The sequence below is a fragment of the Anoxybacillus sp. FSL W8-0104 genome (assembly GCF_038004465.1).
Taxonomy (GTDB): domain Bacteria; phylum Bacillota; class Bacilli; order Bacillales; family Anoxybacillaceae; genus Anoxybacillus; species Anoxybacillus flavithermus_G.
This window is the reverse complement of the sequence record NZ_JBBOQU010000001.1, coordinates 941,132-1,171,817: the sequence shown is the minus strand read 5'-3', so window position 1 is coordinate 1,171,817 and position 230,686 is coordinate 941,132. Positions and strand designations below refer to the sequence as shown.

At 41.6% G+C, this 230,686-nt stretch carries 224 protein-coding genes, 13 pseudogenes, 1 CRISPR repeat array and 1 riboswitch (1 of these 239 only partly in view); of the genes and pseudogenes, 42 read left to right on the top strand and 195 right to left on the bottom strand.

The window, feature by feature from the left end; genetic code table 11:
* The first annotated feature begins 113 nt into the window (after window positions 1–113).
* The 7 genes and pseudogenes from NST18_RS06270 to NST18_RS06240 form a co-directional block, all read left to right on the top strand.
* Window positions 114–473: a DUF2294 domain-containing protein gene (locus NST18_RS06270; RefSeq protein ID WP_004890707.1), complete on the top strand. Its 360-nt coding sequence runs from the start codon at window positions 114–116 to the stop codon at window positions 471–473.
* Window positions 474–593: 120 nt separating this feature from the next.
* Entirely contained in the window at window positions 594–1,583 is a 990-nt protein-coding gene (locus NST18_RS06265; protein ID WP_004890710.1) for a sodium-dependent bicarbonate transport family permease, read from the top strand.
* Between the two features lie 138 nt (window positions 1,584–1,721).
* Window positions 1,722–2,840, top strand: a complete 1,119-nt coding sequence (locus NST18_RS06260; protein ID WP_064220628.1) for an RNA-guided endonuclease InsQ/TnpB family protein — start codon at window positions 1,722–1,724, stop codon at window positions 2,838–2,840.
* A gap of 173 nt (window positions 2,841–3,013) precedes the next feature.
* Complete coding sequence (locus NST18_RS06255) at window positions 3,014–4,132, top strand: NAD(P)/FAD-dependent oxidoreductase (RefSeq protein WP_004890711.1); 1,119 nt, start codon at window positions 3,014–3,016, stop codon at window positions 4,130–4,132.
* 173 nt (window positions 4,133–4,305) lie between these two features.
* A protein-coding gene (locus tag NST18_RS06250; protein WP_269767873.1) for an IS630-like element ISBs2 family transposase occupies window positions 4,306–5,348 on the top strand; the annotation gives its coding sequence in 2 pieces (ribosomal slippage) (window positions 4,306–4,806 and window positions 4,809–5,348; 1,041 coding nt in all).
* Window positions 5,349–5,442: 94 nt separating this feature from the next.
* Window positions 5,443–5,685, top strand: a pseudogene (locus NST18_RS06245) (iron-containing alcohol dehydrogenase); the annotation flags it as partial.
* 389 nt (window positions 5,686–6,074) lie between these two features.
* A pseudogene (locus tag NST18_RS06240) lies at window positions 6,075–6,564 on the top strand (IS66 family transposase); the annotation flags it as partial.
* Window positions 6,565–6,577: 13 nt separating this feature from the next.
* On the opposite strand, the gene NST18_RS06235 reads toward NST18_RS06240, so the two are convergent.
* The 5 genes from NST18_RS06235 to NST18_RS06215 form a co-directional block, all read right to left on the bottom strand.
* Window positions 6,578–7,813 (bottom strand): M16 family metallopeptidase, encoded by a 1,236-nt coding sequence (locus tag NST18_RS06235; RefSeq protein WP_192951568.1) that lies wholly within the window; start codon window positions 7,811–7,813, stop codon window positions 6,578–6,580.
* Between the two features lies 1 nt (window position 7,814).
* Complete coding sequence (locus tag NST18_RS06230; protein WP_155116425.1) at window positions 7,815–8,525, bottom strand: AAA family ATPase; 711 nt, start codon at window positions 8,523–8,525, stop codon at window positions 7,815–7,817.
* A gap of 65 nt (window positions 8,526–8,590) precedes the next feature.
* Complete coding sequence (locus NST18_RS06225; protein ID WP_004890727.1) at window positions 8,591–9,346, bottom strand: hypothetical protein; 756 nt, start codon at window positions 9,344–9,346, stop codon at window positions 8,591–8,593.
* Window positions 9,347–9,376: 30 nt separating this feature from the next.
* Entirely contained in the window at window positions 9,377–10,525 is a 1,149-nt protein-coding gene (locus NST18_RS06220) for a YcaO-like family protein (RefSeq protein WP_064220516.1), read from the bottom strand.
* 14 nt (window positions 10,526–10,539) lie between these two features.
* Complete coding sequence (locus tag NST18_RS06215) at window positions 10,540–10,917, bottom strand: hypothetical protein (RefSeq protein WP_340721294.1); 378 nt, start codon at window positions 10,915–10,917, stop codon at window positions 10,540–10,542.
* A gap of 85 nt (window positions 10,918–11,002) precedes the next feature.
* Between NST18_RS06215 and NST18_RS06210 the strand changes: the two genes are divergently transcribed.
* The gene (locus NST18_RS06210; RefSeq protein WP_088223289.1) at window positions 11,003–12,136 is read left to right on the top strand and encodes an IS4 family transposase; all 1,134 of its coding nucleotides are present in this window, start codon (window positions 11,003–11,005) and stop codon (window positions 12,134–12,136) included.
* Window positions 12,137–12,192: 56 nt separating this feature from the next.
* Here the strand turns inward: NST18_RS06210 and NST18_RS15165 are convergent.
* The 4 genes and pseudogenes from NST18_RS15165 to NST18_RS06195 form a co-directional block, all read right to left on the bottom strand.
* A pseudogene (locus NST18_RS15165) lies at window positions 12,193–12,651 on the bottom strand (YcaO-like family protein); the annotation flags it as partial.
* 184 nt (window positions 12,652–12,835) lie between these two features.
* Window positions 12,836–13,660 (bottom strand): SagB/ThcOx family dehydrogenase, encoded by an 825-nt coding sequence (locus tag NST18_RS06205; RefSeq protein ID WP_051035080.1) that lies wholly within the window; start codon window positions 13,658–13,660, stop codon window positions 12,836–12,838.
* 194 nt (window positions 13,661–13,854) lie between these two features.
* Window positions 13,855–15,036, bottom strand: a complete 1,182-nt coding sequence (locus NST18_RS06200; protein ID WP_088223322.1) for an IS701-like element ISBsm1 family transposase — start codon at window positions 15,034–15,036, stop codon at window positions 13,855–13,857.
* Between the two features lie 109 nt (window positions 15,037–15,145).
* The gene (locus tag NST18_RS06195; RefSeq protein WP_340721293.1) at window positions 15,146–15,919 is read right to left on the bottom strand and encodes an McbB family protein; all 774 of its coding nucleotides are present in this window, start codon (window positions 15,917–15,919) and stop codon (window positions 15,146–15,148) included.
* Between the two features lie 135 nt (window positions 15,920–16,054).
* Between NST18_RS06195 and NST18_RS06190 the strand changes: the two are divergent.
* Window positions 16,055–16,554, top strand: a pseudogene (locus NST18_RS06190) (IS66 family transposase zinc-finger binding domain-containing protein); the annotation flags it as partial.
* A gap of 759 nt (window positions 16,555–17,313) precedes the next feature.
* Here the strand turns inward: NST18_RS06190 and NST18_RS06185 are convergent.
* A complete protein-coding gene (locus NST18_RS06185) occupies window positions 17,314–17,664 on the bottom strand; it encodes a UPF0236 family transposase-like protein (RefSeq protein ID WP_276319113.1) in 351 nt (116 codons plus the stop codon).
* 59 nt (window positions 17,665–17,723) lie between these two features.
* A complete protein-coding gene (locus tag NST18_RS06180) occupies window positions 17,724–17,834 on the bottom strand; it encodes a UPF0236 family transposase-like protein (protein WP_268915729.1) in 111 nt (36 codons plus the stop codon).
* Window positions 17,835–17,932: 98 nt separating this feature from the next.
* On the opposite strand from NST18_RS06180, the pseudogene NST18_RS06175 reads away from it, so the two are divergent.
* Window positions 17,933–18,661 (top strand): annotated as a pseudogene (locus tag NST18_RS06175) (iron-containing alcohol dehydrogenase family protein); the annotation flags it as partial.
* Between the two features lie 54 nt (window positions 18,662–18,715).
* Window positions 18,716–18,969: pseudogene (locus NST18_RS06170) on the top strand (sigma-G-dependent sporulation-specific acid-soluble spore protein CsgA).
* Here NST18_RS06170 and NST18_RS06165 read toward each other — a convergent pair.
* Entirely contained in the window at window positions 18,966–19,169 is a 204-nt protein-coding gene (locus NST18_RS06165) for a hypothetical protein (protein ID WP_004890748.1), read from the bottom strand. The pseudogene NST18_RS06170 and the gene NST18_RS06165 sit on opposite strands and share 4 nt — an antisense overlap.
* A complete protein-coding gene (locus tag NST18_RS06160) occupies window positions 19,124–19,369 on the bottom strand; it encodes a YkgJ family cysteine cluster protein (protein ID WP_230456195.1) in 246 nt (81 codons plus the stop codon). The genes NST18_RS06165 and NST18_RS06160 overlap by 46 nt, the downstream gene beginning before the upstream one ends.
* A 352-nt stretch (window positions 19,370–19,721) precedes the next feature.
* On the opposite strand from NST18_RS06160, the gene NST18_RS06155 reads away from it, so the two are divergent.
* The 5 genes from NST18_RS06155 (at window position 19,722) to NST18_RS06135 (ending at window position 24,197) form a co-directional block, all read left to right on the top strand.
* The gene (locus NST18_RS06155; RefSeq protein ID WP_340721292.1) at window positions 19,722–20,450 is read left to right on the top strand and encodes an amino acid ABC transporter ATP-binding protein; all 729 of its coding nucleotides are present in this window, start codon (window positions 19,722–19,724) and stop codon (window positions 20,448–20,450) included.
* Between the two features lie 21 nt (window positions 20,451–20,471).
* Window positions 20,472–21,323, top strand: a complete 852-nt coding sequence (locus NST18_RS06150; RefSeq protein ID WP_004890754.1) for a glutamate ABC transporter substrate-binding protein — start codon at window positions 20,472–20,474, stop codon at window positions 21,321–21,323.
* Between the two features lie 62 nt (window positions 21,324–21,385).
* Window positions 21,386–22,039: an amino acid ABC transporter permease gene (locus tag NST18_RS06145; protein ID WP_004890757.1), complete on the top strand. Its 654-nt coding sequence runs from the start codon at window positions 21,386–21,388 to the stop codon at window positions 22,037–22,039.
* A 19-nt stretch (window positions 22,040–22,058) separates the two neighbouring features.
* Window positions 22,059–22,709, top strand: coding sequence for an amino acid ABC transporter permease (locus tag NST18_RS06140; RefSeq protein WP_004890759.1), 651 nt, complete (start codon window positions 22,059–22,061; stop codon window positions 22,707–22,709).
* 306 nt (window positions 22,710–23,015) lie between these two features.
* A complete protein-coding gene (locus NST18_RS06135) occupies window positions 23,016–24,197 on the top strand; it encodes an IS701 family transposase (protein WP_088223189.1) in 1,182 nt (393 codons plus the stop codon).
* Between the two features lie 741 nt (window positions 24,198–24,938).
* Here the strand turns inward: NST18_RS06135 and NST18_RS06130 are convergent.
* Together NST18_RS06130 and NST18_RS06125 are read right to left on the bottom strand one after the other, a co-directional pair.
* Complete coding sequence (locus tag NST18_RS06130; protein ID WP_004890763.1) at window positions 24,939–25,748, bottom strand: hypothetical protein; 810 nt, start codon at window positions 25,746–25,748, stop codon at window positions 24,939–24,941.
* An 8-nt stretch (window positions 25,749–25,756) separates the two neighbouring features.
* Complete coding sequence (locus NST18_RS06125) at window positions 25,757–26,347, bottom strand: hypothetical protein (RefSeq protein ID WP_035018682.1); 591 nt, start codon at window positions 26,345–26,347, stop codon at window positions 25,757–25,759.
* 116 nt (window positions 26,348–26,463) lie between these two features.
* Here NST18_RS06125 and NST18_RS06120 point away from each other — a divergent pair, with 116 nt between their 5' ends.
* Complete coding sequence (locus NST18_RS06120; RefSeq protein ID WP_004890768.1) at window positions 26,464–27,714, top strand: sensor histidine kinase; 1,251 nt, start codon at window positions 26,464–26,466, stop codon at window positions 27,712–27,714.
* A gap of 15 nt (window positions 27,715–27,729) precedes the next feature.
* Window positions 27,730–28,620 (top strand): response regulator, encoded by an 891-nt coding sequence (locus NST18_RS06115; RefSeq protein WP_004890771.1) that lies wholly within the window; start codon window positions 27,730–27,732, stop codon window positions 28,618–28,620.
* 29 nt (window positions 28,621–28,649) lie between these two features.
* Here the strand turns inward: NST18_RS06115 and NST18_RS06110 are convergent, their stop codons facing one another.
* Together NST18_RS06110 and NST18_RS06105 are read right to left on the bottom strand one after the other, a co-directional pair.
* Window positions 28,650–29,039 carry an ATP-binding protein gene (locus NST18_RS06110; RefSeq protein ID WP_035018683.1) on the bottom strand — a complete coding sequence of 130 codons (390 nt, stop codon included), beginning with the start codon at window positions 29,037–29,039 and terminating at the stop codon, window positions 28,650–28,652.
* Window positions 29,040–29,283: 244 nt separating this feature from the next.
* Window positions 29,284–29,724 (bottom strand): annotated as a pseudogene (locus NST18_RS06105) (PTS transporter subunit EIIC); the annotation flags it as partial.
* 227 nt (window positions 29,725–29,951) lie between these two features.
* Between NST18_RS06105 and NST18_RS06100 the strand changes: the two are divergent.
* Window positions 29,952–30,716 (top strand): CAP domain-containing protein, encoded by a 765-nt coding sequence (locus NST18_RS06100; RefSeq protein ID WP_035018685.1) that lies wholly within the window; start codon window positions 29,952–29,954, stop codon window positions 30,714–30,716.
* A gap of 36 nt (window positions 30,717–30,752) precedes the next feature.
* Here NST18_RS06100 and NST18_RS06095 read toward each other — a convergent pair whose 3' ends face one another.
* From NST18_RS06095 to NST18_RS06030, 14 genes are all read right to left on the bottom strand, one after another.
* Window positions 30,753–32,819, bottom strand: a complete 2,067-nt coding sequence (locus NST18_RS06095) for a GDYXXLXY domain-containing protein (protein ID WP_004890780.1) — start codon at window positions 32,817–32,819, stop codon at window positions 30,753–30,755.
* Between the two features lie 207 nt (window positions 32,820–33,026).
* Window positions 33,027–34,376, bottom strand: a complete 1,350-nt coding sequence (locus NST18_RS06090) for an ISLre2 family transposase (protein ID WP_064214294.1) — start codon at window positions 34,374–34,376, stop codon at window positions 33,027–33,029.
* Window positions 34,377–34,526: 150 nt separating this feature from the next.
* Window positions 34,527–35,300 (bottom strand): IclR family transcriptional regulator, encoded by a 774-nt coding sequence (locus tag NST18_RS06085; protein ID WP_004890783.1) that lies wholly within the window; start codon window positions 35,298–35,300, stop codon window positions 34,527–34,529.
* 59 nt (window positions 35,301–35,359) lie between these two features.
* Window positions 35,360–37,543, bottom strand: a complete 2,184-nt coding sequence (locus NST18_RS06080) for a malate synthase G (protein WP_004890787.1) — start codon at window positions 37,541–37,543, stop codon at window positions 35,360–35,362.
* Between the two features lie 132 nt (window positions 37,544–37,675).
* On the bottom strand, window positions 37,676–37,858 hold the full coding sequence (locus NST18_RS06075; RefSeq protein ID WP_155116428.1) for a hypothetical protein: 183 nt from the start codon (window positions 37,856–37,858) through the stop codon (window positions 37,676–37,678).
* 14 nt (window positions 37,859–37,872) lie between these two features.
* Window positions 37,873–39,782: a CRISPR direct-repeat array (repeat unit 37 nt; unit sequence GTTTCAATCCTCACCCAGCTTTTATGCTGGGTGCAAC).
* Window positions 39,783–40,004: 222 nt separating this feature from the next.
* Window positions 40,005–40,295, bottom strand: coding sequence for a CRISPR-associated endonuclease Cas2 (gene cas2, locus NST18_RS06070; protein ID WP_004890789.1), 291 nt, complete (start codon window positions 40,293–40,295; stop codon window positions 40,005–40,007).
* 6 nt (window positions 40,296–40,301) lie between these two features.
* A complete protein-coding gene (gene cas1c / locus NST18_RS06065) occupies window positions 40,302–41,333 on the bottom strand; it encodes a type I-C CRISPR-associated endonuclease Cas1c (protein WP_192949376.1) in 1,032 nt (343 codons plus the stop codon).
* Window positions 41,330–41,941 carry a CRISPR-associated protein Cas4 gene (gene cas4, locus NST18_RS06060; RefSeq protein WP_004890794.1) on the bottom strand — a complete coding sequence of 204 codons (612 nt, stop codon included), beginning with the start codon at window positions 41,939–41,941 and terminating at the stop codon, window positions 41,330–41,332. Before cas4 ends, cas1c begins: the two co-directional genes overlap by 4 nt.
* Before the next feature lie 22 nt (window positions 41,942–41,963).
* A complete protein-coding gene (gene cas7c / locus NST18_RS06055) occupies window positions 41,964–43,079 on the bottom strand; it encodes a type I-C CRISPR-associated protein Cas7/Csd2 (RefSeq protein WP_004890797.1) in 1,116 nt (371 codons plus the stop codon).
* On the bottom strand, window positions 43,076–44,851 hold the full coding sequence (cas8c, locus tag NST18_RS06050) for a type I-C CRISPR-associated protein Cas8c/Csd1 (RefSeq protein ID WP_155116429.1): 1,776 nt from the start codon (window positions 44,849–44,851) through the stop codon (window positions 43,076–43,078). Before cas8c ends, cas7c begins: the two co-directional genes overlap by 4 nt.
* Window positions 44,832–45,542: a type I-C CRISPR-associated protein Cas5c gene (gene cas5c / locus NST18_RS06045; RefSeq protein WP_035018693.1), complete on the bottom strand. Its 711-nt coding sequence runs from the start codon at window positions 45,540–45,542 to the stop codon at window positions 44,832–44,834. The genes cas8c and cas5c overlap by 20 nt, the downstream gene beginning before the upstream one ends.
* Window positions 45,543–45,561: 19 nt before the next feature.
* Window positions 45,562–47,754: a CRISPR-associated helicase Cas3' gene (cas3, locus tag NST18_RS06040; RefSeq protein ID WP_192949375.1), complete on the bottom strand. Its 2,193-nt coding sequence runs from the start codon at window positions 47,752–47,754 to the stop codon at window positions 45,562–45,564.
* A 283-nt stretch (window positions 47,755–48,037) separates the two neighbouring features.
* Window positions 48,038–49,204 (bottom strand): IS256 family transposase, encoded by a 1,167-nt coding sequence (locus tag NST18_RS06035; RefSeq protein WP_192949426.1) that lies wholly within the window; start codon window positions 49,202–49,204, stop codon window positions 48,038–48,040.
* 580 nt (window positions 49,205–49,784) lie between these two features.
* Window positions 49,785–50,372: a cell wall hydrolase gene (locus NST18_RS06030; protein WP_004890814.1), complete on the bottom strand. Its 588-nt coding sequence runs from the start codon at window positions 50,370–50,372 to the stop codon at window positions 49,785–49,787.
* Between the two features lie 278 nt (window positions 50,373–50,650).
* Here NST18_RS06030 and ric point away from each other — a divergent pair, with 278 nt between their 5' ends.
* Window positions 50,651–51,355, top strand: coding sequence for an iron-sulfur cluster repair di-iron protein (gene ric / locus NST18_RS06025; RefSeq protein WP_004890817.1), 705 nt, complete (start codon window positions 50,651–50,653; stop codon window positions 51,353–51,355).
* A gap of 40 nt (window positions 51,356–51,395) precedes the next feature.
* On the opposite strand, the pseudogene NST18_RS06020 reads toward ric, so the two are convergent.
* Window positions 51,396–51,662, bottom strand: a pseudogene (locus NST18_RS06020) (GTP 3',8-cyclase MoaA); the annotation flags it as partial.
* Between the two features lie 423 nt (window positions 51,663–52,085).
* Between NST18_RS06020 and NST18_RS06015 the strand changes: the two are divergent.
* The 5 genes from NST18_RS06015 (at window position 52,086) to NST18_RS05995 (ending at window position 54,872) form a co-directional block, all read left to right on the top strand.
* The gene (locus NST18_RS06015; protein WP_004890822.1) at window positions 52,086–52,778 is read left to right on the top strand and encodes a Crp/Fnr family transcriptional regulator; all 693 of its coding nucleotides are present in this window, start codon (window positions 52,086–52,088) and stop codon (window positions 52,776–52,778) included.
* A 78-nt stretch (window positions 52,779–52,856) separates the two neighbouring features.
* Window positions 52,857–53,087 (top strand): DUF2249 domain-containing protein, encoded by a 231-nt coding sequence (locus NST18_RS06010; protein WP_064213991.1) that lies wholly within the window; start codon window positions 52,857–52,859, stop codon window positions 53,085–53,087.
* Between the two features lie 5 nt (window positions 53,088–53,092).
* On the top strand, window positions 53,093–53,302 hold the full coding sequence (locus NST18_RS06005) for a DUF2249 domain-containing protein (protein ID WP_035019230.1): 210 nt from the start codon (window positions 53,093–53,095) through the stop codon (window positions 53,300–53,302).
* On the top strand, window positions 53,299–54,552 hold the full coding sequence (locus NST18_RS06000; protein ID WP_004890830.1) for a hypothetical protein: 1,254 nt from the start codon (window positions 53,299–53,301) through the stop codon (window positions 54,550–54,552). The genes NST18_RS06005 and NST18_RS06000 overlap by 4 nt, the downstream gene beginning before the upstream one ends.
* A gap of 14 nt (window positions 54,553–54,566) precedes the next feature.
* Window positions 54,567–54,872, top strand: a complete 306-nt coding sequence (locus tag NST18_RS05995) for a metal-sulfur cluster assembly factor (protein WP_004890833.1) — start codon at window positions 54,567–54,569, stop codon at window positions 54,870–54,872.
* Here NST18_RS05995 and NST18_RS05990 read toward each other — a convergent pair.
* Genes NST18_RS05990 through NST18_RS05975 form a run of 4 tightly spaced genes read right to left on the bottom strand, consistent with a single transcriptional unit; the run spans window position 54,869 to window position 57,607 of the window.
* On the bottom strand, window positions 54,869–55,798 hold the full coding sequence (locus NST18_RS05990) for a FixH family protein (protein WP_004890835.1): 930 nt from the start codon (window positions 55,796–55,798) through the stop codon (window positions 54,869–54,871). The two genes, NST18_RS05995 and NST18_RS05990, sit on opposite strands and share 4 nt — an antisense overlap.
* On the bottom strand, window positions 55,795–56,466 hold the full coding sequence (locus tag NST18_RS05985; RefSeq protein ID WP_004890837.1) for an ABC transporter ATP-binding protein: 672 nt from the start codon (window positions 56,464–56,466) through the stop codon (window positions 55,795–55,797). The genes NST18_RS05990 and NST18_RS05985 overlap by 4 nt, the downstream gene beginning before the upstream one ends.
* The gene (locus NST18_RS05980) at window positions 56,463–57,260 is read right to left on the bottom strand and encodes an ABC transporter permease subunit (RefSeq protein WP_064213992.1); all 798 of its coding nucleotides are present in this window, start codon (window positions 57,258–57,260) and stop codon (window positions 56,463–56,465) included. The genes NST18_RS05985 and NST18_RS05980 overlap by 4 nt, the downstream gene beginning before the upstream one ends.
* Window positions 57,257–57,607 (bottom strand): hypothetical protein, encoded by a 351-nt coding sequence (locus NST18_RS05975; protein WP_340721290.1) that lies wholly within the window; start codon window positions 57,605–57,607, stop codon window positions 57,257–57,259. The genes NST18_RS05980 and NST18_RS05975 overlap by 4 nt, the downstream gene beginning before the upstream one ends.
* A gap of 85 nt (window positions 57,608–57,692) precedes the next feature.
* Between NST18_RS05975 and NST18_RS05970 the strand changes: the two genes are divergently transcribed.
* A complete protein-coding gene (locus tag NST18_RS05970; RefSeq protein ID WP_088223289.1) occupies window positions 57,693–58,826 on the top strand; it encodes an IS4 family transposase in 1,134 nt (377 codons plus the stop codon).
* A 23-nt stretch (window positions 58,827–58,849) separates the two neighbouring features.
* Here the strand turns inward: NST18_RS05970 and nosD are convergent.
* From nosD to NST18_RS05950, 4 genes and pseudogenes are all read right to left on the bottom strand, one after another.
* Window positions 58,850–59,815 (bottom strand): annotated as a pseudogene (nosD, locus tag NST18_RS05965) (nitrous oxide reductase family maturation protein NosD); the annotation flags it as partial.
* Window positions 59,812–60,378 (bottom strand): hypothetical protein, encoded by a 567-nt coding sequence (locus tag NST18_RS05960; protein ID WP_339170195.1) that lies wholly within the window; start codon window positions 60,376–60,378, stop codon window positions 59,812–59,814. The pseudogene nosD and the gene NST18_RS05960, both read right to left, overlap by 4 nt.
* Window positions 60,379–60,427: 49 nt before the next feature.
* Entirely contained in the window at window positions 60,428–62,293 is a 1,866-nt protein-coding gene (gene nosZ, locus NST18_RS05955; protein ID WP_004890845.1) for a Sec-dependent nitrous-oxide reductase, read from the bottom strand.
* A gap of 18 nt (window positions 62,294–62,311) precedes the next feature.
* Window positions 62,312–62,734: a c-type cytochrome gene (locus tag NST18_RS05950; protein ID WP_035018702.1), complete on the bottom strand. Its 423-nt coding sequence runs from the start codon at window positions 62,732–62,734 to the stop codon at window positions 62,312–62,314.
* A 180-nt stretch (window positions 62,735–62,914) separates the two neighbouring features.
* Between NST18_RS05950 and NST18_RS05945 the strand changes: the two genes are divergently transcribed.
* Entirely contained in the window at window positions 62,915–63,355 is a 441-nt protein-coding gene (locus NST18_RS05945) for a MarR family winged helix-turn-helix transcriptional regulator (protein WP_004890850.1), read from the top strand.
* A gap of 191 nt (window positions 63,356–63,546) precedes the next feature.
* Here NST18_RS05945 and NST18_RS05940 read toward each other — a convergent pair whose 3' ends face one another.
* Window positions 63,547–64,776, bottom strand: coding sequence for an IS110 family transposase (locus NST18_RS05940; protein WP_064214420.1), 1,230 nt, complete (start codon window positions 64,774–64,776; stop codon window positions 63,547–63,549).
* Window positions 64,777–65,208: 432 nt separating this feature from the next.
* Here NST18_RS05940 and NST18_RS05935 point away from each other — a divergent pair, with 432 nt between their 5' ends.
* Both NST18_RS05935 and NST18_RS05930 read left to right on the top strand, forming a co-directional pair.
* Window positions 65,209–65,607 carry a DoxX family protein gene (locus NST18_RS05935; protein ID WP_035018704.1) on the top strand — a complete coding sequence of 133 codons (399 nt, stop codon included), beginning with the start codon at window positions 65,209–65,211 and terminating at the stop codon, window positions 65,605–65,607.
* Between the two features lie 11 nt (window positions 65,608–65,618).
* A complete protein-coding gene (locus NST18_RS05930) occupies window positions 65,619–66,323 on the top strand; it encodes a pirin family protein (protein WP_004890853.1) in 705 nt (234 codons plus the stop codon).
* Window positions 66,324–66,480: 157 nt separating this feature from the next.
* On the opposite strand, the gene NST18_RS05925 is transcribed toward NST18_RS05930, so the two are convergent.
* The 17 genes from NST18_RS05925 to NST18_RS05845 all read right to left on the bottom strand — a co-directional run bounded on the left by NST18_RS05925 (window position 66,481) and on the right by NST18_RS05845 (window position 89,656).
* Window positions 66,481–67,671, bottom strand: a complete 1,191-nt coding sequence (locus NST18_RS05925) for an MFS transporter (protein ID WP_004890855.1) — start codon at window positions 67,669–67,671, stop codon at window positions 66,481–66,483.
* 125 nt (window positions 67,672–67,796) lie between these two features.
* Window positions 67,797–69,485: a formate--tetrahydrofolate ligase gene (locus NST18_RS05920; protein ID WP_064213994.1), complete on the bottom strand. Its 1,689-nt coding sequence runs from the start codon at window positions 69,483–69,485 to the stop codon at window positions 67,797–67,799.
* A 123-nt stretch (window positions 69,486–69,608) separates the two neighbouring features.
* The gene (locus tag NST18_RS05915) at window positions 69,609–70,526 is read right to left on the bottom strand and encodes an aldo/keto reductase (protein WP_004890860.1); all 918 of its coding nucleotides are present in this window, start codon (window positions 70,524–70,526) and stop codon (window positions 69,609–69,611) included.
* Window positions 70,527–70,698: 172 nt separating this feature from the next.
* On the bottom strand, window positions 70,699–71,466 hold the full coding sequence (locus NST18_RS05910) for a YhfC family intramembrane metalloprotease (protein WP_004890864.1): 768 nt from the start codon (window positions 71,464–71,466) through the stop codon (window positions 70,699–70,701).
* A complete protein-coding gene (locus NST18_RS05905) occupies window positions 71,463–72,089 on the bottom strand; it encodes an SdpI family protein (RefSeq protein WP_064213995.1) in 627 nt (208 codons plus the stop codon). The genes NST18_RS05910 and NST18_RS05905 overlap by 4 nt, the downstream gene beginning before the upstream one ends.
* Window positions 72,086–72,364, bottom strand: a complete 279-nt coding sequence (locus tag NST18_RS05900; RefSeq protein WP_003397448.1) for an autorepressor SdpR family transcription factor — start codon at window positions 72,362–72,364, stop codon at window positions 72,086–72,088. Before NST18_RS05900 ends, NST18_RS05905 begins: the two co-directional genes overlap by 4 nt.
* Window positions 72,365–72,600: 236 nt before the next feature.
* Window positions 72,601–73,923, bottom strand: coding sequence for a radical SAM/SPASM domain-containing protein (locus tag NST18_RS05895; protein WP_003397449.1), 1,323 nt, complete (start codon window positions 73,921–73,923; stop codon window positions 72,601–72,603).
* Between the two features lie 204 nt (window positions 73,924–74,127).
* Window positions 74,128–74,445, bottom strand: a complete 318-nt coding sequence (locus NST18_RS05890; RefSeq protein ID WP_004890869.1) for a YbjQ family protein — start codon at window positions 74,443–74,445, stop codon at window positions 74,128–74,130.
* Between the two features lie 163 nt (window positions 74,446–74,608).
* Complete coding sequence (locus tag NST18_RS05885) at window positions 74,609–76,513, bottom strand: ATP-binding protein (protein WP_064213978.1); 1,905 nt, start codon at window positions 76,511–76,513, stop codon at window positions 74,609–74,611.
* 149 nt (window positions 76,514–76,662) lie between these two features.
* Window positions 76,663–79,332: a DEAD/DEAH box helicase gene (locus NST18_RS05880; RefSeq protein ID WP_340721287.1), complete on the bottom strand. Its 2,670-nt coding sequence runs from the start codon at window positions 79,330–79,332 to the stop codon at window positions 76,663–76,665.
* Window positions 79,333–79,344: 12 nt separating this feature from the next.
* Window positions 79,345–81,111 (bottom strand): site-specific DNA-methyltransferase, encoded by a 1,767-nt coding sequence (locus tag NST18_RS05875; RefSeq protein WP_445290562.1) that lies wholly within the window; start codon window positions 81,109–81,111, stop codon window positions 79,345–79,347.
* Entirely contained in the window at window positions 81,096–83,966 is a 2,871-nt protein-coding gene (locus tag NST18_RS05870; RefSeq protein ID WP_340721285.1) for an SNF2-related protein, read from the bottom strand. Before NST18_RS05870 ends, NST18_RS05875 begins: the two co-directional genes overlap by 16 nt.
* A gap of 279 nt (window positions 83,967–84,245) precedes the next feature.
* Complete coding sequence (locus NST18_RS05865; RefSeq protein ID WP_004890881.1) at window positions 84,246–84,530, bottom strand: type II toxin-antitoxin system HicB family antitoxin; 285 nt, start codon at window positions 84,528–84,530, stop codon at window positions 84,246–84,248.
* A gap of 60 nt (window positions 84,531–84,590) precedes the next feature.
* Window positions 84,591–85,163 (bottom strand): NYN domain-containing protein, encoded by a 573-nt coding sequence (locus NST18_RS05860; RefSeq protein WP_035019232.1) that lies wholly within the window; start codon window positions 85,161–85,163, stop codon window positions 84,591–84,593.
* A gap of 555 nt (window positions 85,164–85,718) precedes the next feature.
* The gene (locus NST18_RS05855) at window positions 85,719–86,036 is read right to left on the bottom strand and encodes a YbjQ family protein (protein ID WP_004890888.1); all 318 of its coding nucleotides are present in this window, start codon (window positions 86,034–86,036) and stop codon (window positions 85,719–85,721) included.
* A gap of 111 nt (window positions 86,037–86,147) precedes the next feature.
* The gene (cysI, locus tag NST18_RS05850; protein WP_340721284.1) at window positions 86,148–87,863 is read right to left on the bottom strand and encodes an assimilatory sulfite reductase (NADPH) hemoprotein subunit; all 1,716 of its coding nucleotides are present in this window, start codon (window positions 87,861–87,863) and stop codon (window positions 86,148–86,150) included.
* 11 nt (window positions 87,864–87,874) lie between these two features.
* On the bottom strand, window positions 87,875–89,656 hold the full coding sequence (locus tag NST18_RS05845) for an assimilatory sulfite reductase (NADPH) flavoprotein subunit (protein ID WP_128356777.1): 1,782 nt from the start codon (window positions 89,654–89,656) through the stop codon (window positions 87,875–87,877).
* A 136-nt stretch (window positions 89,657–89,792) separates the two neighbouring features.
* Here NST18_RS05845 and NST18_RS05840 point away from each other — a divergent pair, with 136 nt between their 5' ends.
* On the top strand, window positions 89,793–90,674 hold the full coding sequence (locus NST18_RS05840) for a LysR family transcriptional regulator (protein WP_003397454.1): 882 nt from the start codon (window positions 89,793–89,795) through the stop codon (window positions 90,672–90,674).
* A gap of 38 nt (window positions 90,675–90,712) precedes the next feature.
* On the opposite strand, the gene NST18_RS05835 is transcribed toward NST18_RS05840, so the two are convergent.
* Window positions 90,713–90,886 carry an H-type small acid-soluble spore protein gene (locus NST18_RS05835; RefSeq protein ID WP_004890899.1) on the bottom strand — a complete coding sequence of 58 codons (174 nt, stop codon included), beginning with the start codon at window positions 90,884–90,886 and terminating at the stop codon, window positions 90,713–90,715.
* Window positions 90,887–91,092: 206 nt separating this feature from the next.
* On the opposite strand from NST18_RS05835, the pseudogene NST18_RS05830 reads away from it, so the two are divergent.
* The 3 genes and pseudogenes from NST18_RS05830 to NST18_RS05820 form a co-directional block, all read left to right on the top strand.
* Window positions 91,093–91,347, top strand: a pseudogene (locus NST18_RS05830) (Sir2 family NAD-dependent protein deacetylase); the annotation flags it as partial.
* Window positions 91,348–91,436: 89 nt separating this feature from the next.
* Window positions 91,437–91,551: riboswitch (TPP riboswitch) on the top strand.
* A 107-nt stretch (window positions 91,552–91,658) separates the two neighbouring features.
* Window positions 91,659–93,347 (top strand): phosphomethylpyrimidine synthase ThiC, encoded by a 1,689-nt coding sequence (gene thiC, locus NST18_RS05825; RefSeq protein ID WP_004890904.1) that lies wholly within the window; start codon window positions 91,659–91,661, stop codon window positions 93,345–93,347.
* A gap of 112 nt (window positions 93,348–93,459) precedes the next feature.
* Complete coding sequence (locus tag NST18_RS05820; RefSeq protein ID WP_128356775.1) at window positions 93,460–94,932, top strand: potassium/proton antiporter; 1,473 nt, start codon at window positions 93,460–93,462, stop codon at window positions 94,930–94,932.
* A 65-nt stretch (window positions 94,933–94,997) separates the two neighbouring features.
* On the opposite strand, the gene NST18_RS05815 is transcribed toward NST18_RS05820, so the two are convergent.
* From NST18_RS05815 to NST18_RS05805, 3 genes are all read right to left on the bottom strand, one after another.
* Window positions 94,998–95,333, bottom strand: coding sequence for a hypothetical protein (locus NST18_RS05815; RefSeq protein ID WP_004890909.1), 336 nt, complete (start codon window positions 95,331–95,333; stop codon window positions 94,998–95,000).
* Window positions 95,334–95,360: 27 nt separating this feature from the next.
* Entirely contained in the window at window positions 95,361–95,789 is a 429-nt protein-coding gene (locus tag NST18_RS05810; RefSeq protein WP_004890914.1) for a thiol-disulfide oxidoreductase DCC family protein, read from the bottom strand.
* A gap of 73 nt (window positions 95,790–95,862) precedes the next feature.
* The gene (locus NST18_RS05805; RefSeq protein WP_004890916.1) at window positions 95,863–96,642 is read right to left on the bottom strand and encodes a GNAT family N-acetyltransferase; all 780 of its coding nucleotides are present in this window, start codon (window positions 96,640–96,642) and stop codon (window positions 95,863–95,865) included.
* A 161-nt stretch (window positions 96,643–96,803) separates the two neighbouring features.
* Between NST18_RS05805 and NST18_RS05800 the strand changes: the two genes are divergently transcribed.
* A complete protein-coding gene (locus NST18_RS05800; RefSeq protein ID WP_004890919.1) occupies window positions 96,804–97,373 on the top strand; it encodes a Uma2 family endonuclease in 570 nt (189 codons plus the stop codon).
* A gap of 50 nt (window positions 97,374–97,423) precedes the next feature.
* On the opposite strand, the gene NST18_RS05795 is transcribed toward NST18_RS05800, so the two are convergent.
* From NST18_RS05795 to NST18_RS05760, 8 genes and pseudogenes are all read right to left on the bottom strand, one after another.
* Entirely contained in the window at window positions 97,424–98,131 is a 708-nt protein-coding gene (locus NST18_RS05795) for a DsbA family oxidoreductase (protein ID WP_064214015.1), read from the bottom strand.
* 127 nt (window positions 98,132–98,258) lie between these two features.
* A complete protein-coding gene (locus tag NST18_RS05790) occupies window positions 98,259–98,684 on the bottom strand; it encodes an NUDIX domain-containing protein (protein WP_004890925.1) in 426 nt (141 codons plus the stop codon).
* 38 nt (window positions 98,685–98,722) lie between these two features.
* Entirely contained in the window at window positions 98,723–98,986 is a 264-nt protein-coding gene (locus tag NST18_RS05785; RefSeq protein ID WP_004890928.1) for a hypothetical protein, read from the bottom strand.
* A gap of 142 nt (window positions 98,987–99,128) precedes the next feature.
* Complete coding sequence (locus tag NST18_RS05780; protein ID WP_004890930.1) at window positions 99,129–99,488, bottom strand: VOC family protein; 360 nt, start codon at window positions 99,486–99,488, stop codon at window positions 99,129–99,131.
* A gap of 7 nt (window positions 99,489–99,495) precedes the next feature.
* Window positions 99,496–99,663, bottom strand: a pseudogene (locus tag NST18_RS05775) (virulence factor); the annotation flags it as partial.
* Complete coding sequence (locus NST18_RS05770; RefSeq protein WP_035019235.1) at window positions 99,630–99,884, bottom strand: NUDIX hydrolase; 255 nt, start codon at window positions 99,882–99,884, stop codon at window positions 99,630–99,632. The gene NST18_RS05770 and the pseudogene NST18_RS05775, both read right to left, overlap by 34 nt.
* A gap of 51 nt (window positions 99,885–99,935) precedes the next feature.
* Window positions 99,936–101,216, bottom strand: coding sequence for an RNA-guided endonuclease IscB (gene iscB / locus NST18_RS05765; protein WP_340721622.1), 1,281 nt, complete (start codon window positions 101,214–101,216; stop codon window positions 99,936–99,938).
* Window positions 101,217–101,441: 225 nt separating this feature from the next.
* Window positions 101,442–101,834, bottom strand: a complete 393-nt coding sequence (locus tag NST18_RS05760) for a hypothetical protein (RefSeq protein ID WP_340721283.1) — start codon at window positions 101,832–101,834, stop codon at window positions 101,442–101,444.
* Between the two features lie 12 nt (window positions 101,835–101,846).
* On the opposite strand from NST18_RS05760, the gene NST18_RS05755 reads away from it, so the two are divergent.
* Both NST18_RS05755 and NST18_RS05750 read left to right on the top strand, forming a co-directional pair.
* Window positions 101,847–102,143, top strand: coding sequence for a hypothetical protein (locus NST18_RS05755; RefSeq protein WP_128356953.1), 297 nt, complete (start codon window positions 101,847–101,849; stop codon window positions 102,141–102,143).
* Window positions 102,144–102,146: 3 nt separating this feature from the next.
* Window positions 102,147–102,644, top strand: a complete 498-nt coding sequence (locus tag NST18_RS05750; RefSeq protein WP_004890937.1) for a PIN domain-containing protein — start codon at window positions 102,147–102,149, stop codon at window positions 102,642–102,644.
* Window positions 102,645–103,069: 425 nt separating this feature from the next.
* On the opposite strand, the gene NST18_RS05745 is transcribed toward NST18_RS05750, so the two are convergent.
* The 6 genes from NST18_RS05745 to NST18_RS05720 form a co-directional block, all read right to left on the bottom strand.
* Complete coding sequence (locus NST18_RS05745; RefSeq protein WP_064214602.1) at window positions 103,070–104,479, bottom strand: restriction endonuclease subunit S; 1,410 nt, start codon at window positions 104,477–104,479, stop codon at window positions 103,070–103,072.
* Window positions 104,476–105,954, bottom strand: a complete 1,479-nt coding sequence (locus NST18_RS05740; RefSeq protein ID WP_064214601.1) for a class I SAM-dependent DNA methyltransferase — start codon at window positions 105,952–105,954, stop codon at window positions 104,476–104,478. The genes NST18_RS05745 and NST18_RS05740 overlap by 4 nt, the downstream gene beginning before the upstream one ends.
* Complete coding sequence (gene hsdR / locus NST18_RS05735; protein WP_064214600.1) at window positions 105,955–109,200, bottom strand: type I restriction-modification system endonuclease; 3,246 nt, start codon at window positions 109,198–109,200, stop codon at window positions 105,955–105,957.
* Window positions 109,201–109,496: 296 nt separating this feature from the next.
* Entirely contained in the window at window positions 109,497–110,252 is a 756-nt protein-coding gene (locus tag NST18_RS05730) for an HIRAN domain-containing protein (RefSeq protein ID WP_340720791.1), read from the bottom strand.
* Window positions 110,253–110,370: 118 nt separating this feature from the next.
* Window positions 110,371–110,550 carry a hypothetical protein gene (locus NST18_RS05725; RefSeq protein WP_043966531.1) on the bottom strand — a complete coding sequence of 60 codons (180 nt, stop codon included), beginning with the start codon at window positions 110,548–110,550 and terminating at the stop codon, window positions 110,371–110,373.
* Window positions 110,551–110,639: 89 nt separating this feature from the next.
* Entirely contained in the window at window positions 110,640–112,130 is a 1,491-nt protein-coding gene (locus NST18_RS05720) for a malate:quinone oxidoreductase (RefSeq protein ID WP_340721281.1), read from the bottom strand.
* A 239-nt stretch (window positions 112,131–112,369) separates the two neighbouring features.
* Between NST18_RS05720 and tnpC (NST18_RS05715) the strand changes: the two genes are divergently transcribed.
* The 4 genes from tnpC (NST18_RS05715) (at window position 112,370) to tnpC (NST18_RS05700) (ending at window position 116,322) form a co-directional block, all read left to right on the top strand.
* Entirely contained in the window at window positions 112,370–113,818 is a 1,449-nt protein-coding gene (gene tnpC, locus NST18_RS05715) for an IS66 family transposase (RefSeq protein ID WP_088223283.1), read from the top strand.
* 119 nt (window positions 113,819–113,937) lie between these two features.
* Entirely contained in the window at window positions 113,938–114,267 is a 330-nt protein-coding gene (locus NST18_RS05710) for a hypothetical protein (RefSeq protein WP_035018890.1), read from the top strand.
* Between the two features lie 19 nt (window positions 114,268–114,286).
* On the top strand, window positions 114,287–114,772 hold the full coding sequence (locus NST18_RS05705; RefSeq protein WP_035018887.1) for a hypothetical protein: 486 nt from the start codon (window positions 114,287–114,289) through the stop codon (window positions 114,770–114,772).
* A gap of 101 nt (window positions 114,773–114,873) precedes the next feature.
* On the top strand, window positions 114,874–116,322 hold the full coding sequence (gene tnpC, locus NST18_RS05700) for an IS66 family transposase (protein WP_340720647.1): 1,449 nt from the start codon (window positions 114,874–114,876) through the stop codon (window positions 116,320–116,322).
* 185 nt (window positions 116,323–116,507) lie between these two features.
* On the opposite strand, the gene NST18_RS05695 is transcribed toward tnpC (NST18_RS05700), so the two are convergent.
* Window positions 116,508–117,170 carry a DUF975 family protein gene (locus NST18_RS05695; RefSeq protein ID WP_004890969.1) on the bottom strand — a complete coding sequence of 221 codons (663 nt, stop codon included), beginning with the start codon at window positions 117,168–117,170 and terminating at the stop codon, window positions 116,508–116,510.
* Window positions 117,171–117,339: 169 nt separating this feature from the next.
* Here NST18_RS05695 and NST18_RS05690 point away from each other — a divergent pair, with 169 nt between their 5' ends.
* Entirely contained in the window at window positions 117,340–117,714 is a 375-nt protein-coding gene (locus tag NST18_RS05690) for a zinc ribbon domain-containing protein (protein ID WP_004890970.1), read from the top strand.
* A gap of 148 nt (window positions 117,715–117,862) precedes the next feature.
* Here the strand turns inward: NST18_RS05690 and NST18_RS05685 are convergent, their stop codons facing one another.
* The 110 genes and pseudogenes from NST18_RS05685 to NST18_RS05140 form a co-directional block, all read right to left on the bottom strand.
* On the bottom strand, window positions 117,863–119,095 hold the full coding sequence (locus tag NST18_RS05685; protein WP_192950945.1) for a GntP family permease: 1,233 nt from the start codon (window positions 119,093–119,095) through the stop codon (window positions 117,863–117,865).
* 241 nt (window positions 119,096–119,336) lie between these two features.
* Window positions 119,337–120,794: a sodium/proline symporter PutP gene (gene putP, locus NST18_RS05680; RefSeq protein ID WP_064220584.1), complete on the bottom strand. Its 1,458-nt coding sequence runs from the start codon at window positions 120,792–120,794 to the stop codon at window positions 119,337–119,339.
* A gap of 131 nt (window positions 120,795–120,925) precedes the next feature.
* Window positions 120,926–121,585 (bottom strand): annotated as a pseudogene (locus tag NST18_RS05675) (proline dehydrogenase family protein).
* A gap of 107 nt (window positions 121,586–121,692) precedes the next feature.
* Window positions 121,693–122,646, bottom strand: a complete 954-nt coding sequence (locus NST18_RS05670) for an ABC transporter permease (RefSeq protein ID WP_340721280.1) — start codon at window positions 122,644–122,646, stop codon at window positions 121,693–121,695.
* Window positions 122,647–123,693: an ABC transporter permease gene (locus NST18_RS05665; protein WP_004890980.1), complete on the bottom strand. Its 1,047-nt coding sequence runs from the start codon at window positions 123,691–123,693 to the stop codon at window positions 122,647–122,649. It abuts the gene before it with no gap.
* Window positions 123,690–125,219 (bottom strand): ABC transporter ATP-binding protein, encoded by a 1,530-nt coding sequence (locus NST18_RS05660; protein ID WP_004890981.1) that lies wholly within the window; start codon window positions 125,217–125,219, stop codon window positions 123,690–123,692. Before NST18_RS05660 ends, NST18_RS05665 begins: the two co-directional genes overlap by 4 nt.
* A 122-nt stretch (window positions 125,220–125,341) precedes the next feature.
* Window positions 125,342–126,415: a BMP family lipoprotein gene (locus tag NST18_RS05655; protein WP_004890982.1), complete on the bottom strand. Its 1,074-nt coding sequence runs from the start codon at window positions 126,413–126,415 to the stop codon at window positions 125,342–125,344.
* Window positions 126,416–126,527: 112 nt separating this feature from the next.
* The gene (locus NST18_RS05650) at window positions 126,528–127,253 is read right to left on the bottom strand and encodes a GntR family transcriptional regulator (RefSeq protein WP_004890985.1); all 726 of its coding nucleotides are present in this window, start codon (window positions 127,251–127,253) and stop codon (window positions 126,528–126,530) included.
* Between the two features lie 201 nt (window positions 127,254–127,454).
* Window positions 127,455–129,689 (bottom strand): DNA translocase FtsK, encoded by a 2,235-nt coding sequence (locus NST18_RS05645; RefSeq protein ID WP_004890986.1) that lies wholly within the window; start codon window positions 129,687–129,689, stop codon window positions 127,455–127,457.
* A 64-nt stretch (window positions 129,690–129,753) separates the two neighbouring features.
* The gene (locus NST18_RS05640) at window positions 129,754–129,978 is read right to left on the bottom strand and encodes a YlzJ-like family protein (protein WP_004890988.1); all 225 of its coding nucleotides are present in this window, start codon (window positions 129,976–129,978) and stop codon (window positions 129,754–129,756) included.
* Window positions 129,975–130,688: a ClpP family protease gene (locus tag NST18_RS05635; RefSeq protein WP_004890990.1), complete on the bottom strand. Its 714-nt coding sequence runs from the start codon at window positions 130,686–130,688 to the stop codon at window positions 129,975–129,977. The genes NST18_RS05640 and NST18_RS05635 overlap by 4 nt, the downstream gene beginning before the upstream one ends.
* A gap of 112 nt (window positions 130,689–130,800) precedes the next feature.
* The gene (locus NST18_RS05630) at window positions 130,801–132,462 is read right to left on the bottom strand and encodes a ribonuclease J (RefSeq protein WP_004890992.1); all 1,662 of its coding nucleotides are present in this window, start codon (window positions 132,460–132,462) and stop codon (window positions 130,801–130,803) included.
* 102 nt (window positions 132,463–132,564) lie between these two features.
* Window positions 132,565–133,434 (bottom strand): 4-hydroxy-tetrahydrodipicolinate synthase, encoded by an 870-nt coding sequence (gene dapA, locus NST18_RS05625; protein WP_004890993.1) that lies wholly within the window; start codon window positions 133,432–133,434, stop codon window positions 132,565–132,567.
* A gap of 12 nt (window positions 133,435–133,446) precedes the next feature.
* Window positions 133,447–134,676 (bottom strand): aspartate kinase, encoded by a 1,230-nt coding sequence (dapG, locus tag NST18_RS05620; RefSeq protein WP_192948331.1) that lies wholly within the window; start codon window positions 134,674–134,676, stop codon window positions 133,447–133,449.
* A 22-nt stretch (window positions 134,677–134,698) separates the two neighbouring features.
* Entirely contained in the window at window positions 134,699–135,748 is a 1,050-nt protein-coding gene (gene asd / locus NST18_RS05615; RefSeq protein WP_004890995.1) for an aspartate-semialdehyde dehydrogenase, read from the bottom strand.
* 105 nt (window positions 135,749–135,853) lie between these two features.
* Window positions 135,854–136,447 (bottom strand): dipicolinate synthase subunit B, encoded by a 594-nt coding sequence (gene dpaB, locus NST18_RS05610; protein WP_004890997.1) that lies wholly within the window; start codon window positions 136,445–136,447, stop codon window positions 135,854–135,856.
* Window positions 136,444–137,346 (bottom strand): dipicolinic acid synthetase subunit A, encoded by a 903-nt coding sequence (gene dpaA, locus NST18_RS05605; protein WP_004890998.1) that lies wholly within the window; start codon window positions 137,344–137,346, stop codon window positions 136,444–136,446. The genes dpaB and dpaA overlap by 4 nt, the downstream gene beginning before the upstream one ends.
* 114 nt (window positions 137,347–137,460) lie before the next feature.
* Entirely contained in the window at window positions 137,461–137,697 is a 237-nt protein-coding gene (locus NST18_RS05600) for a YlmC/YmxH family sporulation protein (protein ID WP_004891000.1), read from the bottom strand.
* A 58-nt stretch (window positions 137,698–137,755) separates the two neighbouring features.
* Complete coding sequence (locus NST18_RS05595; RefSeq protein WP_004891001.1) at window positions 137,756–138,997, bottom strand: M16 family metallopeptidase; 1,242 nt, start codon at window positions 138,995–138,997, stop codon at window positions 137,756–137,758.
* Window positions 138,990–139,952 carry a polysaccharide deacetylase family protein gene (locus NST18_RS05590; protein ID WP_004891002.1) on the bottom strand — a complete coding sequence of 321 codons (963 nt, stop codon included), beginning with the start codon at window positions 139,950–139,952 and terminating at the stop codon, window positions 138,990–138,992. Before NST18_RS05590 ends, NST18_RS05595 begins: the two co-directional genes overlap by 8 nt.
* Before the next feature lie 120 nt (window positions 139,953–140,072).
* Window positions 140,073–142,181: a polyribonucleotide nucleotidyltransferase gene (gene pnp / locus NST18_RS05585; RefSeq protein ID WP_004891003.1), complete on the bottom strand. Its 2,109-nt coding sequence runs from the start codon at window positions 142,179–142,181 to the stop codon at window positions 140,073–140,075.
* Between the two features lie 109 nt (window positions 142,182–142,290).
* Window positions 142,291–142,560, bottom strand: coding sequence for a 30S ribosomal protein S15 (rpsO, locus tag NST18_RS05580; protein WP_004891005.1), 270 nt, complete (start codon window positions 142,558–142,560; stop codon window positions 142,291–142,293).
* Between the two features lie 82 nt (window positions 142,561–142,642).
* Complete coding sequence (gene ribF, locus NST18_RS05575) at window positions 142,643–143,614, bottom strand: bifunctional riboflavin kinase/FAD synthetase (protein WP_004891006.1); 972 nt, start codon at window positions 143,612–143,614, stop codon at window positions 142,643–142,645.
* Window positions 143,615–143,623: 9 nt separating this feature from the next.
* The gene (gene truB / locus NST18_RS05570) at window positions 143,624–144,520 is read right to left on the bottom strand and encodes a tRNA pseudouridine(55) synthase TruB (protein ID WP_004891007.1); all 897 of its coding nucleotides are present in this window, start codon (window positions 144,518–144,520) and stop codon (window positions 143,624–143,626) included.
* Between the two features lie 47 nt (window positions 144,521–144,567).
* Window positions 144,568–144,927: a 30S ribosome-binding factor RbfA gene (gene rbfA, locus NST18_RS05565; protein ID WP_003394813.1), complete on the bottom strand. Its 360-nt coding sequence runs from the start codon at window positions 144,925–144,927 to the stop codon at window positions 144,568–144,570.
* Between the two features lie 14 nt (window positions 144,928–144,941).
* Complete coding sequence (locus tag NST18_RS05560; protein WP_004891008.1) at window positions 144,942–145,220, bottom strand: DUF503 domain-containing protein; 279 nt, start codon at window positions 145,218–145,220, stop codon at window positions 144,942–144,944.
* Window positions 145,217–147,400, bottom strand: a complete 2,184-nt coding sequence (infB, locus tag NST18_RS05555) for a translation initiation factor IF-2 (protein WP_004891009.1) — start codon at window positions 147,398–147,400, stop codon at window positions 145,217–145,219. The genes NST18_RS05560 and infB overlap by 4 nt, the downstream gene beginning before the upstream one ends.
* Window positions 147,401–147,418: 18 nt before the next feature.
* Window positions 147,419–147,718 carry a YlxQ family RNA-binding protein gene (locus NST18_RS05550; RefSeq protein ID WP_004891011.1) on the bottom strand — a complete coding sequence of 100 codons (300 nt, stop codon included), beginning with the start codon at window positions 147,716–147,718 and terminating at the stop codon, window positions 147,419–147,421.
* On the bottom strand, window positions 147,708–147,992 hold the full coding sequence (gene rnpM, locus NST18_RS05545) for an RNase P modulator RnpM (protein ID WP_004891012.1): 285 nt from the start codon (window positions 147,990–147,992) through the stop codon (window positions 147,708–147,710). The genes NST18_RS05550 and rnpM overlap by 11 nt, the downstream gene beginning before the upstream one ends.
* Before the next feature lies 1 nt (window position 147,993).
* On the bottom strand, window positions 147,994–149,097 hold the full coding sequence (gene nusA / locus NST18_RS05540; RefSeq protein WP_004891014.1) for a transcription termination factor NusA: 1,104 nt from the start codon (window positions 149,095–149,097) through the stop codon (window positions 147,994–147,996).
* A gap of 27 nt (window positions 149,098–149,124) precedes the next feature.
* Window positions 149,125–149,595 (bottom strand): ribosome maturation factor RimP, encoded by a 471-nt coding sequence (gene rimP, locus NST18_RS05535; protein ID WP_004891016.1) that lies wholly within the window; start codon window positions 149,593–149,595, stop codon window positions 149,125–149,127.
* Between the two features lie 148 nt (window positions 149,596–149,743).
* Entirely contained in the window at window positions 149,744–154,036 is a 4,293-nt protein-coding gene (locus NST18_RS05530; protein ID WP_004891017.1) for a PolC-type DNA polymerase III, read from the bottom strand.
* A gap of 83 nt (window positions 154,037–154,119) precedes the next feature.
* Window positions 154,120–155,814, bottom strand: a complete 1,695-nt coding sequence (locus NST18_RS05525) for a proline--tRNA ligase (RefSeq protein WP_004891018.1) — start codon at window positions 155,812–155,814, stop codon at window positions 154,120–154,122.
* Window positions 155,815–155,839: 25 nt separating this feature from the next.
* Window positions 155,840–157,096, bottom strand: a complete 1,257-nt coding sequence (gene rseP, locus NST18_RS05520) for an RIP metalloprotease RseP (RefSeq protein WP_004891020.1) — start codon at window positions 157,094–157,096, stop codon at window positions 155,840–155,842.
* A gap of 15 nt (window positions 157,097–157,111) precedes the next feature.
* On the bottom strand, window positions 157,112–158,266 hold the full coding sequence (gene dxr / locus NST18_RS05515; protein WP_080601152.1) for a 1-deoxy-D-xylulose-5-phosphate reductoisomerase: 1,155 nt from the start codon (window positions 158,264–158,266) through the stop codon (window positions 157,112–157,114).
* 6 nt (window positions 158,267–158,272) lie between these two features.
* Window positions 158,273–159,040 (bottom strand): phosphatidate cytidylyltransferase, encoded by a 768-nt coding sequence (locus NST18_RS05510; protein WP_004891023.1) that lies wholly within the window; start codon window positions 159,038–159,040, stop codon window positions 158,273–158,275.
* Between the two features lie 6 nt (window positions 159,041–159,046).
* On the bottom strand, window positions 159,047–159,811 hold the full coding sequence (locus tag NST18_RS05505; RefSeq protein ID WP_004891024.1) for an isoprenyl transferase: 765 nt from the start codon (window positions 159,809–159,811) through the stop codon (window positions 159,047–159,049).
* A gap of 93 nt (window positions 159,812–159,904) precedes the next feature.
* A complete protein-coding gene (gene frr / locus NST18_RS05500; protein WP_340721279.1) occupies window positions 159,905–160,456 on the bottom strand; it encodes a ribosome recycling factor in 552 nt (183 codons plus the stop codon).
* 1 nt (window position 160,457) lies between these two features.
* Window positions 160,458–161,180, bottom strand: a complete 723-nt coding sequence (gene pyrH, locus NST18_RS05495) for a UMP kinase (RefSeq protein WP_088223349.1) — start codon at window positions 161,178–161,180, stop codon at window positions 160,458–160,460.
* 62 nt (window positions 161,181–161,242) lie between these two features.
* On the bottom strand, window positions 161,243–162,124 hold the full coding sequence (gene tsf, locus NST18_RS05490) for a translation elongation factor Ts (RefSeq protein ID WP_088223350.1): 882 nt from the start codon (window positions 162,122–162,124) through the stop codon (window positions 161,243–161,245).
* Window positions 162,125–162,249: 125 nt separating this feature from the next.
* Entirely contained in the window at window positions 162,250–162,957 is a 708-nt protein-coding gene (gene rpsB / locus NST18_RS05485) for a 30S ribosomal protein S2 (protein WP_004891029.1), read from the bottom strand.
* A 139-nt stretch (window positions 162,958–163,096) separates the two neighbouring features.
* On the bottom strand, window positions 163,097–163,552 hold the full coding sequence (locus NST18_RS05480) for a hypothetical protein (protein WP_004891030.1): 456 nt from the start codon (window positions 163,550–163,552) through the stop codon (window positions 163,097–163,099).
* A gap of 10 nt (window positions 163,553–163,562) precedes the next feature.
* Window positions 163,563–163,820, bottom strand: a complete 258-nt coding sequence (locus NST18_RS05475; RefSeq protein WP_004891032.1) for a hypothetical protein — start codon at window positions 163,818–163,820, stop codon at window positions 163,563–163,565.
* Window positions 163,821–163,857: 37 nt separating this feature from the next.
* Window positions 163,858–164,586 carry a FliA/WhiG family RNA polymerase sigma factor gene (locus tag NST18_RS05470; RefSeq protein ID WP_004891033.1) on the bottom strand — a complete coding sequence of 243 codons (729 nt, stop codon included), beginning with the start codon at window positions 164,584–164,586 and terminating at the stop codon, window positions 163,858–163,860.
* A 37-nt stretch (window positions 164,587–164,623) separates the two neighbouring features.
* Window positions 164,624–164,938 (bottom strand): hypothetical protein, encoded by a 315-nt coding sequence (locus NST18_RS05465; RefSeq protein WP_004891034.1) that lies wholly within the window; start codon window positions 164,936–164,938, stop codon window positions 164,624–164,626.
* Window positions 164,938–165,438, bottom strand: coding sequence for a chemotaxis protein CheD (locus NST18_RS05460; RefSeq protein WP_004891035.1), 501 nt, complete (start codon window positions 165,436–165,438; stop codon window positions 164,938–164,940). Before NST18_RS05460 ends, NST18_RS05465 begins: the two co-directional genes overlap by 1 nt.
* A complete protein-coding gene (locus NST18_RS05455) occupies window positions 165,431–166,066 on the bottom strand; it encodes a chemotaxis protein CheC (protein ID WP_340721277.1) in 636 nt (211 codons plus the stop codon). Before NST18_RS05455 ends, NST18_RS05460 begins: the two co-directional genes overlap by 8 nt.
* A gap of 7 nt (window positions 166,067–166,073) precedes the next feature.
* A complete protein-coding gene (locus tag NST18_RS05450; protein WP_094241167.1) occupies window positions 166,074–166,505 on the bottom strand; it encodes a chemotaxis protein CheW in 432 nt (143 codons plus the stop codon).
* Between the two features lie 25 nt (window positions 166,506–166,530).
* A complete protein-coding gene (locus NST18_RS05445) occupies window positions 166,531–168,540 on the bottom strand; it encodes a chemotaxis protein CheA (RefSeq protein WP_340721275.1) in 2,010 nt (669 codons plus the stop codon).
* A gap of 14 nt (window positions 168,541–168,554) precedes the next feature.
* The gene (locus tag NST18_RS05440; RefSeq protein WP_004891039.1) at window positions 168,555–169,625 is read right to left on the bottom strand and encodes a protein-glutamate methylesterase/protein-glutamine glutaminase; all 1,071 of its coding nucleotides are present in this window, start codon (window positions 169,623–169,625) and stop codon (window positions 168,555–168,557) included.
* A 12-nt stretch (window positions 169,626–169,637) separates the two neighbouring features.
* Window positions 169,638–170,508 (bottom strand): annotated as a pseudogene (locus NST18_RS05435) (MinD/ParA family protein).
* Entirely contained in the window at window positions 170,505–171,611 is a 1,107-nt protein-coding gene (flhF, locus tag NST18_RS05430) for a flagellar biosynthesis protein FlhF (RefSeq protein ID WP_064214587.1), read from the bottom strand. The pseudogene NST18_RS05435 and the gene flhF overlap by 4 nt, the downstream one beginning before the upstream one ends.
* A complete protein-coding gene (gene flhA, locus NST18_RS05425) occupies window positions 171,608–173,644 on the bottom strand; it encodes a flagellar biosynthesis protein FlhA (protein ID WP_064214586.1) in 2,037 nt (678 codons plus the stop codon). The genes flhF and flhA overlap by 4 nt, the downstream gene beginning before the upstream one ends.
* A 30-nt stretch (window positions 173,645–173,674) precedes the next feature.
* The gene (flhB, locus tag NST18_RS05420; protein ID WP_064214585.1) at window positions 173,675–174,757 is read right to left on the bottom strand and encodes a flagellar biosynthesis protein FlhB; all 1,083 of its coding nucleotides are present in this window, start codon (window positions 174,755–174,757) and stop codon (window positions 173,675–173,677) included.
* A 1-nt stretch (window position 174,758) separates the two neighbouring features.
* Complete coding sequence (fliR, locus tag NST18_RS05415) at window positions 174,759–175,538, bottom strand: flagellar biosynthetic protein FliR (protein ID WP_004891044.1); 780 nt, start codon at window positions 175,536–175,538, stop codon at window positions 174,759–174,761.
* Entirely contained in the window at window positions 175,535–175,804 is a 270-nt protein-coding gene (fliQ, locus tag NST18_RS05410) for a flagellar biosynthesis protein FliQ (RefSeq protein ID WP_035018732.1), read from the bottom strand. Before fliQ ends, fliR begins: the two co-directional genes overlap by 4 nt.
* Window positions 175,805–175,818: 14 nt before the next feature.
* Entirely contained in the window at window positions 175,819–176,484 is a 666-nt protein-coding gene (gene fliP, locus NST18_RS05405; RefSeq protein ID WP_004891046.1) for a flagellar type III secretion system pore protein FliP, read from the bottom strand.
* Window positions 176,477–177,103, bottom strand: a complete 627-nt coding sequence (fliZ, locus tag NST18_RS05400) for a flagella biosynthesis regulatory protein FliZ (RefSeq protein WP_064214584.1) — start codon at window positions 177,101–177,103, stop codon at window positions 176,477–176,479. The genes fliP and fliZ overlap by 8 nt, the downstream gene beginning before the upstream one ends.
* Before the next feature lie 12 nt (window positions 177,104–177,115).
* Window positions 177,116–177,475 (bottom strand): response regulator, encoded by a 360-nt coding sequence (locus NST18_RS05395; RefSeq protein ID WP_003394872.1) that lies wholly within the window; start codon window positions 177,473–177,475, stop codon window positions 177,116–177,118.
* A gap of 19 nt (window positions 177,476–177,494) precedes the next feature.
* Complete coding sequence (gene fliY / locus NST18_RS05390) at window positions 177,495–178,646, bottom strand: flagellar motor switch phosphatase FliY (protein WP_064214583.1); 1,152 nt, start codon at window positions 178,644–178,646, stop codon at window positions 177,495–177,497.
* Window positions 178,636–179,634 carry a flagellar motor switch protein FliM gene (fliM, locus tag NST18_RS05385; RefSeq protein ID WP_340721274.1) on the bottom strand — a complete coding sequence of 333 codons (999 nt, stop codon included), beginning with the start codon at window positions 179,632–179,634 and terminating at the stop codon, window positions 178,636–178,638. Before fliM ends, fliY begins: the two co-directional genes overlap by 11 nt.
* Window positions 179,635–179,665: 31 nt before the next feature.
* Window positions 179,666–180,079: a flagellar basal body-associated protein FliL gene (gene fliL, locus NST18_RS05380; RefSeq protein ID WP_004891056.1), complete on the bottom strand. Its 414-nt coding sequence runs from the start codon at window positions 180,077–180,079 to the stop codon at window positions 179,666–179,668.
* Window position 180,080: 1 nt separating this feature from the next.
* Window positions 180,081–180,308 carry a flagellar FlbD family protein gene (locus NST18_RS05375; protein ID WP_004891058.1) on the bottom strand — a complete coding sequence of 76 codons (228 nt, stop codon included), beginning with the start codon at window positions 180,306–180,308 and terminating at the stop codon, window positions 180,081–180,083.
* A 45-nt stretch (window positions 180,309–180,353) separates the two neighbouring features.
* Window positions 180,354–181,673: a flagellar hook-basal body complex protein gene (locus NST18_RS05370; protein WP_004891059.1), complete on the bottom strand. Its 1,320-nt coding sequence runs from the start codon at window positions 181,671–181,673 to the stop codon at window positions 180,354–180,356.
* Between the two features lie 76 nt (window positions 181,674–181,749).
* Window positions 181,750–182,112: a TIGR02530 family flagellar biosynthesis protein gene (locus NST18_RS05365; RefSeq protein ID WP_004891061.1), complete on the bottom strand. Its 363-nt coding sequence runs from the start codon at window positions 182,110–182,112 to the stop codon at window positions 181,750–181,752.
* A gap of 13 nt (window positions 182,113–182,125) precedes the next feature.
* On the bottom strand, window positions 182,126–182,593 hold the full coding sequence (locus tag NST18_RS05360; RefSeq protein WP_004891062.1) for a FlgD family protein: 468 nt from the start codon (window positions 182,591–182,593) through the stop codon (window positions 182,126–182,128).
* An 11-nt stretch (window positions 182,594–182,604) separates the two neighbouring features.
* The gene (locus NST18_RS05355; protein WP_340721273.1) at window positions 182,605–184,044 is read right to left on the bottom strand and encodes a flagellar hook-length control protein FliK; all 1,440 of its coding nucleotides are present in this window, start codon (window positions 184,042–184,044) and stop codon (window positions 182,605–182,607) included.
* 14 nt (window positions 184,045–184,058) lie between these two features.
* Window positions 184,059–184,667: a MotE family protein gene (locus tag NST18_RS05350; RefSeq protein WP_088223356.1), complete on the bottom strand. Its 609-nt coding sequence runs from the start codon at window positions 184,665–184,667 to the stop codon at window positions 184,059–184,061.
* 6 nt (window positions 184,668–184,673) lie between these two features.
* Window positions 184,674–185,117: a flagellar export protein FliJ gene (fliJ, locus tag NST18_RS05345; RefSeq protein WP_064214148.1), complete on the bottom strand. Its 444-nt coding sequence runs from the start codon at window positions 185,115–185,117 to the stop codon at window positions 184,674–184,676.
* Window positions 185,118–185,124: 7 nt separating this feature from the next.
* Window positions 185,125–186,438 (bottom strand): flagellar protein export ATPase FliI, encoded by a 1,314-nt coding sequence (gene fliI / locus NST18_RS05340; protein ID WP_004891067.1) that lies wholly within the window; start codon window positions 186,436–186,438, stop codon window positions 185,125–185,127.
* Complete coding sequence (fliH, locus tag NST18_RS05335) at window positions 186,435–187,214, bottom strand: flagellar assembly protein FliH (protein ID WP_064214147.1); 780 nt, start codon at window positions 187,212–187,214, stop codon at window positions 186,435–186,437. Before fliH ends, fliI begins: the two co-directional genes overlap by 4 nt.
* On the bottom strand, window positions 187,198–188,208 hold the full coding sequence (fliG, locus tag NST18_RS05330; RefSeq protein WP_064214146.1) for a flagellar motor switch protein FliG: 1,011 nt from the start codon (window positions 188,206–188,208) through the stop codon (window positions 187,198–187,200). Before fliG ends, fliH begins: the two co-directional genes overlap by 17 nt.
* Before the next feature lie 13 nt (window positions 188,209–188,221).
* Window positions 188,222–189,808 carry a flagellar basal-body MS-ring/collar protein FliF gene (gene fliF / locus NST18_RS05325; RefSeq protein WP_004891071.1) on the bottom strand — a complete coding sequence of 529 codons (1,587 nt, stop codon included), beginning with the start codon at window positions 189,806–189,808 and terminating at the stop codon, window positions 188,222–188,224.
* Window positions 189,809–189,834: 26 nt separating this feature from the next.
* Window positions 189,835–190,128: a flagellar hook-basal body complex protein FliE gene (gene fliE, locus NST18_RS05320; protein WP_004891073.1), complete on the bottom strand. Its 294-nt coding sequence runs from the start codon at window positions 190,126–190,128 to the stop codon at window positions 189,835–189,837.
* Between the two features lie 12 nt (window positions 190,129–190,140).
* A complete protein-coding gene (flgC, locus tag NST18_RS05315; RefSeq protein WP_004891074.1) occupies window positions 190,141–190,578 on the bottom strand; it encodes a flagellar basal body rod protein FlgC in 438 nt (145 codons plus the stop codon).
* A gap of 3 nt (window positions 190,579–190,581) precedes the next feature.
* Window positions 190,582–190,962: a flagellar basal body rod protein FlgB gene (gene flgB / locus NST18_RS05310; protein WP_004891075.1), complete on the bottom strand. Its 381-nt coding sequence runs from the start codon at window positions 190,960–190,962 to the stop codon at window positions 190,582–190,584.
* Window positions 190,963–191,103: 141 nt separating this feature from the next.
* Window positions 191,104–191,883 carry a GTP-sensing pleiotropic transcriptional regulator CodY gene (codY, locus tag NST18_RS05305; protein ID WP_004891076.1) on the bottom strand — a complete coding sequence of 260 codons (780 nt, stop codon included), beginning with the start codon at window positions 191,881–191,883 and terminating at the stop codon, window positions 191,104–191,106.
* Window positions 191,884–191,895: 12 nt separating this feature from the next.
* Window positions 191,896–193,275 carry an HslU--HslV peptidase ATPase subunit gene (gene hslU, locus NST18_RS05300; RefSeq protein WP_004891077.1) on the bottom strand — a complete coding sequence of 460 codons (1,380 nt, stop codon included), beginning with the start codon at window positions 193,273–193,275 and terminating at the stop codon, window positions 191,896–191,898.
* 12 nt (window positions 193,276–193,287) lie between these two features.
* Complete coding sequence (gene hslV / locus NST18_RS05295) at window positions 193,288–193,836, bottom strand: ATP-dependent protease subunit HslV (protein WP_269767874.1); 549 nt, start codon at window positions 193,834–193,836, stop codon at window positions 193,288–193,290.
* An 8-nt stretch (window positions 193,837–193,844) separates the two neighbouring features.
* On the bottom strand, window positions 193,845–194,747 hold the full coding sequence (xerC, locus tag NST18_RS05290) for a tyrosine recombinase XerC (protein ID WP_004891079.1): 903 nt from the start codon (window positions 194,745–194,747) through the stop codon (window positions 193,845–193,847).
* Window positions 194,748–194,807: 60 nt separating this feature from the next.
* Window positions 194,808–196,106 carry an FADH(2)-oxidizing methylenetetrahydrofolate--tRNA-(uracil(54)-C(5))-methyltransferase TrmFO gene (trmFO, locus tag NST18_RS05285; protein ID WP_064214144.1) on the bottom strand — a complete coding sequence of 433 codons (1,299 nt, stop codon included), beginning with the start codon at window positions 196,104–196,106 and terminating at the stop codon, window positions 194,808–194,810.
* Window positions 196,107–196,151: 45 nt separating this feature from the next.
* Entirely contained in the window at window positions 196,152–198,221 is a 2,070-nt protein-coding gene (gene topA / locus NST18_RS05280; protein ID WP_064214143.1) for a type I DNA topoisomerase, read from the bottom strand.
* 104 nt (window positions 198,222–198,325) lie between these two features.
* On the bottom strand, window positions 198,326–199,213 hold the full coding sequence (gene dprA, locus NST18_RS05275; RefSeq protein ID WP_004891083.1) for a DNA-processing protein DprA: 888 nt from the start codon (window positions 199,211–199,213) through the stop codon (window positions 198,326–198,328).
* Between the two features lie 61 nt (window positions 199,214–199,274).
* Complete coding sequence (gene sucD / locus NST18_RS05270; RefSeq protein ID WP_012575319.1) at window positions 199,275–200,177, bottom strand: succinate--CoA ligase subunit alpha; 903 nt, start codon at window positions 200,175–200,177, stop codon at window positions 199,275–199,277.
* Between the two features lie 19 nt (window positions 200,178–200,196).
* Window positions 200,197–201,357, bottom strand: coding sequence for an ADP-forming succinate--CoA ligase subunit beta (sucC, locus tag NST18_RS05265; RefSeq protein WP_004891085.1), 1,161 nt, complete (start codon window positions 201,355–201,357; stop codon window positions 200,197–200,199).
* A gap of 121 nt (window positions 201,358–201,478) precedes the next feature.
* Window positions 201,479–201,742, bottom strand: coding sequence for an EscU/YscU/HrcU family type III secretion system export apparatus switch protein (locus tag NST18_RS05260; RefSeq protein ID WP_004891086.1), 264 nt, complete (start codon window positions 201,740–201,742; stop codon window positions 201,479–201,481).
* Between the two features lies 1 nt (window position 201,743).
* The gene (locus NST18_RS05255) at window positions 201,744–202,523 is read right to left on the bottom strand and encodes a ribonuclease HII (RefSeq protein ID WP_004891089.1); all 780 of its coding nucleotides are present in this window, start codon (window positions 202,521–202,523) and stop codon (window positions 201,744–201,746) included.
* A gap of 57 nt (window positions 202,524–202,580) precedes the next feature.
* On the bottom strand, window positions 202,581–203,435 hold the full coding sequence (gene ylqF / locus NST18_RS05250) for a ribosome biogenesis GTPase YlqF (RefSeq protein ID WP_192948324.1): 855 nt from the start codon (window positions 203,433–203,435) through the stop codon (window positions 202,581–202,583).
* A 14-nt stretch (window positions 203,436–203,449) separates the two neighbouring features.
* The gene (gene lepB / locus NST18_RS05245) at window positions 203,450–204,001 is read right to left on the bottom strand and encodes a signal peptidase I (RefSeq protein ID WP_004891091.1); all 552 of its coding nucleotides are present in this window, start codon (window positions 203,999–204,001) and stop codon (window positions 203,450–203,452) included.
* 72 nt (window positions 204,002–204,073) lie between these two features.
* Window positions 204,074–204,418: a 50S ribosomal protein L19 gene (gene rplS / locus NST18_RS05240; protein ID WP_003394943.1), complete on the bottom strand. Its 345-nt coding sequence runs from the start codon at window positions 204,416–204,418 to the stop codon at window positions 204,074–204,076.
* Window positions 204,419–204,543: 125 nt separating this feature from the next.
* Window positions 204,544–205,281, bottom strand: a complete 738-nt coding sequence (trmD, locus tag NST18_RS05235) for a tRNA (guanosine(37)-N1)-methyltransferase TrmD (protein ID WP_004891093.1) — start codon at window positions 205,279–205,281, stop codon at window positions 204,544–204,546.
* Complete coding sequence (gene rimM / locus NST18_RS05230; protein ID WP_329403935.1) at window positions 205,278–205,799, bottom strand: ribosome maturation factor RimM; 522 nt, start codon at window positions 205,797–205,799, stop codon at window positions 205,278–205,280. The genes trmD and rimM overlap by 4 nt, the downstream gene beginning before the upstream one ends.
* Complete coding sequence (locus NST18_RS05225; RefSeq protein ID WP_004891096.1) at window positions 205,799–206,182, bottom strand: YlqD family protein; 384 nt, start codon at window positions 206,180–206,182, stop codon at window positions 205,799–205,801. The genes rimM and NST18_RS05225 overlap by 1 nt, the downstream gene beginning before the upstream one ends.
* A gap of 49 nt (window positions 206,183–206,231) precedes the next feature.
* A complete protein-coding gene (locus NST18_RS05220) occupies window positions 206,232–206,459 on the bottom strand; it encodes a KH domain-containing protein (RefSeq protein WP_004891098.1) in 228 nt (75 codons plus the stop codon).
* A 3-nt stretch (window positions 206,460–206,462) separates the two neighbouring features.
* On the bottom strand, window positions 206,463–206,735 hold the full coding sequence (rpsP, locus tag NST18_RS05215; protein ID WP_004891099.1) for a 30S ribosomal protein S16: 273 nt from the start codon (window positions 206,733–206,735) through the stop codon (window positions 206,463–206,465).
* Window positions 206,736–206,830: 95 nt separating this feature from the next.
* On the bottom strand, window positions 206,831–208,171 hold the full coding sequence (gene ffh, locus NST18_RS05210) for a signal recognition particle protein (protein ID WP_004891100.1): 1,341 nt from the start codon (window positions 208,169–208,171) through the stop codon (window positions 206,831–206,833).
* Between the two features lie 12 nt (window positions 208,172–208,183).
* A complete protein-coding gene (locus NST18_RS05205; protein ID WP_004891101.1) occupies window positions 208,184–208,516 on the bottom strand; it encodes a putative DNA-binding protein in 333 nt (110 codons plus the stop codon).
* 71 nt (window positions 208,517–208,587) lie between these two features.
* Window positions 208,588–209,586: a signal recognition particle-docking protein FtsY gene (gene ftsY, locus NST18_RS05200; protein ID WP_004891102.1), complete on the bottom strand. Its 999-nt coding sequence runs from the start codon at window positions 209,584–209,586 to the stop codon at window positions 208,588–208,590.
* 6 nt (window positions 209,587–209,592) lie between these two features.
* Complete coding sequence (smc, locus tag NST18_RS05195) at window positions 209,593–213,153, bottom strand: chromosome segregation protein SMC (protein WP_340721271.1); 3,561 nt, start codon at window positions 213,151–213,153, stop codon at window positions 209,593–209,595.
* A 59-nt stretch (window positions 213,154–213,212) separates the two neighbouring features.
* Window positions 213,213–213,929, bottom strand: coding sequence for a ribonuclease III (gene rnc / locus NST18_RS05190; RefSeq protein ID WP_035018739.1), 717 nt, complete (start codon window positions 213,927–213,929; stop codon window positions 213,213–213,215).
* Window positions 213,930–213,999: 70 nt separating this feature from the next.
* The gene (gene acpP / locus NST18_RS05185) at window positions 214,000–214,236 is read right to left on the bottom strand and encodes an acyl carrier protein (RefSeq protein WP_004891105.1); all 237 of its coding nucleotides are present in this window, start codon (window positions 214,234–214,236) and stop codon (window positions 214,000–214,002) included.
* Between the two features lie 59 nt (window positions 214,237–214,295).
* Window positions 214,296–215,033 carry a 3-oxoacyl-[acyl-carrier-protein] reductase gene (gene fabG / locus NST18_RS05180; protein WP_004891107.1) on the bottom strand — a complete coding sequence of 246 codons (738 nt, stop codon included), beginning with the start codon at window positions 215,031–215,033 and terminating at the stop codon, window positions 214,296–214,298.
* Window positions 215,034–215,036: 3 nt separating this feature from the next.
* Window positions 215,037–215,978 carry an ACP S-malonyltransferase gene (gene fabD / locus NST18_RS05175; protein ID WP_004891108.1) on the bottom strand — a complete coding sequence of 314 codons (942 nt, stop codon included), beginning with the start codon at window positions 215,976–215,978 and terminating at the stop codon, window positions 215,037–215,039.
* A gap of 14 nt (window positions 215,979–215,992) precedes the next feature.
* A complete protein-coding gene (plsX, locus tag NST18_RS05170; RefSeq protein ID WP_004891110.1) occupies window positions 215,993–216,979 on the bottom strand; it encodes a phosphate acyltransferase PlsX in 987 nt (328 codons plus the stop codon).
* Window positions 216,963–217,559 (bottom strand): transcription factor FapR, encoded by a 597-nt coding sequence (gene fapR / locus NST18_RS05165; RefSeq protein ID WP_035018741.1) that lies wholly within the window; start codon window positions 217,557–217,559, stop codon window positions 216,963–216,965. The genes plsX and fapR overlap by 17 nt, the downstream gene beginning before the upstream one ends.
* A gap of 75 nt (window positions 217,560–217,634) precedes the next feature.
* The gene (gene recG, locus NST18_RS05160; protein WP_004891115.1) at window positions 217,635–219,683 is read right to left on the bottom strand and encodes an ATP-dependent DNA helicase RecG; all 2,049 of its coding nucleotides are present in this window, start codon (window positions 219,681–219,683) and stop codon (window positions 217,635–217,637) included.
* Window positions 219,676–220,563 (bottom strand): L-serine ammonia-lyase, iron-sulfur-dependent, subunit alpha, encoded by an 888-nt coding sequence (sdaAA, locus tag NST18_RS05155; protein ID WP_004891117.1) that lies wholly within the window; start codon window positions 220,561–220,563, stop codon window positions 219,676–219,678. Before sdaAA ends, recG begins: the two co-directional genes overlap by 8 nt.
* A 23-nt stretch (window positions 220,564–220,586) precedes the next feature.
* Window positions 220,587–221,249: an L-serine ammonia-lyase, iron-sulfur-dependent subunit beta gene (sdaAB, locus tag NST18_RS05150; RefSeq protein WP_004891119.1), complete on the bottom strand. Its 663-nt coding sequence runs from the start codon at window positions 221,247–221,249 to the stop codon at window positions 220,587–220,589.
* Window positions 221,250–221,332: 83 nt separating this feature from the next.
* Window positions 221,333–222,991 (bottom strand): DAK2 domain-containing protein, encoded by a 1,659-nt coding sequence (locus NST18_RS05145; RefSeq protein WP_004891121.1) that lies wholly within the window; start codon window positions 222,989–222,991, stop codon window positions 221,333–221,335.
* A 17-nt stretch (window positions 222,992–223,008) separates the two neighbouring features.
* Complete coding sequence (locus NST18_RS05140) at window positions 223,009–223,371, bottom strand: Asp23/Gls24 family envelope stress response protein (RefSeq protein WP_004891123.1); 363 nt, start codon at window positions 223,369–223,371, stop codon at window positions 223,009–223,011.
* 220 nt (window positions 223,372–223,591) lie between these two features.
* Between NST18_RS05140 and rpmB the strand changes: the two genes are divergently transcribed.
* Complete coding sequence (gene rpmB, locus NST18_RS05135; protein ID WP_003394988.1) at window positions 223,592–223,777, top strand: 50S ribosomal protein L28; 186 nt, start codon at window positions 223,592–223,594, stop codon at window positions 223,775–223,777.
* A 57-nt stretch (window positions 223,778–223,834) separates the two neighbouring features.
* Here rpmB and spoVM read toward each other — a convergent pair whose 3' ends face one another.
* From spoVM to rsmB, 8 genes are all read right to left on the bottom strand, one after another.
* Window positions 223,835–223,915 carry a stage V sporulation protein SpoVM gene (gene spoVM, locus NST18_RS05130; RefSeq protein ID WP_003394991.1) on the bottom strand — a complete coding sequence of 27 codons (81 nt, stop codon included), beginning with the start codon at window positions 223,913–223,915 and terminating at the stop codon, window positions 223,835–223,837.
* 74 nt (window positions 223,916–223,989) lie between these two features.
* Complete coding sequence (locus NST18_RS05125) at window positions 223,990–224,628, bottom strand: thiamine diphosphokinase (RefSeq protein WP_004891126.1); 639 nt, start codon at window positions 224,626–224,628, stop codon at window positions 223,990–223,992.
* A 31-nt stretch (window positions 224,629–224,659) separates the two neighbouring features.
* Complete coding sequence (rpe, locus tag NST18_RS05120; protein ID WP_088223361.1) at window positions 224,660–225,316, bottom strand: ribulose-phosphate 3-epimerase; 657 nt, start codon at window positions 225,314–225,316, stop codon at window positions 224,660–224,662.
* Between the two features lie 2 nt (window positions 225,317–225,318).
* Window positions 225,319–226,200 carry a ribosome small subunit-dependent GTPase A gene (rsgA, locus tag NST18_RS05115; protein WP_004891130.1) on the bottom strand — a complete coding sequence of 294 codons (882 nt, stop codon included), beginning with the start codon at window positions 226,198–226,200 and terminating at the stop codon, window positions 225,319–225,321.
* A gap of 12 nt (window positions 226,201–226,212) precedes the next feature.
* A complete protein-coding gene (pknB, locus tag NST18_RS05110; protein ID WP_340721270.1) occupies window positions 226,213–228,141 on the bottom strand; it encodes a Stk1 family PASTA domain-containing Ser/Thr kinase in 1,929 nt (642 codons plus the stop codon).
* 6 nt (window positions 228,142–228,147) lie between these two features.
* The gene (locus NST18_RS05105; RefSeq protein ID WP_004891132.1) at window positions 228,148–228,897 is read right to left on the bottom strand and encodes a Stp1/IreP family PP2C-type Ser/Thr phosphatase; all 750 of its coding nucleotides are present in this window, start codon (window positions 228,895–228,897) and stop codon (window positions 228,148–228,150) included.
* Between the two features lie 58 nt (window positions 228,898–228,955).
* On the bottom strand, window positions 228,956–230,005 hold the full coding sequence (gene rlmN / locus NST18_RS05100; RefSeq protein ID WP_004891133.1) for a 23S rRNA (adenine(2503)-C(2))-methyltransferase RlmN: 1,050 nt from the start codon (window positions 230,003–230,005) through the stop codon (window positions 228,956–228,958).
* Window positions 230,002–230,686, bottom strand: partial view of a 16S rRNA (cytosine(967)-C(5))-methyltransferase RsmB gene (gene rsmB, locus NST18_RS05095; RefSeq protein ID WP_004891135.1) — the 3' portion only. Its footprint extends 656 nt past the window's final position; 685 of the gene's 1,341 nt are visible here — the last part of the coding sequence; the start codon falls outside the window, past its right edge; the stop codon is at window positions 230,002–230,004. The genes rlmN and rsmB overlap by 4 nt, the downstream gene beginning before the upstream one ends.

Here is a 230,686-nt window from a genome sequence, read left to right as displayed (position 1 = left end):
TGGCGAAAGCGAAAAGGCAAACGTTGAAACTGTTTAGGCTAAAGATGCATCGGTATGTTTCACATGGTGTATACGTGAAGCATGCCGATTTTCGTTTCTAAAGGGGGATTCTTATGAGAACAAAAGGAGAACTAGAAGATCAAATTAGTCGCGCCCTTACTCAATGGGAGAAGGAATATTTAGGCCGCGGTCCTCTCTCCGTCAAAACGGATATTTTACGAAATATGGTCATCGTACAGTTGCGCGGTATTTTAACTCCTGCCGAAAAAGCATTGTGTGAAACAAAAGAAGGAATGTTGTCTATTAAACGCATTCGTGCCGATTTAATTGAATCAGGTAGCGAGCAGTTGAAAGAGCTTATTTATAGGCTAACAAATAAACAAGTCGCAAGTATGCATACCGATATTAGTACGAAAACAGGGGAACGAATCCTCGTGTTTCTATTACAGGAACCAGTCGATACACAAGGTTGATCTTCTAAGGGCCTTTTACGGTCAGTAAAAGATAAGCCGGAAATATTTTTCGATCCGATCGAAAAATGTTTCCGGCTTTTCTGTTGAATATAGAAAAGAACACAAAAGGAGAGGAACGTTATGCAAGAAATGATTATCAACAATTTAACGTCACCAGCCATCTTATTTTTTCTTCTTGGCATTATTGCTGCTCTCGTCAAATCGGATTTAAAATTACCAACAGGATTAAATGAATCGTTAAGCATTTATTTATTAATCGCCATCGGTATGAAAGGTGGCATTGAACTTGCGGAACATTCTTTTAGTGAGCTTATTCGTCCACTAGTTGGAACATTATTACTTGGTATCATCATCCCAATTATTACGTTTGCTGTTTGTCGTCGTCTTGGCATTGATCGGAATAATGCTACCGGTATTGCAGCGACGTACGGATCGGTTAGTATCGTTACATTTGGTGCTGCACTTGCTTTTGTCGAACAAGCAAACATCCCTTACGAAAGCTATATGAACGCATTTGTCGTCTTATTAGAAAGTCCTGCGATTATTGTATCGCTTGTCATATTGAAATTGTTAGAAAGTCGTTCACATAAACAAGAAATGGTATATCGCTTCTCTGCTACATCTGTGTATGGACCAATCATTAAAGAAGGGTTATTTGGAAAAAGCGTCTTTTTAATGGTCGGCAGCCTTCTCGTCGGGCTCATTGGTGGAGATCGAGCTCTTACCATTGTAAAACCTTTATTTATTGATTTATATCCGAGCATTCTTGTTCTCTTTTTACTCGGAATGGGGTTAACAGCCGGAAATCAACTTGCGGCCGTGCGCAAATACGGGCTCAAATTGCTTGCCTTAGGCATTCTTCTCCCCCCTGTATATGGCTTTTTAGGCGTTGTGATCGGCTATTATTCTGGTCTATCTTTTGGAGGAACGATTTTACTTAGCGTACTTGCCGCTAGCGCCTCATACATTGCAGCTCCAGCTGCGATGCGTGCATCCGTTCCAGAAGCAAACCCTGCTATTTATCTCGGCATGGCGCTCGGGCTCACCTTCCCATTTAACTTAACAATCGGCATGCCATTATATTATGAAATGGCAAAATGGTTTTATTAAAAGGCAAGGGAAGACCCTTGCTTTTTTCATGATTAATCACGCAGGAAACCCCTGCTTTCAAGCATGGGGAGGAATGCGTTTTTTATTTATTTTTCGCTAAAAAAATATAAAATAAAATTAGTGAAAGGTGGTGAGGACATGAAATTGACTTTAACAGCAAAAATTAAAATTTTACCGACATCTGAACAAGAACAACTTCTTCAAAAAACGATGCAAGCATATCGTGATGCGTGCAATGCGGTGTCGGAAGTGATATACAAAGAAAACACCCTTGTGCAAGCCAAACTTCACAAGATGACGTACCGCAAACTTCGCTCTACATTTGGCTTAAAATCTCAAATGGCACAGTCTGTGTTAAAAACGGTGATTGCAAAATATAAAACCAACCAAACCAATGAACATAAGCGTTGTCAGATTGCGTTTAAAAAACCGCAAATAGACCTCGTTTTTAATCGAGATTACAGCCTAACCAAAGGGTTGTTTTCCATCAATACGTTAGAAGGACGAATCAAAGTTCCTTTTCAAACGAAAGAACTTGAAACGTATTTCGACGGAACATGGACGTTTGGAACAGCAAAGTTAGTGAATAAACATCAAAAGTGGTTTCTCCATATCCCTGTATCCAAAGAAATGGAAGAAGCAAACCTTCACCACATTTGCCAAGTGGTTGGCGTAGATATGGGTGTAAATTTTCTTGCGACTGTTTATGATTCAAACGGACAGACGTTATTTTTCAAAGGTAGACACATCAAACACAAACGAGCAAAGTATAAACAACTCCGCAGACAACTACAAAAAAAGCAAACTCCGTCTGCTCGTAGAAGATTAAAGAAAATCGGTCAACGAGAAAACCGTTGGATGCAAGATGTCAACCATTGCATCAGTAAGGCACTCGTTGAGCGTTATGGTAAGAACACGCTGTTTGTGTTAGAGGATTTAACAGGTGTTCGCCAAAGAACAGAAAAAGTGTCCGTTAACCATCGGTATGAAATGGTATCTTGGGCGTTTTATGATTTAAGACAAAAAATCGAGTACAAAGCACACAAACACCGAGCCAAAGTGATTGTGGTAGACCCAACATACACATCCCAAACATGTCCAAAATGCGGACATACAGAGAAAGCAAACCGAAATAAGAAAACGCACACGTTTTGTTGTCGAACATGCGGATATACCTCAAACGATGACCGAGTTGGTGCGATGAACCTTCAACGAAAAGGAATCGAGTACATCGTTGAAGGAACGACACAGGCATGACCTGCGTCGTTGGGTAGTTGTCAACCTGCCCTGATGCAACCCCAAGTGAAGGAAGGAGGATAACATCCGCTTGCACTTCTGGGGAGTTGCAAGCCCACGGCTTTAGTCGTTGGGTAGTTGACGTCCTATGTTATCGTAATGATACAGTATCACGAAAAGGAAAGGTGTAAACGATGAATCGTTATATCGTCATTGGCGGTGGAATTGTTGGCTCCTCTGTTGCTTTTCACTTAGCAAAAGAAAAAGCAAACGTCATTTTAATCGACCGTGAAGATCAAGGGCGAGCAACTGATGCTGCGGCGGGAATAATTTGTCCATGGACATCGCAACGCAGAAACAAAAAATGGTATGCCCTTGCAAAAGGAGGAGCAGCATTTTACCCTTATCTCATTGAACAATTGCAAGCGTACGGTCATCAAACAGGATACAAACGTGTCGGGGTCATTTGTTTACATTATGATTCCGACAAGTTGCAAAGTATGGAAGAACGCGTGTACAAACGACGTGAAGAGGCCCCTGAAATCGGAGAGGTTACGCGTTTGTCTTCGGAGGAAGTCATAACGCGCTTTCCCGTATTAAGCGATGGGTACGAGGCGATATATGTAAGCGGTGCTGCCCGAGTGGATGGGCGTGCATTAAGACGTGCTCTTATTCATGCTGCCATTCAACTAGGAACAACATATGTAAAAGGAAGCGCGACCCTTTTGCATAAAAATGGACGGGTCATTGGCGCAACAGTTGGGAATGAACGTTTTGAAGCAGATGCGGTCGTTGTCACAGCAGGTGTTTGGGCGAAATCATTGCTTTTGCCGCTCGGCATTCATTTTCTCATCACACCGCAGCGAGCACAAATTGTCCATCTACAACATCCCGAACAACATACCGATCATTGGCCTGTCGTCATGCCACCAAACAATCAATATTTACTCGCCTTTCCAAAAGGAAAAATGGTTGTTGGAGCTACACATGAAGACGGTGTCGATATCGACTGTCGTGTGACTGCTGGTGGATTATACGAAGTGTTACATAAAGCATTAACTATTGCCCCTCACTTAGCGGATTGGACCCATGTGGAAACACGTGTTGGCTTCCGTCCCCATGCACCGAACTTTTTACCTATATTTGGTTCAGTACCACAAATCGAAGGCCTTTACGTGGCGAATGGGCTTGGCGCATCCGGCTTGACTGCAGGACCGTATGTTGGAGCAGAGCTTGCGAAAATGATTCTTGGGCAATCTACCACATTACAACAAAGCGACTACGATGTTGCCCAAGCGATTCAATTTCTTTGATGAATGCATATACAAAAAACGGAGGTTATCTCATGAACAAATGGGCGTTTGTTTCTGATTTTGACGGGACGATTTCGCATAAAGACTTTTACTGTATAAATTGAAATAAAGGTTTTCTCCCGTTCCACGGTGAATAATAAAAAAAGAAAATAGGGGGACGGAAAGAAGATACGATGCCGAATCACAAAGACGAGATCGAAAAGTTGTCCACTGCCATGAAAGAAGCAAAAAGTAAACGAGCATATGAACGCTACCAAGCGATTTATCTTCATTTGCAGGGGTACGCAAAAGAAGAAATCGCAACGATTATTGGTCGATCCAAGAAAACTATTTATAACTATATTCATGCCTACGCTCAGCGCGGTCTTGATGGACTGGAGATGAAATACTCACCTGGCGCCCCACGTCGATTGACCCCTGAGCAGGAAAAAGAGCTGGCTTTGATCATTGAACATCAGCTCCCCGTAGATGTGGGATTCGAAGCAAAATATAATTGGACGCTTGCGATAATCGCTGAACTCATTCAACAAAAGTGGGGGCCAACATACACGCTTCGCGGAACAAGTGACATTCTGCATCGGTTAGGGCTAAGCTATACGAAACCGACCTATACACTAGCCAATGCCGATGAAGAGAAACAAAAAGAATTCGTCGAAATCACCTTCCCTGAAGTAAAAAAAAACTGGTAGATGGGAACATCGCCCATGTCCTCTTTCAAGATGAGTCGATGATTCGTGATTACCAAGCGATTCAAAAAACATGGTTTGTCAAAGGAAAACAACGAATCATTCCGACGTTTGGAAAACATCAAGGGCTGAAGCTGATTGGCACGTTGAACTACGAAACAGGGGAAGTGTTTTGCATCGAAGAAGAACGCTATGACGCGGAAACATTTCTTCGATTTCTTCAACTTGTGTTAGAACGCTATCCCACAGGCAAAATAGTGATGATTTTAGATAACGCTCGAATTCACCATGCCAAACTCATTCAGCCATTTTTAAAAGAACACGAAGATCGGTTAGAGCTCGTCTTTTTGCCACCATACAGTCCGCAATTGAACTTGATTGAAGGGCTATGGAAATGGCTGAAATCAGACGTGATTTACAACGTGTTCTATTCGGGTGTGCAAGAAATTAGCAAGAATGTCCAAGCCTTTATTCAGCGAATCAACCAGAAACCAGAACAAACGATCGATCGTTTGTGTGTTCAGTTGTAAATCTTTAATTCAACTTATATGGATTGTTATTGAAAAATATTTTCCTGAAGGGAAACGATTATTCGAACAATGGCGTGCTGGAAAAATAAAAGATATCGACTGCGGCAAGTATATGGCGTTTTTACGACAAGTGCCGTTTCTTAGCATACCAACATCTGCGTCAAATGACGGTTTTGCAAGCACAAACTGCTCGTTACTTGTTCATGGTAGAAAAACAACCGTTCCCGCCAAAGTACCGTTCGGCATTTTAGCTGATTTACATATCATTCAGCAAGCTCCTGAACGATTTATTTTGGCAGGCATCGGTGATTTAATGTCGAATATTACGGCGTTCTTCATAATAAGGCTAGATATCATTGAATGAGTTTGCTAAACAAAAGCTTTTCTGCTAAAGGTGATACAGAGGGAATGAAGCAGATAGATGGAAGGGAAGATGGCACGCTTACTCGGGGAGGTCTGATGGATACGCGAAGTACGCTTCATAACCTAAAGTAGCTGAACATCAGAAGTCAGCAGAGGTCGTCGTACGAATCGGTCTAGAACGATTCAATCAAGAGAAAATAACCCTTGTCATTCAATCTGGTGATTACAGAAAATGCAGTACCTCCCAAGAGAAAGGAAACGATGAATGCCGTGGGATGGAATCTCTAATGTTATTTTAGATTATACACAACGAATAGATAAATAATCAGCCACATTATAGAGTAAGTTGAAATATTTTCCGGTGAACAAGAGCATACACAGGCGAAACATGTACCTGCGTTTCTATTAGACGCTAAACAAGTGGTCGAATAATATGGTGGCTTTCTGCTTGGAAAAGAAACAAAACGTTGGAATCGCATGTATGATCGCATACTCGCGAAAGCCAAACATCAGTTGGAAGGGATGACGCCGTTGTCGAAAAAAGTGCTCTCATTGATTCAGAGACTTCAAAATCGAAAGGAAAAAGCGTTGCGCTTTTTTGAGTGAAACCCACGTTCCCTTTGACAACAACCAAGACGAACGAGATCTTTGTATGTTCAAAGTTAAATAGAACATCTCAGGAATGTTCGTTCGCCCAGTTGTTTTGTATCGCAAAAAGCATCATTTCTACACTCAACAAGCACGGAAAAACGGGTAGAACTGGCTCCTTCTATTGTCGGATAAAACAATAGATCGTGTTCTTTCCACACTACGTAGGGCATTTTCTATGACAGAATCATCCTATATGTGCTAGGCTACTTTACACACTAGCACTGGGGGGGAATAGTTACAGTTAAAGAGTAAATATCGTCAAATATACCCTTTAATGTATTTTCTACTTCCCATACATCAATAGCATCAATAGTTTCCAAAATTTTATCAACATCAGAAGATTTATGTATACCTAAAAGCTCCTCCTGGCCAAAGAAAAACATCCTTTGTATCGTATTCTCAGTTAAGAATATTATTTCGCTCTTAAGAACTCTTTTAGAACGATTAAATTCATCTAGTGTAATCCCTACTTCTTTGACACTTTCAATAACTTCCATAATTGCACTATGCACATCCCACAAATTTTCTTTGCCCGTTGAAGCTAAGATTCGAAACAATCCTACCTCTTCAAACACTATTGGATGAGACTGGATATTATAGACTAGCCCTCTTTCTTCACGTAACACCTTGTTTAATCGAGAATTTCTTCCTACTCCAAAAAGATGGCTCATGATATAATAAGTATAATACTCACGCATAGGAACATCAGATGAAATAGCAGGAAACAATATACACATGTGAGACTGGTATTCTTGACTGTGGATAGGAATGTAATTAATACCTCCATTAAACATTATAGGTTGTGTTTTCTTGTCTACTGTCTTTCCGAAACCGATATTTTCTAATATTTTCACTATATCATGTAACATGTCCTCTTTTACATCTCCTGAAATCGAAACAACAGTATTATTTGATAAATAAAATTTCCGATAAAACTCATACACTTCAGTTAACGTAAACGACTCTATATTAGATACTGTGCCTAAAATATCAAATGCATAAGAACTTTCACCTAAAGCATGCGCTAGAGATGCTATCTTGACTTTTTCTAATGTATTATCTTGATACTGATATATCTCCTGGATCACTACTCTTTTTTCATTTTCAAAATCAAAATTAGAAATCGAAAAAGAAAAAACCATATCTCTTAATATGCATAAAGCTTCGTTTAGATATTCATTTAAAATATGCATGTAAAAACATGTAAACTCTTTCCCCGTAAATGCATTAATTTTCCCCCCTAACTCCTCAATATAGATATTTCCGTACAAATTATCAGAACCGATGCGATTTTTAAATAAAAGATGTTCAATAAAATGTGCTATTCCATTTGTTTTCTTTGTTTCATGTTTTGTGCCTACGCGAATCATAACACCTATAGAAATCGATCGGCTATTTGGAACTTGATCAATAATTAAACGTAGACCGTTAGACAAGCATAACTTTTTCATATTATGCATCTCCATCCCCATTCAGAAATAATTGGAAGGCGACATCAGGATTTTGGGTATTATATTTATTTAAAAACGATATATAGTCTCCTGCATATAAAATATTCCCTCTATGCAAAAAATATAATTTACAATCTATATATTCCAATTCATATAAAATATGAGTTGTCATCACTACTAATTTCCCTTTTTTAACCAAATTGTCGATACTCTCAAGAATAAAAAGTCTTGCGTCTGGATCAATTCCGGACGTTGGTTCATCGAAAATATACAATTCCCGTTCAAGTTGACATATAGAACGAATAAGTAGCCATCTTCTCTCACCAACAGACATATGTCCAATTTTTCGATCCCATAATTTATTGAACAATTCTCTTTCTCTCGAATTCAAAGATTGTTCAAATAATTTTATTCTTTCTATAAAAGGAAATTCACTATCACAGTTAAAGATTACGCGAATAACGTCTTTTCCCTTCATTGCTGCGGGAAGAGGAATCCCCTGTAATTGGTATACTATATCTTTTTCAGAAAAAGGGCTTTTAAACTGATTTGTAGATATAACCCCAGATATAATATCCAATAATGTAGTTTTACCCGCACCATTTGGCCCAATAATAACGTTTAATTTTCCAGTTTCAAACTCTATACATAATTTATCTAATACTGGTTTCACCTGATCTTTATAATAATATGTCAAAGAGTTTACTTTCACAGTTTCTCCTCCCTCAAAAATCATTTTTTATTACCTTTTTTCGGAATAGAGCATTTAAAATAGAATTATTCTCTCTCATTTATTCCTATTTTTGGAATAACATTAATTCTGCGATAGGATATGACTCCTATAAAAACATAAACTAAAATCGTTAGTAGTAATTGATAAATTAATTCTCCATTCCAATTGTGTTCAAAAGTCCAAACTAGTTTAGACAAATACAAAATAAACACTGCTGGATTAAGCCATTCTAATACAAACATATTACCTTCCTTTAAAGAAAATTTCGTCAAATATATAAGTATAAACACTAAAATTGTAAATATAGGAGAAACTGATTCCTGACGATATGGCAGAGAACCGATCCATAAAAAAGAAAGAAAAACAGGTAATAGCGCTATGAAAGCAATAACCATGATAGCACTTAATAATGGGAAAATCGGTTGGCGGAATAGCAGTGAGCTCACAACAGTAAAAATGACAATATTAACAACTGTGAAAAGCCACTGTGAACAAATTCTTCCCACAATGATAGGAGTTTTGGTTCGCGCAATAAACTTAAACATCTTTAAAAACCCATTATCCCGAAGAATTAAAATACTTACTCCGACTCCATTTATGGCAGTAATCAAAATCATGTAGCACCAATAAAAGGATATATTATGTCGAAAAGTACTATAATCTGGGTATTTTAAGAACCAATCAAGATTATTAAAAACAATAAAAATGATTGGAATAATAAGTGTCCAAAAAAACGCAATCTTATTATAAAAAACCTCTTTATTGAACAAAACGAAAAATTCCCATGTTCTTCTTAACATACAATCGTCTCTTCCCTCTCTTATCAGTTATCATGGAAACGGAATGGGCTTGCCTTCGTTTGGAAACTCCTTTTGGTTAAATACCCTACTAAACACGTAATCCCGTGGGTTAAGCCACTGCGTTAGCATATGAGGATAACCATTCTCAGAAAGAACCTTAACTATTTTTGCTGGAACATTCTCTAAAACGCAAGGAATAAATACACATAAAATATCTAATTGTAAATCCTCTGAAATCTCTTTTATACAGTTTGTAAAAGAAACACTTCGATGGTTACTTTGCTCTCTATAATCAATAGATATGGAACGTTCAAATAAGTAACCAAAGCTCTCCTTTAACTTACTAGGTGTGAAAGTGCTAAAAAAGTAGTTAGAATAGTAACAAGGATCATAATGAACATAGTTAGAATTGCTCTTGTATTCTCTATGTGCCATTTTGTAATCTATATTATTTTTTTCGTAAAGATAGTATTTACTCACCTTACCACCAAAAAACTGAAACCATTCTTCTAATGATTTACACATAGCTTCTTCCAAATTCCAATGGCTACTTAATCCTATTGCCATATACTGTTTACCAAAGCCTAATGTGAGAATAACATACAAGTTGTTATGTAAAGAAATGTCAAAAAAGAAAACATCGTCTACAAACTGCTTTGCCTTATATATTAATTCCTTTAGCAATTCACTAGTTATTGTTTCTTGCCTAATTTCTCTACCTGAAGACTGTGTAAGCCAGTTATGTACAAAGCACTGTCTTTCAAAAAACTCTAAAAATGCATTATTTACTGCGCGAAAAGAACTAACATGTGATGCAACACCACATGAATCGTTATAATCGATTCCTTCCTCTAGATCTCCATCAAAAACTTTAGCATTATAACAAAGCAAAACTCTTTTTAATGGGATTTCGATTGTTTTTAATGTTACTAAGTTTAAAGCGTGTACAGTTTTTTGTTTAAAATTCCCTAAATTCAAATATAAAGAAGTACGCTCAATATGTTCACCTAAGGCAGCTTTGATTACTCGAGAAATTTCAAAATGAGTCGCTCCCCCATGAGCCCCTTCTAAAAGAGAGGGACGGATAAATACTTTTTTGGGTGCATTTTGAAACAATGAACGATATACACCGGCTTCCTTCAATATAAAAGGTGAACCTTTTTGATTAAATATATACATTTACATAAATCACCTCACACAAAAATGCAATCAGGAATTTTACACAAGACATCTTTCGATATCTTAACAGTTTCCACATTAATTTTTTGATTCACTTTTAAATATTGTTTAATAGGGACATGATTATATAGATCTAATGAAAAAACCTTTACGCACTTTAATAATGGATAAAGCTCATTTTGTAGCATAATAATATGTAGATTGGTTAACCATTTTGGAAAACAATCTCTAATATCCCCATCTGAATATGTTCTGTCTGAAGAAATATAATAAGGTAAGGCATCCATTTCTAAAAGATATTCCAACTGAATATCACTCTTTACTTGTGCAGAACTATCTTTTCCTAAATAATTTGTATTTAATATATAATTACAGGCGTGTTGATTAACCAATAATATCCATAAAAAACATAGAAAAAAGAGCACCTTTCCTGTAGAATGTAAGTAACAACACAAACAAACCTAGGAGGTGCTCTCTATGCACAAGCATACCACACTCCCAAATTTGATGCAAAAAATTGTTTCTGATGAAGATCTCCAGTCGATTACCGAAGCCGTTGGCTACCATGACACTTCGCGGACGTTTACGGTGCGCACGTTGGTTGATTTTTTTCTGCTGGCGGCACTTCACGAATGGAAAAGTTTCCGTCATGGTGCCGATGTGGCGAAAATGTACGGATTGCCGACGTTTCATTACTCGACGGTTTCTAAGAAAGCGAAAGAAGTTCCGTACGAGGTGATGAAGCGCTTATTTGCTTTGGTTGTTTCTAAGTGCAATCGCCAAACCCGCCGTTCGCTTCGCTTTCCAAAAGCATTGCGTATAGTAGACTCCACGACCGTCACCGTGGGGAAAAACCGCCTGACATGGGCACCCTATCATGGGGAACGATCCGGAGTGAAAATGCACGTCGCGTATTCCCCTGAGCAACAAATGCCGAGCGACATCGTAGAAACCGTAGGGTTGCGCCACGATGGACCGGTGGGAGAGCGGCTCACAGACGTACAAACGGTTCTTGTCGAAGATCGAGCGTACTTTAAAATTGAACGCCTCGATCGGTTTGTCGAACAGAAGCAACCGTTTGTGATTCGGATGAAAGACAATGTCGAGATCCATCAAAAAAAGAGCCTAAAGCGCCTTTCTTCCTCCTCTTCTTCTATTGTGGCGGATTTTACTTGCCAGTTAGGAACGAAACAATGTCGTTCCAAAAAGCGCCATCGCGTCGTGATCTTTCAGGATGCGAACGGGCATGAAATCCGTGTGGTCACGAACGTCTTAGAGGCATCGGCGGAAAAGATTGCCGAGATGTATCAAGAACGTTGGACAGTGGAAGTGTTTTTCCGATGGATCAAGCAATATCTAAACGTTCCGACCTTATTTGGCACCAACGAGCATGCGGTATACAACCAACTTTTTGCGGCATTTATCGCTTATGTGTTACTGAGATGGCTATATCATCGAACGGAAAAACGGACAACCTCGTCCCTTACCTTTCTTTCGTTTGTCCGTCGTTTTTTCTCTGGGCAACTTCCTCTCGAATGGAAATCCGAGATGGCAGCTGTCTTATTTGAGTATGCCCGAATATATGGGAGGAGTATGCCTAATTTTGGATAATCAACAGCCGTGATATAATTAAATTCTTTTTGCCACTTTAAAACATATGCCTCCTCAATAGCCTTCTGAATTGCACATGTTAATAGAAACGAGGACCCTATTCCAGTATAAATATCTTTCTGATGTGTGCATAATGCTACGAATACCACAAATAGCGGATAAAATGTATCGTTCACGAATAACTTAACAAATTCCATAGATCTCAGAAGATTGAAGTATAATGAGGGTATGTCATTCTTATAATTTTTTAGTTTTAATTTGTATCCTTTCTTCCCATACCAAAAAAGATATAAAGCATTTTTCTCAAGCAACTCCTGTATGGCAGTTTGTATCGCTTTCCGACTATCAGTATGAGTAGCTGTTCCTGTTGTATCAGATATATATAATCCTTCAGTTTGGTAAATGGTGTACCTATGTGGTAGGAATGACGGTATATTCCTTACCATATCCCAAGTAGGAACTTGATCTTTATAATTTGTCTTTCCTCCCAGTAGTAAACTCCTTCTTTCAATCATTTCAGAAAAAGATTTCCTTATAGATAATTGTCTAGAAATAGAGAGTGCGTTTGCACCATTTGGGCTCACATCTTCTCCTTTAACAAGCGTCCCTACTTTTGTAAAAGATTTATATACAGAATTGTGTATAAATAAAGAATCAGGCACATTAAAATGATTGTTTTCAATATTTTGAAACAACAACTTAATCCCCCCTCTCACCGAACCATTGTAATAATACAACAGGAGCTAATCGCACATTGAGTCCTACTAAATAAGTAAGTGCATTATCATTAAACCCTGACCAACACAGATCCCCTAGATTCTCTTTCACTTCTCTTAAGCTTTCACGAAATCCTTGAGCCATTAATCCCACTTCTATTAGCGCATGCCTATAACCCCTTTTTCCATATTTTGTTACAGCTCTTCTTATATCGATTGCGTATGCCATGACCAGAGATGAAACAAACTCCTCTCCATCAATAAATATGCATTCTTTAAGTTTCTCTAAGTCTTTTTCAGTCCATTTTCTAATTCTGTAAATTGAATTAGAAAGTGGATTAAACATATAAACCCCTGGCATTGGTAAAGATGAAATTACGTTAGGCTTTAGTACCAACAATAGTGGCATTACAGGGTATAAAGCTCCAGCAGATCCATACCTTTTTGATAAAGTTTCGTTGTCACGCCCAAATGCTTTATACATTATTGCACCTAGTGTTTTTTCATCCATCCGATAAGACAAATTATAACTTCGGTTACTACCATTTATACGTACCTTTTCAATTGATAGTGGTATTTCTTCTTCAAAAATATCTGGTAACACATCTGTACACTCTACATTTTCTAACCAAACTCTTACATCTGGACTTATAAAACTACTCCTCATATTTTTGACCCGAAAAAAGACAGATGATTGGTGAAACTTTATAACATCTGTAATTATCCTTTGTGATAACGCACGTTCTTGAAATATATCCCAAATAATACTTTTCATTGTGTCATGATACTCATTTTCTTTTTTACTCATAACAGTCACACAGCTCCCAATGAATTGGATTGTCTACATAAAGTTTTCTGGTTGCTAAGTCAAACATATAACTTTCCAAAAAAGCATGAGATTGGATAAAAGAACCCTCATCCAACAAAATTAGCTTACTTACTGTAGATGAGCAATTTTCATAACAATAATTACCATGTAAAAAGAAACAAACAGGGTAACCCTTATGCCACATGGAGCTGTTTTTTCACGGTATCAATGGGAATATTTTGTTTCGCTGCACAGTAAATGAACTCCACGAGGCTATGTCCTTTTCTCTTGCGCAAGAGATCGAGCCCATCAGAAAAATCGCTGTTCGACTCGAATAGGCTGTACACGTAAGCAAGCTGCACCAAGATCCAGTAGCGTTTCACCGCTCGAACCTGACGAACACGGTACCCATCGAGCTTCAGCTGGTCTTTCGCTTGTCGAAAAAAGCATTCGATCGACCAGCGTTGGGCATAGTGGCGCAAGATGTCTTCATCGCTTAGCTCCCGGTCGGTGCTCAAGACGCAGTGAAGATGTTCCGATGTCATCGGCTGATTGGCTTTCCAAGCGAGCAGCACCACCGCATGGTCGAGACCGTTGAGCGCTCCTTCGTAACGATAGACGCGATAATGCTCTTCTCCCACCGTGACGAGGTGAGTGTCATTCGGTTCGATGGAGCGGGCCAACTGCTTCGCTTGGACGGCAACGCCGTTCGGATAGAGAATCCGGTTCGTCTTGAGCATCGCGATGACGTGGAATCCTTTTTTCAGACAAGCTTCCACGAGCGCTTTCGATGGATACCACGAATCCATCAGCACATAAACGGGACGGCGTACATCCAACGAAGAAAGCATCTCGATTGCGAGTTCCCCTTTGCTTTTTCCCGCCGTCTTGTCGTAGAGGCGGAAGGCAAAGGGAAACGCCTGGGTTGCAGTATGAACCATGAACCAAACAAGAGAATGGCCCCAAATCGATTTTTTCTCTGAGTGAGAGTAGTGCCAATCACATCCCTGAATCGCGTGTGTTGCCCGTGACGAAGGCTTGGTTTTTTGGCAAATCGTATCATCGATCGAAACAAACAAGGGTTGATTCTCCTGTTTGGCGATGCGTTCGACACGACGAAGGATCCACTGCTGGAGTTTATGAAGCAGCGCCTCTTCCTCCCATGGGCTTTTCGTGAAAAAATGGCTGAGTGTCGTGCGGTGGTTCGGATGAAAGCTCCCATGATGAAGATCGGTCAATGTTCCCGAAAATCCCTTCGTGATCATCGCATCCACGATATGAACGAGATGCTTCATAACGGGTTTTGAAAAATAAAGGGCCAACCCCAACATCGTGAAAAACTTGTGAATTCCTTGATGATGTGCTAATCTATTCATGAGACATGAACCTCCTTGTGAATGGTTTGGTAGCACATCTATTCTAATCAAGGAATCGGGTTCATGTCTCCTTTTTTGTTTCGATGTAAATTTATGTTAGTGATTTTGCTCATCTACAGTTACTTATTCGATTGGTTATCTGGGTTACAATATTAAAGATGTTACTTTGAGTGAGCGGAACCTCTATCGAAAAAAAAGAGCGATCGGAGTACAAGCTGTCAATGATATGTTGGTAAGTTATACCATTATAATCAGTTGTTCTAATACTTGATTCAATATAAGATATATGGCAAAGATGGCAAGGAGGCTTTAAAAAGCCGTTATATAAGGAATCCATATAAAAACAATTTCCATACACATATGTAAACAACAAAAAAGCTTTCTCAACACTTTTTACTTTATCTCGAATTCCCTTGGCTACCCTCCTGTTATATGGATTAAGAAACACTAAAATTAAATCTCCTTCCTGTATCTCCAGTTGCTTCGGACTTAATTCCCTATTGTAAAACATAGACACATCAATGTCTTGTTTATAATCTATTCTTAGTATCTTTTCTATATATCCCCCTACTTCAACATTATTGGTATATACACTAATCCTCTTTATATTTAAATTAGGTTCAATTTTATCTTCTATGATGTGATATTCCTTTAAAAACTCTAATGCTTCTTTTGTATCTTTTCCAAAGAATTTCTCGAAATCACTATAAGACAATAGCGCTGTTCCGAATTCATCCCATTCCTTAAAGAAGTCCTTCAAACGAGAATCATAAGCTCGCACAATTCCCTTTGCGTTCTGTACTATTACTTCATCTGAATCTAATTCATGTAAAATATATTGATTTAATCTGTAACTTTTCAGACATGAAACTGATGCATTCATAGTCTTTCTCCTTCTAAAAAATTTATGTTGTAGAATCGGATTTTCAGCACGCAACTATATCATCCGCCTCATAAAGTGAGCCGAATATTCTTTCCTTGTCTATGATGTGAATACAGATAGACAAGTGTGAATTGCATGGTGACGGTACGACAAGCTGTATTTACGGTTGAAAGCTTAATCCACAAAGTCCAACAACAAAAACAGCTCATTCATCAACTCATTCAAGAAAATGAACATTTGCGTTAAGAATAGTCATATTCCAATATCCTCTTGGCTTTATGAAAAATATTTCCTATTGCGAACCGTCTGACAAAAAGTCTGGTGGACAGGAGAGACATGAAGGGACGACACTCCGGCAAGTAGAACAGCCACTCCATCGTGTCGTCCATCGCGTCCATACGTGTCAAAGATGTGGGGCTTCTTTGCGTGACGTAAAACCGTTCAAAATCGATGACTGTAAAGTATTGGATCTGTCTCCCGTGACGATGGAAGTCACACAACATGAACGCGAAGTGAAATCATGTCCGCACTATCGGTGCGTGCAACAAGCCGAGTTCCCATCACATGTCACAAATCATGTACAATATGGTCCGTGGCTCACTGCGCTTGTCGTGTATTTGTGCAACATACAAATTAATGATCAAAATAATATCGCCAGTTATTACCTAGTTTGAACAACGCGTCTTACAGCATCCAGATGAGATATTGCATCGCACCGAGTATGCTGGATTAAAATATCCATTTGGATATATAAGTTGGATATATAAGGTTTATCTACATTTTATTCGTCTTATTCACTGCACCCCCACAATTATAAACGCAACAACAACAATAATTATCCCCATGTCGAACTGTATCCATAACATAGCTTGAAGATAGAGCTCCCACTCCAAACATATTTGTTTGCTTCTGTGAATACTCATACTTCGTGTTAACTTTCTGATGTCTCACTTCTTGTAAAGATTCCTCACTATACATACATTTCACCTCCTCTCTTTTACTTTTAAAATTATCAAAAAATTAAAACTATTACATGCACAATTATAACAAAAAAAAAAAAAAAGAAAACAATACTTTTAATGAAAATTTATAGATTTTTAACCAAAAAAGGTAAGCATTTAGCCGCATCGTCCATATCATAAGAGGAATATTTTTTCTTCTCTTATCTATGATGTGTTTGAGTCAAGACTTTGTGGGAGATTTTTTTCTCGACCGACTTTTTGCTTATATATGGTTTTATGAACTTGTTTCATGTGAGTGCTTTTACTTACTCTCATCCTGTAGGTATGTGCGTTTTCTCTCGTTTTAAAAACCTTTTAGTGCTTGCAGGGCCTCGTAAATCGGCGTTCCTGAAGACTGACGGAAATACGGAATATTGTCTCGAATCACTTCCTTCATTCGAGATGAAACGCTTTCACGCTCGCTTCGCGTTTCGTTTCTTCTCGTTCTTCCACGCAACATACCACTCCATGGCGTGTCCGAATAAGTAACGTATCTTTTATCGCGACGATCGCTCGTAACATCGCTTCAATCCCTGCGTCCTTCCAACTTCGACCGTTTTTGCTTCGTTTCGCAAACATATGCATCGTCCCCCCTGCACTGCCCATCGCTCCCATATTCGTTGCATCGATCCCTTTTTCCTGCAGCCATATGCGATAGTCACGCAAACACCCTGGCATCTCCTCGATTCGACGAACAAGCGCCTCGAGTTGCTTTTCCTTCCCCTCATGTTCTAGCGTACCGATGGCACTTGCGAGTTCTCACAACACCCCCTCTTCATCCCATGATGCGAATTTTTTTCGAATCACCGATATCTCGCATGACCTCGGAACAATTGCCGAATCTCTCTCGCCACATGGAACCGATCGAGCTGAAAGTACCCCCTATCCCCGAAATATTCTCGACACGCTGTGATCCATGGGACACCATATCCATTGATGACGACCCGATCTTCTAGTTCGATCTCTTTTAATTCATCTATTTTGCTTACGTATGTGACAGGTTCATGATTTAGTGCCGTTTCTTAGCATACCAACATCTGCGTCAAATGACGGTTTTGCAAGCACAAACTGCTCGTTACTTGTCAATGGTAAAAAAACAACCGTTCCTTCCAAAGTACCATTTGGCATTTTAGCTGACTTAAATATCATTCAGCAAGCTCCTGAACGATTTATTTTAGCGGGCATCGGTGATTTAATGTCGAATATTACGGCGTTATATGACTGGGAATTTGAACAAAATCACGGCGTCAGTCGGGTAAACGCTTTTGCTGCGATGATTAGCAAAAAAGCAGTCAACAGCTTTATCCGTACACCAATGCAAAATATTAAACATCCTATTTTTCTAAAAGAATTAATTAGTTCGTTAACAATGGGCGGCATTTCTACTGTGATTAGCGGAAATAGTGCACCGATTAGCGGATCTGAACACCTAATCTCCCATGCACTTGACAAAATCAGCCCGTCGCCACACATGCATGGCATTCAAGTAGGAATCGCCACATATATCATGGCACATATTCAACAACATCGGGCTGAACGCATCACAAAAGTGTTTACACGTACTGGATTTTTCGATTACGTCAAAACATTACAATTAAATAAGGAAGAGTATCGCCAAGCCATCAACATTGCACCAACGATCAAGCCAAATCGTTATACGTACATTCACGATGAACAATATCGAAAACGGGCCATTCGGCTCCTTGATGAAGACCCTATTTTACAAGAGATTTTTACATAGCACACATATTTCATTGCGAAACCGCCTACCCTACTGTTTAAGGAGGTGGTGCGGTTGAATCAAACGTTAGCGTATTTACGCGAAATATTAGCAAACTATGCTGACCGTCATCACGCGGTAGCCATTCATTTATACAAAAAATTAATAAGTAAACCGTACAAAAATGAAGAACAATTCGTCCGTGATTTATCACAAAAGAAGCAGCATTTTTAGATCGCATGTTGCTCCAAGAAATGAAATATGCAAAAGAAGAACAAGACGATGTTCGCGTCCATCATTTAAATGAAATATACGAGCAACTCATTTAAATAAAAAAACGAAACAAATAGTCCATGGCAAACAAATCGTCTGGATAGTCGATGCCAACATCTTCTCCTTCATAAACGAGCGCTTGAATAAAATCATGAAGCGCTTCTATATAGGTTGTAATAAAGAATTTCCGATCTCCATGTCCCGTCTTTATCACCTGACAAGCTGGCACGGTGACAAGAAGAGCGAACAATGCCATGTAAAACAAAATTGCAACTTATATATATAAAACTCATATAAAAATTCATAACTAAACGGTTCATCAGGCATATAAGATTCGGCGCATACGTTTGGGGAACAGTAGTTTAAATACGTACGACATGGCATTGGTCTTACTTCATAAACAAAACATGTATTTGTTTCACGATTTAAAAATATACATGGCAATTGTTCTTTCATGTATATTTCTTTAAAACGCTGATCTTTATATTTCTTTAAAACGCTGATCTTCTGTAAAATCTAACATGTTCACTCGCTTTATTTTATCAGCATAATGTTTACCATACCATTGTATATGTTTATCAATCTTTTAATTGCAGATAGTTGAATTTTATAACGATTTAACAAACATCACAAATGTTTTCAAATTAAACGTCCGAATATTTTGTTTTCAAAATAAATACAGAAAAATAAAAATTTTTTAAATGTTTCTGTTAGTTTCTGTCGTTTTTCGTAGTTTGATTTTACACTTAATCATAGTTTAACTTCACATTCAATTCAAAATTTTTCAAAAAAGAAAGGAGGGAACATGTTGATTTACTTCCATCAAGTGAACAAGCATTATGGGGACTTTCACGTCTTAAAAGATATTAATCTTACTATCAAAAAAGGCGAAGTTATCGTCATTATTGGCCCGTCTGGTTCTGGAAAAAGTACGTTAGTCCGTTGTATTAATCGCCTTGAAACGATCACAAGCGGTGAACTCATCGTTGATGGCGTGAAAGTGAACGATAAAAACACCGATATTAATAAACTGCGCCGCAACATCGGTATGGTTTTTCAACATTTTAATTTATATCCGCACAAAACTGTCTTACAAAACATTACGCTTGCACCGATGAAAGTGCTCGGTGTGCCTGAAAAAGAAGCAAAAGAAACTGCGATGTACTATTTAGAAAAAGTCGGCATTCCTGATAAGGCGAACGCCTATCCGACAGCATTGTCTGGTGGTCAACAACAGCGCGTCGCCATCGCTAGAGGACTAGCGATGAAGCCGAAAATTATGCTATTTGACGAACCGACTTCTGCGCTTGACCCTGAGACAATTGGTGAAGCGCTCGATGTCATGAAAACACTTGCAAAAGAAGGAATGACGATGGTCGTCGTCACGCACGAGATGGGGTTTGCGCGGGAAGTCGCTGACCGCATCGTCTTTATGGACCAAGGGAGAATTTTAGAAGAAGCACCGCCGGAACAGTTTTTTGCTAATCCGCGCGAAGAACGGGCGCGCCTGTTTCTCAGCCGGATTTTGAATCATTAATGAATAAGGGGGAAATTTTTCATGTTCAAAACTGTTTGGAAAAAAATGATTGGGTTTGGGCTTGTCGCTATGCTTAGCGCTACTGCGTTAGTCGGCTGCAATAGTGAAACAACGACAGAAAACAAAACCGATAACAAAAAAGAACAAGCAGCAGAAACGACGTTAGACAAAATTAAAGAACGCGGCAAATTAGTCGTCGGCGTTAAATACGACCTCAACCTTTTCGGGTTGAAAAACCCGGAAACTGGTGAAGTAGAAGGATTTGATATCGACATCGCGAAAGGATTAGCGAAAAAAATTCTTGGCGATGAAAACAAAATTGAGCTAAAAGAAGTCACGTCAAAAACGCGTATTCCAATGTTAAACAACGGTGAAATCGATGCGATTATCGCAACAATGACAATTACAGAAGAACGAAAAAAAGAAGTTGATTTCTCAGACGTCTACTTCATGGCTGGCCAATCGCTACTCGTCAAAAAAGATAGCAACATTAACGGAATTGCTGATGTGAATAAAGAAGGCGTGACAGTATTAACGGCAAAAGGCTCGACTTCCGCACAAAACATTCGAGCAAAAGCACCAAAAGCAACGGTGTTAGAGTTTGAAAACTACGCGGAAGCATTTACCGCATTGAAAGCTGGACAAGGCGATGCACTCACGACAGACAATGCGTTATTGTTCGGAATGGCAAAACAAGATCCAAACTTCCGCGTCGTTGATGAAACGTTCTCTGAAGAACCATATGGAATTGCGGTTCGCAAAGGCGATAAAGAATTACTAGAAGTGATTAACGAATATTTAAAAGAAATTAAGGCAAACGGCGAATACGATAAAATTTACGAAAAATGGATTGGCGAAAAGCCAAAACAATAATGACATGACGATGAGCGGAAACTATCCGCTCATCTCTTGTTAATTGGAAAGGAGGCAACAAGATGCTCGACTATTCGATTCTTATAGAACATTTCGATATGTATATGCAAGGATTTGCCAACACGTTAAAAGCTAGTGTACTTGCATTAATCGGCAGTTTGGTCATTGGGACAATCATGGCAATCTTTCGTATCGCTCCCATTCGCCCATTAAACTGGATTGGGGCTGCTTATGTTGAATTTATTCGCAACATCCCGCTCATTTTAATTGTCTTTGTCTTTTTTGTCGGTTTGCCTGCCATCGGCATTCGCTTTGATTCATTCACCGCAGGTACGTTAGGACTAACCGTTTATACGGCTGCATTTATTGCTGAAGTCATTCGCGCTGGCATTCTTTCCGTTCCGAAAGGGCAAATGGAAGCAGCTAGATCATCGGGTCTGACGTATGTACAGGCGATGTGGTATATCATTTTGCCACAAGCTGTAAAAATTGTCATACCACCAATGGGCAACCAGTTTATTAACCTTGTGAAAAACTCATCGGTTCTCGGAGTCATCGCTGGACTTGATTTAATGTATTTCGGCGACTTAATTTCTTCCGAAACGTTTGTCACGTTCGATGTATATATTTTCGTTGCGTTGTTTTATTTACTTTTAACGATCCCATTAAGCTTAGGGGTCGGTGCGTTAGAACGCCGCCTAGCAAAAAGTCGATAAAGTCGAGGTGAAGTGAGAGATGGATTTTGTTGGTGCATATTCTCCTGCACATTTGAAATTTTTATTAGAGGGATTTGTTGTTACACTAGAAGTTGCCTTTCTCTCGATTTTCTTTAGTTTTTTAATCGGCATCGTCATCGGTGTGTTGCGCTACAGCCGCATTCCTTTCATCTCTCCCCTGCTTGCTGTCGGGGTGGAAACGATTCGGAACTTACCGCTTTTATTAATTATTTTCTTTACGTATTTTGCCCTTCCGGAAGTCGGATTCAAACTGGATAAGTTTTATGCAGCTATTTTAGCGCTTGTCATTTTTGAATCGGCGATGCTGTCGGAAATTGTCCGCAGCGGACTCAATTCAATTGAAAAAGGACAAATCGAAGCGGCACGTTCATCAGGGCTCACTTACACGCAAACGTTGTGGCATATCATTTTGCCGCAGGCGTTACGCCGCATGGTTCCACCAATTGTCGGGCAGTTTATTTCGCTTTTGAAAGATACATCGCTTGCTGTCGTCATTGCTCTTCCGGAATTAATGAATCATGCACAAATTATTAACGGGCAAAACGTCAATTACGTCATTCCGATTTTCTTATTAGTTGCCGTCATGTATTTTGTCGTCAACTACTCCCTTTCGCTCGTTTCGCGAAGACTGGAACATAAGCATATATAAAAACATAAAAAGTCTCATCACTTCCTTAAATATACAAAAAATTTTGGAAGCGATGAGACTTGTATTTTTTCAGACAAATAACATGTCAAAAAACAATATACAGGTATATAACAAACAAAAAGTACAGAGTAGTGAGAATAGTAAACATCCAAATTACTACTCGAAAAATTCGTAATTGTTTTCCTAACTGTAGATGAGCAAATTTACTAACATAAATTTACAACCAAACAAAAAAGAAGACATGAACCCGATTCCTTGGTTAGAATAGATGTGCCAACAAACCATTCACAAGGAGGTTCATGTCTCATGAATAGATTAGCACATCACCAAGGAATCCACAAGTTTTTGACGATGTTGGGGTTGGCCCTTTATTTCTCGAAACCTGTCATGAAGCATCTCGTTCATATCGTGGATGCGATGATTACAAAGGGCTTTTCGGGAACGCTGACCGATCTACATCATGGGAGTTTTCATCCGAACCATCGCACGACACTGAGCCATTTTTTCACGAAAAGCCCATGGGAGGAAGAGACGCTGCTTCGCAAACTCCAACAGTGGGTGCTTCATCGTGTCGAACGCAGCTCGAAACGAGAGAATCAACCCATTTTTGTTTCGATCGATGATACGATTTGCCAAAAAACGAAGCCCTCGTCACGGGCAACACACGCCATTCAAGGGTGTGATTGGCACTATTCTCACGCAGAGAAAAAGTCGATCTGGGGACATTCTCTCGTTTGGCTCATGGTTCATACGATGACCCAAGCGTTTCCTTTTGCCTTTCGCCTCTACGACAAGACGGTGGGGAAAAGCAAAGGGGAACTCGCGATCGAGATGCTTTCTTCGTTGGATGTGAGTCGACCCGTTTATGTGCTCATGGACTCTTGGTATCCATCGAAAACCCTCGTGGGAGCCTGCTTAAAAAAAGGGTTCCACGTCATCGCGATGCTGAAGACGAATCGGATTCTCTATCCAAAAGGGACGGCCATTCAAGCAAAAGAATTTGCCAAATCTATGGAGCCACGGGATACCCGCCTCGTCACGGTGGGAAAAGAGCGTTATCGGGTGTATCGCTACGAAGGCGCTCTGAACGGTCTCAAGGATGCCGTGGTGCTGCTCGCATGGAAAGCCGATCAGCCGATGACGCCGAAACATCTTCATTGCGTCTTGAGCACCGATCGCGAGCTAAGCGATGAAGAGATCTTGCGCTACTATGCTGCACGTTGGTCGATCGAATGTTTTTTCCGTCAAGCGAAAGACCAGCTGAAACTCGATGGATACCGCGTTCGCGGGCGTCGGGCGGTGAAACGGTATTGGATCTTGGTGCAACTTGCGTATGTGTACAGCATGTTCGAGTCTAACAGTGATTTTTCGGATGGGCTCGATCTCCTGCGCAAGAGAAAAGGACATAGCCTCGTGGAGTTCATTTATCGTGCAGCAAAACAAAATATTCCCATTGATACCGTGAAAAAACAGCTCCACGTGGCATAAGGGGTACCCTGTTTGTCTCTTTTTAAATGGTAATTATTGTAACGAAAATTGCTCAACTACAGTTCCTAATTTATTTTTTGTTATCCTCAGAAAGAAATAACCAAAAAAAGCGCCTATGCCTCCTTTGAATATCGCAAGTAACATTGTTCGTTCAGAATAATTATTGACGATAAAGGTGACTATGGCATAGCTAAAAAAATTAAGGACAAAGCCAAAGTAACATATATCATAGCTTTATTTAAACCCTCATCCGTTCCTAATCTCCACATGATCTCACCTTTTCAGTTCCAAAAATTCATTTTTTCTCTTTTTTAGAAGTTCCTCAATGTAATTAATGAAAGCTTCGCGAATGGCATTTGCCTAATTATCACTAGGTATTCCGTTTAATACCGACGAAACGTTAAAAAACTAAATACAGGAATACGACAAATAAGATGCATAAAATGATGAAAGAAGTGCATGTCCAAATAAACACTCTAAAAAAACGAATTTTTTTATCCATTTCCCCTTTTGTTTTCTTAAGAAAAACTGCTCCAAACATAATTGCAACCAAACCTCTAGATATAGTAGCAAACCAAGTATTCATTATATTTGGCCCAATAATTAACGTGCTGATCGCATAAATGAACAAGATGACAGATACACATAGAGAACTATAAATAATCGTCTTGCTTCCTGTTTGTTTCAAAGGATTCATAAAGACATTCCTCTTCCTTTAGATTTAAATAATGAAAAAGTACCCTATTTCTGTTCTTTTGATGCTTGATTTAGCACATGATTAATGAAAGCTTCACGAATGGCTTTCACTTGGTTATCTGTCGGAATTCCATACTTCTCAAACTTGCCACTATCCATTACAATAGGTCCGGTTTTTAAATTAACACTATTGACAGCTTCTTTGAACTCTTTTTTGCCTCCAAACGATTCAATAAATTCACTAAACCGTCTATTCACTTCCCCAGATTTTGAATAATATTTTTCAATGGCGTCGGACAAATGTAGTTTAGAATTTTCTCTTATCATATTTGCAATATTCACAGCGTCTATATCTGCCAGCAAATCGGAGGTAGAAAACGAACTATTCCCACCTATAATCTTTTTAGCTTCTTTCTGAAGAATCTTCAAATCGTTCGAATCGTTTGTATTCCGCTGAAGGTCTATGACTGCAGTTTGTAAATCCCCAGCCCATCCAGATAAGTCATCAGGAATCGGAGACACTGATAATATTCCATCTAATGTTGCAGCCATATGCAAGAAATCGATTTTGTTCCCAGTCACAGGATCTTTTAAAAATGCCCCTTCACCATTCGGTTCAAAGAATTTACTTAAGCTTTTGCTTTTGGATTCAACGTACTGAACATGCCTTTCATCTATTGTCCCAGCGGTGATAGCCCATTTAAATCCAGCATACACTTTAGAGTTATATCTTATAAATTCTAGGTTGTAATCATTTATTTCAACTGGCTTGCGTGAAACGTTCGTTCTTGGATTCTTTTGTAGCTCCCTCAAGTACGAATCCGTGAGTTTTTCTAAATACTCTAATCGCTTCACTAATGTTTTTACATCTGTAGCATCTGATTTTTATTGGCTATGGCTTGAACTGTAACTGTTTGCACATGATGTGTTGTCTTTGTTGAGGTACCAGCTGCTACTTTTATTTCAAAATTTCCTGAATCTTTATTCCCTACTCCTTGAATAACAGCAGAAGGCGTTTTATTCGCCATTATATTTTTTGAAGCGTGAGAAGCATTGTCGGAAACTGCACTTTGATATACTTTTTTAGTACCGTACACAATATCTTTCTGTTGATTAAAGTTAGTAGACACGCTAACTGAAGAAGGTATCGAAGGGGGAATTGGTTGAACAACTTGATTGGTTAGCGTGTTAGAAACTTGATTTTTAGAAACCATCTGTTCATAAGCTCTCTTAGCAGCCTCGCTAATCGATACAACATCTTTAGAAATCGTTGCTTTTGCTGGTGTATATGACACTGATGCTGTTACAGAGCCAGAAGGTTTTGTAGTTACAATCGTGGGAACATAAGAATTTGGTTTCTGTTGAAAATACTGCTTAACAGAAACGGTAGGCATCGTCATCCCTCCAAGATCATAATCCTTAGGATAATAATAATCCAAAATTGTTTTTTTCAATATGCTCTTTTGATTTTTTAGTATTTTTGTTTAAAAAACTCCAATAAAAACAATCTTTACAAGAACATCCAACGGCTGATACGATAAAAATAAATGAAAAACATGGGAGATCACCTATGCGCGAACGAATGCTACCAATCTTCCTTCTTATCATCGCTACCGCTTTCTTCGGAGAAATGAAAGTAAATCCGTTTGGGAGTTCGTTTCGCTTTTCACTTGGAAGCGCCGTTTTCTTTTTCGGGCTTATTTGGTTTCGAACGGTGCCGGTTATATGGACGGGTGTGTTGACAGGGCTTTTTATTTCCTTGTTTCGTACAAGCATTGACCTACTAATGAAAGACGTCTCTTGGAGCGACAGCCTGCTTTCTCATCTGCCGGCTGCGTGCTATTATGTCGCTTTTTCCCTATTTGTTCATGTGCTTCGTCTCCGTAATTATATGGAGCTTCCCATTTATGTGGCGTTGCTTGGCGCAAGCATTGATTTCGCTTCAAATATCGTTGAGCTGTTTGTTCGCCATCTAACAGGCGAAACGATCGCCATGACGCATGAAACGTTTTTTATGCTTATTTTATTCGGAATTTTACGAAGTTTTTGTGTTGTCGGACTATATAACATATTAATGATTCAGCAAATGCAAACGTTAGGAGAAGCGCGGCGACAAGAGATTGAACGGCTTGTCATGATGAACGCCAGCCTCTATGAAGAAGTATTTTATTTACGTAAATCAATGACCCATATGGAAGACATTACACGCAAAAGCTATGAGCTATATGCAAGGTTAATAGACGATCAAACGATTGAGCCAAGTATGGCGCTCTATATCGCCGAACATGTCCACGAAGTAAAAAAAGATTCGCAGCGCATTTTAGCTGGTCTATCAGAATTAATTAACCAAGAACGGCGAGATTTATACTTATCAATCTCTGAACTTTGCGGCATGGTCGTTCGTGCGAATGAAAAATACGCGGAATTGTTGAAAAAAGAAATTATTTTTCAATGGACGTGCGATCTCGACTTATCGACGCGGCACGTTTACGCTCTTCTTTCCGTCTTAAATAATTTAGTTGCCAATGCGGTAGAAGCGATTCCGTCATCAGGATGGATTGATCTTCGCGCTGAACTTGATGGCGAGGATATCGTCTTTATTGTTACTGATTCCGGTCTCGGAATCCCAGAAGACGAACGGGATTGGGTGTTTCAGCTCGGCTTTACGACAAAATACGATGAACACGGCAACCCGTCCACTGGCATTGGGCTGACGCACGCAAAAGAAATTGTTCATAGTTTCAACGGAAAAATCACATTAACAACCGATGAGAACGGTCGGACACAGTTTCAAGTCAACATTCCTAGCAAACAACTATGATAAGGGGAGGATGCCATGCGCTTTTTTCTCATTGAAGATGACGCAGTTGTAAGAAAAATGTTAGAAAAAATCATTCATGAAAGCGGGCTTGGGGAAGTCGTTGGACAAGCCGAAGACGGGCTGCACGTATCGATCGATCAGCTATATGGTGTTGACGTTGTGCTGATCGATTTGCTTATGCCAGGGCTTGACGGCATTCAAACGATCAAAAAGTTGCGTGCTCAAGGGTTTACCGGTCCATTTGTTATGATTTCTCAAGTAGAAAATAAAGAAATGATTGGCCAAGCGTATCTTCACGGCATCGATACATACATTCATAAACCGATTAATCGTTACGAAGTCGTCTCCGTTTTAAAACGGGTCGCCGATTACCTTTCTGTTGCTTCATCGCTTGACTCGATTCGTCGTCTCGTGCAAACGTTAGAAAATACAAAGCAACCAACAGCCACCAATCATGAACCAACGCTCGAACAAAAAGCCCGACAGCTTCTTCTCGTTTTAGGCATCGCTGGCGAAGCAGGAACAGCCGACTTATTAGCTATTATACGTTGGCTTTTTGAGCAAGAACAGCAAGGGAGATCCATTCATGACTTGCCACCATTAAAAGAGCTATATGCCCAAACATTGCAGCGGGTATATAAAGAGGAACCATTAGTTCAAAAAGAAATACGTGCCATGGAACAACGCATTCGCCGCATGGTGTTACAAGCGTTTACACATTTATCATCGCTCGGATTAGCTGACTACACAAACCCGACATTTGAACATTTCGCTCCACGCTTGTTTGACTTTGAAGAAATTCGCCTGCGCATGCAAGAGTTAGAAGCTGGGGAAAAAGCAACAAAATGTCGCATTAACGTAAAAAAATTTTTAACCGCTTTTTATATGGAGATAAAAAATGGATAGAAAAAGGTGCCCGTAACGGACACCTTTTTCTATTCTTCTTTTCGCCCAATCGGCAAGCTGATGACAAACGTCGTTCCTTTCTCCAAACTGTCATGAAGCGCAATCGTTCCGCCATGGTTTTCAATAATTCGTTTGACAATCGTTAACCCTAAGCCTGTCCCTAACGGTTTCGTTGTCATAAAATGCAAACTATAAATAAAAAGTAGAGACAGGTAAACGGAAGACTCTAAAGTGAAAGCATTCCCATTAGGTGGTAAATATATCACATACCTACTTAACAAAACTGCCGAGCTAGCAAACAACAATAACAACAACCACTGCTCTTTCACATGCACACTAGAAAATGGCCATACGTATAGAAATAATGCACACCCAAACAAAGAAATGAGCGTCACATATAGTGCAAATAATCGTTTCATGAAATGTATTCACCTATCTGTAATAGTTTGACTCTATCATTCTATGGAAAACAACGACAATAAGCAACAAGGGTTTTTTATGATCGTTTATCCCTAAAAAGCCATTGATGAGATATAATAAAAAAAAGATAAAGGAGTGAAGAAGATGTTCATGCTTCCTAAAAATCGATCAAAGCACTAGTATGTCTTTTTCTTTGTACACTAGCCGGTTCTCGTTTGTTACTTGACATCTCCATGTATTTTAAACAAATGTGAGCAATCCGCCAATAATACCTGCTGAAAAGTTGTTCACTAACATTTCAAAACCTTGTTTGGCTTTTCCGTGGAATAGCTTGTCAAACTGTTTGATTGCATATCCGCCAAGCGGACCCATAATCATTGCCCCTAAAAACATCGGAATGTCTGAACCGACAATAACCCCCATCGTTGCGGTTGCACCGACAACACCACCGCGAACGTCATAAATCATTTTTCCGCCTGTATAACCGATTAATAATGGCAATAAATACGTAATCATCGGTCCAACTAATTTAGCGAATGTTTCATTTGGCAACCAACCTGTTGGGATAAATAATGCAGTAATAATTCCCCACGCAATAAATGCCCCAATGTTTGGCATAATTATTCCGCTTAAATAACTGCCAAAACGTTGCACATTTACACGAAAACCTGTTTGATTTTCCATGTTTTCTCCTCCTCTTTTTTATTTGGTCTTGCTATAGCTTAATATTAAAGCGCTTACATGTCACGTTCAATGTAAAGTAAATATCATTTTGTCTGTCACAATCTTGTCATTTTTAAAAAACAAAAAGAGGAAAAAACATTTCTCAACCATTTCCATCTTTAGTTTGCCTCATCATTGTAAAAACTAACGGTGCATGACGGTGAAATATGCCAAGGAGGGATGAGCAAATGATAGCAAAGTTGACAAAATCTATTGCCGCCTTAAGTTTACTTGCCATTGTTGGCTGTAACAACGCAATGGATATGAACAATCGTTCAAACATTTCTGCTTTGCATACAACGCTATCGAGCGATCAATATCCTCATACAAAAGCGATATTGATTCAAGAAGCTCGTTATAAATTTGTTCCAATCGATCCGAAAGACGCAGCCAATCTGCACACACAAATTGAACGATCGTTGATGGAACAGCAAAGAATGTATATGCAACCAAGACCTTATACACAAGCACCAAATGTGTATCAACGTCCAAATCAAGTGAAACCGACACAGCCAAACAGACAAACACAACAACCGACGCAGCAACAAACAAGACGAACGACACCAACAACTGGAATTAGTCAATATGCCCAACGAGTTATTGATTTAACAAATAGAGAACGAGCGCGCGCAGGACTGCCAGCATTACGTGCTGATGCGCAGCTTAGTTTTGTTGCACAAAAAAAATCGGAAGATATGCGTAAAAACAATTATTTCTCACATACGAGCCCAACGTACGGCTCTCCTTTCGATATGATGCGCGATTTTGGCGTTTCTTATCGCACGGCGGGAGAAAATATCGCCAAAGGGCAACGGACCCCAGAGGAGGTTGTCCATGCGTGGATGAATAGCGCAGGACACCGAGCGAACATTTTAAATCGTAACTTTACGCATATCGGTGTCGGATTCGATGGAAACGGAAATTATTGGACACAAATGTTTGTTGGGAAATAAGAAACTCGCCGTCTCGGTGTGAGGCGGCGGGTCTTCTCACTGCTCAACAATTTTCTCTAACAACGCATCGCCTGATTGACTGACGCGTACATACGCAAAGCGAGCACGTTGCTGTATATCTAATCCTGTCTTCTCCGGAACGAAGTACGTTTCAATTCCGTAAATGATCGTGTTTCCATATATATTCCCATTCACTAACACATCGCTCTCGCGGTACAAATGCGGATTGCGCTTCTTTCCATTAACCGAATAAATACCGACAAATCGATGAACCCCCGTATCATCTTTTCGTAAAATGACTTGAACCTTGCCCCATTCATCAATCCTTTCAATCGTTGAAATATCGTATTGAAGACGAACATAATCTCCTTGAATAAGTGAACGTGGATCGATGGGCTCAAGCTGCAGTTTGATTTGCTCACCATGCCGAATATGTCGTTCCTTATCAAATGTCACATACGCGATAAATACAACTTGTAAGGTGATGACGACCAAAAGGAGTAACCATTTTTGTTCACGGACGGAAAACGAAATCGCTTTTCTTTTTTGTACGATCGAAGCAACGATCAATAAACATACCCCAACAATCGCTAACGCCATAGATTTATGCAATAAACTCCAAACCCACTCATAATACTTTAGAATCAAAAACAAAAAAGTATACAACCAAGCAATCGATTGTTCCTTTTCATTTGTACGGAAGAAGAGAACAAAGGCAACAAAGCAAAGAAACAGTACGTTCCATACAACATACATCCAATCCATCTCAACTGAATCAGCACTCGTCAATAACAGAAACGAAGTGAATGAAAAAATGAGGAACACGAGTCGCTCATACGTATGTTTTGTAACCCAATAAATAATGCCGTAAAAAACAAATACAGCAAATAACATGAAACGAATGTCGCTCCATTCATCAAGCATCATCATAGCAGCATAAAGCGAAACAGCGATATTCGTCATCGTTCGCACACCTGCTGGCATACGCCATGAAACAATAAATAATCCAGCGATATATACACTAATTACGATAAAGGAAATCTCTGTTACGCTAACGCTAAACGCACCGAGCATATATCCAATCGCAAGCAACGTGTAACGAACAACATCGTTCCATCTTTTCCATAACAGCCCAGGAACAACAAATAAAAAAACAGATATACTAAACAACCAATAGGGAGAAAACACATCAAACCAAAACGATAATAACTGCATAATACTTCCAATCACAATGACTGAAGCAACCCCTGTGACAATGATTTGAAAAGCGACAAGGGAAACTTTTTCTACTTTTCCGTTGCTTCGCCTTTTCATCCAGCGAAGTACATAAATGCCTATATAAACGATGATAGCAGCTAATACAAACCCAAATATATACCAATTACCCCCAAAATGTCGCTCAACAAAGCGAGAATATTGCACGATCCAAAACATACCTGTGAACAACACAGTACATATAAAATACGGTTGTTTTTTTACATACATTAAAAACAACACAAGAATAACAGCATATGCGTATGACCAAAAATGAAACTGATCAGTGGAAATCCCTTCAAAAAATACGACAAATAACCAACTATGCATCGCGAAATACGATAGAACAGACAAGATGGATGAGCGCCCAAGAAGTGCAATCATTCCATTTATTACAGCAAAAAGCAATAAAATAAAAAACGACTGCCATTCTCCACGTTCAATTTGATACGAAGACGGAAAATAGTAAAACCAAAATGTAAGCTGCAGCAACCCAAAACTGAATATAGAGAGAAATCGATCGCGAGTAAGCCATGCCAAAATAGCAGTAGGAATAAACCAAATAAAAAACAACAAAAAGCTATCAGCGTGTGAATTATACACTTGCCCAATTAATGCAACACAAATCCCGAACGTAATCGCTCCAAAAATAAGCAACCATTTACTAAAAAAATGATGGCGAAAAACTGTGGCGCTCAGGCCATAAAACAAAATCATAAACCCAGCACCAATCCCGACTTTCGTCAACCGTCCAAGCTCCGGCCAATTCGAAGCAAAAAAATAAACAAGTGCTGAAACGAGAAACAAAAGCCCAAGCAAGTAGGTTGTTTTCACAACACGTTGTGCCATAAAGCGTCCTCCTTAAACATCCTTTTTAACATTATACTATGACTAGAAGCCAAACGTATACATTATTCATCGATACGTTTGAGTCAAGACTTTGTGGGAGATTTTTTTCTCGACCGATTTTTTTGGTTATATATGGTTTTATAAAATCGTTATATGTAAGCGCTTTTACTTACTCTCATCCTGTAGGTATGTGCGTTTTCTCTCGTTTTAAAAACCTTTCAATGCTTGCAATGCCTCGTAAATCGGTGTCCCTGAAGATTGGCGAAGGTATGGGATGTTATCTCGTACCACTTCTGTCATTTGCGTTTGCACGCGCTTCAGTGCCTTTTTCACGATCGTTTCTCGTTTCGTTTCTTCTCGTTCTTCCGCGCCATACATCACTCCATCGCGTGTCCGAATGAGTAACGTATCTTTTATCGCGACGATCGCTCGCAACATCGCTTCAATCCCTGCATCCCTCCAACTTCGACCGTTTTTACTTCGTTTCGCAAACACATGCATCGTTCCTTCCGCACTCCCCATCGCCCTCATGTTTGTCGTGTCAATCCCTTTTTCCTTCAACCATACGCGATAGTCACGCAAACATCCTGGCATCTCCTCGATTCGACGAACAAGCGCCTCGAGTTGCTTTTCCTTCTCCTCATGTTCTAACGTACCGATGGCACTTGTGAGTTCTCGTAACACACCTTCTTCATCCCATGATGCTAACTTCTTTCGAATCACCCGATATCTCGCATGACCTCGGAACAATTGACGAATCTCTCTTGCCACATGGAACCGATCAAGCTGAAAGTACCCCCTGTCCCCGAAATATTCTCGACACGCTGTAATCCATGGGGCTCCATCTCCATTGATGACCACCCAATCCTCAAACGGATCATAGCTGTATTCCTTCATCAGAAAATTCTCTACAGCTTCCCAAATCGGTTCATTCGTTTGATGAACCATATACCGTCGATTCACTAAGGATACGCGTTTCCCGTTTTTCTCCCATCCTTGGTGAATCGTGATGATCTTTTCTTCTTTTCCTTTGATGCGGCTTCGTTGACGTTTCACGTACAACCCGTCTGCTTCGATAAAAAACACGCGCCCTTTTTTCTCCATCGCACGGTGCCCTTCCACCTCTGCCTCGATGATGGACTGGCGAATCGTTTCGTGACTCATACATGCATACCCCACCAGCTTTTCAAGCGACTGCGCAGCCTGTCGATACGAAGAACCCGTCACGGCGAGATGAATCGCTGTCTCCTCTAATAGCGGACTCACTCCATGCGCCCCATCGAACTGGAGAAAGACATCGAGTAAAGACGTATACACCTTTTTTTCACGGTCAAAGTAGTAGTTTCGCTTCACTTCCACCTCTCCAAATAGCGTTTGGAGTCGGATCGTCCGCTTATCTTTGAGCGCATATCGTTTCTTGTCCCGCTGTTCTGCCAATGTGCGGTCGATCTCCTCCAACACCTGTTGAAGGAGATGACCATATTGTTTTTGCATATGTCTAAATAAAGACTGTTCGATCTCTTTTAATGTCAAGCCGTTTGTGATATAATCCTGCATGGGCTCCACTCCTTTCTTTGGTTGTATTTTTTTTCGCACTTACTACCTTACCAGGAGGAGAGCCCGTTTTTCATCTATTTTGCTTACATATCTGACAGGTTCCTTATTATACCAAATCAGGAACCTGTCTTTTTTTCTCCCACAAACATTTTACTCATACCATCGATACCCGAGCCGCTCGGAAATTTGCTTACCTATCTTTTTCATTTGTACGTAGAGCTGTTCGAGGCGCTCATCAGTCATTCGAATCGTCGGTCCAGAAACGCTGACTGCTGCAACAACTTGCTTTGTGTGATCAAAAATGGGCACCGCTATGCAACGGATGCCGTACTCGTTTTCCTCTAAATCGAGCGCATAACCGCGTTTTCGAACACATTCAAGTTCATGAAACAACACCTCTCGCTCTGTAATCGTATAATCTGTATGTGGCGGTAATCCTTTTCTTTCTAAAACGTCCATGACAACGTGCTTTGGTAAGTGCGCTAAAATCGCTTTCCCGACAGCCGTACAATGCATCGGTGCTCGCTTTCCGACTTTCGAATGCATGCGCAATGTTTCGTTCCCATCCAATTTTTCAATATAAATGACTTCCCCTTGATCGTACACGACAAGATGCACCACTTCATTCGTCATTTGTTCTAACTCACGTAAATACGGCTTTGCTTCTTTACGCAAATCAATCGATTCCAACAACTTCGAGCTCATTTCTAAAAATTTATAGCCAAGTTTATAACGCTCTGTTTCTTCATCTTGTTCGATATACCCATGCTCAACAAGCGTTGATAATAACCGATACACCGAGCTTTTATGAATGCCAATTTGCTTAGCAATTTCGGTTACCCCTACGCCATGACGATAGTTGCTTACCATATCGACAATTTGCAATGCTCGGCTGACTGATTTCACAAACGAATCTTCCCTCATTACATTTCCCACCTTTAACATAATAACGAGGGCACTCGTATAGAATGCCCTCCATCTTACTATTGTTTTACATGTGCATATTTTGCTTTTGCTTCTAAACGACGACGATGTAAAATCGGCTCCGTATAGCCATTTGGCTGCTCATAGCCTTTAAAAACAAGATCGCATGCTGCTTGGAAAGCAACTGAGTTATCATAATCAGTCGACATTGGTCGATATGCTGGGTCGTCTGCATTTTGTTCATCAACAACTTTCGCCATTCGCTTTAGCGTTTCAAGTACTTGTTCTTTCGTACAAATGCCATGGTGCAACCAGTTGGCAATATGTTGACTTGAAATACGCAACGTTGCACGATCTTCCATGAGACCGATGTTATGAATATCCGGTACCTTAGAACATCCAACCCCTTGATCAATCCAACGAACGACATAACCAAGAATACCTTGTGCATTATTATCTAACTCTTGTTGAATCTCTTCTGGCGTCCATTGCGGATTGATAGCGACAGGAATTTGTAAAATATCATCACGATAGTTCTTTACATCCTTTTTCAATTCGTCTTGTACCGCGAATACATCTACTTGATGGTAATGAAGCGCATGTAACGTCGCTGCTGTTGGGGACGGCACCCACGCTGTATTTGCTCCCGCTTGAAGATGGGCGATTTTTTGCTTCACCATCTCTGCCATCATATCTGGCATTGCCCACATTCCTTTACCAATTTGAGCACGTCCTTGAAAGCCTGTCGCCAATCCCACACTAACGTTTGATTTTTCATAGCCTTGCAGCCATGTTGATGATTTCATTTCGTTTTTCCGAATCATCGGACCCGCTTCCATAGACGTATGAATTTCATCTCCTGTGCGATCTAAAAAGCCTGTATTAATAAAAACAATTCTATCTCTTACTTGATAAATACAATTTTTTAAATTCAACGTTGTCCGTCGTTCTTCATCCATTACACCAATTTTAATCGTGTTGCGTTCAAGACCGAGCATATCTTCCACACGATCAAATAATTCGTTCGCAAATGCTACTTCTTCTGAACCGTGCATTTTTGGCTTTACAATATAAATCGAACCTTTTCTTGAATTGACGTATTTTCCATTACCAAGAAGCGAATGTTTCATAATTAACGTCGTCACAACCGCATCTAAAATACCTTCATACACTTCTTCTCCGTTTTCAAGCAAAATTGTATTGTTTGTCATTAAATGTCCGACGTTGCGTACAAACATAAGTGAGCGTCCTGGCAATGTGAACGTTTCTCCACTTGGCGTTGTATATACACGATCTGGATTTAGCTCGCGTGTAACCGTTTTGCTTCCTTTCGCGAAGCTCGCCGTTAAATCACCTCGAACTAAACCGAGCAAATTGCGATATACAAGTACTTTATCTTCCGCGTCTACTGCGGCAACGGAATCTTCACAATCCATAATTGTTGTTAAAGCTGCTTCTACATAAACGTCCTTTATCCCTGCTAGATCAGTCTGCCCGATCGGATGGTTACGATCCACTTGTATTTCAATATGTAGACCATTATTTTTTAACAAAATGGCAGACGGTTGCTCAGGCGAACCTTGGTACCCGACAAATTTCTCCTCATCTCGTAACGTTGTCGCTTGCCCATCTTTTACCGTTACGGTTAACACGCCGTTTACGACAGCATATTGAACGGCATCTTTATGCGAATATCCGCGAAGTGGTACCGTTTCATCTAAAAAAGTGCGAACGTAAGCGATGACTTTTTCACCGCGCACCGGATTATATCCTTTCCCGCGTTCCGCACCATTTTCTTCACTAATGACATCTGTTCCATACAACGCATCGTACAAACTTCCCCAACGAGCGTTAGCTGCGTTCAGTGCATAGCGCGCATTTGTAATCGGAACAACTAATTGCGGTCCTGCCTGTTTAGCAATTTCATCATCGACATTTTCTGTCGTAATTTCAAAGTCCTCGACTTCCGGCTCTAAATAGCCGATTTCCTGTAAAAACGATTTATATTGTTCAAAATTGAACTGCGAACGATGTTGTTTATGCCATTCATGAATTTTTTCTTGCAGCTCATCGCGTTTGGCAAGCAACGCTTTATTTTTTGGTGTTAACTCATTAATGAGTTGCTCAAAGTTTTTCCAAAATTTATCTTTATCTACTTGGCTATTTGGCAATACTTCTTCAACGATAAATTCATAAAACAACTTAGCGACTTGCAAACGTCCAACTTGTACATATTCCCCCATCATTATTCCCCTTTCTTTTTTGTTGCGTATTACGAAACATAGTTTCAAATTCCTTGAGAATATCATATCATATAAAAACAGAAAATTTCAATAATTTTCTTACAAATAAATGAGGCGGGAAAAGCCCCGCCTTTACTTGTAAATTCCATATTTTATAATATTCACATATTCCTCTAACTCCCGTACAAGCAAATCCCCTTGCCGAATGGGATCATATTGTTTATGTTTATACAGTTGCATGTACTTATTTGATAATTGTTCCACGATCAACATCGTCATGCGCACGACAGTTTCAGCACATACGTTATTACGCAATACTTCCTTCTGCAGTTTCAATCCTCACCCAGCTTTTATGCTGGGTGCAACTAATGCAACAATTCCTAGTAACACCCATGTAGCTGGTGTTTCAATCCTCACCCAGCTTTTATGCTGGGTGCAACTTGAAAGAATACGGTTATGTTGTTCGGCGGAAAGTGTTTCAATCCTCACCCAGCTTTTATGCTGGGTGCAACATGTTTGCGTCGATTGTTGGGTAAGCGGTGAAGCTGTTTCAATCCTCACCCAGCTTTTATGCTGGGTGCAACCATGATAGTGGATTAGCGAAATGGAGGTTTTTTTATGTTTCAATCCTCACCCAGCTTTTATGCTGGGTGCAACCAAAAGAATGGATAAAGCAGCAAAAGAAAATACAAGTTTCAATCCTCACCCAGCTTTTATGCTGGGTGCAACAATGAATTAACGATAATCCTTAATGAAAGTGTGAGTTTCAATCCTCACCCAGCTTTTATGCTGGGTGCAACCTTTATTTACGCCGAATACTGTAGTTTTTGTAGGTGTTTCAATCCTCACCCAGCTTTTATGCTGGGTGCAACGCAACGTCAACCCTTGTAAAAGCATACTTACCAGTTTCAATCCTCACCCAGCTTTTATGCTGGGTGCAACTATATCCACACCCTTTATCCTCTTTTCATAGTTTGTTTCAATCCTCACCCAGCTTTTATGCTGGGTGCAACTGCTTTTTAAACCAGTTATAGCTGCGCTCAACAGTTTCAATCCTCACCCAGCTTTTATGCTGGGTGCAACGTGGGGGGGTATATCATGATCCAGCTGGAAAATGAGTTTCAATCCTCACCCAGCTTTTATGCTGGGTGCAACCAGATGTGACATTGACGCTTGCTGGCGGAACAACAGGTTTCAATCCTCACCCAGCTTTTATGCTGGGTGCAACAGATGTTGTTGAGGAAGCGATTCGTCTTCTACATGCGGTTTCAATCCTCACCCAGCTTTTATGCTGGGTGCAACCAAGGCAAATAAAATGTTTTGGGTTTGTTTAAAGAGTTTCAATCCTCACCCAGCTTTTATGCTGGGTGCAACGAGGCAAAGAAGAAAGGAAAAGACTATTTTCTTGTTTCAATCCTCACCCAGCTTTTATGCTGGGTGCAACAATAAAAAAAAATAAAATGGACGCCCAAGAGTTGTTTCAATCCTCACCCAGCTTTTATGCTGGGTGCAACTATGAGGTGATTTTATGACCGATATGACTGATTTTGTTTCAATCCTCACCCAGCTTTTATGCTGGGTGCAACTCGAGCCGTCTTGTTTTCTGAACGCGGTATACATTATGTTTCAATCCTCACCCAGCTTTTATGCTGGGTGCAACAGGGTTCATGAGATTTAAAACCTTTCAACTTTCTGTTTCAATCCTCACCCAGCTTTTATGCTGGGTGCAACCCAGGGCGCGTTCCAGCAACAAAGGAAAGATGGGTTTCAATCCTCACCCAGCTTTTATGCTGGGTGCAACTGCGTCCGTGCGCTTCTTTTTGTTTTCTAACATTGTTTCAATCCTCACCCAGCTTTTATGCTGGGTGCAACACTGATTGGCGCGATTTTTTCGAGATTCGTAATGGTGTTTCAATCCTCACCCAGCTTTTATGCTGGGTGCAACTTTGCCGCGCGTGACGCACCTTGAGCGGCTTTGTCGCGTTTCAATCCTCACCCAGCTTTTATGCTGGGTGCAACGTTCCGACGCTTATCGTTTGCGACCAACATGGCTGGGTTTCAATCCTCACCCAGCTTTTATGCTGGGTGCAACAAATTGGAATGGGCTCTCCCTCGATCTCGATGAAGGTGGGTTTCAATCCTCACCCAGCTTTTATGCTGGGTGCAACTGAGGAATCATACAAAACAACCTTATCTGTATTTGTTTCAATCCTCACCCAGCTTTTATGCTGGGTGCAACTGCCTACGCTTCAATCCTATGCGTGAAGCAAGTGTAAAAGTATAAAAACGCGAACTGTTTTGTCTGGTGTGCATTGTGGCTAAAGATAGTCTCTGATGAATTTTTGGATCTTCGCTTTACTAAGCCTTTTTTACTCATCGCGATCCTCCTGATTGTTTACTATTGCTTTATGTTCGCGCACCAAAATTCATAACTGCTACACATATTGTATATGTTCTACTCTTACAAAATAATCGGATCATTATAATCAATGTAATGGTCCTTTCCATAGGAGCGAACTGCTTTGGATCGTTGACCATATAACGTATATATTCGTAAGCTATCTTTTTCTAGATCAATAACTTTCAACAATTGATGTTCCATTTCTTCCAACTGCGCTTGGCTGACATTACACTCGAAAACAGATTTTTGCACACGTTGTCCAAAATTTTGACAAATAGTTGCTACTTTTCGTAATCGTTTTTGACCATCTGACTCCAATGTCTCAACATCATATGTCACTAAAATATCCACTAGTAATCACCTCATGATAAACGGCACGTATTCATCTATATCTCCACGCAAATGTCGGGCTAATAGTCGAGCGTGTACGTGGGGCAGTAACCCCAATGGAACTTTTTGGTTTATAATAGGGTGTTGGATCTCTTCTTGTTTCCTCTTTTGATAAGCAGCCAAAAATGTTCTTCTTCCTTTTTCATTCAAAAATACAGCCCCACCTGGACGCATGTCAAAATCGCTTTTATCTAGTTGTTTTCGATTAATTAATGTCAAAACAAAACGGTCTGCTAAGTATGGCCGAAACTCCTCAACAAGATCCAATCCCAACGATGGTTTTCCTGGCCGCAGTGCATGCAAATAGCCAATCTGTGGATCCAGCCCCACGCCCTCTAGAGCTGAAATGCAATCTTGCGTCAAAATGCTATAAGCAAAAGACAAACATGCATTGATTGGATCACGCGGAGGACGACGGGATCTTACGGTAAAGGCAAAAAACTCGTCTTCATCCGACCTTATAAGCGATGTAAATGATTCAAAGTACACAGATGAAGCATACCCTTCAACTCCCCGCAGTTCATCTAACGTGGTTTGTTTTGCGATATTTCGCAAGCTCTGATTCAGCTGTTTTACCGATTGTTCTAAGCGTGGACGTTGCTCCGGATAATCACGCATCGCCCGCTGTAGTACGCTCTTGCTGTTGCGAATCTTGCCAAACACAAAACGTGAAGCAATATGCAATATTTGTTGTTCATCTTCTAACACTCGATGTTGTGCTCTCCGAAGCAACACGTTCCCATTCGTCCTCCCTACTGCTCGAGCTAAAAAACGACCGTATGCATCATACCAAATAACAGAGATACCTCGATTGACACATTTACCGAGCAAATATGGGCTGATAGAAACATGTCCAAACATAACAATGGCACCAATGTGGTGAATAGGAACTTGTAATGTTTTTGTGCCCTCCACCTCGACAACAATTGTTTCATGATCAAGACGCAAATACGCCTGTGGCGTCTGAATGTATAGTGTGTTTAACAATACTCTAATCACTGTCCATTCTCCTCGTTCATCCATACAATCACATTAGCAGGAACTTGTGGCATGCAAACGTCTTGTAACGAGCAATCGCGACACCTCGCATCGTTAACGGGTGGCGGCAGTTGCTCGTTTTTCAACATTTTCCTTACACTCTGTATTATTTCTTCCGTTAGTTTCCGTAACTCCTGTGTCATGTCGATTTCTAATCGTCTTCTTGACTGGTAATAGTATAAAGCCCCTTTCGTCACGGGCCGATTAAACATTTCTTCTAAACAAAGAGCTTGAGCGATCAGCTGTACTATGTCTGCCTGCTTTGTCTTTCTCTTTCCGACTTTGTACTCAACTGGGTATGGTGTTCCATCAGAAAAAAATTCAACACAATCTGCTTTTCCCATGACCCCGAGACGCTCAGACCAAATGGGGAGCGCTCGTTCAATTCTTTTGTCCCCTAATTGTTCCCCTTCTGGTTTATCAACACGCTCATGTACCCGGTTTCCCCGAAGTGTAAATACGTTTTCCTCAAATGTCTGTTCAAGATGGATTAAGGCACATTGACGTGGACAATATACATAATGTTGCAAAGCAGATAGCATAATCCATTCATCTTCGTTCCAACACATGGGATCAATCCTTTTCCAACGTTTATACGAGACGCGTCACTGTGACGCCAGGGAATCGTTCAAGTGGGACATCTTTTTGTCCATCATCCACAGGTCCGAGCAATACATAATCATTGAACGACCGTGGCGCTTCGGCTTGACAGCGCTCTACTCTGACCAATTCAAACAGCTTGTGAGCTGCCGCCGTCCCCTTGGCATTTTCATGACTGAAAATATACAAACCTCTCACATTCATCTCGCCTCGGGCTGCAGAATGATCAAATGTAAATAAATGAATGAGTGCATCCCAAAAATTAGCTAGATCTTCCGCAGTAACTCCTGTTTTCTCCCCGAAAAATGGATTGTAAAATCCATGCAAGCGATACAAGCCGTATGGAATTAACGGCTTTCTTCCCATCTCCGTTTGTTTTCTGTGGCGATCCGACTCTTTAGTGATCGCTGAGCGTGTAATGGTTAAATCCCATGGAAATACCGGGTCAATTGATCGAGAAAATGTCAGTTGCATTGGACCACGCACTTGACCAGCATTTAGTCCTGTTGACATAACAGCACCGAACATACGAATATCATAGTATTTTTGGCACAAAGCGTATTGCGCTTTTTGGCGCGTTTGTTCATCAATTTTCGTATTTTTTGCAGCTTGTACTAAACGCTTTGCGATATTTCGCAACATGGATTCGAGTTGCTTTTTAAGCCCCGCTTCTTCGAGACCTTCAGTGAGTTTTTTGCGAATATCAGCTTCTTTGACATCCTCCCCTGTATAAATGATTCGTCCCTCCTCGAGCTCCACTCCTTTCTCTTCCAGCTGGGTAATCCAATCGATCAGCAATTCATTTTCTCTTTCTTCTTTGCTTAAATTTATCTCAGCAAACTGTACGCCAATTTCTTGATACGCTTGAAAAATGACTGTATTTAACGCTGTTTGGCTTTGAATAAAAATTGGTTTACCTAAAACCGTTGCAGCGTAGTCTCTAATTTTCCGCTTAATAGCAACGTCAGTTACGATACCATGCATCGTTTCTGGATCAACACGGGGCATATTTCCAGCATCCGGATCTCCGTTTGGGTTTCCATCCTTTACGTCGAATAGCAGTACAAACTCATGTCTTTTTTTCGGATCTATATAGCGTTCTGTCATGATTTTTCCCCCTCTTTATTTGTTTGATTTTTTGGACGGTGTTTGCTAAATTCTGCGCGCTGATGATAAAATCCAAGAGCAAATTCTGCTTGCCCTCTTAAATTCAAGGTTATCGGAAATCCTCCACATTCATCCAATTGCTTCATGACTTCCTCGAGTAAACTTCTAAGCTCAACAGACACTTTCGAAAGATGAGCCGTCGTTGAAAGTCGTAGCAACGAACCAAATGTTGATGCTGGAGCGGTTGAAGCAGCGCCGTAAAAACGATCGACAATTGTGCTCCCAAGTCGGTATCCGGAAGCACGCAACTGAATTTCTTCCAATATCGCCAATAAGCGGCCGCAAATATAAGATGGCTGTGAATAATGAATGTTCAAAGATTCCATTGTACTTGCTTCCTCCTTTCCATAAGTCAAAGATAGTTTTAATAAGCATGCTAGGGCATGATATTTCCATGCCTCTTTCACTTCGCCTAACACTTTCGGCAAGCGAAAACGTTGAAGAGCTAATGACAATAGTTCAGCAGGGGGCAAAGCTCCTTGGTAAATTGTACGCAAATATTGACGCACTAAACTTGGAGACATATCAACCGCCTGAATCAATGTGGCTAGCGGCAACAAACGACCATTTTCTCCATTTGTCTGAACAATACGCAAAGCCGTTGTATACCGTTCCAAATGTACAAGCAACTGGGAAATGGATGTATGAATCCACTCACGAACGACTAATCTCGCTTTATTGGCAGAAAGAACGGCCATGTGAAAAGATGTCTTATCTAAATGAAACGCCTGTTCCCGCCCCGTTTTCGGAAGAGAAAGTAATTCTTCCAACTGCTTCAACTCAGGGGGAGGTGCCAAGTCGTATATCTCGTCTTCAAAAGATTGTAGTTCAAGTATGGAAGCGAACACACTCTCATCGATTTGTATTTCGCCTCGTTTTCCTTCATTCGTAGAATCATTGATCCAATATACAGCCATTTGGGCTTGCAAAGTGTCTTTCTTTTTTTTGTCCCTGTATAACTCTGTATGATGTTTATCTTCCCGCAACAAGTAATTGAAAACGTCTACGGTCAACGTTGCACAATGAAAACATATAGGGGCATTATTCGTCTGATCTTTACCCATCGATTCAAATGCTCTTTCATTAAAGGTTGTTAATCCACGCCGTTGACTAAATAGTGAAATCCCACTTGGAAAAATACGCACATAAGGGGCGTAGTTTCTACAAATCGTACAGTAGTTTCTATCATTAGACACCAGCTCTTGCTCTAAATGTCGAACCCAGAATCGTTGGATTTTCGGATGTTCACAAATCAGTGATTCTTCATCTACTTGAAATGTGACAATATCTCTTGGTTTGATCGATTGAAAAAACTGTACTTTCAAAGGGCTGTGAAGAAAGTCAAGAATTTTTTTTAGTTCTGGCATACTTGTCTGCTCATAAGCCTCTCTTATAAGCTCGACATAGCCCTGATGCATAAGCTGTGCTTCATCAATCTTTTTTGATTCTTTATTTTCTGGAATGCCCAACACATATCGTGCATCGTCGACTAATAAATACGGCTTCAAGTTTTTCTCGGACACTTGTCCTGACCTTTGGCGAATCGGAGCTTCGATCATGCGATATTCCCCTTTTTCAAACGGACCTTTTAAATAAGGGGTTTCTCCACTTAAATCAATAATCCAATTGATTTGTTTTTTTTCATAGCAAAGAGGAGGCATTTTCTTTTCTGTCTGCAACTTAGTGGCAAACTCAATCAACTCGTAAAGCATCTTGTCCCTCCAATGCATACAGTTGCTCATATGTTTCTTTTGGAACACGTAGCCAACCGTTTTCTACTTTTGCTTCAAAAAAGAGCGGCTTCGCAAATCCCGCCGCCGTTCGTGTACCTGTCTCATCATGGCGGATAAACTCCATTTCTTTTCTAGAATCATCTTCAATAAAAGCAAAATCAAATAACATCGTGCCAATGTCCATATTGATTGGCTGAACAACATCATCTACGTCTATAGATGAAAAGTAAGCGGCAAACTCCCTCGTTCCTAAATATGGCGTATGATGGCACTGCCCTCTCTCAACCCGGCGGTTAAACTGATCTCGGTATTTTGCCGCTGGATCAACCGCGCGATTTGTTAACACGATCTCTGCAATAATCCAATAGGCGACGCTTTTTAAAATCAAGCTCGTGCGCTGGGCGCGGACACTTTCAATCACGATCGGACTTTCGTTTTGCTTGCTTGTGACTTCGTTGCGCAAAATTGCTTGCTGCCCCCCCAAACTCAAAATCCCGATCTTTCGAATCTCGTAACGAAATTCCGGTTTCCAAAAAATCGCTTCCAATATTCCCCGCGCTGCGCTTGGCGTCATGATAGGATAGCTAATGCGCTCTACTTTGAACTCTGGTCTTGTAAAACAAGCGTAATCCCCCCACACTTTTACTTGCACTTTTGCTTGACGTTGCATCATATTATCACCTTTCTTTTTATCCAATTAGACTGAACGGATCATGAACTTCTTCTATAATTCCTAACCGTTCATCATAATCACCGAGCCATTCATAAACATTATCCGCCACTTCACGCAACCATCCATCTTTTTCTTTTTTCTCTGCCTCAAAACGATACAACTGGATCATATATGGTTGCAAACGGCGAAACGAATAGCGGGACGGAGAAGATTCCCACATTCGCAAGCATTTCAATGCCTCTGCATATGGAACGATAACGGAAACCGTATCCTGATCAATAAGGCGATATTTTTCAGCAACTAATGGATAATCAAGTGTTTCCCGATCTTTTTGTATGTTTTTCGAATCCACATCCACCGCAGCGAATAGACGGCGAAAATATTCACGAAATATATTTGGGTTATACAAATCTTCAGGTTGCCTTTGAGCCAATAAAAATCGCGCTGTTTCCATGGCTGTTTTATACGGACCTTTTGGACTTGGCATTTCTTTTGTTTCAAAAATAATTACTTTCCCCTTGTCAATCTTTCCTTCACGATTGCAACGCCCTGCTGCTTGGACGATCCGATCAAGCGGTCCCATTTGCCGCATGACGATAGGAAAATCTAAGTCAACTCCTGCTTCAACAACTTGCGTGCTAATTAGACGAATTGACTCATTCTTCCGCAGACGCTCACGCACTTCATCTAAAATTCGCCGACGATGCGCTCCGCAAAGAAGAGTGGACAGATGAAATACCCCCTCATCTTCTCGAAGGAGTTCAACACACTCTCTCGCCTCTTTTCTCGTATTAAACACAACTAACAATTGTTTTTGTTGCCGAATGAAGTGCACAAGCTCTTGCATTGAAATAGGTGTTTTCCATACGTCATATTCCACGCGTTTCATTTGCTGAAAGTGTTTGTCTACTAGCAGTGATGGCACGATCTCACTTACTTCTATTCGTGAGAACACATTCAAAAACTTGCTTTCTTCAAAAAACGGCTGAGTAGCACTTGATAAAACAACCGTTGTTTTACAATGCTTGACTAGCATAGTAAGTGCGTCTAATGTGGGCTTCAACAACTCAGCTGGTAGCGATTGAATTTCATCAAGAATAATTACACTGTTCGCTAAGTTATGCAGTTTGCGCACTTTGCTTGGCCGGTTGCTGAATAAGCTATCAAACAACTGTACCGTCGTTGTGACGATGAGAGGCACGTCCCAATTTTCAGCCGACAAACGTTGCTGGATAATTTGTTCTTCTCCAGTTTCCCTCTGATCATCTACTTCAACTTGGCTATGGTGTTCGAGCACTGCATCATTCCCGAAAATATCGCGATACACGTTTGCTGTTTGTTCAATAATGCTTGTATACGGAATCGCGACAATGACGCGATCGAGACGATGCTCCATAGCATGTTTCAGCGCAAAAGCCAGACTACTTCTTGTTTTTCCTCCTCCAGTTGGCACTGTCAAACGAAACATCCCTTGTGGCTTGGTTGCAGCATAAATACATTCCTCATATACTTCTCTTCGCACCCGATTGACGACTGTATCATCAGCTTCTTTAGTCAATCTCGTCTGATTAGCAACAAAACCGTTCCATAAACTTTCTATAGAAACCAATGGTTGACGGGATTGAGACAGTTCTGGTTGGAAATGTCGCTCTGTATCTAAATAATCGGCATCGACGAGCGCTGAAAAGACAAGACGAATCCACATCTCTCTTTCTGTTTCAGAACATGGCAAAGTGTCGATCCCCGACCGCATCGAAGGAAATACGAACTCTTTTAAGAACAGTTCAGCCTGCTGTAAAATTTCTGAAAAATGGGCGAAATTTTTTTTCAAATTCTCTTTTAAAGTGAGAGATAAATAAAAAGATGAGTTCAAACCTGCATGATGACCGGCAATCGGCAAGGCAAACCATTTCCAAATGTGTGGATGTTTTAACTTTTCATAATACAGCTGATACATAAAAGCCGCCCCCCAAATTGCATGAGGAACACTTCGGGCATTCTCTCCATCTTCCTTTCTTTTTAAGTATGTTTGGAAAAGGGGATGAAACTTGCCGAGATCGTGTAAAAGTCCACATAAATAAGCTACTCTTCCACCTTGAAAAGGCTCAGCAAACGACCGTGCCAATTCCGCTACGCTTAACAAATGATCTTTCAAGTAATGCCATTCTTGATCATTTTTCCGTGGGGTATGAGCATATACATTATCCATCTTCGTTTCGACTCCATCACATGTTTTTCGTTATATTTCGACTAATATATTTATAATATTTCGACTAATATATTCATAATCCTCCTAAATAAAAAGTTTCTTTAATTTTAACATATATTTTTTCGGTACCGTCAAGAATTTTGTGTAATGTAAATGGGGTAGGGTTTCTCTGAAATGGATTTGAATTGATAGGGGACTGATTTTCTCCACACAAGAGACTGAATATTCAGTCTCTTGTGTGGAAAGGGAGAATCCCCTTATCTCATTTATTTACATTATTTGGTTAATGATAACGTTCTTCAAACATTCGCTCGAGGGCTTCCTGTGCTTCGGCAAATCCTCTTAACTTTCGCCCTGCCCATTTCTCATTAAAATCTTGGATGGTCAAATACACGACTTTTTCCGCGGCTTCTAAACTGCTCAAACTGTTCATCGGTTTTAGACGTTTCCGAATTTCCTTGATCGTTCGTTCGATGGCATTGGTCGTGTAAATCACACTTCGAATACTGCTTGGATAATCCATAAATGTAAGGAGGACATCCAACTCATTGGCCCAAGATTGGACTTCTCTCGGGTACTTGCTGGACCATTTCGACTCAAACTGTTGAAACATCTGTAACGCTATCTCCTTATTCGGTGCGCGATAAATCAGTTTGAGATCCTCTGCCACTTCGAATTGATCTTTTTTCCGAACACGATTTAAGGTATTACGTACTTTGTGAACGACACAACGCTGCACATCGGCTTTCGGATAAACCGCCTTCAAGGCTTCCTCCAACCCCGGTAGTCCATCGAATACGCCCAGAAGCACTTCCTTGACGCCTCTTTGATAGAGGTGTTGAAGAATTTCCTGCCATACATAGGCGCTTTCTTGTCCTCCCACAAAGAAATCAAGAATTTCGCGATATCCTTCTTCGTTCACCCCTAACACCACATAAATGACTTCTTTCTCCACGGTTTCGCGACGAAGTTTTACGTATAAACCATCCAAATATAAAACCGAATAACGCTGATGTAGAGGACGATTGTGCCATTTCTCGATGTCTTCCTTCACTACATCGGTAATACGACTGATTGTCGTTGGAGAATAGGCATTTCCTAAAATTCGTTCGATAAACTTGCCAATTTCCCTCGTACTCATGCCACTTTGATACATTTTGATGACGGCTTCCTCGAGCCAACCAGTATGACGTTGGTAAGGGGCAAACAGCTGCGTTTGAAATTCCCCATTTCGATCTCTTGGGACCAAAAGGCCTTCAATCCGGCCATATTGCGTATCTAGATTTCGTTGATAGTAGCCGTTTCTCATATTGGATGTGTCCGCCTGTTCGATTTCGAGGAAATGTTTGATTTCTTCCCGCATAATCAGCTCTAATTTTTCCTTCACAAACTGACGAATGACACTTTCCAGTTGATTTGCCCAGTCTACATTCGGTATACTTTTAGACATAGGTAGGGTACTCCTTTCTCTGGAATGTTTTTCGTCCAATCAGAGAATACCCTACCTTTTTTCTTTTGGTCTAGTAAAATGCTTTACACAAAATTTTATACATCATCATTTTTTCTGCACATTAGTCGAATAATGTCGAGTATGTACTCCGCTTTATGTTCACCTTTTCGGGCACGATATTTCCCACATTAGTCGAATAATGTCGAGTATGTACTATGAGTCGGAATTAAAAAAGTTACGAATTTAGTTGCCCTGCAGCGGAAGAAAAAAACAATCAAGTATTACAAGTTTCGATTCATCGAGAGGTCTTTGAGGAAATAGGAAAGTCTTTGAACTTATTCGGCCTTTCCCCATTGAACGAAGTTTTTCGGAAAGTAAAAAACTCCACCAGCTACGTTTTGCACGTTACATGGGGTCCCACACGTACAGGAGTTTGAATCACTGTCATAATCTAAAACGTGAAAAAGCAGATCCTCTTCAATCTCAAGATATAGACTTAAATCACCAGAAATAAAAAAGGCTGAAAAAGTTCACAGTTCTCGTGAACTTTTTCAGCGCTCTCCAACTACATAGAAAAAAACTATTTCGCAAATACATGGTTTCCAATCACAACTGTCACTTGGCGCGAGCGGATCCATTCGCTTTTCGCCGTTTTTGGATTGTAAAAATATAATGATCCGCTTCCTAAACCGCGAAAAGCAATGGCTTCTTCAACCGCTCGATATGCTTCACGATCTGCTGGTTTGTTAATCTCGCCATTTTGTACAGGAGTAAACGCATAATATCCTCCTGAACGATCATAAATGACTTGACGAATCGTATTTGGGAAATTTGGATGATCGACACGGTTCAAAACGACAGTTGCCACCGCTACTTTTCCTGCATATGGTTCCCCTTTTGCTTCTGCATGAACGAGACGAGCTAATAAGTCTTTATCAGCTTGAGAGATCGGCTGTGGGATACGCAACGTTTCCCCAACGAATAAAACATCCGTTTGTTTATGATTGATTCGTTGAAGCTCTAGCAATGAAACATTGTAACTTTTTGCAATCGTCCAAAACGTTTCACCTGGCTTTACATAATGAACTGTCGTTTGTGCAGCTACTTCATTTGTTGAAAAACAAAAAGCAACTACAAACATAGAAGCAAGTGCTAATAATCTCCTCATGTTATCCCTCCTAGTCCGTTGCTCGCTTATAAGACTAGCAGGGATTTAGCAATCTATCATTATCTAATTTATGGAAAACACCCGGATCATATGGCGCTCAAAGCCCGAGAAGGTATATGGAAATTTATTCATAAACTATTATACTTTCAATATGAACAGTTTATTTGTCAAAGTTTTTTCCAAAATCACAAGAATCATGTGATGAGCATCACAACAAACAGACAAAAAAGAAGATATGATTACATTGTAAATATCAATACATTTCGGAGGAGAAAATTATGGAAAATATATTCAATGCACAATCGACGGTCGGTGAAATTGTGGCGATGTTCCCAAAAGCGGGCGATTTGTTTAAAGCATATAAAATTGATTTTTGTTGTGGTGGAAATCGTTCCTTATCTGAAGTGCTCGCTGAAAAACAATTAGATATAGAAACAATTTTAAGCGAGCTACAATCACTGTATGAAAAATCGCTCGAAAAGGTAGAAAAAAACTGGATGGAGGCTTCCTATACAGAATTAATCGATCATATTATCCAAAAACACCACCGTTTTTTAATGGAGGAATTGCCACAGCTCAGCCCGTACGTGACAAAAGTATTGCGCGTGCACGGACCAGAACAGCCGCATTTAGTGCAAGTGCATAAACTGTTCAACGATTTAAAAGCCGATCTAGAGCAACATTTAATGAAAGAAGAAACAAAAGCATTTCCATTAATCATCCAATTCGAACAATATCCGACAAAAGAAAATGAACAAGCGATGAGAGAAGTTATTGAAGAACTTGTTACCGAACACGATACGGCAGGAGATATTATTAAAGAAATTCGCAAAATCACGAACGATTTTACACCACCTTTTGATGCATGTGGAACGTATCGACTAGTTTACAATCGGCTTGAAGCGCTAGAGGAAGATCTATTCACTCATATTCATCTTGAAAACAATATTCTCTTTCCACGCATTCTTGCTAATGCGAAATAATCAGTAAAACAGGATCGCTTGATAAAAGCGATCCCATTTTTTATCCACCAATATAGGACATTTCGATTTTCTTGCGCATTTTCGCGGTTTGCTCCGTTCGCTCATCCGAATAACGATCGGTTCGCTTGTTCCACGTATCAACAATAAGCTGTTTCAGCGCTGTTCGATCTGCTCCTTGGCGCAACAGTTGTTTCAATGATACCCCTTCCGTAGCGAACAAGCACATATAAAGCGTCCCATTAGCAGCAATGCGCGCTCGTGTACAGCTTTGGCAAAAAGATTCCGTCACCAAGGAAATAAAGCCGACCAAGCATAAATTCTTTATCCATCATTATTTTACGCATCGTTCTATTTTCACTATAGGAAACAACCGTTCATCGCTCTGTGACATCGCCCACACAACAAAAACGGTATTACGAACAAGTATACCATATCAATTGGAAAAACAACGTCCGAAAACATTCTACAAAAAGACAGACTTTAAAAAGCTGTTTTGCGTTGAACGAGCGACCGATGCGCGAACGTTCCGGTTTATTTCCATATCCCTCCACCTTCCTTTTCGTTCTTTCGTTCTCGTTGTAGCGCTGAAAAATGTTCCGTTATGTGAGATGTCGCAAACGTTCCCTATGATTTTCGTCACACGTTCACGAAAAGTTATGATTTATGTCACAGCTTCTCAATAGAAAACAACGTAAAATTTTGCTTAGAAATTCCATAAGGAGTGGATAATATGACGCATGATTGGATTAAAACAAGGTTGAAAAATGTCGCGCTTTTTCGGGAATTATCCGATCAAGAACTTGACTCAATCGTGAAAATTTCTCAAGTGCGTGTTTATAAACCGCGAACGTTCGTCTTTATGCAAGGAGAGCCGCTTGAACGTGTCTTTTTTATTCAATCAGGAACAGTAAAGATTTACAAAACGGATATTAACGGCAAAGAACAAATTGTGTCGATTTTGCAAACAGGAGAAATGTTCCCGCACGCTGGCTTTTTCCGTCGTGGAAGCTACCCAGCCCATGCGGAAGTGATGGAAGAAGCAACGCTCATTGCCATTCCAATCGCCGAATTTGAACAAACGCTTATTTGTTACCCAGAATTGTGCATGAAACTATTTCGCGTGATGGGAGAAAAAATTATCGACCTACAAAACCGCCTAGAAGAACAAATTCTCCATAATACGTATGAACAAATTATTTTGCTTTTATTGCGACTGACAAAAACAAACGCAGTCTCGCAAGGACGATTCCATCGCTTAACGACGCATTTTACAAACCGCGAACTCGCCAATATGATTGGCACATCGCGCGAAACAATTAGTCGTACGCTCAGCCAATTGAAGCGAAAAGGACTGATCGATATTGATGACAATGGCTATTACTTAATTGATGCAGAAAAATTGGAAAAGGAGATTTTTTTATAATATGTGACAGAAATCACAATACCCACGAGTGAAAATCACTATCATAGAAAGTGAAGAGATCATGAAAGGGGGAGAACGATGGGAAAAATCGTGGAGTTGGATGTTCGTGATGATTTGCAAAAAAAGTTGGAGCCGTTCCAAAAAATTATGAACGCTGTTCAACCGCTCGAAGTGGGTGATACGTTTATTTTACATGCACCGTTTAAGCCCGTCCCACTTTTTGCGGTAATGAAAGCGAAAGGATTTACGTATGAAGCGGAACAACTCGTCAAAAAACATTGGAAAGTGACGTTTGTCAAGCAGGGGTGAGAACGATGATCTTAGATAATCGTGGATTAGAACCACCGCAACCGATGATGCGGACGCTTGCGGCATTAGAAACGCTTCCTAAAGGAGAGACATTAACGATTATTAATGACCGCCGCCCGATGTTTTTATACGAACAGCTTGACGAACTTGGCTATCTTTATAAAACGAAAGAGCGCGAGGACGGGAGCTTTGAAATTACGATTACAAAGGGATGACGACGATGTTTCCTTCGACACAACAAACGTATGAAACAAATATTCGCTTGCCGTTTTCTTTTATTTTATTTGGCGTCGTTGCGTTCATCGCTTCTGAAGCGATGTTGCTTTTTTCCGGCACATCGCTCGTTCAAGGGGCGTTCCGTATCCCTAGCGTATGGGCGGCGATGCATCTAGCAGTGCTCGGTTGGGCGTTAATGGTCGCGATGGGCGCGATGTATCAACTCGTTCCAGTTGCCTTTTTAACGCCGATATGGAACGAAACATTAGGATTTGTGCAATTTTTTATCACCGCACTTGGCATTTTTCTGCTTTCGATTAGTTTCCTTTGGAAAATGGAGTTCGTGTTTTTCGCTGGCTTGTTGCTTATGCTCGGGTTTGTTCTTTTTTTCATCCAAATGGCGATGACGCTAAAAAAACAGCCGGCAAAAAATATCATGACGTTATTTGTCAGTACAGCGCTTTTTTGCTTGCTATTGACGGTTTCTTTAGGAATAGCGCTTTCGTTTCATTTTTTTAGCGGCAGCAAAATAGCAGATCATGTATTCATGCTAAAAACACATCTATTATTAGGAATTGCCGGATGGTTTACGTTGCTTATTATCGGCTTTTCTTACAAAATGGTGCCGATGTTTTCGTTGGCGCACGGATTTTCGATGACGCTTGCCCGCTATGTGTACACCTTTTACGTCAGCGGACTCGCCGTTACCTTTTTCAGCTTTTTCATGAACAGTTCTGCTCTTTTCGCTAGTGGAACAGGACTTTTGTTGCTTGGGTTTGCGCTATTTAGCTACCATATCGTAACGATTTTGCGAAAGCGGGTCAAGAAAAAATTAGATCGTCCGTTTTTATTTGCGCTTTTCGCAATCGCTATCGCGCTTTGCCTACATGGATTCGCTTTTCTGTTCGCAATCATAGGAAATACGGCCGGTTTTGGCGTGATTATATACGGGTATCTTTTCGGATGGATTATTTTAAGCATTGTCGGTTATTTATATAAAATCGTGCCGTTTTTATGGTGGACGCACCGCTATAGCCAAAAAATCGGCAAAGAAAACGTACCGACGTTAAAGCAAATGATAAATGAAAAATGTACTGTTTTTACCTGCGGGCTATTTCTCGTTAGCTTTATCGGTGTCATCCTAGCGCTTATTGTTTCTAGCTTGCCGTTATTTTATGTTGCGCAAGGTGGAATGGTTGCATTTTCTCTTTTGTTTGCAGGAACAATCATCGCCGTATTACGAAAATAAGGGAGGAAAAACAAATGGAATTAAAAGAAATGGTCATGGAGCAACTGCGCACCGTATATGATCCAGAACTAGGAATTAATGTCGTGGATTTAGGGTTAATTTATGATTTGCGAATTGATGACGGAGTTGTGACAATAGTGATGACACTTACTACCCCAGGCTGCCCGCTTCACGATTCCATTGTTGGTGGTGTCAAACGAGCGCTTGCACACATGGAGGGGGTAAAAGATGTCGATGTACAAATTACGTGGAATCCGCCATGGACACCAGAGCGAATGAGCGAAGCCGCACTACGGCAATTGGGCTTTTTATCAAATTAATGGGGCAAACGACCTTCTGTTTGCCCCTGAATATACAAATCGATTTGCAATGAATTGATTTGAGAAATAAACAACTCGTTATATTGTTTTTGCGCTAAATAGCGAATCTCGTTGTCGTTGACGGTTGGGTTCGCTTTTCTCACTGCACCTGCCAAATCGTTGTAAACATCGCTCACCAGCAAACGGAGTTTACTATAGTGGGAATAATCTTCCCAAAACTTTTTTTCTCCATACGTATCAATCATTTGTTGAACAACTTCATAGCGCTCATATTGATGGCGAAGTGCAGCAATCGTTTTCGTGATTTCTTGCTTTGTAACAACATGTCCTTTTTCTTCAGCTAATAAAGCCATCACCTGCAACTCTACTAAGTGTGACAAAGCTTGATCCAATCGATGTGCGTACTGCTCTCTTCGATTCCAGTAGGCAAGTTGTTCGTTTAGCGCGGCTCCTTTATACGTTGCTTGCGCGCGTTCTTTTTGAATCGCAATTTCGATTTTACTCAACGCTTGATAAAAACGAACGTCGTTCATCGTAATTTTTTCTTTACCGATTTTGGCGACTGCTGTTTCTTTTTTTACATGCATTTTTAGCAATTTTTCGACTTTGTCATTCCCTTTCTTAATGACAAGAAGCGCTTCCCAATCTCCTTCCATTGGTAGCTGTACATTTCCTTCGTAAACGCCATTTTCTTTCTCGTGCAAATCTACCTCAATTTTCCCATGATCCATATTGCTCATTTCAAACGTCGCATGAACTTTTAATTGTTTAGCTAGTTTTCCGTTTTCTTTAATTTGTACGGCAAACGGAGCCGCTACCCCTTCTTTATAAAATGGAGTCGTCTTTATCGTCACTTCCCAGTCACCGTTCGAACATCCTGTGAACAAAAATAACAAGCTGAAAAGAAAAACGGTTAGTTTCCTCATCTTCTCTCCTCCCCATACATCACGTTAGCTTCAAATTCCGCTAACGTATATTTCGTCATTTTTCCGTTCTCTAAATAAGCAATATGAGTACAAATTTGCTTCACTTCGTCTAAATGATGCGAAGATAGAAAAATCGTTTTGCCGTGCAACGAATGCAAAATCGACAAAATATCGGCCCGTCCCATCGGGTCTAGTCCGCTCGTCGGCTCATCCAATATAAAAAGGTCGGCATCATAATAAAGCATAATTCCAAGCCCAAGCCGTTGAAGCATCCCTTTGGAATATTCTTTGCTTCGGACGTTTCGCTCTTCCCACAATCCGACTAATTTCAACGCCTCTTCGATTTTTTGTTCATTGACAGCCGAACCGTTCAATGACGCGAAAAAGCGAATATTTTCTTCTCCTGTCAAATGAGGATATAGCTGAAACTTTTCCGGCAAATAAGCGACATGCGGTTTCCACTGGTGTTGTTTGTTTGGGATGCCGCAAATCGAAATTTTCCCTTGCTTTATCGGGATCATATTTAACACACTCGAAATAAGCGTCGATTTGCCCGCTCCGTTTCTTCCGATAAGCGCGCACCGCTCTCCTTTCCCCACGACAAGTGAAACATCGTCTAACACTTTTTTCTGCTTGTACGCGACGGTGACATGTTCCATAACAATCATCCTTGTTCCCCCTTCCGATAAAACAAGACAGAAGCGAAAAAGACGATACCAACCCAAACGACGATATTGAGTGCTACTAACGTTAGCGCTGGAAATGAGAAAAATTTTTCCATCGTTCGCGATAAATAATCGAGCGAAAAAACACCAAGCGACGTTTCTAAAAAGAAACGAAGCGTATGCATCGGCTGCAAGAAATAAAGGAGCGCAAAGCTTTGGACGTTATCATAAGTGACGTTCGGCAACATATAAAGCAACACGAAATCGTACAAATATAAGAAAAAGAAAAGAACAAATAAGTTCGCACCGATCAGTTGAATTTTCGTTCGGCAAACGCTTCCTAACAATAGCCCAATTTGATTAAAGATGACAATGAGCACCGTGATAGCAGCTAAAAAAGAAAGAAAATGTGTCGCGTGAAACGAAAAAACAAATTTTACTGGTATCATCAGTACAAAATACGAAAGGAGAAACATGCCGATCGTGATCGTTTGCACTGCTACGCTTTTTCGCCATAAAAACGAGCCGTATGAACCGCTGCGCGCCATCATCATAAGGAGCGTCTTAAACTCTTTTTCTTGCATCACAGCAAATGAAGCAAAAAAGAGACAAAGAATTGGGATGACATAAATATTCATTTCAAACAGCGTTAATAAAAACACTGCAAATCCTTCATCTACCGGCAAATTTTTTGTGTTTAAAAAAACGGAAAAAGACGTAGCAACTACCAAAATAAAGAAAAGCCAAAACGCTTTTCCACGAGAAATTTCTAACCATTCTTTCCAAATAAAGTTCATTGTCGTTGACCCCTTTTGCTTTGTAAAATCCAGACCATCATTACAAGCGCAACTAATATCGTTGTCCACGGCATGCTGTGGCGATCGACAAACGGATGATTGTCGGTTGCCATAACTTCTGTTTCGTGCATCAACTCGTTTATTTTTTCGTATAGTTTAATGCTTGGTGTATTTAAAAATAAATACGCTAATTCATTTTGTTCGACGATTTTGTGTAACGATGATTTATATTGAAACGGAGAATCGCCTTTTCCGTCTTGATTTAAGTCAAAAAAGTGCGCGTCGTCTCCCCAATGATTTCCTACGCCACGAAAACTGAAGCGATTACAGGCGTGTTGATTAACCAATAATATCCATAAAAAACATAGAAAAAAGAGCACCTTTCCTGTAGAATGTAAGTAACAACACAAACAAACCTAGGAGGTGCTCTCTATGCACAAGCATACCACACTCCCAAATTTGATGCAAAAAATTGTTTCTGATGAAGATCTCCAGTCGATTACCGAAGCCGTTGGCTACCATGACACTTCGCGGACGTTTACGGTGCGCACGTTGGTTGATTTTTTTCTGCTGGCGGCACTTCACGAATGGAAAAGTTTCCGTCATGGTGCCGATGTGGCGAAAATGTACGGATTGCCGACGTTTCATTACTCGACGGTTTCTAAGAAAGCGAAAGAAGTTCCGTACGAGGTGATGAAGCGCTTATTTGCTTTGGTTGTTTCTAAGTGCAATCGCCAAACCCGCCGTTCGCTTCGCTTTCCAAAAGCATTGCGTATAGTAGACTCCACGACCGTCACCGTGGGGAAAAACCGCCTGACATGGGCACCCTATCATGGGGAACGATCCGGAGTGAAAATGCACGTCGCGTATTCCCCTGAGCAACAAATGCCGAGCGACATCGTAGAAACCGTAGGGTTGCGCCACGATGGACCGGTGGGAGAGCGGCTCACAGACGTACAAACGGTTCTTGTCGAAGATCGAGCGTACTTTAAAATTGAACGCCTCGATCGGTTTGTCGAACAGAAGCAACCGTTTGTGATTCGGATGAAAGACAATGTCGAGATCCATCAAAAAAAGAGCCTAAAGCGCCTTTCTTCCTCCTCTTCTTCTATTGTGGCGGATTTTACTTGCCAGTTAGGAACGAAACAATGTCGTTCCAAAAAGCGCCATCGCGTCGTGATCTTTCAGGATGCGAACGGGCATGAAATCCGTGTGGTCACGAACGTCTTAGAGGCATCGGCGGAAAAGATTGCCGAGATGTATCAAGAACGTTGGACAGTGGAAGTGTTTTTCCGATGGATCAAGCAATATCTAAACGTTCCGACCTTATTTGGCACCAACGAGCATGCGGTATACAACCAACTTTTTGCGGCATTTATCGCTTATGTGTTACTGAGATGGCTATATCATCGAACGGAAAAACGGACAACCTCGTCCCTTACCTTTCTTTCGTTTGTCCGTCGTTTTTTCTCTGGGCAACTTCCTCTCGAATGGAAATCCGAGATGGCAGCTGTCTTATTTGAGTATGCCCGAATATATGGGAGGAGTATGCCTAATTTTGGATAATCAACAGCCGTGAAGCGATTATTTTCTTCGCCCCCTAAACTTAATACAGAAATCGTATTATTCCAAAAACGATTGTTCGTAAATGTTTGGCGCTGTGAACTTCCCCATAATTCAACGCCAATTTGGTTTTTGACAATCGTATTGCCCTCCATAAAGTTGTTCGTCGATTGATCAATATAGAACGCTCGTTCGTTTTGATAAAATTCGTTACCAATAATTTTGTTGTCATTCGCCATTTGCAACAACACTCCAAACGAACGCATTCCTTTATTTAACAAAAATTCATTACCTTTTAACACGATGCGATTCGAATTCATAATTGCCGCACCGCCAGTATTTAACGTAAATCGGTTTCGGTAAAACTCGTTATCGTCTGAATACATATAATGAAGTCCGTATCTTGTACGCGAAACGTCATTATCTTTCACAACGTTATGATTGGCGTAGTCAAAAAACATGCCGTCTCTCGTTCCGACAATTGTATTATGGGCAAGCTTGTTAAAATTAGAGTAATACACGTGCAATCCATTCCCTTGTCCAGCTATCTCCCCACTTTTCCCAATGACGCGCACATATTCGACGACATTATGATGAGCTTGGCTTAAGTAAATACCGTGAAACGAATTGGTAATCGTAATATGTTTCAACGTGTTATTATCGGAATATACTTTAATGGCGGCATACTCTTCTTGTGTGCTACGACTTTTCCCGCTATTTGTCACCGTCACATTCGCAATCGTCACATGCGGTGCGCGAATACTGATGACGTTTCCGTTGCCGCTTCCTTTAATAACCGTATGGGCTGCCCCTTTAATCGTTATCGGCTTTTCGATAACGATATCGCCGACATATGTTTTATTTTTTAATAAAAGCGTTCCGTTCGCTGGCGTTTCATCAATTAGTTGTTGCAGCGTCCCCTCTGCATAAGTCGCCGGTGGAGAGAGGAACGGAAAGAAAAGAAGGACAAGCCCAAGCAACCACTTTTTCATCGTTTTCGCTCCCTCCATAACGGAAGTATAAGCAAGAGAAATGCTGCCCCAATCATATACGCACCGGTAGAAAAATAGCTGTTCGTCACAAAGTTAGCGATGCGATTTTCCCCAAACACTGGCGGAACGAACGGTTCGATTTTAATTGGTGCATCATCGCTTAAATTTGTTCCGAAGTCAACTAACCAGCGATGAAGATCATAAAGCCCTAACAATCCACCGAAAGCAAAAACAATGATTAGTCCGAACAGCCATCGTTTATCGCGAAGCCACGCGACCACTAACGTCAAAACCGCCAGCGCCCCGATAACGTACGGCAAATACGACAATTCCGGAAAGCTTTCTTCGCTGAACGGTTTCATGCCGATATAATGGTTCAACCCATTAATAATGTCGATATTTCCTTTCAGCTTATTGGGATAGACAATAATATCGAGTCCCTCAGGATATTGCGGTGCAACAAACCGCATTCCCCACCACGGAAAAAAGAGCGATGCACCGATTAAAACAGCCGCACAGCTAATGATGAGTGCGGATGAAACAGATAATTTCGCTTTCTTCATTCTTTTCACTTCCTTTTAATTAAAAGGGGGAAAGATTCCCCCCTTTTTCTTATTGCTTTGGTTTGACGAGTAAATATCCTGTCATTTCTTGGTGCAATGCCGAACAAAAGTTTGTGCAATAAATTGGATATGTTCCTGCTTTATCCGCCACAAATTCTACTGTGTTCGTTTGCCCTGGCTGCACTTCAATATTAATGTTGTATTTATTAATCGCAAAGCCGTGTGTAATATCTTCGTCGCGGTCGATGTTTGTAAGGTGAATGAATACTTTATCGCCTTCGTTTACCTCTATGACATCTGGACGTTTTGCTTTCGCGTCAAAAATGAATTTCGAACGCATCGCAATACCATATACGTGCACTTCGTTCCCTTTGCGGACGATGCGCGTATCTTTTTGATTAAAGACAGCGTACGGGTTTTTCTCGTCTTTTGGATATACTTCAATCGTTTTAATTTTATCTGCTTTAATCATTTGCCCGTAGTGCGGTTCCGGATCGACCGGTGCCGATTGAATCACTTCCATTTTGCCGCTAATATCAATTAACTGCATCGACTCTGGGTGCGATGGTCCAACAGATAAATAGCTGTCTTTTGCCAATTTATTCAACGAAACTAAATATTTTCCGTCTGGAGAAACGGTGTCGCCTTCCGCAGCAACCGAGTGGCCTGGCGAATATTGCACCGGCACACGGTCAAGCACTTCGCCTGTGTTCGGATCCCATTTGACGACTTCAGAGGAAATGAACATCGTCGTATACGCCATTCCTTTATCATCGAATTGGGTATGAAGTGGTCCAAGTGCATTTTCTGGATTCACTTCACGCTCCATGACAGATTCATATTTTAAAATTGGGATTCCGTTTCGTTCACCAGCAAACTCTTTATTTTCAATCGCTTTAAACGCCTTTTCAAACGAGAAGACAGTAAGTAATGGCGCTAATTTCCCTGAAGCGATAAATCGCTTGCCGTCAGGGGTGACGTCTACTCCGTGCGGCGATTTTGCTACCGGTATTAAATAAATGCCGCCTTCATGTTTTTCTGGGAAAATCACTTTTTGCCCCTCAACCGTATCGTATTTTCCCTCTTTCACCATTTTCTCAAGCTCCCGCCAGTTAAATAAAACGATAAAGTCGCGGTCTTCCTTGGAAGCGTTAATTTCTAAGTTCGTTGTTGCTTCTTCTGTGTTATATGTCGTAATAACCGCCCAGTCTTTTGATACTTTTTTTCCTGCATCGGACAAGTCATATGACCATGGCGGCAACGCCACTTGGTAGGCAATATTTAATTTTTGCTCGTTTTCATCAAATGTGACAGCGCTCATCACGCCGCGGTATTTTGTGCTGTAGTCATCGAGCGATTCATATTTATCCCCAAGCGGAACGGCAAAACGCGTCGGCAAAAACAAATATTCCGTGTTTTCCGTCACAAATGCCGCACAGTGTGGACCGCTTGTATTTGGCACACTAATAATGTCTTTAACGGTAAACGTTTTCAAATCCATCACTGCCGCACGGCTGTTGGCGACATCGGTCGCAAATAAATATTTTCCGTCATAATCTCCGTTCGTTTCGGAAAGCGCAGGATGGTGCAAATCTCCCCATGTGTAGCCGCCAAGCATTTTTTTCGAATGTTCGTCCCATCCATATCCAGTAGCGGAGTCAAGTGAAAATACAGGGACAGTTCGAATGCGTCGAAGCGATGGAACACCATATACAAATAACTGTCCTGAGTGGCCACCAGAAGCAAATAAGTAGTATTCATCTTTCTCACCAAACGGAACGTATACTTTTTCCGCATTAGTTTTCGCAGATGCCGTTGAAGTCGGTTGTTTTGGAGAAAAATCGCCGAAAAAAACAGTGGAAGCTAACACACCGACAGCCAATCCAGAAATGGCGGAAATCCATTTTTTCTTCATACGAACACCTCTTTTCGTTTATTTTTCCGAGGCAACTTTTAACGCTTGAACGATCGCTTTTCGTTCTTCATCCGTTAATGGATTCGATTTGATTACGCCAGACATCACCGCAGACGTTGGCTCCTTTAAAAACTCATCAATTGGTTTTCCATGTTTTTCTTCGACTTCTACATAAGCGTTCGATAAGTCCGGTCCTGTCGTACCGCCTTGCACGTTCAATTTAGAAATAGCGTGACAAGAAATACACCCTTTTTGTTTAAAGATTTCCCCCTCCTTCGAACTTACAGTGGTGTCCTTTTGTTCAGTCGATGTTTCGTTGCTTTGCTCAGTAGCTGTTGGTTGTTCTTTGGCAGGCTCTTTGTTAGCGAAATGGAAATATGTATATCCACCCGCCAAGCCTATAACAGCGCTAAGCAAAAAAATAAGCAGTGACTGTTTCATTTCCTCACCTCTTTTCATTTTTCCTTCACAATCTATTATAATGTCTTACATAAAATTCAAGTTGTGCTACAAATCACTTGACGATGGAATTTTTTGAACAAATGATGACATATTAACCGTTGACAACTTACTTTTCGTAAGTTTATAATTATCTTGAAGTCAAGATAAAGGTTGATGCGTATGAATCAAAACGAGCAAACATTATCGTTAAAACTATTCGTTGTTCTTTCTAGGGCACATAAAGCCGTATCCGAACATGTTAAGCATGACATCCAACGTTACGGACTAAACCCAACGGAGTTTGGTGTGCTCGATTTACTGTATCATAAAGGAGCGCAGCCGATTCAACAAATAGGTGACAAAATTTTACTCACTAGTGGAAGTATGACATATGTCGTCGACAAACTCGAAGAAAAAGGATATATTGTCCGGCAACGTTGTGAAAAAGATCGGCGCATTACGTACGCTGTTATTACTGACGAAGGAAAAGCACTAATGGATCACATTTTTCCGCAACACGCACAAAAAATGTTGGAGATTTTCCAATCTTTGTCCACAGATGAAAAAGAAATGGCGATTCATTTGCTCAAAAAGATAGGTCTTTCATTAGCGCCTTTTTAAAGGCCTATCGCACAACTTTTATCTTGAAATCAAGATATATGAAAGTCCTGCGGTAATATGTCAAGGTGAAAAATCATCGAAATTGGAAATTCGATTGTCCGATGACCCGAAAAAAGGCAATACTTAAGAAGCCCAGTCTTGTCTTATGTCATTAACTGGGTTTTAATGCAAAATCAGTTAGATCGATACCCCTATCGATCTTCCCCCTTTCTTGGCGTGTAGATTTGACCGTTGCGTAGCAGCGCATCGATCACACGCACGAGTTTTCGAGCGGTGAGGACGAGGGCTCGTTTGTGTTGGTGCTTTGGTACTTCCTCATACTTCTTCCGGTAATAGGTGCGAAACGACGCATCATGCCGTTGTACCGAGTTGGCAGCCTCCACTAGGTAGTAACGGAGATAGCGATTGCCGGAACGAATGAGGGAAGTCTCCTCGGCTTGGAACCGACCGGACTGGTGCTTAGACCAAGTCAAACCTGCATACTTTGCTAAGGCGGCTTGGTTGTCAAAGCGCTCGATTTGTCCAATTTCGGCTAAGATGCCAGCGGCGTAGACCGGACCAATGCCGGGAATCGTTTGTAACGTATTTGGGATGCCTTCCAAATGGCGAGTAATCGCTTTATCTAGCTCTTTAATTTGCGCTTGAAGGCTACGGATGGATTGAATCGATAGCCCTAAAAGCAAGTCGATGGAATCCTCGACACATTTGGAAAGCCGATACGACGAACGAGCCGCCTTTTGAATGGACTTGGCGATGCATTCCGGATCGGCAAAGCGATTGCGTCCTTTTTGGCGCAAGAAGTCAGCGAGCTGTTGCACGTCCATCTGACTGATTTCGTCTAAGCTAAACGACTCGAGAAGAAGCTCTAAGATGGCATGTCCGAACACGGAGCTGTCCACCTCTTGGGTAAAGGAACTGCACTTGTAAAACAAGTGTTGGAGGAAGTACTGCTTTTCCCGAGTCAGCTGATGGACGAGATGATAGCGCATGCGCGTGAGCCGTTGAAGGGCGATAAACTGTTCTTGCATGACAGCTGTCACTTTCAAACGGCCAAAGCGAAGCCGATCGGCGATGATCCACGCATCGATGCCGTCCGTTTTATCCAAGTCAGTGTACGCTTCTTTAAATTTGCGAATGAGCTTTGGATTGATGGTAAACACCTTGACATTCCAAGACTTCAGCTCCTCCTGTTGGTGGAAAAACATCGCTGGATGCCAGCTGTAGACCGAAGTGGCTTCCATCCCGATGAGAATTTCGGATGGTTGGAGCTTGTTGGCCCACAGGAGGATTTGATCGCGAAGGAAGGTCGCGCCAAGGAGATGATTGTCCACCTTGAATTGGGCGCACGTGTTTCCTTCTTGATCCATGATACACGTGTATAAGTCCGTTGAGCTCACGTCAATCCCGACGTAGAGTTTCATGAGATCACCTCCAATCGTAGTAGGATCGTGGGGTTGGGACTCTTCGGGATGCCCCCGGACCGCGCCTGTTGACCAGTCACCCTCGCATATGAGAACTCACGTTGGGCCATGGGCTGCCTGGAAGCTGCTCCTTCCAGCATGGGAAACCAACGGGAACAGCCTGCGGGTTAGAAGTCCGAACAGGAGCCGGGGAGACAGACTTTCTAAGTAGTCAAAGCTACAGGAGAGAGAAGAGTGTCCCCGATGATCCTAAGACCATTATCCAAGAACATCGCGAAAAGTCCAACCCCGATGTAGTGCCATCCACGGGGGAGGGGCGCGCCCCTCCCCCGTGGGCAAATCACTTACACATATGCGATTGTCAAGGAGCATATCCAACTGGAAATTCGATTTAAAAATCTTTCTAAACATACTATACGAGGAGAAATGATCATGATGCACATTGGTATTTTACTTATTCGTCTCGCTGTTGGTTTAACGTTTGTCGGTCATGGGGCTCAAAAGTTGTTTGGATGGTTCGGAGGATACGGCTTAAAAGGAACAGGTGGGTGGCTTGAGTCCATTGGGTTAAAACCGGGAGTGACAATGGCACTCATTGCTGGCCTAGCGGAGTTCGTTGGGGGATTGTTGTTTGCTCTCGGGCTGTTCACCCCATTTGCCGCTTTGTTGCTCGCTGCTACAATGGTCGTCGCTATTGTAAAAGTGCACGCTCCGAATGGATTTTGGGTCACTCAAAATGGCTTTGAGTACAACTTTATTTTGATTGTTGTTGTGATCGGTATTGCTCTTATCGGCGCAGGCGACTACTCAATTGATGCACTCATAAAATAAGGAGGCACACCATGATTCACGTATATCCTGGACATAAACGGTTTCAATCAAACCACGGTTGGCTACAAAGCTATTTTAGTTTTTCATTCGCTGAATACTTTGATCGAAACAATATGCACTTTGGTCCATTACGTGTATTTAATGATGATATCATCGCGCCACAACGTGGTTTTGGAGCGCACCCCCATCAAGAAATGGAAATTGTTACAGTCGTTCTAAAAGGACAACTTGAACATCGCGATAATCTCGGCAATCATCGCATCATTTCATTCGGTGAAGTACAACGGATGACAGCCGGAACAGGCATTGTACATTCAGAAATGAATCCATCTGCTACAGAAGAAGTCAATCTTCTACAACTTTGGTTTCTACCTGAAGCACGCGGCCTTACCCCGTCATATGAACAAGTTTCATACGATATTCAAAAAATGAAGAACCGTTTATTGCCTATTGTTTCGAAAACACAGGCCGGAAATGAAGTTGCCTACATTCATCAAGACATAACGATGTATTTATCTAATCTAGAAAGTAACCAGCACGTTACATTCCAACAACAAGAAGGACGTCGAATATATTTGTTTGTTATCGAGGGGGAGATTACGTTAAACGACGAAACGATATTACACCGTCGTGACGCCGCCCGTATAACAAATACGCCAATATTGCATATTACCGCAAAAGCAGATAGCCAATTTATGCTTATCGACTTACCATAGTTGCCAACTTGCCTAGAAAAACGGGCAAGCCGGATTGATGTCTATATGCTTTTTCATTACTTTAACATGCGAATGCATGACTTTTTTACACAGTCCCAAAAAGAAAAAATGCTCGTTCGCCTTATTGAACGGGCATCTGTATAGCCACAAGCGATACTTACGTTTCCTTAGGTAGCCAAAATGTCAAGACACCAAATAAGGGAAGGAAACTACACATGACCATAAGTGCTTTTAACGTATACACATCAGCAATTTTTCCAAGTGCAACCGCTCCAAGCGCCCCCATCCCAAACGCAAGACCAACAATTAATCCCGAAGCCATCCCAACATTTCCTGGAAGCAATTCTTGTGCATAGACGACAAACGTAGCGAAACTAGACGATAAAATAAAACCCGTGACAAAAATAATTGGCAAAACAAAATGAAGTGGCACATATGGCAAAATGAGCGCAAACGGTGCCGTACCGAGCGTGGATGCAAAAATTAAATTTCGTCTCCCAAATCGATCAGCAAGCGGACCGCCAAAAACGGTACCGATCGCTCCAGCAATCATAAAAACAAATAAATAAAGCTGCGCCTCACGAATGGAAATATCGTAATATTTCATCAAATAAAATTGATAATAATTTGAAATTCCAGCATAGTACCACGAACGTGCAAATACTAAAAGAACTAGGAGGATAAGTGCAAATATAATCTTTTGACTTATTTGTTTCTTCTCTCCCATCGTTTCCTTCCGGCGTTTGTTCACTTGATGCAATTGAACAGCATACCACTTCGACACCCAAAATAAAACAATCATTCCAAGTGCTGCAACAATGACAAACCAAACTGCTCCCTTTTGACCAAATGGAACAAAAATGAGCGCTGTAAACAATGGTGCAAGAGCGTTGCCTGTATTTCCGCCAAGTTGATAAATGGATTGAGCGAACCCCCTTCTCGCCCGAGCGGCAAAATAAACGACGCGCGAACCTTCTGGATGAAATATAGCTGAACCAAATCCAATGAATAAAACGGACAATAACACAAAGAAAAAATTAGGTGCAAACGCTAATCCAATCATACCTAATAGGCTCGCTCCCATACTAAGCGGCAAAAAGCTCGGCGATGGATACCGATCGGAAAACAAGCCGACAACCGGCTGTAGGATAGACGAAGTCATATTCAGCGTAAATGCAATCCAACCAATTTGTGTATAAGATAAGCGCATGGATGATTCTAAAATCGGAAATAGCGCTGGCACCACAGCTTGCATGGCATCATTCAATAAATGACCAATACTAATGGCAATTAAAATCGGATAAACGACTGTTTGCATATTTGTGCGTTGTTCAACACTAGCTTGCATCTTCCTCTCTCCCTAGAAAACAAATTGAATATTTACATTATAATACCTTCTGCCAACATTTCAATTTTTTGTTTACTCATAAAAAGCGCCTCATCACACAGATGAGACGCTACCTTATTGCTCACTTAGAAAAGTCCGCGTGCGTTTCCATGTTCGTCGATATCCATCTGAAGCGCTGCTGGTTGTTTCGGCAAGCCTGGCATCGTCATGACATCCCCTGTTAAGGCGACGAGAAATCCAGCGCCAATCGATGGTTTTAATTCGCGCACTGTGATCGTGAAATCGGTCGGGCGGCCAAGCTTTGTTGGGTCATCGGAAAGCGAATATTGCGTCTTTGCCATGCAAATCGGGAGCTTGTCCCACCCAAACGATGTAAATTGTTCGATTTGCTTTTTCGCCTTGTCAGAAAAAGAAACGTCGCTTGCACCATAAACATCGCGCGCGATTTTTTGAATTTTATCCGTAATCGGTTCATCTAATTCGTATAACGGAGTGTACGTGCTTTTTGTATTTTCGATTACTTCTAATACTTTATGAGCTAAATCAATTCCGCCATCCCCACCTTTTTCCCATACTTCCGTTAACGATACAGGATATTCTTTTTCTTCACAAAATGCCGTTAATGCTTGAATTTCTTTATTTGTATCCGTAATAAAACGGTTAATAGCAACGACAAACGGCAAACCAAACGCTTGAATCGTTTCAATATGTTTCTCTAAATTGGCTAGTCCTTTTTTTAATGCCTCGACATTTTCGCTCGCTAGTTGTTGTTTCCCTACCCCGCCGTGCATTTTTAACGCCCGAACCGTTGCCACAATGACAACTGCTGATGGTTCAATTCCTGCCGTGCGCGCTTTAATATGTAAAAATTTCTCCGCACCTAAATCCGCACCAAATCCCGCCTCTGTCACGACATAGTCCCCAAGCTTTTGCGCCATTTTTGTTGCGATAACGCTATTGCATCCGTGAGCGATATTGGCAAACGGACCACCGTGCACAAGCGCAGGTACATGTTCTACCGTTTGGACTAAATTCGGTTTTAGCGCATCTTTTAATAAAAGTGTGAGGGCTCCCTCGGCGCCAAGATCCGCTACGGTCACAGGTTGACGATCCACGTTATATGCTACCACCATGTTTGCTAAACGTCGCTTTAAATCTTGCAAATCGGTTGCTAAGCAAAACACCGCCATGATTTCAGAGGCAACGGTAATATCGAATCCGTCCTCGCGTGGCACGCCTTGCGTCGGTCCACCTAATCCGACCACGACTTTACGTAGTGCACGGTCATTCAAGTCAACTGCTCGCTTCCAAACGATGCGGCGCGTATCGATTCGTAATTCATTTCCTTGGTGAATATGGTTGTCAATAAGCGCAGCTAAGGAGTTGTTCGCGGTCGTAATCGCATGTAAGTCTCCTGTAAAGTGCAAATTAATGTCTTCCATCGGCAACACTTGTGAATACCCTCCACCTGTCGCACCGCCTTTTATTCCCATCGTCGGACCAAGGGAAGGTTCCCGCATCGCAATTATCACTTTTTTACCCATTTTATGTAATGCTTGACCAAGACCGACAGTGACCGTCGATTTTCCCTCTCCCGCTGGCGTTGGATTAATCGACGTCACTAAGATGACTTTACCATCTTGTTTCGTCGCTAACCGCTTCAGTGCATGAAGGGAAATTTTCGCTTTATAATGCCCATACGGTTCAATCTCTTCTTCTAACAAATCCAGTTCACTTGCAATGTCTTGAATGCGCTTTAATTTCGTTTCTTGGGCAATTTCAATGTCTGTTTTAATCTTCGTCGTCATTGTCATCGTTCAGTCCCCCAGTATAAAAATAATCCCCCCTTATTTTAGCACGGTGGTATGAAAAGATGACAGAGCTTAAGCAATGAAAAAACACTTTTTCAGCAATCGCCAAAAAAGTGTTTTCGTCAATTACGGCAACCGATGACCTGCCGTACGATAGATTTCGTACCACTCTTGTCGAGAGAGTTGCACGTGACTTGCTTGGCAAATGTCTCTTAAGCGAGCAGAGTTTGTTGTGCCAACGATCACTTGCATGTTCGCTGGATGGCGCAAAATCCAAGCGACAGCAATCGCTGACTTGCTTACTCCTTTTTCCTCCGCTAGCCGTCCGAGTACTTCATTAACTTCTGGAAATTTTTCGTTGTCAATGAACACTCCTTCGAAAAAGCCGTATTGGAACGGAGACCATGCTTGGAGGGTGATATTTTTTAGGCGACAATATTCTAAAATATGTCCGTCGCGGTTCATTGCTCCATCAAATAGCGTATTTGCTTGAATGCCGCTTGTCACTAAATTCGCATGCATAATACTGAACTGCATTTGGTTCGCGATAATCGGCTGTTTAACGTATGCTTGCAATAGCTCAATTTGCATACTATTGAAGTTACTCACCCCGAAATGCCGAACTTTTCCACTTTCATGTAAACGTTCAAACGCCTCTGCTACTTCTTCTGGTTCCATCAGTGTATCCGGCCGATGTAAAAGCAACATGTCTAAATAATCGGTTTGAAGTCGCTTCAATATGCCATCGACCGATGCTAAAATATGCTCTTTTGATAAGTCATAATAGCCATCACGAATCGAACATTTGCTTTGAATGTGAATGCGTCCGCGCAAATGCGGACGAGAAGCAAGCACTTCGCCAAACAGCTCTTCACAACGCCCTTTTCCGTAAATATCTGCATGGTCAAACATCGTAATTCCTGCTTCAAGCGCTTCGTCTATATACCGCGATAGCTCAGAAACAGACATTCCCGAAATTCGCATGCACCCTAACACAATTTCCGATGCTGTTAGGCTAGAGTTACCAATGTTTATTTGTTTCATTTGTCCATCCCCCCTTTTTACTTTCGCTTTGAATCTGCTTCTATGGCGAACTGTGCTCCGATTAACTCAATAACACATAAAATAAAAATATACAATATACCCATAAAATTCTCCTCCCTTATGCTTTTGACGCAAGCATAAGGTATGAAACGCGTTTCGATGCAATATGTTTTTAAAATTTTTCTGCTATACGTCGAATGAAGACAAGTGAAGCGATTGCCAAAAAAGCAAAGATTGTTTCGATCACCCAAACATTCGAAATGATTTTCACTTGATATAACGCAGGGACTACATCAATTAACGTATGAATCAAAATCGCATACACCACATAACGGAATTGTCCTTTCCGAACCCCGTATAAAACAAGAAGCGAAAGCGCAACATGAATCACTATCGCAAATGTTCGCTCTATACCACCTAATACATACATCCAATCAGGCTGATTTAACATAGTTTTGAGCATCTCCACTTGCGTAGCAGGAAGAGAGGAAGCAATTTGCTCAAACTGCCCTGTTTCGACGAGATGAGAAATGACCATCATGTTCACAGCGCTAAAAGCACCAATTAGCACGGCTTCCATTCCTCCATGTCCTAAGCCAAATGATAGCCCATCCCCATACGATCGATTGTTTTTTAACATGAAACGAAATCCAACATATCTCCCTATCTCTTCAAATACTCCGGCTGCTAAAGCTCCGTAAGCGACAAACGCCCAAACGCTACTTGTTCCTTTTAGTGATGTGCCGCTCGGATCAATTACGAGAAAGTGAAGCATCTTCTCTAACACTTGTGAAAATAAAACAAAAATAAGCAAGCCGACACCGAACGCTTTCCAAGAAAGCCATCCTTTTTTTCGTCCATATATGATAAGTGCAAAAGGAACAATCAAAGAAAGAAACAACTGAATAGACATCCCAACCAAATCGATCTCCCCTTTCATTTACGCGAAAATAAATACGACTGGATAAACAAATACATCGTGCCACCAAATACGATGATCATAAGAAAAATAAAGCGCCACACACTTGTTACAAATATCGTGAACATAATCAATACACCCATGATAACAAACACTTTTCCACCGACACGGTGCGTTTTTTGCCAAACTACTTCATTTTCTAACGTCCAAGGGGTGCGAATGCCAATGAAATAATTCGGTTTAATTTTCGGCATATAATTGCCAAGGACAATGAACAACATTCCAACTCCAATCGGCACAACGACATCGACTTGCACAGGAATTCCGATATTATACGCAAGCGTCACCACATGTATGCTAAATAAAAACAAAACAAATACATGTAAAAAAATACGATATACTTTTTCAAATTTCTCGTAGTTTTCTTTGCGTGGATCCACTTTCGGCAAAAAGACGATGAGAGCAACAATTCCTGTTAACAAAATCGGAAGTAATAACGCGCCCCACCATTTACTCATAAAGCCATCTGGTTCTCCTGCAACGTTCCAATGAACGGCTACCTCATTCGGCAAATACGGAATGGCTAATAAACTTAAGATATAGCTACATATAATGAGAAAAATAACAAGCGAATGCTTTTTCATGATTCATCACCTTCTTTTTGTAATATGTCATAAAACCAGCTCATTAAATCTTGGAACACCGTTGTGTTTAATGAATAATAAATATGCTGACCAACTCGGCGATCTTCCACTAAGTCGGCTTGCTTTAATATTTTTAAATGATGGGAAACGCTCGGCTTTTGCATATCAAAATGTTCGGCAATTTCCCCTGCTGTTAAGTCCCCTTTTTTTAATAAAGAAAGAATTTTTCTTCGGTTCGGATCAGCAATCGCTTTAAACGCTTCGTTAAACGACATCCTTTTTCACCTACTTTCTTTTAGATATTTAGATAAATGTCTAAATATAACTCAAAAAAATAGATATTTAGATAAATTTCTAATTACATCATATCCCTTTTTTATACATGAGTCAATATACAAAAAGGAACCAAGGAAAACCTTGATTCCCCATTATTTCAAGTTGCCCGGTACAGATTTAGACAACCGTCCTGAAGCTGAAGTTGCTGTTGGGGAAACAGCTGGCCGTACAATTTTCATCGGATCACCTCCTTCTCCTGTCGGTAAATAAGTTGCAATACTTGTTTTATTTTTCTTTTTTCATACGGACAAGGACGTTTACCTTTCCTAATTCGATACTGCGGGCAATGATTCCCTTGGCAAGCTGGTCGAAAAAAACAAGACTGGCACGTTTCATCTTGTTCTTCGCCCGACGTCACCCACAATGCAAAACGATCATAGTCAATATGTATCGTTCCATCTGTATGAAGTTTACCCACATGATTATATGGCTCATTTAAAAAACACGTACATTTATACAACTGTCCGTCTGTTCCGATTACCAAGGAATGGGGCTTAGCTGCATAACAAACCGCCCCTCCAGGTGTAAGCATCGACTCAATAATCTTACTCATCGAAATCCCTTGTTTTACAGCCTGTTCAGTCAATTCCCATATTTTCCTTTCAGCTGTGCGATCATCACAGATCGGCAAATGTTCATCATTTTTTCCACCCCATCTTCCAACTGGACGGCAAAACAATTGAAAACGAGCATCCCCTGCAAATTCGTGCGCTAAGTCGGCAAGGAATGATGGAACATGATCGATGTTTGCTTCATCAAAGTTCAGACGAAGATAAATATCAAATGAGTCGTGTAACGTACGAATATCCCGTAAATGTTGCATGATTGTATGATACGTACCTTGTCCATCCGCTAGAAAACGACGGGCATCATGGATCCTTTCTGCTCCATCGATGGTAATCATAAAGCGACGGACGTGATAACGTAACAGTTGTTGCAGCGTTTCTTTTGATAAATAGTAACCGTTTGTCGAGATGTCCGCTTCATACGTTACACCATATCTCTCCGCTAACGAAATGATCCATTCACTTAATTCTTGAATAATGTGAAGCGCCAATAACGGTTCTCCACCGAACCAACTAACCGTTAAATGTCGTAACCGTGCCATATTTTGTTCTAAAAAACGTTTCAACCCTTCAATGATTTCCCGTTTCATATGTCCGCGGGCAAAGTCCTGATAACAATATGTACAGCGAAAATTACATGCTTCAGTCGGTAAAATAATAAGATGCATGACATCTGTTCGATGCATGGAAGCATGTAAAAATTGCGCTCGCCGTCTTTCATCCGTTTGGTTTGGAACTAAAAATCCACATTGTACAAGCGTTTGAAAGATATCAGCCCGTTCATCGCCTATCCCCTTGCGTAATGCATACAATACTTCAGACTTTTCTTGTTCATCAACTGCCACAATGGCACCTGTATAACTATTGTAAATGATCATTTCACCTGAATCTGTATGCGAGATTGCATTAAATCGTGAAGGAACCCACCTCATCTCACTCACTCTCCTCGCCTCATTTTAACGAAAAACGTCTCTTTATTCTGTTGAATGTATCACAATCTTTATTGTAAAAAATATATGCACTTTAGAATTCGTTCATCATTGAACATTGTATGTCAGTTTCTCAACGAAATTTTGAATACACGCTCAACCGTAAAAAAGAAAAAAGAAGCCGACTTGGCTTCTCCCCAAAATTTCCTATTCCTTCACTTTCACCGCTGTACCTGTCGCAATGCACATCATCATGCCATCGCGCAACGTTTCAAAATCAAGATCGACACCAATTACTGCATTTGCTCCCATATTGCGCGCTTTTTTTACCATTTCTTCTACAGCCATGTCTCGACCTTCAGCTAACTTGCTTTCGTATGTTCCACTTCGCCCACCGATAATGTCTGTAATGCTCGCTAAAAAATCGCGTACGACGTTAGCCCCTAAAATCACCTCACCAGACACTAAACCGAGGTATTGCTCAATTTGCTTTCCTTCAATGCTATTTGTTGTTGTAACGATCATGTGAATAACTCCTTTCTATAAAAAATAAAATTTGCCCCTTTATCGTCGACAGGTGACAGGCACCGAAACCAAACCGATTTTATATTATCTACTTTTTGGATCGCAATGCAGAGGTACCGTACTCGATAGGCGAACAGTAACACTATCCTCTCGAACATAAATATTAATTGTTTAAAGAAGTTGTAGGAGATTGAAGAAGCTGTTCATACCAATTTTTATTGTATAAATACGCTACTTGTTCAAACCATGATTTTATTTCTTCATAGCTATTGCAATAGATTAAATGTTCTTTTGTAATTTTCTTAGAAAGCTGTCCATTCAAGCACCCTTTTATAGCTTCTTCTCTTTTCTTGGAACATTTGATATGTTGCATAATTTTACTTACCAAAAGCTTTGGTACATCTACATTATCCCAATTCATTTTTTCTAAGTCTAAATTTATACCAAACTCTTCTTCAATCAATTCTGGTGGAATATAATTTTCCATTTCGCGTTTTGAAGTTATTTCTCCAAACCTTCTTCCATCATTATTAGCTTTAATCTCCTCTATTGTTTTTCTATAATCCTCCCTATCATTGTCATAGAGATGAAACTCAATAACATTTGAATTTTTTAAATAGTTTCTATTTACCCAGTTTACTAGGTTACTCCCTTTCATTCCAATCATGCTTATATTGGCTTTTTCTAAATCTATTATACTTTTGAAATCATCAATAGCTTGATTAATATTTCTTATAAAGTTAATATCATTTTCCCCTTCAACGCAAATAACTACCTTTGATTCAATAGTTGGTAAAATTCCTAGTGATTTGACTATCCCCTTCAGCTTTTCTTCTTCTTCTCTCACTATTTTAGGACCATATTCATCTTTACTTATAAAAATCAAACTATCCAAATTTACCATTTTTGCAATTTCTGGTGTATGAGTTGTGATAATAACTTGATGCTTATCATCCGAACTAATTTTTAGGAGCGAGTCAATAATCATCCTTTGAAAGTTTGGGTGTTGAGAAGTTTCAGGCTCTTCTATTGCATAGATAATATTCTTATTATTTCTTTCTTCCGCAATTCTTTCCGCTTCAGCACGAAAATAACTTATAAGAATTAATCTCCTAATACCACTTCCCCGCTTATTTAATGCAATACCATCGTCACTTTCTAGTTGGAAAGAGAATAAGGAATCCCAAGGTTTATGATTAAGCTTAGTTTTTAGCCTATTTGCAATTTGACCATTGAAATCTTTTAATTTATTAATAGTATTTTCTGCAATAGTCGAAACCTTTTCATCAACTTCTTTTACAACAGTGTTTAATCGATCCTCCATCTCCGCTAATGCTTTTTTCGTGGCAATTTTAAGAGGATTTTGCACTTCACTATCATTGTCAGAGTTACTCCGATCTGACTGAAATAAAAAATATAATGGTAAATTTGATTTGATTTTCTCCCAAATATCTTTACTATCCTTATCAATTTTTTGAATTTCAATAAACCTTGTTTCAAATTCAGTCTTTTCATTTACCAAATATTTATATAATGCCTTTCTCATTTCTGCGTTTTTATTTTTATTAACTAAATCATAATTATCAATCTCTTCAGCAATGTTACGCAACTCTCTTCTTAACTCCTCTTGCTTCAGAGTAATCAAAGGTTTATCAATTCCTTTTGGATAGTGTGCTACTAAATAAACCTTTAAACTTGAAGCTGTTATTTTATCTTTAGAGCAATCCCAAATTTTTTTAATTTCTAGTAATCCGTCTTTATTTAATAAATACTCATCTTTCAGGGATGTCGGATTAGAAGAGTCTATTACTGTAATTTCCTCTTCTTCGAATGTAAAGCATGCGCCTATTTCTATAACTTTCTCTGTACTATTTACATTACAATCTTCTACCTCTAGTTTCACTAGAGCATCCTTATTCTCACCGTTAAAAAATATTTCTAATGCTTCCATAATTGTCGATTTACCAATATCGTTTTTGCCGATAATAACATTCATACCCTCAGAAAAATCTATCATTTCCTCCCTATATCCTCGAAAATTCTTTAAATAGAGACTATGTAATTTCATATTCTGAAACCTCCCCTCACAAGCATCCACCCTTATCTTAAATAAATTCCACAAAAAAATCTGTCGAATTCTGTCGTTAAAAACAAAAAAAAGACAGAAGTTTTAGCAACTTCTGTCGTAAATGGATGGCTGAGCTGTATCTTTCTTCGCTAATTTTGTCTATATAGTGCCTCCAACCCTTTTATCGTCTTATTCGAATCAACATCATCGTGTGGGATTAGCAAGTATATCCATTCTTTCCCGTTGTTTTCGCGGGCGTGGTTGGAGGCGTGTTGGCACCAAGTGATCGCTGCTTTCGCTTTCGCTTTGACTTCTTTATCGTCTTCGATTTTATTGGCCGCTTTGATCTCACATATATACATTTTGTCAATCGTTTCAACAATAAAGTCTGGAATGTATGCCTTTGTCTGGTTGTAGTAAATTTTGATATGGTTTTGCGTTGGTTTCAGCCATTTTAAAACGGATGGATCGCTTTCACAAATGGTAGCGAATTTTCGTTCTGCGTCGGACTCGAATTTTTGCGTTCGATATAAGCATTTTGTAAAGCCGCCAAAGCACATGCCACGAATCGAGGATTTATTCGTAATAGGTTGGCGAAAATCGCGCACTTCTTCATCAGCATCGACGGTTACTACGTTGCTCTTTAATGTGTCGAATCCTACCCGAACAATCACTTCATAATTCGTTTGCTCTTCATAATAATGTGCTTTCATTTGTACATAAATAAGTTGAGCTAGTCGTTGTGCATTGTAAATAACAACATTTTTTACATCATCCTCTTTCAAATAACTACGAAGATAATCAATGAGTTGTCCTGATAGTTTATATAACAATTCCGCATGGTCATCATACGAAATGTTCGGATAATCTATGAGATGAAACACAATATAATTTTCTAAATGCTCTTCTGTTCCTTGGACGTCTTTTTTGATTTGTAATAATTCCCGTTCATGAGTACGTAAATGCTCAATTAAAATATTTTCCGCAACTGGTTGCAATTTCGGAATCGCACTACAATCTAAATCAAAATCGTAATACCCCCATGAAATGTCGCCCGTCGGTTGTAAAATCACCCTTGGAATTTCAATCGACAAATCAGGAATTAATTCAACCGCCTTTGCCACCATGTTTTCCACTATTTTTTGCGGCTCCTCTTCAAATAAGGACAACTGAGACGATGCGTAAAGCTCATTGACTTCATGAATGATCTGCTGTTGGACTGACGGGTCTTTTAATTGCTTGGAACTATACAACGTTTGTTTATTCGCAATCGTTTTCACCACAGTTTCTGCAATACTTTTCTTTAGTTCCATTTTCGTTTCTTCCTCAGGAGTAACAGGTTTATTTTCACCGACAAGTTGCTCAATGAGCGTAGCTTCTACGTTTGATTCAACGACAACCATTTTTTTCTCCGTCTGTGCTATATCACGACCAATAACAACACCTCGGCGGATAATCGAAGTAGGGTTGTTCGCTTCATCAATAATTTCTTGGAATTTATCATGGGCAATAATCGTTAAACGATCAACTGCCGGCACACCTGTACGTTTACCATACGGAAGACGAAGACCGCGGCCAATCGATTGTTCAACTAACGTTTTTGAATTTGCCGCACGAAGTGGAATAATCGTATATAAATTGGTGACGTCCCAACCTTCCTTTAACATATTCACATGGATAACAATTTCTACTTTTGAATGAGGATCTTCAAGTGCTAACAGTTCTTTAATTGTTTCATCTTTTTCTTCCCCACGCTGATTGGAATGAACGGTAATGACTTTTCCTTTATAACGTCCTTCAAAAAAGTCGTCGCTTTCCATCATATTCATGAGATCTTCTGCGTGTTTCGTATCTTGAGCCACAACAAGAATAAACGGCTTAACTAATTTTTCGTTGTTTTCACGAGCATATAGTTCTAATTCTAGTTTTGTTTCCTCATGAACTCGAACGCCGTCTTCAAGTTTTAACCGTTCTAACTGCTCCTGATTTAATTTCTCTGGATTAAAGTTTTCTCTCGTGGCAACCGCAGGTTCTTTTACATACCCATCTTCCATCGCTTTATAAAGAGGGTAGCTGTAAATCACGTTTTTAAACGGAATCGTTTTGCTTCCGCTCTCGACTTGCGGGGTCGCAGTTAATTCCAAACCAAGAATCGGATTTAATTCGTTAATTGCTTTTACCCCTGCCGTTGCGCGATAACGATGCGATTCGTCCATTAATAGCACGAGGTCAGGAAGCGATTTTAAGTAATCGTAATAGCTCTGTCCTAAATATTCACTTAACCGTTTAATACGCGGCGATTTTCCGCTCCTTACTTCGCTGTTAATCTTAGATATATTGAAAATATTAATATTTACAGCTAGAGGATCTTCTAAAAAGAGGGCTTGTTGTTCATAGTTATCCCCTGTAATAATATTTGGCTGTTTATTTGCGAACGATGAAAGCCCCTTAAATACATACTTTGGTGTATTTGGTGTAAAATCTTGAATTAATTTTTCATAAATCGTTAAGTTCGGTGCTAACACAAAAAAGTTGCGAATTCCTTTCGCCATATGTAAATAAGCAATAAACGCCCCCATCAGCCGTGTTTTCCCGACGCCTGTTGCCAAAGCAAAGCAGAGCGAAGGAAATTCGCGTTCAAAATCTGTTACGCTTGGAAAGTTCGCGTTAACAGCAGATAACTTCTCTTGTAATGATTGGGGATCGTTTTGTTTATTTAAGCCGAAGTGCTCAATCACTTCGGCAAGAATTTCTAACGACTCTTTCTGTGGTTTGCGCAGGCTAAGACGGGATGAAATAGCGTTAACGATACGATTCATGACCTCTTCCCCCTAAAATAGCTCCAATTGTTCTGGTTCTCTTTCTTTCATTGGCAAATTATTTACATTCAAGCTGTAATCATCACGGCCAAATTCGCATTTATTTAAAATTGCTTGTGGCAATTTTTTAATGGTGATTTGCGGAAATTCATCGACATTGACATTGTATGCCTTGCAGCAAATTAACAGCGTTTCATTTTCTTTCATTTGTTCTACAATGCCAGCGACCATTTGGTGAGTGACAAGCTGCGTTGTTGTGAAAATAAAATCATTTTCTGTCGATTGACCTTGCTTCCAAAACACTTCCGGGTCTGGATTGTACGTAAATCCTTCATGTTTGCACATCGCTTCCGCCAGCATTTCCGCATTGTATTCCGGATTGATAATCCAATTGCCAAATTTATCTTTCTTTAACAGGCTTGGCGCCAGCTTGTAATAGCGGAAGCCGCCTCCGCCTTGCCAATTCACCGCTTTACTAATTCCGCTTTGATCCGTTCCATCAATAACCCGTTTCATTCGGGGAATAATATGCGTATGGCAATGCTCACCAAGCTCAATCATAATCCAGCGACGCCCCATTTTATGCGCCACCGCCCCGGTCGTACCAGAACCGGCAAACGAATCAAGAACCCAGTCGCCTTCGTTGGTGGACATCCCTATTATTCTTTTTATCAATGACTCTGGTTTCTTTCCATTTTTAAAGGATACTCCTCCTTCGGCTTCTAATCCAGTTGTTTTTATATCTGTCCATAAGTCACCAGGGTGTATCATCAAATTACTATCCGCAAATAAAAGCTGTACACGCGGTTGTTTAGAAGTGGGTTGGTAATCACTTTTAACCAAATATAACACTTTGTCTCTAACAGATAAAACAGAAAAAATGGTTTGATTTATATATTTTTTCTTTTCTTCTGTTAATAAAAATACTGATTTTGAAGCAGCCGTGCGTACAATTCTCCATGCATTGTCAAATTTCCATTTCATTTGCTCATTCTGTTTTATCCCCAAAGATTTTATTTTTTCAGAAACAGATATTAACTGTATCTTTGAACAAATTTCATCTATTGTTCTGATATCGTCATCACTTTTTTCCTCCTTGTTACTTATTTCATCAATAATTGCTCTATCTTCTCGAGAGAAGTTATCTAAAAATAAGTTATACTCGTTATCCCATTCGCTCTTTGGAATTAATTCAACATTTAAATTTTTCACTCCGTTTTTCTTCGCAAGAATAATATACTCCTTTAGCTTTGGTATAGAACCACTACTCTTTACTGATCCCATTTTTACACCGCTTGCCTCGCTCATTTTAACCACAACTGTTTTCAAGTTTTTTTCTCCAAATATTTCGCTCATTAAAAGGTACAATCTAGCAAATTCATTATCATCAATCTGAACTGCAAGCAAACCATCATTATGAAGAAGCTTTGCTAATATCTCTAATCTATGTTTCATTAAAGTTAACCAAATACTATGCTCCAACCCATCATCATAATGTTCAAACGCATTTCCTGTATTATACGGTGGATCAATATAAATGCACTTAATTTTCCCCGTAAACTCCTGCTCTAATGCTTTCAACGCGAGCAAGTTGTCCCCAAAAATCAACCGATTATCAAAAATATCATTTTCCGTCACTCGTTCTTTTGCATGATAGGAAAGCTCCGGATCTTCAAGAAGAATGCGCGGTTCGAGCTTTGGCTGTTCGCCTTTGCCAATCCATGTTAACTCTAGTTTTTGTGCCAATGTACTCCCTCCTGTTGCTATACGATTCTCCATTTGATTGTAAAAAGATGCTCTGTCTTGGTTCGTTGTTCGAGTTTTTTCTCGATTTCTTCAAACAGCCGATCTTTTTGTTCATCAATTTCGTCTTGCTGGTCATAGAGATTTCGCCGCATTTCATTTCGCTTTTTTTCCAGCTCTTTAATTTGCTTGTTCATTTCTAGCTTTTCGGCAAGATTGCGGGTTAGTTTCGCTTCCCGCTTCAAATGTTCAATTTCCACCGTCACTTCATCTATATCTTTTTCGAGCTTATTTTTCAAGTCTTGTGACCATTTTTCCAATTTTTCTAATTCCGCGTCGAGATAAGTGGATGTCCGCTCCATAATGTCATTTAAAATCGATTGTTGCTGTGCTTCGCTAATACGCTGAAGCGTATTTCCGATTGATTCGGAAAGTTCGATTTCTTCTCCTTCCACAGCAGGCAACTCAAACATTTTTTCACAAATTTCTTGATCAAGTTGCTCCCCTTCTAAATCAATTGCTGAAAAAATAAAATGCTGCTCGTTTTCCAACGATTGGACGTGAAGCAAATCTAACGACAGCCATCCTTCTTTCCCAATCAATTGTTCCAAAATCGTCACTTTTCCCTCATAATCTGAATAGCGGAAAGTAATTTCTTTTGGGATAAGCTGGCGGCTTTTTGTCTGTTCGATCCATTTTTGCGCCAATGGATGAGAAAAACGATAATGATGGACGTTTGAACGATCTTGTTTTTTCGCTTGCGATATCATTTGGTACGTTTCATCATCTTTCGTAAAGCTTAACGTTTCATCATCAAATATCGCTTCTTTTGCACCTTCATACTTAGACAAACCCCAGAGATAGCGCTCCATCCGATTGAGATGCAAATTTGTTTGATGGTAATGATCTCGTAGCTTCTCCCGCACTTCATCGTCGAAATTCTCTAACAAGTGCATACGCGTTTCTTTCATTTTTAATTGAATTTGCTCATCTAGCTCTGCTTGCAAATGTTTAAATGCTTGCTCGATTTCCTCGGCTGTGCGGCATGTTTGATAAATTTGTTGAATTCGCTTTTCAAAATCGACACCGGATTCAAGCGCGCCTAGCACCTCATCCGAAGAGCCAAAAACTCCCTCAAACAGCCGGAACTTTTCAGAAAGAATTTCATACACTTTTTTATCCGCTTCATTTTTGTGGTTTAAAAAGTTAATCACGACAACATCATGCGTTTGGCCGTAACGGTGGCAGCGACCGATCCGCTGTTCAATCCGCTGCGGATTCCATGGCAAATCATAGTTCACAACTAAGCTGCAAAATTGCAGGTTAATTCCTTCTGATGCTGATTCTGTTGCAATCATAATCGATGCCTGCTCTTTAAAATACTCTACAAGAGCTGCCCGCATATCCGCTGTTTTTGAGCCAGTTATTTTGTCGCTGTGCTGATGTTTTTCTAGCCACTGTGCATAAATTTGTTTTGACTGTTCATCTTCATTTTTCCCATTAAATAATACGATTTTCCCTGCATACCCATTGCGTTCAAGAAATTCGCGCAAATACGCTTGCGTTCGGCGTGATTCGGTAAAAATAACTGCTTTTTCATTCGCGCCTATCATTTTTAATTTCTCAAATCCTTTTTCGAGAGCGATTAACAACGCTTCTGCCTTTGAGTTTTCACGAATCGATTTCGCTAGCGCATAGTATTGTTCTAATTCTTGTTTTTCCTGTAAGATGAGCCGCTTCATTTCATTGAGCGATAAGTCAATACTATGTGCTGATTGTTCTTCTTCCCACTCTTCCATTGTTTCGTTGAATTCATCAACATCTTCGTAAACGTCAAAACATCCTGCCGCCGTCTCAAGCTTACCCCGCTCTAGCTCGATCAATAATTGATCCAATCGTTTGATGAGAGAATGCAGTGTGTCAGAAATTGCAAACGAAGAAGAAGCAAGCAATTTTCGGACAACTAACGTCATTAGCGCCCGCTGGCTTGTTGGCAACGCAAAAAGTTGTTCCCGCTGCAAATACGCCGATACTTTTTCGTACAATTCCCATTCATTGTTCGTCGGCATAAACTCTTGCGTAATCGGGATGCGTTGCGTGTAGTTGACATACTCCGTTACTTGCCGCCGCAACGTCCGGTGGCAAACAGGTTTAATGCGTCGTTTCAAATCGAGAAAATCCGCATCCGACATTTCTTTTGCCCCGCGCGCAAACTGGCGGCGGAAAGTTGTTTCATCTCCAAAAATATGCGGATCAATAAAGCTAATTAATCCATATAATTCCATCAATGAATTTTGCAATGGTGTAGCGGTAAGCAAAATTTTCGGGCATCCAGCTGTCGCCGTACGCAAAGCTCTGCCAATTTTGTTCGATTTTTTATATACATTTCTCATCCGGTGGGCTTCATCGAAAACAATTAAATCCCAATTTACTTTTCGTAACATATCCGCTTTATTTCGTGCATATTGGTAGGAAGTAATGACAATTTGATCTTGCTGCAAGAAAGGGTTGCGATGACCTGAACGCACCATTTCATTAAAGTTTTTACTTTCCAAAATGATCGACGGAATATAAAATTTCTCCCAAAGTTCTTGATTCCACTGCTTCCTTAGTGGTGGCGGTACAATAATAAGGATACTGCGCTTTCGTTCTGCCCACAATTGACTAATAATGAGCCCTGCTTCGATCGTTTTTCCTAATCCTACTTCATCGGCTAAAATCGCTCCTCTCTCAAGCGGGGCGCGAAAAGCGAATAAAGCCGCCTCTACCTGATGAGGGTTTAAATCAACTGTCGCGTTAATTAAAGACTGGCTTAACCGACCGATCGAGTGGGAAGAATGTTGCCTAGTTAATTCGTAAGCAAAGTATTGGCTTTGATATGGTGTTGTCACTACAAAAACCCCCTATATATCCGAACAACCTATCTATGTCTTATTATATCCGACATTATTTTACAAGAACAGACATTCGACAAAACATGACATTTCTATATTTATCATTTTTAAAAATACTACAAGCCCCCTCCCTCATTGTCAAGGAAGAGGGCATTTCACTCTCGTAAATACGTAAATACTTCTTTCATGCATCTTGCAGAACTTGCGAATCGTTCACATACTGTTCTTCCACTAAATCATCAAGCCATTTTGGAATCGTTAACGTCTTTTTTATAGCTAAGCTTCCATTTCGTGTCGAAAAGTCGGCATCCATACTTCAATAAAGACAACGGTTTTATTATTTTTGTATGGAATGTCCGACAATTTTGAAGGATTCGGAATGACTTCATTCTCCTGTTCTAATCCGTATAAATGCAATGCTAACGCTTCTTTTGCCATTTGCAGCGCTTCTTCTTCTGTATCGCCACACGTGAAACATCCAGGAAGATCAGGAAATTCCACAGATATTCCGTCACTGCCATCATCGAAAATAGCCGGATAAATATAGCGGTCTTTTTTCATATACACTTTCCTCTCTATTGGAGCATAGATTCGTTTCAATGACCAATGTAATACACTATGTCATGATCCTCTTTGAATGCTATGGATGAACTCCTTATTGATCAACCTCCGATCATCTACAATATCCAACAGTTCATCATGCGGGCGAATGTCGTCGCTTTCATCAGAATAATAGAGAGTAATATGCACTCCTTCTGATTGTGCAATTTGCAACGCTGGCAAAAAGTCACTATCCCCTGTTAAAAGAGCTGCATGCGTAATCAGTTTTTTCGTACTATGCATAACTAAGTCTGTCGCTAGCATAACATCGACACGCTTTTGCTCGAACACAGGGAAACCGCGATCATCAATACCGCGGAATGCAAGTTTTCCTTCTCGAACAGTGAAGCCTTCTAGCCTGTTCAATCTTTTGAAAAAACTTTGAGCATTGGAAAAATACTCTTTTTCCTCTGAAGATGGATTTGGAGATTGATAAGGGAGACAGTGATAGTAGTACGTTCTCAGAAGCAAGTGGTCGTTAGCCATAGCTGCAGCAAGCTTACCATAATCAATTTTTGTTTTTCCATGCCATTTCAATACGTTGTCAAGATACCCGCCATCAATAAATAAGGCGATTCGTGAATACAAAAACATCCCTCCCCACATGAAAAACAAAAGGAGCGACACGATGCCGCTCCCTTCTTGACCTGCCATCCATACGAACGACAGCGTTTATTCTATGCACAATTATACAACAAAAACACGACAATGGCAACACACACCATCCTTGTCACGTAACGAGCTCGCCTATTGCATAGTGGTAAAACAAAAATCTATAGCCCCTCCCGCTATGGATCGACTTCATTCACAAAACTTCAGGCGGGCTTTCACTCCCGCATCTCCACCAAGGGCGATGACTGCCTGTTCTTCTGAACGCTTTGTGTGATTTTTATATATTACGTCGGTATTGTCAATCATTCATGACACCCCAAGCCATGCATACACGAGAAAAAAACAAAGGTTCTTCACCACAAGTGTTCAATTTCGCAATTTTGTGTACGTCTGATGTTAGGGTCAACCTTCCATCGGCACCCCCTCTTCATACCAAGAGAGCTTTTTTCTTTCAAGTCCCCGAAAACCTTTCTAACAAGAATGTTTTCTTACCTTAATTAAAAGAGAAGAAGCCGATTCCGCTTCTTCTCACATTCCCTATTCCTTCACTTTCACCGCTGTACCTGTCGCAATGCACATCATCATGCCATCGCGCAACGTTTCAAAATCAAGATCGACGCCAACGACCGCGTTTGCTCCCATATTGCGCGCTTTTTTTACCATTTCTTCTACAGCCATGTCCCGTCCTTCAGCTAACTTGCTTTCATACGTTCCACTTCGTCCACCGATAATGTCTGTAATGCTCGCTAAAAAATCGCGTACGACGTTAGCCCCTAAAATCACCTCACCAGACACTAAACCGAGGTATTGCTCAATTTGCTTTCCTTCAATGCTATTTGTTGTTGTAACGATCATGTCAATTACCCCTTTCTATAAATAAAATGAACTCCTTTATTATATTCTCCACCGTTTAAAATCATCCTTTCTCCAAAAACGAATCGGCTCCCAAACAGGAAGCCGATTTGTTTAGTCATGAAAGTTCCTTCCATCTGTCGTTTCTTTCACAATGCCCGCACGAATAACGAAGTCGCCAAAACGTTCGCCAGGGAGGCGTTCTTTCGCATACCGAGAAAAGAGCGTACGAAGTTCGGATAAAATTTCTTTTTCTCCGATATTTTCTTGATACAATTTTCCAAGACGACTGCCGTCAAACGCCGCACCGAGATACATATTATATTTACCGACGGATTTGCCGATAAACGCAATTTCTCCAAGCACATGACGGGCACAGCCGTTCGGACAGCCCGTCATACGAATCGTTATTTCCTCATCGCGAAGGCCGTTTTCTTCAACAATTTCTTCAATTTTATCAAGCAGCTTTGGCAAATAACGTTCCGCTTCCGCCATCGCTAATCCGCATGTTGGCAACGCCACACAGGCGAGCGAGTTACGGCGAAGAGCACTATAATGTTTCCCATCTGTTAATTTGTATTGCTTAATAAGCGTATCAATTTCTTCTTTTTTCTCGCTTGGCACGTTCGCAATGACTAAGTTTTGATTAGCTGTTAAGCGAAAGTCCCCTGTATGCACTTTTGCAATTTCTCGCAAGCCTGTCATTAACGGATAATCATCTGTATCTTTCACCCGACCACCTTCGACAAATAGGGTAAAATGCCACGTCCCGTTTACCCCTTCAACCCAGCCGTAGCGATCGCCGTTATGCTCGAAATGATATGGGCGCGCTTCCTCTAGCTTCCATCCAAGGCGGTTCTCTAGCTCAGCCTTCACTGCTTCTAGGCCGAGGCGATCGATCGTGTATTTAAATCGAGCATGTTTGCGCACAGAACGATTCCCATAGTCACGCTGAATCGTGACAACTTTTTCGGCGACATCAATAACTTGTTCAGGTTTACAAAAACCGATCACCTTTGCTAGCTGTGGATATGTCGTACGATCGCCATGCGTCATTCCCATCCCCCCACCGATCGCTACATTAAAACCAACGAGCTTTCCTTGTTCGACAATCGCAATAAAACCAAGGTCTTGCGAAAACACATCGACATCGTTTGACGGTGGGACGGCAATGCCGATTTTAAATTTCCGTGGCAAGTAAAGCGGTCCGTAAATCGGCTCTTGCTCTATTTCTGGTGTACCGGCTACTTTTTCTTCATCCAACCAAATTTCGTAATACGCCCTTGTTTGTGGCAATAAATGGTCACTTAACCTTTTCGCCCATTCATACACTTCCGCATGCACTTCTGACTGGTACGGATTTGGGTTGCACATAACGTTTCGATTCACATCGCCACATGCCGCCAACGTTGTAAGTAGGGCATCATTAATCGCTTGAAGCGTTTTTTTCATATTCCATTTCAATACACCATGAAACTGAAACGCTTGTCGTGTCGTAAGCTTTAATGTCCCGTTGGCGTATTTTCTTGCTAGTTCATCCATCACAAGCCACTGTTCTGGTGTTGCTACTCCGCCTGGCGTACGAACGCGAATCATAAATTGATATGCAGGTTCTAACTTCTGTTTTTGCCGCTCTGCTCTTAAATCACGATCATCTTGTAAATAACTGCCATGAAATTTCATTAACCGGTTATCATCTTCTGGAATACCGGCAGTAATGCGATCTTCCATCGTTTCTTTTAACGTGCCGCGCAAATAGTTGCTCTCCCGTTTAATGCGCTCAACATCGCTCGGTGGTCCATCTGGTGGTGTTAATACAAACTTTTCCATTCATATCCCCCCTAATATACATCGCGCTGATATCGTTTTTGTTTTTGCATCTCAGCTATATACGCTTCTGCTTGTTCGCTTGTCATGTTTCCTTCTTTTTCAATCACATGAATAAGCGTTTGATGTACATCGCGCGCCATATGCTGCTTATCACCACAAACGTAAACGACAGCTCCATCTTCAAGCCAGCGGAACAGCTCCTTGCTTCGTTCTAGCATGCGATGCTGCACGTACACTTTTTGATCTGTATCACGTGAAAACGCAACATCCATTTTTGTCAACACACCATTTTTCAACCACGCTTGCCACTCTGTTTGATAGAGGAAATCCGTCACAAAATGTTGATCGCCAAAAAATAGCCACGACTTCCCTTTCGCCCCTATTGCCTCGCGCTCTTGCAAAAAGCTGCGGAACGGCGCAACCCCTGTACCTGGTCCAATCATAATAATTGGTGTATTCGCATCTTTCGGCAGTTTAAAGTTCGGATTGTGATGGATAAACACCGGAAGTTTATCACCAATGTGCAGGCGCTCCGCACAAAACGTTGAACAAACACCTTTACGTAAACGTCCGTGCGCTTCGTAACGCACTGCACCAACGGTGATATGCACTTCTTCTGGATACGCCGCTAAACTGCTTGCGATTGAATAAAAGCGCGGCTGCAACTTACGTAAAGAAGAAACAAACTGATCTGGCGACATATCCCACGGACCGAAATCGCGAAGAACATCGAGCACATCGCGCCCTTTCATATATTCCTTTCTTTTCACTTCTTGCTCAGCAGAAAGGAGCACATGAAACGCTTGATTACGTGAAAACGAAGCCAATGTTTGCAATAATTGCTCGGTTAACACCGTAATTTCTAATCGGGAAAGCAGCACTTCGCGTAACGATTCTTCTTTTCCTTCAACAGAAACCGGTGTGTCTGGATTCCATTTCATTTCTTGAATAATGAGATCGACAAGTTCTGGATCGTTTTTCGGGAAAACACCAAGCGCGTCGCCTGGTTCAAATACCAATCCTGAACCTTCGAGCGATAATTCAATATGGCGTGTTTCTTTGTTCGAGCCGCGTCCATTTAAATTGATATTTTCTAATACTTCTGCTTGAAACGGATGCTTGCGCGAGTAGTTAGAAACAGGTTTCACTTGCGACTGCTGGGGAAGGACGGTGACGGAACCCCCGCCTTGCTTATTCAACTCACTAAGCACCCCATCAAGCCACTTCGCCGCTGCTTCCTCATAATCGACATCACAATCAACGCGTTCGTATAACCGCTCTCCTCCGAGTTCTTTTAGCCGTTGATCGAAGTCTTTTCCTGTTTTACAAAAATGTTCATACGACGTATCGCCAAGCGCCAATACCGAGAAGCGCAGATGGTTAAGTTTTGGTGCGCGCTTGCTATGGAGAAATTCGTAAAATGATAAAGCATTATCTGGCGGTTCCCCTTCACCATACGTGCTAACGACAACAAGCAACGTGTCGATTTTTTTTAAGTCGTTTGGTTTGAAATCAAGCATCGATAAAACATGAACATGAAACCCATGGCTTTTGAGTACTTCTCCAGTTTTTTCTGCCAATTTTTGTGCATTTCCTGTTTGTGAGCCGTAAAGGATCGTTATTTCTTTCGATACGTGGGCTTCTTGCTGTACCGCTGTGCTCGCAAATTCGGTAGCAGCTAAATATCCGCTTAACCAAAGCTTTTGCGCTGGCGTTAATGTCGGCCAAAGTCGGTTGAGCAAGTCAACTTGTTGTTCGTTAAATGGGCTATTCGTCACTTGAAACGGCAACATCTTTCACCTCTCGTTTTTTTACTATTCCTATAAATTAAGTATGTTTTATTTGACTTTACCGCAAAAAATAAAATTAGTAAAATAAATATAAATTATCAGAACTATTTATTTTTTTAATGATTAAGGAGCGATAGCTGTGTACGACGAATTAAAAACATTTATGACTTTAGTAGAGGTGAAAAACTTCACAAAAACTGCGGAAATTCTCCATCTATCCCAACCGAGCGTCAGTTTGCACATTAAAAATTTAGAAAAAGAATTTCAAACGAAACTATTTATTCGTTCGCCAAAAAAACTACAAGTGACAGCGACTGGCGAATTACTTTACGATCGAGCTAAAAAAATGATTGCCTTGTACGAACAAACAAAACAAGATATTTTAGAATACCACGATTGTGTGAAAGGAACGTTGAAAATCGGGGCTAGTTTTACGATCGGGGAATATGTGCTTCCTTCTTTTTTACTTTCTTTACAAGACGATTATCCAGAACTACACTTCGAAGTGATGATTGGCAACACGAAGGAGATCGTCGAGCTTGTCCGTTCATATGAAACCGATATTGGCTTAATTGAAGGGCAAACGAACGAAAAAGAATTGGCTGTTTATCCATTCATGCAAGATGAGCTTGTCATCGTGGCTTCAAACGATCACCCGCTCGTTCACAAACAAGAAGTATGTATAAGCGATCTACAAAATCAAATATGGATTACGCGCGAATTAGGCTCTGGCACACGTGAATACTTTAACCATTTTATTCGTTCAAATGGATTAAAAATTAAATCGCTCATGATCATCAGCAGCAATCAAGGAATTAAAGAAACGTTAATGCGCGGAAACGGGTTAGCCTTTCTTTCACGTCATGTGATTGAGCGTGAATTAAAACAAGGTCACTTATCGATCGTCTGTTTAAAGCACCCCCCTTTTTACCGAACGTTTTCTTATCTTTATGCACCGACAATGAAAAGCAAAAAAATTGTTCATTTATTTATTGATTTTCTCGAACGAAAAAAGATGTAACGAGCACGGCTATCCTGCTCTGTTACACCCTTTTCGTCTTAATGCTCTGCTAGCTGTGACACTGGAACACGCTGTTGATTTTCCGAATTGTCTAAAAAATGGATTGTTGCCGTTTCCGCATCGACATGTTCGATATATACCGATTTTCCATTATACGTTACATTTTTCATATCGGGCGATTGAGCAATTTGTTGCGCACGTGTTACGTTCATGCTGTTTCCCTCCCTTCAAATGATTATTATCATCTACGCTTCACGTTAAAAATATACAAAAAAAGAGCACCCACAAGGTTGGTATGCTGCTCTTATTTTTTATACACATGAATCGAAAGTCCTTTTTTTCTCATAAACATATGTGAAAATAAAGGAAGAACAGGGCGAACATAGAAGTAATTGTTGATCTATAGAGGAGGGAGATAATGCTAGAAAGATGGTTGAAAGAGTCTTCGTATACAGTCGTATTTACTGGAGCAGGAATGTCTACAGAAAGCGGGCTTCCCGATTTTCGTTCGACAAAATCAGGACTTTGGCGCACGAAAAATCCACAACAATTGGCAAGTACGTATGCTATGCAACATAATCGAGACGAGTTTATCGCATTTTATCAATATCGTATTCGCACACTTCTTGAATGCCAACCACATATCGGACATACAATTTTAGCAAATTGGCAATCCACTATGCCTCCATTTTAACAAGTTTTTCATTTATAACTTTACAACATTTTTATCATATGTTAGACTATTTTTAAAATTCATAATTTATCATCTACTAGGGGAGTCCAATAGCTTGGACTGAGAGAAGAACGCGCAAAAGTTCTTTGACCCTTTGAACCTGATCTGGGTGATGCCAGCGTAGGGAAGTAGATGGCGCGAGTGTTCTTTACTTGTGCTATTTGCGGACAAGATCAGGTTCTCGTTATGGAGCCTGATCTTTTTACGTATTGGCGTTGCTCCAACTAAAAAATGAAAAGGAGCGATTAAAAATGAAAGACTTATTTTCATCAATGCCATTTCCCTCGAGTAAAAAAGTGTATGTGCCCGGAACGCGTGAAGATGTTCGTGTGCCAATGCGAGAAATTCAACTGTCGCCAACCAAGACAGGTACAACGATGCTAGAAAATGAGCCTATTCGAGTTTATGACACGAGTGGACCATACACTGACCCACTTTTCGCGCCGAATATTGATAAAGGATTGCCAAAATTAAGAGAAAAATGGATAACGGAGCGTGGCGATGTAGAAGAATATAGCCCTTCATTAGTGAGAACAAACATTCCTTTTTCACCTAGGCGTTTTCGTGCGAAAAAAGGGAAAGTTGTGACCCAAATGCATTATGCAAAACGAGGAATCATTACACCTGAAATGGAGTTTGTTGCTATTCGCGAACAGATGGATCCAGAGTTTGTTCGACAGGAAGTGGCAGCAGGAAGGGCAATTATCCCAGCTAATATCAATCACCCTGAGAGTGAACCAATGATCATCGGAAGCAAGTTCCATGTAAAAATTAATGCGAATATTGGAAACTCTTCTGTTACATCCTCGATGGATGAAGAAGTTGAAAAAATGCTTTGGGCTGTTCGTTGGGGTGCCGATACAGTCATGGACTTATCGACAGGAAAACATATACATGAGACGCGAGAATATATTATTCGAAACTCCCCTGTGCCGATTGGAACTGTACCTATTTACCAGGCGTTAGAGAAAGTGAACGGCATTGTCGAAAACTTATCATGGGACATTTACCGAGAAACATTAATTGAACAAGCCGAACAAGGCGTAGACTATTTTACTATTCATGCAGGTGTCTTACTTCGCTATATCCCACTAACAGTCAATCGAACAACTGGTATTGTCTCTCGGGGTGGCTCAATTATGGCACAATGGTGTTTAGCACACCATGAAGAAAACTTTTTATACACCCACTTCGAAGAAATTTGCGAAATTTTAAAAACTTACGATATTGCTATTTCACTTGGGGATGGATTACGTCCAGGCTCAATTGCAGACGCAAACGATGAGGCGCAATTCGCCGAGTTACAAACACTTGGAGAGTTGACAAAAATCGCTTGGGAACATGATGTCCAAGTGATGATCGAAGGTCCAGGGCATATTCCAATGCATAAAATTAAAGAAAATGTCGATAAACAAATTGAAATTTGTCACGGGGCACCTTTTTATACGCTAGGTCCTATCACTACCGACATTGCACCAGGTTACGACCATATCACCTCAGCTATCGGTGCAGCGCTTATCGGCTGGCACGGTACGGCCATGCTTTGCTATGTGACACCAAAAGAACATCTTGGACTACCGAATAAAGAAGACGTCCGCCAAGGAGTCATCGCCTACAAAATTGCTGCCCACGCTGCTGACTTAGCAAAAGGACACCCTGGCGCACAAACGCGTGATGATGCATTATCAAAGGCGAGATTTGAGTTCCGTTGGCAAGATCAATTCAACTTGTCACTAGATCCTGAGCGCGCACGTGAATATCACGATGAAACACTACCGGCCGAAGGAGCAAAGCTTGCTCATTTTTGTTCGATGTGCGGTCCGAAATTTTGTTCAATGAATATTTCTCATGAATTACAAAAAACACTACAAAGCGAAGGAATGAAAGAAAAGGCAAAACAATTTGTTGAATATACAAACATCATGCAAGCTGAGAGATAGCGCTCAGCTTGTACTTTTTTACAAAAAATGTTATTTAAGTCATATTCATTGACATTCCACTTACTATAGCTTAAATTTAAGTCGTAACTTTAAGTAGAAAGTATGGAAAGAGGTGACTTGCTTGCTCACAGATTTCATCATTTTTTTGTTAGGATTACTTCTAATCATCGGTGTATTAACAACGAAGTTTTCTTCTTGGCTAGGCGTGCCATCACTTGTATTTTACATACTCGTCGGAATGATTTTATCCAAATTTATATATTATGATAACGCTTTTCTCACCCAGATTGTTGGCATTTTTGCGTTAATCATTATTTTGTTTGAAGGTGGGATGAACACAAAGTGGAATACATTAAAAAAAGTTTTAGTTCCCGCTTCCTCCCTTGCAACGTTTGGAGTGCTAATTACTGCCATTTGCGTAGGCATATTTGCCAAATACATTTTACACGTCTCATGGGCCGAGGGATTTCTATTAGGCGCTATCGTTTCTTCGACTGACGCTGCAGCAATATTTGCTACGCTAGGAAGCGTCAATGTAAAACGCCGTCTCTCAGCAACACTAGAAGCTGAGTCGGGGATGAACGATCCGATGGCCGTTATTTTAACCCTCTCCTTGATTACATTTATCCAACAGCCAGAACTAACTATTTCCCACACCTTTCTCAGCTTTATTTGGCAGATCGTTATCGGTATTCTTGTTGGGCTTGGATTAGGAAAATTAACTGTGTGGTGTTTGAATAAAATAAATCTTGATTCCTCGGGATTATACCCCACTCTATCTTTATCATTTGCGATACTCTCTTATAGTATAGCAGCCCTGCTAAAAGGTAGTGGGTTTCTTTCGGTATATATTATGGGCGTTTTTGTCGGCAATGCACAACTCGTTTATCGCCATTCTATTTTTCGTTTTAACGAAGGGCTAGCATGGATGATGCAAATATTTATGTTCATTTTACTCGGACTACTCGTTTTTCCAAATGAACTAGTAAAAGTAGCATGGGAAGGTGTCGCCCTAGCTATCCTACTTATTGTTGTGGCAAGGCCGATCAGCGTCATGATAAGTACAATAAACATGAATTTCTCTATTAAGGAAAAGCTATTCCTTTCTTGGGCTGGGCTAAAAGGTGCTGTTCCGATCGTCTTGGCAACTTACCCACTTACCTCGAACATTGAAAATAGTCAGCTCATTTTTAATATTGTTTTCTTTATTGTGCTCATTTCCGCCCTTATTCAAGGATCAACAACTTCTTTTTTAGCCAAGCATTTAGGACTGCTACTCGGAGAAAAGAGGGAAGTGGCTCACTCCATCGAACTGATGTCAACGACGAAAGCAAATAAAGCAAATAAGGAAATTGTTGAAGTCCATATCAGTAATAAGCAGTCACATTTACTAAATATGACGATTAGCCAACTTCCATTGCCAAAGGATTGCTTAATTACGGCTATTATTCGTAATGATAAAATTATTACCCCGAAAGGAAACGTGAGATTACACGAAAATGATGTTGTTTATATATTAATCGAAAAAGGAAGAAGATCAGAGATTTATAAAATATTTTCAATTACCGAAGATACGTCATTCTAATAAAGACAAGAGCAGGACATTCCCCCTGCTCTTGCTTTCCTCTTCAATGCCTGTTTCGATTATTTCTACTGAAAGATCCCTTGTTGCCTAGACAATATCCCCAAAGACATTATATGCTCTTTTTTCAAATGCCAATATGTATAAAAAACAATAAACACAGCCGCTAAAACAAGTCCAACAACGCCACCGTTAAAATAAAGAAGCGTTAACGGATTTTCCAGCACCATGTTTGGATGTACAATACCGTAACTCAATTTCCATATGACTAAGCCATATATGAAACTGTTAAAAATAACATCCATCATGCGTCGTTCCGCTTTTAAAACGAACACACCATAATAAAAAAATAAATATGTCATAACCAAACTTGCTACAAGCAACAAATTTTCTCCTTGAATCATTTTTCCTCCTTCACTGACAACAGCTCCTTATAAAAAGCGCTTTTTTATATCCTCTGTCGGAACAAAGCAACAATCCTTCTTTCCGAACCAACGATACCTATTTTTCGCGATCCAATCATATACTCGATCGCGAATAGGAGATGGGATAAGAATAAGCCAATATAAGTACTTCCAAAACCCTCGCAAATGTTTGCATACGCGTAACGCTGCAGTAGATTTAACATAGTATGTAGATTCATCGATGAATACAAAACTATCGAGTTGTTGAGGGATATGATATTTCTTAAGCAACGCTTGACCTACTTCACTTTGCAACGAAGCAAAACGAAAATAAGCTTTTTCGTCTCTTTCAATAATAAACCGAACCGTTGCACTACAAAAATGACAAATGCCATCAAATAATATGATGTGCATAACCGACCAATCCTTCCCCTTCCGTTCATCTAACCTCTCCATTATAGCTCACCTATGCAACAAAAGAAAAACGTGAAGCTCGGCAACTTCACGCTTTTCATATCATAGCTAGAAATTATCCATACATCGTCCACATCCCGATATCATAAAAACCGAGTCTTTTATAAATGCGTCCCGCATTCGGATTGTCATAAAATAAACATAACGTTTTGCCTGCGCGAATGTAGTCTTGGATAACTCGTTTCATGATTTCGCTTGCATACCCTTTGTGACGATCATTCGGATCTGTGCAAACGCCGACAACCATCGCAGATAGCGTATTTTCTGCAGTTGTCGCAACAGACGACACCATGCGACCATCTTCCTCGATATAGTACACACGCCCTGTATTTGTTTCTAACGATTTGACAAGCATATCACGCGATGAAGGAAGCACCGAAAACTCAGCAATGCGACTGCGCAATTCAAGTATTCGATCGACATCATCAATCGTTGCTTGTTTTATTTCATAGCGGCTTTCCACTTCCGGAAATATGATTTCGTTACATTCGCAAAAATACGTCACACGCTTTTTTCCAAGTGATAAGAGAGGTTCAAATTTTGCGACAAGCTCGGTTTTGCCTGAGAGTCGAACAGGCTGAGCGGCATGTCTCATAATTTTCGCAAATCCCTCTATATCAAACTCCCCTGGAGCATATGGAATATACGAATCATAAAATCGCAACAATACAGCTCGCAACTCGCCATTCTCATCAAAGTCGCCCCACAGCTCTTGAAACTCTTGTTCATATCCAAACGCTTCAATATCACCGATAATAAAAAGATTCAATGAAGGCTCCTGCCTTAAAAAAGAAAACACAACATGATGATCTGCGCTATTCAACTTACGAATCATGTCCATCTCCCTTTACGATCAATATTAATTCTACTATAGCAAATATACGCACAAAATTTTGTCGAATTTTGTCCAGACAAAACAAATGAAGTGTCGGTTTCGTCGTATGTCAAAAGTACTTTCTCATTATGATATAATGTAGAAAAAAGGATGTGGAAGAGATGGAAAAAGCACAACACGGTCGTATGTATTCATATAAAGAGATTCAGCAATGGGAAGGAAATTGGGAGCTGATTGACGGTGTCCCTTATTTGCTTGCATCGCCTTCGTATATTCATCAATATGTCGTCGGCGAACTGTATCTCGCCTTAGCTCCTTACTTCAAAGCACGTGGATGCCGCCTCATCTTGTCCCCATTTGACGTGCAATTCGATACAGATAACAATGAAGAAGAAGCGCAAACCGTTGTACAGCCAGACTTATTCGTCATTTGCAATTTAAATCAACTGAAGAAAAACCGAGTACAAGGCGCACCTGATCTCGTGATCGAAGTGTTATCCGCTAGCACAGGAATTAAAGATCGAAACCAAAAATATTATTTATATGAAACAAACGGCGTGAAAGAGTATTGGATGGTCGACCCAAGCAATCGGACGATTGAAGTCATCGGCTTAGAAGACGGGCGGTTTCAAAAACGCGCAGTATTCGGTCCGAAAGATGTGTTAACGTCTTTTTTGTATCCAGATTTAGCAATTTCGCTTGATTCCATCTTGCATATGGATGATGTGTAATAAGATAACGCCGGCTAGAGTTCCCTAACCGGCTTTTCATTTGCTTAAATTTAGTCGATAGCGCAATTTCCGTCCGTGCACGTTTTTCCTTCTTCCGCTAGCGATTGCAGCGATGAGGACTGCTGTTCTTCTGCCCATACTTTCTCTAGCGCCTGCCTAAATACGTCAACAGGCTGGGCACCGGAAATGGCGTATTTTTGATTGAGCACGAAAAACGGAACGCCCCGGATGCCGAGTTGAGCCGCTATCGCTTCTTCGTTTCGCACTTGTTCTGCATAGCGACCGTCAGCAAGCACCGCTTCCGTCTCTTTACGGTCAAGCCCTGCTGCTTCGGCAAGTTCAAGCAACACATCGCGGTCGCTAATTCGCTTCGATTCGGTAAAATAGGCGTAAAACAGCCGCTCCACTACTTCATCAAGCTTCCCTTTTTCCTTTGCATATTGCGCGAGACGGTGGGCATCAAACGTATTGGTCGGTTTCATCGTCTCAAAACGGAACGTAAGACCAAGCGCCTCCGCTTGCTTGCCAATATCGGCGTTTGCACGCTTCGCTTCTTCAACGGAAATGCCATATTTTTGCGCAATGATTTCATGGATACTGAGCGGCGTTTCTTTTTTCGCATTCGGATCAAGCTCGAAGCTTCGAAAGACGACCTCGACATTCTCTCGGTGCGGAAAAGACTCGAGCGCCTCTTCTAATCGTCGCTTTCCGATATAACAAAACGGACAAACAAAATCGGACCATACTTCAATTTTCATCGTCACACCTCGGTTTTGTCCTCCAGATCGGAGGGAATTTTCTTCCTTATTGTAACGAACATATCTTTCTCACTTCAAATCATCTGCTTAAAGTGTGACAAGCATCACATCTAAATGTATTTACCTTCTAAAAATAGTTCAATATTTCACGCGGCGCAAAGTTTTTTATTTTCTTCAACTCTTCCTTACTCCACCACTTTAAATCAATAAACGTATCTTTCTCTTTTTCAGTCATATTTTCAATCGATAATATCGTGTCGGATTGAATCGTTATCTTATAATAAATCTCCCGGCTTATAAAAGAATCGCTTTTTCCTTCAATAAATACATCGATTTCAAATAGTGGTTCGTCATAAATATCAACAACAATTCCAAGCTCTTCACGTAGTTCTCTTTTCAAAGCTTCGATTGGGGTTTCCTTTCCCTTGATGCCACCCCCGGGAGTTACCCATAACACGACATTTCCTATGACATCCGTAAATTCAAATTTTTGAAGAAGAATTTCATGATATTCATTGGTGATTACTGCCCTAGCGCACTTGCGTATTCGCATCATGTTTTTCCCCTTTATTTTTGTCATGCAGTATATCTTTAAGTGATGTGCCGATATGCTTTCCGACATTGACGGCAATATTTCACTTTCTGAAATGTTGAGCGATCCTCTGGATGTAAAATTTTAAACGCCTCTAACTCTCCGTCGGTAAACGCTCTTTGATTGCGATCAACATAAAAATCTTGCAGCTTTCCACCACATTTTGGGCAATAGTCCCGTTCCCGCCGTATCACATAAATAAGTCCAAATGCACTCGTTACAACAATAGAAATAGGAACGAAAAAATTCAGAAAATTACCCATTACTCTCAACCCTCCACTAAAATTACTACCTTTATCCTACATAAAAACTCAAAAAAACGATGTCGGATTTTGTCGTGAAAACAAAAAAAGACAAAGGGTTTCTCCGCTTCTGTCTCAACTTATCGGCAACATCCAACGAGGACTATTGCCCTCGATGTTTCTCCAAAAATTCTATTCGGTTGTGAAACGAATCAAGAAACGAGAAGCGAGCAATACCAGGAATGGCTTTTTCGTCTTTCGTCACTACTCCCTTTTCTTCCAAATAACGTCGTACTGCTTCAATATTTTCGACTTCAAACGCGGGGTGGCTTTTGCTTCGATATCCTTCGCGGTTTTCAACTCCGATATGTAGTCCAATATCGCCAACTTCATACCAAAGCCCGCCACTTGCTTTCAACGTTTTCGGTTTTTCGATTTCGCTAAAACCGAGCACTCCTGTATAAAACGCTCGCGCTTCGTCCTCTGCACCGATCGGAATGCAAATTTTGAGCGTGACAGGCACCGTACCTATACACTTTCACTTCGCCAAAATGATCGTTGCGTACGGGCTCATTATCTTGGAGTTCCTCCACCTGCTCGCCAAATACTTCGCGCACCTTCGTTAAAATCGGTTTCCAGTCATATTTCGCATGCCGTTCGATCGCTAAAAAATCAGCGACGTGAAAACAACCCGATATATATCTTCGTCACCACTTTTGCTTTTTAAATTTCGAACGAATAGTTCTTCTATCAATTCTACATCCAAATTCAATTCCTCTTTCGCTTCTCGAAACAAACCTTGCACAGGAATCTCATCATATTTTATTTTTCCAGCTGGAACGTTCCATACATTCGGAGCTACCTTACAATGTTCTGCTCGTTTTGTTAAAAGAACTTTCCCATCATGCCATACAATCACGAAACTTACGCAAGGAAGCCCCTGCCTTTAGGCACGGGGAGGAATTGCACCTTACGCAATGTTCATTCCCTCCCTTCGATATGTGTATCCGTCGAATCGCTGAATGACTTGGACATATCTATAATTTATTCCTTGTGCGATACGCTTTCCGTCCTTACCTTTAATATCGAAACTTCCAGTCTTTCTGCATGATACTTCGCCAAACCAAACGCCTTGATATTTCCCTCTTGGGATAACAGCCTTAACCATGTCCCCTGTTTGGAAGCCAAAGAAGAACTTTTGTCTTGCAAGATAACCTCTTGGGAAGCCATATCTATCTAGGTTTGTGCGTGAACGACTACCACGCCCCTTTGCTCTAATGAATAACACTTCTTTTGTTTTGAAATATAAGTGATTTGGTGTGCTTTCTCCCACGCAACAAGCGTCAAAATAGTGTGTTTTCGGCAAGTCTAAACGAATACGATTCATTTTCGTTCGTGCGCCTGTTCCACACTCTACTTCGCATCCGCTTTGTTTTAACACTTCATACACTTTCCATCGAGTGGCATTCACTACACTTGCGTCTTTTAGCGTTTTTTTGACCATTTCTTGAATATGTGGATACCCGAATTCTTCTGCTGTCTTACTTCCTTTGCGCTGATTACAGTCATGACAGGCAAGACATAGGTTATCCACTCGGTCTGTTCCACCTCTCGATTTTGGAATGATATGCTCCACTTCAAGTGGAACATTTTCTTTTCCGCAATAACAACACTTCCGCCCAAACTTTTCAAGCAAATACTCCCGTACTTCATATCCTTGTAGCGTACCTTGTTGATACTCTACACCATTGATTTCAGGATTTCGCATGAGTTGCGTGTCAAACTTTGCGTTCTCGTACGATATATGCTCAATCGGACATATCTTCCTTAAACGCTCCACCCATGTTTGAATATTTTGCACACGACTCTCTAACGATGGTGGCAACCACCCGTCTTTTCTCCTACGATTAAGAAAACGTGGTTTTCTGTATCGAGTTTTTCGCTTTCTTCTTGCACGACGAAACGCCCGTCTTTTGTCTAATCGCTCTTTGATGTCTGTGCGATGGTCAAGTTGTGCAAGCCACAACACTTCTTCTCCTCGCACAATCGCAAGTCCTGTGTGTTTACTTCCGTAATCGATTTTGAGCCGATACGGTGTTTTCGGTCGAAAATTATCGACAATTTCTTTTAAAATAATCGTAAATGGATAGCGTTTGTAGATCGCTGCTTTTCCTTGCTTTAATAACTTTCTTGCGACCGCCTCATGACAAGGGGCGAGTGGACGCTTATTTGTATCTAATACAAAAACCATAGGGTTCTCCCCTTTCCTCTGCATAAAGCAGGTCATATTCTCCTCGACCATGTTATAGATGCTTGTTATGTGCAAGACACTAGCGCCACCCACCACGCTTGTTTAATCTTGCACGACAGAGGAACGGGCTGGAGAAGCACCCGAACGTGTCATGACATCTATAACGTAGGCTCTGTTTCAAGCCTTGGTCTGGTCAACATGGGGCTTACAAGCCCATGACTTTAGTCATTGGGTTGTTGACTTCAACCCCTCAATCTCTTCCACAGACAATTCCGTTAGTTCATGAATTGTCTGTACGTCGTAGCCTTTTTCCAGCATCTTTTTCGCAATGTGGCGCTTTTCTTGTTGTAGTCCTTCTTTCAAACCTTTTTCTAGCGCTTTTTTCTTTTTGAGCGTGACAGGCACCGTACCTATCATGGTCAATGGACATATATGCACCTCGCTTTCTATTTTGTGGTGTATTTTCGACAAAATTGGTGATGTTCCTTCTTTAGAAATGGAAAAAGGAGAGAGAAAACTATCACTCTCTGCTTCTACAAATCTCGACAATCTTCGGGGCGGTGGCACCGTATCATGACTTCTTGAAATATGGTATAATGTGTATAAAACCTCAACCAAGGTGGGATACAAATGAGAACTAACAAAAAAGGGAACCGTGGCGCCTATCATATAACAACTGGAACAGCAAAACGACCAATTTTAAAGAGAATCGTGCGTCAGAACCGTCATCATTACCGAATCGAAGTGCCTGTTCTAACAGAAGGGCAAATGAAGGAGGTCATTCAAGTGCGACCTGAAAAGAAAAAACTAACCAAAGAAGAAAAAAAAGCGTTACACAAACGTCTAGCTGGTAGTGGAAAGTTATTTAGCAAAGAAGGCGTGTTGGAATCATTGAGAATTGCAAACAGGGAAGAGTGGGAGGATTAAGCAGTGTCAACAAAAATACTAATTGATACAAATATATATGCGGCACATGAAATGGGTTACCCTGATGCAGTGGAGTTCATTGAACAGCTAATTGAAGATGAGGCAGAGATTATTATGACTACCTTGATTGAGATGGAAATCATGTCTCATTTCGAAATCGAAACAGATCCTGACATAAGAGAAAATAGAAAAGGATATATTCAACTGGCTGATCAAATTTATGACATCACTAGAGAAGATACAGAGCTAGCAGCTGACATAAGAAGGAAAGCAAGAGCCGATCGTACACGCAAAAAGAGTATTAAAGCACCAGACGCTCTTGTTGCAGCTGCAGCTCTTATACATAATGCCACATTAGTTAGTAATAACGATAAAGACTTTCGCTGGATTCGAGAGAACTATACTTATAAAGATCGAAAGTTAAATTATGTAAATCCCATAATGGATAAGAAAGCTTACGGCGAATTTGTCAAAGCCTATATCGAAAGCAGAGGGGTTTAGAAAGAACGTTAGCATTTTTATTCGAACATATTACCCTTTACGTATTACACGACATCTCCATTAACGACATTCGTGACCTCATCACCAAAATATTTTCAAAATACTCCTTCCGCAACAAGATATTTCCCAACCCGCTTGCTGCAATGTGGAAACGCAAAATACACTTTTTCGACAGCGAGAACAAAAACAGCCAACCCTAATCGTATCGCAGGCGTCCCTAAGGGAACAATTTGAATTTCAAAATGTGAAGGCACATTTCCTACAATAAAAAGCAAAGAGAGTCAAAGATCACGGAGGAGTACACGCGCTATGACTCTCTATTTCTACAAATCTCGCCAATCCTCGGGGCGTGACAGGCACCGTACCAAAACATATGTGCAAAAGAGCCCACTCTATATGTGTCGAGTGAGCTTCTAGATTATAGTTTATTTAGATTTTAGCACTTCCTTTAACAACTCAATCGCATGCTCATCGTTCGGATCATTTGTGCCAAGCTCCCCGCGGAAGGCTTTGGAAAGGATGGATTGTTTTAATAAATCGAGCTTTTCTTCAACTTCTAAAACCATTTCTTTTTCACGATCTAAGTTATTTAATAACATCCCAACTCTTTTTGAAATACGTTTTTGTTCATTTATTGGTGGCAACGGTATCTTGATTTCCTTACATTTCGAAGCCGATATTTCCTTAAAAGTACTACCACTTCCCATACCTTCCAAGTATTTCTTTGATTTTTTTAAATACCAATACAGGTATTCGGAATCAATGACGTCTGATGGTATAAAACTTTTAAATCCCTGATTTGTTGATAGAAGATTGGCCGCAATTGCTACATAGCCTATTGGCGCTCTCGAAGATAATAAAACCGTTTTTGCTGGAAGTAATTTAGCTGAACTATTTCTTAACCCCTCACTCGTGATATTTCTTTGCCCTCTACTTATATAAATACCTTCAAAGTCTGATAAGTCAGCAGGAGTTATCCAAGGTACATTTCCGTTCTCATAATACTCTCTAACTGTTGTCTTAGGGGTTCCTCCTCCTACAACCTCTGTAACATTTCCAGCTTTAACCCAAATCCAATTCTTTGGAACTTCGTACAATTGCTCATTTTCTGGAACGATATCTCTTTTTGTTATTACATTTGATTCCTCAAGCATACCCTTTTCATTAGGATCATTTGTTCCTAACTCCCCCCTAAACGCCCTATCCAAGATCGCCGCCCTTCTTAGTTCAACCGATTCCTTCACTTCCTCAATCAACCGCTTCGCTTCATCAATTTTAGCAAAAAGCCTCTCAATCTTCTCAGCAATGCGCTTTTGTTCATTGTAAGGAGGTAATGGTAACTTAATGTTAGACAAATCATTTTTATTAAATCCTGCTTGGGCTGAACGAGAGATCATTTTCAAAGGCCCTTGAAAATGTTCTGTTTGTAATAACCAATATAAGTATTTTCTATAAATATGTTCTTTGGGATAAACTACTTTAGCTAATGCAACATTGTATGCGCCGCTTAGACCTGTCAGAATTCTACCAACTGAAGCTCCATACCTTGCTATTAAGATGTCTTCTTCTTCAATCAATCTTAACTTATTTGTGTATGGGATATATGTCAAATAATCATCTGATGCAAAATCTCTGATCTGAACTAGTCTTATATAACCTTCCTTTGGCTCATTTATAAATTGGCTTTTAGGAGGCTGTGTTCCACCCTGAATATCTAATATTGAAGTGAAGTAAAAATATGTCCAATTCTCTGGCACTTGATACGGCTGTTCGTCTTTGGGCACTAGTGCTTCTTTTAGTAGCTCGTCGATTGATTTTTGTTTTGTTTTGCTCATTTTTTCAGCACCTCAGATGTTTCTGCTACTTTTAATGTGTCGTTCGATGGTTGGTAGCTGTTCAGTTGTTCAACCGCTTTTAGTTCATCGATGACTTCGTTTAATAAGGAAATGGCTAGTTCTAATTTTTCGACGGCTTCTTCTGCTGAGTCGATTGGGTCTGGTAAGTTTTCGTAAATCGATAGCGATTCGTCGGCGATTAAGCCGATGTCTAAGCTGTCGCCTTTTTTCGCAATTTCTTCGCGCGTGAATACGTTCCAGCGTTCATCTTGTACTTGATGGCGATCTTCTGCTGTATACGCATTGATGAAGTCGGCAAAATGTTCTTTCGTAAGCGGATTGCGTTTCCCAAACGACGGCATGTTTGTCCGCAAATCATACACCCATACTTCTTTTGTATTGCCGACATCGCTTGTGCCGCGCGTGAAAAATAAGACGTTCGTTTTTACCCCTTGGGCGTAAAAAATGCCTGTTGGCAAGCGTAAAATCGTATGGAGCTCACATTTATCCATTAAATCGCGACGAATGTCCGCCCCGACTCCGCCTTCAAATAAGACGTTATCCGGCAGAACGACTGCTGCGCGGGCTTTTCCGTTCGGTTTGAGCGCACGGTAAATGTGCTGCAAGAAATTCAATTGTTTGTTCGATGTCATAAACGTAAAGTCTGTTCTCGTCGCACGTTCACCGCCCTTTTTCGTTCCAAACGGCGGGTTTGTTAAAATAACATCATAGTTTTTCAAGCTTTCCCCTAACGATGAAAGCGTATCCCCTAATATAATTTCCCCATGAATGTCATGAAGCAGTGCATTCATGACCGCAAGGCGATGCGTATCTCGGACAAGCTCTACACCAGAGAACGCTTTATATTTTTGAAACTCTATTTCTTCTTGTGACAAATCGAAATAATCGTCTGTTTGCTTGCGAACGTGGCGATCGGCGGCAATCATAAAACCAAACGTTCCTGCCGCTGGGTCATGGCAACGTTCCCCTGGCTGTGGGTTCACTAATTCGACAATGACTTCAATGAGCGGGCGAGGCGTAAAATATTGCCCCGCTCCTGATTTCACTTCGTTCGCGTTTTTCTCTAAAAGCCCTTCGTACAAATCGCCTAGTCCCTCTTGTTTCGCGTTGTACCAATCAAGACTATTAATCGATTGAATGATTTTTTCTAAGTTTTTCGGCTCACGAATGTTCGAAGCGGCGTCTGTGTAAATTTGCTTTAACAATTCATTTTCTTCTTTTCCTAATGCAAGTAAAAGCTGTTGATAATGGTCTTTCAATTCAATGCCGCTTTTTGTCACGAGCGAATCCCAGCGATACGCTTCTGGAATGATATACTCTTGTCCTGTTTCTTTCATCATTTTTAAAAACAGCAAATACGTTAGCTCGGTCACGTATTGATGGTACGTAATTCCATCATCGCGAAGAACGTTACATAAATTCCAAAGCTTCTGCACAATTTCTCGGTTGTTCATTTAGGCTTGCTCCTTCTTTGTGTGATAGTTATATAAGTTGACGTTAATTTCGCGGACAATTTGCGCGAGTTGTCCGTCGAAAATTTTGTCGATTTGCTTAAATCCGCCATGGCTCTTAAATGGCTCGTATTCAAACGCTTTTTCTGGATCGGGATGGAGGACGTATTCTTGCAATAGCTGCTTTTCGATGCGTTCTAGCCATTTCTTTTGCACCGGCGGCCATGCTTTCATTTGATAAATTTTTTTCATCGCGTTTTTAATTCGTTCTTCATGACTAATGAGCGGGTCGCCTAATGCTTGCTGGCGAATGAAAGCAATAATGTCTGCCGCGATGTCTTCATTTTTTGCTTCTCGCCATGCGGCTTGTAGCTTTTTCTCAGAAAAACCTTTTTGGTCTAATTCAAGTAAAAGCTTTTTTAACTCTTCCCTTGTTAATTCGGTAGGGCGTTGGCAAACGACCATGAGTGCAGGGATTTTGTTCATATTGTTGCGAATAAATTCGCCAAATGACTGCAAATAATCGTCCGGTTTTTCCGCATTGCCGTATCCGCGTTTTACCGCAATCAGTTCATCTTCATGATTCGAAATAAATTGCTTATTTTCTCGGTAGCGATTTTCGTCCATATAGCGGAACATTGATTTGTACTCTTTCAATTCTACAGGTAATTGCTCCGGCTGCAAGTCTTTTATCCAATCAATAAATTCATCGACCGTTTTTCCGCCAGATAGCACGTGAAAGTCTTGGTGGTGGCGCTCCGACCATGTTTTCTTTTTCCGCTGTATTTTCGCGATAATTTGTTCTTTCTGGTATTGGAGATGTTCTTGTTTCTCCATGCTCTCTAATTCTTCGACAAGTTGTGTTAACGAGATATTTGGTCGTGTTACTACTGGTTTCATGCTCGTATACGGTTTTAACGACTCATAAATACCGACCGCGTCAAAAATATTGAAATGGTCTTTTTTAATCTCGTCACATTTTCTTGTCGCACGTCCTAGCATTTGCTCATACAAAATGCGCGAACGAACTCGGCGCAAAAATACAAGGTTGGTAATGGCTGGTACGTCGATGCCTGTCGTCAACAAATCGACTGTCACGACAATCGTTGGATACTTTTCGTTTTTAAAGCGGCGAATGGCGCCGGAAGGGTCTTTAATCGAGCCTGTAATTTTCATAATTGCTTGATCTTCGACTGCTCCATATACTGTTTCAAATTCTTCTTTTAAAATGCGCACGACTAAATCGGCATGATCGTCCGTCGCCGCAAAAATCAATGTTTTTCCTTCATCGTCAGGGGAAATGTATTTCGTCAATTCACGAATAATGACACGGTTAAAGCTTTCGGTAATGACTTTTGTATTAAACTGCGCTACGTCGATATTCACTTCGTCTTCTAAATACTCTTGTGAAATCGTTCCGGACACCGTGTCGTACACATCGACCGTTTCCCCTTTTGTCCACGTAATCCCTTCTTTTTTTAGCACCGTCTCAAATTGATAAGGAGGTTCGTGATCGACTAAATATCCGTCGATGACCGCTTCCCGATACGAATACGTGAACACAGGCGGACCGAAAATTTCGGTCGTATGCAATGCTGGCGTCGCTGTTAACCCAATGCGAACGGCGTCAAAATAGTCGAGCACTTTGCGGTATTTGCTTACATAATCTTGATGGTCACGGAATTGCAGTTCCACTTCATCCATTTCTTTATCTAACGTATATCCACGATGGGCTTCATCGACAATAATGCAATCGTATTGGTCGATTGGCGGAACGTCTTCTGACCGATCGTTATAAAAAATGCGTTTTAACATTCCTTGCACCGTCGCAATGTGCACTCTCGTTTCGTTGTCTGGTTTTTGGTCGTACAACGACTGCAAATGATAAATTTCCGTAAACGTTAAGAAGTTTTCAAGCTTGCTTTCTTTAAATGCCCCTTCGGCTTGTTCGCCTAACGCTTTTCTATCCACAAGAAATAAAATGCGGCGGAAGCGGTTTGCTTTAATTAGTCGGTAAACTAACCCGATCGCCATTCTCGTTTTCCCTGTTCCCGTCGCCATCGCGATTAAAATGTTGCGTTTTTTCTCTTCGAGCGCTTTTTCAACCGCTTGAATCGCTTTTACTTGATAAGGGCGCAATTTTAAATAGTCGAACTTTTCATCACGCAACAGCTGCTCGGAACGTTCAATATCTTGAGCAAGCAGTTCTTTTAATCCTTGCGGCGTATACCACCCTTGCAGTGGGCGCGGATGGTTCGTTGATTTTCGTGCATCTAAAAACCAAATGCCTGATTTTTGTTCTAATTGTTTTAAATAAGGACGGCCGTTTGTCGCGAAAAGAAATGGGACAAAATAATCGCCCCACGGTTCGTGAATGATTTCATTGCCGTGGCGAACAATCGACTTCGCGTATTTTTTTGCTTGTTCAATATCGGATGGAATATCTTTGCTCGCTCGCTTTGCTTCAATAATCCCGACCAATTCCAGTCCAACAAATAAAGCATAGTCCGCGTAGCCATTTTGTAACGGCCACTCAGCGATCGCCATGTTCCGTCCTTTTTGTGGACGAGCACCTTTCGAAAATCGCAAATTCTCCGAATCGGCATCCCAGCCTGCTTCTTGTAGCTGTTGGTCAATAAGAATGCGTGTCTCCGCTTCGGTCAATTCCATATGACTAACTGCCCGTTGTGAAAGTTCACGCCGTTTTTGTTTCTCTTCGCTTGGGACATAGAGTTGTTCTTTGCGGATTTTCTCAAGTTCTGTTTCTAGCTGGGAAAGTTTTTGTTCATAAAACTGAATCACACGCTGTAGTTCTTCCTCATGCATTTTAGCACGTGGCACTGGTTCGACGTATGCTGGTGGTTCAAACGACCAATCGCCGTACACTTCCATAAACCAAACAGCAATGCGAAACGCCATATGTAATAACGCTTTTGCCTCCTCTACTTCCCCGTAACTCGGGTTATGTACCGCTAGATTCCCTTTTAAACGAATGACCGTGAATAAATCATATATTTCTTTTGGGATGATTTGGTCATAAAACAGCACTTTAAGTCGTTCTTGCTGGTCCGTTCCTTTTTCTTCGCGAATGTTTTCCAATGCTAAAATACACTTGGTGATCGTTTCAGCAAATTTTCGAAGTTCGCTAATCGTTACGTTCGGGTTTTCATATACATTGCGCTCTGCCGTCTCCCCAACTCTTGCAAGTACTTCCCACTTTTCTTCTAAAAAGCGAAAGTTATGCGACATATACCTCCCACCATTCTTTATTATTCATCGTCCAATTATCAGCTTCATTTTACCATATATTTTATATTTTGTAATCAGACATAGCATTTCCCGCCTTACTTTCTTCTCAATAGTTTACATAATATATATTATTGTCGTGTGAAAAATGATGCAATTATGTTAGAACAAAAAATCCATAGCCACTCCCGCTATGGATCCATTCCACAAAACTTCATGAAAATTTTCACTCTCGTCGCATCTCCAACAAGGACGATAGCTGCCTGTTCCATGCTCTCAAAGTTTTGCGTTATTTTCTACTACACCGTAACGACTAACTCCATATCATGCACCATGTCTCGTTGAAGCTTTTTCATTGTTGGCGTCAGCGTTCCGTGTACATAAACGTTTACTTTTAACTGCGGATTAGCATTTGGATGAATAAATTGGATATTTGCTTTATATGTTCCGCCACTTTCGTCAATAAGCCGAAACATAAATTCGCTATAAAAAGCGGGGACATATCCTAATTTTTCGCCTTGTTTCGTCAATACGACAACCGCTTTCGGATCTTTTTCATTTGTCGGTTCTAGTTGAAGCGTCACGTCATCCCCCACTTGCAAGCGGTCAAGTACTCGTTCCCCTTCATAATATCTCCATCCAGCAATGTAAAAATCAAAGTCAAACTCATTGCCATATACATAAATGGGTGGTACAAACTCATACGTATCAGTCGCAAGTCTTCCACCGGTCGCACGCAATAAATCCATATTTGTATAATCATTGGATAAGCCATGCGCCCGTAGAATTTCTTGAAAATCTGGACGACGACGATCGGGTAACCGTCGTTCAAAAGGGCCAAACAAACGCTCAGATACATAAACTTTATTTACATCTGGGAAAGCTAAATGTAGATGATATCCGTTTTTTAATGCTTCGATAACTCCTCTTCTCTTCGCATGTTTCTCATAATAAAACATGTATTTTCCTTCATGATGCACTAAATTGCCTACATGATATCGCTGACGAGTACGTTCATTTTGCCAAATAAGCCAAAGTACAAAAGGTCGACTCATCCTTTCACCTCCATATACCATTTGATCAACCATTGTTTGCGATGCAGTAGTAATTTTGATACCCACCGCTTGTAAATATCATTCATGCAACTAAAAATCAAAAGTATTTTTTTCTCGTTTATAACATCCCAATCCATACGTACATAAAGAAAAAAACAAAAATCGCTGTGTACACTGTACCTAACACCGTTTCGTTATGAATATCACGGCCTTGGTGCAATTTTTTCAACAACAATGCCAAATTAAAAAACCATAAACCTGCGATAATCGGTAAAACCACAAAGCAAAGGTAAATCATTCACTCATCCCCCTTTTTCCTCATTATAACAAATGCATGCACGATCGCTACAAAAAAGACAGAAGTCCACCGACTTCTGCCTTTTATGTTTATGCAATTTGAAGTGGCATATTTTCTTTTAGGCCAAGCGTTTGAGCAGCGAGCGTTTGGACATCGCGTAAAAGCGCTTCGTTTTTCATTAGCGATACACCATATGATGGGATCATCTCTTTAATTTTCGGTTCCCATTGTTTCATTTCGTTCGGGAAGCATTTTTCAATCACTTCAAGCATGACGTGAACAGCCGTTGAAGCACCCGGTGATGCACCAAGTAGCGCAGCAACCGAGCCATCGTGTGCGGCAACAACTTCCGTACCGAATTGAAGCGTGCCTTTGCCGCCTGCTTCTGTATCTTTAATGACTTGTACACGCTGGCCAGCAATAATGACATCCCAATCTTCACTTTTCGCGTGCGGAATAAATTCGCGCAGTTCTTCCATGCGCTGTTCTTTCGATAACATGACTTGTTCAATTAAATATTTTGTCAACGCCATGTTTTTCGCTCCTGCCGCAAGCATCGTTAACACGTTATGCGGCTTGACAGACGTAATTAAATCAAACAGCGATCCGTTCTTTAAAAATTTCGGTGAAAATCCAGCGAACGGTCCGAACAATAACATTTTTTTACCGTCAATAAAACGTGTATCGAGATGTGGAACAGACATTGGGGGTGCACCAACTTTCGCTTTGCCGTACACTTTCGCATGATGTTGCGCGATAATGTCTGGATTGTTGCACACCATAAATAGTCCGCTTACTGGGAAGCCACCGATTCCTTTTCCTTCAGGGATACCTGACTTTTGTAACAAATGTAGGCTTCCGCCACCCGCCCCGATAAAGACGAATTTCGCATAATGAGAATGTACTTCACCAGTCGCTACATTGCGCACTTTTACTTCCCATAAGTTGTCACTTGTTCGTTTCATATCTTCAACATGATGCTTATAATACAAATTCACATGCTTATGTTCTAAATGCTCAAATAACATGCGCGTTAAAGCGCCAAAGTTGACGTCCGTTCCCGCTTCAATCCGCGTCGCTGCAATCGGTTCTGTCACGATGCGGTCTTCCATCATTAGCGGAATCCACTCTTTTAATTTTTGCGGATCATCAGAAAACTCCATCCCTTTAAACAAAGGATTATCCACCATCTGTTCAAACCTCTTCTTCAAAAACGCAACATTTTCTTCCCCTTGCACGAAACTCATATGCGGAATTGGCATAACAAAGTCCTTCGGGTTGCGAATGTGCTTATTTTGAACGAGATAAGACCAAAATTGGAGCGACTCTTGAAACTGTTCGTTAATTTTGATCGCTTTGCTTACATCAATTGATCCGTCCGCCTTCTCTACTGTGTAGTTTAGTTCACAAAGTGCAGCATGACCGGTTCCGGCATTGTTCCATTCATTCGAGCTTTCATCTGCCGGTTGATCAAGTCTTTCAAACACCGTAATTTCCCACTCTGGCGCTAACTCTTTCAACAACGTCCCTAATGTCGCACTCATAATCCCCGCACCAATTAAAATCACATCTGTTTTCATCATTGGACCCCCTAAACGTTCCCATCGATTCGACCAAAAACTTCTCCACATTTATTATAACATATTTCAATTATAGTATGTCACTATTGTTCTACACGATTACAAAAATGTTTATATAATTAAATAAAAACGAATATACTCACATATGGTAACTATTCAGCCACATCATAAAGTGAGCTGAATATTTTTTGCTTTTCCTGTCCATGATGTGAATATTGATAGACAAGGAGGTGAATCGCATGTTGACGGTACAACAAGCTGTATTTACAGTTGAAAGCTTAATCAGCAAAGTCCAACAACAAAAGCAGCTCATTACTCACCAACAACAAGTCATTGAGCAACTGTTGAAAGAAAACAAACAGCTACGCAAAGAAAATGAACAACTGAAGTACCGTGTTCAAGAGCTGGAAGCACGCACGAAAAAAAACAGCTCCAATAGCCATTTGCCCCCATCTTCTGACCGTTTTGCCAACACACGTTCTTCTCGTCAACCATCTGGCAACAAGCCAGGCGGACAAGAAGGACATCAAGGAACGACGCTCCGTCAAGTGGAACATCCACATCATCGTGTCGTCCACCGTGTGCATACGTGTCAAGGATGTGGGGTTTCTTTGCGTGACGTCAAACCGTTCAAAGTCGATATCCGTCAAGTGTTTGATGTCCCTCCTGTGGCGATCGAGGTGACACAACATGAACGTGAAGTGAAATCGTGTCCGCATTGTCGATGCGTGCAACAAGCCGAATTCCCATCCCATGTCACGAATCATGTGCAATACGGTCCACGCCTTACTGCGCTCGTTGTTTATTTACATCATATCCAATTGATCCCGTACAAGCGTTTAAGTGATACAATCGAAGCGTTATATCAACACTCGATTAGTACAGGAACCCTTGCCAATATGGTGAAACGAGGACGCGAAGCGCTGGAATCAAATATGGACATCATCGAAGACGCCTTACTTGAATCCAACATCCTGCATGTCGATGAAACGAGTTTGCGCATCAATGGGAAACTCGCATGGGTGCATGTCGCGTGTACATCGAGATATACATACTTGGCTTCTCACGCTTCTCGTGGAAAGAAAGCAACGGATGAGATCGGGATTCTTCCACAATACAAAGGGACGATGATGCACGATGGGTTCGGTACGTATCCGAAATACACACATGCCACCCATGCCCTTTGTCATGCCCACCATTTGCGTGAGTTAAAAGGATTCATCGAACAAGGGCATACGTGGGCGATGCGCATGACCACGTTTCTGTTAGCCGCCAAGCAAGCCGTCGAAGCCCATCACGGTGCACTTTCCGAAGAAGAAGCGAGACGGTGGGAACGAGTGTATGATCGCATCCTAGAAAGAGCACAACATCGATTGGAAACGATGACACCTCTTCCGAAAAAAGCACTCGCTTTTGTTCGACGGCTTCAGAAACGAAAGGAAGAAGCGTTGCGTTTCTTACGTGAAGTACATGTTCCCTTTGACAACAACCAAGCCGAACGCGATCTTCGCATGGTTAAAGTCAAAGAGAACATTTCGGGTACGTTTCGCGTAGAAACATTCGCCCAGTCTTTTTGTATCACAAGAAGCATCGTTTCCACACTGACGAAACACGAAAAAAACGTGTGGGATTCGTTATGTCTTCTGTTGACGGGTGACACGCTTGATCGCGTTCTTTCTACCACTTAGGGCATTTTCTATTACGGGGATGCCCTATTTGTGTTGCGCTTCTTTACATACTACTATCGGAGTGAATAGTTACACTAAAAAAATACGGTAAAGGTGAAATAGTAGATGTTGTAGCTGGAATGGGAAAGGTTTTAAAGTACAATAGCAGGGCTATTTTAATGGAAGGGAACTCGAAAGAAGGTTGGAAGCATATTGTTGATGGTCATGTAATTGGAAAGAAAGGAAAGACGTTATTTCCAAAGCATATGGGTGAAGGGGAAATTAAAAACTTAATAATGGAGAGTGTAGAAAAAGGAGGAATTCGGACAAAACATCCAGATGGGACAATGGAATATGTATATAATCCCAATAAATATGGTATTAGTGAAATGATTACCATTGTAAGTAAGGATGGAATCATTCGAACTTCCTATCCAACAAAAGGAATAAGTGTAGTTACGAAACAGTAAAAAACGAGGAGGATATATTATGGGTATCAAAATCTCATTAGAGGACTGGGAAGGAGATTGGAGAGAAACACTCAAAAGTGAAAATCTCAATAGTTTTTTTAGTTGTGAAATGTATATGACTGTTCATAACGGTATCGAACAAATGACGATCAATATTGCGACCCTCTATGGCACAGCTTTGCTAAGTATGGCTGTTGGTATTATGGAGATGATAGCCAACAAAGAGAATAAGCCGTTCCGCATCTCTGGATTTGGTTCTGTTTATGATTATTTTTTCATAGTGAAAGGACAACAAATCAAAATCGAAGCCGTAAATGTTACAAATGATGAGGTGGAATCCTTTCTTTTTTATGATAAAACAAAATTTGCTCATGATTTTGTGAAAGCGCTGAAAAACCATTTACAGGAGATTGCACAAATTAACATACGAATTAAGGAACAAGAAACATATAAGCTTCTAGAACAAAAAATGTATACTCTCAATTCCGTGCTTGAGAGTCATTAATAAGATTTTTGTAACTATTCAGCCACATCATAAAGTGAGCTGAATATTTTCTTCTTTCCTTGTCTATGATGTGAATACTGATAGACAAGGAGGTGAATCGCATGTTGACGGTACAACAAGCTGTATTTACAGTTGAAAGCTTAATCGGCAAAGTTCAACAACAAAAACAGCTCATTCATCAACTCGTTCAAGAAAATGAACATTTGCGTCACGAAAACAAACAACTACGCAAAGAAAATGAACAACTGAAGTACCGTGTTCAAGAGCTGGAAGCACGCACGAAAAAAAACAGCTCTAATAGCCATTTGCCCCCATCTTCTGACCGTTTTGCCAACACACGTTCTTCTCGTCAACCATCTGGCAACAAGCCAGGCGGACAAGAAGGACATCAAGGAACGACGCTCCGTCAAGTGGAACATCCACATCATCGTGTCGTCCACCGTGTGCATACGTGTCAAGGATGTGGGGTTTCTTTGCGTGACGTCAAACCGTTCAAAGTCGATATCCGTCAAGTGTTTGATGTCCCTCCTGTGGCGATCGAGGTGACACAACATGAACGTGAAGTGAAATCGTGTCCGCATTGTCGATGTGTTCAACAAGCCGAATTCCCATCCCATGTCACGAATCATGTGCAATACGGTCCACGGCTCACGGCGCTCGTTGTTTATTTACATCATATCCAATTGATCCCGTACAAGCGTTTAAGTGATACAATCGAAGCGTTATATCAACACTCGATTAGTACGGGAACTCTTGCCAATATGGTGAAACGAGGACGCGAAGCGCTGGAATCAAATATGGACGTCATCGAAGACGCCTTACTTGAATCCAACATCCTGCATGTCGATGAAACGAGTTTGCGCATCAATGGAAAACTCGCATGGGTGCATGTCGCGTGTACATCGAAATATACGTACTTGGCTCCTCACGTTTCTCATGGAAAGAAAGCGACCGATGACATCGGGATTCTTCCGCGATATCAAGGGACGATGATGCACGATGGGTTCGTTACGTATACGAAATACACACAAGCCATCCATGCCCTTTGTCACGCCCATCATTTGCGTGAATTGAAGGGTTTCATCGAACAAGGGCATATATGGGCATCGCGCATGACGACGTTTCTGTTAGCCGCCAAACAGGCCGTCGAAGCTCATCACGGTGCGCTTTCCGAAGAAGAAGCGAAACGATGGGAACGAGTGTATGATCGCATCCTAGAAAGAGCACAACACCGATTGGAAACGGCGACGCCTCTTCCGAAAAAAGCACTCGCTTTTGTTCGACGGCTTCAGAAACGAAAGGAAGAAGCGTTGCGTTTCTTACGTGAAGTGCATGTTCCCTTTGACAACAACCAAGCCGAACGCGATCTTCGCATGGTCAAAGTGAAAGAGAACATTTCGGGTACATTTCGCGAAGAAACATTCGCCCAGTCTTTTTGTATCACAAGAAGTATCGTTTCCACACTGACGAAACACGAAAAAAACGTGTGGGATTCGTTATGTCTTCTGTTGACAGGCGACACGCTCGATCGTGTTCTTTCTACCACTTAGGGCATTTTCTATTACGGGGATGCCCTATTTGTGTTGCGCTTCTTTACATACTACTATCGGGGTGAATAGTTACCACATATGTTCAACAAAAAGAAACAATATTCTTCTTTTAATGATTTTACAAAATAATTTGATATTTTGCTAGCTTTATTTATAAAAAACGAACAAGGTTGCCCTTGTTCGTTTTATTCAATCGGTGCTTCTTGTGTACGAATAAATTGATCATAAAATGCAGCAAGCGATGTGTAAACGTACGGAATGAGCCATAAAAGTCCGATTCCAAGCGTAATGATGGACAAAAGCCCCCAGCCAATAAAGCTAACATATAGCAAAAATAACTTTCCTTTATATCCTTTCATGCGCTTTTTACTTTCACTAATCGCTTGAAGTGCACCATATTCTGGGTGATCTCTCAATAAAAAGAACGTTTGTGAGTAAGATAACGATTTAATAATTCCCGGGACAATGAACAATAAGCTCCATAAAATGACAAAAAGAGCGATTAATAGCGACGTACCGATCAATTTCAAAACTAATTTTCCGTTTTGATACACCGTGAATAACGGAGAAATACGAACCGGTTCATTCCGATACACATCTAAAAACACCCAATACATCGCGATAGTGAGAGGAATGAGCGCAAAGGAGACAATCATGCTTGCGATAGAGGCTGAAGTTGGTACTTCTTCTTGATCAAGCCATGTTTCCCATCCTCCGCTTAGCGCAACCTCAATGATCATTGGAAAAATAATGGTTACAGCCGCATACACGAGCATAAAAAGTGCTGCACTACCCCATTTCCCTCTTAATGCATCTCTCGCCTGCCGCCTTAACGATGATAAGGTCATAAACTAATCCCTCCTTTTGCGTATTGCCTACATATGTAGTTTATGATGTCATTACTTAGTCTAGCATACATATTTGAAAAATGATACCTTTTTTATCAAAATATGAAATGAATTTCTCCTGTCTCTTGTGTATAATGGAATGTATGAATATAGCGAAAGGAGAAAAAACATGAAAAGCATAAAGCCTGGCCGTGGACCGTCGATGCAAGGATTTGTCGGAAGCCTCTTCTCAATTATTTTTGGTATTTTTTGGACATTTATGACTTTTTCGATTACAAAAGACTCTCCGTTTCCAGGAACACAAATATTTCCGCTGTTCGGACTGATTTTTGTTGGGCTTGGTATTTTTCAAGCCGTCTACCATTATAAAAATGCGACAGGAAAAGAGCGGATGTCCATCGTCGATATCGTTGATGAACATGAAGAGAAAGATCCGCTAAATGAGCGCTTCGGTCGTAATGAAGGAGAAAAGTTTTGTCCGTATTGTGGAACGATGGTTCAAACAAGCTTTCAATTTTGTCCATCTTGTGGGAAAGAACTATGAAACCGAGCGATATGCTCGGTTTTAATTTCTGAACGAACTCCCCCCCTTGTTCAACATTATCTTTCATGTACAAGCCATGTCGGCTTATTTATTTTTGCTGATAAATGAACAATTTTTGTTTTATTTGTTGATTATTTAGAACATCGTTTTATGAAAACATAACAAAAATAATTGTACACGTTACTGCTATAGTTAAACCAATTGCCGTTTCGTACGGAAGTAATTTTAATCTCTCTTTCGTTGACATATGAACGCTTGCCGCCGTCACATGAAAAAAGCTGCCATGCGGCAAATGGTCAAGCATCGTCGCTCCAGCATGTACCATCGCTGCACCAGCAAGCGGTGAAACACCCGCTTCAATAAGCGCTCCACTAAAAATGTGGCTCGCTACTGCTGTGCCTGCGGTCGTCGATGCTGTAATACCTGATAACAACGCACCGGCTAGCGGGGCGATTGTATACGACGAAAAACCGAATGATTGAAGTGTTTGCATAAAGGAATCATGTAGCGATGAGTTTGCGATCACACCGGCGAGCGCCCCTGTACCAATAAGCATGAAAATAACACCGCTTATCTTCTCCATGCCAACGCGCAAAAAATCATTCAGCTCGTTCGTCTTTTTCATAGCTACCACACCAACGAGAGCACCGGCCGGCAAAGCGATTAGCGGGTCAATATGAATACTAAAAAGAGGACGCAACAATAAAAGAGTCATAGCTACAACGGGAGCGACAATCGCTTTCGTCCAAGAAGGAGTTTCCTTTTGAACGATTTCGACTTCCACCTTTTGCGTACTGTCTACGGACCATCGTTTTGCTATGTTGTACGTCACGAAAAGACCGATACAAGCAGGCACAATCCCGGCCATCATAAGCGAAGAAAGCGGCACATGAAAAGCCTCCGCCGCTGCGATAGTGTTCGGATTAGGTGAAATGATGTTTCCTGCTTTTCCTCCACCAATTAGTGCGAGTAATATCGCAAAACGTGAAATGAAAAGACGTTGGGCAATGACAAGCGCAACCGGTGCAATCGTCATAATTGCTACGTCAACAAATATTCCACAAGCCGTTAGCACCATTGCTGTACAACATAACGCAAATAGTGCATACTTCTCCCCACATGCCCTCACTAATTTTTCAGCAATTGCTAATGCAGCCCCCGACTGCATCAACACACCTGCAAGCACTCCAGCAGCTAAAATACGCAAAATAGACGGAATCATTTCTTTTGCACCATCCATCATTAGACGAACTGCCTCATCGACAGAAGCCCCGCCGAGTAAAGCACCAATAAACGCCCCACACATCATTCCGTATGCGACTGGAACATTTCGTAGTATAAGAATAATCGCAGAAAGAAAAGCAACTACCGCCCCAAACATGCTCACTCTTATCCCCCCTCAACCACCAAAACGGAATACATAAACGAATTGTATGCACTTGCCTTTTGTAAAAATATATCATAGATCATGTAAATACTGTGTAAAAACATTCAAAAAATACATATTCATGTATTGTCAACTAATTTTGTATATAGTACTCCTTTATTTTGACCTACAAGGTGTTACACTTAATATTACAATTCATCACGTAAAAAAGGTGCCCGATGCGGACACCTTTTTCTTATGATGAAATCGTACGTTTAAACGTATCAAATTGCTCTGTCACTTGTTTATCTGGCGCTGCTGTCAATAAACTGACGACGACGATAGCGATCAAGCTAGCGATAAAGCCCGGCACCATTTCATACATCACTTTGGCGTATGAAGAGTTCGCCCACACGATTACCGTTGTCGCTCCTGCCACCATTCCGGCAAGCGCCCCCCATTTTGTCATGCGGCGCCAACATAAGCTTAAAATAATGACAGGACCGAACGAAGCGCCGAACCCGGCCCACGCATAACCGACAAGATTTAAAATTGTGTTGTTTTGCTCGTATGCTAGCCATAAAGCAACAATCGATACGAGCAATACAGATAAACGACCGACAAAAACGAGCTCCTTATCCGATGCTGAACGACGGAATAAAATTTTGTATAAATCTTCTGTTAACGAACTTGATGTAACAAGCAATTGCGATGAAATCGTGCTCATAATTGCCGCTAAAATGGCTGCAAGTAAAAACCCTGTAATAAGCGGATGGAATAAAATTTCCCCAAGTTTAATAAATACCGTTTCTGGATCTTCTAACGTCATGCCGGCTTGTTTAAAGTAGGCGATTCCAAAAAGACCTGTGAGCATCGCGCCGACAGTTGAAAAAATCATCCAGCCCATTCCAATCCGACGAGCTTGTTTCATCTCTTTCACCGATGAAATCGCCATAAAGCGAACGATAATGTGAGGCTGTCCAAAATAACCAAGTCCCCAAGCGAATAAAGAAATGATGCCGACTACGCTTGTTCCTTTAAACAAATCGAGCAAATTCGGATCGGTGTCTCGAATCGTTGCTGTCGTTTCTGTGAATCCCCCTGTATGCATCAATGTCACAACAGGTACGAGAATAAGTGCAATAAACATAATGAGACCTTGCACAAAGTCTGTCCAGCTGACCGCTAAAAATCCCCCGAATAACGTGTACGCAATAACAACACTAGCGACAATCCATAGCCCCGTATGATAATCTGTACCGAACGAGTTTTTAAACATGACCCCGCCAGAAACGAAACCAGAAGAAACGTAAAACGTAAAGAAAATCATAATGACGAATCCTGAAACGAGGCGTAACAACTTCGATGTATCGCCGAAACGATTTTCTAAAAATGACGGAATCGTAATCGAGTCGTTTGCCACTTCTGTATACACACGCAAGCGTGGAGCAACGTATAACCAGTTCGCATACGCCCCTAAAGCTAGTCCGATGACGATCCATGAAGCGCTTAACCCTTGTGCATACATCGCCCCAGGTAAACCGAGCAACAACCAACCGCTCATATCTGACGCCCCAGCGCTTAATGCCGTCACCGCTGGGCCGAGCGTCCTTCCACCTAACATATAATCAGACAAGTTTGACGTCCGTTTATATGCCCAATACCCAATGAGTAACATCCCCACCATATATACGACAACAGATGCAATAACCAAAACAATCTCCCCTTCCTTTGTTGTCTTTGAAACCCCTTTGTATTTATCATTATACTAAAATATGTTCACAATTGTACAAAAAATTATTTCCAAAAAAAGCCTTTTAATGCGAACGCGACGTTTTGCGGGCGTTATGCAAGCCGGCTCATAAAATATCCGAACCAATCGTTCCCAAAACGGTACATATACGCGCATAGTGTATCCTTCTTTCACCAATTGCTGCTGCATATCTGTTTCGTGTGTTGCAATCGCTGTATAGCTTCCGTTCAATAAGTGAAGTTGAATGATGTTCATGTAGTTTTCATCGACTTGTTGCTTATCTTGAAACGCCACTTCCGGCGGCTCTTTATACGTACCTTTCACTAAACGAAGCGATACACCTTTTAAATCTTTCACATCTTGTTCAGCGCGATATAAATATGCTTGAATGACTGTTCCAACATTATCATACATTTGCCGAAGCTCATGCAAAAGATCGAGCGTCGCTTGACAATGCCCTAAATCTTCCATATCCATGCGCACAAAGTTGTTATATCGTTTTGCTGTGTCAACAATTTGACGCATGTTATTTAAACAAAAAATTAAAATCAATGTCGAGCCCAAGTTGGTCAAGCGTACAAACAAGTCCTTTTTCATTCAGTTTACGCACTTTTTTTGATAGCGCCTTCAATCGTTTCACCCGCAACGACTTGGGAAACTCCAAAACGGATCCCCCATTTTCTCGCTGCTTGATTTAACATTTTACTTTGCGAAGCATACAAAAAGATGTTTTTCGATAATTGTGCAAACACCGTATTCACCTCTTTTAAAACATTTCGCTCACTGTTTTTGATTGCATGTACAACACTTGATCAAAGGCGTGAAAAAAGGACTTCGGGCAGCCCGAAGTCTTTTTCTATTAACGTTTTCCTTTCTCATACGGCGTACCGAGCGCTTTTGGCGCATCCGCACGTCCGATAAATCCAGTTAACGCTAAAATCGTTAAAGCATACGGCAAAATAAGCAAATAAACAGTCGGTACGTTTTTCAAAAATGGAATCGCCTGTCCGACGATGCTTAAACTTTGTGCAAATCCGAAGAAAAGAGCCGCTCCCATCGCGCCAAGCGGATGCCATTTTCCGAAAATCATTGCAGCAAGCGCCATAAATCCTTGACCAGAGATCGTCACATGGCTGAAATCGCGTGAAATAATCGTCGCATAAATCGAACCGCCAATTCCTGCAAGTGCACCGCTTAACATCACTGCGATGTAGCGCATTTTTGTCACATTAATCCCCATCGTATCTGCCGCCATCGGATGTTCCCCAACGGCACGAAGGCGAAGTCCGAACGGTGTTTTATAAATGACGTACCATACGACAAACGCTAATACAATCGCTAAATAAGATGGCACATATCCGTTTGAGAAAAAAATCGGACCGATAACTGGAATTTTGCTTAAAATCGGAATATCAATTTTATCAAAACCAACTTGTACTTGGTCTGTCTGTCCTTTTCCATACCACATTTTAACGAGGAACAACGATAACCCTAACGATAAAAAGTTAATCGCCACCCCGCTAACGACTTGGTCAGCACGAAGCGAAATGGCTGCGACCGCATGCATAAGCGAGAAAATAGAAGCAACAACCATCGCCACAACCATCGCAAGCCATGGAGTTAACTGACCAAATTGATCTGCAAATGTTAAGTTAAATACTACACCAGTAAACGCTCCGATGACCATCAAGCCCTCTAATCCGATATTTACAACGCCGGAACGCTCACTAAATACGCCACCAAGCGCCGTGAAAATGAGCGGTGCCGCAAAGAAAATCGCGGAAGGAATAATAATTTCAAGGATGTGTAACATTTATTTTCCCTCCTTTTTCAAGCGCGTAAGCACAAGACGAATTAAATAGCTAGAAGCAACGAAGAAAATGATCAACGCAATGACGATGTCAACAAGTTCTGTCGGCACATCAGCCGCTGATGGCATCTCTAACGCTCCGACTTTTAACGCTCCAAATAAAATAGCTGCTAAAATAATGCCAAAGGCGCTATTTCCACCAAGAAGGGCGACGGCAATTCCATCAAATCCGACCCCGGTAAATCCAGCTTTGACTGAGACGTTTTCAAATGTTCCTAATCCTTCCATCGCTCCAGCAATACCAGCAAATGCCCCAGAAATAACCATCGATAATATAATATTGCGATTAACGTTCATACCTGCATAATGTGATGCATGTTGGTTAAAACCGACGGCACGAAGTTCATATCCTGTTGTCGTTTTCTCAAGTAAAAACCACATGACAACAGCTGCAATTAACGAAATAATAATGCCGTAATGAAGGGTAGAGTAATCAGTTAATGACTGTAAAAATTCCGAACGTAACGATGCAGTCGGATGAATTTTTTCCGACTTAAATCCTTGATCAGATAAAACAGAGCGAATGATCTCATTCGACACGTATAAAGCAATATAGTTCATCATAATCGTGACGATTACCTCATGAACACGAAAACGCGCTTTTAAAAATCCCGGAATGAATCCCCAAAGCGCTCCCGCCGCTGCAGCTGCAAAAATAGCAAGCGGCAAATGAATAACTTTTGGAAGTTCAAACGCAACGCCTACCCAAACCGCAGCGAGCCAGCCGACGATCAGTTGTCCTTCTACACCGATGTTAAATAGCCCGGTGCGAAAAGCGAACGCAACCGCTAACCCCGCTAAAATATATGGTGTCACTTGACGAATCGTTTCCCCAATGTAATATCGATCCCCAAAAGCACCGTACAATAAAGCGGAATAGCCAGCAATTGGGTCATATCCACTGACGATCATCACGATGGCGCCAGCAATAATTCCGAGAATAACCGCAAAAACAGGAACGAGAATATTTGTTAAACGATTTTCACTCATGATGATACACCTGCTTCCTTCCGTTTGCTTCCTGCCATCAACAAACCAAGCTCTTGTTCTGTCGTTTCTTTCGGGTCGACAATGGCGACAATTTTCCCTTCATAAATGACAGCAATGCGATCACTAACGTTCATAATTTCATCTAATTCAAACGAAACAAGCAATACTGCTTTTCCTTTATCTCGTTGTTCGATCAGACGTTTGTGAATAAACTCAATCGCTCCGACGTCGAGTCCACGCGTTGGTTGCGCGGCAATAAGTAAATCTGGATCGCGATCCACTTCACGTCCGATAATCGCTTTTTGTTGGTTTCCTCCTGATAAAGCCCGCGCTTTCGTATATTCATCTGGCGTACGAACGTCAAACTCTTGAATAAGTTGGCGCGCTTTATCGTAAATAGCTTTGAAATTTAAAACGCCTCGTTTAGAATATGGCTCTTTGTAATATGTTTGAAGCACCATATTTTCTCCGATCGAGAAGTCAAGGACAAGGCCGTGTTTATGACGGTCTTGTGGAATGTGCCCAACACCTGTTTCTGTAATTTGGCGCGGTGTTAAGTTACGAATTTCTTTGCCGTTTAAACGAATGGAGCCTGATTCTGATTTGATTAAGCCCGTAATCGCTTCGATAAGCTCCGTTTGCCCGTTGCCGTCTACCCCTGCAATTCCGACAATTTCTCCTGCGTGTACCGTTAAATTCAAGTGATCGACAGCAGTCACACCACGAGAATCTTTAACGACTAAATTTTCAATTTCAAGTACAGGTTTGCCCGCTTTCGGAGGCTGTTTTTCTGTTTTGAAATGCACTTCACGACCGACCATTAACGCAGCAAGTTCGTTCGGATTTGTTTCCGATACGTTTAATGTGCCAATGCCTTTTCCGCGTCGAATGACAGTAACGCGATCACACACTTCCATAATTTCTTTTAATTTATGCGTAATTAAAATGATTGATTTTCCTTCACGTACAAGCGATTTCATAATTTGGATAAGCTCTTGAATTTCTTGCGGTGTTAATACAGCTGTCGGCTCGTCAAAAATTAAAATATCTGCCCCGCGATATAACGTTTTTAAAATTTCTACCCGTTGTTGCATACCGACAGAAATGTCTGCGATTTTCGCTTTCGGATCAACAGCTAAACCGTATCGTTCAGAAAGCTCACGCACCTCTTGCTCTGCTTTTTCAATATCGATTTGTCCCCCTTTTGTTGGCTCGCTTCCTAAAATGATGTTTTCCGTTACTGTAAACGTATCAACAAGCATAAAGTGTTGGTGTACCATTCCGATTCCTAAGTCGTTGGCGACGTTCGGGTTGACGATATTTACTTTTTTTCCTTTGACGCGAATTTCCCCACCATCTGGTTGATATAAACCGAATAACACGTTCATTAGCGTCGATTTTCCTGCACCATTCTCGCCTAATAACGCATGAATTTCCCCTTTTTTCAGTTGCAGCGTAATGTTATCATTTGCCACAAAATTCCCAAAAACTTTGCGGATGTTTAGCATTTCGATTACGTACTCCAAACGTGATCCACTCCTTATATGAGCATGATTTACATCACTAAATGAAGAGCTGCAACATGTTGCAACCCTTCATTTAGTGAATTTTCCGAAGGGAAGGAGCCCTTCGGAGAACGATCATCTACCTATTTTAACTCTGCGCGAGTTGTAGGCACTTTCACTTCACCGTTAATAATTTTTTGTTTCCACTCATCAACTTTTTTCAACACATCTTCAGGAACGTTATTTTTCGTTGTCGGAGCAATACCTACACCATCTTCTTTTAAGCCGTATTCAACTACTTGACCGCCTGGGAAGTTGCCATTTTTCGTTTTTGTCGCTAAGTCATATACAGCAACGTCAACACGTTTTACCATCGATGTTAATGTTACGCTTTTGTCTGTTCCTGGCACTTTTCCTTCTTCATATTGGTCACGGTCAACACCGATCACCCAAATTTCTTTGTTTGGATCTTGTTTTTTCAAGTCGATTGCTTCTGAGAACACACCGTTTCCTGTTGCACCAGCTGCATGGTAAATGATATCAATACCAGAAGCGTACATGCTTGAAGCAATAGCTTTTCCTTTATCTGCTTTGTCGAATGCACCTGCATATTGCACTTCAACTTTGGCATTTGGATTTACTGCTTTTACTCCTGCAATAAAACCGCTTTCGAATTTTTCAATTAACGGAATTTCCATACCGCCAACGAAACCGATTTTATTTGTTTTTGTCATTAAGCCAGCGACAACCCCAACGAGGAACGAACCTTCGTGCTCTTTAAACGCAATGCTCGCTACGTTCGGTTTTTTTACGACGCTATCAACGATCGCAAATTTGTTATCTGGCTTTTGTTCTGCGATTTCTGTAATGGCATCCGGCATTAAAAACCCAATACCAAAAATGAGATCAAAGTCGTTGCGTACAAGTTTGTTTAAGTTTGTTGCATAATCGGCATCACTTTGTGACTGTAAGTAGTCATAGCCGCCTTTTCCTTTTTTCAAGCCGTTTTCTTCACCGAATTTTTGTAACCCTTCCCATGCAGATTGGTTGAACGACTTATCGTCAATTCCACCAACGTCTGTAACCATTGCTACGCTAAATTCAGACGCTTTTCCTTCTTCTTTTTTCGGCTCTTCTTTTGCTTGTCCGCAACCGCCAAGAAGCATGCCGGCAGTTAATAATAAAGACATTGACAATCCAAAACGCTTTTTCTTCATCAATCATTACCCCCTCAATTTAAAAATATGGATAAGTAAAACATTTGAAATGTGAACGAACCTTCTCCCTCCAATGTCACCTCCTTAACAGGATAAGCGCTTGTATAAGAAGCTACACGCGTTTTCGCAACACGTGAAAGCTAAACTTATCTGATTCAAAGTAGTCAATTGAGTACAAAATCGGCTCGTCATTTTCATCAAAATGCATTTGCTTTAAAACTAAAAGCGCTGTTTCTGGCTCACATTGCAAAATAGGCGACACCTTTTCATGGTAGCCGAGCGGCTCAATGTGGGTAACCGCATAGGCGATGTATCGATTCGCTTCATTATGTAATATCTCTAATAATGACTCATTTTCATAAGCAATCCCTTTAGGTAAATATTTACAAGGAACTTTATCGATACAATAAACGACCGGTTCATTATTTGCAGTTCGCACCCGCTCAACAATAAGTAAATCTTCCTCTTTATCACATTGAAAGCGCTTTATATCATCTTCAGTCGGTTTCTGAATAGAAGAAGATAAAAAAATCGTTCCCGGTTTGCGTCCGGCTTGGCGAATCATCTCCGTCACGCTACTTAGCTGCTCAATGCCAGAGGTGAACATCGGGCGGGAACTAACGAATGTTCCAACGCCATGGCGGCGGATGATGACGTTTTCTTCCTCTAACACTCGCAAAGCTTCACGCAACGTCGAGCGGCTAACTCCTAACTGCTTGGCTAATTCAAATTCCGAAGGGAGTTTTTCTTTTTCCTTGTATACCCCTTGTTCAATATCTTTTTTAATCCGATCAATGACTTGTAAATATAAATGTCGATGATCTGTTTTAACAGACATTCACCATCCCCCACCTTAGATATCAGACATCTGATGTTAGACAAATTTCTTACTAATAATATAACATTTTTTTGCCCATAAATAAATAGCAAATAAAAAAATTGTCGAAAAAAGTCGTATAAAATCATATGTAAGCGATTTTAATAATATATCATTATTATGTCCCATTTATACAAAAAAGAGGCTTACTTTTAGCCTCTTTCATGACGTTTTTGCTTGATCGCTCGGAGATACGAGCACCGCGCGCGGCTTACTTCCTTCATAAGGCCCGACAATACCGCGCGCTTCCATCGCATCAATTAAACGTGCCGCCCGATTATAGCCGATGCGGAACCGTCGCTGCAACATAGAAACGGATGCGCTTTGCATTTCGATGACGAGCTGAACCGCCTCATCAAACAGCTCATCATCAAACGCTTCTTGCGGTTCATCATCTTGTGCGATCATCGTTTCTTCATATTGCGCTTGTTGTTGTGAAATAACATATTGCACGACCGCTTCCACTTCTTGATCGGAAACGAAAGCGCCCTGCACGCGAACGGGCTTAGAGGCACCGACAGGTAAAAAGAGCATATCACCACGCCCGAGCAGCTTTTCGGCCCCTCCCATATCTAAAATCGTGCGCGAGTCTGTTTGTGACGATACGCTAAACGCGATGCGCGATGGGATGTTCGCTTTAATGACGCCGGTAATGACATCAACAGATGGACGTTGCGTTGCGATAATTAGATGAATGCCTGCTGCCCGCGCCATTTGGGCAAGACGTGTAATCGAATCTTCGACATCGCTTGAAGCAACCATCATTAAATCTGCTAGCTCATCTACAATGACGACAATGTATGGTAAAAGAGGTTGTTTCACTTCCGCTGTTTCATTATGCCGCTCAATATATTCATTATATCCTTCAATATTACGCGTTCCTGTATGCGAAAATAGCTCGTATCGTCGCTCCATTTCGCTCACTACTTTTTTTAATGCTTGGGACGCTTTTTTCGGATCGGTGACGACAGGAGAAAGCAAATGTGGAATGCCGTTGTACACGCTTAACTCAACCATTTTCGGATCGATCATCATCATCTTTACTTCATGCGGTTTCGTGCGCATCAATAAACTAACGATAATGGCGTTAATACATACGCTTTTCCCGCTTCCCGTCGCACCCGCAACAAGTAAGTGCGGCATTTTATTTAATTCAGCAAGCACCGCTTGTCCCGATATGTCACGCCCAAGTCCAATTAACAGTTTTGCTTCAGGTTTATCTGCTTCTTTCGCTTCTAACACTTCGCGTAGAGATACCATCGCAATTTCTTCATTCGGTACTTCAATACCAATTGCTGATTTTCCCGGAATCGGTGCCTCGATGCGAATGTCCTTCGCCGCTAACGCAAGCGCTAAATCATCACTTAAGCTTACAATTTTACTTACTTTCACACCGACGTCTGGATATACTTCATATCTCGTTACAGCTGGACCAATATGCACTTTCGTTACTTTTGCCTTTACCCCGAAACTTTGAAACGTTTTTTCAAGCTTGCGGGCATTTTCATAAATATTTTCTTTTTCCCGCGATTGATCGACCGCTTTTGGTGGGAAAAGTAAATCAATTGGCGGCAATGCATAATCCGCCGCATGATTTTGCGTAAATGATATCGGCTTTCCTTCTTCAACAGCTTCATTAAAATTAGAAATAACAGGTCCTTCAACAACAATTTCTTCTATTTCATTTTCTTCTTTTTCCTCGAGCGCTGTCACCACTTCAATATGAGTTGGCTGTTGTTTTTCTTTTTTCGGACGGCTTAAAAATGAACGAGCGTCCGCAATTACTGCTTTCGTTTGCGCTCGAATAAACGAAAGGAACCATTCAATTCCTTTGCCGGCTGTATCACGTAACGTTTTTCCTGTAAGAAGTAATACACCAATGATCATCAATAATGAGGCAATCCATTTTGTTCCTAATTGATCAAATAAATAATAACTGATCGTATACAGCAAGGCGCCAAGCATCCCACCGCCCAAATCCGAAAAAGAACTATTTTCTCCATGCACATCTGCCCAAAATAGTTCCCATGTCGTTCGAATAATGCTTGGATTTGCTAATTTCCCATTTCTTGATAAAATATGAAATAACGCTTCGTGACTAAACAACAATAAGGAAAGAACAATCAAGTACAGCCCAACGAGAACGCGTTGAAAAAATGGAGGCCATGCGCGCTTCCAAATGACATATAGCGATGTCACAAGCGCCCCTAATAGCGCAACAATATACCATTCACCCATAAAGAAGCGCGTAGTAAAAACGAGTGAACGGCCGACCGCTCCGACGTTTGCCATCGCAATGACCGTACATGCTAACATCGTTAAACCGATTAATTCAAAACGTAACGTTTTTTTCCATTGTTCTTGTTTGTTTGTGCGACGCTTATTTTTCTTTCCCATTTCGCCCACTCCAACATATAAGATGAAAAAGCAGCCAACAGAGAAGCGTGGCTGCTTGTTCTTATTATACCATAAATTGTAGTGATGTCGCATAAAGTTTTGTACCCGGTTCATACGTTAAATAATGTTGTGGATCGCTACTTAATACACGCACAATTTCATACTCGTTCATTTCTGTTTGTTGCACAAGTAACGTCACTCCGTTATATTGAACGGTGCGTTGCTTTTTATACTCCGCCTCGTTCGTTTGAAAAACGATAAACTCCGGAACGATCGTATGTAAAATCATTGTAACATCGCTCCTTGCTGATGTGAATGGTCAATGAGTTCGCGCAATTTGCGCATCGCTTGTGACAGTCCCCCGACTTCATCAATTAAACCGTACTTCACAGCATCTGTTCCCACCACATTCGTTCCGATATCGCGCGTTAAATTACCTTTCGAAAACATAAGTTCTTTAAATTTTTCTTCACTAATGTTTGAATGTTTAACAACAAAATTGACAACGCGCTCTTGCATTTTATCTAAGTACTCAAACGTTTGTGGCACACCAATAACAAGACCTGTGAGGCGAATCGGATGAATCGTCATCGTCGCCGTTTCTGCAATAAACGAATAGTCGCACGAAACCGCAATTGGCACACCAATCGAATGTCCACCGCCGAGCACAATCGAAACAGTCGGCTTAGACATCGAGGCTAACATTTCTGCAATGGCTAACCCTGCTTCCACATCACCACCTACTGTATTTAATACGACGAGCAAACCCTCAATATTCGGATTTTGCTCAATCGCTACAATTTGTGGAATAAGATGTTCATATTTCGTTGTTTTGTTTTGTGGCGGTAATTGAATATGCCCTTCAATTTGTCCAACAATCGTTAAACAATGGATCGTTGAATCTGAAGGAAGTTGTGGAATATTCGTTTGACCGAGCTGTACAATATTTTCTGTCGGAGACGGCTTCGTTTCCTCTTGAGATATATCACGCTCGTCCATAACACAATCCCCTTTCTGTCGTGTGATGTCGTTAGTATGCGTGAACATCGACATGTTCATACAAAAAACACCTGCGCGCCGCAGGTGTTTTCTTGACTTTGAGCATGTTGTTTTATACTTCCATAATAATTGGTAAAATCATCGGTTTTCGTTTTGTTTTTTCAAATAAATATTGGCTAAGTGCATCACGAATGTTTGTTTTTAATGAAGACCATTCAATGACGTAATCTTCCATACTTTTTTCCACAATCTCTTTCACAATTTTTATTGATTCTTCGAAAAGTGTTTCGGATTCACGCACATATACAAATCCGCGTGAAATCATTTCTGGCCCAGCAACGACGCGCTTCTCTTGTTTACTTAACGTTACAACAACGATCATAATTCCATCTTGTGACAGTAAGCGACGATCACGCAACACAATATTTCCTACGTCTCCAATGCCTAACCCATCAATTAAAATTTGACCGCTCGGCACCTTGCCACCAAGACGGGCGTGACCGTTGCGAAATTCGATAACTTCCCCTTTTTCAATTAGAAAAATCGCATCTTGACGAATGCCGACCGCTTGGGCAATTTTCCCATGCGCCTTTTGCATACGAAACTCTCCATGCACCGGAATAAAATATTTTGGTTTCATAAAATTTAACATAAGCTTTAATTCTTCCTGATACCCGTGCCCAGGCACATGGACTTGACGTTGTCCGTACACGACATTTGCTCCTGCACGATATAGAGCATCAATTGTACGAGCAATAAATAACTCATGCCCTGGCATCGGAGAAGAAGCGACAATAACTGTGTCTTCTTCTTTAATATTGATGTATTTGTGCGCCTGTTTCGCCATGCGTGCTAACGCCGCCATCGGTTCTCCTTGATTGCCTGTCGTTAAAATGACTAAATCACGATCGTTGTAACGGTCGACTTCCCCCATCGAAATAATCATGTTTTCATCCAATTTCAAGTACCCAAGGCGCACCGCGATATCGATGACTTTATGCATATGACGGCTCATAATGACCACTTTCCGTCGATGATCACGAGCAGCGTTTAGCACTTGTTGAATGCGTGTAATGTTCGAGGCAAAGCAAGCGACAATCACACGCCCATGGGCATTGTAAATAACATCGGAAATTTCTTGACCAACAATCGCTTCAGAACCAGTATATCCCGGTTTTTCTGCGTTTGTACTGTCGGATAGTAAACAAAGCACTCCTTGCGCTCCGATTTTCGCCATTTTACCAAAATCGGTGCGACATATGCCAACAGGTGTTTGATCAAATTTAAAATCGCTCGTATATACAATGGCGCCTTGCGATGTTTGAATGCTTACACCAAGACAATCCGGGATACTATGGTTCGTTTGGAAAAACGACACAATCGCTTTTTCAAACACAATTTCACTGTCAGCATGTACTTCGATGCGCTTCGCTTTCGATGTAATCCCTTGCTCTTTCAATTTTTCTTCCATGAGCGCAAGCGTCAACTTTGCCCCGTACACAGGTACAGTAATTTTTCGCAACACGTATGCAATTGCGCCAATATGATCGTCATGACCGTGTGTTAAAAAAATGCCACGAATACGTTCTTGTTGTTCCACTAAATACGAAATATCAGGAATAACCATATCAATGCCGAACATCTCGTCCTCTGGAAACATAAGTCCTGCATCAAGGACAAAAATGTCTTCGTCCACCTCGACGACATACATGTTTTTGCCTACCTCTCCCACGCCGCCGAGAGCAAACACACGAATTTTCTCTGCTTGTTTCATCTTAAATCCTCCTACAGTCAACCAAACTTACCCGCTCAAAGTCACTTACATCCATTATAACTGATTCAACAATAAAAAAGAAAGGGATGAATTCCCTTTCTTTTAACGTTGTAGCACGTGCATGAGTTGCAAACGTTCTTGTTCCGTCAACGGTACAAGTGGTAGTCGAACAGAACCAACATCTAATCCCTTCAACTGTAAAGCAGTTTTTACTGGTACAGGACTTGGAGCAGCAAATAGCGCCTTCATGATCGGCAATAGTTTTTGGTGTATCGTTGCCGCTTTTTTATTGTCTCCGCTCATGAAAGCTTCTATCATTTCTTTCATTTCGTTGCCGATAATATGCGAGGCAACGGAAACGACACCTTTTCCACCAATAGCTAATACAGGAAGGGTCAATCCATCATCTCCGCTATATAGCATAAAATCATCGCGCGTTTTTGCTATAATTTCCGTCATCGCATCTAAATTTCCGCTTGCATCTTTGACAGCTACAATGTTTGGAATTTCGGAGAGGCGAACGATTGTTTCAACGGAAATATTGACGACAGCTCGCCCTGGAATGTTGTACACCATGACAGGCAACGACGTGCTTTCAGCAATCGCTTTATAATGTTGGTAAATTCCTTCTTGGTTCGGTTTGTTGTAATACGGCGCGACGATCATCACCGCATCGACACCGATTTGTTCTGCCTTTTTCGTTAGTTCAATCGATACACGCGTATTGTTGCTCCCTGTTCCAGCAATAACAGGGACACGTCCATCAACAACGTCGACAACGTGACGGAAAAGCGCCAACTTTTCTTCTGTCGTTAACGTTGGAGATTCTCCTGTTGTTCCAGCAACAACGAGTGAATCTGTACCGTTTTCAATTAAATAGTTCACTAATTGCGTTGTTTTCGCAAAATCGATGTTCCCTTTATTGTCAAATGGGGTGACCATCGCTGTGGCAATTTGACCAAATTGAACCACAATGTTTCACTCCTAACTGAAATCATATTGTTTTTGTTCCGCAAGTTGAAATGCATCATGTAATGCATTTACCGCTTCTTTTAAATGCTCCTCTTTCACAAGTACCCAAATGGTTGTGTGGCTATCAGCCGACTGCAAAATTTGAATGCCTCGTTCAGATAGTGCTGTCACAATTTTTGCGGTTACTCCCGGAACGCCAGCAATACCCGCTCCGACAGTCGATACTTTCGCGCAACCGCGCGTGACGGTTGGCTCATAGCCAAGCTTTTGCAACGTGGCGATTGCTCGATCTGCGACGTCGCTTGATACCGTATATACAACGCCATTTGGTGAAATGTTAATAAAGTCTACACTAATTCCTTCATTTGCCATTGCTTTAAATACTTCAGCTTGTAAATCGTAATGTCCCTCTTTTGCAGGCACTTTAATTTGCGTAATGTTTGAAACGTGGGCAATTCCTGTGACTAATCGTTCTTTTACATCGCTTCCTTTTTTTCCAATCGATGTAACGAGCGTTCCCGGTGAATCAGAATACGTCGAGCGAATGCGCAAAGGCACTTTCGCTTGCATCGCAATTTCGACCGCACGCGGATGGATGACTTTTGCCCCTTGATATGCCATATTGCAAATTTCTGTATATGTTACAACATCAAGCGGTCGCGCATTTTCTACGATGCGCGGATCCGCCGTCATTACACCTTCGACGTCAGTGAAAATGTCAACCCATTCTGCACCGAGTGCAGCCCCAAGCGCAGCTGCCGACGTATCGCTTCCGCCGCGCCCGATCGTTGTCACATCTCCGTTTTCAGCAGCACCTTGAAAGCCTGCGACAACGACAACATCATGCTCTTTTAGCGCACGCAACAACCGTTCACAACGCATATCAATAATTTTTGCATTCGTATAGTCGTTGTTTGTGCGAAAACCAGCTTGCGCTCCTGTAAAGGCTGTCGCTTTGATACCATGTTTATTTAACATGTTTGTAAAAACGACGCTTGAAATAATTTCCCCGCACGCCATCAATAAATCTTTTTCGCGGTTTGTCACATGTGCATTCGCTCCATCAATGAGGCTGAGCAACGTATCTGTTGCATACGGATCCCCTTTTCTCCCCATCGCAGAAACGACGACAACGACTTTATAACCGTCTTGCAACGCTTTTTCAATATGTTTGCGCGCTAAATTCCGGCCGTGTTCATCACGAACAGACGTGCCACCAAACTTTTGAACGATAATTTTCAACGTCAACACCTCGATGCTGATTTTACGCTTTCACAAGCCCTAATTTTAAAAGACTTTCAGCGATTTGAACAGAGTTCCACGCCGCTCCCTTTAACAAGTTATCAGAAACGATCCATAAATGGAACCCTGTATCACGATGTAAATCTTTGCGAATGCGACCGACGAATACGTCATTTTGCCCTGTTGCAAACAACGGCATCGGATAAAGCTGCTCGCTTGGATCGTCTTGCAACACGACACCAGGCGCTTCTTTTAGTAACGACTTCAACTGCTCGGCCGTTACGCCTTCTTGCTCAATTTCAATATATACAGATTCCGAATGCCCTACCATCACCGGAATGCGCACGCATGTTGCCGCTACTTCCAATTCAGGCATATGCATAATTTTTTTCGTTTCGTTAATCATTTTCATTTCTTCAAATGTAAATCCATTGTCTTGAAACTTATCAATCTGTGGAATGGCGTTAAATGCAATCGGATAATGTTTGCGATCCGATTTTACCGGTAAAATTTCCGGCGTCACTTCTTCGCCGTTTAACATGTGCGCTGCTTGCGTTTTTAACTCTTCTACCGCTTGTGCTCCTGCGCCTGACACCGCTTGATATGTCGAGACGATGACGCGCTTTAATCCGAACGCTTGACGAATCGGTTCGAGCGCCACAACCATCTGGATCGTTGAGCAGTTTGGATTTGCGATAATTCCGTTATGCCAATGTAAATCTGCTTCGTTTACTTCAGGGACGACAAGCGGTACGTTTTCGTCCATGCGAAATGCACTCGTATTATCAACAACGACCGCTCCGCGTTTCACCGCCTCGGGAGCAAGTTGCTTTGATACAGATCCACCTGCGCTAAATAGCGCGATATGCACACCTTCAAAACTTTCCGGTTTTGCTACTTGCACTTCAATTTCTTCACCTTTAAATACGACTTTTTTTCCAGCTGAACGCTCCGATGAAAGTAAAGATAGTTTTGCAATTGGGAAATTTCTTTTTTCTAACGTTTGAATCATTTGTTGTCCGACAGCTCCTGTCGCACCAACGACGGCGACATGTAATCCTTTTTGCTCCATCTCTTCTTCTCCTTCCAACTCATAGGCAATTTTAATATCATTTATTTTAGCACATTCATTCGTAAAGGAGAGACGTTTTTTATAAATTTTCTTTCAACTGTTTATTTATGAGCGACGATATTCAACGATGACTGGTTGAATTTGCCGACCTTCGAGCGCCGCTTCTACCGTATCAAGCAACAACGGCATATGAGCAACCATCGAATTCGGTTTTTTGAACGGATCATCTTGCCCAAATGGGATGAAGTAAATATTTTTTGCTGCCATTAATCGCATTAAATTAACACCGTTTAAACCGAGCGCATCGTTTGTCGAAATGCCAACAACAACGGGACGATGATTGCGCATCGTTGCTTTTGCAGCCATTAATACAGGCGAATCCGTCAGCGCGTTCGCTAATTTGCTCATCGAATTTCCGGTTAGTGGCGCAATAACCATGCAATCAAGCGGTAATTTCGGTCCTAATGGTTCCGCTTTTACAATTGTATCAATGACTTGATGACCTGTCATCTCTTCAAGCTTTTTCACCCATTCTTCTCCTTTACCGAATCGGGTATTTGTCGATTGCACCGTATACGAAACAATCGGGATGACGTCTGCCCCTTTCGCAATTAATTTTTCAATTTCCGGCATTACCGCATCATATGTGCAATGAGAGCCTGTTAAACCAAAACCAATGCGCTTTCCTTGTACGTTCATTTTTTATTCTCCTTTCGTTTTTTCAAATCTGCAGAAAGAAGTTGCGCCAATACATTTGCGACAATTTGCCCCGCTGTTTTTGGCGCGACAATGCCGGGAAGTCCCGGGGCTAATAGCGCTTGAATGCCGCGCTTTTCCGCATATCGAAAATCCGTGCCACCAGGTTTTGATGCCAAGTCAACAATAAGCGTATGAGCAGGCATTTTCGCAATGACGCTTGCGGTTACAACAGGATATGGGATCGTATTAATACAAACGTCAATATCTTCCACGTGTTGTTCTAAATCGTTTAAATGAAACGGCTCTAACGCCATCTCTGCAATGCGCGCTAAATGTTCGGAGCGGCGGGCTCCCACTTTTACTTTTGCACCTAAAGCTGCAAACGTTCGAGCGACCGTCATCCCTACACGTCCCAAACCTAAAACAGCAACGCGTGATCCATGAATCGTCACATCTGTATGTTGAATGACCATCATGACCGTTCCTTCTGCCGTTGGAATCGAGTTATAAATGGCGACATCGTCTCGCTCAAATAGTTGCACATGTTTTCGACCAACGGATTTGACGACGTGGTCTAAATAGTCATTTGTAATTCCTGAATAAACGGTGCAACGCGCCGGGGTTTGACGAAGCAATTCTTCAGTAAACGTCATTTTTTCGTTTGAAAATACCGTTTGAATTTCACCGTCCATGCTCGTTCCGTGAACAGGTAAAATAATGGCGTCTACTTCGTGAAAATCGACTTCGTGAATTTTCATTTTCGTTACTCCAGCAAAGCCATGGTCTAATTGATCGAAGCCAACGAGCGACAATTTTGCGTCAAGTTCCATCAATTTCCGAATGACTTCAAGCTGCCGAGCGTCCCCACCGATGATCGCAACGTGCATTCCTGTCAGCATGAGTTCATTCACCCTCTTATACATCTAGTTTTTTGCCCGTCGTTACTTTCACATCTTATGATGTCAGTCATCAAACGGTGAGCGGAAAATGAAAAAAGACACCCCTTGAGGTGTCTAATCATCGACATCAATTAAAATCATATCTGAGCCGATCTTTTTTACACGGCTCCATGGTACGCGTATATCTGTTCCATCTTTCCGAAAGCCAAACCATTTTGTTGTTGGAATTAAAAGTGCTTGAATTTGACCTGTTCGTTCATTAATTTCTAAATCAGTCTGTCCTAAAATACCGAGCCGCTCTGCTCGCTTCATATCAACAATTTCTTTTCCGCTTAATTCACTTAATCGCATATGATGCCCCCTTTCTTTATCATTGTAGAAAAAAGGGCATAAAAAAATGCCTGCAAGTTCATTGTTGCAGGCTTTTTGGCAATGTTCCTTCCGGGCTGATTAGCGCAACAGAGAAGTCATCTGTAAAAATCGTTTGCGCCATGCGGTCAACGCTTTCTTTTGTTACGCGATCAATGCTTTCAATAATTTCGTCAAGCGAGCGGTGACGGCCAAGCAGAAGTTCATTTTTTCCATTTCGGCTCATACGGCCGTTTGTACTTTCTAGGCTAAGCATTAAGTTCCCTTTCATTTGCTCTTTACTATTTTCTAGCTCTTTTTCCGTAATGCCATCTTGTTTTAATTGTTCAATTGTTTGTTGAATCGTATCGAATAAAAGATCAAGTTGTTGGCTTCCTGTCCCACCATAAATTGTTACCATTCCTCCGTCGCGATATGCGGAATGGTATGAGAAAATGGAATAAGCTAATCCACGTTGTTCGCGCACTTCTTGAAACAGTCGGCTGCTCATGCTTCCACCTAAAATATTGTTTAAAATAATTAAGCTATAAACATCTTCATGACCAATTGGTAACCCATTAAATCCAATGCATACGTGCGCTTGCTCTGTCTCTTTTTTGCGCGCGATTTTATTCGGGTAAAACGATGGTGCTACATACACGTCGTTCCCTTTTTGTCTCGTAAACGAACCAAAGTAAGCTTCTACTTGTTGAATAAACGATTCATCGACATTCCCTGCGATCGAAATGACGACCCGATCTGGAGTATACGTTTCGTACATGTATTGCCGCAACGTATCGCCTGTAAATGTCGCTAACGTTTGCTCCGTTCCTAAAATCGGGTAGCCGAGAGGGTGGTTGCCGTAACTTGCCTTACTCAATAGATCATGAACGAGATCATCTGGTGTATCTTCATACATTTTAATTTCTTCGAATACAACATTTTTTTCTTTTTGTAATTCTTCGTCTACAAACGTCGAATGGAAGAACATATCGGCTAGTATGTCTAAAGCAAATGACGCATGTGTATCTAACACTTTGGCATAATAGCACGTGTACTCTTTTGACGTAAACGCATTGACTTGACCGCCAATGCGATCGAACGATTCCGCAATATCGCGCGCTGTGCGCGTTTTCGTTCCTTTAAAAAACATATGTTCAAGAAAGTGTGAAATACCGTTGTTTTGTTCATTTTCATTGCGTGATCCGGTGCCAATCCAAATGCCGATCGCCACGGATCGAACCGTTGGAATGTGTTCGAGTACAACTCTTACCCCGTTTTGACATGTATATGTTTTAATCAAGTCCCTTCCTCCTACTTTTTACAATTCTTTCCTCACTTAATAATGTGGACACATTGTCAATTGCGTATTCTTGTTTTTGTAATGATTGAATTAACGGCTCTAACGCCTTTACCGTTGATACGGTCGGATGCATTAAAATCATCGCTCCGTTATGCACTTTTGATGTTACTCGTTCCACTATAACAGAAGGTGATGGTTTTTGCCAATCAATTGTATCGACCGTCCATAAAATCGTATACATGCCAAGCTCATGGGCAATGTATACGACATCATCACGATAACTGCCGCTTGGCGGAGCAAATAGACGAGGTTTTATTCCTGTTGCCGCCTCAATTGCATCATTTGTTTTGACAATTTGTTCCCGAATGGCTTGTTTACTCATCGTTTTCATATCTGGATGATTGTATGAATGATTGCCAATTTCATGCCCGGCATCTGCAATCATTTTCGCTAGTTGTGGATTTTCTTTTACCCAACGCCCTTCTAAAAAAAACGTTGCACGTACGTTGTATTTTTCAAGAATATGTAACATACTTGGGATATGTTCGCTTCCCCATGCAACATTAATCAAAAAAGAGACCATCGGTTTGTCTGGATGTCCCCGATAAATAGGCGATGGGGGCAAATCAGATAAGTGAATAGACGGCGATACTTGTTTATATACAAGCTGTTGTTCAGAAAATGTCCCATTTTGCTTCATTTGCTTATATGATGCCTCAACATCTATGACTAGCCCATTATATCCAGGAATGGCTTTCCATACAGCATCTATTTTCGCATTTTGCGCAGGAATATTATACTGCTCTGCTCGCTCCGTAATTTGAATGTATAGCGGATCGCTTTGTTTTGCCACCGTCACATGCCGTAACTCATGGATGTACGTTGTCGTCCATGGGTTTTGTACAATCATAGCCGCCATACATATGATCATCGTTAAGAAAAACGCTCGCCGCACGCTTCGTCCCCTCCTTTTCTAATAAAGAGGGTATGTGTAAGAGGGACAAGGTAGAACGAGCATGAAAAAATTTTACACATAGCAAAGAAGCCAAGGGGATGCGAACCCAAGGCTCCAATTTTATTGCTCGGCTTCTTTTTGATCGCGTAATACGGCCTTGCGCGACAAGTTTACGCGACCTTGTTTATCAATTTCTGTTACTTTCACTAAAATTTCATCGCCGATGGAAACAACATCTTCTACCTTTCCGACGCGTTCCTCCGCTAATTCTGAAATGTGTACAAGACCATCTTTTCCACTAAACAATTCGACAAACGCTCCAAATTTTTCAATCCGTTTCACTTTGCCTAAATATACTTGTCCAACTTCCACTTCACGAACGATATCTTCAATGATCTTTTTCGCTTTTTTGTTCATTTCTTCATTTACTGATGAAATGAAGATCGTTCCATCTTGTTCGATATCAATTTTTACGCCTGTTTCTTCAATAATTTTGTTAATTTGCTTTCCGCTTGGACCGATCACATCACGAATTTTATCAGGATTAATTTGCATCGTTAAAATTTTTGGTGCATATGGCGATAGCTCTTTACGCGGTCCGCTAATCGTTTGCATCATATGTTTTAAAATTTCGAGACGACCTTTGCGCGCTTGTTGCAACGCTTCTTCTAAAATTTCACGAGACAATCCTTTAATTTTAATATCCATTTGCAAGGCGGTGACCCCTTGTTCTGTACCGGCCACTTTAAAGTCCATGTCGCCAAGATGGTCTTCCATACCTTGAATATCTGTTAAAATCGTATAATGTTCACCGCTTTTCACAAGCCCCATCGCAATACCTGCAACAGGTGCTTTAATCGGCACTCCCGCATCCATCATGGCAAGCGTACTTGCACAAATGCTTGCTTGAGACGTGGAACCGTTTGATTCTAACACTTCAGACACGAGACGAATCGTATATGGGAACTCTTTTTCAGATGGGATGACTGGCTCAAGTGCGCGCTCACCAAGCGCACCATGCCCGATTTCACGACGGCCTGGTCCACGCATCGCTCCTGTTTCTCCAACGGAGAATGGCGGGAAATTGTAATGATGCATAAACCGTTTCGTTTCTTCAATGCCAAGCCCATCTAAAATTTGTACATCACCAAGCGCTCCGAGCGTACATACGCTAAGTGCTTGCGTCTGCCCTCGCGTAAACAAACCAGATCCGTGCGTACGTGGCAAAAGTCCCACAGCTGACGAAAGCGGGCGAATTTCATCAACTTTTCGTCCATCCGGGCGCACTTTTTCTTCTGTAATTAAGCGACGCACTTCTTCTTTCACAAGTTTATATAAAATTTCTTTTACTTGTTTAATCGTTTCTTCGTCCGCTTCTTGTTCTTCGTACGCAGCAACAACTTCCGCTTTTAATTGTTCAATCGCTGCCTCACGCGCCAATTTCTCAGGTACTTGAACAACGCGTTTCACTTCCCCTTCCACGCGCGCACGAATCTCTGCTTCTAGCTGAGCGTCAAGTTCATAGAGAACAACTTCCATTTTCTCTTTGCCGACTTTTGCTGCGATATCTTCTTGAAAGGCGATAAGACGCTTAATTTCTTCATGACCAAACATGATCGCTTCAAGCATAACTTCCTCTGGTACTTCATTAGCTCCTGCTTCAACCATGTTAATTGCGTCTTTTGTCCCTGCAACAATAAGGTGCATATCGCTTTGTTCCATTTGCGCGACAGACGGGTTAATGACAAACTCCCCATTGACGCGACCAACTGTCACTCCTGCAATCGGTCCTTCAAACGGAATATCGGAAATCGTTAACGCAAGGGAAGACCCAAACATGGCTGCCATTTCCGGTGAGCAGTCTTGATCAACGCTCATGACCATGCTGACAACTTGCACTTCGTTTCGAAATCCTTCCGCAAACAATGGACGGATCGGGCGGTCAATGAGACGGCTCGCTAAAATCGCTTTTTCACTCGGACGCCCCTCGCGCTTAATAAATCCCCCTGGAATTTTACCGACAGCGTATAACCGTTCTTCATAGTTCACCGTTAACGGAAAAAAATCTACGCTTTTTGGTTCTTTCGATGCTGTTGCTGTGCTCAATACGACCGTATCGCCGTAACGCACTAACACAGCGCCGTTTGCTTGCTTGGCTAATTCGCCAATTTCAACAGTTAGCGGCCGACCTGCCCAGTCGATCGAAAACACATGTTTTTCTTGTTCCATATAAACCGAGTACCCCTCTCTATGTACAAATGAAAAATCGTATTTGTTTTAGTATAATCAAATATCGGTGCAAATACTAATAAAAAGCGGGAATGCTCCCGCTTTTTACTTATCGGCGTAATCCGAGTTTGTTGATCAATTCACGATAACGGTTGATGTCTTTGTTGCGTAAGTACGTAAGTAAGTTACGACGACGACCAACCATTTTCAAAAGACCACGACGAGAATGATGGTCTTTACGATGAACGCGTAAATGATCGTTCAAGTTGTTAATTTGCTCTGTAAGGATAGCAACTTGTACTTCAGGAGAACCTGTGTCAGTTTCGTGAATTTTAAACTGGTTGATGATCTCGTTTTTACGCTCTTGTGTTAATGCCATCCTTGTTCACCTCCTCTTTTTTCAGCCCCAATTACCGAGCAAACGGCGGTGACTCGTATCGCCCAGCAATGGTTAACATACATTAAATAGAATACATGTTTTTCCGATAAAATGCAAGGGGGTTTTGAAAATATTCGCGTGCCGCTTGCGCATCGCGATGAATTTGTTCAATCAACTCTTGAACAGAAGAAAACGCTCGTTCATCACGCAATCGTTTATGCCATTGGATCGATACGCTCGCACCGTAAACGTCTGCTGAGAAATCGAATACATGCACTTCAATCGTTGGCTCTTTCGGCTGTTCCGTATGAAATGTCGGCTTATACCCAACGTTACATACTCCCGTCCACGTGTTACCGTCGATCGTGACCGTTACCGCATATACCCCGATACGCGGAATGATGTAATCATCGTCAAGCGCAACGTTCGCCGTTGGAAATCCAATTGTACGCCCGCGTTTATCCCCATGAACAACTGTGCCCGTCACTTCATATAATCGCCCAAGCAAATGCGGAAGTTGCTCAACGTCCCCTTCAGCTAAACACTGGCGAATATATGTCGAACTAATTTTCTCTTCGCCAAAAGTCTGTTTCGGGATTACCGTTTGTGTAAATTGCTGTCGAGAATGAAAAGGCAACGTTTCCATCGTTCCTTTTCCTAAGCGACCGTACGTAAAGTCAAACCCTGCCACAACGTGTTTCACACCGAGTCCGATGATATATTCATCGACAAATTGTTGTGGCAACAAATGGGCAAATGCCGGTGTAAATTCAACGACGTATAAATAATCGACACCGAGTTTAGCTATTTGTTTTTCTTTTTCTTTTAATGGCGTAATAAAACGAACATGTTGTTTCGAGCGCCCTAGCACGACAGACGGATGCGGATGAAACGTCATAACCGCACTTTTATATTGATGATCGTCCGCAATTCGCTTCGCTGTCTGAATCACTTTTTGGTGCCCAAGATGAACACCGTCAAAATATCCGAGTGCCATGACAAGCGGACCATTGTTTTTTTCGTTTAACGGATGGGAAAGCCAAATCGTTTTCATTGTTTTCACCTACAATACTTTTAAAGGTTTCATACAGCCTTGCTTTGTCGGATGAGGCATGTAAATCGCTAATGCTTCACCTTGCTTATTTATCATCAATAGACGCGCAGGCATGTCAGACAGGGCTGGCAAAAGCGCTCCGTTTTTTACTTTTCTCTCTTCTTCATCATTCAGTACATATGTCGGCAAATGGGCTAACGCTCGTTTAATCGGTAAAAGTAACATATGTGCAGTACCAGCCGACAAGTGTTGTTCGATGTCAGCAAATGTCACACATTGATCAAGCGTAAACGATCCGGACGCTGTACGAACAAGGCGGGACATATGCGCTGGGTATCCAAGTTGTTCGCCTATTTGAACCGCAAGTGTACGCACATATGTCCCTTTACTACACGTCACCCGAAAACGAAACGATATACGCTCACCTGTAAATACTTGCCTGTCATCAAGGAGTTGCAACTCGTAAATATGTACATGTCGTTTCGGTCGTTCGACATCAATCCCTGCACGCGCATACTCATATAATTTTTTTCCATTTACCTTTACTGCAGAATACATCGGTGGAGTTTGTTCAATTTCCCCTGTCAGCTTAGCCAATACATGTTCAATTTCATGGCGAGCGATCGACCGCTCTATCGGTTTGATTGAAACAACATCGCCCGATGCGTCTTCTGTTGTCGTTGCTATCCCTAACGTCACTTCTCCTTCATACGTTTTTTTCTCCGCTGTTAATAGCTCAACAATTTTTGTTGCTTTGCCAATGCAAATGGGCAACACACCACGCACGTCAGGATCGAGCGTTCCTGTATGACCAACTTTTTTTGTTTGAAATAGCTTACGAATGCGCATGACGCAGTCGTGCGACGTCATGCCCGCAGGTTTATGTAACAATAACACTCCGTCCATCGCTTCACCTCTAAAATAGCGGAAATGGATAGACGCATGTCTATCCATTATTCTTCTTTATGTTCTTTTTCTTCGGAAATTTGTTTAATTAAACTTTCAATGCGTTGTCCGTAATCGATCGTTTCATCAATTTCAAAGTAAATTTCTGGAGTCTTGCGCAAACGAATACGCTGACCGATTTCCGAACGAATAAATCCAGTTGCTTTTGCTAATCCTTTGAGCGTATTTTTCTTTTGTTCTTCATCTCCAAGAACAGAAATGTACACTTTTGCTTGTTGCAAATCGCCCGTTACTCGAACATCTGTTACAGTAACGAAGCCAATGCGTGGGTCTTTTAGTTTGCGACCGATAATATCACTTAACTCTTTTTTCATTTGTTCGCCTACACGTGTGGCTCGCAAACTCATGATCATCACCTCGATTAAAACCACTCGAATGTTGTAACTGTTCGTTCGATTTCTGGAAACGAATCAATGAATTGCAACGTACGTTGAAGCTCTTGTTCTGTCGCAGCTCGTTCGGCCGTAATAGCTACAATTCCGAGCTTCGTTCGTTGCCATACGTCTTGATAATCGACTTCAGCTACTGATATATTATATTTTTGTTTGAGCCGTGTGACAATGCGTTGCAACACGGCTCGCTTTTCTTTTAATGATTGGACGTCGTAAATGATGCATTCACATTCGACGTATCCGATCATTTACGTACCACTTCTTGCATGACATACGCTTCGATAACGTCGCCTTCTTTAATATCGTTAAAGTTTTTAATCGTTATTCCGCACTCGTATCCTTGTGCCACTTCTTTTACATCGTCTTTGTAACGTTTTAACGTATCGATTTGTCCTTCATAAACGACGATGCCTTGACGAATGAGGCGAACGCTACTATCGCGCGTAATTTTCCCATCTGTTACATAGCATCCTGCAATTGTACCAACTTTCGATACTTTAAACGTTTGACGAACTTCTGCTTGGCCGATGACTTTTTCTTCATACTCCGGATCAAGCATCCCTTTCATCGCCGCTTCAATTTCTTCGATGACTTTGTAAATGATGCGGTGGAGACGAATGTCTACTTTTTCTGCTTCTGCGACACGTTTGGCGTTCGCATCCGGACGAACGTTAAAGCCGATAACAATCGCATTCGATGCCGAGGCAAGCATAATGTCGTACTCTGTTACTGCCCCAACACCAGAGTGAATAATTTTCACTCGCACACCTTCGACTTCGATTTTTTGCAATGCGGCAACGAGCGCTTCGACGGAACCTTGTACATCCGCTTTGACGATAATGTTTAACTCTTTCATTTCGCCTTGCTTAATTTTTTCAAACAAGTCGTCTAGGCTGACACGCGCTTTTACACTTCGTTGTTGAGCAATTTGTTTTTGCGCACGCGCTTCGCCAATTTGACGCGCTTTTTTCTCATCTTCGAATACCATAAAGCGATCGCCTGCTTGCGGTACTTCGTTTAATCCCGTAATTTCAACAGGGGTAGATGGACCTGCCTCTTTCACGCGACGACCAAGATCGTTTGTCATTGCCCGCACGCGTCCGTACGTATAACCAACAACAATTGGATCACCAACACGCAACGTACCCGATTGAACGAGAAGCGTTGCAACCGGACCGCGACCTTTATCTAATTTTGCTTCAATGACCGTTCCTGTCGCACGGCGGTTTGGATTTGCTTTTAATTCTTCCATTTCACTCACAAGCAAAATCATTTCGAGCAAGTTGTCAATTCCTTCACCCGTTAACGCCGATAATTTACAATAAATTGTATCTCCGCCCCATTCTTCTGGAACGAGTTCGTATTCCATTAACTCCTGCATGACGCGATCAGGGTTCGCTGTTGGTTTGTCGATTTTATTGACTGCGACGATGATTGGAACTTTTGCCGCCTTCGCATGGTTAATCGCTTCAACAGTTTGTGGCATTACACCATCATCGGCTGCAACAACAAGGATGACGATATCCGTTACTTGCGCTCCACGCGCGCGCATCGTTGTGAACGCCTCATGACCCGGTGTATCTAAAAACGTAATTTTTTTGCCGTTCACCACGACTTGGTACGCACCGATATGTTGTGTAATACCGCCCGCCTCTTGTTCTGTCACTTTCGTTTGACGAATCGAGTCAAGTAACGTTGTTTTGCCGTGGTCAACGTGCCCCATAATCGTAACAACTGGCGGACGTTCGACTAAATCTTCTGGGTTATCGACAATTTCAATTGTCTCAAATTCTGTTTCATCAATCGTTACTTTTTCTTCTACTTCCACGCCGTAATCGGAGCAGATTAACTCGATCGCATCTTTATCCAAATCTTTGTTAATTGTTGCAATAATGCCGAGCATAAATAACTTTTTAATAATTTCTGAAGGCTCTTTACCTAGTTTTTTCGCTAGCTCAGCGACCGTTAATGAACCTTCAAATGTAATTTTTTTCGGAAGCTCTTTTTCTTTTTTCTTTTGCACTTCTGGCTGTGGAGCTGGCTGAGGCTTTTGTTTTTTGTTTTTTTTGTTATTGAAAATTTTCTTTTCTTTTTGTTGGATTTGCAAGTCGTGTTTTTTCCCTTCGCGATTTTTTACTACTGGTTTTTTAATTGGCACTTTCTTTTGAATAACTGTATCGTCATCTTCTTCAAATTGTTCTAAAACAGGTTTCTTTGCTGGTTGCTTCTTTTCTTCTTTTGTCATTTGTTGTTTTCGTTCTTGCTCTTGTGTTGGTTTAAATGAACGATCTAACATTTTGACAACATCGGCTTCAATCATCGTCATATGATTGGATACGTCGATGTTCATTTCTTTTAATTTATGGATGACATCTTTACTTGACACATTATGTTTTTTCGCATATTCGTATACACGCATTTTTGACATACATTCACCCCCAAAATGTTAGAGCATCGTTTTCAGCTTTTGTGCGAATCCTTCATCTGTAATCGCTACAACGACTCGTGCTCCTTTTCCAATCGCCCCACCTAATTCATGGCGATTATCTACGTAACAAAGCGGAACGCGATAGAACGCGCATTTATCGAAAATTTTTTTTCTTGTATTTTCTGACGCATCTTCCGATAAAATGACAAGCTTCGCGCGTTTACGCTGAATTTCTTTTACAACAAGCTCTTCTCCCGAAATGACTTTGCGCGCCCGATTCGCCAGTCCGAGAAAAGAGACCCACGGTTTATGATTCATTTGTTTCTCTGTTCTCCTTCTCGGCAAGCTGTAATAGCTGTTCGTAAATCGAATCGTCAATAGTCGCTTTTAAATGATGCGCAAGTGTATTTTTCTTTTTCGCAAGCAAAATACATTCTTTACTTAACGTAATGTACGCACCGCGCCCGGCTTTTTTTCCTGTAGGATCAATCGACACATCGCCTTCTTTCGAACGAACGATGCGAATGAGCTCTTTTTTCGGTTTCATTTCCCCTGTGACTACACATTTACGCATCGGAATTTTTTTTGGCATGTTATTCCACCTCACTAATCTCCTCTTCGTCAACTTCGAACGATGATGAAGAACGAGGGTAAATACCTAATTGTTCCGCTTCCGATTGACTTTTAATATCAATTTTCCAATTTGTTAATTTTGCCGCTAAACGAGCATTTTGACCACGTTTTCCGATCGCAAGCGATAATTGATAATCCGGCACAATGACCGTCGTCGCTTTCTCTTCTTCATTCACGATGACATCAAGCACTTTAGATGGACTTAACGCATTGGCCACAAATTCAACTGGATCGGCTGACCAACGAACGATATCGATTTTTTCGCCCTTTAACTCGTTTACAATCGCTTGCACTCGTTGTCCCTTTGGTCCAACACATGCACCAACCGGATCGACTTCTGGGTTATCCGAATGAACGGAAATTTTCGAGCGATCTCCTGCTTCGCGTGCAACGGACTTAATTTCGACCGTCCCGTCATAAATCTCCGGCACTTCTAATTCAAACAATCGTTTTAGTAGTCCTGGATGTGTGCGCGATACGTAAATTTGTGGTCCTTTTGTCGTTTTCTCTACTTTTGTAATGTACACTTTAATGCGATCATGCGGCTTATATGTTTCATTCGGCATTTGTTCGCTCACCGGAAGCAACGCCTCGATTTTGCCAAGGCTGACGTAAATAAATTTTGAGTCCGTCCGCTGTACAATTCCCGTCATAATGTCTTCTTCACGATCAACAAACTCGGCATAAATGACGCCTCGTTCTGCTTCGCGAACACGCTGCGTGACGACTTGTTTTGCTGTTTGGGCAGCGATACGTCCGAAGTTTTTCGGCGTCACTTCAATTTCAACAACGTCGCCTACTTGATAATTCGGATTGATTCGCTTCGCCTCATCAAGCGAAATTTCTAAACGTGAATCGTACACTTCATCAACGACTTCTTTGCGAGCAAACACGCGAATCGTTCCCGTTTCTTGATTAAAATCAACGCGAACGTTTTGGGCTTGATTAAAATTGCGCTTATAAGCGGACACAATCGCCGCCTCTATCGCTTCAATTAACACTTGTTTACTAATGCCTTTATCGCGCTCAAGCGCCGTTAAAGCATCTAACAACTCTGTATTCATGAACCGGTCGTCCCCCTCTAACGTGAATTAAGAAAAGATGACAGCTAGCCGTGCACTAGCTACTTTTTCATATGGAATCTTGATTGTTTTTTTCTTTGTTTTCACTTTCACTTCTACCGTCACGGTTTGCCCATCAAACGCGGTCAACGACCCTTCGAACTCTTTTTGGCCATCAATCGGTTCATACGTTTTCACATAAACGTTTTTTCCGACAGCGCGTTCGAAGTCTTTCATCTTTTTGAGCGGACGCTCCGCCCCTGGTGATGATACTTCTAAAAAATAATTGTGGGGAATAGGGTCGATTTCATCAAGTTTTTCGCTTAACCGCTCACTTACGACACCGCATTGATCGATATCAACTCCCGTTGGGGAATCGATAAAGACGCGTAAAAACCAGTTCTTTCCCTCTTTCACATATTCAATATCGACAAGCTCTAATCCGATCTCTGTCAAAATCGGGGTGACGAGCTCTTCAACAATGTGCGTCACTTTTTTCATCTTGGTCCTCCTAACTGCAAGAAAATCCCTTGCAACGGCAAGGAATCTCGAATCAATACGAAAGAGTGGGTTTCCCCACTCTTTTTGTACATTATCTTTACCATTTCCACTAGAACTATAACATATTGGCAAAAAAATTGCAACTCATTTAAAAGAGTGATAATTGATTGTGATCCGGCAACGACTGCAAACAACCGCGGCTTTCCAGATATTCTAAAATCGTTTTCGATACTTTACCGCGTTGTTGCAAATCTTCTTTCGATAAAAACTCGCCTTCCTCACGAGCACGTACGATGCTATGCGCTACGTTCGTCCCAAGTCCCGGAATGGCATTAAACGGCGGAATAAGCGAATTGCCATCAATAATAAACTCGGTTGCTTGTGAACGATACAAGTCGATATTTTTGAATGAAAATCCTCGTTCACACATTTCGAGGGCAATTTCAAGCACCGTCAATAAGTTTTTTTCTTTTGCGGAAGCGTCAAGCCCTTTCGCTTGAATTTCCTCAATGCGTCGACGAATCGCCGCAGATCCTTGAATCATGACATCTAAATCAAAATCTTCTGCACGTACGGTAAAATAAGATGCATAGTAAAGGAGCGGATGATGTACTTTAAAGTACGCAATGCGTACCGCCATGAGAACGTAGGCTGCCGCATGCGCTTTCGGGAACATATACTTAATTTTTTTACATGATTCAATATACCATTCTGGTACGTCATGTCTGCGCATTTCTTCTTCAAATTCTGCCGTCAATCCTTTTCCTTTACGAACGGATTCCATAATTTTAAATGCTAATGACGGTTCTAAACCGCGGTAAATTAAATACACCATAATGTCGTCACGACATCCAATCACTTCTGATAGCGTACATGTGCCGTTTTGAATAAGCTCTTGCGCGTTACCAAGCCAAACGTCCGTCCCGTGCGATAAGCCCGAAATTTGCACAAGCTCGGAAAACGTTTTTGGCTTTGTTTCTTCTAACATTTGACGAACGAAGCGCGTACCGAACTCTGGGATACCGAGCGTTCCTGTGTTACACATAATTTGTTCCGGTGTCACCCCGAGCGATTCTGTGCTACTAAAAATTTTCATCACTTCAGGATCATCTGTTGGAATCGTCTTCGGATCAATTCCACTCAAATCTTGTAACATCCGAATGACTGTCGGATCATCGTGTCCAAGAATATCGAGTTTTAATAAATTGTCGTGAATAGAGTGGAAATCAAAGTGCGTCGTCCGCCATTCTGCTTCTGTATCGTCGGCTGGATATTGAATTGGCGTAAAATCATAAATGTCCATGTAATCTGGAACGACGATAATACCTCCTGGATGTTGCCCTGTCGTTCGTTTCACTCCCGTACATCCAGCAGCTAAACGATCGATTTCTGCCGCACGTACATGAAGATTTTTATCGCTTATATACCCTTTGACAAATCCGTACGCTGTTTTATCAGCAACTGTACCAATCGTTCCAGCACGATATACGTTATCTTCACCGAATAGCACTTTCGTATAGTTATGCGCTCGCGGTTGATACTCACCTGAGAAGTTTAAGTCAATATCTGGTACTTTATCACCTTTGAATCCTAAAAACGTCTCGAACGGAATATCGTGCCCATCTTTATTGTACCGTGCGCCACATTTTGGACAGTCTTTATCAGGCAAGTCAAATCCCGAGCCGACCGAACCATCATCGAAAAACTCAGAGTGTTTGCAGTTCGGACAAACGTAATGCGGCGGAAGCGGGTTCACCTCTGTAATTTCGGTCATCGTCGCAACAAACGATGAGCCAACTGAACCACGTGAACCGACAAGATAGCCGTCATCAAGCGATTTTTTTACGAGTTTATGAGAGATTAAATAAATGACTGCAAAGCCATGACCAATAATGCTTTTCAACTCTTTTTCTAACCGTTTCTCAACGATGTCCGGAAGTGGATCACCATAAATGCTCTTCGCTCGTTCGTAACTCATTCGCCGAATTTCTTCGTCCGCTCCTTCAATTTTTGGGGTGTACAACTCATCTTTAATCGGTTTTACTTCCCCAATGAGATCGGCAATTTTTTTTGTATTCGTAACGACAATTTCTTTTGCTTTTTGTTCACCAAGAAACGAAAATGCTTCTAACATTTCGTTTGTTGTACGGAAGTGAACGTTTGGCAGTTCATGACGATTTAACGGATTGCCACCGGATTGTGAATGAATCAAAATTTTGCGATAAATTTTGTCTTCTTTATTGATATAATGCACGTTTCCTGTCGCAACAACCGGAATGCCGAGCCGTTCGCCAAGTTGCACAATATTTGTAATAATTTCTTTTAGCGCGTCCTCATCGCGCACATATTCCATTTCAATAAGCGGTGCGTACACTTCTGGCGGATGCACTTCAAGGAAATCATAAAACGGAGCAATCGCCTCTGCTTCTTCGATCCCTTTTTGCATCATCGCTTCAAATAGTTCCCCTTTATCGCATCCTGATCCGACTAAAATACCCTCACGATGTTGTTGCAAGACGGAACGCGGAATACGGGGAACACGATAAAAATAGTTCACATGTGAAAGCGATACGAGTTTAAATAAATTTTTTAACCCCACTTCATTTTGGACAAGCAACGTGGCATGAAACGGCCGAGATCGTTGAAACGCTCCTTGTTCTTTTGATGCTTCGTTTAACTGATCAATGTATTGAATTCCTTTTTCATCAAGTTCTTTCAACAAATGAATGAGTAAATACCCTGTCGCTTCCGCGTCATAAATGGCACGATGGTGTTGGGTTAATTCAATATTGAATTTTTTACAAAGCGTGTTTAAACGATGGTTTTTTAGCTCTGGATATAAGTAACGAGCAAGTTCAAGTGTGTCAATCACTGGATTAGTTACTTTGCCGCGATTGATTTTTTTAAATCCTGCATTTAAAAAGCCAATATCAAACGTTGCATTATGGGCAACGAGCACGCAGTCATCGATCCAATGATAAAATTTTTCTAATACTTCTTCGACGTCTGGTGCATCTTTTAACATATCATCTGTAATTTTCGTTAATTCAATAGTTGTCGCAGAAAGCGGATGATGCGGGTTAGCAAACGACTCAAAACGGTCGATAATTTCTCCGTTTTTGACTTTGACCGCTGCTAATTCAATAATTGTATCGTATACGGCCGACAGTCCTGTCGTTTCCACGTCAAACACGACAAACGTATCGTCCATGAGCCGTCGATGCGCTTCATTGTAAGCGATCGGTACCCCGTCATCAACAATATTAGCCTCTAGTCCATATAAAATTTTCACACCATATTTTTTTCCCGCACTATACGCTTCCGGAAACGACTGAACAACGGCATGGTCCGTCACAGCAATCGCCTCATGTCCCCATTTTTTCGCTTGTTCAACGAGTTTTGTAATCGAAGCGACCGCATCCATTTGACTCATTTGTGTGTGGACGTGCAATTCCACACGTTTTTCCTCGGCTGTATCTTGTCGCTCGTTCGGCTTTATTTCATTTAAGTCGTTCGCAATGAGCACAAGATCGCGTACAAACGTATCGTTTTGCACGCTACCGCGCACTTTAACCCACATACCTTTTTTTACACGTTGCATTAATTCCGCATCTTCTTTATCGCGTGAAAACATTTTCACAAGAATAGAGTTTGTATAGTCCGTCATTTTTAACGTCAATAACGTACGGCCACTTTTTAGTTCTTTTGCCTCGGCATCAAAGACGTATCCTTGTACGACGACACGACGTTCTTCTTCCACAATTTGATCGAGCGAACGAATATGTTCTTCATCTTTAATTTGATAGCCAATTACAAGCGGGCCGCTTGCTTCAGTTACATTTGTCTCTTCTTGTTTCGGCATCGCTTCCATAAATGCGGCTAACGCTCGTTCTTCATCTTCTTTTTGTTTTTGAGCTAAAAATTGTTCAAATTGTTGTTCATCATGCTTCACATCAGCTTCTAATTGTAAATGCGGAAAGCCGAATGAAGCATACGTCTCGGCAAATATTTCCGCAAATCGTTTTTTTAAAGCAATCGCTTCTGCTTCATTGCGTGCTTGGACAATTACTTTCGTTCCTTTGACGTGCGGTTGCTGCTCTGTCAGTAGTGAAAGAAGAGGCGAGCTTTGTTGAATCGTCTCCACAAACATCGGCCAATACGATATGACGTCTTCAGCGGTAAACGTTTGATCCTCTGCTTCAATGGTACATTGCACGTGAGCGATATGACGAAATTGTTCGATTAATCGTTTACGAAATTCGGCATATACATTCGCTCGTAAAATCGTAGGAAATTGAAAATAAAAATGCCAACATTTCGTTTGTTTATTAACAACAACTTTGTTAATCCGTCCGTGTGCTAAGTCGTTTGCTATACTCGAAGAAGTGAGCTGTAGTTGTTGTAGTAAAATAGAAAATCGCTCTTTTTGTTCTTCTCTCATCGTTGTTCGTTAAACCTCCCTTTTTTTGTACGTTGGTTGGGAGTGATAGACGACAGAAAGAGGGGGATCCCCCTCTCTGCCTTTTACAAATATCGGCGCAAAGTCTCCACTAATTGCGACACATGTACTTCTTCTGTTTCACCTGTTTTGCGAACTTTTACTTCGACAATTCCTTCACTTGCACGTTTTCCGACTGTTACACGCACAGGTAAGCCGATTAAATCGCTGTCAGCGAATTTCACACCTGGACGCTCGGCACGATCGTCATACAACACTTCAAATCCTTCTTGTTGCAAACGTACGTACCATTCATCAGCAAGTTCTCGTTGCTCGTCCACTTTCGGATTGACAGAAATGAGGTGGACGTGGAACGGAGCAACAGCTGTCGGCCAAATAAGTCCATGCTCATCATTATATTGTTCAGCAATCGCTGCAAGCGTGCGAGAGACACCAATACCATAGCAACCCATAATCATCGGTTGCGTACGTCCATTTTCATCTAAGTATGTTGCATTCATCGCTTCACTGTAACGCGTGCCGAGTTTAAATACATGCCCTACTTCAATTCCGCGCGCAAAGCGAATCGTTCCTTTTCCATCTGGTGATGGATCTCCTTCTTGAATGAAACGAACATCCGCGTATTGCGCAACAAAATCACGATCCGGATTGACCCCTTTATAATGATAGTGTGCTTCATTTGCCCCGCATACACCGTTGACAATCGCTTTTACCGCGTGGTCTGCCAAAACAAGCACATCGTTTCGGACACCGATTGGGCCAAGTGAACCGATTTCGCAATTCATCACTTGTTTCGTTTCTTCTGGTGTCGCCAACTCCACCACTGTTGCTTCTAATATATTTTTTACTTTTACATCATTTACTTCATGGTCACCACGCACAAGAACGAGCACATAGCGATCATCTACTTTAAATAATAGCGACTTAATGCATTTTTCTTTTGGCACTTGAAGGAATTGACTTACTTCTTCAATTGTACGTTGTTCTGGTGTATGCACTTTTTCAAGCGGTGCATGCGGCTCATCGCTCCGCTCATATGTCGTAATGACAGGAGCCATTTCAATGTTCGCAGCATAGTCAGACGAGTCTGAATATGCAATTGTATCTTCACCGATGTCGGATAAAACCATAAATTCATGCGTATCTTTTCCACCCATCGCCCCAGAATCGGCAATGACAGCGCGGAAATTTAATCCGCAACGACGGAACACATTGGCATAAGCTTCGTACATTTTATTGTATACTTCATCTAAACTTTCGTGTGAAGCGTGAAATGAATATGCATCTTTCATAATAAACTCACGACCACGAAGCAAACCGAAACGTGGACGCTTTTCGTCACGAAACTTTGTTTGAATTTGATAAAGCGTAAGCGGCAAACGTTTATATGACTTCACTTCATCGCGCACAAGTGCCGTAATGACTTCTTCATGTGTTGCCCCAAGCGCAAAGTCGCGATCATGGCGATCTTTTAAACGCATTAATTCCGGTCCGTATGAATACCAACGGCCTGATTCTTGCCACAACTCTGCTTGTTGAAGCGCTGGCATTAGTAGCTCTACCGCACCTGCCCGTTCCATTTCTTCACGAATGATCGCTTCAATTTTTTGTAATACACGTTTACCAAGCGGTAAGAAGCTATATACTCCGCTCGCATTTTGGCGAATGAAGCCGGCGCGAAGCAATAGCTGATGGCTTTTAATTTCCGCATCTGCTGGTACTTCACGCAACGTAGGAATAAATGACATACTTTGTTTCATCTCTTGCACCTCTTACTTCATTGATTTATAAGAAAAATTTTTGAATATCGTTCCATGTAACAACAAGCATAAGCAACATGAGAAGAGCAAAACCGATAAAATGTACAATGCCTTCTTTTTGGCGATCAATTGGTTTTCCACGTAACGCCTCAATTGCAAAAAACGTTAATCGTCCGCCATCGAGCGCCGGAAGTGGAAGCAAGTTAATAATCCCTAAGTTAATGCTTAAAATAGCTCCCCATTTCATTAAGTAATACACGCCAGATTGGGCGACTTTATGAGTCGAAACCGCAATACCAACAGGTCCAGATAACATATCAAATGAAAATTTCCCTGTCAATAAATGACCTAGCCCAACGATAATTTCTTTTGTCCAATAGTACGTTTCTAGCGCGCCCTGCTTTATAGCACCAACAACCGATTTTTCCATCGGTCCATACACGCCAATTAGTCCAATTGTTTCTCCTTCAATCGTTTTCTTTTCCGGTGTAACGGTAAGATCGATCATTTCACCGTTGCGATTGATTTGAAACTGGAGCGGTTTTTCTGGGCTTTTCCGAATCATTGTCACCACATCCGTCCACGAAGACATGGACTGTCCATCAATGGAAACGACAACATCCCCTTGCTTTAACCCAGCTTCACGTGCTGCACCGTCTTCGGTTAACTCGCCAATGATCGGTTTGTCAACAGGATAGCCTTGTAATAGTCCAATAACAATGAAGATGACAAGCGCTAGAACAAAATTCATAAGCGGACCAGCGAAAATGGCCATCGCTCGCTGTCCGAGCGTTTTTGAACCAAACTGACGATGATACGGTGCAATTTGCACTTCTTCCCGATCAATAACGATGTAAGCTGGATCGCTTAATTCAAAACGTTGTAAGTGATCATCATCACCTTCATAGCCTTCAATATATAGCTCATGTTCAAAGTCAGCGCGTTCTACTTCAATGATTTTGGCATCTCGATATTCATCTTTATGATTGACGATGACTTTTTTCACTTTGCCTTCCGAGTCAAACAATAATCCGACAACTTGACCGCGCTTAACGTCAATCATCTCAGGGTCTTCGCCAGCCATGCGCACAAAACCACCGAGTGGAAGTAAACGAATGGTGTACGTCGTTTCCCCTTTTTTCATCGAAAACACTTTTGGACCAAATCCGATCGCAAACTCACGGCATAAAATACCTGCACGCTTAGCAAAAATGAAATGTCCTAATTCATGAAAAAATACAAGCGCACCAAAAATAACAATAAAAGAAATAACCGTTTCCAACGTTTCAACCACCTTTTACATGTATAGTGATTTTACATATTGTCGCGTTTCGCGATCAACTGTACGAATCGTTTCCAAATCCGGATGAGCGATCGGTACGTGCCAATTCATTGCTTGTTCAATGTATTGTTCAATCGCTAAAAACGATATTCGTCCAGTTAAAAAGGCCGACACCGCTTCTTCGTTGGCCGCATTTAATACGGTCGGCATCGTCCCGCCTATTTTTCCTGCCTCATAAGCAAATTGTAAACAACGAAACCGGTTCATGTCCACTTTTTGAAAATGTAACGTGGCCACTTCTGCTAAGTTTAGTCGCTCAATATGGAGCGGAAAGCGATCTGGATATGTTAATGCATATTGAATGGGCACGCGCATATCTGGCGTTCCAAGTTGGGCAATGACGCTTCCGTCATGAAACTGTACCATGGAATGAATAATGCTTTCTTTATGTAAGAGCACATGAATTTGCTCATACGGTAAGTGGAACAACCAGTGTGCTTCGATCACTTCGAGTCCTTTGTTCATCATCGTCGCAGAATCAATTGTAATTTTCGCTCCCATCGACCAATTCGGATGTTTTAACGCCTCTTCCACCGTAACATGCTGTAGTTGTTCGCGCGTACGATCGCGAAAACTACCTCCGGATGCGGTCAAAATAATACATTCAACGTTTTTCTGTTTTTCCCCTTGTAAACATTGAAAAATCGCGGAATGTTCACTATCTATCGGCAAAATCGAGACACCATAGGCAGCGGCGTGCTTCATGACGAGATGACCCGCAGTAACTAACGTTTCTTTGTTCGCTAATGCGATTGTTTTTCCCGCCTCTATCGCTTTTAACGTAGGCACTAGTCCGGCGCTTCCTACAACCGCATTAACGACAATATCCGCTTCTTGAACTGTTGCTACTTCAATGAGCCCGTCTTCACCGAAAACGATGCGTACTCGTCCCTTATATTCGCTTTGTAACCGTTCAGCATCTTCTTTTTGAGCGACACATATAACTTTCGGAGAAAATTGCTCAATAATGATTCTTGCTTGTTCAATATTTCGTCCGGCTGAAAAAGCAATGAGACGAAACGCATTAGAATGAGCGCGAATAACATCTAACGTTTGCATGCCGATCGAGCCAGTCGCTCCTAATAAACTAATTGCTCGCAAACTATTCACTCCTTTTTACACAACGAGGTAAAACAAATATAAAATCGGTAAAATAAACAGCAAACTGTCGAAACGATCTAAAATGCCGCCGTGCCCTGGTAAAATCGCCCCTGAATCTTTTACTCCATAGTGGCGTTTAAACGCGGATTCAACTAAATCACCTAACTGACCGAAAATTGATAAGACGACCGTTGCAATAAGCAACAAAAGAAACGATGGGGCAAACGGCGATAGCCACTCATAAACGCTCACAGCAAGAAGCGCACATAACACACCGCCTATTGCACCTTCTACCGTTTTATTCGGACTAATATGCTCCCATAATTTACGCTTCCCAAACGCTCGACCGATAAAATACGCTCCGCTATCTGTTGCCCAAATTAAAAATAGAGCATAAAAAATATAAGACAATCCTGCTTCTCGCACTTGTAAAAAGGAATAAAATCCGACGCCTACATATAACAAAGAAGCAATCATAAAACCGGCGTCATCGAACGTAAACGCATTTTTAGATATAACCGTATAAATAAGCAACAATAAAAACCCGATGATGAGCATCCATATGTTTATCATATGTTCATATGGATATAAAAAGAGCCATAAAACGAGAAAACTGACAACGCTCGGAAACGAAAAGAGCGATATGTGTTTCATACGAATGAGCTCAAATAAACCAACTGTAGCTAGTACATACGTCAAAACGAAAAATGGCCATCCGCCATATATGACGATTGGTAAAAAGACTGAAGCTGCAATGATCGCTGTTACAATTCTTTGTTTCATATGAAATTATACGCCTCCAAATCGACGGCTTCGTTGCTGGAATGCATGTACCGCCTGTAAAAAATGTTGCTCTGTAAAATCTGGCCATAATACATCTGTAAACCAAAACTCCGTATAAGCTAACTGCCAAAGCATAAAATTACTTAACCGAATTTCCCCGCTTGTACGAATGAGTAAATCCGGATCAGGCAAACCGTTTGTCATCAAATACGAATGGAACAACTGCTCATCGACATCGTTTACTTCAATCGTTCCGCTTTGAATATCAGTAACGAGCTTTTGTACCGCATGTACAATTTCTGCGCGACTTCCGTAGTTTAGAGCAAAGTTTAAAATTAAACCTGCATTTTGCTTCGTTTCTTCGATCGCTTTTTCAACTGCACGTAACGTATGTAAAGGTAGTTCATCTTTATGCCCCATCACGCGTACTTGCACGTTTTCCTCGATTAACTCTGGCAAAAATGTGTTCAAAAATTGTTCCGGCAACTGCATTAAATAATCGACCTCTGTTTTTGGTCGTTTCCAATTTTCTGTTGAAAATGCGTATAACGTTAACACTTTCACGCCGAGTTCATTCGCAAAGCGCGTAATTTTCCGAACCGTTTGCATCCCTTCATAATGCCCAGCCATGCGTGGCAATGCACGCTTTTTCGCCCATCGTCCGTTTCCATCCATAATGATTGCCACATGCGCAGGGATCGGACCTTGTAAAATCGTTTCTTTTTCATGCCCTTCTTCTTTGTTTTTCCATCTTTTCATCTTTTCAAACATTAGCGCGTATCCTCCAGCTTTGATCCAACATGATTAGGCTGTGCGCCCTATTTCGTAATTATAGCAAAAAACCCTCTATAAACATAGAGGGACTTATACTTCCATGACTTCTTTCTCTTTTTCTTTCGTAATCGCATCAATTTTTGCGATATGATCATCCGTCAATTTTTGGATACCCTCTGTATAACCACGCAACTCATCTTCTGTAATTTCGCCATTTTTTTCGAGTTTTTTCAACTCGTCGTTTGCATCGCGACGAATGTTGCGCACAGCAACTTTCGCTTCTTCAGCATATTTTTTTACAAGTTTAACAAGCTCGCGACGACGCTCTTCCGTTAGTGGCGGAATAGAGATGCGAATAACTGAACCGTCGTTTGAAGGTGTTAAACCTAAATCGGATGCTAAAATCGCTTTTTCAATTTCTTTCAATACGGATTTGTCATACGGCTGAATGACAAGAAGACGCGCTTCTGGCACTTGAATGCTTGCTAATTGAATGATTGGTGTTGGCATGCCGTAGTAATCTACTGTAATCTTTTCTAACAACGCAGGATTGGCACGACCTGCACGAATGGTTGCGAGCTCACGCGAAAAAGCTTGAACAGCTTTATCCATTTTTTCTTTTGCGTTCGTTAATACTTGCATCTTATTTCCCCCTTACAATTGTTCCAATATTTTCGCCTAATACAGCACGTTTAATATTTCCTTCTTCCATAATCGAGAAAACGATAAGCGGAATATCGTTATCCATACATAACGATGAGGCGGTCGAATCCATGACGCCCAATCCTTGTTTAATAACCTCTAAATAAGATAGCTCGTCATATTTGACTGCATTTTTATCTACTTTCGGATCGGCGCTATATACGCCGTCTACGTTGTTTTTCGCCATTAAAATGACGTCTGCTTCGATTTCGGCAGCACGAAGCGCAGCTGTCGTATCTGTTGAAAAGTACGGGTTTCCTGTTCCTGCCGCAAAAATGACGACGCGCTTTTTCTCTAAGTGACGAATCGCCCGTCGACGAATGTACGGTTCTGCCACTTGGCGCATTTCAATCGACGTTTGTACGCGCGTTTGTACACCGAGTTGCTCTAGGCTGTCTTGCAGGGCGAGCGAGTTCATCACCGTCGCTAACATGCCCATATAATCGGCTGTGGCGCGATCCATGCCCATTTCACTGCCGATTTTTCCACGCCAAATGTTCCCGCCGCCAACAACGACAGCAACTTCGACTCCAAGTTCAGCTACTTCTTTCACTTGCTGGGCAATCGATTTAATGACAGACGGATTAATGCCAAATCCTTGATCACCAGCTAACGCTTCACCGCTTAATTTTAAAACGACACGTTTATACTTTGGGCTTTCCATTTTAAACCTCCATACCGTTCTTTAAAAATAGGGAACACGTATGTGTTCCCTATTTGTCTTCATTACTTACGAACTTGGCTCATAACTTCTTCAGCGAAGTTATCTTGACGCTTTTCAATGCCTTCGCCTACTTCGTAACGGATGAAGCTTTTTACAGTTGCACCATTAGATTCTACAAATTGACGTACTTTCACATCAGGATTTTTTACGAAGCTTTGCTCAAGTAAGCAAATGTCTTCGAAAAATTTACCTAAACGGCCTTCAACCATTTTTTCAACGATGTTTTCTGGTTTTCCTTCATTTAATGCTTGTTGTTTTAATACTTCGCGCTCACGAGCGATTTCGTCTGCAGATACTTCATCGCGAGAAACGTATTTTGGATTAATAGCAGCAATGTGCATCGCTACATCTTTTGCAATGTCGCTATTTGTTGTACCTTCTAATACTGTTAATACAGCAATGCGACCACCCATGTGTAAATATGCACCGAATGCTGCGTTGTCGCCTTTTTCTACAACAGCAAAGCGACGCAACGTAATTTTTTCACCGATTTTAGCAATCGCCGCGTTGATGTGCTCTTCTACTGTTGCACCGTTGTCCATTTTTTGTTGTAACGCTTCTTCTACTGTTGCAGGTTTATGTTTTAATAAATGATCTGCTAATTCTTTGACTAATGTTTTAAATCCTTCGTTTTTCGCAACGAAGTCTGTTTCAGAGTTTACTTCTAAAATGACTGCTACATTTCCGTCAACTTCGATTAATGTTGTTCCTTCAGCTGCAATGCGATCTGCCTTTTTCGCTGCCTTCGCCATTCCTTTTTCACGAAGCCAGTCGATCGCTTTTTCCATATCGCCGTTTGTTTCTGTTAACGCTTTTTTGCAGTCCATCATTCCTGCGCCAGTTTTTTCGCGCAATTCTTTTACCATTTGAGCAGTAATTGCCATGTTAAACATCCTCCTTTTTATGTGCCTCGTATGTATACAAACCGAAACGGTTCGCCGGCTTAGTATGCCCAACTTTCTTAAAAAAAGGTGATAAAAGGCTCCCCCTCTTATCACCTTTCGCATGCTTACTCAGCTGTGACAACAGCTTCTTCGCCTTGCTTTGCTTCTAAAATCGCATCAGCAATTTTAGAAGTAAGAAGTTTCACAGCACGAATCGCATCGTCGTTTGCAGGAATGACGTAGTCGATTTCGTCTGGATCACAGTTTGTATCCACGATTCCGATGATCGGAATGTTTAATTTACGAGCTTCCGCAACGGCAATGCGCTCTTTGCGTGGGTCGATAACAAACAACGCATCTGGCAACTCTTTCATTTCTTTAATACCGCCTAAAAACTTTTCAAGACGCTCTAACTCTTTCTTTAGTTTTACCACTTCTTTTTTAGGCAATACATCGAATGTGCCATCTTCAGCCATTCTTTCGATTTCTTTTAAGCGTTTAATACGCTTTTGAATTGTTGCAAAGTTTGTTAACGTTCCACCTAACCAACGTTGGTTCACGTAAAACATGCCAGAACGTTCTGCTTCTTCTTTCACAGAATCTTGCGCTTGTTTTTTCGTACCAACGAATAAAATTTTGCCGCCGTTTGCCGCAAGTTCTTTGACGAAGTTATACGCTTCTTCTACTTTTTTCACTGTTTTTTGCAAGTCAATGATATAAATACCATTGCGCTCAGTGAAAATATACTTTTTCATTTTTGGGTTCCAACGACGTGTTTGATGCCCGAAGTGAACCCCTGCTTCAAGCAACTGCTTCATTGAAATAACAGACATTTTTCATCCTCCTACACGGTTTTTTTCCTCCGCTCATGTCATTTTTAAGCAAGACTGCAAAGCAGCACCGTTGCTTAAATCGATGAGCGTGTGTATTCACACCAAATAGAACTATATCACAATTAAAAAACACATTCAACTACTTTTGGTGAAATTTAAGCAAAAGCTCCATTTCTGTCTTGCCACGTTTTAACGCTTTCGCTATTTCGTCGATCGTTTTTCCTTGTTGTTGCAGTTTTAATGCTTCCGAAACGAGCGAGTCGAGCGATTGCTCTCCCTTTGGTGTAGTTGTTGATAACTCGATGCGGTCGACAACGTCGTCAATCGGAAGCGACGGTTGTTCTTCTCGAAGCGAAGGCGGAGTTTCTCTTTTCTTTTGACGAACAGCCGATGATGTGATTTGTTTAACAAAGCGCTCATTTTCCTCTTTAAATTGCATTAAATACGTTGTCATCATCGTTTCCATCTCACGAATAAGCTCCGCTTGCTCTCTTTCCGTCTCTTTAATTTTTACCCATTTTAAAGACAAAAGAATAATAAGAAAGAGCGAAATACCGTGCAAAACGAAGCTAGCAAACCATAAAAACGTCGTCATATCATCCCTCTTATCCGATAAAATCAATATGCGTTCCTTTGTAAGGATGTTTGCTTTTTTCTTTTTGCTCAGATTGTTTTTTCCATTTAGCACGCTCGCTTTGTTCAGCTTTCGTCACTTGTTGCCGAATGCGCTCATCTTGTTTTTTCATTTCTGCTGCAAGCTGTTGTTGAGCAAGCTGTCCGTACTGTTGCATATGTTCTTGCCATTTTCCGAGCTCATGCGTTTTCGGTAACGCTACTTGTAACTCGATTAACTTTAAACTCATCGGTTTCACTTCCTTCATAAAGATTGATGAAGGACTGTCATATCGCTTGCTCAATCAGTTTGCGCATTTTAAACAACGCTTTTGCATGAATTTGGGAAATTCGTGACGTTGACAACCCCATAATATGACCGATTTCTGTAAACGTCAGTTCCTCTTTGTAAAATAAACTAATGACGAGCTGCTCTTTTTCATTTAATTGTTGAATGACGTTCGCTAATTGGGCAATTCGTTCTTCACGCAAAACGTGTTCTTCTGGCGACGGCGATTGATCATCGCGAATGGTAAACGATGGTTGGTCATCATCGTCAAACGGACGCTCATCAAGCGATAAAACATTGGCGAAAAACTGTTCACTCATGACAGCATATACTTCATCTTCTGACATGTTTAATGCATGAGCAACTTCTTTTGCACTTACATCACGCATATATGTTTGTTGCAACTGTTCAATCGTCGCTTCAATTTTTTTTGCTTTTTCCCGCACGCTACGCGGAAGCCAATCTTCTTTGCGCAATCCATCTAAAATGGCCCCGCGAATACGAAATGAAGCATACGTGTCGAATTTCAAATCACGTGAAGGATCGAATTTTTCTAGCGCATCGTATAATCCGAATAAAGCTAAGCTTTTCAAATCTTCTTTTTTTACGCTTTTCGGAAGGGATGAGGCAATACGTTGTACGTGATAATCGACAAGCGGCATATATCTTTCAATGAGTTGGTCGCCCGCTTCACGATCTCGTACGTCTATCCACTTTTGCCAGCACAATATATCATCCCCCCTAAGCTACGTTTCAAAAGCTGAATTATTTTTCGTCGCGGTTTAATAATTGACGAATATATTCTGCTACTTTTTCCTGCTCTTCTTCGTTTAGGTTCTCTATCATTTGTTCGACATGTACATCGTCTGATTGTGTGAAAGAGACATTTGACGTTGATGTATCTTTTTGAATAAATGCGATCATCCAACGAATGATAAAAGCAAAAATAAAGAAAACAACAAATGCAATCAACGCACGTATAGTAGACGTCCATATGCTATTTTGCAATAATGAGGAAAACAAGGCGATTATACAGCCGAATAAAGCAAAAATAACGTTAAATTTCCATGTACCAGCCATTAAATTTCCCGTACCCCTTGATTTACTGTTCGAATGAGCAACATGCCTGTTTTCGGATGAAATTCAATCGTCCGTCCACTACTCCCTCCAACATCTTCAGCAACGATCGGGATGCGAAACCGCTGAAGCTGCTCGCGAACAGCATCAACGTTGCGCGGCCCAATGCGCATCATATCTGTCGTTCCTGTACGAAATTGAAACATTTGTGCACCACCAGCCATTTTCGCTTTTAAATGACCGTTTCGTCCTCCTGCCCCGATGACGCGCCGCACTAACTCTTCAATCGCGGTGTCGGCATATTTGGCTACATTCATTTGGTCAGATTTTGCTAACGATGAATCAGGTAACATGACGTGCGCCATGCCAGCCACTTCTTTCACTAAATCATATACAACAACACCAACGCACGAGCCGAGTCCGCATGTGCGAATGACATGCGGTGCCTTTACAACGTTCATATCAGCAATGCCGACTTTCACTACTTGGTCAATTTCACTCATCATCGCCCACACCTAAAGCCCGAAAGATGATACGAAATGATTCGGGGTCAGGAAGCAAGAAAAAGTGGCCACTTACACGATCATTCGATTGATGTTCTTCATGAATAGCCGTATCAATAACAATAACATGATCACCGACGCGCGACATTTCGATTAAGCCGTAGCTTAAAATCGCCCCGATCATATCAATGCTGAGCTCAGGAACAGATGGATATAATTTTAAATGCGTGAAATCTGATAAAGACGATAAATACGAGCCTGCTAAAATGTTACCCAGCTCTTGCAAAGCAGAAAGCGACAACTCCGAACAATCTTGTTCAAGTTTAAATTGTTCATCACCAATCATTTGTTGGATAAATCGTTCCGCTTGCTCGATCGATAATACAAAAAACATATTGCCAGGCGCATCCCCTTCAATGCGCAAAAAAACAGCAGCAACGACATTATCAGCTCCACCGACAATGTCCATCATTTCATCAAATGAAATGATGCGCGCATCTGGAATCGTCATTTCTATTCTTTTATTTAGCAGCTTTGATAACGCTGTTGCTGCGTGACCCGCACCAATATTTCCAATCTCTTTTAGTATGTCCATATGGAAGGCATCCATCTGTTCAAAATATGACATGGACGATTTATCCTTTCTCTGTTTTTAATACTTTTTCTAAGTTTAATAAAATGAATAGACGTTTTCCGATTTTTACAACACCATTAATATAGTCCGCTGTTGTTGCATCAACTACTTCCGGTGGCGGTTCAATCGCTTCTGTCGAAATATCTATTACATCGTTTGCTGCATCAACAATTAAGCCGACTTCAATGTCGTCAAGCGCGACGATAATGACGCGCGTATGATCGGAAAATTGCGCTTCTTCTAATCCGAAACGCATGCGTAAATCAATAATTGGTGTAACGACCCCACGTAAATTGATGACACCTTTCACATATTTCGGAACGCGAGGAACGCGCGTAATATGCTGAATTTTTTCGATGGAGCGCACTTGTTGCACTGGAATCGCATATTCTTCGTCTTTTAATTGAAACACAATTACTTTCAGCTCAGCCACATCAAATTCCCCCTCTCGCTTGTCCCTACTTAATTAGCGCGTTGCAATCAACAATGAGCGCCACTTGTCCATCTCCTAAAATGGTCGCGCCAGAAATGGCAAACACAGACGTTAAGTAGTTGCCAAGCGATTTTAACACCACTTCTTGTTGACCGATAAACGAGTCAACGACAAGTCCAGCCATTTTTTCACCTTTCCGCACAATAACAACGGACAAGAAATCATCGTCTTCCTTCACAACAGGTACTTCAAAAATATCTTTCAAAAATAAGAGCGGAACAACTTTTCCACGGAAATCAATGACTTTTTGGTTATGGGCATGTAAAATGTCTTCTTTTTTCACGATGGCCGTCTCGATGATCGATGACAACGGAATCGCATATTTTTCATGTTGAATTTCAACGAGCATAACAGAAATAATGGATAGTGTAAGCGGTAGTTGAATCGAAAAGATCGAGCCGACTCCTTCCTCTGAATCAATCGACACGGATCCACCTAGCGACTCAATTGTACTTTTTACAACGTCTAATCCGACACCACGGCCTGAAATATCGGATACTTTATCCGCTGTAGAAAAACCTGAAGCAAAAATAAGCTCATATACTTGTTTATCCGTTAAGTTCGCCGCATTTTGTTCAGAAATAATGCCTTTACTAATGGCTTTTTTCAGCACTTTTTCGCGACTAATGCCTGCGCCGTCGTCTTCAATTTCAATAAATACATGATTGCCACTATGATATGCTTTTAATTTGACTGTTCCCTCTTCCGGTTTTCCTTTTGCGCGACGTACATCTGGCGTTTCTATGCCGTGATCGATGGCGTTGCGCAATAAATGAACGAGCGGATCGCCAATTTCGTCGATGACTGTGCGGTCAAGCTCCGTTTCTGCTCCAATAATTTCAAGGTTAATTTTCTTTCCTAAATCGCGAGCTAATTGACGAACCATGCGCGGAAAGCGGTTAAATACCGTTTCAACGGGCACCATGCGCATATTTAAAATAATGTTTTGTAAATCTCCTGAAATGCGCGACATCCGTTCAACCGTTTCGTGTAATTCTGGATTGTTCAGTTCGCGCGAAATTTGCTCCAATCGTCCGCGATCAATAACAAGCTCTTCAAACAAGTTCATTAGTACGTCTAAACGTTCAATGTTGACGCGAATCGTCTTGTTGCTTACTTGTTTTCCAGTTGCTTTTTCTTCTTGTGCTTCTTGTTTTTTCTCAACCGCTTGCTCTACTGCTTGCTGTTCTTCTTTTTGTTCGTGTTTTGTTTCCGTCGTTTTTTCTTCTTCTGTAGATCGATGTAAGTTCACTCGTTGAACGATAACTTGCTCCACTTCCGACACTTTCATAATGCGCTTTTGTAATTCATCTTGTGACACTTTTGTCACGACGGTCACGACAAATTGATCGTCGAACTGTTCGGCCTCTAACATTTCAACGGTCGGAACAGATTTAATCACTTCTCCAATTTGTTCAATCACTTCAAAAATCATAAATACACGAGCAGCTTTTAATAGACAGTCAGAACGTAGTTTGATCGTGACTTCATAACTGTGGAACCCTTGTTCAGCGGACTGCTTTAAAATGGTATATTCAAATTCATCATACGTTTGTTCATACGTTGAGTTGCTTTTTTGAGGGACTGCAACAACATCCCCTTTTTCAATTTGCTTTAACTGCGCAACGACTTCGGTGACGTCACGCTTTCCGTCTCCACCTTCTGAAATAGAGACAACCATCGCTTCTAAATCATCGACAGCGCGAAAAATGACATCAAGCAGTTCAGGTGTGACCGAAATTTTCTCATTGCGAATGGCATCAAGTACATTTTCCATTTGATGCGTTAAATTTGCTAAGTCCTCAAATCCCATCGTTGCTGACATTCCTTTTAGCGTATGGGCAGAGCGGAAAATTTCATTAACGATCGCCACATCATCTGGATTTTTTTCAAGCTCTAACAATTGTTCGTTAATCGTTTGTAAATGTTCTCTACTTTCATCAATAAACACTTCGAGGTATTGGCTCATGTCCATTGTTCCTATCCCCCTCAAACTTGTACGTGTCTCATTACCGCTTCAGCAATATCGTCAACGTGAACGATTTCATCAACAACGTTTGCAGCAATGGCTGACTTAGGCATACCAAACACAACGGAAGATTCAGCAGATTCTGCAACGACAAACGTGTTGCCAGATGCCTTTAACTGTTTTAATCCTGCCGTACCGTCTGACCCCATGCCTGTCATAATGACAGCTACTTTTTCGTAATCTGTTAAAGCGCTTAACGATTCAAACATCACGTCAACAGAAGGTCGATGCCCATTGCGCGGCGCTGCTTCATCTAAATGAATGGCTAACGATGTGCCTACGCGTTTCACATATAAATGATTCCCACCTGGGGCGATATATGCTGTCCCTTTTTGAATCACTTCTCCATCTTCTGCTTCTTTGACACGAATGTTGCACAACGAATCAAGTCTTGTCGCTAACGATTTTGTAAACCCTTTCGGCATATGTTGGACGATTAAAATCGGCGCGTCAATGGTCGCTGGAAATTTCGTTAATACGTGTTGAAGAGCGCGTGGTCCTCCTGTTGATGTGCCAATGGCGATAATTTTTTTCTTTCCGATTGCGTTGTTCCGTTCGCTTACTCCTATTTTACTATATTGCTTTTGTGGCAACATAGACATTTTTTGCTTTATTTTGACTGTTCGCAAATTCGCTTCGCTTGCTAAGAGCACTTTTTCGATCATCTTATCTTTAATTTTATATAAATCTAGTGAGATGGCTCCTGAAGGCTTCGCAATAAAGTCAACCGCCCCGTATTGCAACGCTAAAATTGTATTTTCCGCTCCTTCTGTCGTCGTACTTGAAATCATGACGACAGGAAGTGGCTTTTTTTGCATAATATGTTTTAACGTCTCAAGCCCGTTCATGACAGGCATCTCAACATCTAACGTCACGACATCCGGATTGAGTTGCTCAATTTTTTGCAACGCTTCTTGTCCGTCGCGCGCTGTACCTACGACGTGCAAACGCGGATGTTCTGACAAAAAATCGCTAATTAATTTTCGCATAAAAGCAGAGTCATCAACGACGAGCACTTTCACCTTATTCATAGCGATGATAACCTACCTTTCCAAAAAGTATTGGCGAAGCTTTGCAAAAAAGTGAAACGGACGTTTCGTTTGCTCCTCGTGTTCCCCGTTCGCTAAGTAGCGATCAGTCATTCGCATAAGCGCCTTGCTTGCTTTTGCACTCGGATCAAATAAAAGGAAAGGCGTTTGACGAATGACAGCGTTACTTACCGTTCGGTCTTCAGGTACATATCCTAATGCGTGTAATTCTTTTCCTAAAAAACGTTTTGCCACTTGTTTTAAACGCTGGAGTGTCTCTACTCCTTCTTTATCCGAACGTGCGCGATTGACTAACACATAAATCGGGAGTTGCGGATCTGCTAAGTGAATGTATTTCACCGTTGCATATGCATCTGTCAAAGCGGTCGGTTCCGGAGTTGTTATGATAAAAATATCATCAACCGCTTTGAGCAGCTGCAGACGATCTTCGGACATCCCTGCTCCCATATCGAAAATAAGATAATCGTATTGCTCGGAAACGAGTTGCAATTGTTCAATAAAATACTCGACTTTTTGTTCGTCCATATGAAAAATTTCTGTGAACCCTGTTCCGCCAGCAATAAACGATAACTGTTCAGGTCCTGTCTTTATAGTATCATGAATGGTAACGTTTGGACGAAAAATATCGATCATTGTATAAGATGACGATTGTCCAAGTAAAATATCGATATTCCCCATACCAATATCCATATCAAACAGCAATACATGTTTTTCGCGTTGGCGTAACGCCAATGAAAAGTTTAACGAAACGTTCGATTTTCCAACTCCGCCTTTGCCGCTTAATACAGCAATCGTTTTCGTTTCTGTTCCGTGCTGCATTTTTTTTCACGCGTAAACGTAAGCTTTCCGCTTGATCTCTCATCATCGTAGCTCGACCCCGGTAACCATATTTGCAACAAGCTGTGGAGTAGCTTCCACAATATCATCGGGCACGTTTTGTCCGTGCGTCATGTACACTGCGCCGATACGGCATTGAATCATCATATTTAACATCGCACCATGTCGGCTTGTTTCATCGACTTTTGTAAAAATAAACTTATGAATAGGAATAATTGAAAACTGATCGTAAATGTCTTTCATATCTCTCCATTTTGCTGTGAGTGATAACACAAGAAACGTTTCCATTTCCTCATTAAAGTCGATCATTTCTTTTAAATCATTTACATATTGAGCGTTGCGAAAGTTTCGCCCGGCAGTATCGATAAAAACGATGTCATACGATGCTAGCTTCTCTTTCGCTTTACGAAAATCGTCGAGATTGTAACATACTTCAAGAGGAACGTTTAAAATTTTTGCGTATGTTTTCAACTGATCAATGGCGGCAATGCGATACGTATCTGTCGTAATAAATGCAACTTTTTTCCGATGTTTAATGACGCAATCAGCGGCCATTTTGGCAAGCGTCGTCGTTTTGCCAACCCCCGTTGGTCCAACAACGTTAATAAATTTTTTTTGAAACGAAATTCCCCCAAACGAAAGCGAAGATAATGCACGAACGATTTCTTCATGAAGCCATTGCTTCACCTCGTCATATGTGGCATTTTTTTCCGAAGTATACCAACGCTGCAACAACGTGGACATCAGCATCGCTCGCACATCGTCGCTTATTTCTTGGTCGATTAAATGCGCATCGATTGCTTTTAATGGAGTAGGATAATGCTCAACTCCTCCTCCTTGCGATAATTGACGAATCGTTGCTTTTAATTCATGGATTTCCTTTAATAACTGTTCATCACGCATCGATTCTGTGCGCTCTTTTCGTTTTTCTTTTATTTTTTGAACGGGCGGAGTGGCTGGTTTTGGATCAACAGCAGCAATCACTTCAATATTTTTTCGGGAAAATAAACCTAAAAACCCTTTTTTATGCACAACTTTCGAATTTAATATCACAGCATCATTCCCGAGCTCGGCTCGAATCATTTTCATCGCTTCTGGCATAGACGAAGCGACAAACTTTTTTACCTTCATTCCACATTCACCACCCCAACACTTTGAACTTCCACATTTGCTTCAAGTTCATTATACGACAATACTGGAACGTGACGGAAATATCGTTCAGTCAATTGTCTCACATACATGCGCACAGCCGGTGAACAAAGTAAAATTGGCGTTTGATCTTGAAACGGAAATTGTTCAATTTGCATCGCAATTGCTTCAACGATCGCTTGCGAGACGACCGGATCAAGCGCTAAATAATTGCCGTGCTCCGTTTGTTGTACTCCTTCGGCAATCATTTTCTCTACTTTTCCTGATAATGTAATTACCCGTAATGGCTGTCCTTCAACAACGTATTGGCTCGTAATTTGACGAGCGAGCGCCTGACGAACATATTCCGTTAAAAGATCTGGATCTGTCGTCATTCGACCGAAATCCGCAAGCGTTTCAAAAATGACCGGCAAATTGCGAATCGATACTTTTTCACGTAATAAGTTCGCAAGCACTTTTTGAATATCGCCAACGGATAACGGATTTGGCGTCACTTCTTCCACTAAAATCGGATACGACTCTTTCACATGGTCGATTAACTGTTTCGTTTCTTGACGACCGAGCAATTCATGTGCGTGCGCCTTCAACAGCTCAGTAATATGCGTAGATACGACAGATGGTGGATCAACGACCGTATAGCCAAACATTTCTGCTCGTTCTTTCATTTCTTCGGAAATCCATTTCGCTGGTAATCCGAACGCTGGCTCTACTGTATCAATTCCCTCAATGGCATCGTCATCAATGCCAGGGCTCATCGCTAAATAATGATCAAGTAACAACTCGCCACGCGCCACTTCATTGCCTTTAATTTTTAATCGGTACTCATTTGGCTGCAGCTGAATGTTATCGCGAATGCGGACAACAGGAATAACGATACCGAGCTCTAAAGCGAGTTGTCGACGAATCATGACGATGCGGTCTAGTAAGTCTCCACCTTGATTCGCATCAGCAAGCGGTATTAATCCGTATCCAAATTCAAACTCAATCGGATCAACGCTAAGTAAACTGACAACACTTTCTGGACTTTTCATTTGATTCATTTCGATTTCTTCTTCAGTCTCTTCTGTTGTTGCTTCAGGCGCATCGGCTTGTTTTGTAAATTGGTATGCCCCCAAAGCGAGCAACGAAGCAATCGGAATTGTTAACAAATCATTAATTGGGGTAAATAGCCCAAGTAAAAAAATCGTCCCTGCTGTCACGTATAACATTTTTGGGTACGCGAACAATTGCTGCATAATATCGGCGCCTAAGTTGTCATCCGAAGCGGCGCGCGTAACAACAATTCCTGTTGCAGTTGAAATTAATAACGCTGGAATTTGGCTAACGATCCCATCCCCTACTGTTAGCAACGTATATCGTCTCGCTGCTTCGCCAATATCCATACCTTGCTGTACCATGCCAATGGCGATACCAAATAACATATTGATTAATACGATGATAATTCCTGCGATGGCATCACCTTTCACGAATTTACTTGCTCCGTCCATCGCTCCATAAAAATCCGCTTCTTGAGCAATTTTTTCACGTCGCTCTCTCGCTTGTTGTTCGGAAATGATGCCAGCATTTAAATCGGCATCGATGCTCATTTGTTTTCCCGGCATCGCATCAAGCGTAAAACGTGCAGCCACCTCTGATACGCGCTCTGCCCCTTTTGTGATAACAACGAATTGGATAATAACTAAAATTAAAAAGACGACGAAACCGACAACAACATTACCACCAATGACAAACGTTCCAAACGTTTCAACAACCCCTCCCGCTTCTCCTTTGCTTAAAATCGAGCGAGTCGTTGAAACGTTTAAACCGAGACGGAATAAGGTAAGCAAAAGGAGGAGCGAAGGGAAGATCGAAAATTGGAGCGGTTCGCGCATATTCATCGATGTTAAGAGAACGAGCAACGCAAGAGAAATGTTCATGATAATGAGGACACTAAGCAACCATGATGGTAGAGGAATGATGAGCATCGCTACAATTAATACAACCATAATTAATACAGATAAGTCCCTTGCCGACATAAACGTTCTCTCCTGTTCGCATACATAAAATTAAAGTTTATTTTTCGTTTTGTAAACGTACGCTAAAATTTCTGCTACTGCTTTGAAAAAAGCTTCTGGAATGACCATCCCGACATCTGTTTGATCGTATAACGCACGTGCAAGCGGCCGATTTTCAACGATCATGACGTCATTTTTTTTCGCAATATCTTTTATTTTTTGCGCCATATAATCTGCTCCTTTCGCGACAACGATCGGAGCGTCTGCTTGCTGTTCATCGTACTTTAACGCCACAGCAAAATGCGTCGGGTTTGTAATGACGACATCTGCCTTCGGCACTTCTTGCATCATGCGGCGCATCGCCATTTCTCGTTGCTTTTGCTTAATGCGTGATTTAATTAACGGGTCTCCTTCTGTCTTTTTGTATTCGTCTTTAATATCTTGTTTTGACATACGAATATTTTTTTCAAAATCATACCGTTGATATAAATAATCGAACAGCGAAAGAAATAGTAAAGCGACAGAAGCAACAAGCCCCATTTGAATCGTTAAACGTCCAAGCGTCGCGGCAATTGCCCCAACCGATTTATGCGATAACGATAAAATATCATCGATGTGCATCCATAAAATAGAAAATGTGACAACACCAACAAACAATACTTTTAAAATCGATTTGAGCAATTCTACAAGGGCGCGGAGCGAAAAGATGCGCTTAAACCCTTGAATCGGGTCAAGTTTACTTAACTTCATTTGCAGCGGTTCCGTTGTGAATAAAAAACCGACTTGCACAAAATTAGCAAATAACGCCGCCGCAATTGCCGCTAAAAAAATAGGTCCAACGAGCAATGCAAGTTGCTGTAGGAGATCAACGAAAATGAGCTGTACAGAATCGATCGTCACATCCATAAAAAAATAATGTTGAAACGACTGGCGAAATAGCCGAGTAATTGCATCTCTCCACATACCGGAAGAAAAAGAGAGGACGAGAAAAACGATAAGCATTAAAAAGGCAGCTGTTACATCTGCACTTTTTGCTACTTGTCCCTTTTTACGAACTTCTTGCCGTTTTCTTGGCGTCGCTTTTTCTGTTTTTTCTCCTGCAAAAAACTGCAGATCGACCGACAACCAGCTCACGCTACGCCCCTCCTAACAATTTCATCATGCCGCGCATCGATATAAAAGCGAATTCAAACAATTGCTTTGTGACGGCAAACATACTTGAAAATACGATAACAAACAGCACAAAACTAACGATAATTTTTACGGGAAGACCGATCACAAAAATGTTCATCTGTGGGACAGTTCGCGCGACAATACCAAGTGCTACATCGACTAAAAACAAACATCCAACAATCGGAATAGCCATTTGTAAAGCAATGACGAACATCGCTTGAAATAAACGAACAACTTGTTCTGCGATTTGTTCATTTCCAAACGAAACGAGATGATCGAGCGGAATGAATTGATAGCTATAAAAAATACCGTCTAACAACATATGATGTCCATTGACGGCGAGTAAAAAAAACAAAGCGATCGTGTATAAATATTGTCCCATTAGCGGGCTTTGGGCACCTGTTTGTGGGTCAATGACGTTTGCAATCGCAAACCCCATTTGAAAATCGATGAATCCGCCCGCAATTTGAATAGCCGACATAATGATAAATGCAACAAGCCCAATCAATAACCCGACAAGCACTTCTTTGATTAACAACATCATATACGTCCCGTCAATATCCAATGGCTTTGGATCAAGCGAAAAAAACATGAGCCAACTAATAAAAAAGGCAAAACCGATTTTATGAACGTTTGGCACGTTTCGATATGAGAAAAGCGGCATCGTCACAAAGAATGAAGCGACGCGCGCAAAAATAAGTAAAAAAGTTGGTACATACGTGTATAGCTCCATACGCTTCATCCTACAAATTTACTTAAGTTGCTAAAAATATTGTATGCATATGACACCATGCGCGAAAGCATCCACGGTCCGAAAAAAACGAGACCGAGTAACACGGCAACAATTTTAGGAACAAACGCTAACGTTTGTTCTTGAATTTGCGTCGTCGCTTGCAAAATGCTAATCAATAGTCCGACCGCAAGCGCAAGCAACATGAGCGGTCCGCATACGACAAGCACCATGTACACACCGCGTTCCGCAACTTGAATGACAAAATCGGGACTCATTTTTCCCACCTACTTTAAAAGCTTTCTAATAATGATTTCACAACTAAATACCAACCATCCACAAGAACAAACAGTAAAATTTTAAACGGTAACGAAATCATGACCGGCGGTAACATCATCATTCCCATCGACATTAATACGCTTGCCACAATCATATCAATAACTAAAAACGGAATGAATAGCATGAAGCCGATTTGAAACGCTGTTTTTAATTCGCTAATCGCAAAAGCAGGGACGAGCGCTGATATCGGAATATCTTGTACTGTTTTTGGCTGTTCAGCCCCTGCGTAGCTTAAAAATAAAGCTAAATCTTTTTGTCGCGTATGTTTGCTCATGAACTCTTTTAATGGTGCTTCGGCTCGTTCATATGCTTGCTCTAAATTAATTTTTTCATCAAACAGCGGCTGCAAGGCATCGCGGTTAATTTGTTGAAACGTCGGTGCCATAATAAAAAATGTTAAAAATAAAGATAGCCCGATAATGACTTGGTTCGGCGGCATTTGTTGCGTGCCGAGCGCTGTTCTGACAAACGATAAGACGATCACGATGCGCGTAAACGACGTCACCATAATTAAAATGCCTGGCGCAATCGATAAGACCGTCAGCAACAATAACAGCTTCACAGATGTCGCTACGTTTTCGGGCGCGCTATTGTTAAAAAATTGCATCACTTCATTCATGTGAATCCCTTTCTTTTTCCAGCGCTCTCATCGCTTGTTTTCGCTTCTCAACCAACTGTTGTAACTCTCGATCGAACAATTGGCGAAAACGAGGCTCGTTCGTTTTTTGCTGTAAAAGCGATTGCAATGATTTCCATACGTTTGTATCAAGCAATGAATCGAGGCGCGCTTCATGTTGCTTAAGCAGTTCTTCAATTTCTTGTTCATCGGTAATTTCTTTTAATAAGTGAATCGATTCTCCTACACCAACAACTAACACACGCCGACCGACTTTTACAATTTGAATCGTTCGATTCGTTCCTAAACTTGCCCCGCCTAAATGTTGAATGAGCCCTTTTCGCTCATAAAATCGGTTTTGTTTATTTAACCATTTTAAAAGCGCATATAACAAAAATATAACAAAAGCAGTTGCACCAATCAGTTTAACGAAATCCCAAACGGTAATCGGAGTCGATTCTGAAACTGTTGCCGTTTGAGTTGCCTCATTTGTTTGTTGTTCTTTACACTTTTCTGGATGTTCTACACATTCTTTTACGCTGTTCGCTTGTTCTGCAAAAGCAGGGGAAACTGCTTGCAGAACAACGAATGCGCACAACATGATGATGCGAATATAGCGCAATGAATTCCACCTCTAACCGAGCGTTTTATTAATCGCTTCAATGACGCGATCTGCTTGGAACGGTTTGACAATAAAATCTTTTGCTCCTGCTTGAATCGCATCAATAACCATCGCTTGTTGCCCCATGGCTGAACACATAATGACTTTGGCGTTGCTGTCAATTTTTTTAATTTCTTTCAGCGCCGTAATGCCATCCATCTCTGGCATCGTAATGTCCATTGTGACTAAGTCTGGGCGAAACTCTTTATATTTTTCGACCGCTTGCGCCCCATCAGCTGCTTCCGCGACGACTTCGTGCCCATTTTTCGTTAAAATATCTTTAATCATCATTCTCATAAATGCTGCATCATCAACAATTAAAATTCTCGCCATTCTCCAAAAACCTCCCGAATTATCGTAATTTGTTTAACCGATCGCTTTGGCTAATAATACTCGTCACACGCACGCCGAAATTTTCATCGATGACGACAACTTCACCTTTCGCGATCAATTTGTTATTAACTAAAATGTCAACCGGTTCACCAGCCAGCTTATCAAGTTCAATGATGGAGCCTGATGATAAACTTAAAATATCTTGCACAGAGCGCTTCGTTCGCCCGAGTTCCACCGTCACTTGCAACGGAATATCAAGCAACATATCAAGATTGCGTGATTCCGCTTCTGGCAATGGCGCTGGTTCAAAACTTGCAAAAGCAACAGGCTGGACGTTGACAGGCTGCTGCACGGCTCCCGTCCCAAAATGTTGAGGAGCTTCTTTTTGCGTTTGTTGAGCCGATGAAGGCGCTAGTTTCGTCTGTGCGGATGGCGCGGTTTGATGTGGCTCGTTCGTATTTATTGTAGCTGATGTTTCGGTCTTTGTACTAGACGGATTTAATAAATTTTCGACTAATTCTTTCGCAAAATGAATTGGCAACAGTTGCATAATATTCGAATCAATTAAATTGCCTACTTTTAAACGGAACGATACTTTAACAAATACATCGTCCGGCGGTAAATATTCAAATCCTTCGCCTTCCGATAAATCAAGTAAGTGTAAACTTGGTGGCGAAATATCAACTTTTTTGCTAAAGATCGTCGACATCGACGTCGCAGCCGAACCCATCATTTGGTTCATCGCTTCCTGTACAGCACTCAATTGAATTTCGTCCATAAAATCGGGTGGATTTGTGCCATCTCCCCCCATCATTAAATCTGCGATAATCGCAGCGTCAGATTGTTTAATGACAAGTAAATTTGTTCCTAAAAACCCTTCGGTATAGCTGACTTGAATCGCAACGTACGGATGCGGAAACTCTTCAGCGATGCGCGCACGCTCAATAAGCGAAACGTTCGGCGTCGTAATTTCAACTTTTTGATTTAGTAACATCGATAACGCTGTCGCTGAACTGCCAAACGAAATATTCCCGATCTCACCAAGCGCATCTTGTTCAATCGGCGTCAACACTTCATCAATCGACATTGTGCTAGACGGCATCGGGTCTTCTTCAATTCCTCGCAACAACGCATCAATCTCATCTTGAGATAACATATCGTCACTCATCATCGCCGTCTTCCCCCTTTATGACATCCAAAATTTGTACGGCTAATCGTTTATTCATTTTTCCTGGCTGACCGATAAATTTCGGCACGTCTCCTACTTTAATCACGAGTGGATCACGTACCGTTTGATCGAGTTGAATGACATCACCAACAGAGAGTTGCAAAAATTCTTGAATGGAGATCGTCGATGTACCGAGCTCTGCGATCATCGGCACCTTCGTTTGCTTTAATCGCTTTTGCAACGTCGCAACTTCTTCAGGTTCACGAGCCTTTTTTTGCGTTTGCATCCAATAATGGACAGACAATTTCGGAATAATTGGCTCTAACACCACATGCGGAATGCAAATATTAATCATTCCACTCGTATCGCCAATTTGCGTATTTAACGAAATGACAACGACCGTTTCATTCGGTGATACCATTTGTAAAAATTGCGGGTTCACTTCAAAATCTGTAAGCATCGGATCGATGTCCGCAACAGATTCCCACGCTTCTCGCAAATTGCTAAACGCTTTTTCAAACAAATTGGACATAATTTTCGTTTCAATTTCTGTTAAATTTTCAATTTTATTTAAACTCACACCTCTGCCACCTAGTACGCGATCAAGCATCGCATAGGCGATATTAGGATTGACTTCTAACAGCACGCGTCCATCCAACGGAGGAACTTCAAACACCGTTAAAATCGTCATTTTTGGAATAGAGCGAATAAATTCTTCGTATGGCAACTGATCGGCCGATACGACAGAAATTTGCACATACGTACGCAGTTGTGCGGAAAAAAACGTCGTTAACAATCGGGCAAAGTTTTCATGGATGCGCGTCAAACTGCGAATCTGGTCTTTAGAAAACCGCAACGCCCGTTTAAAGTCGTACACTTTCACTTTTTTCTCTGCTTCTTCTTTTTTCAGCTCATCCGCGTCCATCTCTCCAGCAGATAACGCTGCAAGCAAGGCATCAATTTCACTTTGTGATAAAACTTCTCCTGACACTGTTCTCACCTCCTACTCCTATTCATTTTGTTTACTGGAGAATAAAGGAGGTTATATAAATTTTCTCAACTTTTCCTTCTTGCATAAGCTCGTTTATGCGTTCGCGAAGTTTTTTCTCTAAAAGAAGTTTTCCTTGCTTTCCTTTAAACTGCTCCGCCGTCATTTCCGACAGCTCTTCAATAATGATACTTTTAATTTGAAAATCTCGTTTTTCTGCTTCTTCTTTTGCCTTTTCGCTGTCTGTTTGAATTTTAAACGCGATTTTAATAAAGCTTCCATCCATTAAATTCGTCATCATTTCGGGCACGTCAAACGAGCTTGCAACAATTTCATCGACCGACGGCTCTTTCGGTTCATCATTCCCCATAAATTTCATAACGACAACAAGGGCAACGACGCTAACAAGCGTAATCACTCCCATAATAATTAGCATCATTTTTAACATTTTATTGTCTTTCAACGTCGGATCCCTCCGCCTCTCTCCTTAATCCGAGAACAGAAATGTTACGATAAAACGTTTCTACTAATGACATAACATCTTCTACAGACTCCCGCACGACAAACTTTTTGCCATTCGTTAACGTAATGGTCGTGTCTGGGAACGCTTCAACTTGCTCTATGTATATCGCGTTTAGTGTGAATTGTTTTCCATTTAACCGCGTTAATGTAATCATATGTATGCGGGCACTAGACAGAGCCTAGTGCCCTCCCCTCCCTTATTATTTCTTTAAGTTAACTAATTCTTGTAAAATCTCATCCGATGTTGTAATAATGCGCGTGTTTGCTTGGAATCCGCGTTGCGCGACGATCATTTCGGTAAACTCTTCGGATAAGTCAACGTTTGACATTTCAAGCGCTCCAGAAATAATTTCACCTGCACCGTTTAAACCAGGTCGTGATAACTCATTAATCGTTAACCCGTTAGCATTTCGGTCGAGCTTACCGGAGTTGTTTGTTTCTTTAAACGTATTGCCGCCCATTTTTTCTAAACCTGTTGGGTTTGGAAATTGCGCTAATAAAATTTGACCTGCAATTTTTAATTGTCCATTGCTATCGATGAACGTTACTTTTCCATCCGCTGTAATCCCGAAACTTTTCGCTGTTTTTGGAATTTGAATGAGTCCTGGCTCAAAGCTAGTCACATTTCCGTATTTCGGTTCACTATAATCTTGTAATACTTGCTGGACGCTTTCCACAAAACCGCTAATTTGCTCTAAGTACGGTCCCATCATTTTTTCGGCCTGATCTAACGTATTCGGCCATCCATTATTCGGAATTTTTGTCATGTTATTGATGTTTGCTTTTGGTGAAACGGCGTCGTTAAAGTTCCTAACACTCTCATTCATAACATCGATTTGCTTATTAAAGTCACCGATAAACTTATTAAAGTTAGTAAACGAAGAAGAAGGATCAAAATTATTTTTCCAATTTTGCACAAAATTAACTAGTCCATCTCGTCCATTAACAAAGTTATCAAGCTGTGTTCTGAGATTGTTAACTTGAGTGAGATTTTTGTCAGAAGGTAACGTCTTAATCGCTGCTTCCCCGATTAAATATTGCCCGTCTGCATTTACCACATAGCCGTATTCATCTAAATAAAAGTTCCCTGCACGTGTAAAGCTTAAGTTAAACACGCGGTCGATCGGCACACCTGTATTCACTTTATTCGTTCCGAGCTTTCCAGCTGGTCCATCCATGCTAATTAATGTGACATCATTAATCGAACCGACAACGAAAAAGCCGTCGCCACCGATCGCCAAATCGAGCGGACGTGCCGTCGTTTGCGTCGATCCTTGCGTATGAATCGTTTCGATCGAACCAAGTCCACTTCCTAAACCAATTTGTTTTCCGTTAATTCCTCCGCGCGTTCCTGTCGATGATGTCGCGGCGGAAATTTGTTGGGAAACGAGATCTTTAAATGTGACGCGCGCTTTTTTATAGCCGTACGTATTGACGTTAGAAATATTGTTACCAATGACGTCTAATTTATATTGGAAGTTGCGAATACCACCAATACCAGTAAACATGGAACGTAACATATAATCCTCTCCTTTTCTTTGTTTGAGCGGCTTCTGTCATTCCACACGCTCAAAGGCTTCCTGTAAAGGTCCAGCCTTATATAATAATGGCTCCGTTAATGTTTGTAAACAATTGGCTCTGTGCTTCTTCACGATGCATCGCTGTAATAACCGTTTGATTGACAGCGCTCACGATTAAGGCGGCTTCATCTGTAATAACGAGCGAGTCGCGCACACCTTTTTGTTTTGCTTCTACAATTTTTTGCCCGATGACCGCCCATTGTTCATCGTTAATGTGAATATTTCGTTCTTGCAAACGTTGTTGTGCATGTTTGCTTATTTTTAATACTTGTCCTGCTTCAGCAAGCGCATCGCGAAACGATTGCCGCTCCGTTGAAACAACCGTCTGCTTTTTCGCCGGAATCAATGGGGTGTGCGGAAAAAACTGAATGCGATCCATTTCTTCACCTCCTTTATTGCGACACTTTTGTGACGCGAGAGGCTAACACCGTTTCTCCTTGTTCAAGCTCTAACCATATGTCTGTTCCTTTTTGGACGACAGCTCTCACTACACCGCTTTGTTCATCCCATGTGACGGTTTTGCCAATCCATTCGCTATATTGAGCGAGCGACGGTGCAGATTGTTGTTGCATAAGCTTTTGCAATGCATCTAACGTGCTGCCGAGTTTTTCTGATGTGCTCGTTTGCGATTCAATAAACTTGCTCATCATATTTGACATATTGACCATTTGCTCAAGCGATGAGAAGTTTGCCATTTGTGAAATAAATTCACGGTCTTCCATCGGATTTAACGGATCTTGATGTTGCAATTGGGCAATTAAAATTTTTAAAAAATCATCTTTTCCTAGCGAACTTTTTCCTGTTTCACGCTGCGCGACTTGGCGTTGCGATAAAAGCAAACTTGGATCGATCGCTGTCACAACTATCACCTCTACACGTCGAAATGAAACAACTCTTTTAACCATTCATCAAACGATTGATCAGGCTGCTTTTTTTCTTCTTTTTGCTGTTGTTGCTGCTGTTGCTGCTTTTGTTGGTGGAATGCATGGTCGCGAAATTTAGCTTGATCGAACACATTGAATTGCTCTACCGTAATATGATCAGCAATATGCGCTAGCTGATGAATATGTTGTTCAACTAGCTGCTTCGCTGCTTCTGTAGACGTAATCATTTTTGCCGTTAGCTTCCCTTTTTGTTGAATAAGCTTAATTGTTATATATCCTAAATGTTCAGGATGAAGGCGAATCAGCATTTGTGCATTGCCGTTTTTCCATCGCGTGAATTGACTTGAACGAACAATTCGCTCAAACTGTGCGACAAACGGTGTTTCATTCGTCGTATCAATCGTTGGTCGGTCAAACGGGACATGTTTATCATCTGATTGTTGAACAGCGTGCACCAAATGAGACAACTGACTCGTCCATTGTTTGCGCTCTTGTGGCAATTGTACAACTTTCTTCTGTACAGAATCAGGTGATTGTTCTGTTTGGAAACGTGTATTTGTTGATTGCGCATAAGAACGTACTGAATATTTTTGCAACGCTTCATCGTTTACGTTTCCATCTGTTAAACGTTGTTCGACATTTGGAGCTAACCGCTCACGAGCAAATAAAAGTGATTTCCATGTTTCACCATGTTGTATGTTTTCATTCGTTTCCCATCGTTTTTGGCTGTCTATCGTTGTCTCCGGCATCAATTGAATCGCTTTGCTTTGATCGCTATCCGTTCGAAACTCGTTGACTAATCGTTTTTGGCTGTCTATCGTTGTTTCCGTCATCAATTGAATTGCTTTGCCTTGATCGCTATCCGTACGAAATTCGTTGACTAATCGCTTTTGGCTGTCTATCATCGTTTGAATCATCGTTGTAATTGTTCCACTTCGCTCATCATGTGCCTCAAACAAATGGCGTAACGTTGCACGTGCCTGTTCAATTATTGGTTCTGGAATCGTCCATTGCTTTTGTTCTAGTTGAAACAAAGCAATGATGAGCATCAGTTCATCTTTTTCATCATGATCATCGGACGCTGAAAACATCGTTTCAAACGGTGGCTCAGCTGAAAATCGTTGAACAATTTGCACTTTCGTTTCTTCTGGTAAAAGAGAAAGAAACGATTGTATTATTTCAGTTGATAATATGTGCTTGTCTGCATACCCGTCATGAACAGGAAGTTGAGCAAACCATTGCTGCAACTGTTCCCAATCGATTCGTTGCATCGCTTCCGACTGTTCGGACAACGGTTGTACCGACTCCGATTTTTGACGCAACGAGGAAAGCAAATGAGCAAATGCATGTCCATCGCCCGTTTCAACAGTCGTTTGTTGATTTGATCCGCTGAATGGAGCCATGGAAGAAATCGCCGCGATATTCATTTTTTCACCTCCTTTCAATTATTCGCTTTTTTCGCAAGCAAGCTCGTATATTTCGCCGCATTTTGTGCATCCATTTTTTCTAAAATGGCCGCCACTTTGTCTGTTTTTAACTTTGATAATAAATGAACCGCTTCTTGATCCGACATTTGCGGAATAATTTCCGCTGCTTTTTTTGGTGACATCGTTTCATACATTTTCACAACGTCTACACGCGTAGCATCTGTCTGCTCTGTTGACGGTGTTGTCGGCTGTTGCGCTTGTTCTTTTTCCGTCTGCAAACGTGCGATTTCTTGCTTAAGCGCATCAATTTCTGCATCTTTTTCTTTTATAGTATCTTTCGTTTTTGTAAGCTCCTTTTCTTTCTCAACAATGGTTGCTTTTAGCTCAACGATTTGCTCTTCTAGTTTCTTTTTTTCGTTTGCTTCTGTTCCTTCAATCCATTGCGAAACAAACGGCAATTGACTTGCATATTTTTTCCCTTGTTCAAATACGTTAATGCCAGAGAATGTTAAAATCAACAAAACAACCGAGATCGTAAATAAAAGCGGGATGAAGACGACAAAGAGAAACCATTGCAACTTGCTTGTTTTTTTCGTTTCTTCATCTTTTTCAAACTGTTCCATTGACGCTCACCTTGTTTCTCGATAACAATATTGTTGAATTGAAATATCATCCATTTGCTTTTGTTCTGCAATTCGCATTTGTTGCGCGATCATTTCATCATGTTTTTCTTTTATTTTTTCGTATTTTTTCACCTCTACATTCAATTCAACTAACTTTAGTTGTTTCAACTCCATTTGTTGACGCGCTTGCATAACAAGATGCTGGTAATGGTCGATGATGCGCTGCAAATTGTTCATAAATTGTTGAAACGAACGGATATGTTGAACAGCCAACCCTGATTGTAATTGTTGTTTATGTTGTTCCTCGTAGTCTTCTTTTTGTTTTAAAAAGTGGTACAGTTTTTCTGCCACTTCTTCAAAGCGACGGCGCGCCTCTTCATATTCGTGTAGCGCTTTTTGTTTTTCATACTCTTTTAAATTTAAAATTTTCGTTAATTGAAATGATGTCATCGCCTATTCACCCTTGTTCGATAAGTTGAAACAACTGTTGAACACTTTCGTTTATTGTATAACATTCATGAACATCTTGTTTTAAAAACGAAATAATTTTCGGATAATAACGGATCGCTTCGTCGATTTCTCGCGACGATCCTCGTTTATAGGCACCGATTTGAATTAAATCTTCAGACTGCACATACGTCGCCAACAACTCACGCAACTTTTCTGCCACTTTTCGATGCTCTGGCGTGACAATGTAGTTCATGACGCGGCTTACACTTTTTAATACGTTAATTGCTGGATATTGACCCTTATTGGCTAGTTGGCGTTCTAATACGAAATGACCATCTAAAATGCCGCGAACGGTATCAGCAATCGGCTCGTTCATATCATCGCCATCAACGAGCACCGTATAAAAAGCGGTAATCGTCCCATGTTCATTCGTTCCTGTCCGTTCAAGTAGTTTTGGTAAAATCGCAAAAACGGACGGCGTATATCCTTTCGTTGTCGGCGGTTCTCCGATCGCCAGTCCAATTTCACGTTGCGCCATCGCCACACGCGTGACAGAGTCCATCATCAGCATAACGTTAAGTCCTTGATCGCGAAAATATTCCGCAATGGCTGTCGCTGTATACGCTCCTTTGATGCGCATGAGGGCAGGCTGATCAGATGTCGCAACAACGACAATGGAGCGTTTTAATCCTTCGGGACCAAGATCGCGTTCAATAAATTCTCGCACTTCGCGTCCGCGTTCACCGATGAGTGCGATGACGTTTAAATCCGCATTTGTATTGCGAGCAATCATCCCCATTAACGTACTTTTTCCAACGCCAGAACCAGCAAAAATACCGACACGTTGCCCTTTTCCGACCGTTAATAAACTATCGATCATTTTCACCCCGACTTCAATCGGCTCTGAAATCGGAGGACGCGTCATTGGATTGGGCGGTTGGCGATCGATTGGAACAGCCGTCAATCCTTTTGGAAGCGGTTGACCGTCAAGCGGGGCTCCTAATGCGTCAATAACACGTCCGACAAGCGCTGAACCGACTTTTATTTCAAGTGGAGCCCCCGTTGCCTCTACAATACAACCGGGGGCAATATCTTGAACGGTTGCATATGGCATTAATAGTACGTATTCATCGCGAAATCCAACGACTTCCGCTTGAATTTTCTTCTTTTTTTTATGGCCAATATGAATATAGCAAACATCTCCAATGGAACTTTCTGGTCCTTTTGCTTCAATCATTAAGCCGATCACACGCGTCACTTTGCCAAATCGCTTATACGGATCGAGCAACTCAATTTCATTGATAAGTGCCTGCCAATTCATTCGTCCGCCCCCTCGATCCGCTCGAGCAATTGTTGCTTCAGTTGCTCGAGTTGCGTGTCAACGCTTGCATCAATACGTCCAAACGGCGACTCGACAATGCAACTTGTTTCAGCTAATGTTTCATCAGGATAAATAAACAAATGAACGTCTTGGCTAAATAATGCTTTTAACTCCTCCTTTTGACGAACGACAACGTCATAATAAGCCGGATGAACGTATATTTTCACTTCTTCATGTTCACGAACTTCTTGAATGACTTGTTTCACAAGGCCAAGAAAATGTTCTTTGTTTTCAGCAAGACGCTCACCGATAATTCGTTCCGCTACTTTGCATGCAACAAGTAAAATCGTTTCATCGGCCGACTGCAACATGTGATAAAACTGTTCATTGGCGGATTGTGCAATCTTCTTCGCTTCACGAATTGCCTCCATGTACTGTTGAAATCCTTCTTCGCGCCCTTGTTCTAAACCGACCGCATATCCTTCTTGACGCGCTTCGTTTATCCATTCGTTTCGTTCTTCTTCCCATTTTCTCCGTTCTTCTGCAATCTGTTGTTGGACAGATGCGTAATACATGTCCGCTTCTTGACGAATATTTGCCGCTTGTTGCTCGGCTTGCTCGATTAACATTTGTGCATGTTGCATCATCGTTTCGGCAGGTTGTTCATGTTCTTCTTGCTGCACGTCAGACCATACTTTTCTCACTTGAATGACCGCCTGTTGCTCGGTACACGTGCGAGCAAAAGGGGCTTTAATAACTTTAGACAATAATATCATCTCCTCCGCCACGAGCGACGACAATTTCACCCGCTTCTTCGAGACGACGAATGACTGCAACAATACGCGATTGCGCTTCTTCTACGTCGCGAAGGCGAACAGGACCCATAAACTCCATTTCTTCTTTGAACGTTTCCGCCATACGAGAAGACATGTTGCGGAATATAACTTCCTTCACCTCATCGCTAGACACTTTCAACGCAAGCAACAAGTCTGCATTGTCCACTTCGCGAATAACGCGTTGAATCGCACGATTATCAAGCGTAACGATATCTTCAAATACAAACATGCGCTTTTTAATTTCTTCTGCTAGCTCTGGATCTTGAATTTCAAGGGCATCTAAAATGGCGCGCTCGGTTGCGCGATCGACACCGTTCAACACTTCAACAACAGCTTCAATGCCGCCAGTTTGCGTGTAATCTTGTACAACTGTCGTCGATAGTTTCCGTTCAAGCACTTGTTCGACTTCATTAATCATTTCCGGCGATGTGCGGTCCATAAGGGCAATGCGGCGAGCGATATCCGCTTGCATTTCTTGTGGAAGCGCAGATAAAATTTGGCCGGCTTGAGCAGGGTCTAAATACGAAAGTACGAGTGCAATCGTTTGTGGATGTTCGTTTTGTAAAAAGTTTAAAATTTGCGCCGGATCGGCTTTCCGTGCAAAATCAAACGGACGCACTTGCAAGGCAGACGTTAAACGATTAATAATGTTCATCGCTTGCTCTGGACCGAGCGCTTTTTCAAGCACTTGTTTCGCATAAGCAATACCGCCTTGTGAAATGTAGTCTTGCGCTAAGGCGATTTGATGAAACTCTTCTAAAATCGTTTCTTTTTTCTCAGCATCAACTTGACGAACGTTAGAAATTTCAAGCGTTAGCTTTTCAATTTCTTCTTCAGATAAATGTTTATATACGGATGCTGACACGTCAGGACCTAACGAAATGAGGAGGATGGCCGCTTTTTGTTTTCCTGTTAGTTCGCCTTTTTTTGCCATACAATCCCCTCCTTTATTCCTCTGCAAGCCATGTTCTTAGCAATTTCGCAAATTCTTCTGGTTTTTCTTTTGCGAGTTTTTCAAGTTGCTTGCGACGCAATGTGGATTCTGTTTCGACTTCTTCGTTGACGTCTGGAATTTCTACTGCCACTTGTTGTTCTTGCACTGGTTGTTCGTCCATTTCTTCTTTCTTGCGTTTGCGCAACCATAAAAAGACGATCAAAGCAAGAAGCAAAATAAGCGCTCCGCCACCAGCTATATATGCCCATGTCGGAATCGTTGTAGTTTCTTCGTCAAACTGCACTTTTCCGTTAAACGGTTGTACAGAAACGACGACGCGATTTTGCAAATCGTTGTCCGTCCATTGTCCCGCAACTTCTTTGTCGACTGACGTACGCACAATCGTTCCTAAAATTTTTGTAATATCATCTACCGTTTGCGCAGGCAGCGAATTCGGATCATTAGGTTTTGGCGGTTCAACCATCACTTGAATGCCTAAATCTTTTACTTTATAAGGACTTGCAACAATTTCCTTTTTTATTCTATTAACCTCGTTATTAATCGTTTCCTCAATTCGCTCATAATCCCCGTTTGTCTCGCCATTTGCTCCTTCATACCCTGGCACCTCGTTTTCCCCTACGCCCGCTGTGCCGCCTGGTTGAGCCCCTTGACCGGAAAACGTCTCTGTAATGCGCTGTACGCTTACAGCGATGCCTTCCATATTTTCTTTATCTACTGGCTCAACAAGCTCTTCTTGGCGATTTTCTTGCGTGAAATCAACGTCTGCTGTGACAGAAACGACGACTTTATCTTGTCCCATCATCGTTCCTAACATTTGTTGGACGCGACGTTGAATGTCGCGTTCAATTTGTTGTTTCACTTCATATTGTTCAGCAAATGTTTTGCCAGACGAAAAATTTTCTTCATTTTTTAAATCAAAGTACTCAAAATATTGATTCATAATGACGATATTTTCAGTAGGAAGGTTCGGTACGCTTTTGGAAACAAGGTGGTATAATGATTTAATTTGCTGCTCATTAAATTTATACCCTGCCTTTGTTTTCAAAACGATCGATGCAGATGCCTCTTCCTGTTGGTCGCCAACAAAGATCGTCGGCTGGGGTAGATTAATCATCACCTTTGCGTCTTCTACCCCGTCGATACTTTTTATTAAATTGGCAAGTTCGGTTTGCATCGCCTCAATTTTTAATACGTTAAATTCGTTATCTGTCATGCCGAAACCAGAGTTTTTTCCGAAAAACGAATAATCGATGCTTCCGCTATCGGGAATGCCTTCAGCGGCTAGTTCGACTTTTAACGTATTGACAAGCTGTTCGGGCACTAAAATGGTCGTGCCGTTATCGGCAACTTGCGACTGAATACCGCGCTGATCAAGCGTTGCCTTAATTTGTCCCGCTTCTTGCGGCGATAAATTGCTGTAGAGAGGAACAAAATTCGTTCGCGTCGCCAAAAAAGCGGTAAGCGCAACGGCAACAACCAACAATCCCACAAGACCTAAAGCCATCATTTTTTGTTGTTTTGTTCTCTCGCTCCAAAACAATTTTAATCGTTCTATCGCTTGTTTTAATCGCTCGTTCATATGCTTCCTCCGCTATCTCATGAGGTCTATACTTGCATTCTCATCACTTCTTGATATGCTTCGATCACTTTATTACGCACTTCAATTGCTAATTGAAGCGACACACTTGCTTTTTGTGAAGCGATCATCACATTGTGCAAATCAACGTTTTCTCCTTTTACTAACTTCGTTGTCAACTGATCCGATTCCATTTGCTGTTTATTTACTTCGTTAATCGCTTCTTTTAAAAATTGAGAAAACGCCCGTTGTGCTTCCGCGGGCTTTATCGATTGCTGCTGTACAGCTGGTGATAAAACTGTACGTTGGATGCGATCAATCATCGCTTATTCCCCCTATTTCCCGATTTCTAACGCCTTCATTAACATTCCTTTCGTTGCGTTTAACACCGTCACATTCGCTTCATACGAGCGTGTGGCGCTCATTAAATCGACCATTTCTTTTAACGGATCAACATTTGGTAGCTGCACATATCCGTTTTCATCTGCATCCGGATGAGATGGGTCATAGACAAGTTTAAATGGCGTTTGATCCTCAACAATTTTCGTTACCTTTACTCCACCTGCTGACCGCTCGTTCATCGCTTTGTTTAAAAAAGAGGAAAACGATTCGTTTGGTTGCATGACAACCATTTTGCGACGATATGGCTGCCATTTCCCATCGACCATTTTCGCCCGCGTCGTATCGACGTTTGCCATATTTGCAGAAATGACATCCATGCGTAACCGCTGAGCTGTTAACGCAGAGGCGGATACATTGAAACTTTGAAACATATATTATTTTCCTCCCTTAATGACCGTTTTCAAAGAGTTAAACTTTCCATTCAACCGTTCAACTAACGCGTTGTAATAAATTTGGTTTTGCGCTAAATCCGACATTTCTTTATCTAAATCGACATTATTGTTATTATGAGTGTAAACGAGATCGTTTTTAGTTGTCACGAGAAATTTGCTTGTTCCGCCTTTAAACTCAAAATGGCGTGGATCGGTGCGGTACGCTTGCAATGCTTGATGGAATTCCGTTCGAAATTGAACGTCTTTCGCTTTAAAATTCGGTGTATCGACATTCGCAATGTTGTTGGCGATTACTTTTTGTTTCAACGATGAATAATTTAACCCTTGTTCTAATATTTGTATTGTATTCGAAAACAATTTCACGACATATTCCTCCTTGTGAAGACACCGTTCGACACCTTTATTGTAAAAAATTATTTCCAATATGTACATAGGGAACATTGGACTATTTTTCACATACTTTAACAAAAGAGGCATCTTTCTTGCAAAGATGCCTTCTTGTTTTTAATGATGTTTTAATTTTTCAAGTTCTGTTAAAAACTTATCGTTTAATACTTTAATGTACGTTCCTTTCATTCCAAGCGAACGAGATTCAATAACTCCGGCACTTTCTAGTTTGCGAAGCGCATTAACAATGACTGAACGTGTAATACCGACGCGGTCAGCAATTTTACTTGCAACAAGCAATCCTTCTGTCCCATCTAACTCTTCAAAAATATGCTCAATTGCTTCTAATTCACTATACGAAAGCGAGCTAATTGCCATTTGAACAACAGCTTTGCTGCGCGCTTCTTCTTCAATTTCTTCCGCTTTTTCACGCAAAATTTCCATTCCGACAACCGTTGCTCCGTATTCTGCTAAAATTAAATCGTCATCGTGAAATTCTTTATCTAAGCGAGATAAAATGAGCGTTCCTAGACGTTCACCGCCACCGATAATCGGCACGATCGTCGTTAGCCCGTTTTTAAATAAATCTTTATTTTCGACAGGAAATGCCGTATACTCGCTATGAATATCAAGGTTTGGCGACGTTTCTGTAATGTTAAATAAATTTTTTGTATATTCTTCTGGGAATTGACGATCCGCTAACATTTTTTTCATTCGTTCGTTTTCAATCGTTTGTTTAATCGCAAATCCGAGCAATTTGCCCCGACGGCTAACAACGAAAACGTTTGCTTCGATGACTTCGCAAAGCGTCTCTGCCATTTCTTTAAAGTTTACTGGTTTTCCAGCTGCGTTTTGTAACATCGCATTAATTTTTCTTGTTTTTTCAAGTAAATTCATATTGCATCCTCCTTATAAAATAAACTGACTTAAATCTTTATTCCGCACAATATTTCCGAGTTTTTGCTCCACATACTGCGGGGTGATAACAATTTTTTCAAGATGTACATCTGGTGCTTCGTACAATAAATCTTCTAACAGTTTTTCCATAATCGTATGAAGACGGCGCGCGCCAATGTTATCTGTTTGTTGATTGACTTCAAAAGCAACTTCGGCAATTTTACGAATAGCATCGTCAGAAAATTCAAGTTGTATACCTTCTGTCGCAAGTAAAGCAACATATTGTTTTAACAGCGCGTTATTTGGTTCGACTAATATTTTGACAAAATCATCGACGGTAAGCTTCGTCAATTCTACGCGAATCGGAAAACGTCCTTGCAATTCTGGAATTAAATCAGACGGTTTCGCCATATGAAACGCCCCGGCCGCAATAAATAATATGTAGTCCGTTTTAACTGGTCCATATTTCGTCATGACGGTTGAACCTTCAACAATCGGCAAAATGTCGCGCTGCACACCTTCACGCGAAACGTCAGCTGATGAACCAGCTTGCCCTTTTCGCGCAATTTTATCAATTTCATCAATAAAAATAATGCCTGATTGTTCAGCTAATCGAATCGCTTCTTGCGTCACTTCATCCATGTCAATAAGCTTTTGCGCTTCTTCGTTTGCTAGTACATGACGGGCTTCTTTCACTTTTAATTTTCGTTTTTTTCGTTTTTTCGGCATAAAGCTACTGAGCATATCTTGCATATTGACGCCCATTTGCTCGATGCCAGCGCCTTGAAATAAATCAAACATGAGCGGTTGTTGTTCTTCAATTTCCACGGTGACCAATTCATCCTCCAGCTCACCGTTTGCTAGTTTCCAAGCGATTTGTCTCCGCTTCTCAGCAATATGCTGTTCTTCGTGCCCGCCATCCACCTGCTCTTGCGTACCACCAAACAAAAGTTCAAACGGATTTTTCATCGGCTGCTTCGCTTTTCCAGGCACGAGCAATTCAACAAGACGCTTATTCGCCAACTCTTGCGCGCGATCTTTTACTTCGTTCATTTTTTTCTCTTTGACGATGCGCACAGACGTTTCAACGAGATCGCGTACCATCGATTCAACGTCGCGACCAACATAACCGACTTCCGTAAATTTTGTTGCCTCTACTTTTACGAATGGAGCGCCAACAAGTTTCGCTAATCGCCGCGCAATTTCCGTTTTTCCTACGCCCGTCGGTCCAATCATTAAAATGTTTTTCGGCACGACTTCATCGCGCAATTTTTCATCTAATAAACTGCGACGGTAGCGATTTCTCAGCGCAATGGCCACCGCTTTTTTTGCTTCATGCTGACCGACGATAAACTGATCAAGCTTTTCAACAATTTGTTTTGGCGTTAACATGCCGCTCCCCCCTTACAGCTCTTCGACAATAATGCAATCGTTTGTGTATACGCAAATATCGCTCGCCACTTTTAATGCAGCTTCTGCAATTTGCTTCGCTGTTAAATGCTCACCCGCATACGCCTTTAACGCTCTCCCTGCCGCTAGCGCATAGTTGCCCCCTGAGCCGATCGCTAATATACCATCATCCGGTTCGATCACTTCTCCCGTTCCGGAAATGAGGAGTAAATGCGTGGCGTCCATGACGATCAACATCGCTTCTAATCGGCGCAACACTTTGTCGCTCCGCCATTCTTTCGCCAATTCAACCGCAGCACGCTGTAAATTTCCGTTATATTCTTCTAACTTCCCTTCAAACATTTCAAACAGCGTAAACGCATCCGCCACTGCTCCTGCAAAACCAGCTAACACGTTGCCATGAAAAAGTTTACGAATTTTCCGGGCGGTATGTTTCATCACGACAGCATTGCCGAACGTCACTTGACCATCGCCTGCCATCGCTCCTTTTCCTTGATGGCGAATCGCAAATATCGTCGTCGCATGAAATTGACTCATAAACATCCTCCTTTTTATGCCCGCGGATGGGAATGTAAATAAACGTAGCGCAAATGATCTTTCGTTACATGTGTATACACTTGCGTTGATGAAAGATGTGCATGACCTAACAATTCCTGCACAGAACGTAAATCAGCGCCTTCGTTTAACAAATGGGTCGCAAATGTATGTCGAAACACATGGGGACTTACTTTCAAAGAAAGTGCCGCTCGTTCGACGATGTCATTTAAAATATGACGCACCCCTCTTGGTGTTAACGCGCCACCGCGCGCATTTAAAAAAAGCACATCCGTCGGCACTTTTGCTTTGCTTATTAGTTGCTGACGTCCGTCTTGTATATATCGTTCGAGCGCTTCTTTGGCGTACGTACCGAACGGGACATATCGCTGTTTATTTCCCTTTCCGTAAATTAAAATGGTGCATACAGAAAAATCAATGTGTGATAAGCGAATGTTACAACATTCACTTACCCGTACACCCGTTGCGTACAACAGCTCGATGATGGCTTGGTTTCGTTGACCGATCGCTGTATTTAAATCATTAACAACAAACAGCTGTTCTAATTCGTCTTGGTACAAAAAATGTGGAATTTTCTGTTCTTTCTTCGGCAACGAAGCAAGGGCAAACGGATTTTCAAAAACGATTTTTTCACGCACTAAAAATTTATAAAAACTGCGCAAACTCGACATTTTTCGGGCAATCGAACGGCTAGATTGCTTCCGCTTATGAAGCTCCGTTAAAAACAGGCGAACGTCGCTGTAAGAGACGTCTTGCAATCGTTTGACTTGTTCGCGCTCCATAAATTCGAAAAATTCGCCAATATCATGCTTATAACACGCAATTGTATATTCTGAATAATTTTTTTCTATTTGTAAATATTCAATAAACAAATGTAACGTAAAATTCACATTTTCCATTCGATCACCTCACAAGAGCTACTAAATAGTAGCATAATTTAGCAGCTCTTGCAATGAATTTCACAACTTTTTTAAAAAATTCTGAATTGTTTCTAACGCCCGTTCTGCATACCGTTCATTTTTTTTCTTTTTGTCTTTAATCGGCTCATCAAGCGGGGCAAATAAGCCGAAATTGGCATTCATCGGCTGAAAATGTTTTGGGTTCGCTGACGTAATGTAATGCGCCATGCTGCCGATTGCTGTTTCCTGTGGAAATACGATCAGTTCTTTCCCGAGCACATAATGTGCGGCATTAATCCCCGCCACAAGTCCTGATGCTGCCGACTCAACATATCCTTCAACACCGGTCATTTGTCCTGCGAAAAATAAATCTTCCCTCTCTTTATATTGATACGTCGGTTTTAATAATTTCGGCGAATTAATAAACGTATTGCGATGCATCACACCATATCGCACAATTTCAGCTTGTTCAAGCCCTGGAATGAGGCGAATGACTTCTTTTTGTGCCCCCCATTTTAAATGCGTTTGGAAACCGACAATATTGTATAACGTTCCAGCGGCATCATCTTGACGAAGCTGGACGACGGCAAAAGGACGTTTCCCTGTACGTGGGTCTTCTAAACCGACGGGCTTCATCGGACCAAACAGCAACGTCTTTTTCCCGCGTCGTGCCATCACTTCAATGGGCATACATCCTTCAAAATAAATTTCTTTTTCAAATTCTTTTAAAGGAACTGTTTCAGCAGAAATGAGCGCATCATAAAATCGTTCAAACTGCTCTTCTGTCATCGGGCAGTTAATATACGCCGCTTCCCCTTTATCATAGCGAGACTTTATATATACTTTTTCCATATCAATGCTTTCTTTTTCAACAATCGGTGCAGCGGCATCGTAAAAATATAAATATGCTTCTCCTGTTAACGCTTGAAGCTGTTCCGAAAGCGGTTGCGATGTTAGCGGGCCGGTTGCTATAATCGTCGGACCGGTTGGAATCGACGTCACTTCCTCACGCACAACGGTCACATTCGGATGATTTGCCACCATTTCTGTTACTTTTGCAGCAAATTCGTGACGATCTACTGCTAAAGCCCCACCGGCTGGGACAGAACAAGAGTCTGCTGCTTTCATAATGACAGAGTCTAATCGACGCATTTCTTCTTTTAACACGCCAACTGCATTCGTTAATGTATTCGCACGCAACGAGTTACTGCATACGAGTTCAGCAAATTTGTCGGTATGATGCGCTGGGGTTTGTTTCACCGGGCGCATTTCATACAATTTGACACGAATGCCGCGCTTCGCTAGCTGCCACGCCGCTTCGCTTCCTGCTAGTCCTGCTCCAATTACTGTTACTTCCATTCATATTCCCTCCTCGATAAAATGGGTGAGGGTATGCGCCTCACCTTACTGTTGTTCGTTATATTCGCATTGCGTGCATTGAATGTGCACGCTCTTTTTCCCTTTTTTCTCAACAAGCATGCCACCGCATTTCGGACACGGACGACTGATCGGTTTATCCCATGACACGAAATCGCACGTCGGAAAACGATCACAGCCGTAAAACATTCGTTTCTTTTTGCTTTTTCGTTCCACAATGTTCCCTTCATGGCAACGCGGACATTTCACTCCGATGTCTTTGACGATCGCTTTTGTATTGCGACATTGTGGGAAGTTTGAGCAGGCGATAAACTTTCCGAAGCGCCCCATTTTGTACACCATCGGGCTTCCACATACGTCGCAATCGACATCTGCTGATTCATCGGCTATTTCAACTTTCTCCATTTCAACTTCCGCAATTTTTAACCGTTTTTCAAACTCGCGATAAAATTCATCGATGATGCGCACCCATTCGACTTTTCCATCTTCAATGTCATCTAAATTTTTTTCCATTTTCGCTGTAAATTCAACGTCTAAAATTTCTGGGAAAAATTGCATCATTAAATCTAGTACAATTTCACCAAGTTCAGTCGGGACAAATCGCTTATTTTCAAGCGTGACGTAATTCCGTTTTTGAATCGTATCAAGCGTTGGAGCGTACGTCGATGGGCGACCGATGCCGAGCTCTTCCAACGTTTTTACGAGCCGAGCTTCCGTATAGCGCGGTGGAGGCTGCGTGAAATGTTGCTTTCCTTCGATATCTTTGCTAAAGACGCGCTCTCCTTCAACAAAGTCTGGCAATAGTCGTTGTTGTTCGTCTTTTGGGTCGTCCGTTCCTTCTACATACACTTTCATAAAGCCAGGAAACTTAACCGTCGAACCGGTCGCACGGAAGATGACAGTTCCGTTTGATAGTTCCACCGCTACTGTGTCGAGCACAGCCGGCGCCATTTGGCTTGCGATAAAGCGCTCCCAAATGAGTTTGTATAGCTGATATTGATCGCGTGTGACATGCGGCTTAATCGCGCTAGGATGACGCCAGACGGACGTTGGCCGAATCGCTTCGTGCGCGTCTTGAGCGTTCGCTTTTTGTTTTTCTTTTCTTTTTTCTGTTGGTACATATGATGTACCGAACGTCTGTTCAATATACTGTACCGCCTCTTGTTGAGCGCTTTCGGATACGCGCGTGGAGTCTGTACGCATATATGTAATTAAACCGACCGTTCCCTCGCTTCCAAGGTCAATCCCCTCATATAGTTGCTGTGCAACCATCATCGTTTTTTTCGTGCGGAAATTTAATTTCCGCGCCGCCTCTTGTTGCAATGACGATGTAATGAACGGGGCGACGGGATTGCGCTTTCGCTCTTTTTTCGTTACCGCTGTAACGAAAAATTCATTGCCTTGAATATGATTTAACACATGTTGTACGTCTTGCTCTGTTTTTAAATCGAACGTTTCGCTATCAAGTCGGTAAAATTGTGCTTCAAATATGTCATTCCCTTTGACAAACGTTCCTTGAATTGTCCAATATTCTTCTGGTTTGAATGATTGAATTTCTTTTTCGCGATCAATAATTAGGCGAAGGGCAACAGACTGCACGCGCCCTGCACTTAATCCTTTTTTTACTTTTTTCCAAAGCAACGGGCTAATATTGTAGCCGACGAGACGATCGAGCACACGCCGCGCTTGCTGGGCATGAACTAAATGCATATTGATGGCACGCGGCTGCTCAAATGACTGTTTAATCGCATCTTTCGTAATTTCGTTAAACACGACGCGACATGGTGAATCAATGTTTAAATCAAGTACATGTGCTAAATGCCAAGCGATCGCTTCCCCTTCACGATCCGGGTCGGCGGCAAGAAATACTTTTTTTGCTTTTTTCGCTGCTGCCTTCAACTCTTTAATCACGGAGCCTTTTCCACGAATCGTAATATACTTTGGCTCATAGTCGTTTTGTATATCAACGCCCATTTGACTTTTTGGCAAATCGCGCACATGACCCATTGATGCTTTTACTTTATACTTTTTTCCTAAATACCGTTCAATCGTTTTCGCCTTCGCTGGCGATTCTACAATGACTAAGTAGTCTGACATTATTTTGCCCTCCCTCAAGAGGTAATTCGTAAAGTAAAATCTTCATTATTATTAATGATGATGTATTCATTTGTCAAACATCATTTTTCGATTTTTTCTTTCATTCATGTAAAAAGATGTCGAAATTCCTCTTCAATATCTTCACTTGACAATATTAATTTTGCTCCTTGTTGAATCAACCGATTAGTCCCGAGCGCTTCTTTTGTTGTGATGTCGCCGGGAATCGCAAACACTTCTCTTCCTTGCTGGAGCGCAAAATGAGCGGTGATGAGCGAGCCGCTTCGCTCTTTTGCTTGTACAACAAGCGTACCGAGCGACAAACCGCTAATGATGCGATTGCGCATCGGAAAATGCCACGTCTGTGGGCGAACGAACGGTGGATATTCTGAAATAATTAATTGCGTTGTCGCTAATTGTCGAAATAATGATTCGTTTTCAGGTGGGTACATATAATACAATCCGCCCGCAATGACCGCAATTGTTTCACCATGATGCCGTAAACATAAACGATGTGCTTCAGCATCAATACCTTTTGCTAGTCCGCTCACAACGATCCAGCCGTTTTGGATGAGGGGTGGAAGGACGATATGCATCGCTGCGATTCCTTGGCGCGTTGGCGTCCGTGTCCCTACGACGCTAATTATTTTTTTTCGCTTAAGCAACGCTACGTTTCCTTTCGCATATAGTACCCACGGTGGATCATATATATGTTTTAGCCACTCCGGATAGCCATCATCTTTTATTGTTACAATATGAATGTTTTGTTCCTCATATGTTTTTATCATACGTTTCAATTTGTGACAATGCAAATCATGGAAAAAAGCAGTGAAATGTTTTTGGGGGATCGGAAGTAGTCGTTGAAGTTGTTGTAACGAAAGATGAAAAATAGAGGCTAGCGATGGGTCTGCATGAAGCAAGCGTGCGATACTTTTCCACCCGATGCCACGACAATGATGCAAATGGATGAGCCGTTCGCGAGTTGTATCGTACATGATATCCCTCCTATTTATAAAAATCGTCCTAAGGTTTGTGCCTTAGGACGATTCGCGATTATTAATGTGTTTTACACTTTTCGTATAAGCCGCGTTCTTTTAATACAGAGATGAGCGTTTCGCCAATCACTGCTGGCGTTTCTGCGACTTTAATGCCGCATGCTGTCATCGTTTTAATTTTTTCTTCCGCCGTTCCTTTTCCGCCAGAAATGATCGCACCAGCATGTCCCATGCGCTTTCCTGGAGGTGCTGTTTGTCCGCCGATAAAGCCGACAACCGGTTTTGTCATGTTCGCTTTTACCCATTCGGCCGCTTCTTCTTCTGCCGTTCCACCAATTTCCCCGATCATAATGACCGCATATGTGTCTTCATCTTCGTTAAACGCCTTTAATACGTCGATGAAGTTTGTTCCATTGACTGGGTCACCGCCAATCCCAACCGCTGTCGATTGCCCGATGCCTGCTTGTGTTAATTGGTGAACCGCTTCATACGTTAACGTACCGGAGCGTGAAACGATGCCGACATGCCCTTTTTTATGAATATAGCCTGGCATAATACCAATTTTGCATTCTTCTGGTGTGATAACGCCTGGGCAGTTTGGTCCGATTAAGCGCGTTTTCTTACCTTCCATGTAGCGCTTCACCTTGACCATATCTAATACAGGGATGCCTTCTGTAATACAAACAACTAAGTCGATTTCTGCATCAACTGCTTCCATAATAGCATCTGCCGCAAATGCTGGCGGAACGTAAATGACTGAAGCGTTCGCTCCTGTTTTTTCAACCGCTTCTGAAACCGTATCAAACACAGGTACGCCTTCAACTTCTGTGCCACCTTTTCCTGGTGTTACCCCACCAACGATGTTTGTACCATATTCAATCATTTGTTTCGTATGGAACAATCCTTGTGAACCTGTAATTCCTTGCACGATTACTTTCGTATCTTTATTAACAAAAACGCTCACGTTTCTCCCATCCCTTCTATTAGCTTACTAGCGAAACGATTTTTTGCGCGCCGTCCGCCATCGATTCAGCCGCTGTAATGTTTAGTCCGGACTCTTCTAAAATCTTTTTCCCTAATTCAACGTTCGTTCCTTCTAAACGAACGACAAGCGGAAGATTTAAACCAACTTGCTTCGTCGCCTCAACAATTCCGTTAGCGATGACATCACATTTCATAATGCCGCCAAAAATGTTAACGAAAATGCCTTTGACGTTCGGGTCAGATAAAATGATTTTAAACGCTTCTGTTACTTTTTCTGTCGTCGCACCGCCACCAACATCTAAAAAGTTTGCCGGCTCGCCACCGTAATATTTAATGATGTCCATCGTCGCCATCGCTAAGCCTGCACCGTTAACCATGCAGCCGATGTTCCCATCGAGCGAAATGTAGTTTAAATCGTATTTTGACGCTTCAATTTCTTTTGGATCTTCTTCGTCTAAATCGCGGTATTCTAAAATGTCTTTATGACGATATAGCGCGTTTGAATCAAAGTTAAGCTTCGCATCAAGAGCCATGACTTTTCCATCACCCGTTACGACAAGCGGGTTAATTTCAGCGATTGAGCAATCTTTTTCAACGAACACTTGATATAAGCCTAACATAAATTTTACAGCCTGATTGACAAGCTCTTTCGGAATATTGATGTTAAACGCCATACGACGCGCTTGGAACGCTTGTAGACCGACAGCTGGGTCGATATACTCTTTAAAAATTTTCTCTGGCGTTTTTGCAGCCACTTCTTCGATTTCTGTTCCGCCTTCTTCTGATCCCATTAATACTACGCGGGACGTCGCACGGTCAACAACAAGCCCGATGTAATATTCTTTTTTAATGTCGCATCCTTCTTCAATTAAAAGGCGCTTTACTTCTTTTCCTTCTGGACCTGTTTGATGTGTGACAAGCACTTTCCCTAACAACTCACTCGCATATGTACGAACTTCTTCTAAACTTTTTGCGACTTTTACTCCCCCTGCTTTTCCGCGACCGCCGGCATGAATTTGCGCTTTCACGACACAAACGCTACTGCCGAGCTCTTTCGCCGCCTCAACCGCTTCTTCAACCGTGAACGCCACACGGCCGTTCGGCACGCTCACTCCGTAGCTTCTGAGGATCTCTTTTCCTTGATACTCATGAATATTCATACCCCATCCTCCTATGTATAAAAATAAAAGTACTAGCGCTTTCATTGTATAATGATACTTTGTCAGTTGTCTACCATTTAGACAGAAAATTCTTTAACAAAAGAAAAAGAAGCGATCGTTGTCATCGCCCCTCCACCTTTTTTTCGACTTGATAAATAAATGCAAATACTTCAGCAACAACTTTGTACAGTTCTTCTGGAATCGTTTCGTTTAATTGTAATTGACCGAGCATCGTCGCGAGCGTTTCATCTTCATAAATGGGGACGTCGTATTGTTTCGCGCGTTCAATAATGCGTTCTGCAACCGCCCCTTCTCCTTTGGCGACAACGACTGGTGCAATATGTTGTTCGTCGTACGACAAAGCAACCGCACGCTTTCGTTTCATCTCATTTCCCCCGCTTTAATCGCTCGCGAATCGGCGCAAACGAACGACGGTGCTCTTCAATGACTCCGTATCGTTCAATCGCTTGTAAATGCTCTTTCGTGCCGTATCCCATATGCTTTTCAAATCCGTATTGTGGATATTTCTCACCTAACTGTTTCATCATGCGATCGCGCGTCACTTTCGCGATAATGGAGCTTGCTGCAATGGAGACGCTATGCGCATCCCCTTTAATGATCGATGTTTGTGGAATAGATAGTGGAATGTGCATCGCATCAATGAGCAAATGCTCGGGAGCGATCGCAAGCGCGTGGACAGCTTGCATCATCGCTTTTTTCGTCGCTTCGTAAATGTTTAGCTCATCAATTTCGTGTGCGCTAACGATGCCAATACCGATCGCAAGCGCCGTTTGTTGAATGACAGAAAACAGTTGTTCTCGCTTCGTTTCCGATAGCTTTTTTGAATCATCTAAATGTGGAAGAAACACGTCTTGTGGCAAAATGACCGCAGCAGCAACAACCGGACCGGCAAGCGGCCCTCGTCCTACTTCATCTACCCCCGCGATGTAGCGGATTCCTTTGTCGTATAGCGCCTGTTCATATTGCAACATATGCAAAAAACGTTCGCGTTCCCGTTTTTCTTCTTCTTTTTGCTTATACCATAGTTGAACGAGGCGCTGGACGCCTTTTCGCTCATCGTGTAATAGTTTTTGAAACCATTCATCTGTTTCATCGTGAATCGTTTGTAGTCTTTTTTTTATTTCTTGTATATTCACCGTCATCACCCCTTATCCCTTATATCGACAAATAAACAAAAAAATAAAGGCTCGCTTATGCGAACCTTACAGGCGATCAAAACTAAGTCGGCCTAATTTTTCTGTACGAATATCGCGCAACACAAGCTCAGCAACTTTATCGTAGTCGACGACACCACCAGCGGCTAAACATCCTCGTTTTTTTCCGATGTCATCAAACAATTGGACGATGTCTTCTGGAATGTCCGCAAGCGCATATCGTTCTTTTAAACGATCGGGATAATGAGTAGATAAAAAACGTAACGCATACACAGCAACGTCTTGTAAGTTTAAAATGGTATCTTTAATCGCTCCCGTCGTTGCAAGTTTGTATCCGACTTCTTCATCTTCAAACTTCGGCCATAAAATTCCAGGCGTATCAAGTAGCTCGAGCTCTTTGCCGACTTTAATCCATTGTTGCGCTTTTGTCACTCCCGGTGTATCGCCTGTTTTGGCAATATGTTTTCCTGCGAGTCGGTTAATGAGCGTTGATTTTCCGACGTTTGGAATGCCGACAATAAGCGCACGCATCGCCCGAGGACGTTTAATTCCCTTCGCTATCATTTTTTCAAATTTTGGGCGCAACTTCTCTTTTGCGACCGCTACCATTTGCTTGACGCCTGTTCCGCTTTGCGAATCGATCGCAATGGCGTCAATTTGCTGTGCAGCGAAAAAGTCGATCCATTGTTTTGTCACATCGGGATCAGCCATATCCGCTTTGTTTAACAATATGATGCGCGGTTTATTCGCCACAATTTCATCAATTAACGGATTGCGCGATGAAATAGGAATGCGGGCATCTACTAGCTCAAATACGATATCGATAAGTTTTAATTTTTCTGTTACTTCCCGCTTTGCTTTCGCCATATGACCGGGAAACCATTGAATCGTCATCGCTGCCACCTACTTTAGTTATGTTATTCAACAATGCGCGCATCAGAAAGAGGCCAATAAACGACCGACGTTTTCCCTACCACTTTTTCCATCGGAATAAATCCGATATGGCGGCTATCTTTACTATATCGACGATTATCTCCGAGCACGAATAAATGGCCTTCTGGGACTGTTTTTTCCCCCCATAGCTCTTCAAGAGTAAACGACTCTGTTAGCGGACCGTCAAATAGTTGTTTTTTCTCTTCATCTAAGTACGGCTCTTTATACGGCTTTCCATTGACATATAACGTATCATTTTTATATTCAATCCGGTCGCCTGGCAATCCAATGACGCGCTTAATATAATCTTTTCCTTCTTCGGCATGAAACACAATAATATCAAACCGTTTCGGTTCGCCAATTTTGTATGCCATTTTATTGACAATCATCCGATCTTGATTGTGTAACGTCGGCATCATCGATTCCCCTTCGACAATAATCGGAGCAAAAATGAAGTAGCGAATGCCACCTGCTAACGCCACTGCAATAAGAATTGCTTTCACCCATTCAAACCATTCATTCTTTTGTTTTTCCATCCTTCTCCCACCTATATGATACATGTTGAAAAAGGAGCTTGATGATCAAGCTCCTCGCAATCATTTCTTTTGTTAGATGATTTCTTTGATGCGTGCTGCTTTACCGCGGAGTTGACGCAAGTAGTACAACTTCGCACGACGAACTTTACCGCGACGAACAACTTCTAATTTTGCAATCTTCGGCGTGTGTAATGGGAATGTACGCTCAACACCTACACCGTAAGACACTTTACGAACTGTAAATGTTTCGCTAATTCCACCACCACGACGCTTGATTACAACGCCCTCGAATACTTGGATACGCTCACGGTTTCCTTCAACAACTTTCACGTGAACGCGTACAGTGTCACCAGGGCGAAATTCTGGAAGATCGTTACGTAGTTGTTCTTTTGTAATTTCTTGAATTAAATGATGCATCGTATTCATCTCCTTCCAACAGATGCTCATGCTTATGTGTATCGTTCATAGCAGCGGAACATCGTTTTACGTGCGACATAAGTCACAACGTTTATACTAGCATAAAGATGTACAGGATGCAAGAGTTACCGCTCATTTTTTTCCCATTGTTCAATCCATTTTTTTTGTTTTTCCGTTAGTTCATACGTTTCGAGCAAATCTGGCCGGCGCAGCCATGTGCGACGCAACGATTCTTTTTGACGCCACTCTTCAATTAAACGGTGATTACCTGAAAGAAGGACATCTGGTACTTTCATGCCACGAAAATCGGCTGGGCGCGTATAATGTGGGTGTTCGAGCAAACCAGAGCTATAAGAATCAAGCATAGAGGAATGCTCGTTGCCAAGCACGCCAGGAAGCAAACGAACGACGCTGTCAATGACGACCATTGCTGCCAGTTCTCCGCCCGTTAAGACGTAATCTCCAATAGAAATTTCGTCGGTTACTAGATGCTCACGAATACGCTCGTCGTACCCTTCATAATGTCCACAAATGAAAATGATATGTTGTTCTTTAGCAAGTTCTTCTGCTTTTTTTTGTGTGTAACGTTCGCCTTGTGGACAAAGTAAAACAATGCGCGGACGATGGTCGCTTTGTTTCGTTAAGTGATCGACCGCATCAAAAATCGGTTGCGGCTTCAATACCATGCCAGCCCCACCGCCGTAAGGGTAGTCGTCCACTGTTTGATGTTTATTATCGGCAAATTCGCGAAAGTTAACGAGCTGAAATGTAACGGCACCTTTTTCTTGCGCACGTTTTAAAATCGACTCGTTCAACACGCCAGTAAACATATTTGGAAATAAGGTGAGCACATCGATTTTCATTCGTCAAGCAATCCTTCCATCACATGAATCGTAATCGTTTTATTTTCAACATCGACTTGTTTGACGACATCATCAATGTAAGGGATTAACACATCTCCGCCTTTTTTTCGTTTGACGACCCATACGTCATTTGCACCTGGCGTTAAAATTTCTTTTATTTCGCCAATCGGTTCACCATCTTCGGTCACAACTGTGCAACCGATAATTTCGTGAAAATAATATTCTCCTTCGTTAAGCGGTTGCAATTGCGTTTCTGGTATTTTAATCATCGCCCCTTTAAATGGTTCGACTAAGTTGATGTTATCGTATCCTTCGAACGTTAATAAATCGAACGACTTATGAACTCGATGGCTCGCCACTTTGACTTCAACCGGTGGCTTATTTTCCATAAAAATATATAATACATTCCCGATTTTATACCGCTCTTCTGCAAAATCTGTGCGTGAAATAACGCGCACTTCACCGCGAATACCGTGCGTATTCACAATTTTTCCGACATGAAACCATTTCACAACGATCACCCCTCGCGTATATCCACAACGATTCCATCTTCAATGACAATCGTTTTCGGAGATTCCCATCGCATCCCTATTTGGACGTCGATGATCGCCTCGACATCTCTTTCTTTTATTTCACTTCCTATCGGTAATATGCGCAATTGTTCAAGAAGGAAATCAAGTTCCGCTATTTTTTGGCGGCGAACTTGCATTTCTCGTCCAAATTTTTCTTTAATTTGTTTTTGTGAAAACGAAGTGTGCTTTTCCATTCGTTTTTGTTCAAAGATGAGCTGCTCACATTGTTGTTCCAGTTGTTGTTTTTGTTGCATAAATTGTTGAATGAGTTGCTGCTTACTGTTCTCAGTTAATCGCTGTCTCACTTCCACTTTTTGAATGATTTTCATGGCGCACCGCCTTTCTGAACGAAAAAAGGGGAGGTGTCTTCCCTCTCCCTTACTCTTCGATGCGTACGTCTATTCGCTTCTTTGACTCATTGGCTGCTTGAACAACGGTGCGAATGGCTTGAATCATTCGCCCGTTTTTTCCGATCACTTTCCCAACGTCTTCGTGATGAAGGGCAATCGCATATGTGATCGATTGTTGTTGTTCTGTTTCGCGAATGACGACGCATTCTGGATGATCGACAAGTGACCGAACGATCGTCTCAAGCAACGTTTTCATATATTACTTTCCGTACTTTAAGTTGTGGAATTTTTCTAAAATTCCTTGTTTTGAAAGCAAGTTGCGCACTGTGTCAGATGGTTTTGCGCCGTTTTGCAACCATTTTAATGCAAGCTCTTCATTAATTTTAATTTCTGCAGGCTCTGTTAACGGATTGTATGTGCCGATTGTTTCGATGAAACGACCGTCACGTGGAGAACGAGAGTCTGCAACAACGATACGATAAAATGGTGATTTTTTTGCACCCATACGTTTTAAACGAATTTTTACTGCCATGATTATAGCACCTCCGAAAATATTTCACACAAGATAGTATATTAGCAATAAACGTTTTGTTTGTAAAGTGTTTTTTCTTAACACTGTTATTTTGTTTACATGAACGGGAAACGGAACCCTTTCTTTTTCCCCTTTGGCATGGTTGTCATCATTTTCATCATCTTTTTCATCTCGTCAAACTGTTTCAATAAGCGGTTGACGTCTTGAACCGTCGTTCCGCTCCCTTTTGCAATTCGCTTTTTGCGACTAGAGTTAATGATGTCTGGGTTCATTTTTTCTTCTTTTGTCATCGAACGAATAATCGCTTCGACGCGGCTAATTTGCTTTTCGTCAATTTGTAAGTTGTTTAAACCTTTCACTTTGTTAGCGCCCGGCAACATTTTTAAAAGTTCATCGAGCGGACCGAGTTTGCGCACTTGCCCAAGCTGTTCTAAAAAGTCGTCAAGTGTAAATGATGCGGTACGCATTTTTTGTTCGAGCTCTTTTGCCTTTTCTTCATCGACGGCCGTTTGCGCTTTTTCAATGAGCGTCAACACGTCCCCCATACCTAAAATGCGCGACGCCATCCGCTCCGGATGAAACGGCTCAAGCGCATCGAGCTTTTCGCCCATACCGACAAACTTAATTGGCGTATTTGTGACCGCTTTAATCGATAAGGCTGCCCCGCCTCGCGTATCACCATCAAGCTTCGTCAAAATGACGCCCGTCAGTCCAAGTTGTTCGTTAAAGCTTTGCGCGACATTGACCGCATCTTGTCCCGTCATCGCATCGACAACGAGAAAAATTTCATCAGGTTTCGTCACTTCTTTAATTTGCTTTAGTTCGTCCATGAGCGCTTCGTCAATGTGCAAGCGTCCGGCCGTATCGATTAATACGTAATCATAATGCTCTTCTTTTGCTTTTACGATCGCTTGTTTCGCAATTTCCACCGGGCTCACTTGATCGCCGAGCGAAAACACAGGGATGTCCAACTGCTTCCCTAACGTCTCAAGCTGTTTAATCGCTGCCGGCCGATAAATGTCAGCTGCGACAAGCAACGGTTTACGATTATGTTTTTTACGTAATAAATTCGCTAATTTTCCCGTTGTTGTCGTTTTTCCCGCCCCTTGCAAACCGACCATCATGACGACAGTTGGCGGGCGGCTCGCTACAGCGATTTTGCTATTTTCTCCCCCCATCAGCTCCGTCAATTCTTCTTTTACGACTTTAATGACTTGCTGTCCTGGGGTCAAACTTTTCATTACTTCTTGCCCGACAGCTCGTTCGCTTACTTTTTTCACGAAGTCTTTGACGACTTTAAAATTGACATCCGCTTCTAATAGCGCGAGCCGCACTTCACGCATCATTTCTTTTACATCGGCTTCCGTGACTTTGCCTTTGCCACGAATTTTATTCATGACATGTTGCAGACGGTCGGCCAATCCTTCAAATGCCATCGTTACCGCCCCCTACTCTAATTTCTCCAACTCCATAACGAGCCTCATCAGCTCCTCATCGTTCGGATAGCGTTCAGCTATATGCGTTTTTAATCGGTGCAATAGTTTGTGACGTTGTTGAAACTTTTGAAAGAGCAATAGCTTTTGCTCATAATCTTCTAGCATCGCTTCCGTCCGTTTAATGTTATCGTATACAGCTTGACGACTCACTTCGTACTCTTCGGCAATTTCACCGAGGGAGTAATCGTCTAAATAGTAAAGGGACATATAGTTTCGTTGCTTCGGCGTCAACAACGATTGGTAAAAGTCGTATAAATAGTTCATTCTCGTTGTTTTTTCTAGCATGAAACTCCCCCCTGTTAAGTGAAACGCCTTTACATGAATTTAGTGTATATGTTTTAACCGATGCTGTCAAGTTATTCTCCTTGCGCCTCTTCTCGTTCCATAAACGATGCAAATAACCCATACACGAATTGTTCGGCGTTAAACGGCTCTAAATCGTCCATTTTCTCTCCTAAACCGACAAATTTCACCGGAATGTTTAACTCATGGCGGATCGCTAATACGATGCCGCCTTTTGCTGTTCCATCCAGTTTCGTAAGCACAATGCCGGTGACATTCGTTGCTTCTTTAAATGTTTTTGCTTGGCTCATCGCATTTTGCCCTGTCGTTGCATCCAATACGAGCAATACTTCGTGCGGTGCGCCCGGCACTTCTCGTTCAATGACACGTTTCACTTTTTCAAGTTCTTTCATTAAATTCACTTTGTTTTGTAAGCGGCCAGCTGTATCACACAACAAAATGTCAACGTTGCGCGATTTGGCTGCTTGAATCGCATCATACATCACCGCCGCTGGATCAGAGCCAGCAGACTGTTTAATGACTTCCACACCAACGCGCTCGCCCCATACTTCAAGCTGTTCAATTGCACCTGCCCGGAACGTATCGCCAGCGGCAAGCATCACTTTTTTTCCTTCGCTTTTTAATTTGTACGCGAGTTTCCCGATCGTCGTCGTTTTTCCGACGCCGTTGACACCGACAAATAAAATGACCGTCAAGCCGTTTGGTTGAATGTTTAGTTCTGTCGTTTCATTGCCGCTTGCTTCGTAAATGTCAATCAATTTTTCGGAAATGACGCTATACATTTCTTTCGGGTCTTGAATGTTGCGACGTTTCACTTCCATTTTTAACTCATCGATAAAATCCATGACCGTTGCGACACCAACGTCTGAGGCGATTAAAATTTCTTCTAGCTCCTCAAAAAACTCTTCATCTACTTTTCGATAACGCGCGATTAGATCGTTTACTTTTCCTGCGAAAGAGTCGCGCGTTTTTTCTAAACCACGTTTAAACTTTTCCGTTACTGTATCTGCTTGTTTTGCGATTTTTTCTTTTAATTTTTTAAAAAAGCTCACCGTTTCTCATCCTTTCTTTTCATCTGCTTCTTCTAGTCGAACAGAAACGAGCTTCGATACACCTGATTGTTGCATCGTTACTCCATATAGTACATCTGCTTCTTCCATCGTTCCTTTTCGATGGGTAATGACGATAAATTGTGTATCGTCGCTAAACTTCTTTAAATATTTCGCATATCGTTGTACGTTCGCCTCATCAAGTGCTGCTTCTACTTCATCAAGCACGCAAAACGGAACAGGTCGAACATTTAAAATGGCGAATAAAAGCGCAATCGCCGTCAATGCTCGCTCCCCGCCTGATAATAAACTTAAATGTTGCAGTTTTTTTCCCGGTGGCTGTGCGACAATGTCGACACCCGTATGGAGTAAATCGTTCGGATCAGTCAACTGTAAATCGGCCTTTCCTCCTCCAAACAATTCAACGAACACGCGTGCAAATTGCGTCCGAATTTGCTCAAACGTTGTCGCAAATCTTCGTTTCATTTCATCGTCCATTTCATCAATCACTTGGTATAACGTATCTTTTGCCTGTTGTAAGTCTTCTTTTTGTTCAGTTAAAAAACGGTGGCGTTCAGAGACACGTTCATACTCTTCAATCGCACCGAGATTGACCGTCCCAAGTTCATCAATAGCGAGCTGGATGAGCTTCACTTTTTTCCGCGCCTCTTGAGCAGGGATATGGAGCGGGAACGCTTCTTTCGCTGCTTCGAATGACAGTTTGTATTCTTCACGAAGGCGGTTTAGTAAGTGGTCAAGCTCCATATCGAAGCGAGCAAGCTTCACTTCCTCGTCTTTTAGCGTATCTGTGAGTTGTTTATGTTGTCGTTTCAATTCTTTTATTTCTTTTTCGAGTTGCTCAAGCTTTGTTTGATAGTGTAACCGCTGTTCGCGTCGGCTTGCGATGAGCTGAATCGTTTCTTCTTTTTGCTTCGTTTTTTCTTCGCATATTCGCTCGAGCTGCTGTTCATCTTCCGTTTGTTCGTTCGTATGGCGTACAAGTTCATCGCGTTCTTTTTCGATGTGCGTAAGTGTTCGCTTCACTTCCTCCCATTCTTCCGTTAGTCGATGCACATGTTGCTCTTCATTTCTGACATGTTCTTGCTTTTCAGCGAGCGCGACTTTCAATGCGGTCAACTTTTCTTGTATTTGCTCCTTCGATTGCTGCTCTAACTGTTTTTTTTCTGTCCATTGTTTCACTTGTTCATCGATAGAAGCAATATGTTTCTCAAGTGCATGGAGCGAATGCATAATATCGTGAAGTCGAGCAGTCAATTGTTTCTTTTCTTCTTCGAGTGTCTGTCTTTCATAGCGATACACAGCTAGTCGTTCGTCCATATGTTTTTTACGAAGATCGAGTTCCATCCATGCGCTTTTTTCTTCTTGTAGCTCCATACGGCTTGCTTCTAGCTCAGTATAAAGCGCTGTTCGCTCTTGCTCAGCTTGTGCAATGGCTTCTTTTTCTCGTTGCACAAGCTGTTCAAGCTCCAGCGTTTTTCGCTCAGCATCGCGCCAGTGTGCTGTCACTTCTTCAAGCTCACGCGCACGACTAAATAATGAGTTTGTCTGTTTATTTACCGTTCCTCCCGTCATCGCCCCGCCTAGATTCACAACATCCCCTTCTAGCGTGACGAGACGATAGCGGTATTGCAATTGGCGAGCAAGCTCATTTGCCCCTTTTAAATCACGTGTAACAATGACTGTTCCAAGAATGTTTGTCATAATGTTTTCGTACGTTGCTTCATACGAAATTAATTCGGAAGCAATGCCAACGTAAGCGGGGTGTTTGGCAATGTTTTCCCGAACGGATGGAGGAAATAGTTTTCGCTGAATAACGTCGAGCGGCAAAAACGTCGCTCGTCCATACTTATTTTGTTTTAAAAATTGAATGGCTTCACGTGCGCTTTGTTCGTTTTTTACGACGATATGTTGCGCCGCTCCCCCGAGCGCCACTTCGATCGCTGTTTCAAGCTCAGATGGCACCGTCATCAACTCAACAACCGCTCCATGAATGCCGTTTAACCGATCTTTTGCTTTTAATACTTCTTTTACCCCTTGGAAAAATCCAGCATACTCTTGTTGCATCGCCTCTAACATTTCTTTTTTTGATTTTACTTTTTGTACATATTGATACGCTTCATATAACGTCGTTTCTTTTTTTCGATATTGTTCTTTTCGTGCGGTCAATTGTTCTTCTTTTGTTTGAAGCGTTTGCTCTTGTTTAGCGATGCGTTCTTGCAACTCATGGATGAGTTTTTGTTTTTGTTCCCATTGTTCAACGATCTGTTCGTATGCTTGAATATGTTCGTTGTTTGTAGTGATGAGCTGCTGTTGTTTTTCTTCATTTTTTTGCAACTGGGACTCAATGTGCATGCGCTCATTTTTTAACGTCGCTTGTTCGTGAACGAGGTCAATGTATTCGCTTTTTAGCCGTTCAATTTCTTCCTCCGCTTTTGGACCGTAAGCAGAAAGGATGTTGTTTTGTTCTTTTAATTGCGCTTGAAGCGCTTGCACATCTGTTTGAAGCTGTTGCAGCACTTTCTTTTTTTCAGCAATTGTCGCTTCAAGTGCACGTTTTCGCTCAGCAAGTTGCCCCATCGTTTGCTCCATTTGCTGTTGTTGCTTATAGGCGTTGCTTTTTCGCTCTTTTAATAACTGTTTTTTCCCTTCCATTTTCTCAAGCTCTTCGCTAACAAGCAACAATACTTGCTGTAAGCCATCTATCGACTCATCAAGCGCTGTCAGTTCATGACGCAACTGAGCGATGTGCGCTTCTTCTTTTTGTAACGTCGTCGCTAATTCCATTTCGTTTTGTTGATGTAAAGCGAGTTGTTTTTTCAACGCTTCCCATTTTTCATGTAGCTGCTCGATTTCATAAACAATTAAGCCGACTTCATATGTTTGTAGCTGCTCTTTTTTCTCAAGATATTCGTTGGCGATTGACGCTTGTTGTTTCAACGGCTCGAGCTGCTGGTTTAGTTCGTGTAAAATATCTTGCACACGCTGCAAATGATCTTCTGTTTCGTTTAGTTTTTGCTCTGCCTTTTTTTTCCTTGTTTTATATTTTAAGACGCCAGCTGCATCTTCAAAAATCATGCGGCGATCTTCTGCTTTACTGCTTAAAATTTCTTCTACTTTTCCTTGACTAATGATGGAGAAAGCTTCACGACCAACGCCAGAATCCATAAATAAATCGACAATATCTTTTAAACGGCAAGGCTGGTTATTAATAAAAAATTCGCTATCGCCGGAACGATAGACACGTCTTGTTATACTTACTTCTTCGTATTCGAGCGGCAAAAATTGATCGCTATTATCGAGCGTTAATGTCACTTCCGCCATGTTTAACGGCTTGCGTGATTCACTTCCCGAAAAAATGACGTCTTCCATTTTTGCGCCGCGAAGCGACTTGGCGGACTGTTCACCAAGCACCCAACGAATCGCGTCCGTAATGTTGCTTTTTCCACTTCCGTTCGGACCGACGATTGCCGTCATCCCCGAAACAAAATCGATGGAAATACGATCCGCAAAAGATTTAAATCCGATAGCTTCTAACCGTTTGAGGAACACATATATCCCCCTTTATCTAAAAGATGTCACAACAAGCAAGGCTGTCCTTTCGCACCGGATCAGCCTTGTTGTAATTGTTTTAGCTTAGCTAATGCCATTTGCGCGGCGCGCTGCTCTGCCTCTTTTTTCGAGCGCCCAACTCCAACACCGAGCTCCTCGCCATTTAACGATACGCGCGATACGAACTCTTTATTATGAGCAGGACCTCGTTCTTGTAAAATTTTATATTCTAATACTCCACTTCCATCACGTTGTACAAATTCTTGTAGTTGACTTTTGTAATCCATCACATGAGAAAAAGCACCTTCGCGAATTTTAGGAAAAATCGTTTTTTCTAAAAATTGTACGACCGCCTCCATGCCTTGATCCAAATAAAGCGCCCCGATAAACGCTTCAAATACGTCAGCTAACAGCGACGGACGCATGCGCCCCCCCGTTAACTCTTCGCCTTTGCCAAGCAAGACGAGATCGCCAAACGATAGCGCATGAGCGAACGTAACAAGCGACGGTTCACAGACGATCGCTGCCCGCAATTTCGTTAGTTCTCCTTCGCTCATTTGCGGAAACTGTTCAAATAAATATTGAGAGACGGTCAGTTCAAGAACGGCATCTCCTAAAAACTCCAGACGTTCATTATCTTCATGTAGCCGCTTTCGATGCTCATTCACATATGATGAATGGGTAAATGCTTGCATTAACAATTTTTCATTGCGAAAAAAAATGCCAATCTGCTCTTGGAACTGTTTAAATTTCATGTATGGCCGTTGCTTAGACATGCATATGAACCTCCAACTAATAAACGTAAAAAGCATAGAAAGCCCCGCTTACAAAACGGGACTTTACTTATTATGATAGACGGCTTTTTATGTAGTTTACTGCGTCTCCGACAGTAACGATTTTCTCCGCCTCTTCATCTGAAATTTCCATATCGAATTCATCTTCTAATTCCATGACAAGCTCAACGACATCAAGCGAATCTGCTCCTAAATCTTCTTTAAATGAAGATTCAAGCGTCACTTGTGACTCCTCTACACCAAGGCGATCAACGATAATTTTCGTTACACGCTCTAATACGCCCGCCATTTTTATTCACCTCCCCTCAAGTCATTATACTGAATTATACAAGAAAATAAAACGAATTTTTACATAACCATGCCGCCATCTACATGAATCGTTTGCCCTGTCATATAGCTTGCCCCGTCTGAGACGAGAAATGCGACAACGTGCGCAATATCTTCAGGGTTTCCGAAACGTGCAAGCGGAATTTGTTGCAACATCGTTTGACGCACATCTTCGCTTAATTGATCGGTCATATCTGTCGTAATAAACCCAGGGGCAACCGCATTGACTGTAATATTTCGGCTTGCGAGTTCTTTGGCAGCTGTTTTTGTTAATCCGATTACACCTGCTTTGGCTGCAACGTAGTTTGCTTGCCCTGGATTGCCGCTTACACCGACGATGGACGCCACGTTCACAATTCGACCGTATCGTTGTTTCATCATCGGACGCGTCACAGCTTTCGTGCATAAAAAGACGCCTTTTAAGTTCGTATTGATGACCGCATCCCATTCTTCTTCTTTCATGCGCATAAGCAAGTTGTCACGCGTAATGCCTGCATTGTTAACTAAAATATCGACGCGGCCCCAACGCTCAAGCACCTCTTTCACCATGCGATCGACGGCTTCACTATTTGCGACATCCGCTTGCACAGCGAACGCTTCGCCACCATGTTCAACAATTTGAGCAACAACTTCATTTGCTTTCGCTTCACTTCCTGCATAATTGACTGCTACTTTTGCACCAAGACGAGCTAAATGTAAAGCAATTTCACGCCCAATCCCACGTGACGCCCCGGTCACAATCGCTACTTTCCCTTCCATGCTTCATTCCCCTTTCAACGCCGTCACTGTCGCTATAAACGAAGCTTCATCAAAAATCGAATGGACGTTGACATGACGGTTTATTTTTTTCACTAGACCGCTTAATACTTTTCCAGGACCGATTTCGATAAACGTATCTACACCCAAGTCAATCATCGTTTGAACAGATTGCTCCCAACGAACCGGAGAGTATAACTGTTCAACGAGACGTTGTTTGATTTCTGTTGGATCTGTCATCGGCTCAGCTGTCACATTTGAAATGACTGGCACAGCGCTTTCTTGAAACGCCAACGTATCAAGTACCGATAAAAACTGTTCTGCCGCCGGTTTCATTAAAATGGAGTGGAACGGCCCGCTTACTTCGAGCGGAATGACTCGCTTCGCTCCTTTTTCTTTTGCTAGTTGTGACGCTCGCTCAACCGCTTCTTTCGCTCCTGAAATGACAATTTGTCCCGGGCAGTTTAAGTTCGCTAATTGAACCGGAGATGATTCCGTTGAAGCTTCATCGACTACTTGTTGCAATAAAGCTTCATCCATCCCAAGCACCGCAGCCATCGTTCCTTGTCCTGACGGCACTGCTTTTTCCATAAATTCTCCGCGCTTACGCACCGCATATACAGCGTCAGAAAACGACAGCACCGATGCTGCAACAAGTGCACTATATTCCCCGAGGCTATGTCCTGCCACATAATGAGGGGCAATACCTGCTTCTTTTACTTTTTGCAAAAACGCGATGCTTGTCGTGAGTAATGCCGGTTGGGCATTTTCTGTTTTTGTTAATACGTCTTGTGGTCCTTCAAAAATAAGTTGTGACAAAGACATTTGCAACCGTTCATCTGCTAGGCGAAAGATCGCAGCTACCGCCTCGTCTTTTTCTGCCCATTCTTTCCCCATGTCGACCGTTTGTGAACCTTGTCCTGGAAAAATAAATGCAATTTTCCCCATCATGTCACCTCTTATTATTTTATTTCCGCTATCGATTGCTTTACCGTTTGTACTACTTCGTTTGCAACCATTTCTCGCGCCTGACGCACAGCGTGAAACATCGCGTGAGCATCAGATGAACCGTGCGCTTTAATGACAGGTGCTCGTAAACCGAACAGTGCTGCACCGCCATATTCTGCATAATCCATTTTTTTCTTCAACTGCATAAGTTGTGGCTTTAACGCAAGCGCCGCCATTTTGCTTACAACATTGCTTGTCAATGCCGATTTTAACATCGAGAAAATAGCGATTGCCGTGCCTTCGATCGTTTTTAGTGCGACGTTGCCGGTGAATCCGTCAGTAACAACAACATCAGCTACGCCTTCTAATAAATCGCGCGCCTCTACGTTGCCGACAAAATTTAACGATGTATGTTGGATAAGCTGAAACGCTTTTTTAGCTAGCTCATTGCCTTTTTGGTCTTCTGTCCCTACGTTTAGCAGCCCGACGCGCGGTCGTTCAACCCCGCGTACTTTTTCGGCGTATGCTGCACCCATAAACGCATATTGCAATATATGTTCTGGACGGGCGTCTACGTTAGCACCAACATCTAACAGTACAAACCCTTTTCCATCAATCGTTGGGAGCGTCGGCGCAAGCGCTGGACGGTCAATGCCTTCGATGCGACCGACGATAAACAGCCCCGCCGCCATTAAAGCGCCTGTATTCCCAGCTGAAATGCACGCATCGGCACGTCCTTCGCTTACTTCATTTGCCATTAGCACCATGGACGCCTCTTTTTTGCGGCGAACGGCACGAACGGGCTCATCTGTTGCTTCAATGACTTGTTCCGTATGAATGATCGATAGTCGTTCATTGTTTGTTATGTACGGGCGAATGAGCGATTCGTTCCCAATAAGCGTAATTTCGATATCGTTGAAATGCTCAATCGCCTTTTGTGCACCGATCACGACTTCTTTTGGTGCGTGATCTCCTCCCATGGCATCAATTGCGATTTTCATCATTTTCTCCATCCTTTTTAACAACGTTTGAGCGGTACATATGAAATTCTCCTTGAAAAACAAGCTCTTGACCTACGTAACTATTCACTTCGACGATCGTGCGACCGTTTTCGTTTAAATTTTTTACTTTTGCTTTGGCAACGACTCGCTCCCCTTCTTTCACCGGGCGCATAAAGCGAATGTTTGCTTTGGTGGTCAATGCTAATTCATCGTTAATGACCGCGACTGCGAGCGAGTTCGCTTGCGCAAACAAATGATGTCCTCGTGCAATTTGATTTCGTTTAAATACATGTTCTTTTTTTACATCGAAAATGGAAATTGCACTTTCGTCCAATTGCATATCGATAATTTCTCCGATCACTTCTTCAATGGGCAACGACTTCACTTCGTCAGCAAATGTGCGCTCAGCGACATGTTTAATGCGCTCACGCAACTCCGGAATCGATAGTTCTAAGCGATCGAGGCGGATCGTTTGAATGCTGACTGAAAATTTTTCGGCAAGTTGTTCGTCCGTAATAAATGGATTTTCTTCAATCGTTGCTTGCAGTAGTCGTTGCCGTTCGCGTTTATTTCTTCTCATTTTCGATCCACCATCCGAATTATTACTAGGTACTAATAGTAGTATATAACACCCGTGCTTCCATTTCAACAACTTTTAATCTAATTTTTCGCCGTTTAAAATGCCTGATTGTTGTAAATAGTCGCGAAGAAAAGCGTATTTATCGTCATGCCAAAAAGCTTGCGAATCAACGAGGCGAGCAGCGTCTTGACGGGCAACTTCTAAAATGCGATAGTCGTGAACGATGTCGCCGAGACGAAATTCAGGCATGCCGCTTTGTTTCGTCCCAAAAAAATCGCCCGGTCCGCGCAGCTCTAAATCTTTTTCCGACAGCACAAAACCGTCGTTCGTTTCCGTCATAATGCGCATTCGCTCTTTTCCTGCTTCTGATTTTGGATCAGCGACTAAAATACAGTACGATTGGGCTTGTCCGCGCCCAACTCGTCCGCGTAGCTGATGAAGTTGCGAAAGACCAAAACGGTCGGCATCGTAAATGACCATCACGGTTGCGTTCGGGACGTTTACACCGACTTCTACGACCGTTGTTGATACTAAAATATGAATGTCATTGGCGCTAAATGCGCGCATCACTTCTTCTTTTTCTTCTGAAGATAGACGGCCGTGCATAAGCCCGATGCGATACCGCCCTTTATAGTAGTGCGTCAACATCGCATGCACGTCGATCGCGTTTTGGACATCCAGTTTTTCCGATTCCTCAATGAGCGGGCAAATGACGTATGCTTGATGACCCGCATCAACTTGTTTCGCCATAAATTGAAATACACGCTCAAGCATATCGTGTTTCACCCAATACGTTTCAATTTTTTTCCTTCCTTTTGGCATTTCATCAATGATCGAGACGTCCATTTCTCCAAATGCCGTAATGGCAAGCGTGCGTGGAATCGGAGTGGCGGTCATAAATAGCACATCAGGCGATTGTCCTTTTTCACGTAAAATGCGTCGCTGCTCTACTCCAAAGCGATGTTGTTCGTCTGTGATGACAACGCCAAGTTTCGCAAAATTCACGTCGTCTTGAATAAGGGCATGCGTGCCGACAACAACATGAACGTCACCTAAAGCGAGCTGTTCAAGTAGCTGTTTGCGCCTTTTTCCTTTTACCGAACTTGTCAACAGTTCGACACGAATACCCATCGGCTCAAGCAGCGCACGAAGCGATTCAGCATGTTGCTCGGCTAAAATTTCCGTCGGTACCATTAACGCTCCTTGATACCCTGATAAATACACCGCATATAATGCAATGGCAGCAACGACTGTTTTTCCGGAACCGACATCTCCTTGTAGTAGGCGATTCATGCGATATGGCGATTTTAAATCTTGCACAATTTCACGTACAACGCGTTGCTGAGCATTCGTTAGCGGAAACGGAAGCGATTGAATAAACGATTGAAGTTGCCCATCTGAAAAGCGATGCGCAATACCTGGTGACTGTTCACGACGATATTTTTTTAACGCTTGCATTTTTAATTGAAAAAGTAAAAACTCTTCGTAAACGAGACGGCGTCGTGCTTGCTTTAGTTGCTCGTGCGAAAGCGGCATATGAATCACCCGAATCGCATCACGTTTTGATATAAGGCGATATGTTTGCAATAGCTCGCTCGGCAACGGGTCGACAATCGCATCACCGTATTGTTGTAAAGCGAGTGCAATAAAGCGACGCATGCCTTTTACTGTCAAGTCGCCACGCGTTGAATAGACCGGTTCGATTTCTTTTTGTCGCTTCATTTCGCCGATATGCAGCTGCTGTACGGTGATCGTTTGACGATGTTTGTCCCACTTGCCTGTGATCGTCACCGTTTCGTGCAGGGTGAGCTTTTTTTTCAAATACGGTTGGTTAAAACAAACAGCCGTCACTAAAAATCGGTCAACAAGGACGCGAAACGTTAAGCGCGACTTTTTGCGGCTATAATACGTAAGCACAGGCTCACTATACACTTTGCCAATGATCGTAATTTTTTCATCGTGCTTTGCTTCTTCTAATGCACATATGCGATAATCTTCGTAACGAAAAGGGAAATGATACAACAGTTGTTCAATTGTATCAATCCCCATTTCATGAAGCGCGGCGGCTGTTTCTTCTCCAATTCCTTTAATCGCTGTGACTGATTGATGTAATACGTCACTCACGTTCGTTGTTTGGCTTACCGAAAATATCCGCTTCGAATTTGCGAGCGGTCGGCGTCGCCGCTAACCCTCCTTGTGCTGTTTCTTTTAATGACACTGGCATCGTCTGGCCGATGCGGAACATCGCTTCAATGACTTCATCGCACGGAATGCGGCTTTGTATGCCAGCAAGCGCCATGTCAGCAGCAATCATTGCATTTGCTGCTCCAATTGCATTTCGCTTGACACACGGTACTTCCACTAACCCTGCAACGGGGTCACAAACGAGTCCAAGCATATTTTTTAAAGCGATCGCCATCGCCTCTGCCGCTTGTCTTGGCGTGCCGCCAGCCATCTCGACAAGCGCTGCCGCCGCCATACCTGCCGCTGAACCAACTTCCGCCTGGCATCCTCCTGCCGCACCGGAAATGGATGCATTGTTTGCGACAACAAATCCGAACGCACCAGCTGTAAATAAAAACTCAACCATTTGTTCACGCGTCGGCTGCAGTTTTTCTTTCACCGCAAATAATGTGCCCGGAACGACACCAGCTGATCCTGCTGTTGGTGTTGCACAAATCATTCCCATCGCTGCGTTTACTTCGTTCGTTGCCATCGCTTTACTGACGGCATCTAAAATCGTTTCTCCCGATAAAAATTGGCCGCGTGCAATATATTGCTGTAAGCGTGTCGCATCGCCGCCTGTCAATCCGGAATGCGAACGAACACCCGCTAGTCCGCGAATGACGGCTTGCTCCATCACTTGTAAGTTTTTCTCCATTTGCGCAATAATGTCCTCTCGGCTGCGCTCTGTCACTTCCATCTCTTGACGAATCATTACTTCTGCAATTTTCATTTGTTCTCGTTCTGCTCGTTCAACGAGTTCTGCTACATTTCGAAACATCGTTGTCTCCCCTTTGCACCGCTTTACTCAACAATTTTTGCTACATCAATAATATGTGGTAACGCTTTTAATTGCTCAACGATCGCATCATCAATATTTTGATCGACTTCGATCGCCATTAACGCCTGTTTTCCTTTTTCTTTTCGCGATACTTCCATATGGCCGATATTAATCGCATATTTCGCTAGCACGTTCGCTACTCCTGCGATGGCACCGTAACGGTCATTATGCATAATTAAAAGGGCAGGATGATGACCAGAAAGCTTCAGCTCGAAACCGTTTAGCTCAATAATTTCGATTTTCCCACCGCCAATGGAAATGCCGACAAGCTCAAGCTCACCTTGTTCATCACCGAGGCGAATTTTTGCTGTATTTGGGTGAGGAGGAATGGCTTCCTCTTCATGAAACGTGATGCGAATCCCTTCTTGTTTGGCGATTTGCAACGATGTTTTCATTCGTTCATCAAACGTATCGAAATTTAATAAACCGCCGACGATGGCGACATCTGTTCCGTGTCCTTTATACGTTTGGGCAAATGAACCGTAAAAGAAAATATCCGCCCACGTTGGTTTTCTGCCGAATAAGTTGCGTGCCACTTTGCCGATGCGTACTGCTCCTGCCGTGTGCGAGCTCGACGGACCAATCATAATCGGACCGATAATATCAAATACACTGCGATATTTCATTTTTTCCTCCCCTTTGTTATCTTCATGAAAAAGAAGGGGAACGTTCCCCTTCTTTTATCGTATGTGAATAGCAACCATGCGTTTTATTCAATCGCAAAAATAAACGGATATAACGGCTGACCGCCATGATGTGTTTCAACTTCCACATGCGGGAATTGTTGTTCAATAAATTGAACGATGTGCGCAGTTTGTTCTTCGGTCGCATCTTCACCAGAAAGAATTGTTACAATTTCATCTTCTTCGCCAATCATATGCGTAAGTAGCGTCTCAACGACAGAATGAAGCTCTTTATGAGATACGACAATTTTGCCATCGGCAATTCCCATATAATCGTCTTTTTCAATTTCAACGCCGTCAATGTTTGTATCGCGTACAGCAAACGTTACTTGTCCTGTTTTTACGCGGGCAAGTGCCTCTGTCATTACTTCCTCGTTTTCTTCTTTTGTCGCAGAAGGATTAAAGGAAAGCAATGCTGTCATTCCTTGTGGAACGGTTTTTGATGGAATGACGACTACATCACATGAAGCGACAGACGCAGCTTGTTGGGCTGCTAAAATAATGTTTTTATTATTCGGCAACACAAATACCGTTTGGGCATTTACTTCTTCAATTGCTTTTACGATGTCTTCTGTGCTCGGATTCATCGTTTGTCCGCCTTCGATGACCGCATGAGCACCAATGCTTTTAAATAATTCAGCAATGCCATCGCCCATGGCTACCGCAACGATGCCGTACGGGATGCGTTCTTGCTTTTTCGGCGGCTGCATCTCTTGATGGACGATATTTGCATGCTGTTCACGCATATTTTCGATTTTAATATTAATTAAGCTTCCGTAACGTTGCGCGTATGTGAGCACTTCGCCCGGTTGTTCTGCGTGAATATGCACTTTCACTACTTCATCATCTGCAATGACAAGTAGCGAATCGCCGAAGCGGCTCAAATCTTGACGGAACGTCTCTTCACGAAATGGATGTTTCGCTACTTTATCTTGTTCAAACTTCACCATAAATTCCGTACAATACCCAAATTCAATATCATCTGCGCTAAGATGGCTTTGCACGTTGCGGTGATGTTCGGTACGAACGAGCTGTCCCATCGACAACGCTTCTGTTTCTGCAATCGTTTCACCTTTTAACGCCGCTAAAAATCCTTCGTACACAAATACGAGACCTTGGCCGCCGCTGTCGACGACACCTACTTCTTTTAATACAGGAAGTAAATCAGGGGTGCGCTTCAGCGATGCTTTTGCCTCTTTTAATACTTCCGTCATTACAACGACGATGTCAGCTTCTTTTTTCGCCACAGCTACTGCGCGCTTTGCCGCATCTTTCGCAACCGTTAAAATCGTGCCTTCAACCGGCTTCATCACCGCTTTATACGCTGTCTGCACGCCCGCTTCAAGCGCTGCCGCAAACTCTTTGCTGTTAATTTCACTTTTTTGTTCGATCGCTTTCGCAAATCCACGAAATAGTTGTGATAAAATAACGCCCGAGTTGCCGCGCGCTCCCATTAGCAATCCTTTCGCTAATGCGCCCGCCACTTTTCCGATATGATCAGATACGTGGTTTTTTACTTCTTTCGCACCGGACGTCATCGACAAATTCATATTCGTTCCTGTATCCCCATCTGGAACGGGAAAGACGTTTAATGCGTCTACCGTTTTTGCGTTGTTCGCTAAATGTGTCGCGCCTTGCAGCACCATTTGTGCAAAGCGTTTTCCATCTAATGTTGTCATTGCCACAGATTAGTTCCCCCTCACTACGGATTCGTGACGCGAACCCCTTGAACATAAATGTTGATCGATTGAACAGATAAACCTAACGTTTTATCTAGCGTATACTTGACTTTCGTTTGTACGTTGTGCGCAACTTCCGAAATTTTTGTGCCGTAGCTAACAATGACGTATAAATCAATATGCACTTCATCGTTTTCTTGGCGAACGACAATGCCTTTTGCAAAGTTTTCGCGGCGTAAAATTTCAGCAATGCCGTCTTTTAATTGATTTTTTGATGCCATACCGACAATACCGTAACAATCTACTGCCGCTCCCCCGGCAATCGCTGCAATGACATCGTTACTAATTTCAACACGACCGTATTTCGTTTGTAATTCAATGGACATCGCTCAAGTCCCCTTTCTTATTAGGTAGCTAACGCCATTGTACTATACTCGGCTTATTTTTAAAAGCTTCTACCCATAGTATATTTACCCGAAACAGAAAACAGATGTCAAGGTTATTTTCTTGAAACAGTTGATCGGAAGTATTGCAATCCGTTTTTATGTATGATAAATTATAGTAGTGTTTTGAGCACGTAGTTTGGCAAGTGAGGAGGGAAACAAAATGGCAAAATGCTTTGTGACTGGTAAGAAAAAATCATTCGGAAACGCTCGTTCTCATGCAATGAATGCGAGCCGCCGCACATGGAAAGCAAACCTTCAAAAAGTTCGCATTTTAGTTGACGGAAAACCAAAGCGCGTTTGGGTTTCTGCTCGCGCATTAAAATCCGGAAAAGTAGAACGTGTGTAATAAAAAAAGCGGAAAGCGCACGCCTCATAGAAAAAAGCACCAAATGATTGGTGCTTTTTATCCTTTTTTAAACGAATTTAACATCGCCCGAACAATTCCACCTAAAAATTTTGGCAACTTAATCGTATAAAACTTCACGGTCATTCCCTCCCCTACTGTGCACACTCTTCCATTTAATATATTCATCTCCGCACAAATTGTACCTCGAAGCGTTATTTTTCATCCTTGCTTCTTATCATCATTAATATGCCTTCAGTGAATGAAAAAGTACCAAAACTATGGATGAGTTCATTGCTTACACATAATGTTGATCCAAGCGGCACATCGTGCGCATCGAGCGGGTATTTAAATCCGCGAAGCGTTAAAGCGCGAATCGGAGTCATAGGAATAAATGAAATGTATCGGTATTCGTCTTTTTTTTCAACGACATGTTTTCCACTTCGATAAAGCGTAACGATATTTTGACGATCGATTAACTCAATCTGCCCGTCTTTTCCTTTGAACAAAAGTTGAACGTTGCCAAAGAAATGATCGACCCGTCCGCCTGTTGCTCCAAATAGGCGAATTTTTGTCGCTTGTTGTTCAAGCGCCCAATCGAGCGCAATATCTGTGTCCGTTTGGTCTTTTTCAGCTGGCCATATGTCGATATGCGGCAATTGTGTTTGTAATTGCTGCAACTCATATTCGGCAATGGAGTCAAAATCGCCAAACGCCCGTTTTGGCATGATTCCCGCATCGAGCAGCGCTAAAACGCCACGATCTACCCCTACCCAACATACGTCCTCTCCGTCGTATGTTTTTAAATGAGGTAAAAAACTTGTCGGACCACCTGCAACAAGATGAATAATCAACAAATTCACCTCCCTAATAAAGAAGGATGTGTCAACGTGACACACCCTCACGAATCATGCGAATGGCTTGGGCACGATCCGCTTTGTTATAAATGGCTGATCCTGCAACAAGAACATCCGCGCCTGCTTCGACACAAAGTTTTGCCGTTTCTGCATGAATGCCACCGTCTACTTCAATTTCAACAGAAAGCCCTCGTTCACGAACGAGTGTTGAAAACGCATGAATTTTTGGGAGCACTGCTGGAATAAACGATTGTCCACCAAAACCCGGGTTGACCGTCATAAATAAAACGAGGTCGAGGTCTTCAATCAAATGTTCAATCATCGAAATCGGTGTATGCGGATTTAACGCTACTCCTGCTTTCACACCATGTTCTTTAATGAGGTGGATCGTCCGGTGTAAATGCGGGCAAGCTTCAACATGCACCGTTAAATAATCGGCTCCCGCTTTCGCAAACGTTGGAATATAGCGATCCGGCTGTTCAATCATTAAATGAACGTCAAGTGGCAGTTTCGTTACAGGACGAATCGCCTCCACGATGAGCGGACCGATTGTGATGTTTGGAACGAAATGGCCGTCCATCACATCGACATGAATGTAATCAGCTCCCCCTCGTTCTACGTCCACAATTTCTTCGCCAAGTTTAGCAAAATTAGCAGATAAAATGGATGGCGCAATTTTGATCATGTTTAATACCTCGGCTTTCGTTCCTTGATTTCCTCTATAAAACTCATGTAATGTTCATAGCGATAAGGAGGAATGTCTCCTGATGCTAATGCTTCTTTGACCGCACATTTCGGCTCAGCCGTATGCGTGCAACCGCGAAATTTACAATCACTGCTTTTTGTGACAAACTCCGGAAAACAAAGCGGTAATTGTTCAAGTTCAATATCATCAAATTCTAGCGCGCTAAATCCTGGTGTATCTGCGACAAAACCGCCTCCGATTTCAATTAACTCGACATGTCTTGTCGTATGTTTTCCACGCCCAAGGTGATGGGAAATGTCGCCCGTTTTTAACTGCAAGTTCGGACGTAATGCATTTAATAAAGACGACTTCCCGACGCCTGATTGCCCTGCAAATACCGATACTTTTCCTTCAAAATAAGGCAATAATGCATCAATACCTGCGCGCGTTTTGACCGAAACTTCGAACACTTCATATCCGATTTGACGATAATCGCGAATATATTGTTCAATACGAGGCTTTGTGTCATCGTCTACTAAATCCATTTTACTCACAACAATAAGCGGACGAATGTCTTTTGCTTCAATTAATACGAGAAAACGATCGAGTAATCCAGGGCTGAAATCTGGCTCTACTGCTGAAAACACTAAAATCGCTTGATCGATATTGGCAATCGGCGGACGAACGAGTTCATTTTTCCGCTCAAATACATCTAATATGTAGCCTTCCCGTTCATTTTCCGCCTGAAAGGAAACGTAGTCGCCGACAAGCGGCGTTACTTTCCGCTTGCGAAACACCCCGCGGCCGCGGCATTGATACACTTTGCCATCACTTAACACGTAATAAAAGCCGCTGAGCGCTTTAATGATTTTTCCTTCTGCCATAGCTTCCCTCCTTTAAGGTGTTGTCGGATATGGAACAATGCCTTCGCGTACCGTCGTGCCGTTTACAACGACGCGATAGCGTCCTTGTTTTCCTTGTTGAATGACGAATTCGACACGCTCTTTCACGTCATTAGTTAAGCGATAACGTTTGTACGGTTGAGCGAACGAATGATTTTCGTCTTCAATATATAATTCTGCCATGACTGGTTCGTTCACATCAACAGGCGGTTCATACGGAATGTCGATGTCTTGAATTACTTTCTTTGTTTGTACCGGCTCTTTTCCGAGGGAAATGACGACCGTAACGGTTGCTCCTTTTTCTAGTTTTGCATTCGCTTGTGGCGTTTGAGAAATAACGAGTCCTTTTTCGACCGTATCGGAATATTGTTGTTTGACGATGACATACAATTGTTGATCTGCCGCGTAGTCACGTACGCTCTTTTCCGTATATCCTGTTAAATCTTTTAAAATGATTTTTTCTGGTCCAAGGCTGACCGTAAAGCGCACTTCTGTTTCTTCTGGTACAACTTTTTCACCCGGAAGCGGAAATTGTTCAATAATCGTCCCTGCTGGCTTATCGCTATATACTTCTTTTTTATCGATAAGCAAATATTTTTCTGAACGCAATTGCGGTTCGACATCAGCAATTTGTTCACCCACATAATTTTCGAACGCGACTTTTTTCTTTCCGATACTTTTATAAATGGTGACAGCCGTTCCTGCTTTCACGACTTTTCCAGCTTGTGGATTCGTACGGATAACAAATCCTTCGGCGATGTCATCATGTTCTTGTTCGATCGTTTCTTCGATTTTTAAACCTAATGATGTCAGTTCCGCGATCGCATCATCATAATGTTTGCTCGTCACATCCGGTACAGTAACATCTTTCGGGAAAAATAAATCGGGAAGCCATGTAACCGCACTCACACTAGCACCAATAAATAAGAAAAGAAACACCGTCCATAAAATGAGCCATTTTTTTTGTCGCTTTTCTTTTGGAGCAGAAACGTTTTCTTTTTTTTCTGGCGACGGAGGAGCGGGTGATTTGACAATCGGCACTACTTTTGTTTCTTCATCATCGTCTTCCATAGGCAACGTAAACTTCGCTTCGTTGATGCGCTCAGGTAAAAGAGCCGTACGAATATGTTGCTGCATGTCCAGCGCGCTATTGTAGCGATGCAACGGATTTTTTGCTGTTGCTTTTAATACAATGTTTTCTACGCTCTGTGGAATATTCGGATTCCATCGCCGCAAAGAAGGCGTCTCCGTTTGTAAATGTTTTAGTACAATTGCGACAGCTGATTCACCAGAAAACGGCAAATGACCGGTTAATAGCTCAAACATGACGATACCGAGCGAATAAATATCCGACTTTTCCGTTGCCATTCCGCCTTTTGCTTGTTCCGGTGATAAATAATGAACCGATCCTAACACCGAGTTCGTTTGTGTAATCGTTGTTGAACTTAACGCGACAGCGATACCGAAATCTGTAATTTTCAATGTTCCGTCTTCTGACACTAAAATATTTTGCGGCTTAATATCACGATGAATAACGCCGTTTTGATGCGCGTGAGCAATTGCTCCTGTTAGTTGATCCATCATGCGTAGCGCCTCTTGTACAGGAAGCGGGGCATGTTGTTGAATATATTGTTTTAACGTACAGCCGCGCACATATTCCATGACCATATAATAAATGCCGTCATCTTCCCCAACATCGTAAATCGTGACAATATTTTCATGATTTAAACTTGTTGCGGCTTGTGCTTCGCGGCGAAAACGTTTAATAAATAATTCATCGTTTACAAAATCTAAGCGTAACACTTTGACGGCAACGTCGCGATCTAAAATGATATCTCTAGCTAAATAAACGTTCGCCATTCCACCGCCGCCGATAAGTTGCAACAATTTATAGCGATCGTTTAATCGTTTGCCGATGAGCACGAGCGATCACCTACTTTCATCCACATCTACAAATTGTACGATCGCTAACGTAATATTATCTTCGCCGCCGTGCTCGTTTGCGACGTTGATAAGCGCTTGCGCTTTTTCCTCAAGCGAACGGTCAGACGTTAATACGTCGATCATCGTCTGTTCCGTCACTTTATTAGAAAGCCCATCAGAACAAAGGAGCAACATATCTCCTTTGTCGATCGTAACCGTTTTGACATCTAACTGAATCGTCTGTTCCGTTCCGAGCGCACGCAATAGTACATGTTTACGCGGATGGTACTCCGCATCTTCTTTTGATAGTTGTCCACTTTTCACTAATTCATTCACAAGGGAATGGTCTTCGGTCATTTGTTGAAATCCGTTTGCGTTCAATAAATAACAACGGCTATCACCGATGTGTCCAATTGTCGCAAACTGATTTGTACAAATAGCAGCAACAACGGTCGTACCCATTCCTTGACAATGCTCGTTCGTTTGCGAATGATGAAAAAGCGATTCGTTTACTTTCATGACATGTTCTTTTAACCACATTTCTGCCTGTTGCGGCGAGGTCATTTCGCCTGTTTCTTCCCAAAATTGTTTTAGTTGCGTCATCGTCATTTCACTCGCCACGTCGCCAGCGAGATGCCCCCCCATCCCGTCAGCGACAACAGCTAAATAATTGCCCGCCTGATTAATAAAAACTCCACCATTATCTTCATTATGTGACCGAATTTTCCCGACATCCGTTTGAAACACCGCCTTCATACACGCACGACACTCACAAGAGTATCGCTTCCTCCCTTCATATAGGTGTTGCCACATCTTACGCTTTCGTTTCCTCTTTTCGTTCTTTTGCGCGCAGCTGTCCGCATGCAGCATCAATATCGTGTCCTTGCTCGCGACGAATCGTAACATTAATACCATGTTTTTTTAACGTTTTCTCAAACGCAAAAATTTGTTCACGCGGTGTACGAACGTAGTTGCGTTCAGGTACGTAGTTGACTGGAATTAAATTGACATGGCATTTCAATCCTTTAATGAGCTCCGCAAGCTCTTCTGCATGTTCAATTTGATCGTTTACACCGCCAAATAAACCGTATTCAAATGTGACGCGTCGTCCCGTTTTTTCAATGTAGTAGCGCACCGCTTCCATGAGTTCTGGCAATTTATAAGCTCGATTAATCGGCATTAGTTTTGAGCGCAATTCTGTATTTGGCGCATGAAGCGAAATCGCAAAATTAATTTGCATATTTTCATCGGCGAATTTGTAAATTTTTGGGATGATACCACTTGTCGATACAGTAATATGACGCGCGCCGATATGCAACCCTTTTGGGTGGTTGACGATTTTTAAAAACTTGATTAGCTCATCATAGTTATCGAACGGTTCGCCTATTCCCATTACAACGATGCTGCTTACACGTTCATTCGTTTCATCGAGCGCCTTTTGCACTTTGACGACTTGAGCAACGATTTCACCTGCTTGCAAATTGCGCTTTAATCCGCCTAATGTCGAAGCGCAAAACGTACACCCAATGCGACAGCCAACTTGGGTCGTGACACAAATTGAATTTCCGTAATCATGGCGCATAAGCACCGTTTCAATCGAATAACCGTCATGAAGCTCAAATAAAAATTTCATCGTTCCGTCTTTTGATGTTTGCTGTACGAGCGTTTTTAACGTTGTGATGACAAAATGTTCATCTAACCGCTCGCGCAATGCTTTCGGAATATTCGTCATGTCTTCAAATGACGTCACCCGTTTTTTATATAGCCATTCAAAAATTTGTGTGGCGCGAAACGGCTTTTCCCCTTGCTGTTCTATCCAACTTTGTAAATCTTCTAAACGCATTGAGTAAATGGATAGTTTCATATGATGTCACCTTTCTTTTTCAATGTTGCGATAAAAAATCCGTCGCTATATACGTGATGAGGAAGCAATTGCAACATGCCGCGATCTACATATGACGCAACAGACGATGGTAGACGCGAAGCAAGTGTTTCGTCGCGATCATATTCGGGATGTTCAGCTAAAAACTGGGCGATGACTTGTTCATTTTCTTCGCGATCAACGGTACATGTGCTATATACAAGCGTTCCGCCACGCTTTAAAAGCGGGGCAACCGCTCGTAAAATATTGAGTTGAACGTTCGCAAGTTGTGTAATATCTTTTTCATTTTTCGCATATTTAATTTCCGGTTTGCGACGAATGACACCAAGCCCTGAACACGGGGCATCAACTAATATGCGATCGAACGTTTCAGTGGCAAATTGCGTATGCGCTTGACGGCTATCGAGCTGTTTCGCTTCTATATTCGACAAGCCGAGTCGCTTCGCCTGCTGTTCAATCAGTTTTACTTTATGATCGTGAATATCTAACGCGACAACGCGCCCGCGATTGTTCATGCGCTCTGCGATATGCGTCGTTTTTCCGCCTGGAGCCGCACAACAGTCTAACACGACATCTGTTTCGTTTGGAGAAAGGGCATAAGCGACAAGCATCGAACTTTCATCTTGAATCGTTATAAGCCCTTCGCGAAACACGCTCGTTTTA

What these genes read in the sequence shown, in the direction of transcription:
- NST18_RS06270 (WP_004890707.1), top strand. Translation starts at nt 114, where the DNA reads ATGAGAACAAAAGGAGAACTAGAAGATCAAATTAGTCGCGCCCTTACT.
- NST18_RS06265 (WP_004890710.1), top strand. Translation starts at nt 594, where the DNA reads ATGCAAGAAATGATTATCAACAATTTAACGTCACCAGCCATCTTATTT.
- NST18_RS06260 (WP_064220628.1), top strand. Translation starts at nt 1,722, where the DNA reads ATGAAATTGACTTTAACAGCAAAAATTAAAATTTTACCGACATCTGAA.
- NST18_RS06255 (WP_004890711.1), top strand. Translation starts at nt 3,014, where the DNA reads ATGAATCGTTATATCGTCATTGGCGGTGGAATTGTTGGCTCCTCTGTT.
- NST18_RS06235 (WP_192951568.1), bottom strand. Translation starts at nt 7,813, where the DNA reads ATGAAAAAGTTATGCTTGTCTAACGGTCTACGTTTAATTATTGATCAA.
- NST18_RS06225 (WP_004890727.1), bottom strand. Translation starts at nt 9,346, where the DNA reads ATGTTAAGAAGAACATGGGAATTTTTCGTTTTGTTCAATAAAGAGGTT.
- NST18_RS06220 (WP_064220516.1), bottom strand. Translation starts at nt 10,525, where the DNA reads ATGTATATATTTAATCAAAAAGGTTCACCTTTTATATTGAAGGAAGCC.
- NST18_RS06210 (WP_088223289.1), top strand. Translation starts at nt 11,003, where the DNA reads ATGCACAAGCATACCACACTCCCAAATTTGATGCAAAAAATTGTTTCT.
- NST18_RS06205 (WP_051035080.1), bottom strand. Translation starts at nt 13,660, where the DNA reads ATGAGTAAAAAAGAAAATGAGTATCATGACACAATGAAAAGTATTATT.
- NST18_RS06200 (WP_088223322.1), bottom strand. Translation starts at nt 15,036, where the DNA reads ATGAATAGATTAGCACATCATCAAGGAATTCACAAGTTTTTCACGATG.
- NST18_RS06195 (WP_340721293.1), bottom strand. Translation starts at nt 15,919, where the DNA reads ATGAATGCATCAGTTTCATGTCTGAAAAGTTACAGATTAAATCAATAT.
- NST18_RS06165 (WP_004890748.1), bottom strand. Translation starts at nt 19,169, where the DNA reads ATGGCATTGTTCGCTCTTCTTGTCACCGTGCCAGCTTGTCAGGTGATA.
- NST18_RS06160 (WP_230456195.1), bottom strand. Translation starts at nt 19,369, where the DNA reads ATGAAAGAACAATTGCCATGTATATTTTTAAATCGTGAAACAAATACA.
- NST18_RS06150 (WP_004890754.1), top strand. Translation starts at nt 20,472, where the DNA reads ATGTTCAAAACTGTTTGGAAAAAAATGATTGGGTTTGGGCTTGTCGCT.
- NST18_RS06145 (WP_004890757.1), top strand. Translation starts at nt 21,386, where the DNA reads ATGCTCGACTATTCGATTCTTATAGAACATTTCGATATGTATATGCAA.
- NST18_RS06140 (WP_004890759.1), top strand. Translation starts at nt 22,059, where the DNA reads ATGGATTTTGTTGGTGCATATTCTCCTGCACATTTGAAATTTTTATTA.
- NST18_RS06135 (WP_088223189.1), top strand. Translation starts at nt 23,016, where the DNA reads ATGAATAGATTAGCACATCACCAAGGAATCCACAAGTTTTTGACGATG.
- NST18_RS06120 (WP_004890768.1), top strand. Translation starts at nt 26,464, where the DNA reads ATGCGCGAACGAATGCTACCAATCTTCCTTCTTATCATCGCTACCGCT.
- NST18_RS06115 (WP_004890771.1), top strand. Translation starts at nt 27,730, where the DNA reads ATGCGCTTTTTTCTCATTGAAGATGACGCAGTTGTAAGAAAAATGTTA.
- NST18_RS06110 (WP_035018683.1), bottom strand. Translation starts at nt 29,039, where the DNA reads ATGAAACGATTATTTGCACTATATGTGACGCTCATTTCTTTGTTTGGG.
- NST18_RS06100 (WP_035018685.1), top strand. Translation starts at nt 29,952, where the DNA reads ATGATAGCAAAGTTGACAAAATCTATTGCCGCCTTAAGTTTACTTGCC.
- NST18_RS06095 (WP_004890780.1), bottom strand. Translation starts at nt 32,819, where the DNA reads ATGGCACAACGTGTTGTGAAAACAACCTACTTGCTTGGGCTTTTGTTT.
- NST18_RS06090 (WP_064214294.1), bottom strand. Translation starts at nt 34,376, where the DNA reads ATGCAGGATTATATCACAAACGGCTTGACATTAAAAGAGATCGAACAG.
- NST18_RS06085 (WP_004890783.1), bottom strand. Translation starts at nt 35,300, where the DNA reads ATGAGGGAAGATTCGTTTGTGAAATCAGTCAGCCGAGCATTGCAAATT.
- NST18_RS06080 (WP_004890787.1), bottom strand. Translation starts at nt 37,543, where the DNA reads ATGGGGGAATATGTACAAGTTGGACGTTTGCAAGTCGCTAAGTTGTTT.
- cas4 (WP_004890794.1), bottom strand. Translation starts at nt 41,941, where the DNA reads ATGTGTTGGAACGAAGATGAATGGATTATGCTATCTGCTTTGCAACAT.
- cas7c (WP_004890797.1), bottom strand. Translation starts at nt 43,079, where the DNA reads ATGACAGAACGCTATATAGATCCGAAAAAAAGACATGAGTTTGTACTG.
- cas8c (WP_155116429.1), bottom strand. Translation starts at nt 44,851, where the DNA reads ATGCTTTACGAGTTGATTGAGTTTGCCACTAAGTTGCAGACAGAAAAG.
- cas5c (WP_035018693.1), bottom strand. Translation starts at nt 45,542, where the DNA reads ATGCAACGTCAAGCAAAAGTGCAAGTAAAAGTGTGGGGGGATTACGCT.
- cas3 (WP_192949375.1), bottom strand. Translation starts at nt 47,754, where the DNA reads ATGGATAATGTATATGCTCATACCCCACGGAAAAATGATCAAGAATGG.
- NST18_RS06035 (WP_192949426.1), bottom strand. Translation starts at nt 49,204, where the DNA reads ATGTCTAAAAGTATACCGAATGTAGACTGGGCAAATCAACTGGAAAGT.
- NST18_RS06030 (WP_004890814.1), bottom strand. Translation starts at nt 50,372, where the DNA reads ATGAGGAGATTATTAGCACTTGCTTCTATGTTTGTAGTTGCTTTTTGT.
- ric (WP_004890817.1), top strand. Translation starts at nt 50,651, where the DNA reads ATGGAAAATATATTCAATGCACAATCGACGGTCGGTGAAATTGTGGCG.
- NST18_RS06015 (WP_004890822.1), top strand. Translation starts at nt 52,086, where the DNA reads ATGACGCATGATTGGATTAAAACAAGGTTGAAAAATGTCGCGCTTTTT.
- NST18_RS06010 (WP_064213991.1), top strand. Translation starts at nt 52,857, where the DNA reads ATGGGAAAAATCGTGGAGTTGGATGTTCGTGATGATTTGCAAAAAAAG.
- NST18_RS06005 (WP_035019230.1), top strand. Translation starts at nt 53,093, where the DNA reads ATGATCTTAGATAATCGTGGATTAGAACCACCGCAACCGATGATGCGG.
- NST18_RS06000 (WP_004890830.1), top strand. Translation starts at nt 53,299, where the DNA reads ATGACGACGATGTTTCCTTCGACACAACAAACGTATGAAACAAATATT.
- NST18_RS05995 (WP_004890833.1), top strand. Translation starts at nt 54,567, where the DNA reads ATGGAATTAAAAGAAATGGTCATGGAGCAACTGCGCACCGTATATGAT.
- NST18_RS05990 (WP_004890835.1), bottom strand. Translation starts at nt 55,798, where the DNA reads ATGAGGAAACTAACCGTTTTTCTTTTCAGCTTGTTATTTTTGTTCACA.
- NST18_RS05985 (WP_004890837.1), bottom strand. Translation starts at nt 56,466, where the DNA reads ATGATTGTTATGGAACATGTCACCGTCGCGTACAAGCAGAAAAAAGTG.
- NST18_RS05980 (WP_064213992.1), bottom strand. Translation starts at nt 57,260, where the DNA reads ATGAACTTTATTTGGAAAGAATGGTTAGAAATTTCTCGTGGAAAAGCG.
- NST18_RS05970 (WP_088223289.1), top strand. Translation starts at nt 57,693, where the DNA reads ATGCACAAGCATACCACACTCCCAAATTTGATGCAAAAAATTGTTTCT.
- NST18_RS05960 (WP_339170195.1), bottom strand. Translation starts at nt 60,378, where the DNA reads ATGAAGAAAGCGAAATTATCTGTTTCATCCGCACTCATCATTAGCTGT.
- nosZ (WP_004890845.1), bottom strand. Translation starts at nt 62,293, where the DNA reads ATGAAGAAAAAATGGATTTCCGCCATTTCTGGATTGGCTGTCGGTGTG.
- NST18_RS05950 (WP_035018702.1), bottom strand. Translation starts at nt 62,734, where the DNA reads ATGAAACAGTCACTGCTTATTTTTTTGCTTAGCGCTGTTATAGGCTTG.
- NST18_RS05945 (WP_004890850.1), top strand. Translation starts at nt 62,915, where the DNA reads ATGAATCAAAACGAGCAAACATTATCGTTAAAACTATTCGTTGTTCTT.
- NST18_RS05940 (WP_064214420.1), bottom strand. Translation starts at nt 64,776, where the DNA reads ATGAAACTCTACGTCGGGATTGACGTGAGCTCAACGGACTTATACACG.
- NST18_RS05935 (WP_035018704.1), top strand. Translation starts at nt 65,209, where the DNA reads ATGATGCACATTGGTATTTTACTTATTCGTCTCGCTGTTGGTTTAACG.
- NST18_RS05930 (WP_004890853.1), top strand. Translation starts at nt 65,619, where the DNA reads ATGATTCACGTATATCCTGGACATAAACGGTTTCAATCAAACCACGGT.
- NST18_RS05925 (WP_004890855.1), bottom strand. Translation starts at nt 67,671, where the DNA reads ATGCAAGCTAGTGTTGAACAACGCACAAATATGCAAACAGTCGTTTAT.
- NST18_RS05920 (WP_064213994.1), bottom strand. Translation starts at nt 69,485, where the DNA reads ATGACAATGACGACGAAGATTAAAACAGACATTGAAATTGCCCAAGAA.
- NST18_RS05915 (WP_004890860.1), bottom strand. Translation starts at nt 70,526, where the DNA reads ATGAAACAAATAAACATTGGTAACTCTAGCCTAACAGCATCGGAAATT.
- NST18_RS05910 (WP_004890864.1), bottom strand. Translation starts at nt 71,466, where the DNA reads ATGAAAGGGGAGATCGATTTGGTTGGGATGTCTATTCAGTTGTTTCTT.
- NST18_RS05905 (WP_064213995.1), bottom strand. Translation starts at nt 72,089, where the DNA reads ATGAAAAAGCATTCGCTTGTTATTTTTCTCATTATATGTAGCTATATC.
- NST18_RS05900 (WP_003397448.1), bottom strand. Translation starts at nt 72,364, where the DNA reads ATGTCGTTTAACGAAGCGTTTAAAGCGATTGCTGATCCGAACCGAAGA.
- NST18_RS05895 (WP_003397449.1), bottom strand. Translation starts at nt 73,923, where the DNA reads ATGAGGTGGGTTCCTTCACGATTTAATGCAATCTCGCATACAGATTCA.
- NST18_RS05890 (WP_004890869.1), bottom strand. Translation starts at nt 74,445, where the DNA reads ATGATCGTTACAACAACAAATAGCATTGAAGGAAAGCAAATTGAGCAA.
- NST18_RS05885 (WP_064213978.1), bottom strand. Translation starts at nt 76,513, where the DNA reads ATGAAATTACATAGTCTCTATTTAAAGAATTTTCGAGGATATAGGGAG.
- NST18_RS05880 (WP_340721287.1), bottom strand. Translation starts at nt 79,332, where the DNA reads ATGAATCGTATCGTTAACGCTATTTCATCCCGTCTTAGCCTGCGCAAA.
- NST18_RS05875 (WP_445290562.1), bottom strand. Translation starts at nt 81,111, where the DNA reads ATGGAGAATCGTATAGCAACAGGAGGGAGTACATTGGCACAAAAACTA.
- NST18_RS05865 (WP_004890881.1), bottom strand. Translation starts at nt 84,530, where the DNA reads ATGAAAAAAGACCGCTATATTTATCCGGCTATTTTCGATGATGGCAGT.
- NST18_RS05860 (WP_035019232.1), bottom strand. Translation starts at nt 85,163, where the DNA reads ATGTTTTTGTATTCACGAATCGCCTTATTTATTGATGGCGGGTATCTT.
- NST18_RS05855 (WP_004890888.1), bottom strand. Translation starts at nt 86,036, where the DNA reads ATGATCGTTACAACAACAAATAGCATTGAAGGAAAGCAAATTGAGCAA.
- cysI (WP_340721284.1), bottom strand. Translation starts at nt 87,863, where the DNA reads ATGGAAAAGTTTGTATTAACACCACCAGATGGACCACCGAGCGATGTT.
- NST18_RS05845 (WP_128356777.1), bottom strand. Translation starts at nt 89,656, where the DNA reads ATGTTGCCGTTTCAAGTGACGAATAGCCCATTTAACGAACAACAAGTT.
- NST18_RS05835 (WP_004890899.1), bottom strand. Translation starts at nt 90,886, where the DNA reads ATGAACGTAACACGTGCGCAACAAATTGCTCAATCGCCCGATATGAAA.
- thiC (WP_004890904.1), top strand. Translation starts at nt 91,659, where the DNA reads ATGAAAGACTTATTTTCATCAATGCCATTTCCCTCGAGTAAAAAAGTG.
- NST18_RS05815 (WP_004890909.1), bottom strand. Translation starts at nt 95,333, where the DNA reads ATGATTCAAGGAGAAAATTTGTTGCTTGTAGCAAGTTTGGTTATGACA.
- NST18_RS05810 (WP_004890914.1), bottom strand. Translation starts at nt 95,789, where the DNA reads ATGGAGAGGTTAGATGAACGGAAGGGGAAGGATTGGTCGGTTATGCAC.
- NST18_RS05805 (WP_004890916.1), bottom strand. Translation starts at nt 96,642, where the DNA reads ATGATTCGTAAGTTGAATAGCGCAGATCATCATGTTGTGTTTTCTTTT.
- NST18_RS05800 (WP_004890919.1), top strand. Translation starts at nt 96,804, where the DNA reads ATGGAAAAAGCACAACACGGTCGTATGTATTCATATAAAGAGATTCAG.
- NST18_RS05795 (WP_064214015.1), bottom strand. Translation starts at nt 98,131, where the DNA reads ATGAAAATTGAAGTATGGTCCGATTTTGTTTGTCCGTTTTGTTATATC.
- NST18_RS05790 (WP_004890925.1), bottom strand. Translation starts at nt 98,684, where the DNA reads ATGCGAATACGCAAGTGCGCTAGGGCAGTAATCACCAATGAATATCAT.
- NST18_RS05785 (WP_004890928.1), bottom strand. Translation starts at nt 98,986, where the DNA reads ATGGGTAATTTTCTGAATTTTTTCGTTCCTATTTCTATTGTTGTAACG.
- iscB (WP_340721622.1), bottom strand. Translation starts at nt 101,216, where the DNA reads ATGGTTTTTGTATTAGATACAAATAAGCGTCCACTCGCCCCTTGTCAT.
- NST18_RS05755 (WP_128356953.1), top strand. Translation starts at nt 101,847, where the DNA reads ATGAGAACTAACAAAAAAGGGAACCGTGGCGCCTATCATATAACAACT.
- NST18_RS05745 (WP_064214602.1), bottom strand. Translation starts at nt 104,479, where the DNA reads ATGAGCAAAACAAAACAAAAATCAATCGACGAGCTACTAAAAGAAGCA.
- NST18_RS05740 (WP_064214601.1), bottom strand. Translation starts at nt 105,954, where the DNA reads ATGAACAACCGAGAAATTGTGCAGAAGCTTTGGAATTTATGTAACGTT.
- hsdR (WP_064214600.1), bottom strand. Translation starts at nt 109,200, where the DNA reads ATGTCGCATAACTTTCGCTTTTTAGAAGAAAAGTGGGAAGTACTTGCA.
- NST18_RS05730 (WP_340720791.1), bottom strand. Translation starts at nt 110,252, where the DNA reads ATGAGTCGACCTTTTGTACTTTGGCTTATTTGGCAAAATGAACGTACT.
- NST18_RS05725 (WP_043966531.1), bottom strand. Translation starts at nt 110,550, where the DNA reads ATGATTTACCTTTGCTTTGTGGTTTTACCGATTATCGCAGGTTTATGG.
- NST18_RS05720 (WP_340721281.1), bottom strand. Translation starts at nt 112,130, where the DNA reads ATGAAAACAGATGTGATTTTAATTGGTGCGGGGATTATGAGTGCGACA.
- tnpC (WP_088223283.1), top strand. Translation starts at nt 112,370, where the DNA reads ATGTTGACGGTACAACAAGCTGTATTTACAGTTGAAAGCTTAATCAGC.
- NST18_RS05710 (WP_035018890.1), top strand. Translation starts at nt 113,938, where the DNA reads ATGGGAAAGGTTTTAAAGTACAATAGCAGGGCTATTTTAATGGAAGGG.
- NST18_RS05705 (WP_035018887.1), top strand. Translation starts at nt 114,287, where the DNA reads ATGGGTATCAAAATCTCATTAGAGGACTGGGAAGGAGATTGGAGAGAA.
- tnpC (WP_340720647.1), top strand. Translation starts at nt 114,874, where the DNA reads ATGTTGACGGTACAACAAGCTGTATTTACAGTTGAAAGCTTAATCGGC.
- NST18_RS05695 (WP_004890969.1), bottom strand. Translation starts at nt 117,170, where the DNA reads ATGACCTTATCATCGTTAAGGCGGCAGGCGAGAGATGCATTAAGAGGG.
- NST18_RS05690 (WP_004890970.1), top strand. Translation starts at nt 117,340, where the DNA reads ATGAAAAGCATAAAGCCTGGCCGTGGACCGTCGATGCAAGGATTTGTC.
- NST18_RS05685 (WP_192950945.1), bottom strand. Translation starts at nt 119,095, where the DNA reads ATGTTTGGGGCGGTAGTTGCTTTTCTTTCTGCGATTATTCTTATACTA.
- NST18_RS05670 (WP_340721280.1), bottom strand. Translation starts at nt 122,646, where the DNA reads ATGTTACACATCCTTGAAATTATTATTCCTTCCGCGATTTTCTTTGCG.
- NST18_RS05665 (WP_004890980.1), bottom strand. Translation starts at nt 123,693, where the DNA reads ATGAGTGAAAATCGTTTAACAAATATTCTCGTTCCTGTTTTTGCGGTT.
- NST18_RS05655 (WP_004890982.1), bottom strand. Translation starts at nt 126,415, where the DNA reads ATGAAGAAAAAGCGTTTTGGATTGTCAATGTCTTTATTATTAACTGCC.
- NST18_RS05650 (WP_004890985.1), bottom strand. Translation starts at nt 127,253, where the DNA reads ATGTCTGTTAAAACAGATCATCGACATTTATATTTACAAGTCATTGAT.
- NST18_RS05645 (WP_004890986.1), bottom strand. Translation starts at nt 129,689, where the DNA reads ATGGGAAAGAAAAATAAGCGTCGCACAAACAAACAAGAACAATGGAAA.
- NST18_RS05640 (WP_004890988.1), bottom strand. Translation starts at nt 129,978, where the DNA reads ATGATTTTACATACGATCGTTCCGGAGTTTATCGTTTTTCAAACGAAC.
- NST18_RS05635 (WP_004890990.1), bottom strand. Translation starts at nt 130,688, where the DNA reads ATGGACGAGCGTGATATATCTCAAGAGGAAACGAAGCCGTCTCCGACA.
- NST18_RS05630 (WP_004890992.1), bottom strand. Translation starts at nt 132,462, where the DNA reads ATGAAACAAGCAGAGAAAATTCGTGTGTTTGCTCTCGGCGGCGTGGGA.
- asd (WP_004890995.1), bottom strand. Translation starts at nt 135,748, where the DNA reads ATGGAGCAAAAAGGATTACATGTCGCCGTCGTTGGTGCGACAGGAGCT.
- dpaB (WP_004890997.1), bottom strand. Translation starts at nt 136,447, where the DNA reads ATGAACGTACAAGGAAAGCGCATTGGTTTTGGTTTAACAGGCTCTCAT.
- dpaA (WP_004890998.1), bottom strand. Translation starts at nt 137,346, where the DNA reads ATGCTGACAGGAATGCACGTTGCGATCATCGGTGGGGACGCTCGGCAG.
- NST18_RS05600 (WP_004891000.1), bottom strand. Translation starts at nt 137,697, where the DNA reads ATGCGATTAAGTGAATTAAGCGGAAAAGAAATTGTTGATATGAAGCGA.
- pnp (WP_004891003.1), bottom strand. Translation starts at nt 142,181, where the DNA reads ATGGAACAAGAAAAACATGTGTTTTCGATCGACTGGGCAGGTCGGCCG.
- rpsO (WP_004891005.1), bottom strand. Translation starts at nt 142,560, where the DNA reads ATGGCATTAACACAAGAGCGTAAAAACGAGATCATCAACCAGTTTAAA.
- ribF (WP_004891006.1), bottom strand. Translation starts at nt 143,614, where the DNA reads ATGAAAACGATTTGGCTTTCCCATCCGTTAAACGAAAAAAACAATGGT.
- truB (WP_004891007.1), bottom strand. Translation starts at nt 144,520, where the DNA reads ATGGACGGAGTGTTATTGTTACATAAACCTGCGGGCATGACGTCGCAC.
- rbfA (WP_003394813.1), bottom strand. Translation starts at nt 144,927, where the DNA reads ATGAGTTTGCGAGCCACACGTGTAGGCGAACAAATGAAAAAAGAGTTA.
- NST18_RS05560 (WP_004891008.1), bottom strand. Translation starts at nt 145,220, where the DNA reads ATGATCGGATACGTCGAATGTGAATGCATCATTTACGACGTCCAATCA.
- infB (WP_004891009.1), bottom strand. Translation starts at nt 147,400, where the DNA reads ATGTCAAAAATGCGTGTATACGAATATGCGAAAAAACATAATGTGTCA.
- NST18_RS05550 (WP_004891011.1), bottom strand. Translation starts at nt 147,718, where the DNA reads ATGAATCATAAACCGTGGGTCTCTTTTCTCGGACTGGCGAATCGGGCG.
- rnpM (WP_004891012.1), bottom strand. Translation starts at nt 147,992, where the DNA reads ATGCCAAAAAAAATTCCGATGCGTAAATGTGTAGTCACAGGGGAAATG.
- nusA (WP_004891014.1), bottom strand. Translation starts at nt 149,097, where the DNA reads ATGAATACAGAGTTGTTAGATGCTTTAACGGCGCTTGAGCGCGATAAA.
- rimP (WP_004891016.1), bottom strand. Translation starts at nt 149,595, where the DNA reads ATGAAAAAAGTGACGCACATTGTTGAAGAGCTCGTCACCCCGATTTTG.
- NST18_RS05530 (WP_004891017.1), bottom strand. Translation starts at nt 154,036, where the DNA reads ATGAGAGAAGAACAAAAAGAGCGATTTTCTATTTTACTACAACAACTA.
- NST18_RS05525 (WP_004891018.1), bottom strand. Translation starts at nt 155,814, where the DNA reads ATGAAACAAAGTATGTCATTTATTCCTACGTTGCGTGAAGTACCAGCA.
- NST18_RS05510 (WP_004891023.1), bottom strand. Translation starts at nt 159,040, where the DNA reads ATGAAACAAAGAATTGTAACAGCGATCATTGCAGCTTCAGTCTTTTTA.
- NST18_RS05505 (WP_004891024.1), bottom strand. Translation starts at nt 159,811, where the DNA reads ATGTTTGAAAAGATGAAAAGATGGAAAAACAAAGAAGAAGGGCATGAA.
- frr (WP_340721279.1), bottom strand. Translation starts at nt 160,456, where the DNA reads ATGCAAGTATTAACGAACGCAAAAGAAAAAATGGATAAAGCTGTTCAA.
- pyrH (WP_088223349.1), bottom strand. Translation starts at nt 161,180, where the DNA reads ATGGAAAGCCCAAAGTATAAACGTGTCGTTTTAAAATTAAGCGGTGAA.
- tsf (WP_088223350.1), bottom strand. Translation starts at nt 162,124, where the DNA reads ATGGCAATTACTGCTCAAATGGTAAAAGAATTGCGCGAAAAAACTGGC.
- rpsB (WP_004891029.1), bottom strand. Translation starts at nt 162,957, where the DNA reads ATGTCTGTTATTTCAATGAAGCAGTTGCTTGAAGCAGGGGTTCACTTC.
- NST18_RS05480 (WP_004891030.1), bottom strand. Translation starts at nt 163,552, where the DNA reads ATGACGACGTTTTTATGGTTTGCTAGCTTCGTTTTGCACGGTATTTCG.
- NST18_RS05475 (WP_004891032.1), bottom strand. Translation starts at nt 163,820, where the DNA reads ATGAGTTTAAAGTTAATCGAGTTACAAGTAGCGTTACCGAAAACGCAT.
- NST18_RS05465 (WP_004891034.1), bottom strand. Translation starts at nt 164,938, where the DNA reads ATGGCTGGTACATGGAAATTTAACGTTATTTTTGCTTTATTCGGCTGT.
- NST18_RS05460 (WP_004891035.1), bottom strand. Translation starts at nt 165,438, where the DNA reads ATGAGTGAAATTGACCAAGTAGTGAAAGTCGGCATTGCTGATATGAAC.
- NST18_RS05455 (WP_340721277.1), bottom strand. Translation starts at nt 166,066, where the DNA reads ATGTCATATTTTGAACAGATGGATGCCTTCCATATGGACATACTAAAA.
- NST18_RS05445 (WP_340721275.1), bottom strand. Translation starts at nt 168,540, where the DNA reads ATGGACATGAGCCAATACCTCGAAGTGTTTATTGATGAAAGTAGAGAA.
- NST18_RS05440 (WP_004891039.1), bottom strand. Translation starts at nt 169,625, where the DNA reads ATGAATAAGGTGAAAGTGCTCGTCGTTGATGACTCTGCTTTTATGCGA.
- flhF (WP_064214587.1), bottom strand. Translation starts at nt 171,611, where the DNA reads ATGAAGGTAAAAAAGTTTGTCGCTTCGTCTATGCCAGAAGCGATGAAA.
- flhA (WP_064214586.1), bottom strand. Translation starts at nt 173,644, where the DNA reads ATGTCGGCAAGGGACTTATCTGTATTAATTATGGTTGTATTAATTGTA.
- fliR (WP_004891044.1), bottom strand. Translation starts at nt 175,538, where the DNA reads ATGAAGCGTATGGAGCTATACACGTATGTACCAACTTTTTTACTTATT.
- fliQ (WP_035018732.1), bottom strand. Translation starts at nt 175,804, where the DNA reads ATGAGTCCCGATTTTGTCATTCAAGTTGCGGAACGCGGTGTGTACATG.
- fliP (WP_004891046.1), bottom strand. Translation starts at nt 176,484, where the DNA reads ATGAATGAAGTGATGCAATTTTTTAACAATAGCGCGCCCGAAAACGTA.
- NST18_RS05395 (WP_003394872.1), bottom strand. Translation starts at nt 177,475, where the DNA reads ATGGCGAGAATTTTAATTGTTGATGATGCAGCATTTATGAGAATGATG.
- fliY (WP_064214583.1), bottom strand. Translation starts at nt 178,646, where the DNA reads ATGATGAGTGACGATATGTTATCTCAAGATGAGATTGATGCGTTGTTG.
- fliL (WP_004891056.1), bottom strand. Translation starts at nt 180,079, where the DNA reads ATGTTAAAAATGATGCTAATTATTATGGGAGTGATTACGCTTGTTAGC.
- NST18_RS05375 (WP_004891058.1), bottom strand. Translation starts at nt 180,308, where the DNA reads ATGATTACATTAACGCGGTTAAATGGAAAACAATTCACACTAAACGCG.
- NST18_RS05370 (WP_004891059.1), bottom strand. Translation starts at nt 181,673, where the DNA reads ATGTTACGTTCCATGTTTACTGGTATTGGTGGTATTCGCAACTTCCAA.
- NST18_RS05365 (WP_004891061.1), bottom strand. Translation starts at nt 182,112, where the DNA reads ATGGATCGCATTCAGTTTTTTCCGCACACCCCATTGATTCCGGCGAAA.
- NST18_RS05355 (WP_340721273.1), bottom strand. Translation starts at nt 184,044, where the DNA reads ATGAATATCGCGGCGATTTCTTCCATGGCTCCATTCAGCGGATCAAAT.
- NST18_RS05350 (WP_088223356.1), bottom strand. Translation starts at nt 184,667, where the DNA reads ATGGAACAGTTTGAAAAAGATGAAGAAACGAAAAAAACAAGCAAGTTG.
- fliJ (WP_064214148.1), bottom strand. Translation starts at nt 185,117, where the DNA reads ATGACATCATTTCAATTAACGAAAATTTTAAATTTAAAAGAGTATGAA.
- fliI (WP_004891067.1), bottom strand. Translation starts at nt 186,438, where the DNA reads ATGAATTGGCAGGCACTTATCAATGAAATTGAGTTGCTCGATCCGTAT.
- fliH (WP_064214147.1), bottom strand. Translation starts at nt 187,214, where the DNA reads ATGATATTATTGTCTAAAGTTATTAAAGCCCCTTTTGCTCGCACGTGT.
- fliG (WP_064214146.1), bottom strand. Translation starts at nt 188,208, where the DNA reads ATGGCAAAAAAAGGCGAACTAACAGGAAAACAAAAAGCGGCCATCCTC.
- fliF (WP_004891071.1), bottom strand. Translation starts at nt 189,808, where the DNA reads ATGAACGAGCGATTAAAACAAGCGATAGAACGATTAAAATTGTTTTGG.
- fliE (WP_004891073.1), bottom strand. Translation starts at nt 190,128, where the DNA reads ATGATTGATCGCATCCAACGTACAGTTTTATCACCAGCTGTACAGCAG.
- flgC (WP_004891074.1), bottom strand. Translation starts at nt 190,578, where the DNA reads ATGTTTCAAAGTTTCAATGTATCCGCCTCTGCGTTAACAGCTCAGCGG.
- codY (WP_004891076.1), bottom strand. Translation starts at nt 191,883, where the DNA reads ATGAATTTACTTGAAAAAACAAGAAAAATTAATGCGATGTTACAAAAC.
- hslU (WP_004891077.1), bottom strand. Translation starts at nt 193,275, where the DNA reads ATGTTAACGCCAAAACAAATTGTTGAAAAGCTTGATCAGTTTATCGTC.
- hslV (WP_269767874.1), bottom strand. Translation starts at nt 193,836, where the DNA reads ATGTTTATGAGTCAATTTCATGCGACGACGATATTTGCGATTCGCCAT.
- xerC (WP_004891079.1), bottom strand. Translation starts at nt 194,747, where the DNA reads ATGGAAAATGTGAATTTTACGTTACATTTGTTTATTGAATATTTACAA.
- trmFO (WP_064214144.1), bottom strand. Translation starts at nt 196,106, where the DNA reads ATGGAAGTAACAGTAATTGGAGCAGGACTAGCAGGAAGCGAAGCGGCG.
- topA (WP_064214143.1), bottom strand. Translation starts at nt 198,221, where the DNA reads ATGTCAGACTACTTAGTCATTGTAGAATCGCCAGCGAAGGCGAAAACG.
- dprA (WP_004891083.1), bottom strand. Translation starts at nt 199,213, where the DNA reads ATGTACGATACAACTCGCGAACGGCTCATCCATTTGCATCATTGTCGT.
- sucC (WP_004891085.1), bottom strand. Translation starts at nt 201,357, where the DNA reads ATGAATATTCATGAGTATCAAGGAAAAGAGATCCTCAGAAGCTACGGA.
- NST18_RS05260 (WP_004891086.1), bottom strand. Translation starts at nt 201,742, where the DNA reads ATGAAACGAAAGCGTGCGGTTGCTTTGTCGTACGACGAACAACATATT.
- lepB (WP_004891091.1), bottom strand. Translation starts at nt 204,001, where the DNA reads ATGGAAAAACAAAAGAATGAATGGTTTGAATGGGTGAAAGCAATTCTT.
- rplS (WP_003394943.1), bottom strand. Translation starts at nt 204,418, where the DNA reads ATGCATCATTTAATTCAAGAAATTACAAAAGAACAACTACGTAACGAT.
- trmD (WP_004891093.1), bottom strand. Translation starts at nt 205,281, where the DNA reads ATGAAAATCGATGTGCTCACCTTATTTCCAAATATGTTTACTGGCGTG.
- NST18_RS05225 (WP_004891096.1), bottom strand. Translation starts at nt 206,182, where the DNA reads ATGAAAATCATTCAAAAAGTGGAAGTGAGACAGCGATTAACTGAGAAC.
- NST18_RS05220 (WP_004891098.1), bottom strand. Translation starts at nt 206,459, where the DNA reads ATGAAAACGTTGCTTGAGACGATCGTTCGGTCACTTGTCGATCATCCA.
- rpsP (WP_004891099.1), bottom strand. Translation starts at nt 206,735, where the DNA reads ATGGCAGTAAAAATTCGTTTAAAACGTATGGGTGCAAAAAAATCACCA.
- ffh (WP_004891100.1), bottom strand. Translation starts at nt 208,171, where the DNA reads ATGGCATTTGAAGGATTGGCCGACCGTCTGCAACATGTCATGAATAAA.
- NST18_RS05205 (WP_004891101.1), bottom strand. Translation starts at nt 208,516, where the DNA reads ATGCTAGAAAAAACAACGAGAATGAACTATTTATACGACTTTTACCAA.
- rnc (WP_035018739.1), bottom strand. Translation starts at nt 213,929, where the DNA reads ATGTCTAAGCAACGGCCATACATGAAATTTAAACAGTTCCAAGAGCAG.
- acpP (WP_004891105.1), bottom strand. Translation starts at nt 214,236, where the DNA reads ATGGCGGGCGTATTAGAGCGTGTAACGAAAATTATCGTTGATCGCCTT.
- fabG (WP_004891107.1), bottom strand. Translation starts at nt 215,033, where the DNA reads ATGGAAGGGAAAGTAGCGATTGTGACCGGGGCGTCACGTGGGATTGGG.
- fabD (WP_004891108.1), bottom strand. Translation starts at nt 215,978, where the DNA reads ATGGGGAAAATTGCATTTATTTTTCCAGGACAAGGTTCACAAACGGTC.
- plsX (WP_004891110.1), bottom strand. Translation starts at nt 216,979, where the DNA reads ATGAAAATCGCAATTGATGCCATGGGAGGAGATCACGCACCAAAAGAA.
- fapR (WP_035018741.1), bottom strand. Translation starts at nt 217,559, where the DNA reads ATGAGAAGAAATAAACGCGAACGGCAACGACTACTGCAAGCAACGATT.
- sdaAA (WP_004891117.1), bottom strand. Translation starts at nt 220,563, where the DNA reads ATGTTTCGAAATGTAGCAGAACTCGTTGAACGAGCAGAACGAGAACAA.
- sdaAB (WP_004891119.1), bottom strand. Translation starts at nt 221,249, where the DNA reads ATGAAATATCGCAGTGTATTTGATATTATCGGTCCGATTATGATTGGT.
- NST18_RS05140 (WP_004891123.1), bottom strand. Translation starts at nt 223,371, where the DNA reads ATGTCCATTGAATTACAAACGAAATACGGTCGTGTTGAAATTAGTAAC.
- rpmB (WP_003394988.1), top strand. Translation starts at nt 223,592, where the DNA reads ATGGCAAAATGCTTTGTGACTGGTAAGAAAAAATCATTCGGAAACGCT.
- rpe (WP_088223361.1), bottom strand. Translation starts at nt 225,316, where the DNA reads ATGATCAAAATTGCGCCATCCATTTTATCTGCTAATTTTGCTAAACTT.
- rsgA (WP_004891130.1), bottom strand. Translation starts at nt 226,200, where the DNA reads ATGGCAGAAGGAAAAATCATTAAAGCGCTCAGCGGCTTTTATTACGTG.
- NST18_RS05105 (WP_004891132.1), bottom strand. Translation starts at nt 228,897, where the DNA reads ATGAAGGCGGTGTTTCAAACGGATGTCGGGAAAATTCGGTCACATAAT.
- rlmN (WP_004891133.1), bottom strand. Translation starts at nt 230,005, where the DNA reads ATGAAACTATCCATTTACTCAATGCGTTTAGAAGATTTACAAAGTTGG.